A 227323-nucleotide genomic window follows, 5' to 3' on the forward strand; every position below is an offset into this window, starting at 1 on the left:
ATCCTGGAGCATGGCGATTTCTTCGCCGACGAAGGCCCCACGGTCGAGGGCCGGGTGGTGCTGGACGCGTTCTGCGGCACCGGCGCGCTGGGCTTGGAGGCGCTGTCGCGCGGGGCGGAGGCCGCCCTGTTCCTGGACGCCAGCCGCGCCTCGCTGGATCTGGCGCGCGCCAACGCCGCCACGCTGAAGGAAGCCGGCCGCTGCCAGTTCATCCAGGGCGACGCGACCAGAGCCCCCATCGCCAGGCAGGCCGCCGACCTGGTCTTCCTGGACCCGCCCTATGGCCAGGGCCTGGCGCCGCGCGCCCTGGAGAGCCTGTCCGTTGGCGGCTGGCTGGCGTTTGAAGCCTTGTGCGTGGTGGAGGTCGGCGGCGACGACCCCTTCGAGGCGCCGCCGGGCTTCGAGGAATTGGATGAGCGCCGTTACGGCGACACCCGGGTGCTGTTCCTCAAGCGGGGGTGAGGTCGGCCGGGCCTCGCGGCGCCGTCACCCGCTCCACCAGCCCTTCAAGGTTGCGGTCGCGGATGCCCAGCTCATGCAGGTGCTGGACGGTGTTGACCAGATAATCGACGTTGCGCCCGCTTTCCCCTACGCCCTGGCGGATCAGGCCGGCCAATTCCTCCGGCGGCAGGCGGCCGCAATATTGCTCATGCCCGCGCAGCACGGTGAAGGCCACGGTGGGCACCCGGGCCCCGTCGTCCAGCGTGGCGGTCAGCAGCCGTGGCTCATAGACGGCGTTCTGCATTTCCCGCGCCCACAGGTAATCCAGCACGCCCGGCGCCTCGGTGGCATCCACGCGGTACGCGATGCCCCGGCAAGCCCCGCCCCGGTCCAGTCCCAGGACGGCGCCCGGACAGGCGCGGGTGCCGCGATGACGGAAGGAATAGACGCTGAACCCCCGGTGCCAGCCCCGCACCGTGGCCAAGCGCCGTTCCAGATAAGGAAAGCCCGGGTTCCACATGAGGGAGCCGTAGCCGAAGATCCAGACGTCCATGCCGACGGCGACGCCGATGGCGCGATAGGCGGCGGCGATTTCAGAGGCGGTTGGTGACAAGGGCGGCATGCCAGGCAGGGAATGGAGGGTCATGCCCCTGACCCTGGCCGGCTTCCCCCCGCCGTCAACCGCCGGTAAGACGAATAGCTGGCATTCCAAGCGGCTGATCCCGATCTAAGACTGAAGACCGGCGCGACGGCGCCGCCCTTGCCAAGCCCATTTGGGCGTGGCCTGATCGCCCCGGCGCACCACCCGCGCCGATCATCGGGATTTTCCATGCGTGTCCGCCCCCTGACCCTCGTCCTGTTCCTGGTGCTGGTCCTGGTCACCGGCTATGCCGTGTGGTGGCACCGCATGGCGACCCGCCTGCTGGGGTTGCTGGAACACAATACCGAGCTGGCGCGCGCGGCGGGCGCCACCATCACCTACCAACCACCAGGCCTGGGCGGCTTTCCCCTGGGCATTTCCATCACAGCCACCGACGTGAAGGTGGAAAAGCCGGAGGGGCTGAGCTGGTCGGCCGAGACGGTCAAGGCCTCCGCCCCTGTCTGGCGCCTGGACCAAGTGGTGCTGACCCTGGCCAAGGGCGGCCACGCCACCCTGCCACGCGAGGGTGCCCGCCCGGCCCTGGACGCCACCGCCACTATCGCCGGTGGCCGTGTCACCCTGGATCTGGCAACCGGCGCGCCGCGTTCGGTGCAGGTGAACCTGAACCACGCGACCCTGGCCGCCGCCGCTTTGCCCGCGCCAGGGGGCGCACCAGAGGGCGCCCCCGCGGATGGGGCGGCGTCCCCGACCAGCCTGGTGCCGGCCGGCAGCTACCCCATCGAGGATTTGTCCGTCACGGTGGAGCGGCCCCTGACACCCCCCACGGACCACACCGGCACGGGCCTGGCCTTGCACGTGGACATCACCAACATGACGGTGCCGCCCGTGCGCAGCCTGGGCACGACGGTGCAGCGCCTGATCCTGGCGGCGCGAGTCCAGGGTCCCGTCCCGGCCGCGCCCACGGTGGAGGCGGTGACCCCCTGGTCGAAGGGCGGTGGCACGGTGGAGGTGGACAGCCTGAAGCTGGACTGGGGCGACCTGCATATGGCGGCCAACGCCACCCTGGCGCTGGATGGCAACTTGCAGCCCCAAGGATCGGGCACGGCGGAGCTGTCGGGCCTGGACAACCTGGTGGATGCCCTACACGACGGCGGCAGCCTGCACGGCAACGCCGCCACCTGGGCGCACTTGGGCGTGGCCCTGCTGGCCAAGCCCAAGGCCAACGGCGGCGCCCCCACCCTGAAGCTGCCCGTCACGATGCAGGACCACAAGCTGCAGGTGGGCCCGCTGACCGTGGCCCATTACCCCGACATCGCCTGGCGCTGAGATGGCCGGATCACCGCCAGCCCTACCATTTTCAACGGAGCGAAGCGATTAGGACGCGACCGCGTCCGCCGGAGATTTCCGGGAAGCGGAGCGGACTGGAAATCGAGGAAGGCAAGCGGGCGGATGCCCGCGCCCGCCACCTGAGGGAACACAAAACTAAGCCTGCTTGGCATCGATGATGGAGCGGCGGATGGCGCGGGTGCGGGTGAACAGGTCGAACAGCTTGTCGCCCTCGCCCCAACGGATGGCGCGCTGCAGGGCCGTCAGATCCTCGGTGAAGCGCTGGATCATCTCCAGCACCGCCTCGCGGTTGTTCAGGAAGATATCGCGCCACATGACGGGGTCCGACGCCGCGATGCGGGTGAAGTCGCGGAAGCCGGTGGCGGAGAAGCGGATGACTTCCGACTTCGTCGTCTCCTCCAAGTCCGTGGCCGTCCCGACGATGGTGTAGGCGATCAGATGGGGCAGATGGCTGGTGATGGCCAGCACCTGGTCGTGGTGGCTGGCGTCCATGACCTCGATCTGCGAGCCGCAGGCGGCCCACAGCCGCCCCAAGCGGTCGACGGCCTCCGCGTCCGTGCCCGGCGGCGGCGTCAGGATCAGCCAGCGGCCGCGGAACAGCTCCTTGAATCCGGCGTCGGGGCCGGAGTGCTCCGTGCCCGCCAGGGGATGGCCGGGCACGAAGTGCACGCCGTCCGGCACATGGGGGGACACGTCGCGCACCACCGCCTGCTTGACGGAACCCACATCGCTGAGCGTGCTGCCCGGAGCCAGGTGCGGGCCGATCAGGGCCGCCACGTCGGCATAGGCGCCCACGGGCGTGCACAGGATGACAAGATCGGCGCCGGCCACCGCCAGGGTGGCGTCGCTTTCCACCCGGTCGGCGATGCCCAACTCCGCCACCCGGGCGCAGACGGTGTCCGACCGGTCGCAGGCGACCACCTCCCCCGCCAGGCCGCGGTCATCCATCAGGCAGCGCAGCAGGGAGGAGCCGATGAGGCCCAGGCCGATGACACAGACGCGGCTGTAGAGCGGGGTGTTCTCAGGGGTGCTCATTTGCCAGCCACCCAATCCGCGAGTCCGGCCACGACCTCCCGCATCTCATCCTCCAGCCCGACGGTGATGCGCAGGCAGTGCGGCAAGCCGTAGGAGCCCACCTGGCGCACCAGGATGCCGCGCGACTTCAGCAGCAGCCGGGCACCCTCGGCATTGGCGCGATCGCCCCGCTGCTCCGCGAAGGAGATCAGGACGAAGTTGGCGACGGAGGGATGGACCACCAGGCCCAGTTCCCGCACCCGCGCCACGAACCATTCGCGCACTTGGGTGTTGTGCCGGCGGCTCTGGGCCAGGAAGTCCACATCCTCCAGGGCCGCCAGGCCGGCGGCCTGGGCGCTGGACGCCACGTTGAAGGGGCCGCGCACCCGGTTCAGCACGTCGGCCACGGCGGCCGGACAATAGGCCCAGCCCAGGCGCAGGCCGCCCAGCGCGAAAATCTTGGAGAAGGTGCGGGTCATGACGACGTTGCTGAATGCGTCGACCAGGTCGGCGCCGTCGGTGTAGTCCGGCGCGTCGACATACTCGGCATAGGCCGCGTCGATGACCAGCAGCACGTTCTCCGGCAGCCCGGCGTGCAGGCGCCGCAACTCGTCCCTGTTGAGATAGCTGCCGGTGGGATTGTTGGGGTTGGCGATGAAAACCACCCGGGTGCGGGGGGTGACGCGGGCCAGCAAGGCGTCCACATCGGTCTTCAGGTTGGTCTCGGGTGCGGCCACCGGCGTGGCGCCGGCGAAGCGCGCGCTGATGGGGTAGATGGCGAAGCCGTGGACGGTGTGCAGCACCTCGTCACCGGTTCCGGCATAGGCGCGGGTCAGCAGTTGCAGCACGTCGTCGGAGCCGTTGCCGCAGACGATGCGCTCGGCATCCAGGCCAAAGCGGCGGCCCAGGCCGGCGCGCAGGGCCTTGGACCCGCCGTCGGGATAGCGGTGCATCTGCCCCGCCACTGCCTGATAGGCCGCGATCGCCTTGGGGCTGGGACCCAGCGCCCCCTCGTTGGAGGCCAGGCGGATCAGCCGCGACGCCCCCGGCGCATGCGCCTCGCCCCCGACATAGGCATGGATATCGAGAATGCCGGGGTTGGGAACGGGAGCGGACATGATGCAGGGAAACCTTCTGGCAGGCGGTGGCGGTCTTCTTCATTAAGCGGCGGGTTTGGGATCAAACCCGCACGCAGGTAAGGATAGCTGTGAGTCTTATCAAAGCCTTATGCGAATTGGGGGCGCATGCCCTGCGTCCGTGAGGCGCGACTCGGCGGGCATCCTGGGGCGACTCGGGGAAAGCCCGTCTCAGGCCTTCCTGACGTCCAGCGTGATGGGCAGGGCATAGGCGCCCACGGGCAGCACGCGCACCAGCGCGTCGCCCAGCTTTTCCGCCAGGGCGCCCAGGCGCGCGTCGTCGCCGTCCACGAAATCCTCCACCTCGATCAGGTGGACGGAACCGCCGCCCCCCGGCAGGTGGAAGATGCGGAACCAGCCCACGGGCAGGCTGGCGGCCTCCATCATGTCCTTCAGGCGGCCGCGGCTCATGTCCTGCGCCAGCTCCACGCCCAGCAGGGTATGGTCCTGGCCCGTGGCCTCCAGCGGCACCGCCCCAAGGATCAGGGCGTCGCCGCCCTCCTTCTGGCCGGGGCGGCTGCAGAACGGCAGGCGGCCGATGATCTTGGGCGTCTTGGTGTCGTCGCTGATGAGGAAACGCCACCAGGGGTCCGTCTCCTCCTCCTCCGGCACGGGCACCACGCCCACGGTGGCGCTGCCCTCGGCCAGGGCGCGTAGCACGGCCTGGGCGGTGTTGGCCGGTGCCAACGGGGTGACGGTACCGTAATGGTCACGGGCGATGTCCCACAGGCGGCGGTCGTCGTCAGGCGCATAGACGGCGACGGCGAAAGGCCCCTGGATCAGGGTCATGGCGGCGATCATCTCGCGCCAGATGCGCACGATGGCGGCCACAGGCACGCTGCCCTGGTGGCGCGCGACCAGGCGGCGCAGGATGCCCGCCTCACGCCCCGGCCGGATGAAGACCTTGGCCCCCGCCTTGGACTGGGCGATGCGCTCCACCACCCGGGCGCGCCGCATGATGAGGTCATGGATCGCCGCATCGATTTCATCGATTTCACGGCGCAGGGCGTCGACGGAAGGGCTGACAGGGGGCATGGACGGGTTCGGATTATAGGACCTGAAACGACTAAGTCTTAGAGCCTGCCCCCCGCAAAATCAAAGAAAACGTTGACTTGGGGTACCCCGCCTTCCTAGTCATTCAGGCTGGATTCCAAGGCACCCCACGATGATCACCCCGCCTGCCTACACCGATAGTTCCGGCGCCCCGTCCGCGCCCGCCCTTGGGGTCCTGCCCGGACACCGCATGGTGCTGGGCGCCGATCAGCCCATGCATCTGGACGGCGGCGGGCAGCTGGGCCCCTTCACCATGGCCTACCAGACCTACGGCACCCTCAACGCCGACAAGTCCAACGCCGTCCTGGTGTGCCATGCCCTGACGGGCGACCAGTACGTGGCCGACCGCCACCCCATCACCGGCAAGCCCGGCTGGTGGGAGATGCTGGTGGGCCCGGGCAAGCCGGTGGACACCGACCGATTCTTCGTCATCTGCAGCAACGTCATCGGCGGCTGCATGGGCTCGACCGGGCCGCACGACGTGAACCCGGCGACGGGCCAGCCCTACGCCATCGACTTCCCCGTCATCACCATCGGCGACATGGTGCGGGCGCAGACGCTGCTGATCGACGCGCTGGGCATAGGCCAGCTGTTCTGCGTCATCGGCGGTTCCATGGGCGGCATGCAGGTGCTGCAGTGGGCGGTGGCGTACCCTGAGCGGGTGTTCGCCGCCGTGCCCATCGCCACCGCCGCCCGGCATTCGGCGCAGAACATCGCCTTCCACGAGGTGGGGCGCCAGGCCATCATGGCCGACCCGGAATGGCGCGACGGCGCCTATCAGCGGGCCGGGACCAACCCGGCGCGCGGCTTGGCCGTGGCCCGCATGGCCGCCCACATCACCTATCTGTCCGAAGCGGCCCTGCACCGCAAGTTCGGCCGCAACCTGCAAAGCCGACAGGCCATCACCTTCGGCTTCGACGCCGATTTCCAGGTGGAAAGCTATCTGCGCTACCAGGGGGCCAGCTTCGTCGACCGCTTCGACGCCAACAGCTACCTCTACATCACCCGCGCCATGGATTATTTCGACCTGGCGGCGGAGCATGGCGGCCAGTTGGCCCAGGCCTTCCGCGTGGGCGGCAAGGGCACGCCGGTGCGCTTCTGCCTGGCCAGCTTCTCCAGCGACTGGCTGTTCCCCACGTCCGAGTCGCGGGCGGTGGTGCACGCGCTGAACGCCGTGGCCGCCAACGTCAGCTTCGTGGAGATCGAGACGGACAAGGGCCACGACGCCTTCCTGCTGGATGAGCCGGAGTTCCACCAGGTCATGCGCGGTTTCATCAACGGTTGCGCCGATCATCGCGGCCTGAAACGTCGGGCCTGATCCCATGGACGCCACGGTCATCCCCCCCCGCACCGACATCCGCGGCGATCTGCGCCGCATCGCCGACATGGTCAGCACGGGCGCCCGCGTGCTGGACGTGGGTTGCGGCGACGGCGCCCTGCTGGATCTCCTGACCCGGGAAAAGGGTGTCGACGGGCGCGGCATGGAACTGGGCATGGACGGCGTGCGCGAGTGCGTGTCGCGCGGCCTGTCCGTCATCCAGGGCGACGCCGACACCGACCTGAAGGATTATCCCAGCGATGCCTTCGACTACGTCATCCTGTCGCAGACACTGCAGGCCACGCGCGACCCGCGCGGCGTGCTGCTGCAGATGCTGCGCATCGGCCGCCGCGTCATCGTCTCCTTCCCCAATTTCGGCTACTGGCGGGTACGCCTGGCCCTGCTGCTGACCGGCCGCATGCCGGTGACCGACCGGCTGGGCTTCCAGTGGTGGGAGACGCCCAACATCCACTTCTGCACCATCGCCGACTTCACCGCCCTGTGCGCCCAGCTGGGCGGCGTGACGGTGGAGCGCAGCGCCATCCTGGACCACGACGGCCACCAGCTGACCAGCGACGCCACCACCTGGCGCGCCAACTGGTCAGGCGAGCAGGGAGTTTTCCTGCTGCGCCGGGATTAGTTTTGTTCCCTCACGCGCCGGACGCCCGCGTCCACTGGCTTGGCTAATCCTCATAGGCGATGGTGTCGACCAGGCGGGCGAACGTGCCGTCCGACAGCTGGAAGCGCACCCAGCGGAAGCGGCTGGCGTGGATGGGCACCTCGGCCGAGCGGTTGGCCCGTGTCGTCAGCTCCAGCGCCGGCGGCGCCGGCTCGAACCAGCCCAGTGCCGGCAGGGCCGCCTCCGCCGCCACGATGTCCTCGGTGGCGTAGGGCCAGAGGGAGGTGCCCAGCAGATCCGTCCGCGCCCGGCCGAAGTCCCGCTCCCGCTTGGGCGAGAGGGCCAGCAGCGTATGCGTCAGGTCGCAGACCAGGTGGACGGCACCGGCGGACTGGTTGACCAGGCGCGCCAGCTCGCGATCGGCGGCGCTGTCCAGGCCGGCGCGCATCAGCAGGCGGATGGCCGTCTGCTCATCGGCGTCGGGCGCCAGCGCGCCCGATTCCCAGCGCGACACCGTGGCCTGGGAGACGCCCAGCAGCTCTCCCGCATGCGCCTGCTTCATGCGGCGCAGCGTGCGCCACATCCGGAGCGAGGGCCCCAGATGCGACACGGGGCCGATCACGGCGGCGATGCTGCGGCCCATGGGTGACGGTGTCCTGTGCCTTGTCCACGCATATCTTATTCACGGCCTTTCTCCGCCGGTCATGCCAAAAATAGCGACCCCGCCCGCCGCGGGGAAACACGCGTTCGAGGGCATCATGGACAGCCGCTGGGTCAAGATCGTCTGGTTCTATTGCGTCGGCGTCATCGCCGCCGCCCAGCTGGGCAAGATGTCGGCCCTTATCCCCCTCATCTCCCGCGACCTGGGCCTCAGCCTCACCGTGGCGGCCCTGGTCATCTCCCTGCTGGAGATCGGCGGCGCCGGCTTCGGCCGCATGGCCGGCGGCCTGATCCAGCGCGCGGGCCGCCGCCCGGCCCTGCTGGCCGGCACCGCCTTCCTGGCCGTGGGCGGCATTGGCGAAAGCCTGGCGCGGGGCCCCACGGCGCTGATCGCCTGGCGGATGTTGGAGAGCGCGGGGTACCTCACCACCGTCATCGCCGCCCCCATGCTGATCCTGGAGACGGCGACCCCGCGTCAGCGTGGCGTGGCGCTGGCGCTGTGGAGCAGCTTCGTACCCGTGGGCCTGGCGCTGGGCGCCATCCTGTCCGGCTGGGCGGCGGCGCTGTGGTCCTGGCGCGGCGCCCTGTTCGGCGGCGGCGTGGTGGCGGCCGGCGCCCTGGCGCTGTCCCTGCCCATGACGGCGGGTGCCGGGGCCCGGGTGCGGGGTGCGGGTGCCGGCGGAGCCGGCCCCACCCGGCGGGCCTGGGCCCTGGCCGTGGGCTTCGGCTGCTACACCACCTTCGAGGTCGGCCTCTTGGGCATGCTGCCCACCTTCCTGGTGGACAAGGCCGGCGCCACCGCCGACACCGCAGGATTCATCACCGGCGTCGCCTCCTTCGCCACCGTGGCGGGCAGCGTGGTGGCCGGCTGGTGGAACCACCGCAACCACGGGCGGGATCTGGCGCGGGGGGCGTCCTTCGCCCTGATGGCGGTCAGCATCGTGGCGCCGGCCCTGCTGCTGTTCCTGGTGTTCGGGCCGGCGCCCGACCTCACCACCGCCGCCGGGGCGGTCATCGCGCTCAACGCCCTGTCCGGCGTCTATCCTGGCCTGGCCTTCGCCATGCTGCCCGCCGTGGCGGGGTCGGACCGGGGCCTGCCCGCCGCCAACGGCCTGCTGACCCAGTTCGGCGCCAGCGGCTCCCTCATCGGGCCACCCCTGTTCGCCGCCTTCGCCGGTCACTGGGGTTGGACCAGCGCCGCCGCCTGCGGCCTGGCCGCATCCCTGCTCTGCCTGGCCTTGATGCGGGCGGCGGGGGTATCGTCACCTCCCGTCGCGGTCCCCGATCAGGCCGCCTGAGTTCCCTTGGAGTTCCGACTATGCCTGCCCTTCCTCCCCGGGTGATCGCTTTGGATGGCGATGACACGCTCTGGCACAACGAGGCCATGTTCTCGACCTCGTACGCCGAGTTCCGCGACCTATTGCTGCGCCACAGCGACCTGGACCAGGCCACCATCGACGAACGCCTGCTGCTGGTGGAGCGGCGCAACCTGGTGACCTACGGCTACGGCATCAAGGGCTTCACGCTGTCGATGATCGAGACGGCGCTGGAACTGACGGAGGGGCGCATTCCCGGCATCGCCATCGAGGCCCTGGTGCGGCGCGGCCGCGCCATGCTGGCCCATCCGGTGGAACTGATCGACGGCGCGCTGGAGGTAATCGAGACCCTGCGGGAACGGGACCATGAGGTGTGGCTGATCACCAAGGGCGACCTGTTCGACCAGGAAAGCAAGATCGCCCGCTCCGGCCTGGCCGAGCTGTTCCACCGCATCGAGATCGTGTCGGAAAAGGACGACACCACCTACCGCCGCCTGCTGGAGCGCCACGGCGTGGCACCCGCCGACTTCGCCATGGCCGGCAACTCCCTGAAGTCCGACGTGCTGCCCGTGGCGGCCCTGGGCGGACTGGGCTTCCACGTGCCCTATCACACCACCTGGGCACACGAGATGGTGTCCGGCCCCGTCCCCCACCCCTATACCGAGCTTGCGTCCTTACGTGAATTGCCGAGCGCGTTAGGGTCCAGGTAAGGAAACAACTCGGGATGCGGGATGGCTCTGATCAGTAGTGCAACCGGCACTGGGCGATCTGAACCTCCTGCTCATCGCCCTTGCCGCGCACCCGATAGACCAGGCGATGCTCCTGCGTGATACGGCGGGACCACCAGCCGGCGAGGTCACCTTTCAGCGCCTCCGGCTGGCCCACTCCCCGAAAGGGATCGCGGCGGATGTCCTTGATCAGGCCGTTGATCTTGCGCAGCACGTCCATGTCCTGGGACTGCCAATGCAGATAGTCGTCCCAGGCTTGCGCCGTGAATTTCAGCTGCATCAGTCCAGGTCGTCAGGCAGGTCCGCAGTGACAAACTTACCGGCATCGGCGGCAGCGATGGAGGCGAGCAAGCGTTCGGCATTCCGGGGGCTGCGCAGCAGATGCAGCGTCTCCATCATGCCATTGAACTCATCCTCGGCGATCACCACGACCGACCGGCCGCCCTGCCGCGTCACCACCAACGGCGCGCGGCTGTCGCATGCCGCGTCCAGGTGCGCCTTCATGTTCTGGCGAAACTCGGTGTAGCTGACGTGGGACATGGGATCCTCCTGATACCCTATCTGTACATATATTTGTACAGACCGTCATCTACAAGAGCCCCCACCTCACCCCAGCGCCAGGTCGTCCCGATGGATCATCTCATCGCGGCCGCGCCAGCCCAGGCTGGCTTCGATCTCGGCGCTGCGGCGGCCCTGGATGCGGCGGGCGTCCTCGGCGGAATAGGCCACCAGGCCGCGGGCGATGACGCGGCCGGCCTGGGTGCGCACAGCCACCAGGTCGCCACGCTGGAAATCACCCTCGACCTCGCGCACGCCGGCGGGCAGCAGGCTGCCGCCCCGGGCCAGGGCCTGGGCCGCGCCCTCATCCACCACCAGGGTACCGGCCGGCTTCAGGGAGCCGGCGATCCAGCGCTTGCGCGCCGTGCCGGGGCCGGCGGCGGGCAGGAACCAGGTGCACAGCGCCCCGCCCTGCTCCGCCGCCGTTTCCAGCGCCGCCAGGGGGTTCATGCGCTTGCCCGAGACGATGGCCATGCGGCAGCCGGCGGCCACGGCGATGCGGGCGGCGGCGATCTTGGTGACCATGCCGCCGCTGCTGTAGCCGGCGGGCGGTTCCCCCGCCATGGCCTCGATCTCCGGCGTCACCTCGGTCACCACCGGCAGGTGGCGGGCGTGGGGATCCTTGCGCGGGTCGGCGGTGTAGAGGCCGTCGATGTCGGACATGAGGACCAGGGTGTCGGCGCTGATCATCTGCGCCACGCGGGCGGCCAGGCGGTCGTTGTCGCCAAAGCGGATCTCGGCGGTGGCCACCGTGTCGTTCTCGTTGATCACGGGAACGGCGCCCAGCTTCAGCAGGGTCTCGATGGTGGCGCGGCCGTTCAGGTGGCGGCGGCGGTCCTCGGTATCATCCAGGGTCAGCAGCACCTGGGCCACGGTGATGTCGTGGCGGGCCAGGGTTTCCTGGTAGGCGTGGGCCAGGCGGATCTGGCCGGTGGCGGCGGCGGCCTGCTTTTCCTCTAGCTTCAGCGGGCGGCCCACCAGGCCCAGATGTTCCCGCCCCACGGCGACGGCGCCGGAGGAGACGATGACCACGTCCACGCCCCGGCGGCGCAGGGCCGCCACGTCATCGCACACGCTGTCCAGCCAGTCGCGGCGGATGCGGTGCGTCTCGCCATCCACCAGCAGGGCGGAGCCGATCTTGACGATCAGGCGCTTGGCCTGGGTGACCGGCGGGACATCAAACACCGCCGCCGCACGGGTTGAGGAAATTTCCGTGCGGTCGGCGGCGTCGTTCATTTTCTAACGTGTCCCTTTGTCGGCCTGGGAGATGTCATCCAGGGGATTGTACCGCGCCTTGTATGCCTTGCTGCGCGCTTCCTCGCCATCCGCCAGACGCGCAGCCTTGATCTGCTCCAGAAGCGCATACAGCACGTCGGGCACATACTCGCCCGTGGCGCCGGACAGCACCATGACCGGCTTCTTGGCCGAGCGGCGCAGCTTCAGCTTCTTTTCCTCAAGCTCTTCCGGGGTCAGCGCGTCGACCTTGTTCAGGGCGACGATCTCCGGCTTCTCCGCCAGGCCGCCGCCATAGGCGCGCAGCTCGCGCCGGATGGTGCGGTAGGCCTTCTGCACATCCTCCTGCGTGCCGTCCACCAGATGCAGCAGCACGCGGGTGCGCTCCACATGGCCCAGGAAACGGTCGCCCAGGCCGTGGCCCTCGTGTGCGCCCTCGATCAGGCCGGGGATGTCGGCCACCACGAACTCCTCCTCACCCGCGCGCACGACGCCCAGGTTGGGCACCAGCGTGGTGAAGGGATAGTCGGCGATCTTGGGCCGGGCGCGGGACACGGCGGCCAGGAAGGTGGACTTGCCGGCGTTGGGCAGGCCCACCAGGCCCACGTCCGCGATCAGCTTCAGGCGCAGCCACACCCAGCGCTCCTCCCCCGGCCAGCCGGGGCCGGCCTTGGTGGGCGCGCGGTTGGTGGAGGTCTTGAAATGGGCGTTGCCAAAGCCGCCGTCGCCGCCCTTCAGCAGCACGATGCGCTGGCCCACTTCCATCATGTCAGCAAGCACCGTCTCCTGATCCTCGTCCAGGACCTGGGTCCCCACCGGCACCTTCAGCACCATGGGTTCACCGGCGGCGCCGGAACGGTCGCGGCCCATGCCGTGCCCGCCGCGCTGCGCCTTGAAGTGCTGCTTGTAGCGGTAGTCGATCAGCGTGTTCAGGCCGTCCACGGCCTCGATCACGATGTCGCCGCCGCGCCCGCCGTTGCCGCCGTCCGGCCCGCCGAACTCAATGAACTTCTCCCGGCGGAAGCCGACGCAGCCGGGGCCGCCGTCACCGCTCTTCAGGTAGATTTTGCACTGGTCCAGGAACTTCATGATGGGCGGGCCTTATGTCATGGCCTTTGAAATATCAAAGGCCCCCTCAAACGCCGGGCGGCCACATCCGTGGCCTTGGCTTCCTCGCTGCGCCCCCCCCTTTACACTAACTGGGCGGTGCTCGCTCCGGCGGACGCGGTCGCGTCCTCGGGAAACTTGGGTTGGGGCGGCGCGGCAAATGCAAATCGGGGGAACGGTCACCCGTCCCCCCGATCAGAGTCAAAACACCTGGTGCCGAAGCGGCAGGTTACTCGGCGGCGGCGGCCACCGGCTCCTGGGCCAGCTCGACGGACACGTAGGTGCGGCCCTGACGGCCGGTGTGGAACTTCACGGCGCCGTCGGCGGTCGCGAAAATGGTGTGGTCCTTGCCCAGGCCCACATTAGCGCCGGGGTGGAACTTCGTGCCGCGCTGGCGGACGATGATGTTGCCGGAAACGACGGCTTCACCGCCGAAGGCCTTCACGCCCAGACGACGACCGGCGCTGTCACGACCGTTGCGGGAGCTACCGCCTGCCTTTTTATGTGCCATCTCGAAAACTCCTTAAATCGAGGAGGTCGGCTGCCGATCAGGCGCCGGCCTGGATGTCGGTGATGCGCAGGATCGTCAGGTCCTGACGATGGCCGTTCTTGCGGCGGTAGTTCTGCCGGCGCTTCTTCTTGAAGATGATGATGTGCGGCGCGTGGGCCTGGGCGACCACGGTGGCCGTCACGGCGGCGCCAGCCACCAGCGGGGTGCCGACGGTGGTGTTGCCGGCATCGCTGACCAGCAGGACCTCGTCCAGCTTCAGGGAGGCGCCGGCGTCACCCGCCAGCTTCTCAACCTTAATGACGTCGCCGGCCGCGACCTTGTACTGCTTACCGCCGGTGCGGATGACTGCGAACATTCTAGCCCACCACTGATCTGGCCGGGCCCAGCCGAGAGTGGCCAGCGCCCACGCAAAACGGAACGACGGGACCTAGCACAGGACCCGTTTCTAAGAGAGCGCGCACTATACAGGCGACCTCGGCCCTGTCAAGCACCCCCAATACGAGTCCGCGCGGAATCCCGACGCCCGGCACCGTTGCGGGATTCTCAGGGCTTCGCCTCGGGTTCCACGATCACGCCCGACGAGGCCGCAAGGCGGGGCAGCAGGCGCCGTTCCGCCGCCAGGCCGGAGAAGGCCGGCTGCGCCACGGAGGGGGCCAGGCGCCGCCGCGGTTCCACCACCCGGGTGGCGGTGGTGGCGTAGATCTGCTTGCTGGCCTCCACGATCTGGACACCGGCGAAGGCCTTGAACCAGCGGGCGCCCAGGTTTTCCACCGCGCCGGCCGAAGCCATGAAGAATTGGTACTTCACCGGCGGCATGAACAGGGCCGACGTCTCCCGCTCCGGCACGAACAGGTTGGCGCGCAATACGCGGCGCAACTGGCCCGTGGAAAACGGGGAGCCGTGGCCGAAGGGGGTACGGTCGGTACGGGCCCAGATGCCCCGGCGGTTGGGCACGACGGCGATCAGGCGCCCGCCGCCCGCCAGGACGCGCCAGATCTCCTGCATCATGGGTTTCAGGTGCTCGGTGAACTCCAGCCCATGGACCAGCAGCACGCGGTCGACCGACATATTGGGGAAGGGCAGTTCCAATTCCTCGCCCAGGGTCACCAGGCCGGGCCCCTCGGGCGGCCAGAAGACGACGCCTTGGGCGGCCGGCATGACGGCCATCACCCGCTCCGCCTCCGTCAGGAAGGGCCGCAGGAAGGGGGTTGCGTAACCGATGCCCAGGACGCGCTGGCCGCTGACGTCGGGCCAAAGCTCGCGCAGGCGGCGGCGCACCAGCCGCCGGACCACCTGGCCCAGGCTGCTTTCGTAGAATTCGCGGAGGTCGACGACGTCATTGTACATCAGCGGGATGCTAGCACGCCCGGGGCGCCTCCGCCTATTAGGCCTGCGGCCCTAGTGCCTATCGCCATGCCGCCGCGCCCGCCTGCGACGTGGCCGCCGCTTGTGGGCGCGCGAATTGGGGCTTACCTTTCAGGTGAACGCCTTGGGAGGCCCCCGCCATGTTCCGCCCCGTCCCCGCCCTGATCGCCGCCGCCCTGGCGGCCGGCCTGCTGGCCGGCTGCGCCGCCGACCAGACCACCAGCAACACGTCCAGCACCGACAAATCCGACGGCGTCCAGACGGCCAAGGCCGAGTCGCGGGACAGGGGGCAGATGTGCATCCCCGTCCGCACCATCCGCCGCACCCAGGTCATCGATGAAAGCACCATCCTGGTGGAGATGCAGGACCGAACCAAGTTCATCCGCATCAACCTGGCCGGCCGCTGCGCCGGGCTGGGCTTCTACGGCTTCGCCTACGTTTCCCATAATGACGAGCTGTGCCGCACCGACCCGCTGACCCTGGTGGGCATGCCGGTGCCGCCGGTCTGCCTGATCGACAGCATGATCCCCATCGACAAGGCCGAGGTCGACGCCCTGAAGGCCAAGCAGAAGACGGAAAGCCCGAACGGCGCGGCCACGCCCGCGCCCGATGACCAGGACCGCGACTGAGCGTCAGCCCGGCAGCCCCACCGCCGTGGGCAGAGCCCAGTGCCGCCAGACGCTGACCATGCGCAGCGCGAAACAGGCCCCGCCCCCAGCCAGCGCCGCGTAGCGCGGTGCCATGCCCAGGCGGATGGCGGCGGTCATGACCGCGGCGCCCAGCAACGCGGCCGTGGCGTAAACATCCACCCGCAGGATGGCCGGCACCTGGGCCAGCATGATGTCGCGCAGGGTGCCGCCGCCCACACCGGTGATGGTGCCCATCAGCACGGCGCTGAAGGGCGGGATGTCGCGGTTCAGCGCCTTTTCCGTGCCCGCCACGGCGAACAGCGACAGGCCGGCCGCGTCCAGGGTGGTCATCAGCCCCACCGGCACCTGGCCCACCATGGCGTGGCCGGTGAAGGTGGCCGCCCCGGCGGCGAAGGCCATGACGGGATAGCGCCAGTCGCGCAGGGCCGTGGGCGGCGCCGCCCCGATCAGCAGATCGCGCAGCACACCGCCGCCCAACGCCGTGGCGAAGGACAGGACCATCACACCGAACAGGTCCAAGCCCCCCCTGAGGGCGGCCATGGCGCCCTCGACCGCGAACAGCACGGTGCCAGCCATGTCGGCCACGGCCAGCACCGTATCCGTCTTCTTCCCCATTCCCGCCCCCAACCAGATCCCCACCGGCCAACCAACTCCGTCCAGCGTTACACGCCGGAGCGCCGGCTGGCGAGAGGGTCAGGCCGGACGCCGCAGTTGCCGATGGATCAGCAGGACCGCCAGCAGCCCGCCCACCGCCACCAGGGGCACGAGGCTGAGCAGCAAATCCGGCGCCGACAGCCCCGCCTCCACCAGGCCGCCGCCCAGCAGCGGCCCGACGACGGAACCCAGGCGCCCGGCGGCCACCGCCCCACCCACGCCAGTGCCCCGAATGGCGGTGGGGTAGCAGGCGGGCGCCGCGGCGTAGAGCGTGGCCTGGGTGGTCAGGACCATGGCGCCGGCCCCCAGCCCCACCAACAGGGCGATGGTCAGGTTGGCCGGCATCTGGGCCAGCAGCACCAGGAAAACCGCCAGGCCCACGAAGACCGTGATGGCGTAACCGAAGCGCCGCGGGCCGTCGAGCATGGGCCCGGTGACGACGCAGGCGATGGCGCCCGAGATGTTCAGCATCACCTGGATCAGCGCCGCCTGGGGCTTGCTGAACCCCCGGTCGGTCATCAACAGGGGCAACCAGCTGAGCAGCAGGTACAGCACCATCAGGGTGGCGAAGAAGGCCAGCCACAGCAGCACCGTCTCCACCGCGCGGCCGCCGCCGAACAGGATGGCGATGATGCCGGGCCGGGCGTCCCCCTCCGCCGCCGCGGCCGCGCGGAAGGCGTGCGAGTCGGGCAAGGCCCAGATCAGCAGGGGCAGGACCAGCAGCGGCGCGCCGCCGGCGACATAGAATATGGTGCGCCAGCTGTCGAAGCCGCCGCCCATGCCGGCGAAGACGGCGATCAGGCTGACGATGGCGCCACCCAGGGGCATGCCGCCATACATCAGGGAGACGGCCCCGCCCCCCGGCCGGGGGGGCTGTTTTCCGCCACCAGGGCCACCAGGTTGGGTAGGGTGCCGCCCAGGCCCAGCCCGGTGGCCAAGCGCATGAGGAACAGGGTGGTGAAGTCGGGCGACAGGGCGGTGGCGGCGGTGAACAGGCCGAACAGGGCGACCGAGACCACCAGCACGGCCTTGCGCCCGAAACGGTCGGCCAACCGGCCCCCCACCAGGGCCCCCAGGAACAGGCCGATGGTGCCGGCGCTGAAGAAGGCGCCCAGTTCCTTGGGCGCCAGGTGCAGGGCGGGGGCCAACTTGGGCGCCGCCACGCCGGCCGCCTGCAGATCCACCCCCTCCAGGACGGCGACCAGCAGGCACAGCAGGGTGGTGCGGTTGATCAGGCCGCCCGCCGGGGCCTGTGGCGCCGCGATCGGGGCATTCCCCGGGGCGGCCACCGCGTCATGGTTCAGCACGTTCCTCTCCCGTTTATTCTTATCGGTCGGGAACAAGGTGCGCGCGGGAACGATGGATGTCCAGAAAAGTTGCTATCAACAACTAAACCTGACGCCGCCCCGCCGTCAGGCCGCCGGCGACGAACAGCGCCACGCCCACCATCAGACCCATGTCGGCGATGTTGAAGATGCCGGTGCGCACGCTGCCGATCCCCAGGTTCAGGAAGTCGAACACCGTGCCGCCCTGCACCAACCGATCCAGCAGGTTGCCCAGGCCACCGCCCAGGAAGCTGCCCGCGCCCAGCAGCTCCAAACGGCTCAACACCCGTGCCCGCAGGCTCCACACCAGCAAGGCGGCCAGGACCAGGGCCACGCCCACGGTGAAGACCAGGCCCCGCGCGTGGTCGTCCAGCCCGGCGCCGATGCTCAGGAAGGCGCCGGGGTTGTTGACCGGCGTCACCAGGATGGCGCCGTCCAGCGCCGTCAGTTCCACCCCCGGGGTCAAGGCCCCCTTCAGCCAGGCCTTGGTCGCCTGGTCGGCCGCGAACCAGGCGAGCGCCGACGGCGCCAACCAGCGCAGTCGGTCCTGTATACCCATCCTCGGCACACTCATCATCCCTCATCCCCGCTGTCGTTCTTTCGGGCGCAGGCCTCGCGATAGGCGGAGGGTGACTGGCCGATGACCTGTTTGAAATCCTGGGTGAAATGCGCGTGGTCGAAATAGCCCAGATCCTGGGCCAGCGTGGTCAGATCCACCGCCTCGCCCTGGCCCAGGCGGTGTGCCGCTTCATGCAGGCGGGCCCGGCGGATGACCCATTTGGGCGTCATGCCCACCAAGTCGGCGAACAGCCGCTGCAGCGCGCGCACGCTGGAACCCGAGCGGGCCACCAGATCATCCACCCGCAGGATGTCGCGGTCGGCCTCCACCAGCGCCACCAGCCGGTTGATCTCCGCCGCCATCGGCGGCACATCCATCAACCCCTGACGCAGCAAGGGCTCGGCCACCGCCACCATGCCGGCGTCATCCTCGGCCGCCAGCACCGCCGCCTCCGCCCCCTCGGCCGCCGCGCCGAACACGGCCCCCAGGGCCAAGGTGCGGTCGACCAGCGTGGTCAGGGGGGCGCCCAGCAGGGCGCGGAAGCCGGCGGGACGGAAACGGATGCCCAGCACCCGCCCGGCATCGCGCAGTTCATAGGCGAAGATGCCGTGCATGGGGCCGTAGATGGCGCTGCGCCCCCGCTCGAACACCAGGTTCACGGCGGGATAGGGCAGCGTGCGCTGGACATAGGGCGGCTGCCCGGTCAGGTCCCAGGCCACCACCCAATAATGCTCCACCACCGCCGCCAGATCCTCGGCCGGCAGGTAGCGGCCCAGGCGGAAGCGCCGCCCCGCCGCCCCGGGCGCCAGCACGCCCTTGGGCGCCGCCGTCACCGGGCGCACGGATTTTCCCTGTCCTGGTCGCGTTTTTCCAAGCCCACCAAATCCCCCAAGCCTATCGTCCCTTCCGATCGCCGTTCCCATGGAGAGCCGCCATGAAACTTTACTCCCTGGCCCTGTCGCCCTTCGCCGCGCGCGTCCGCGCCGCCATCTACGGCAAGGACCTGGCCGTCGACATCCTAACCCCGCCCGAGGACTGGCGCACCTCCCCCGCCTTCCGGGCGCTGAACCCCATGGTGCGGGTGCCCGTGCTGGTGCTGGACGACGGCCGGTCCATCCCGGAATCGGCCGTGATCGTGGAGTACCTGGAGGACGCCTTCCCCGCCGTCCCCCTGCGCCCCGACGACCCGGTGGACCATGCCCGTGTGCGCCTGCTGACGGCCGTGGCCGACAACTACGTGATGCGCGAGACCTTCCCCCTGTTCGGCCTGTTCGACACCAAGACACCGGATGAGGCCGCGATCCAGGCGCAACTGGCCAAGCTGGACAGCGGCCTGGGCCTGCTGAATGGCCTGTTGGCCGAGGATACGGCGCGCGGCCCCTTCGCCTTCGGCGGCCGGGTCAGCACCGCCGACGCCTGGCTGGTGCCGGTGCGCTATACGCTGGAGGGCCTCATGCGCTTCTCCGGCCGCGCCCACTTGCTGGACCGCCACGCCGCCGTGGCCGGCTATGCCCAGGGCTTGCGCGAAAGCCCGGCCCTGGCGCGGGTGTGGGATGAGATGGAGGACGGCCTGCGCGCCTTCATGGCCCAGCGCGCGGCGACTGCATAATATATCCAGACCGTCGCATCCATCGGGAAAGACGGGGAAAAGGCGGCGGCGCTGTGGTAGGACGGATGCCAGATCGCCGGCCCCTCCTGACCCACATCGGGGATGGCCGGCCAAAAACATCCGGGACTGCTTCACCATGGTCAGCCGCCGCTTTTTCCTCGCCGCCGCGTCCACGCTTCCGCTCTCCGCCGGCGCCCTCTCGGCCCGGGCTGCCAGCCCATCCGGCACCGACAGCCTCGCCGCCCTGAAATCCATGACCACCGGCGCCAAGCCCATCGCGGTCGAGGAGCGGCAGGCCCGCATCGCCAAGCTGCAGGACCTGATGGCCCGCCGGGGCATAACGGCCTTCCTGGTCGAATCGGGCAGCAGCCTGGACTATTTCACCGGCATCCGCTGGCACCGTTCCGAACGCACCACCGCGGCGCTGATTCCGGCCAAGGGCCAGGTCATCGTGGTGACCCCGGCGTTCGAGGAACCCTCGGTGCGTGAGACCCTGCAGGTGGGCGGCGACGTCCGGGCGTGGAACGAACACGAAAGCCCCTTCCAGCGCCTGGCTCAGTCCCTGAAGGACAGCGGCGTGGCGACAGGCACGGTGGCGGTGGAGCCCACCACCCGCTTCTTCATCATCGACGGCATCCGCCAGGTGACCACGGATTACGACCTGGTGTCCGGCGACGACCTGGTGCGGGCCTGCCGCATGCACAAGTCGCCGGCGGAGCTGGCCCTGATGCAGGTGGCCAACGAGGTGACGCTGGCGGCCCTGCGCCACGCCCACGCCCATGTCCGGCCGGGCATGCGGGCCGCCGACATCGCGGCCTTGGTGGACACCGCCACCGCGGCCCTGGGCGGCCAGCCCGAGTTCTCCCTGGTGCTGCTGAACGAGGCCAGCGCCTACCCCCACGGCTCGATCCAGCCGGAGGTGGTGAAGGACGGCTCCACCGTCCTGCTGGACTGCGGCTGCGCCGTGCATGGTTATCAGTCCGACATCTCCCGCACCTGGGTCCATGGCACCCCCAGCGCCCGCCAGCGCAAGGTGTGGGACACGGTGAAGCGCGGGCAGGAGATCGCGCTGGAAACCGCCAGGCCCGGCATCGCCGTGGGCGAGATCGACAAGGCCGTGCGCCGCTATTACGAGGGCGAAGGCTGGGGGCCCGGCTATCGCCTGCCCGGCCTGTCGCACCGCACCGGCCACGGCATCGGCCTGGACGGGCACGAATCCCCCTACCTGGTGCTGAGCGACACGACGCCGCTGGAGCCGGGCATGTGCTTCTCCGACGAGCCCGGGCTCTACATCCCCGGCGAATTCGGCATCCGGCTGGAGGATTGCTGGCACATGACGGAAACGGGCCCGAAGCTGTTCACCCCGCTGGCGGCCTCCCTCGACCAGCCGATCTGAACTTGGGCCGCGACTGCGGCCGCCGGAGATTTCTGATCCCAGGACTGGTCCGTGTTGCCGCGGATGTCGATGCTGCCGCCCTTCAGCACCTGGGGCGGAAGGCAGGACGGACTATGGATGGAGATACAACCCTATAGGTCGACCCGCCAGAGTTTGCGCCTAAAGCGCGAGAATCCGCGTTGACCGGATGTTCATGATGTGTTCTCATTCTGCGTCGTCAACGCAAGGATGGAGAACGGTATGAACGGGGCGTCCCACGCCACGTATGGCCACCGGCTTGCCCCGCCGCAGGCGAGGCCCGGTGTCGTCTGCGATGATCAGGGTCCTCTCTGGAATTCCATCCGCCTGCTGGTGAGGACCACGGCCGGCTGGGCTCCCCGCCCCACCGACGAACTGGGCGCCTTGGTAACGGCGGCCTCGGGCCGGGCCGTCGATGCACGACGGTTGCACGCCCGCCTGTCGCCCATCGCCCGGGCGCTGAACGAGGGCCACCTGGCGCGCGCCGTCATCGGCGCACAATATCTGGACCTGCCCCCCTCTGGCAGCACTCCCCTCGCCAAGGCCAGCCCCGACGATCCCGCCCATCCGGGGTGGGAGGCGGGAGCGCCCGATGGCAAGGGCGGCCAGTTCCGGCCCAAGGATGGCGGACTCAGCGAAGCGGACCAGGCGGAAACCGACGCCCCCGAGCCCAAACCGGAAGATACGGCCGCCCTGCGGGAAGCTGTTAAAACCACCGCCCAGCGCGCCGTGCGGCGGGCATTCCGGCAAACCGCCATTGAACTTCTCACCCGGCGGCGCCTGGGCCGTATCGCGCTGGAACTGGCCTTCAACGCCGTCCCGGTACTCGATGTGCTGGGCGACGCGGCGCTATTGGTGGACTTGGCCGAACTGGGGGGACGGTTGAAGTCCCTGGCGGCTGAAGTGGCCGCCGTTCATGCATTCGCGGAAGCGGGCGTGCGCACCGCGGAGGAGTTGATGGTCACCAGTGAGGAGATTTCCTTCTCCTCCTATGACGCCTTCAAGAAGACCGACCTTCCCATCGACGAGATCGACGCGTTGGAGAAGAGGTATGGTTCCGCCGGCCCTGGCTACGACTATCACCACATCGTCGAACAGTCGGCCATCGGGGATGGCATTCCGGCCGAGCTGGTCAACTCGACCCGGAACATCGTGCGCATGCCCAGGATACTGCATGAGGAAGTCACAGCCGCCTTCAATCGCCCCGCTTATAAGGGCGCACCCATGAGCCTGCGCGAATATCTGAAAACCGCCCCGTTCGAGGAACGGATGCGGAAGGGAATGGAGGTCATGCGCTCCCTCGGCTTGGTGAAGTAGGAGCTACCCTATGACCCCTCATGGAAAAGACGCCAGCACCGCCGCGCGGATCGAGGAATTTCGCACCCAGGTTAAACGGTACTTTCATGCCGATCTCATGGGCGACCGCCGGACGATGAAGGCCTGCCTGCCGAAGATGGGCAAAGCCGTCCAGGCTCTGGAGACAGTGGCCCCCGAGGGCCGCATGGCCTTGGTGCCGCTGTTGAAGGACCCGGATGACGGCGTGCGCGTCTACGCCGCCGCTTATCTCTTCGGTCGCCTGCCGGAGGAGGCACGCGCCGTGTGGGACGATGTCCTCGCCGGCTCCCATCATCCGAGCGCGTATCTGAACGTGGTCAGTTTCAAGGTGATCGCCGACTGGAAGCCGGCCGACTTCATCAAAGCCTTTGAATAGGGCATGAGCGACGTGATGATCACCCGCCCGCGACCGGCCCTCCCCCCATCTCCTCCGCGATGCAGCGCAACGCCGCGCGCACCGGGGCGGACGCTTTCATGTCGCTGTGCACCACCAGCCACATGTCGCGCGACAGGATGGGCGGGCCCGCCACGGCGGCCAGGCGCGGGTCGTCCGCCGCCATGAAGTCGGGCAGCAGCGCCACACCCATGCCGCTGGCGGCGGCGGCCTGCTGGATCTCCACCGTGTTGCCGTGGAAGACGGTGGGCCGGCCGGCCGCCAGGGCCTCCAGCGCCCGCTGCTGCGGGGACTGGTCCAAGGGGGCGGCGCTGCCGATGAAGACCCAGTCGGCGGGCGCTGTGGCCGCCAGATAGGCGGGCGTGGCGTAAAGGTGGAAGGGCAAGGGCGCCAATTTCCGCGCCGTGAGGTCGCCCTCCGTCGGCCGGCTCATGCGCACGGCGATGTCGGCCTCCCGCCGCTCCAGCGAGGCGCTGCGCACCTCCCCCAGCAGGGTCAGCGTCAGGGCCGGGTGGCGCCGCCGCAGGGTGGCCAACACGGGCGCCAGCAGCAGCACGGCCAGGGCCGGCGGCGCGCTGATGGTGACGGTGCCGGCGATGTCGGCGCGGGCGCCGTCGGCCAGGCGGCGCACCGCCTGGGCGTCGTGGCCCATGCTCTCCGCCAACGCCGCGATGCGCTCCCCCTCCGCCGTGAGGGCCAGGCGGCGGCCGCGCCGGTCCACCAGCCTCACCCCCAGCGCCTGTTCCAGCGCCGCCACCCGCCGGGCCACGGTGGCATGCTCCACCCCCAGCGCGCGGGCGGCCGCCGATAGGGTACCGCCCGTGGCCAGCGCCGCGAAATGGCGCAGATCCTCCCAGTCCATGGGCCCGCCCCGTCCGTTAATTTTCGCACAATCATTGGTAACAATTAGGGAATTTTCTCACCAACGCGGCGGCGCGACAATCGGGACCATCGTCACACCGGCGTTGAAGGAGCCAGACATGGGCGCCCAGCCCCCCGATATCGTCGTCACCGTGGCCGCCCCCGGCGGCGTGGACCAGTTGCGCGTCACTCCGCAGGCCGCCCAAACCCCGGGGGCCGGCGAGGTGCGCCTGCGCCATGACGCCATCGGCGTCAACTTCGTCGACACCTACCACCGCCGGGGGCTCTATCCCCTGCCCGGCGGCGTGCCCGGGGTGGAGGGCGTGGGCGTGATCGAGGCGCTGGGCGACGGCGTCATCGGCCTGGCGGTGGGCCAACGCGTGGCCTATGCCGGGGTGGCCGGCGGCTATGCCAGCACCCGCCTGCTGCCGGCAGGCCGCGCCCTGCCCTTGCCCGACACCGTGTCCAGCCCGGTGGCCGCCGCCTCGCTGTTGCGCGGCCTGACGGCGGAGATGCTGCTGACCGCGACGTATCCCGTGGGTCCGGACACGGTGCTCTTGGTCTCGGCCGCCGCCGGCGGCCTGGGCATCATGATCACGCGCTGGGCCCGGCGGCTGGGCGCCCGGGTCATCGGCACCACCAGCACGGCGGAGAAGGCGGCCCTGGCCCGCCACCACGGCGCCGACGCCGTCATCCTTGGCCGCGACGCCGATGTGGCGGCGGAGGTGGCCGCGCTGACCGGCGGCCGGGGCGTGGACTACGCCATCGATGGGGTGGGTGGCGGCACGCTGCTGAAGGTCATCGCCGCCACAAAGGCCGGCGGCACGGTGGCCAGCATCGGCCAAGCCGGCGGCCCCGTCCCGGCGGAGGCGGCCGAGGCGCTGGCCCAACAGCGTGGCCTGACCTTCACCCGCCCCAGCATCCTGGCCCGCGTCGCCGACCTCGGCACCTACCACGCGGCCGCGACGGAGGTGTTGGCCCGCCTGGCCCAAGGCCTGACCGTCGACATCGGCGGAACCTACCCCCTGGCCGAAGCGGCGCGGGCGCACACCGCGCTGGAAGCCGGCCGCACGACGGGGGCCCTGCTGCTGGTACCATAGAACTTTTCCCGATATGCCGGTGGGGCCCATACCGCTCGAGAGCGGGGCCCCACCAATCGGTTGCTAAACCATTAGGCCCAATATAGGCTCCAGAAACGACCGGGGCCGCGGCAGCTTTACTTTTCAGAATTAAGACCGCCCCGACGCCGGATACATTTATTTTCTTTCCGGATTTTCCCACCGCGCCAATCGGGGAGCCCATTATATCATGAATGAACAATTACTCACGCTGTCGAATACATTCAAAAAATACAATCTTGGCTGCGGAACCATGCTGTACCGCGGATTTCTCAATATAGGCTATTGGCCGCAGCTGGAAAGCGGCGGCGTCTACCAGAACCTCAACAACACCGAGGGGACGTTCATGCTGAACCACGACCTCAGGGACGGCATCCCGGCCCTCGATGGTTCACTGGACCTGATCTATCACAGCCATTTCCTGGAGCACATCAGCTATACCGACGGCATCACCTTCCTGAAGGAGTGCCACGCCAAGCTGGCCGCGGGCGGGAAGATGCGCGTGATCGTCCCCGACCTGGAGAAATGGGCCAAGGCCTATGTCAATAACGACCGGTTCTTCCTTGAGGAATACGTCAAGGAAGCGCTGGACCCCAACCTATACGTGACCAACGCCGCCATCTTCATGGGTATGCTGCACAATCACGACCACAAGTGCGGCTATGATTTCGACACCCTGAAATGGGTGCTGGAGCACGTCGGCTTCACCCACATCAAGAGGACGCTCTACGCCAGCAGCGAGTACGTGGAGAACATCTTCGAGGTCGAGCCGCAGCAGCCGGTGCGTATCATGGAAAGCCTGTGCGTCGAGTGCCGGAAATAGACAGCCCGGCAGACCTTCCGGCGACGCCGAGAGAACAAAGTCCCCAGCCTGGTCAGGGGCATTTTTTAGAACATTGAAATGCTTACAGGAAATGGCGGAGAGGGTGGGATTCGAACCCACGGTACCATCGCTGGTACAACGGTTTTCGAGACCGCCCCGTTCGACCGCTCCGGCACCTCTCCGTATCCATTCCCGTGTCCGGCCCCCGTTTTGCTGTCGAACGGGAAAGGGGCCGGCTGGCGAAGCGGCGCGGAACGTAGCGGATGCGGATCGCCAGCGCAAGCGCTATATGAGCGAATAATATCAGCGCCGGCGGGGCTTCCAGCTGGCGATGACGGCACCGGCGACGATGAGCAGGCAGGAGGCGGCGACCACGCCGCTGGGCCGCGCCCGGCCGGCCAGGATCAGCAGCAGGGTGGACAGCAGCGGCGTGGCGTAGCTGAGCGCGCCCAGGGTGTGGATGTCGCCCTTCTTCATGCCGATGTCCCAGACGAAGAAGGCCGCCCCCACGGGGCCTAGGCCCATCAGGGTCAGCAGGGCCCACTGCCGGGCGTCGGGCGCCACCGTCGCCTCCAGTCCCCAATGGCAGAGGGCCGACAGGACCGCCGTGGCCAGGCAGAAGAAGGCCACGGCGTCGGTGGGCACGGCCCCCAGCAGGCGCGACAGGGTGGAGTAGGCGCCCCAGGTGACGGCGGCGCCGGCCGCGGCCAGGAAGCCCGGCAGATAGGCGGGATCGACGCTGATGCCCCGGCCGCCGGTGACCAGCAACCCAGTGCCGGCCAGGCCGACCAGGGCACCCAAGACCTGGCGCCGCCCCAGGCGTTCGCCCGGCAGCAAGCCGGCGAACAGCACGATCAGCAGGGGCCAGAGATAGTTGATGAGGTTGGCCTCCGCCGCCGGTGCCGACTTCAGCGCCAGGAAATAGAGGAAGTGATAGCCGAACAGGCCACCCACCCCCAGCACCCAGGCGACGGGGGGCTGGCGCGACGCCGCCCAGGGTGACCGGCCGCGCGCCGTCATCCACACGATGCCGACCAGGCCCGCCACGGCGAAGGCCACCGCCTCCGTCTCGAACGGCGGAATGGGGCCGGTCAGCGTCGTCAGCAACGCCAGGGTGGACCACAGCAGGATGGCCCCGGCGCCGATGAGGGTGGCCCGCCGGGCGGTGATGCCGCCGGCCGATGCCCCCTCGCCATTCCCAACCGTGCCGTCCATGCCTATGCCTCCAGCCCCTTATCCGCCCGCGCCACCCAGCCCAGATCCACCACCGCCTTGATTGACGGCCAGGTCACCAGCCGCTCGCAGGCCTCACGATCGGCCCACAGCGCCGCCGCCGCGTCATCACCCGCCACCGGTTCACCGCCGGTGTACTCGGCCATGATCTCCACGATGGTGAAGTGGAAACGCACGCGGGGTTCCACTTCCGGCTCCGCCCCCGTGGGACGCGGGTCGCGGGTGATGCCGTCCACCGCCGTCAGCACGGCATAAGGCCGGCAGCTGACGGCCGTTTCCTCCCGCACCTCTCGGACCGCCGTCTGGAACAGGGTCTCGCCCAGCTCCTGGCTGCCGCCCGGCAGGCACCATTCCCCGGCCAAGGGCGCCTTGGCCCGGCGGATCAGCAGCAGGTGATTCCCCCGCCACACCAGCACCCCCACACCCACGCGGGGTTGGTCAGGATAGAGGTGGGGCGAGGCGGACGGCTGGTCGGACATGACGGCACCCAAGACAAAGGGCGGGCCCGTCACCGGACCCGCCCCTGTCATACCCCAAAGCCCGCCCGCCAGGCCAACACCTCGCGCCACGGCCGCTCCCCAAATTTCCTAGGCCGCGACCGCGGCCGTCGGAGCGTTGTGGGGAGCGTAGCGGACTGAAACGCGAGGACAAGCCAAGGCCACGGATGTGGCCGCCCGGCGCCTGAGGGAACTCTTAATACATATGCTGGCCGCCGTTGATGGACAGCGTGGAGCCGGTGATGAAGCCGGCGTCGTCCGCCACCAGGAACAGCACGCCGCGGGCGATCTCTTCCGCCTTGCCCAGACGGCCGACGGGGATCTTGGCGACGATCTTCTCCAGCACGTTGGGCGGCACGGCGCGCACCATGTCGGTGTCGATGTAGCCCGGGGCGATGGCGTTGACCGTCACGCCCTTGGCCGCGCCTTCCTGCGCCATGGCCTTGGTGAAGCCATGGATGCCGGACTTGGCGGCGGCGTAGTTCACTTGGCCGTACTGGCCGGCCTGGCCGTTGATCGAGCCGATGTTGACGATGCGGCCGAAGCCGCGCGCCCGCATGCCGTCAATGGCCACGCGGCAGGTGTTGAAGCAGGAGGCGAGGTTGGTCTGGATGACCTCGTTCCACTGTTCGAAATCCATGCGGTGCAACACGCCGTCGCGGGTGATGCCGGCGTTGTTGACGATGATCTCGATCGGGCCCAAGTCATGCTCGATCTTGGTCATGCCGTGGCGCACATCCTCGAAACTGGCCACGTCGAAGCGGTAGGCGGGGATGCCCGTCCGCTCCGTGAACTCGCGCGCCTTCTGCTCGTTGCCGCCGTAATTGGCCGCGACCTTGTAGCCGGCGTCCCTCAGCGCCACCGAGATGGCTTCACCGATGCCGCGGGTACCACCCGTCACCAATGCAACACGCGCTGTCATCTAATCCTCCCCTTTTTCCCGAGTCAGAAATCGACCATGGAGCATCACGCCTGAAGGAGGGTCGGCATTCGCCCGACATTCCGGCCCCCGTTCCCGTCAGGCGGGCGCGACGGCGTTCCCACCATCGCGCCAGCGCCCAACGGGCACCTACCTGGTTTCGCAACCAGGGAACACTCAATCGCGGGCCACGCACATGGCGATGCCCATGCCGCCGCCGATGCACAGCGTGACCAAGCCCTTCTTGGCGTCGCGCTTCTGCATCTCATGCAGCAGGGTCACCAGCACGCGCGCGCCGGAGGCGCCGATGGGGTGGCCCAGGGCGATGGCGCCGCCGTTGACGTTCACCTTGTCGTCGGGCCAGCCCATGTCCTTGTTCACGGCGCAGGCCTGGGCGGCGAAGGCCTCGTTGGCCTCCACCAAGTCCAGGTCGGCCACGGTCCAGCCGGCGCGCTGCAGCGCCAGCTTGCTGGCCGGGATGGGGCCCGTGCCCATGATGGACGGGTCGACGCCGGCGGTGGCCCAGGAGACGATGCGGGCCAGCGGCTTCACCCCGCGCTTGGCGGCATTCTCGGCGGTCATCAGCACCAGCGCCGCGGCGCCGTCGTTGATGCCCGAGGCGTTGCCGGCGGTGACGGTGCCGTCCTTGGCGAAGGCCGGGCGCAGCTTGGCCAGCGTCTCGGCCGTGGTGCCGGCCTTGGGGTATTCGTCGGCCTCGACCACCACGTCGCCCTTGCGGCCGGGCACGGTGACGGGGACGATCTCATCCTTGAAGCGGCCGGCCTTCTGCGCGGCCTCTGCCTTCTGCTGGCTGCCGGCGGCGAAGGCGTCCTGGGCCTCGCGGGAGATTTCCCACTTCTTGGCCACGTTCTCGGCCGTCGTGCCCATGTGGTAGTTGTTGAAGGCGTCCCACAGGCCGTCCTTGATCATGGTGTCCACCATGCTGGCGTCACCCATCTTGGTGCCGTTGCGCAGGTGGATGGCATGGGGGGCCTGGCTCATGCTTTCCATGCCGCCGGCCACCACCACCTCGGCCTCGCCCAGGCGGATGGCCTGGAAGCCCTGGGCCACGGCGCGCAGGCCGGACCCGCAGACCTGGTCCAGAGTATAGGCGGTCCGCTCCACCGGCACGCCGGCGGCGACGGACACCTGGCGGGCGCTGTTCTGGCCGGTGGCGGCCTTCAGCACATGGCCCAGCACGACCTCGGACACCTCGGCGGCGTCGACATGGGCGCGGCGCAGGGCCTCGGTGACGGCCACGGTGCCAAGAGCGACAGCCGACAGGCTGCTGAGCGCGCCGTTGAAGCTGCCGATGGGCGTGCGCGCGGCGCCGGCGATGACCACTTCGACCATGATGTTCCTCTCTTCCCGAACGATTTCATGCCCCGTCTATCATAGGGCGGCCCGCCCCGCCGGCGCCCCTGTCAAGGTTAACGGGGCCGGCGGGAAAAGGCGGTGGAAATTCCGGTGGGGGCGGCCTTTCGTCATCCCCCGCCCCTACTCTTGGCCATTTACCAAGGCGGGCGCAAGCATGCTCACCAGCCGCCGCACCACCAAAGCGCGAAACACCCTTGCGCCCGATTGCATCCTTCGCGCGGAAACTTAACTTGCGGGCCGCCATCGCGCCCTGATTCGGATCAAAAACAGCCTCTGTGACGCCGCGCACTTGGCAATAGAGGGAGCGCGCCTATATTGAGTGCTCACTCACTCTTTAATTCCTCCCTTCGGTGACATCCCGTGGCCCGGCCCAAAAGCGAAGAGAAGCGCGACGCCATCCTGGCGGCGGCCGTCCAGGTCATCGCCGACCAGGGCCTGGGCGCCCCCACCGCCCGCATCGCCAGCCTGGCCGGCGTGGCGGAGGGCACGCTGTTCACCTACTTCGCCACCAAGGATTTGCTGCTGAACCAGCTGTACCTGGCGCTGAAGGCGGAGCTGCGGCAGGCCATGATGACCGCCTATCCCGCCGACGGCGCCCTGCGCGACCGGGTGCGCCACATCTGGGACCGCTATGTCGACTGGGGCGTGCGCGGCCCGGCCAAGCGCCGCGCCATGGCCCAGCTGATCGTGTCGGACCGTTTGACGCCCGAGACCCGGGCGCTGGGCAGCGAAGGGTTCGCCCGCATCGACGGTGTGATGCGGGAGGGGGTGGCCCAGGGCCTGATGCGGGACCAGCCGCCCGACTTCGTCGCCGCCATCCTGACCTCGCTGGCGGAGACCACCATGGATTTCATCCTGCGCCAGCCGGACAGTGCCGAGCGTTACCGCGCCGCCGGCTTCGACGCCTTCTGGAACGCCATCAGCCGCTGACGGCCGATGCGTATGCACCGGGCCCAGGCCCACCCTCAACCCGATAAATGAGTGATTGAGCACTCAACATTTCCCTTCAAGGAGTTCCATCATGACCGACATTTCCAAGGTCTGGCTCGTCACCGGCAGCGCCGCCGGCCTGGGCCGCGACGTCGCCGAGGCCGTGCTGGCCACCGGCCATCGCCTGGTCGCCACCGCCCGCCAGCCGGAGCGGCTGGCCGACCTGCACGCCCGGCACGGCGACCGGGTGCGAACCCTGGCGCTGGACGTGACCGACGCGGCCGCCGCCCGCGCCGCCGTGGCCCTGGCGGTGGAAGCCTTCGGCCGGCTGGACGTGGTGGTGAACAATGCCGGCTATGCCGACGTCGCCCCGTTCGAGCAGATGGATCTGGAGGTCTTCCGCGCCCAGATCGACACCAACCTGATGGGCGTGGTCAACGTCACCCATGCCGCCTTGCCGGTGATGCGGGCCCAGCGCGCCGGCCATATCCTGCAAGTGTCCTCCGTCGGCGGGCGGCTGGGCCGGCCGGGCCTCAGCGCCTACCAGGCGGCCAAGTGGGCCGTCGGCGGACTGACGGAGGTGCTGGCGGGTGAGGTCAATCCGCTGGGCATCCAAATCTGCGCGCTGGAGCCCGGCGGCATGCGCACCGGCTGGGGCACCCGCTCGCTGCGCGACACGCCGGCCATCATGGCGGATTATCAGCCCACGGTGGGCGCGCTGGTGGAGATGTTCAAACCCTATCTCGGCAATGAGGCCGGCGACCCGGCCAAGATCGCCCAGTTGATCCTGCGCCTCGCCGACCATCCCACCCTGCCCCCGCATCTGCTGCTGGGCAGCGACGCCCTGCATTATTTCGGCCTGGCCGACGGCGAGCGCGCGGCCCAGCTGGCGGCGTGGGAGGCTGTCAGCCGCTCCACCGACGTGGCCTATGACGGCCCCGTCCCCGCCCTGCCGGAGACGGCGCCCCAGGCGGTGCTGACGCCGCCCGCCCGCTCGTAAGGACGCACGCCATGAGGGTCATCCTGTTCGGGGCGACCGGCATGGTGGGCCAGGGGGTCGTGCGGGAATGCCTGCACGACCCCCGGGTCACCCAGGTCCTGGCCGTGGGCCGCACCGCCACCGGCGTCACCCATCCCAAACTGTCGGAATTGACCCTTCCCGCCATGGCCGATCCGGGTATGACGGACTGGGAGACGCTGGACGGGCTACTGGCCGGCTATGACGCCTGCTTCTTCTGCCTGGGCGTCTCCTCCGCCGGCATGACCGAGGACGCCTACACCCGCGTGACCCACGGCCTGACGCTGGATGTGGCGCGGACGCTGGTCCGCCTGAACCCCGGCATGACCTTCATCTACGTCTCCGGTTCCGGCACCGACGGGACGGAGCGGGGGCGCACCATGTGGGCGCGGGTCAAGGGCCGGACGGAAAACGATCTGCGCCGCCTGCCCTTCAAGGCCGTGTATCTGTTCCGCCCCGGCCTGATCCCACCCCTGCACGGCGCCCGGTCCAAGACCCGGGCCTATCGCCTGTTCTACAGCCTGACCGCCCCGCTGCTGCCCCTGGCCCACCGCCTGTTCCCCCACCAGGTGCTGACCACGGTGGAGATCGGCCAGGCCATGCTGAACGCTGTCGAGAGAGGGGCACCCAAGGCGGTGCTGGAGACGGCGGATATTCGCAGGGTGGTCCCTTAAATCCACACGTCGTTCTGCGCCGTGCGCTCGCCAGCCCCACCATCACCGGTGTTGACCACGCCGCGCGGTTCGATCAGCAGCAGCTTCACCTCCGCTTCGGCCGAGGGTTTGTGCTCCACACCCTTGGGCACCACGGCCATCTCGCCGGGGCCCAGCGTGATGGCGCCGTCGCGGAAGTCCAGGCGCAGCGTTCCCTCCAGCACGATGAAGGTTTCGTCCGTGTCGGCGTGGGCGTGCCAGAGGAAGTCGCCCTGCAGGCGCGACAGCTTGAACTGATAGTCGTTCATTTCGGCCACCACCTTGGGCTGCCACCGCTCGGTGAACAGGGCGAACTTGTCGGCGAAGCGGATGGGAAGGGGCGGCATGAGGGGCTTCCGGAGTGATGGGGCAGGCACGATGCCGCTGCGGCGGCACGCCCGTATTGGACGTTCGTGCGTGGTGGGACGGCTCAAACGAAAACCCCGCCCACCGGATGGTGGACGGGGCTTCGACACTCTCAAGCCGGAAGGATCGGCGTTCAGCCGGCTTCGGCCTGGCGCTGGGCCTTCTTGCGGTCATTCGGGTCCAGCAGCAGCTTGCGCAGGCGGATGGACTTGGGCGTCACCTCCACCAGCTCATCGTCCTCGATGTAGGCCAGGGCCTTTTCCAACGGCATGGCCATCGGGGTGGTCAGGCGCACGGCCTCATCCTTGCCGGCGGCACGGATGTTGGTCAGCTGCTTGCCCTTCAGCACGTTCACTTCCAGGTCGTTGCCGCGGCTGTGCTCGCCGATGATCATGCCCTGGTACACCTTGGCGCCCGGCTCGATCATCATGGGGCCGCGATCCTCCAGGTTCCACAGGGCGTAGGCCACGGCCTCACCCTCGCCGTTGGAGATCAGCACGCCGTTGCGGCGACCCTGGATGGGTCCCTTGTACGGGGCGTAGCCGTGGTACAGGCGGTTCATCAGACCGGTGCCGCGGGTGTCCGTCAGGAACTCGCTCTGGTAGCCGATCAGGCCGCGCGACGGCACATGGAACACCAGGCGGACCTTGCCGGCGCCCGACGGACGCATCTCCAGCATGTCGCCCTTGCGCTCGGAAATCTTCTGCACGACGGCGCCGGAGAATTCCTCGTCCACGTCGACCACGACTTCCTCGATCGGCTCGCTGCGCTGGCCGTTCTCATCCGTCTTCAGCAGCACGCGCGGACGGGAGATCGACAGCTCATAGCCCTCGCGGCGCATGTTCTCGATCAGGATGCCCAACTGCAGTTCGCCACGGCCGGCGACCTCGAACGCGTCGGCGTTCTCGGTCTCGCGGACGCGCAGGGCGACGTTGCCCTCGGCCTCGCGCATCAGTCGGTCGCGGATCATGCGGCTGGTGACCTTGTCGCCTTCGCGGCCGGCCAGGGGGCTGTCATTGACGCTGAAGGTCATGGCCAGGGTCGGCGGGTCGATGGGCTGGGCCGCCAGGGGCTCGGACACCAGCGGCTCGCAGATGGTGTCGGCCACGGTGGTCTTGGTCAGGCCGGCGATGGCGACGATGTCACCCGCCTGCGCCTCTTCCACGCCCACGCGCTCCAGCCCACGGAAGGCCAGCAGCTTGGAAATGCGGCCCTGCTCGATCAGCTTGCCGTCGCGGGTCATCGCCTTGATGGCCATGTTGGCGCGGGCGGTGCCGGTCTGGATGCGGCCGGTCAGCAGGCGGCCCAGGTAGGGATTGGCTTCCAGGGTGGTGGCCAGCATGGTGAAGGGGGCGTCGACGTCCACCTTGGGCGCCGGCACATGGCGGCGCACCAGCTCGAACAGCGGGCGCATGTCCTCACGCGGGGCATCCAGGCTTTCCGCCGCCCAGCCGTTGCGGCCCGAAGCGAACAGCACGGGGAAGTCCAACTGTTCGTCACTGGCGTCCAGCGCGGCGAACAGGTCGAACACCTCGCTGTGCACCTCTTCCGGGCGGGCGTCGGGACGGTCCACCTTGTTGATGACGACGATGGGCTTCAGGCCCAGCTTCAGCGACTTGCCCAGCACGAACTTGGTCTGGGGCAGCGGGCCCTCGGCGGCGTCGCACAGCAGGATGACGCCGTCGACCATGCTCAGGATACGCTCCACCTCGCCGCCGAAGTCGGCGTGGCCGGGGGTGTCGACGATGTTGATGCGGGTGCCTTCCCACAGGACGCTGGTGCACTTCGCCAGGATGGTGATGCCGCGCTCACGCTCCAGGTCGTTGCTGTCCATGGCGCGCTCGGCGACCTGCTGGTTGTCGCGGAAAGCGCCGGACTGGCGCAGCAGCACGTCAACCAAGGTGGTCTTGCCATGGTCGACGTGCGCGATGATGGCGATGTTACGCATATCCATTGGACGCTAATCCCGCGAAGCTGGGGCCCGGTCCAAAAACGCGACGTGCGCCTGGCGATGGCCCAAAAACAAAAGCCCGCCCCCTGGCGCAACGCGCCGGGACCGGGTTTCACGGGGCGGAATATAGCTATTGGCAGGGTCGGGAGAAAGGCCCGCCGAAGGGGGTTGGACGCAAGAGGGGGTTACGGGTACCGCAAGGCAGACTATAAATTCGCCACGATCTTATTGGGTAAGCTCATGTCCGCCGGCCCTTTTCCACAATCGGGGCACCCTGGGCCGTCCCGCGCCGTCACAAAGACTTAACGCTGCCCGCCAGCGGATGGGTCGAAAAACAAGGAGGCAAAAATCCCGTCCGGGCGGTCCCGCCCCGGCCCCGTCACCCGTTCGGCCCCAAAGCCCGCCCGACCACCCGCAGCCGTTGGAGCCCGCGTCGCCCTTCGCCGCCCCCCGCCCTCAGCGCCGAGTGCTGGTCCACCCGATCGCCTTGGCGCTGCTCCCCTCCCTGACCCTGGCCCTGCCCCTGGTGTGCTGGTCCGCGCAGGGCCTCGCCCAAGGTGCGCCCACATCCCAGCCATCGCCGACCACCGCCGCGCCACCGGCCAAGCCGGACGACGCGGCCGGCAAGGACGCGCCCAAGGGCGGCGGACCGCAAGGTGCCGCCGCCCAGCCCGCCGACACGTCCCCCGCCGACACGTCCGATGACGCGGACACGCCCGGCGCGGCGCTGGCGCGCAAGGCGGAGCAGGCGCCGGATGGCGCCGGGGACGCCAACGACCAGCCGGATGCGGAGCCGCCGCCGGCGACCTACACCGTGGATTTCCATCCGGCCCCGGGCGTGGAGGCCGACGACGGCCTGATGGACGTGCTGCGCAGCGCCTCTTCCCTCATCACCCTGCAGAACGACCCGCCGTCGTCGCTGCTGGGCCTGGAGAAGCGCATCGACAACGACTACGACAAGCTGGCCGCCGCCCTGCGGTCCGAGGGCTATTTCGACGGCAGCGTCATGGTGAAGGTGGACGCCGACGCCAAGCCCGTGGCCGTGGTCATCGAGGTGACGCCGCGCCAGCGCTACACCATCTCCAAGATCACCCTGACCCAGACCGACGGCTCCCCGCCGCCCGGGGGCCCGCTGGACCTGGGCAAGCTGCACCTGAAGCCGGGCGACGCCGCCCGGGGGCCTGCCATCCGGGACGCGGAGGCCGCGGTGACCCCCCTGATGGCCACGCGCGGCTATGCCCGCGCCAAGGTGGGGCAGCGCGACTTGGCGGTGGACGTGCAGGCCCACACCATGGCCGTCGCCTTCACCCTGGACCCAGGCCCGCTGGTGCGCTTCGGCCCCACCACCTTCACCGGGCTAGGCCGCGTGGACCCCGAGGTGGCCTATGGCCGCCTGCCATGGAAGCCGGGCGACGTCTACGACCCGGCCAAGGTCGACACCGCCCGCAACAAGCTGACGGACCTGGGTGTCTTCTCACAGGTGCGGGTGGTTTTGGACGACGTGCCGGGCGAGGCGCAGCCGGACGGGTCGCGCGAGGTGCCCATGCTGGGCCAGATGGAGGAACGGGACCGCCACTTCATCAACACCGGCTTGACCTACGGCACCACCGACGGGGGGGCCGCCACCGCCACCTGGGGCGACCGCAACTTCCTGGGCGGGGCGGAGGCGCTGACCGTCACCGGATCGCTGGGCGGCGTCGGCCGCAAGAAGTTCCGCAATTCCGACGGGCTGGACTATAGCCTGGGCAGCACGCTGAAAAAGCCGGACTTCCTGGAGACGGACACCACGCTGAATCTCTCGGCGCTGGCCATTTCCGAACATCCCGAAGCCTATTCGCGAGACGCCATCACGCTGGGTGCCATCGTCACCCACCCGCTGATGCCGCACCTGACGGGCAGCGCCGGCGTGACCCTGGAACAGTCGTCCATCGAGCAGGACCTGACGGGCAACGGCGTGCTGACCACCACCGACAACACCCTGGTGGGGCTGCCAGTGACATTGAAGTTCGACAATACCGACAACCTGCTGAACCCGACCCAAGGGTATCGCTGGAACGCCGGCCTCACCCCCTACCTCAGCCCCCTGGGCGACAGCGGCACCTTCATCATCGGTAACGCGGGCGCCAGCGGCTATTGGGCGTTGGACGACGCCAAGGCCTATGTCTTCGCGGCGCGGGTGAACCTGGGCGCCGTCTTCGGCGGCTCGCTGGCCCAGGTGCCGGCCGACAAACGCTTCTTCGCCGGCGGCGGCGGCTCGGTGCGCGGCTACGCCTATCAGAAGGTGGGCCCGCTGGACGTCAATAACGACCCCACCGGCGGCCGCTCGCTGATCGAAACCAGCGCCGAGCTGCGCATCCGCCTGACCGACACCATCGGCCTGGTGCCCTTCATCGACGGCGGCAACGTCTTCGAGTCCGCCTACCCGGACCTGAGCCAGGGCATGCGCTGGGGCGCCGGCTTGGGCGTGCGCTACTTCACCTCTTTTGGTCCCTTGCGCCTGGACGTGGGTGTGCCACTGGATCGCCGCAGCGGCGACAGCATGTGGCAGCTGTACGTCAGCATCGGCCAGTCCTTCTGACGGAACCCGGCATGTCCGACACCCCCCCGCCGCCCGGTCCCGCCACCGCCCCCCCGCCGCCGCGTCCCCCCGGCGCCATTGGGGGTGGCGCCTGCTGTCGGCCGGGCATATCGCGGTCTTCGCCATCCTGGGCATCGTGGCCGGCCTGGCCGCCGCCGTGGGCATCGGCCTGTGGTGGATGGACACGGACTCCGGCCGCGCCTTCGCCACCCGCCAGGCGGAGGCCAATGTGCCGGGCCTGAAGGTGGAGGGCCTTTCCGGCCTGCCCTTCCACCCTCGGGTGGCGCGCGCCACCCTGGTGGATTTGATCACGGGCAAGCCCTGGCTGCTGGTGGAGGACGCGGCGCTGGACTGGCGGCTGCTGCCCTTGGCCCACCGCGAGCTGGCCGTGGACGCGCTCAGCGCCCGGCGCATCTGGGTGGCCCAGCCGGCCCCCTCGCTGGAACCACCGCCGGACGGCACGGTCAAGGACGACGCGAATCCGCTGACCCTGCCCTTCAGCGTCACCGTGGCCCGCCTGGACCTGCCGCGCATCGAGCTGGCGCCCAGCCTGGCCGGCGGCCAGGGGGCGGCGCTGTCCACCAGCGGCACGGTGCGTCTGGGGCCCAACCTGGATGGCGACAGCCGGCTGACCCTGACGCAGCTGGACGGCGGGGCCGCCCATGGCGAGCTGACCGCCCGCTTCACGGCACCCGGCCTGACCAGCCCCGGCAGCCTGACCCTGGAGCTGCGCGGGCAGGAGGAGGCGGGCGGCCTGGTGGCCCGCCTGGCTGGCCACCCTGAACTGGGCCCGCTGACTCTGGACCTGACGGGCAGCGGCCCGCTGGACCAGTTCCAGGCGCACCTGGACCTCAAGGAAACGCCGCAGCCGCTGAAGACAGCCGGCGGCGACACCATCACCCCGCGCGCCGTGGCCCTGGTGGCCGACGTGGGCTTGGCCCGGCCCAAGGGCAAGGCCAAGCGCGTGACCCTGAACCTGCGGGCCGCCCCCGGCCGTCTGCTGGCCGACAATCTGGCGCTGATGGCGGGCGACGCGGCCACGCTGCAGACGGCCGCCACCCTGGCCGACGACGGCACCATCACCCTCGAAGGCCTGGACCTGGGCGCCGCCTTCGGCCGCGTCACCGCCAAGGGCAGCCTGAAGGACAAGGCCGGCGACCTGACCCTGCAGCTGGTCCCGGCGGCACCCGAGGCGCTGTCCCCCGCCGTGCCCGGCCTGGCGCTGGGCAAGCTGGACGCGGTACTGCACACCACCGATCCGGCGGCGGGGAAGGCCGGCGCCAGGAAGCAGCGCGCGGTGACCGCCGACCTGACAGTGGAGGGCCTGGGCTACAACGACGCCCATGTGCAGCACCTGACCGCCTCCACCAGGCTGCGGGAGGATGGCACCCGCCTGCTGTTGGACCTGACATCCAAGCTGCAGGGCCTGAGCGCGCCCGGGCTGCCCTCCGCCCTGACCGATCACGCCGACCTGGCCCTGACCGGCGCGCTGGACCGCGCCAGTGGCGACATCCAGGTGGACAAGCTGGACCTCACGGGCGGCATCGGCCACCTGACCGGCAGCGGCAGCGCCCAGGCCTGGGGCCGCCAGGCCAAGGGCAGCCTGAAGCTGGCGGACGGCGAACTGGCCACGCTGATGGCGCTGGCCGGTGTGGGCAAGGAACCGGCGCCCGGCGCGAAGCCGGCGCCCGAGGACATCATCACCGGCCATGTGGCGGCGGCGGTGGAGGGCACGGTGGCCGACGGCGTGGCCGAGGGCACGCTGTCCGTGCAGGCGACCGACCTGCGCACCGGGCAGCCGACGGAGGACGCGCTGCTGGCCGGCAGGGCGGAGATCAGCGGCAAGGTCCGCGCCACCCTGGACGGCAAGGACGTGGCGCTCACCCCCCTGACGGTGCGCACCGGCGCCGTCGACCTGGCGGGCAACGTCACGCTGAAGGACAACACCTTGACGGCCGATCTGAAGGGCGGCGGCCAAGTGGTGGGCAACCCGGCCAGCGTGTCCGCCCATGTGGTCAAGACCGGCCCCCGCCTGACGGTACGCGACCTGGTGGCGGCATTGGGCCCCAACAAGCTGGAGGGGGGGCTGGACGCCGACCTGGACCGGCGGCTGGCCACCGGCAAGCTGGCCGCCACCTTCCCCGACCTGTCCAGCCTGGGCGCCCTGGCCGGCGCGCGCCTGGCGGGCCGCGCCAAGGCCGACATCGTGCTGGGCGCCGCCGCGGCAGCCCCGGCGCCCACGCGCGCCGTCAAACGGTCCAAGCCCAGGAAGGGCCAGCCCGCCCCGCCGCCCGTGGCCCCCGCGCCCGCCAGGGGGGCCACCCAGGGCGTGGACCTCAAGGTGGTGCTGGACGATTTGGTGGTGGAGGACCAGCGCATTCACCAGGCCAGCCTGGCCGGCCACGTCGACGATGTGCTGGGCAGCCCCCGCCCCAACGTCACCCTGGCGGCCGACGGCATCGAGGCGGGCCAGGTGCTGGTCAACAAGGTGACCGCCGCCTGGCGCGGCACGCTGGGCGAGGGCGACATCACCCTGGCCCTGGACGGCACCACCGGCGTGGGCGGCGTGGGACGCCGCCGCGCCTTCCAGGTGGAAAGCGCCGGCCACCTGACCCAGGCGCAGGAGCCCAGGTCACCCAAGGAGGCGCGAGGGCCCACCGTGGTCCGGCTGGACCAGTTGGACGGCCGCCTGGACCAGACCACCCTGAAGCTGGCGGCCCCCGCCACCATCACCGTGGCCAAAGGCAGCGTGGCGGTGAAGGGCCTGGACGTGGCGCTGGGCACGGGCCGCATCCGCGCCGACCTGGCGCTGAACGGCAAGGAAGTGACGGCGCAGGTGGAGGCGACGGCCCTGCCGCTGGCCCTGGCGGCCCTGGCCGACCCGGCGCTGACCCTGGCCGGCACCCTGGACGCCAAGGTGACGGCCAGCGGCACCGCCGCCAACCCCACCGCCGACGCCACCCTCAGCATCCGCGGCCTGTCCATGCAGCAGCTGGCCGTGACCCTGGACAGCGGGGCGACCGAAGCGCCGGGCACCCCACCCGAGGCCACGCCCGATGGCAAGCCGGCCGTCAGCGCGTCCGTCGCCAACAACCCGGCCAACGCCACCGGCGCCGACACCACCCCGGCCAAGAAAAAGACGCTGGAGGTCAAGAACAGCGCCGACCGGCGGCTGAACGCCGACGCCACCCTGACGGCGGCCTGGCGCAACGGGCGGCTGCGCAGCACCCTGGCCGCCCACACCGCCGACAGGGCGGTGGACCTGAACGCCGAGGCCGACACGCCCCTGGCCCTGAACCCGGAGACGATGTCGCCGGTGATCCAGGGGCCGGTCAGCGCCAAGATCAACGGCCGGACGGAACTGTCGCGCTATAACGACTTCCTCGCGGCCTCGGCCCAGCGCATGGGCGGCAAGGTTTCGGTCGACCTGGCGGTGGCCGGCACGGTGGCGGACCCCAAGGTCACCGGCGCCGTCGACCTGATCGACGCCAAGTACGAGAACGGCGGCACCGGCACCCAGATCTTTGGCCTGAACGCCCATCTGGTGGGCGACGCGCGCGGCCTGGCGGTGGAGAAGTTCCACGGCGGCACCGCCGATGGCGGCGCCGTGGATTTGAGCGGCCGCATCAACCTGGGCGATCCCAACGCGCAGGAGAAGGCGCCCGTGCTGGACCTGCACGTCACAACCACCAACGCCCGCCTGTTGCGCACCGACCCCATCACCGCGTGGGTGGACAGCGACCTGACGCTGAAAGGCCTGATGAACAAGCCGGACCTGGCCGGCACCGTGCGCCTGCGCGAGACCTGGGTGGGCCTGCCGGACAAGCCGCCGGCCGACGTGGCCGACCTGCCCGTGCGCTACGTCAACGGCCGGCCGCGCCAACCGCAGGGCCAGATGTCAGGCGCCGGCGGCGGGCTGCTGGTCCATCTGAAGGTGGACATCAAGGCGCGCAACCGCATCTACGTCCAGGGCCGCGGCCTGACGGCGGAGTTCGCCGCCGACATGCAGGCGCGCGGCACCAGCGCCGACCCGCAGCTGACCGGCCGGGTCTTCCTGGTGAAGGGCGATTTCAGCGCGCAGGGCCAGACCTTCACCCTGACCAAGAGCGACATCACCTTCACCGGCGACAGCGACCCCCTGCTGGACATCTCCGCCTCCTCCACCAAGGCGGACTTCACGGCCATCCTGAACATCACCGGCCGCCTGTCCAAGCCCACCGTGGCCCTGACCTCCGACCCGCCCCGGCCGCAGGACGAAGTGCTGTCCCGCCTGCTGTTCGACCGCCCCATCAGCCAGATCAGCGCGCTGGAGGCCCTGCAGCTGGCCCAGGGTGTCGCCCAGCTGTCGGGCGTGCTGGGCAGCGGCCCGGGCCTGCTGGACAACGTGAAGCGCAACCTGGGCATCGACCGGCTGGAATTCTCCAGCGCCGCCGTCGGCTCCAGCGCCTTCGGCACGGTCACCGCCGGCCGCTACATCAACAGCCGCACCTATGTCGGCGTCAGCCAGTCGGTGGGCGGCACCGGCACCAATGTCACCCTGGAATACGCCTTGACCTCCCGCCTGCGCCTGAACGGCGCCGTCGGCAGCACGGACGATACGGTGGGGCTGAAGTATCAGTGGGATTATTAGAGTTGTATGCGATCAACCCTAACCCAGGGAATAGGGCCGACCTTAGTGACTATGGCCTTGCTCGTCTTCTGAAAATTTGGATTTATCTTTAATGAAATCTAGAATTGGCCGCCAATATTCATCATCGGGGGTTTTATATAAGGCATTATGGCCATAGCCATGCAGCAGAACAAAAAATTTTTCCTGCCTCACCGCTGCAAAAATCTCGCGGCCGTCCTCGGAAGGGACCACTTTATCGCCATCGCTGGCGATTAAAAGCACGGGCGCGGAGATGGCCGGCGCAGCCCTCACATTGTTCCACCAGTCCGGCATCACGTGGGACATCAAGCAAGGAAACCAGCCAAGACGGGCCATCTGGGCGCGCAACGACACAAACGCGTTGGCGAGAATCAGCCCTTTCGGCTGTTCGTCCATTTGAGGCAACGCCTCCAGTAAAAGGCCGTTGCCCATCGAATGGGCCAACAGAAAAAGCCGGGAATTGCCGAAGCGGGCCTTCCCAAAGCCAAACGCCGCAAGCGCGTCCTGATGAAGAACTTCGAATGTGGGCCCTGGGGAACTGTCGCCCGAACCGGTGTAGTCGAATACCAGCGACGAGACACACCGGGCGTAGAGCAGCGCCTGGGCCTTCGCCCACATGGAAATGGTCTCGCCGACGCCGTGATAGATGACCACTCCCGGAGCGCCCGGGCAGTTTGGCGGAGCGCTGACAAGATATCCATCAAGATGGCGCGAACCGCTGGGAATTGAAACGCGTTCGAATGGAACGCTCAGGTCTTGCGGTGTTTCCGGACCATTCGGACCTGTGGTCAGGGTGTGCGCCATGATGAGATCACATCCGCTCAGAAGCAGGGCCGCGGCAATCAGCCCAGACATGGCCACCCCTCGCATGCCCGCCTCCGCGCATCGTCGCTCAGCGACATCATGCCGAACGGGCGGGGGGAGCGGAAAGGGCGTTCTCATGCCCGGATGGACTCCGGGGCTCAGATCTTTTTCAGCCTTTCCAAGACCCTTCCCCCCTGCCGATGGGAATCTCGTTCGCCGTGGCGAGCAAGGGTCCGACCAGGAACCGCGAGCCCGTCGAAGCACCCTGCCGCCGCTTGAGGCTCACTTACTGATAAACGCCCCGACCAGATCCTGCAGGTTCTCCGGCACCAGGGAGAAGAAGCTGAGCAGGGCCATCAGGCCGACCACGCCCAGCACCACGCCGGTGCCCCGGTTGATCCACAGCACGATGCGCGGCGTGAAGTGGTGGCGGATGAGGAAGGTGCCGCCGCACAGGATGGACCACCAGGTCAGGGACCCCAGGAACACGCCCAGGGTCATGGTGCCGGCCTTGGCATGGTCCAGCGCGCCGCCAAAGCCCACCACCACGGTGATGATGCCCATGATGGTGATGGGGTTGGTCACCGTCAGAAACAGGCCGGTGCCAACGGAGCCGATGAGGTTGCCGGCGTCGGGCGGCCGGTTCTTGCGCTCGTGCGGTTCCTTCAGCAGGGAATGGATGGCGGCGCCCAGCAGGAAGATGCCGCCGATGAGGCGCAGTTCCTTCACATGGCCCAGCAGGGCCTCAAGGATGGCGTTGACGCCGAAGGCCGCCACGCCGCCGAAGAAGCCATCCGCCAGGGCTGAGCCGAAGCCCGTCGCGAGCCCCGCGATGATGCCCCGCTCCACCGTCCGCCGGATGCACAGCAGGCCGATGGGCCCGACCGGCGCCGCGATGGCCAATCCCAGGACGATACCCCGGATCAACACGCCGAAATCGTCGAACAATGCGGACTTTCCCTGAGAATTAAGGCAGGCGGCGTTCCGGAGGGCTCCGGGAACGGACGCCGCGCTGGACATGGGGCCGCCCCCGTGATGCAACATCGGCGCACCGGGCGCAACGCCTAAGGCGACCAATCCCCTGTCGACCGCGTCGGGGTTCAGGAAAAATAGGGTGTCAAACCCCGCCGAACAGGTCGCGCACGCCCAGCTCGTCGCCGCGCCGCCGCTCCAGCTCCTGCGAATAGCGGCGCAGGGCGTAGGCCTCGGTCAGGTAGCCGACGACGCGGCGGCTGCTGACCCCCTCCACCACCGGCAGGCTGTCGGCGTCCCAATCGGCGAAGCGCTGCAGGGCCATGCGCACCGACTGGTCGGGCAGCAGGAAATGCTCGCGGTCGCGCGCCACCTCCGCCGCCCGCTGGTCGGCCGGCAGCTCGTGCTGCGGGTCGTGCACGGCGTTCATGTCGACCCGGCCGGCGAAAGCGCCGTTGGGGTCCAGGGCGAACACCGTCTTGGCGCTGCCGGGCGGGTAATGGCCGCGCAGGGCGCCCAGGGTGATGTCGTCCGGCACGGTCTTGGGGTCGCCGCGCATCAGCCGGCCCACGGTCATGTCCTTGACCCAGCCGATGTCGTGCCCGCCCCGGATCTGCACGCCGCGCTGATGGAAGCGCCAGGTGGCGAAGGAATAGCCGAAGGTCTCGCGCACCAGCAGGGTGGAGGCGATGACGCCCATGAGCACGCCGGCTGAGGCGCGTAGGTCGCCCGTCAGTTCCAGCACCAGCAGCACCATGGTCACGGGCGCGCCCACCACGGCGGCGGCCAGCGAGCCCATGCCCACCAGCATGACGGCGGAGCGCTGGGCCACCAGGTCCCAGGGCAGCAGGGTGCCGAGGTCCGACACCATGCTGCCGAACAGGCTGCCCAGCAGCAGGGAGGCGCTGAACAGGCCACCGCGGAAGCCCGCGCCCAGGCATAGGGCGGACGCCACGATCTTGGCCACCAGCATCACGAACGCCAGGCCCAGGCCATAGCCATGGTCGAAGCCGTACTGCAGCGCGCCCTGCCCGCCGCCCAGCACGCCCGGCAGCACCAGGGCCATGGGCCCCAGCAACAGGCCGCCCAGGACAGGATGCACGGCGCGCGGAATGGGCAGCTGGCGGAACAGCCGTTCCGCATGGGTGACGGCCTGCATGGTGAGGATGGCCAGGGCGCCGGCGGCCAGCCCCACCAGCAGGAAGGTCGCGAAGTCGCCGCCGCGGATGACCGGCGGCTCGGCCAGGATGAAAAGGGCTGGCCGGTTCAGGGCCATCTGCGCCACCTGGTTGGCCACAACGGCGGCGACGCAGACCGGTGCCAGGGTGGCCATGGTGTAGGTGCCGATGACCAGCTCGAAGGCATAGAAGGCGCCGGCCAGGGGGGCGGTGAAGGCGGCGGAAATGGCCGCGGCCGCCCCACAGCCCACCAGGGTGCGCAGATCGTTGCGCCGCAGGTTCAGGCGCCGGCCGAAGTTGGACGCCAGCCCCGCCCCCGTCTGGGTGAACGCCGCCTCCATACCCACCGAACCGCCGGCGCCGTGGGAAGCGACGATGGACAGCGTCAGGCGCAGACTGTCGCGCAAGGACATGCGCCCACCATAAAGGGCGTTGGCCTCGATGGGGTCGACCGTGTCGCGGGCGCGGCGGAACAGCAGCCCCAGGCCCGCCAGCAGGGCGCCGCCCACCACGGGGGCCGCCAGCGTCAGGGTGGCGGGGATGAACAGGGCGCTGCTGATGTGGTCGCCGAAGGGCACCTTGAAGGCCAGGCTGTGCAGCGCCAGCACCAGGGCGTGCAAACCCGCGACCGCCAAACCCACCCCGATGCCCACCGGCACGCTGAGCAGGGCCAGGGACAGCTCGGAGGAGCGCAGGCCCTTGGACGTCAGCGCATGGGTCAGCACCCGCCAGGCCACCGGCAGCAGGCGCCCGCCGCGCCGGCGCTGGTGCGCTCCACCCTGCTGCGGTCCATGGGTGGAGCCCATGGCGACCGCTGCCGTTCCTTCCGCCTCCGCCTCTGGCGCGGACTCCGGGCCGGAGGGCGCGGCCGGTGTCTGCGGGGAAGGCGGGAGGGTATCCATGGTATCGGGGAAATGGGGCCGCGTCCGGTCAGGACAAGGGTGATAGCAGGGGACCGGCCCGATATGGATGATAAAAGCGGCGCTTCTATGGAAAAGGGCGGCCGTCCCGGAGGACGCCGCCCTTCAGTCCCGCATCGCAGCCAGCCGCTGGATCAGCCGAAGCGGCCGGTGATGTACTGCTCGGTCTTCTCTTCCTTGGGCGCGGTGAAGATGGTGTCGGTGGCGCCATATTCCACCAGCTCGCCCAGGTACATGAAGGCGGTGAAGTCGGAGACGCGGGCCGCCTGCTGCATGTTGTGCGTGACGATGGCGATGCAGTAGTCGGGCTTCAGCTCATCCACCAGCTCCTCGATCTTGGAGGTGGAGATGGGGTCCAGCGCCGAGGTCGGCTCGTCCAGCAGCAGCACGGCCGGACGCACGGCCACGGCGCGGGCGATGCACAGGCGCTGCTGCTGGCCGCCGGACAGCGACAGGCCGCTCTGGCGCAGCTTGTCCTTGACCTCGGTCCACAGCGCGGTCTTGCGCAGCGCCTCTTCCACGCGCACGTCCATGTCGGCGCGGCTCAGCTTCTCATACAGCCGGATGCCGTAGGCGACGTTGTCGTAGATCGACATGGGGAAGGGCGTCGGCTTCTGGAACACCATGCCGACGCGGGCGCGCAGCAGGTTCAGGTCCTGCTTGGGCGACAGCAGGTTCTCACCGTCCAGCAGCACCTCGCCCTCGGCCCGCTGGTTGGGGTAAAGGTCGTAGATGCGGTTCAGGATGCGCAGCAGGGTGGACTTGCCGCAGCCGGACGGGCCGATGAAGGCCGTCACCCGCTTATCGAACAGCGGCAGATTGATGTTCCGCAGGGCGTGGAAGCCGCCGTAGTAGAAGTTCAGGTTGCGGACGCTGATCTTCTCGCGCATGTCGCCGTCGGTGGCGAGGGCCGCCTGGGACTGTTCCGCCGTCATGGAAAGCGCGGTCATGGGGATCACTGGCCTTTCTTGGTGCCGATGGAAGCGAGCATGCGGGCGCCGATGTTGAGCGCGAGGATGGCGACCGTGATGATGAGCGAGCCGCCCCACGCCAGGCGCTGCCAGTCCTCATACGGGCTGAGCGCGAACTGGAAGATGGTGACCGGCAGGTTCGCCATGGGAGCGTTCATGTTCACGCTCCAGAACTGGTTGTTCAGGGCGGTGAACAGCAAGGGCGCCGTTTCGCCGCTGATACGGGCCACGGCCAGCAGGATGCCGGTCATGATGCCGCTGCGGGCGGCGCGGTAGGTCACCTGGACGATGACCTTCCAGCGCGGCGCGCCCAGGGCGGCGGCGGCCTCGCGCAGCGAACCGGGGACCAGGTTCAGCATGTCCTCGGTCGTGCGCACCACCACCGGGATGACCAGCACGGCCAGCGAGATGGAGCCAGCCCAGGCGGAAAAGTGGCCCATGGGGACCACGACGATGGTGTAGATGAACAGGCCGACGATGATGGAGGGCGCCGACAGCAGGATGTCGTTGATGAAACGCGTCACCTCGGCCAGCTTCGTGCCCTTGCCGTATTCGGCCATGTAGGTGCCGGCCATGATGCCGATGGGCGTGCCGATCGCCATGCCCAGCACCGTCATGACGATGCTGCCGAAGATGGCGTTCAGCAGGCCGCCCGTGCTGCCCGGCGGTGGCGTCATCTGGGTGAACAGGCCCAGGTTGATGGCGCTGACGCCGTTGATCAGCAGGACCGCCAGGATCCAGACCAGCCATAGCAGGCCGAAGACGGCGGCGCCCACGGCCAGGCCCATGGTGATGGCGTTGCCGGCCTTGCGGCGCCTGTAGCGGCCCATCGCGAAGTTGGTGCCGGGAGGGGTATCGGTGACGGCCATGGGTCAGGTCCCCGCCTTGCGGTTCATGCGCACCAGCATCAGCTTGGCCAGCGACAGCACGATGAAGGTGATGATGAAAAGGACCAAGCCCAGCGCGATCAGGGACGAGGTGTAGGTGTCGCCCACCGCCTCGGTGAACTCGTTGGCGATGGCGGCCGAGATGGTGGTGCCCGGCGCCAGCAGCGAGGAGGCGATGCGGTGCGAGTTGCCGATGACGAAGGTCACCGCCATGGTCTCACCCAACGCGCGGCCCAGGCCCAGCATGACGCCGCCGACCAGGCCCACGCGGGTGTAGGGGATGGTGATGTCGCGCACCACTTCCCACGTCGTGGCGCCCAGGCCATAGGCGCTTTCGCGCAGCATGGCGGGCATGGTCTCGAACACGTCGCGGGTGATGGAGGTGATGAAGGGCAGGATCATGATGGCCAGGATCAGGCCGGCCGTCAGCACGCCGATGCCGTAGGGCGGGCCCTTGAACCAGGTGCCGATGCCCGGGACGGTGCCCAGCGTGTGGATCAGGAAGGGCTGAACGGTCCGCTGCAGGAAGGGCGCGAACACGAACAGGCCCCAGATGCCGTAGATGATGCTGGGGATGCCGGCCAGCAGTTCCACCGCGATGCCGATGGGACGCTTGGCCCAGGCGGGGCACAGTTCGGTCAGGAAGATGGCGATGCCGAAACTGACGGGCACGCCCACCAGCATGGCGATGGCCGAGGTGACCAGCGTACCGTAGATGGGGGCCAGCGCGCCGAACTTCTCCGTCACCGGATTCCAGATCTCGGTCGTGACGAAACCGAAGCCGAAGGCCTTGAGGGCCGGCAGCGCGCCATGGATGAGCGAAACGATGACACCGCCCAGGAGCGTCAGCACCAGGAGGGCGAAAAACAGGGTGGCGCCGCGAAACAGAAGGTCGTTGCGGCGCTGCGTGCGCGCCCGCGGACTCTCCGCGCTGATGTCCGATGCCTTTACCGCCATGTCCACCAAAGCACCCCTCCGGCCGTAGGCCCTGCGATAACCCGAACGCGATGACCTAATAAACCCGGATGTCTATCAAGGAAGCCGACAAAGAGGGAGAGGAGCCGTAGGCGACCCCTCTCCCGACCTTTGTCCCCCGGACCTGGAGCCCGGGGGCGCTTCCTTTTACCCGAGGACTTTTACTTCGACCAGACGGGCTTGCCGTCGGCGGTCTTCACCGTGGCCCACGACTTCTGGACCTGGGCGACCACGGCGGCCGGCATCGGGACGTAGTCCAGCTGCTCGGCGGCGGCCTGGCCGTTGTTGTAGGCCCAGTCGAAGAACTTCAGGGCCTCGGCGACGGCGGCGCCATCCTGCGGCTGGCTGTAGACCAGGATGAAGCTGGCGCCGGTGATCGGCCAGCTGTCGGCGCCCGGCTGGTCGACCAGCACCAGGTAGAAGCCCGGGGCGTTGGCCCAGTCGGCACCGGCGGCGGCGGCTTGGAAGGCCTTGATCTCCGGGCTGACGACCTTGCCGTCCTTGTTCTTCAGCTTGGTGAAGGTCAGGCTGTTCTGCTTGGCGTAGGCGTACTCGACGTAGCCGATGGCGCCTTCGGTCAGCTTCACCATGTTGGCGACGCCTTCGTTGCCCTTGGCGCCCAGGCCGGCGGCCCACTGCACCGAGGTGTTGGCGCCGACGCGATCACCGAATTCCTTGCTTTCCTTGGACAGGTAGGTGGTCCACAGGAAGTTCGTGCCCGACCCGTCGGAACGGTACACCGGAACGATGGAGGTGCTGGGCAGGGCCAGGCCGGGGTTCAGCGCCTTGATGGCCGGGTCGTCCCACGAGGCGATCTGGCCCAGGTAGATCTTGGCGATGGTCGGGCCGTCCAGCTGGATCTGGCCGGGGGCGATGCCCTTCACGTTGATGACGGGGACGACGCCGCCCATGATCATCGGGAACTGCTGCAGGCCCGCTTCCTTCAGCTCTTCCGCCTTCAGGGGCATGTCGGAGGCGCCGAACGTGACGGTCTTCGCCTTGATCTGCTTGATGCCGCCGCCGGAACCGATGGACTGGTAGTTCAGGCCCACGCCGGTCTTGGCCTTATAGGCCTCGGCCCATTTGGCGTAGATGGGGTACGGGAAGGTGGCGCCGGCGCCGCTGATGTCGGCAGCCTGGGCGGCGCCCACCATCATCACCGCGGCCGCGGCGGCAACCATGCCCTTCAGCAGGTTCTTCGGTTGAAAGTTCACGGGATTCCCCCACGGGTTGGAACGTCTTAGTCGACCGTCTCGGGGCCCCGGCCGGTTCGCCCAGGGCTATGCCCCGCGACCGCTTCCTGATCCCGTCTCGACGGGCGGACCCTAAATTCCGGGTCCTGAACCTTTGGTGACGAGTATGTTACGGTTTTATGAAACTGTGGGCGTTTTGTCGCAGGGCAAGGCCCCGTTCACGCCCCGTACCGCCTTGCGGACCGGCAACACCCCCGGCCGGCACGGGCGCGCCACCGGACACGGGCGATTCTCAAGTTCTTTTCAAGCGTCTCCGCGCCACCAGCACCGGCACGGTTTTTCTGCCCTGTCGCCGCCCGTCGCCGATAGTCGCAAGCACCTTCCCGGGTGCGCCCTATTCACAACACTATAGATGCAATCGATCATCCAAACCTCTTTTTGGGGGCCACCGGCACCCCTCCGGCCTCTACTACGGTAGTCCCGGATTTGTTGCCCCGCCTTACTTTAAGGCCGCTAAAACACCCGACTCGAAACTGTTGCAGCGGCGCCACAGCCAGCCCCTTTCATAAATCTGTCAACCTTTAGCAGTCTCGCTGTCATGCTATATTGCTACCGAGCGCTTCGTTAGGGCCGCAGCCCAAACGCTCCAAACGCGTGACGTCGGCCCCGAAACCCCGGGATTGGGCGGCATGCCGTAGACCGGATGATGGGAGAATCTAGGAATGAACCTGAAGACCGTGTTGCTCGCTGGCACGGTGCTGAGCGTGGCTTTCGCCACCGCCGGCGCCTCCGCTGCGGAAAATAAGAAGTCGAACGCCGCCTCCGCCACTGCCGCCGCCGCCGCCACTCCGCTGGCCACCCAGGCGCAGATCGACGCGCTGAACAAGCAGATCCAGGCGCTGCAGGCCCAGTTGCAGGCGATCTCGGCCCAGACCGACGCCGCCAACAAGGCCGCCGCCGAGTCCAAGGCCGCCGCCGAAAAGGCCGCCACGTCGGCCACCGCCGCCACGGCGAACCTGCCCAGCATCACCTTCCCCAACGGCGTGCCGACCTTCACGTCCGCGGACAAGGCGTTCAGCTTCCAGCCCGTCGGCCGTATCCACCTGGATTACGGCTATAACTTCCAGGACGCCAAGAACCCGGACAACCGTCAGGTCAAGGACACCACCGACGGCTTCAACTTCCGTCGCGCCTACATCGGCTTCGCCGGCAAGGCCTTCAACGACTTCACCTACAACGTGACGGCCGACTTCCCCGGCCGCTTCAACCAGTCCGGCCGCCTGCAGACCGCGCAGTTGACCTATACCGGGTACAAGGGGTGGCTGATCGACGTCGGCGCCATGCAGCCGGCCTTCACCTTCGAAGACAGCATCAGCTCCAACGACATCGGCCTGGTCGAGCGCCCCGGCATCAACAACGTCGTGACCGGCCTGATCGCCAGCGAAGGCCGCCTGTCGGCCGGCGTGCGCACCTTTGGCGACAACTATTTCGCCGACGTCTACCTGACCGGCGCCAACGTCAACACCAGCCCGTTCGGCAGCACCACCGTGCTGACCAGCACCGGCGGCGCGACCTCTTCCGTCACCTCCAGCGCCGTGACCGGCGTGGCCGACGACCAGAAGGCCGCCTTCGCCCGCGCCGCGTTCCGCCCGATCAACGATGAGCACACCATCGTCCATGTCGGCGCCGACGTCGGCTACATGTACGCCCCGCCGCAGACCAACGGCGTGAACGCCGCCGGTTCGCACGTGCTGGCCCTGTCCGAGCGTCCGGAAAACCGCTACGGCGGCCTGGGCGCCATCCTGAACACCGGCAACATCAACGCCGACAGCGTCGCCATCTACGGCGGCGAGGCCGCGGTGCGTTACGACAGCTTCTGGGCGCAGGGCGAAGGCTACCAGATCGACGTGAAGCGCCGTAAGGACCTGTCCACGGCCACCAACGACCCGAGCTTCTTCGGCTACTACGCCGAAGCCGGCTGGGTCCTGACCGGCCAGAAGCGCAACTACGTCGCCAACCAGGGCGCCTTCAGCGCCCCGACGGTGGACAAGCCCCTGAACCCCGGCGCCGGCCAGTGGGGCACCTGGGAAGCCGTGGCGCGCTACAGCTTCCTGAACCTGAACTCCGACACCTGGGCCACCAACACCGCCAACCGCGTGCGCGGCGGCCAGCAGGAAGTGTGGACCCTGGGCCTGAACTGGTACATGACCAGCAACGTCCGCTTCATGCTGGACTATCAGTTCATCGACCTGAAGAAGTACTCGTCCGCCACCAACAACACCCAGGTGGGCGACAACTGGCAATCCCTGGGCGGCCGCGTCCAGTTCACGTTCTAAGCCAGTTCACGTTCCAAGGTTGGCTTCCCCTCGGGGAAGGCATCCTGGTTCCAGGGAACCCCGCCGGTTCGCCGGCGGGGTTTTTCTTTGGCTGCGACACTTGCCCACGGGGGCTTCGCCGGACGGAACACATCTTCCCCTATGGCGATCGCGGAAAATTGTCATAGTTCGGTTATAGAAACGCATGTCAGCGATTAGGTTGCGCCCCGGCGGATGCTGGGCCAAAAGGGCCTGAGGCTTGACGCCGGATCGAGAGGACGAGCGCGATGGACGAGGGGCGTGGCGGCATGAACCCGCAGGATGAGGACGTGGCGCAGCCGGCGCGCGACGAGGCGCAGGATGCCGCCATCGCCGCCGAACTGGCGGCCGAGGCGGAGGAGCTGGCCGACATCGACCTGGGCGACGAAGGCGACGACGACGGCGCCGAGGAAGAGCCCGGCCTCGACGGCGCCCCCCCGTCGGACGGCACCGCGCCGGCCGGCGGCAAGCGCGTGGCCTGCGGCGTCACGGGCAAGCTGCGCCCCAAGCGCGACCTGATCAGCCTGGACACCCTGCGCCCCAGCTTGGCGGTGCGCATCCGCCGCGACCATCCCGGCCTTCCCCCCGACGCCCTGGTCAGCCGCGGCGTCGTCGCCCGCTATCGCTCGCTCTACGTGGAGGAACTGCTGCAGCAGGAAAAAGGCGAACTGACGGAGTTGGACCGCCAGGTGGCGGAAAGCATCGCCACCCATGAAACGCTGGCCGAGAATATCGAGGAAGGCTACGCCGAGGAGCGTACCCTGGGCGAGCGCATGTCGGACCATCTGGCCAGTTTCGGCGGCAGCTGGACCTTCATCCTCACCTTCGCGGGCTTCCTGATCATCTGGATGGCCTTCAGCGGCTTCCAAGGGGCTAAGTCTTTCGATCCCTATCCCTTCATCCTGCTCAACCTGATCCTCTCCTGCCTGGCCGCCATCCAGGCGCCCATCATCATGATGAGCCAGAAGCGGCAGGAGGCCAAGGATCGCCTGCGATCGGAGAACGACTACCGAGTCAACCTCAAGGCTGAGCTCGAAATCCGTCACCTGCACGAAAAAATTGATTATCTCATCCAGCGTCAGTGGAAGCGGCTCACCGAGATCCAGCAGCTGCAACTGGAGATTATGCAGGAAAAGCGCTACCGCCGCTGATCCAGCTATCCCTTTTGAACCGTTTTCGGCTATTCCTGGCTAGCTACGGCGGGTTGGATACGCGAAAGGGCTAAAGCGACCGGACACAAGTGAGGGTTGTCTAATGGTCCAAAAGAGCCAATATTAAACATTCCGATCTAGTTGCATCTGCGTCGGAGGTTTGGATCATGGCCACCCATGATGTTCTGGTGATAGACCCGAGTACCCTGTTCCGTCAGGGCCTAAGGCAACTGTTGCCGCAGGATTTTCGCGTGGTTTCCGAAGCGCGCGATGTCGAGGCGGCCCGGGCGGAACTCTCCGCCCCCACACCAAATGATATACCGGGCGCCAAGCCGTCTGGTCGTGGCATCGCCCTGGTTCTGTTCGACGTGACGGACGCCGGGGAGTTCCGGGCGGCGGCCAGCCAGCTGCACAGCCTGTTCCCCGACGCCCGCCTGGTCTACCTGACCAACGGCTTCGACGCGCCGCGCCTGCGCATGGCGCTGGAGGCTGGAATCGACGGTTACCTGACCAAGGACCGGTCCTCCAACGCGCTGATCCAGTCCCTGCACCTGGTCATGTTGGGCGAGAAGGTGTTCCCGTCCGACCTGGCCCTGCTGCTGACGCAGCAGAACCATACCGGTGGCGTCGGCGCCGGCAGCCCGCACAAGGGCCTGTCGATGCGGGAGACGCAGATCCTGCGGGCCCTGGTGAAGGGCGAGAGCAACAAGGTGATCGCCAACGGCCTGCACATCACCGAGGCGACGGTGAAGGTCCATCTGAAGAGCCTGCTGCGCAAGATCAACTGCAACAACCGCACCCAGGCCGCCATCTGGGCGCTGAACAACGGTTTGACCGAAGCGACCCCCACCGCGGGCGCGGCCTGAAAGGGACCGGACGGGGGCGACACACCCTTGGGAATCGACCGAGCCTGGAAACTATTGGGCCTGGAAACTATTGGGCCTGGAAACTATTGGGCCTGGAAACTATTGGGCCTGGAAACTATTGGGGCGCATCGCCAGCCCCCCTGAAGCCCGCATGATTTCAAGCGGGCCCAAATCGGCGGGACCAAGAAAAAGGCCGCTGTCCCAGGCAGGGGACGGCGGCCTTTTCTTTCGCGTCGCCTGAACCGGCTTACGCCGTGGCCAACACCCGCTGGCGCCGCAGGGCGACGCCGTAGAAGACCGCCCCGGCCAGCGCCAGCAGCGCCACCTGGCCGCCGAAATAGGCGACGGGCGACAGGCGGTCATAGAGCTGGACGTACAGGCCCCCAACCATGTCGCCGGCGAAGACCGTGAGATAGAACACGGCCGTTATGGACGATTTCATCCGGGCCGGCGCCTCCATGTAGGCCCACTGCAGGCCGATCATGCTGATGCACAGCTCACCGAAGCCCAGCACGATGTTGGACACCAGCATGAACCAGATGCTGACCGGATGGTCCTTGGTGGCCAGCAGGCCCGCCAGGGCCATGATGGCGATGGACAGGGCCGTGATGCCGAAGCCCACGAACACCTTGGTGCGCGCCGGGGTCAGCGTGCCCCGGCGGCGGTCCACCCACCCCCAGAAGGCGTTGAAGATGGGGGTCAGCAGGATGATCATCAGCGGGTTGACCGCCTGCAGCTGGTCCGGTGTCAGGTCGAAGCCGAAAGGCCACAGGTTCAGGTCGATGTAGTCGCGGGCGAAAAACACCCAGGTCGTGGCCGTCTGGTCATAGGCCATCCAGAACACCAGGATCATGGGGAAGCCCAGCAGCATGCGCACCAGGCGCGTACGTTCCTCCGGCGTCATGCCGCCGGCGGGTTGTCCGGCCTTGGCGCGGGCTGCGGCGCGGTCGGCGGCGTTCTCCTGGGGGTAGAAGCGCTTGCCGGCGGCGAACACCACCAGGGCCACCGTCATCAGGGCCGCCGGCAGCATCAGTGCCACCTGGTAGCCCGCCTTGTCGCGCACCCAGGGCAGCGCGTAGGAGGTGACGAAGCCGCCAATGTTGATGGCCACGTAGAAGTAGCTGAAGGCCTTGTCCATCAGGGCTTCCTTGCCCTGCTCCTGGTACATGCGGGCCATCATGGGGCTGACGTTGGGTTTGATGGCGCCGGCACCCATGGCCAGCATCGCCAGGCTGGCGTACAGCATCCACGGGCTGCTGGCGAAGCCCAGCACCACCTGCCCGAAGATGTAGGGGAAGGAGAAGAAGATGATGGTGGGATACCGGCCCAGCCAGCGGTCGGCGATGACGCCGCCGATGAGCGGCAGGGCGTAGCAGGACGCCATGAAAATCTGGATGACGGTGGCCGCGTCGCTGTCCGAGAAGCCCAGCTGCGAGGTGATGTAGAGCGCCAGCAGCGTCCGCATGCCGTAGTAGCAGGCGCGCTCGGCCAACTCACCCCAGAAGACGAACCAAAAACCCACCGGATGCCGAACGCGTGCCGTGACCTGTGCCTGCATGCCCAAATCCTTGGAAAATTGCCGCCTATCCCGCGGCCCCCGCGCAAGGGGCGCGACGCCGCCATCCCGAGCCGGGATGCGGCCTGCCCCTTCACGCCCGCTCCGCCCTCTCGCCGTCGGCCCCCAAGGCCGTCACGCCGGATATGCCCGCCTGTTGTCCATCGTGGTCGCCATGCCCCGTACCGGGGCCGGCGCCGTCGTTAGCCCGCTTCGTTAGGGGAATCGGGTCCGCGACACAAGCCGTGAATCACAAAACGACAACACGTCAAAAAATTTAACCGGCAGCGGTCAAACCGCCGCACCACCGGCAAACCCGCGCCGCCCTTGTCGTCGCAGCAATGCCGGGCGGCATCGTCGCGGTTCCAGGACAGCGCGGGCTGAGGCAAAGTGTAGCGCCAGCATAAACGGGGGATCCCGTATTCCCCTTTCGCTGGTTTCCCCCCTTTTGATTGTCTTGTGCGCTGCGGGAGCGCCCTGTTAATTGGCAGGGATGATGGTTGCCCTGGATGCCGACGCGCGCAGCGATGCCCGCCACCGTAGCTTGGACCTGCCCGTGGCGACGGTGCTGGGCCTTCTCGCCTTGGCGGTGGTCCTGGCCCCCCTGTTCTTCGTGCTGGTGCCGCCGCTGACGGACTACGCCAACCACCTGGCCCGCATGGACATCATCGCGCACCTGGGGCAGGAACCCCTGCTGCAGCGCTTCTATGCCATCGACTGGCAGGTCATTCCCAACCTGGCCATGGACCTGGTGACGCCGCCCATGGTCAAGGTCGTGGGCGTGTTCATCGCCGGCAAGCTGTTCATCGCCGCCATCATCGTCAGCATCGTCACCGGCACCTGGGCCCTGCACCGCGCCCTGCACCGGGCGGACCATGGCCCCGGCGGCGCCAACGCGCTGCTGGCCATGGCCTTCATGTACAACGGCATCTTCCTGCTGGGCTTCACCAACTTCCTGTTCGGCATCGGCCTGGCGCTGTGGGGCACGGCCATCCGCCTGTCGCTGCGCCGCCGGTCGCACCTGCAACGCCTGGCGGCCTCCACCGCCACGGTGCTGGTGCTGTTCGTCTGCCATCTGTTCGCCGTCGGCCTCTATGGCATGGCCATCTTCTGCCTGGAGGCGCCGGGCCTGCTGCGCCGGCCGTGGCGTCAGGCGTTGCGCCACCTGGGCCTGATGGGCCTGCCCTTCCTGGCGGTCCTGCCGCTGCTGGCGGCCAGCCCGACGATGGGCCTGGCCGACCAGGTGGTGTGGAGCTGGGTGGGCAAGGGCGAGGGCCTGCGCTTCCTGGTCACCACCTTCCATGAGAACTGGGAAGTGCCGCTGGGCTTGGCCGGCCTGGTCGTGGTGGCCGCGCTGATGGCTACCCGGCGCATGCACCTGCACACCGCCGGCTGGATGCTGCTGGCCACGGGCGCCGTGACCTACGTCGCCATGCCCACCATCCTGTTCGGCTCGGCCTACGCCGATGAGCGGCTGCCGGTGGCGCTGCTGTTCCTGGGCCTGGGCTTCGTGCGGTTCGAATTCCGCAGCCGCCTGGGCCGCATGACGGCCCTGGCCGCCATCCTGGCCATCATCGTGGCCCGCAGCGTCGTCATGGTCGGCGACTGGTTGCCGTTGAGCCAGGTCTACAAGGACATGCGCGCCGCCATGGCGGCGGTGGAGCCCGGATCCACCATCTTGGTGGCGGAGGCGACGGTGCCCACGGGCGACGTCAACTTCAACGCCGCCTTCAGCCACGCGCCGTGCCTGGCCATCATTGACCGGCAGAGCCTGGTCAGCACCGCCTTCAGCGTGGCTGGCAAGCAGATCCTGACGGTGAAGCCCGCCTATACCGAGCGTGTGGACCGTGAGGACGGCGACCCGCCCAGCACGGGCGAGATGGTGAAGGCCGTCACCAATCCCCTGCCCTCCGGCACGTATTTCTGGCAGGACTGGCAGCGGGACTATGACTACGTCATGGTCCTGAACACCGAGGCCGGACATCGGGAGTTGACGGGCCTGGCCGACTTGGTCCATGAGGGCAAGGGGTTCCAGCTCTATCGCGTGCTGCACGACGTGCCGCCGGCCCCCGCCCCCTGACGGAACCGCCCGGGAACGGGGCGGCGGTCGCGGGGGTGCCCGCCACCAACCGCACCGGACATCCGATGGATCCCTGGACCTGGGCCTTGCTGATCGGCGCCGCCTTCGTGGCCGGCATCCTGAACGCCGTCGCCGGCGGCGGCAGTTTCCTGGGCTTCCCCGCCCTGGTGTTCGCCGGGCTGCCGCCGGTGACCGCCAACGCCACCAACACCGTGGCCCTGTTCCCCGGATCGTTCGCCAGCGTCTACGCCTACCGGCGGGAATTCCAGCCCATCCAGGGCGTGGGCATGGTGCCCATGGTGGCCGTCAGCCTGGTGGGCAGCGTGGCCGGCGCCCTGCTGCTGCTGTGGACGCCCGAAAGCGTGTTCGTGGCCCTGGTGCCCTGGCTGCTGCTGATGGCCACCCTGGTCTTCGCCTTCGGCCGCCGCCTGGCGGGCCTGCTGCAGGACAGCGTGCGCCTGACACCCACCGCCCTGTTGTGCTGCCAGTTCGTCATCGCCATCTACGGCGGCTATTACGGTGGCGGGGTTGGCATCCTGTCCATGGCGGCCATGACCCTGTTCGGCCTGCGCGACATGCACGCCATGAACGCCTGGAAAACCCTGCTGAGCGGCAGCCTGAACGCCATCGCCACGGTGACCTTCGCCGTCAGCGGCCGCGTGGTCTGGGCCCCCGCCCTGGTCATGATGGCCTCCGCCATCGCCGGCGGCTATCTGGGCGCCGCCGTGGCCCGCCAGTTGCCCGGTGAGTACGTCCGCCGCTTCGTCATCTTCACCGGGGTGGCGATGACGCTGTACTTCTTCGGGAAGATTTATTTGTAAAGCGCCCCAGGCGCCGGAAAAGCGCTGGATTAATGGCCCGCCGCCAGTTGGGCGGGAGCGCTGGCCGATGCCTCATCCGTCGTGGCCTCGGGTGAGGCGCTCAGGACCACCACGGTCAGGAAGGCGCAGACGGCCACCAGCACCGCCAGGTCTAGAGCCCGGCCCCGGTCGTTCAGACGACGCGTCAGGCTGGCAATACGGCTGGTCATGGGCGGCATCCCCGGCGATGCCGGAGAAGGTTCCGGCAATGCTGATACGGACGGGCCGCCGCAACCCTGCGCTTTAAAAACCATATGCCCTGAAAAAATGACGGCCGCGCCGCCATGGGGGGCCCAGACTGAATCCCCAAGGCCAACGCGGCCGCCTGCCGGGGGGCTCTGGGAGAACAACCCCCTTCCCGTGATGGGCCCGGGACCACACCCCCACCATGCGGCACGCCGCAAGCGCGGCGCCCATGCCACCTTGTCAGCGGCCGGATAGGAGCGTGTGGTGTCGTCCCGATGCCATAGGCGCGATCCCGATCCCTGGTCATTTTTCGCCGAGGCGGGCGCTACGCCACAACCCTTGGTCGATTGCCCTGAGGATCACTGATTGAGACAACGCTGTCAAGCCTTATGCTGCGAGCTGCGAAGGGTTCGGCCGCGCGGCCGCGAGACAGGTTTTGTCAGGCCCGGTCCCCGCTAGTTGAGCGATAGGGTGCCGGCCGTCTCCAGGGCCGCCGCCCTGTCCTCCAGCCCGTCCTCGCGCAGGTCGACGGGTATGGCCTTGGAGGTTTTGGCGCCCATGTCCTTCAGCTGTTCCACCTGGCGCACCAAGTTGCCGGTGCCGGTGCTGAGCTTGGTCATGGCGCCGCTGTAGCTTTTCTGCACACGGTCCAACTGGGTGCCCAGGCCGCGCATATCCTCAAGGAAGCCGACGAACTTGTCGTACAGCTTGCCGGCGCGGTCGGCGATGGCCTCGGCGTTGCGGTTGCGCCGCTCCACCTGCCAGACGTTGGCCACGGTGCGCAGCGCCACCATCAGCGTGGTGGGGGTGGCGATGGCCACGTTCATGTCGGCGGCGTAGGCGGTCAGCGCCGGGTCCTCCTGCACCGCCACCGCCAGGGCCCCCTCGATGGGCACGAACATCAGGACATAGTCCAGGCCGCTGCCCACGGCACCGGTATAATCCTTGGAGCCCAGGGTCTTGATGTGGGTGCGCAGGGAAACGACGTGGCGGGCCAGGGCCGCCATGCGCCCCACCTCATCCTCCGCGTTCACGTGCGCCTCGAACGCGGTCAGCGACACCTTGGCGTCGATCACCACCCGCTGGCCGCCCGGCAGGTTGACCACCACGTCGGGGCGCAGGCGGCTGCCATCGGCGTCCGTGCGGCTTTCCTGCGTCACATACTCCTCGCCCTCGCGCAGGCCGGAGCGTTCCAGGATGGTGGACAGGATCATTTCGCCCCAGGCGCCCTGGGTCTGGGCCTTGCCCTTCAGCGCCTGGGTCAGGTTGTGCGTCTCACTGGTCATGCGGGCGCTGGTGTCGGTCAGCTGGCGGATCTGTTGGGCCAGCGCCGCCCGGTCCTTGGCGCTTTCCGTGTGGGCCAGTTGCAGGCCCTGCTGGAACTCCACCATGCGGTCCCGCAAGGGCGCCAGCAGGCCGTCCAGCTGGGTGCGGTTCTGCTTGGCGAAGGTCTCGCCATGGCGGGTCATGACCTCGTCGGCCAGGACCTTGAACTCCTTGGCCATGGTCTCGCGCGCCTGGGTCAGCAGGGCCATCTTCTCGTCCGCCTGCCGCAGCTCGCGCGCCAGCGCCTCCTTCGACGCCGCCAGCGCCTGGCTGAGGCGGGCGCCCTCTTCCCGCACCGTGGCCAGGTCGCGCTCCAGCAGGGGCACGCGCGAGGCCCGTTCGCCCTCCACCGCCAGGCGGCGGTCGGCCTCGGCCTTGGCCGCGCGCAGGTCGGCCAGGTCGGCCTCCAGCATCGCCAGCCGCTCGGCCTGCGCCGCGCGGGCGCCCGCCCCGGCCACGCGGGCGGCGATCAGGGCCACGACCAGCGCCGCGACGAAACCAAGGGCCAGGGAGATGAGGTCGAGCGGCATGGGACGGCGTCCTGCTCAAGAAGATGGGGGTATGGGTTTGATACACCCACAGCCCCTAGGACGAAAGCCCCCAAAAGGAACAAAACAAGGACAAAAGAAAAGGGCGGACAGTCACCCTGCCCGCCCGTGGTCACTCAAGCCCCAGAGATTGCCTATTGCGCCGGGTAGGGGCTCTTGCCGCCCTCGGCGATGAAGCGGTCGATGCGGGCCTCCAGCACCGGCAGCGGCACGCCGCCCAGCTTCAGCACCGTGTCGTGGAAGTTGCGCAAGTCGAACTTCTGGCCCAGCGCCTTCTCCGCCTTGGCGCGGGCCTTCAGGATGGCCATTTCGCCCAGGTAGTAGGACAGCGCCTGGCCAGGCCAGGCGATGTAGCGGTCGACCTCGGTCTCGATCTCGTGATCGGCCAGGGCGGTGTTATCGTGCAGGTACTGCTGCGCCTGCTCGCGCGTCCAGCCCTTGGCATGGATGCCGGTGTCCACCACCAGGCGGGCGGCGCGCCACATCTGGTAGCTCAGCATGCCGAAGCGCTCGTACGGCGTCTCGTACATGCCCATCTCGTCGCCCAGCTTCTCGCAGTACAGGGCCCAGCCTTCGCCGAAGGCGGAGATGTAGACCTTCTGCCGGAACTCCGGCTGGTCCTTCTGTTCCGCCGCGATGGGCATCTGGAAGGCGTGGCCGGGGGCGGATTCGTGCAGCGTCAGGGCCGGCAGGGCGTACAGGCCCCGCGACGGCAGGTCATAGGTGTTCACCAGGTACACACCCGGGCCGCCCCGGCCGGAAGTGTAGAAGGGCGCGATGTCCGCCGGCACCGGGATGATGGCGAAGCGGGAGCGCGGCAGGTAGCCGAAGTACTGGTCGGCCTTGCCGTCGAACTTCTTGGCGATCCAGGCCGCCCGCATCAGCAGTTCTTCCGGCGTCTTGGCGTAGAACTGGGGATCGGTGCGCAGGAACTTCAGGAAGGCGGGGAAGTCGCCCTGGAAGTTGGCCTGTTTCATCACGTCCAGCATCTGGGCGTGGATCTTCGCCACCTCTTCCAGGCCGATCTTGTGGATCTGGTCCGCCGTCAGGTCGACGGTGGCGAACTCCTTGATCTTGGATTGGTAATAGGCCTTGCCGTCGGGCAGGGACTCCGCCGCCAGCTCGGTGCGGGCGCCGGGAATGTATTCCTCGCGCATGAACTTCAGCAGGGCCTGGTGGGCCGGCACCACCGACTTGGTGATGGCGGCCACGGCGGCGGCGCGCAGTTCCGCCTGGGTCGCGGCCGGGATGGTGTCCGGCATCTTCTTGAACGGCGTGTAGTAGACGTTGTCTTCCGGCGTCTTGGCCTCGACCACGTTGACGATGCCGCTGTCGCGGCCGGTCAGCGTCACCTTGGGCGGGGTGAAGCCACGCTTCAGGCCGGCGCGCATGTTCACGATCTGCTCGCCGAAATAGCGCGGCATGTCGTTCAGCTGGCCGATGAAGGCCTTGTATTCCGCCACGGTGTGGAAGGGCTTGCGCGCGCCGCCGGCCATGTTGGACCAGAACGAGCTGTCGGCGTTCAGCGGCTTTTCATAGTCCTTGAACTTCTGGCTGTTCAGCAGCACCGTCACCTGGTCACGGTAGATGCTGAAATCCACCTGCGCCTCGGGCGACAGGTCGGCCTGGGGGATGGCCGCCAGTTCCTTCAGGACGCCATCCCAGACCTTCTGCCGCTTTTCCTGGGTGGCGGCATCCACCTTGGGCAGGTGGCCGGCGACGGTGTCCGTGCTGTCCTCGTCATCCTCGCCCTTGAACTCCTCCTGGCGCCACTTCCATTCCTTTGTGTAGATCGCCTTGAACTGGGCATCGGCCTTGCCCGTCACGGCACCAGGGGCGGTTGCGGCATGGGCCACGCCGAAGACGGGGGCGGTTGTGGTGGCCTGACCCAGGGTCAGGACACCGGCGAACAGGGCGGTGCCGACCAGCAGGCGGGCGGCCAAACGTCTTGAAGGCAAGCGGTACATCAAATGGGCGCTCCCTGAGAGGCTGATGCTGCGACGACGCGGCACCCAAACACGGGCCCCGCGGAATAGCCGGTTTCCGGCTCGAAACGGACGACGACGGTGGACTTGCCCGCAGTCAGGTTGGCGGGGATGGGGTATTCCACGTCAAAGAACTCACCCGGCCGCTCCGCGTCCAGCTTTTGCGTGGCGATGCGGATGCCGTCGACCAGGATGTGGAACAGGCGCTTGCGCTCATCACCCCAATATGTCGCCTGCAGCACCATGGCGCCGCCGCGAACCTTGGCCTTGAACTCAAAGAAGCCGCCGGTGCGGGCGTCGCGCCCGTTCCGGCCGCGGTAGGTCACGGGGTAGGAGATTTTGGCCTCCAGCCCATGGTCGCGTTCCGGCTGCATCTCGCCCAGGTGCATGACGTCGACCGAGCGCGCCTGGATGTCGCGCTGGCGCGCCGCCTCCTGCGCCAGGGCCGCCTCCGCCGTCTTCCACTGCGCCTCGGTGTAGCGCTTGAAATAGACGGCCGTGCGCCGGGTGTACTGCTGGTAGAAGGGCTTGAACTCCATGTCACCCGGGCGGCCGATGCCGGTGGTGCGCCACACCAGGGCGTCGGGCGTCGCCCGCTGGAAACCGTCCAGGACGGAAGCCGAGACCAAGGCCGGCGCCGGGCCCTGGAAGGCGTCGGAGACAGGCGTGGGCTGGGGCGAGCCGGTGGGCGCCTCGCTCTTGGGCGCGGCGCCCAGGTCGGCGGCCAGTACCAGGGGGCCGTGCAGGAAGGCCACGGTGTCGGTATCGTCGTTGGTGGATTCCAGGCGCAGGGCCATGGGCAGGCGCAGGGCGACGGCGTCGCCGGCCTTCCATTCCCGCCGCACGACGGCGTAGCCGCTCTGCAACTGCAGATCTTGCGGCTTGCCGTTCACCGCCAAGGTGGCGCCGGTGCACCAAGCCGGGATGCGGAAGCTGACCGCGAAGGTGGCGGGACGCTTCAGCGCCTTCAGCGTCAGCAGCACCGTCTCAGCCTCCGGATAGCGGGTGTCGAGGTCGACCACCGCCCCCCGCTCCGCCCAGGTGAGGGTGGAGGGGATATAGAGGTTGACGGCCAAATCCTCCGCACCGCGCCTCCAGTAGACGCTCTCGCCATGCTTGGCGTGGCTTTCCATGCCGGTGCCCACACAGCACCAGAAATCTTCCGTGGGGGTGGAGAACTCGCGCGCCGAGCCGGACAACAGCGGCGTCATGTAGGTGAACATGCCGGTCGCCGGGTTCTGCTGCGCCAGCACGTGGTTCAGGTGCGCGCGCTCATAGAAGTCGAAGTAGTGCGCGTCGGCCTGGCGGGCGTACAGCAGGCGGGTCAGCTTCAGCATGTTGTAGCTGTTGCAGCCCTCGCAGGTCTGTTCGGTGATGTGGCGGGAGATGCTGCGCGGTGCCTGGAAATACTCCCGGTCCGCGTTGCCACCGATGACGTAGGAATGGTTGGTGGTCACCGTCTGCCAGAAGAAGGCGGAGGCCTTGGCGTGCCGCTCCGACCCCGTCAGCTCCGCCAGGCGGGCCAGGCCGATCAGCTTGGGGATCTGGGTGTTGGCGTGGATGTTGGCCAGTTCGTCCCGGCCTTCCGACAGGGGCACCAGCACCTTGGCATGGTAGAGACGCTCGGCCAGCAGCAGCCAGCGCCGGTCGCCGGTGCGGGCGTACAGCTCGGCGAAGCTCTCGTTGATGCCGCCGTGCTCGCAGTCCAACACCTTCTGGACCTGCTCGTCATTCAGGTGGCTGAACACCTCATCGATGTAGCCACCCAGCTTGACGCCCACATCCAGGGCCTGGGTGTTGCCGCACAGGGTCTGGGCGTCGAACAGGCCGGTGTAGAGCTTATGCCAGTTGTACAGCGGCACCCAGCAGCCGTTGAGGTCGAAGCCGGCGGAGCGGATCTCGCCGCGCCGCAGCTCATCGAACACGACCTTGCCGTCCTCGACGATGTCGCCGCGCTTGCGGGTGAAGCCGGCGACATAGCCGTCGCCCTGGGCCTTCTGGCAGTCCGCCAGCTCGGCCACGATGTAGTCCACCCGCCGCTTGCACTCGGCATCGCCGGTCTGGGCGTGCATGAGGGACAGGGCGCTCAAATAATGGCCCAGGGTGTGGCCGGCGATGGTGTCGCCTTCCCAGCCACCATAGGCGGCGCCCTTGGGCTGCAGGCCGGCGCCGCTGCGGAAATTATGCAGCAGGCGGTCGGCCTCCAGGCTGTGCAGATAGGCCCGGTTGGCATCCACCGCCGCCTTGAAGGGCGATGGCTTCAGGCGCACGGCCGACAGGGGGAAGGGTTCGGCGGTGCCGGTGTTGAGCGCCGGCACCAAGGGGGCGGCCACCGCCGGCACGGCCATCAGGGCCGCAGCCGAGGCCGCACCGCGCAGGATGGTGCGCCGGGACACCGTTTGCCCGGAGGGGGCGCTGAAGGTTGCCATGGGACTGTCTCCCAGATCGCGCACCATACCTTAAGCCCCTGTGTTCTTGATTGTTATGTCTTGGGTCCGCACGCAGACGCGCCGGATCGCCGGCGAGGACGCCAGCGGAGCAAAGGGACCCAACTGCCAAGCTATTTTGGGATACTGTATACGATACTGCATCATAGAGAACTACGCCTCCGGTCTTAGGACGGAAGTAGGTCCCGCCAAAGGGACGGCCTTCAGGAGAAGCGGTCCAGCGCCATGGCCGGGTCGGACAACGTCCGGCCGGCGACGATATCGGCCATGCGCCGCGCGCTGACGGCGGCCAGGGTCAGGCCCAGATGCTGGTGGCCGCAGGCGGCGTACAGGCCGGGATGGCGGCGGCTGGCGTCCAGCATGGGCAGGTAGTCGGGCAGGCTGGGACGGCAGCCCGTCCACTCCGAACTTTCCGCCCCCGGCGCCATCAGGCCGACCTCGCGCAGATGGTGGCGCAGCAGCGCCGGGCGGCGCGGGTCGGGCGCGTCATGCGGCCCGCTGAAATCGGTGAAACTGGTGGCGCGCAGGCCCATGGCCATGGGCGTCACGATGACGGTGCGGTTCTCGAACACCACCGGGCGGTCCAAGATGGGCGTGCCGGGCCCCGAGTCGCCGGGCACCACCACATGGTATCCGCGCTCCGCGATCATGGGCACGCGGTAGCCCAGCGGTTCCAGCAGCGATCCGGAGTTCACACCCAGCGCCACCAGCACGGCATCGGCGCTGATGACGCCGCCGGCATGGCGCAGGCGCCAGCCGACACCATTCCCGCCCTGGCCGCTCTCCAGCCCCTGGATGTCAGCCTTCTCGATGCGCCCGCCGCGCGCGACGAAGGCGGCGGCCAAATCCTGGGTCAGGCCGAAGGGGTCGTTGACATGGCCGGTGCCGGTATAGGTCATGCCCCCTGTGACACGCTGCCGCAGGGCAAGGGGCAGGTCGGGCCAATCGCCCGGGCTGGGACCCCAGGGGGTGACGGGCACACCCAGGCCGTGAGCGGCGGCGACGGACGCGGCGATGGCGGCCTCGGGCGCCGCACTTTCCCAAACGCTGTGATGGCCGCGCGTCTGGAAGCGGCCCTCGGCCCCCGTTCCCACCAGCAGGGTGCGCCAGTCCTGGATGACGGTTTCGATCAGGCCGGACAAAACGGCCGTGCCGTGGGCGTGGGCCCGGGGCAGGCAGGCGCCCAGGAAATCCCTGGCCCAGCCGCGCGCCAGGATGGGCAGGGCTCCCTTTCGGATGCCCAGGGGCCCCCCAGACTTCAGCAACAGGCCCGGCACGCGCCGCAAGGTGGCGAAAGAGGCCAAGGGCAACAACTGTTCCGTGGCGATGTGGCCGGCGTTACCGTAGGAACATCCACGCCCTGGCTCATCCCGGTCGATCAGGATGACCTCATGCCCATCACGTACCAGGGCCAGCGCCGTGGCGGCGCCCACCACGCCGGCGCCCACCACCGCGATGGTGCCGGATCCTGGCCGGAACGGCATGGGTGGGTTGCTGGCATCGGCGACAGGCATGTGCAGAGTCCCTTGATTGGATACAATATCCCATTATACTATCCGTCACGGCGCTTCCCGACAAGCGCGTATGGCGGAAACGTGAAAGGTTTTAAGAGATGTCCCTGCCCAACTGGCGCGGTGTGTTCCCCGCGGTGACCACGCAGTTCAACGAAGACCTCAGCATCAACCTGGCGGAAACCCAGCGGGTGATCGACGGCCTGATCCGCGACGGCGTGCACGGCCTGATCATCATGGGCACCGTGGGCGAAAACAACTCTCTGGAACCGGAAGAGAAGCGCCAGGTGCTGGCCGCCGCCAAGGAAGTGACCGCCGGCCGCGTGCCCGTGATCACCGGCGTGTCGGAACTGACGACGCCGCGCGCCGTCGCCTATGCCAAGGACGCGGAAAAGATCGGTGCCGACGGCCTGATGCTGCTGCCGGCCATGGTGTACGTGCCCACCGAGGAAGAGTTGTTCCGCCACTTCGCCGCCGTCGCCGGCGCCTCGGCCCTGCCCATCATGCTGTACAACAACCCGCCGGCCTACCGCGTGGACATCAGCGTGCCGCTGCTGCAGCGCCTGGCGGAGATCCCGACCATCGTGGCGCTGAAGGAATCGGCCCCCGACACCCGTCGTTTCACCGACCTGGCCAACGCCATCGATGAGACGAAGATGATGCTGATGGCCGGCCTGGACGATGTGGCCCTGGAAGGCCTGCTGCTGGGCGCCCGGGGCTGGATCTCCGGCCTGACCAACGCCTTCCCCAAGGAGTTGGTGGCACTGTACGACGCCGTCGTCGCCGGCGACCTGGCCAAGGCCCGCGCCATCTACCGCTGGTTCCTGCCGCTGCTGCACCTGGATGCCCGCCACGACTTGGTGCAGAGCATCAAGTTGGCCGAGCAGGTCATGGGCCGTGGGTCGGAGCGGGTGCGTCCGCCGCGCTACCTGCTGGAAGGCCAGACCCGCGCCGACGTGATCGCCATGGTCGAGAAGGCGGCAGCCACGCGACCGAGTCTGTAAGTAGTTCCCTCAAACGCCGGCGGGGCTTGTTCGTTTTCCTCAAACGCCGGCGCCAGCATCCGCTGGCTTGGCTTCCTCGCTGCGCCCTGCGGTGCTCGCTCCGGCGCCCGCCGTCGCGGGCTAACGAAGTTGGAACTGGGGAACCAGTTCCAACTTCGTCGGTATCCCCAGTAGTCCTCTGCTTGAGAGCCTAATGCCATGACCACCGCCCCCAGCGTTCCGACCGGCGATCCCGTTCTGCCCACGGGCCGCCAGACCTTCGCCTGCATCGACGGGCACACCTGCGGCAACCCGGTACGGCTGGTCATGGGCGGCCACCCGCCCCTGGTGGGCGCCACCATGAGCGAGAAGCGCCAGGATTTCCTGTCGCGCTTCGACTGGATCCGCACGGCGCTGTGCTTCGAGCCGCGCGGGCACGACATGATGTCGGGCGGCTTCGTCTACCCGCCCTGCAGCCCGGAGGCCGACGCTTCCATCCTGTTCATCGAGACCTCGGGCTGCCTGCCCATGTGCGGCCACGGCACCATCGGCATGGTGACCTTCGCGCTGGAACACGGCCTGATCCGCCCGCGCACGCCGGGCAAGCTGGTGCTGGACGTGCCCGCCGGCCAGATCGGCGTCGAGTATGAGAGGACGGCCGGCAAGGTGAACTGGGTACGGCTGTTCAACATCGACAGCTTCCTGTTCACCAAGGGCGTCACCATCGAGGTGCCGGAGCTGGGCCCCCTCACCCTGGACATCAGCTACGGCGGCAATTTCTACGGCATCATCGAGCCGCAAGGCGCCTACAAGGGCATCGATGACTTGGGCTCCCAGAAGATCATTCACTACAGCGGCCTGGTGCGGCAGCTGGTGCGCGAGAAGATCACCCCCGTCCATCCGCTGGACAGCACCATCCGGGGCCTGAGCCACGTGATGTGGGTGGACAAGCCCAAGCACAAGGACGCCCACGGCCGCAACGCCGTCTTCTACGGCGACCGCGCCATCGACCGGTCCCCTTGCGGCACGGGCACCTCGGCCCGCATGGCCCATTTGGCGGCGCAGGGCAAGCTCAGCGTCGGCCAGAGCTTCGTGCATGAGAGCATCATCGGCAGCCTGTTCGAAGGCCGCGTGGAAAGCGCCGGCACGCTGGGCGATTACGCCAGCATCCGCCCGTCCATCAAGGGCTGGGCGGTGCAGACCGGGCTCAACACCATTTACGTCGACCCCACCCAGGATCCGTTCTGGCGTGGCTTCCAGGTCTAAGTCCCGAGCCTGACTTAGATCTGGCGTTTCCTCCCAAGGCACATCCTCAAGGGCCGGTCCTCGCGGATCGGCCCTTCTTTTATGCGTCGCTCAATTCCAGTCTCCAGCCCAGCGGCATGAGCCGGGGAGGCTCATGCCGTAGGCTGCGACCGCAGCCGCCGGAAGTTTCCGGGGAGCGTCAGCGGACTGGAAACTGAGGACAAGCCAAGGGGCGGATGCCCCACCGGCACCTGAGGCGACCGTCAGCCATGCAGCCCGAAGGGGTTGTCCACGTCGGTCGGCGGGGTGGTGAACCAGCGGGGGCCATCTTCGGTCATGTAGACATGGTCCTCGAAGCGCACGCCGAACTTGCCGTAGAGGCACAGCATGGGCTCCACGCTGAAGCACAGGCCGGCCTCCAGCGGCTGCTTGTTGCCGCCGACGATGTAGGCGGGCTCATGCAGGTCCAGGCCCACGCCATGGCCGGTGCGGTGGGGGCAGCCGGGCACCTGATAGCCGGGACCGTAGCCACGGGACTCCAGGAAGCTGCGGGCGGCGATGTCCACCGCCTCGCACGGGGCGCCGATCCGGGCGGCGTTGAAGGCCGCCATCTGGGCGTCGCGCTCATCCTCCCACACCCGGCGGTATTCGGGGATGGCGTGGCCGAAGGTGTAACAGCGGGTGATGTCGGACTTGTAGCCCTCGATGGCGCAGCCGGTGTCGATCAGGACGGGGTCGCCCTCCTTCAGGAACCAGTCGCCGGGGGCGCCGTGGGGATAGGCCGTGGCCTCGCCGAACTGCACGGCGCAGAAGGTGTTGCCGCCGTCGGCCCCCAACGCGCGGTGGGCCTGGCCGATGAAGGCCACCACCTCCGCCGGGGTGATGCCGGGGCGCAGGATGCCGGCGGCCAGGCGGTGGACCTCCAGCGTCAGGGCCTTGGCATGGGACAGCAGGGCGATCTCATGCGCCGACTTCACCCGGCGGCAGGCCTCCGTCAGGGGGCGGGCGTCCACCAGGGTGGCCTGGGGCAGCGCCGCCGCCAGGTCGAAGAACACGCCGGCATAGCCCAGGGCGTCCACCGCCACCGTGGCGGAGGCCCCCGACTGGCCGCGCACCAGGTCGGCCACCAGGGCGTAGGCGCTTTCATCCTCCTGCCAGGTCCGGACCTGGTCGCCGATGCTGAGGTGCCCGCGCAGCTTGGGCTCCTCGAACGCCGGGCAGACGTAGACGGGGTCGCCGTCCTTGAGGATCACGGCCGCCGTCAGCCGCTCGCTGGGGTGCCAGTCCAGGCCGGTGAAGTAGAGGAGGTTGCTGGACGCCGGCAGCAGCAGGGCGTCCACCTTGCGCGCCGCCATATGGGCCCGCACCGCCTCGATGCGGGCGCGGTATTCCTCCGCCGTGATGGGCTGCACCGCCGCCCGCCGGGACTTCAAGGTCGACAGCACCGCCGGGGCCGACAGCCCCCCAATACCCTTGGTCATGGTCTCAAACCCGCTTCTCTGGGATCACACTAATCATTCAGGCGGCGCAGCGGCACCACCAGCGCCAGCAGCAGCAGGGCGGCGGCGCAGGACCACAGGCCGGCCTTGAGGTACACCGCCTGGTAGGAGGCCAGTTGCGCCGCCGCCGGCAGGCTGCCGTCAACCACCGTGGCCTGGGCCACCAGGGCGCTCAGGCGCTGGCCATAGGCCGTGGACAGGAACCACAGGCCCACCAGCAGGCTGGTGATGGCCGGCGGCGACAGCCGGGTGATGGCCGACAGGCCGGTGGGCGACAGGCACAGCTCCCCCACCTCCTGCAGCAAGTAGAGGGACAGCAGCCAGGCCACGCCCACGCGCAGGCCGGCCGGCGTCACCTCGATGCCGAAGGCCAGCGCCAGGAAGCCCAGGCCGACGAACAGCACGCCGAAGCCGAACTTGGTCACCGGGCCGGGGTCGCGCCGCCGGCCGTCCAGCCAGCGCCATAAGGCGGCCAGCGGCAGCGCCAGCAGGATGACGAAGGCCTTGTCCGGGAACTGTAGCACGGGGGCCGGCACCAGCACCGGGCCGATGTGCCGGTCCGTCCATTCGGCGGCGAAGACGTTCAGGGATGCCGGCCCCTGGTAGAACAGCGTCCAGTACAACACCGACACCAGCATGAGCAGCAGGAGCAGCGCCAGATGGCGGCGCTGGCGCGCGTCGCAGGTGCGGGCGAACCAGAAGACGGCGGCCAGGCCGGCCACGGCCGCGATGTCCAGCACATGGCCCACTACCGTCGGATGATCGACGATCAGCCAGCAGGCCAGCGCCACGGCCAAACCGCCGGCCAGGGCCAACAGGCCGCCCGGCGCGGTGCTGGCGACGCGGGGGCCGCCCTCGGCGATCGGCAGTTCCGGCGGCAGCAGGCGGCGGCCCAGGGAGAAGGTGGCCAGCGCCACGGCCATGCCGATGCCGGCGGCGCCGAACCCCCATTCCCAGCCCAGCGCGGCGCCCAGCCAGCCGCAGACGATGCTGCCCATCAGGCCGCCGGCGTTGATGCCCAGGTAGAAGATCAGGAACCCACGGTCGCGCGCCGCGTGACGCTGGCCGTAAAGGCGGCCGACCAGGGCGGAAATGTTGGGCTTCAGCATGCCCACGCCGGCGGCGATGAGCGCCAGCGACAGGTAGAACAGCCTCAGCCCGCCCGCGTCTGGTGCCTTCTCCAGCCGGCCCTGCAGCGTGACGGCGGCGCCATCGGGGCCGACATAGGTCAGCGTGCGGGCATCCGGGTCGCCACCCTGCACGCTGGCCAAACTGGTGATGACCTGGGCCGTGCCGTTCACCACCACCTGGCGGGCGCCGTCCTCGCCCTCCGCCGGGTACAGGATGGGGCGCTTCAGGTCGAAGGTCGCGTCGGATGTCACCAGCCGTTCCACCGTCTGCGCCGGCTGCCAGGCCATCAGGCCGTGGCCCAGCATCAGGAGGACGGCGCCGGCGCGCACCGCGTGGCGGGCCCCCACCCAGCGGTCGGCCATGAAGCCGCCCACCACCGGGCACATGTAGACCAGGACCCCGAAGGCCCCCAGCTCGGCATAGGCCGACACCTTGTCCATGGACAGGTGCCACAGCAGGAAGAAGATCAGGATGGACTGCAGGCCGTAGTAGGAGAAGCGCTCCCAGAACTCGACCGCGAACAACAGGTAGAGCCCAGGGGGATGACCGCCGTGGTCTTCAGCTTCCGCCGCCGGGCCGCTCTCCGGGCTGTCCGCCCCCACCATTACCGCCATGCCCTACCCGTCCCCGTTATCGTCCAGTGGATGTACCAGGGTATCACGCCGGCGGGCCATCCTGGTGGGCGATAGCGTATCGGATACGATATCCAAACTGTCAAGCATGGCGCCGACGGGCCCATTCCGGCAACCGGACGGACGGCCGCAAACGCCATCGCCTGAGGATGAACGGGAACTAGACCGGGCCATGCGCCAACTGCCCATGGCGCGTCTCACTCGAACCGTCTAGCGTATTTTAGAAAATCAATTGCTTTTACATCCAATATCAGGATGTTCAGAGGCAAATCACAGGGCCGCCTTTTCCAATCCGCATCCCGTCAAGAAGCCACCAAATGATCGCACGCGCCAAGATCGAACGGAAATCCCTGTCGGCCCAGGTGGTTGACGCCTTGCGGCAGATGATCCTGTCGGGGGAATACGCGCTGGGCGCCCAACTGCGCCAGGATGAGATCGCGCAGAAGCTGGGGGTGAGCCGCATCCCCGTGCGCGAGGCGCTGCAGCAGCTGGAGGCGGAAGGCCTGGTGGCCACCATCCCCTACAAGGGATCGGTCGTCGCCCAGCTGTCGCCCGCCCAGGTGCGGGAATATTTCGAGGTGCGGCTGCTGCTGGAAATCGACCTGCTGCGCCGCGCCATCCCGCAGCTGACCGCCAAGCAGATCAAGAAGGCGGAGGCTGTGCTGAAGGAGTTGCACACGGCCGAGGCCGGCCGCTGGGGGGCCTTGAACTGGCAGCTGCACGAGTTGCTGTACGAGCCGGCCCAGCGCCCGGTGATGCTGGACATGGTGAAGCGCATCCATGACAGCCTGGACCGCTATGTCCGGCTGCACCTGTCCATGACCCCCGCCATTCACGACCGCTCCATGGCCGAGCATGAGCAGCTTGTGGCCCTGTGCCGCGACGGCAAGGGGGACGAGGCCGTGGAGGTGTTGCGCGGCCACCTGACCCATGCGCTGGAGGAACTGGTGGTGTTCCTGGAAGGGCAAGAGGCGGCTTAGGTCGCTTCAGACTGCCCGCTTCACCTGAAGGTAATGCCAAAAGCGCCGCGCCAACAATATGGGCAAGGCACCGAACCCATTGCCTATGGCGCTGAACACGGTGATGAGGGCCAAGTCTAGCGCGACGAAGCCAAGAGGCATCTGCCCGGCGGCGTCCCAATTGATCAAAAGCACGGCATTGGTAATTAGTGTAAGCGCCAGGACTGAGACCAGCATCAGCCCGACCCTGCCACAGCGGGCCACAACGAAGCCGGCAGATGTGAAGAAGCCCAGGACTCCGCCCAGGAAAAAGGCTTCGTAGTAGGTGAAGTCCATCTGACCGCTCCCATTTCCCTCATCGCATCATGCCATGGGGACCATGGGATTTCGCTGCCTTCGAAGCACCCTCCGCAACCGCTGGCCTGCGGCGGCGCAAAGCCCCTTCGTGCCAGGGTGATCCCGCCCCTCCCACGTATGCCGGAGGGGTGGCTGCGAAAGCCTATTTGCGAATCATTCTCAATATCAGTACTATGGCCATACAGTTTCCACCGAGGCGGAAGGGGACCCACCATGCCGATGCCGGAGATCGAGGAAGCCACGCTGGACGAGTTGCTGGCCGAACCCATCGTGCGCCTGATGATGGAGCGTGATCGCGTGACGGAGGGAGAGATCCGGACCCTGGTCCATGAGACCTGCCCCCTCCTCTTCACCTTCCTCTTCGCCGCCTGACCTTAGCCCAGCGTAATTTCCGTGCTGATGGTCCGGCGGCCCAGGCGCGGGAAGATGGTGTTCAGCGCGAAGTCCTGCATCTCGGCAGTGAAGGTGCTCATGGCATCGGTCGGGAACACCAGGGCATAGCCGTGTTCCCAGGCGCCGCGCGCCGTGGATTCCACGCCAATATTCGTGGCGATGCCCGCCAGAACGATGGTGGTGACGCCCCGGCGGCGTAGCTGCAAATCCAGATCCGTGCCGTAGAAGGCGCCCCACTGCCGCTTGGTGACGATGATGTCATCCGCCTTCACCAAATCCTCATCCAGCGTGGCCCAGTCGGCCGGGAAGCCGCCCGGCGGCACGGTCATGGCCTGATCCGTCGGCTGGCGCGGGGCGTCGCCGAAATCGGGCGCGAAGGCCACGCGCACCAACACCACCGGGGCGCCGGCCGCGCGGAACGTCTCCGCCAGCGTCTTGGACCGGGCCAGCACCTCGGCCCCCGTGTGCGGCGCCAGGGGCAGGTTGACGATGCCGTGCTGCAGGTCGATCAGCACCAGGGCGGTGGTCTTGGGATCCAGGTCGAAGCTCATGGCAACCTCCAGAAGCGGGGATGGACGGCGGGCGCCGGGAATGGGAATATGAGGGCGTCCTCATGAAAAGATTTATGAGAATGCCCTCACAAAAGTCAACAGCCGACACCGCCGCGCCTATCGCCGCACCCCCGGAAGGCGCGCACCCCGCCGGCCCCAAGAAGCCGACCCGCGAACGGGGCCGCGCCCGCGTCGCCGCCCTGCTGGCCGCCGCCGGCGCCGTGTTCGCGGAGAAGGGCTATGACGCCGCCACGATGACGGAGATCGCGGCCAAGGCGGGGGCGCCCATCGGCTCACTCTACCAGTTCTTCCCCACCAAGGCGGTGCTGGCCGACGCCCTGCTGGCCCAATACGCGGACACGCTGGTGGCGTCGCTGGCGGATCTGGAGTCGCGTGCCGCGACCCTGTCCCCGGGCGAGCTGGCGGCGGCCCTGCTGGCCGTTCTGCCCAGCCTGAAAGTGGAGCGTGCCGCCGCCTTCGCCCTGATCGACGCCCGCCCGGACATGGTGGCGCAGCAAGGGCGGTTACGCGCCGGCCTGCGCCAGGGCATCGCCGCCATCCTGCGCGCCAAGTCCCCCGCCCTGCCCCCGGAGCGGGCGGCCACCATGGCCGTCACCCTGCTGCAGATGATGAAGGGGGCGGCGGCATTGGGCGATGAACCCGACCTGCCCCACGGGCAGGAAGCCCTGGCCGGCCTGGTCCACGCCGCCAGCCTATTCCTGAAAGACGCGCTGGGTTAAACCGGCCAGCGCCGGCTGGCGGCGGGATGGCCGTCGGGCAGCCGCGCACCCTGGCCCGTCAGCTTCTGGCGCAGGGTGCCGGGCGCGTACTCCGTCTTGTAGGCACCGCGCCGCTGCAGCTCCGGCACCACCAGCTCCACGAAATCGTCGAAGCATTCCGGCGTCACCGTGCGTGCCAGGATGAAGCCGTCCACGTCCGCCTCGCGCACCCAGGCCGTCAGCTCATCCGCCACCGTGGCCGGGCCGCCGACGATGGGCACTTGGCGCCCGCCCAGCTTCAGTCCCTCCACCAGGCCACGCCGGGTCAGCACCTTGTCCGGCCGGCGGGCGGCCTGGTTCTCGATGTTCGACGTCACCGCCTGGCTCTGCCCGGCATGGATGGGCTCATCCCACTCCTGGGCGGCGAAGTCGATGCCTAGGGAGGCGGAGGCATGGGCCAAGGCGCCCTCCACACTGGCGTGGCGCTCATAATCCGCCCGCTTGGCCTGGGCCAGGGCGTCGGTCTCCGCCACCACCACCGTGGCGCCGACGAAGACCTTGAGGTCGGCGGGGTCGCGGCCCAGCGTGCGGGCCAGGTCGCGCAGGTCGGCCACCAGGCGGGCAACGTGCGGCTTGGGCCCGCCATTGACGAAGACGCATTCGGCATGGGCGGCGGCGAACCTGCGTCCCCGGTCGGACGATCCCGCCTGGTACAGCACCGGCGTGCGCTGGGGTGAGGGCTCGGCCAGGTGCACGCCCTCCATCCGAAAGTGCGGGCCGTGGTGGCGCACGGCGCGGACGCGGGCCGGGTCGGCATAAGTGCCACCCTCGCGGTCGCGGCGCACGGCGTCATCGGCCCAGCTGCCTTCCCATAGGCGGTAGACGACGTCCATGTATTCCTCGGCCACGGCGTAGCGGTCATCGTGCGCCGCCTGGCCGTCCAGGCCCAGGGCGCGGGCGGCGCTGTCCAGGTAGCCGGTGACGATGTTCCAGCCGATGCGCCCGCCCGTCAGGTGGTCCAGCGTGCTCATGCGCCGGGCGAAGGTGTAGGGCGGCTCGTAACTCAAATTGGCGGTGACGCCGAAGCCCAGGTGGGTGGTGGCCGCCGCCATGGCCGGGATCAGCAGTAGGGGATCGCCCACGGGCAGCTGCACCGCCTCGCGCACCGCCGTCTGCGGCCCGCCTTGGTAGACGTCGTAGACGCCCAGCACGTCGGCCAGGAACAGCCCGTCGAACAGGCCCCGCTCAAGCGTGCGCGCCAGGTCCATCCAGTAGGCGAGATCGGTGTATTGCGTCGAACGGTCGCGCGGGTGGCGCCACAGGCCCTGGTGGATATGGCCGACGCAGTTCATGTCGAAGGCGTTGAGGCGGATTTGCTTCATGGCGGAGACGTCCGGTTGGGCCGGGGGCGGGCCCGGGGGCGGGAGCGGCGCGCCATGATGGCAAGTCGACCACATTGCCGCCATGAAATTGCCAAGTGACACCCGGGGGCGGATCTCCTATGACACGGGGCTGTCCATACAGCCTATCCGGGGTAATCCGCGCCCCGGTCGTTTCCAGGGAACGGTTCCCCCGTGTCGCGATCCATCCGGTTCGGCCTGACGGCCGCTGTCGCCTTCGCCGCCCCCGCCCTGCTGGCGGGCTGCGCCGCCGACTATTCGCCCAACACCTACAACGCCACCGCTGTGCAGCAGGCCAACAAGGCCGAGCCGGGGGTGATCATCGGCTTCCGCCAGGTGTCGATCAGCGCCAGCGGCACCGTGGGCGCCGTGGCGGGCGGGGCCGCCGGCGGCATCCTGGGCTCGCAGATCGGCCCCAACGGCGCCCTGGGCGCCGTGGGCGGCACCGTGGTGGGCACCATCGTCGGCACGGGCGCCGAGCACATGACCGGCGACACCACCGGCTGGGAGTACATCGTGCGCAAGCCCAACGGCGACCTGCTGTCGGTGACCCAGCGCGAGCCCACGCCCATTCCGCTGGGGCAGAAGGTGCTGGTCATCACCGGCAACCAGGCGCGCATCGTCCCCGACTACACCGTCAACATCGACCCGGAACCCAAGCCGGAGCCCAAGGCCGAGACGAAGCCGGAGAAGCCCGCCAAGCACATGGCCCCCGCCCCGGTGGCGCCCACACCGACGCCCACACCGGCCCCCATGGAGCCCACGGCTCCGGCCCCCACGCCGGAAGCGGCCCCGGCGGCCACCGCCCCCGTGACCCCGGCCGAGCCCGCGCCCGCGGCGAAGGCGCCCCAGCCCGACCCGGCCGCGCCGGTGCCGCAGCCTCAGGCCCAGCCACAGGCGGCACCCGCCGCCCCGCAGGACTCGGCCCCCGTTCCCCAGCCTCAGGCGGCCCCTCCGGCGGAGGCGCCCAAAGCCGACCCCACCCCGGCACCCGCCTCCCAGCCTCCCGCCGCCGACCCGGCCCCCAAGACGGGCTGGATCCCGGCGGAGGCCGACTCGGCGCCGGCGGCCACCGCCACCGAAGGCGACACGCCCAAGTAAACACCCAAGCTAGGAAGCGCCCCCATGACCGCGCTGCGCACGCTGTATCCGGCCATCGAGCCCTATGAGACCGGCACGCTGGATGTCGGCGATGGGCACGTGATCCATTACGAGCGGTGCGGCACCCGGGGGGCCAAGCCCGTGGTCTTCCTGCACGGCGGCCCGGGCGGCGGCACCAGCCCCGGCCAGCGCCGCCTGTTCGACCCGGCCTTGTACGACATCCTGCTGTTCGATCAGCGCGGCTGCGGCAAGTCCACGCCGCACGCCAGCCTGGAAGCCAACACCACCTGGCACCTGGTCGCGGATATCGAGCGCCTGCGCACGCTTATGGGTGTGGACAAGTGGCAGGTGTTCGGCGGCTCCTGGGGCTCCACCTTGGCGCTGGCCTATGCCGAGGCGCATCCCGACCGGGTGAGCGAGCTGGTGCTGCGCGGCATCTACACCCTGACCAAGGGGGAACTGCTTTGGTACTACCAGTTCGGCGCGTCGGAGCTGTTCCCCGACAAGTGGGAGCGCTTCCAGGCCCCCATTCCGGAGGCCGAGCGCGATGACATGATGGCGGCCTACCACCGCCGCCTGACGGGCGATGACGAGGCGGCCAAGCTGGAGGCGGCCAAGGCCTGGACCATTTGGGAAGGGGAGACGGTGACCCTCCTGCCCAATCCCGAGTATTCGGCGCCCTTCAAGGACGGGCATTTCGCCCTGGCCTTCGCCCGCATCGAGAACCACTACTTCATGCACGGCGCTTGGCTGGACGAGGGCCAGTTGGTGCGCGACGTGGGCCGCATCCGCCACATCCCGGCCACCATCGTCCACGGCCGCTACGACATGCCCTGTCCCGCCCGCTACGCCTATGCCCTGCACAAGGCCTGGCCAGAGGCGGACTTCCACCTGATCGAGGGCGCCGGCCACGCCCATGCCGAGCCCGGCATCCTGGACCAACTGATCCGCGCCACCGACCGCTACGCCGGGAAGGTTTGAAGCGCGGGTCCCGGTTACCTTATTTCAGCAGTTCCTCCAGCGCGCCCTTCCACACCTTGGCCTGGGTCAGGGTCTGGTGGCCGCGGGTCTCGTCCGAGGCCGGGATCAGGACGTAGCGGCCGTGGGGGATGCGCTTCATGGCCGCTTCCATCACGCCCAGTTCGGCCGGGTTCAGCAGGTCGTCGGCGAAGTTCACCGCCACCAGCTTGGCCTTGATCTTCTCCAGGTCCGGGCCGGGGTCGTAGTCGTACGAGGACTCGAACCAGTAGAGATAATCGTTGGCGTCCACGGTCTTGGCGTAGTCGGCCACCCACTGGTCATAAAGGGTGGTGGCCGCCGTCCGGCTGGGGGCCTGCCGCTGCAGCACGGACGCGTTGTTGACCATGATCTGGAAGATGGGCAGGGCGTGGGTGTAGCCGGTGGGTGGCGTGGCGTAATCGCCGTCCTTCCACTCTGGATCGTTGCGGATGGCCTCGATGATCAATTGGCGCCACAACATGTTGCGGCCGGAAATGGCGACGGGCTGTGAGGCGATGGGCATCAGCGCGTCCATCATGTCCGGATGGCGCTCCCCCCAGATCCAGGTCTGCATGCCGCCCATGGAGGTGCCGGCGACCAGCTTCAGGTGCTTGATGCCCAGGCCCTGGGTGACGATCCGGTACTGGCCCTCCACCGCGTCGATATAGCCGTAGTGGGGGAAATGGCCCTTCATGCCGTCCGACGGCTTGGAGGAGCCGCCGTGGCCGATGCCGTCGGCCAGGATGATGAAGTACTTGGCGGCATCCAGCGGCTGGCCTGGCCCGAACAGCTCCCCACCCAGGCTGGCGTTCAGGAAGTTGCGGCCGCTTCCCGTCGTGCCGTGCAGCAGCAGAACCCCATTGGCGATGGCGCCCGACGCGTCACGCTGCGGCGTGCCCAGGGTGGTGTAGTGGAACTTGGCGTTGGCCAGATGCTTCCCATTGGTCAGGGCGAAGTCGCGGACGATGACGTCACCCTCCGTCTGGTTGGGGTAGCTGGGGGGCGCACCATCGGCGGCGGCCACGCCGGCCAGGGCCAGCGCCGCGGTGAGGGCCAGGGTGGAAAGCCAGGCTTTCATCGTTCTTCCTTCTGCCAACAACCCCGCGCCATCCGAAGACGGCGCGGGCCTTCCTTTTATCGGTGAGGGCAACGATTCCACCCGGACCGGCCGCACCGCAAGAGACGCTTTTCCGTCAGATGGCGCGCCCATCAGGCGGCGCGCCCATCAGGCGGCGCGCAAGGCCGCCAGGAAGGTGGAGACGCTGGTGCGCAGGCCGTCGGCCTGGGACGACAGGTCGTCGGCCGCCATCAGCACCTCACCCGCCACGCTGCCGGTCTCGCCGGCCACCTGGCGCACGCCGTTCATGCCGGCGCTGACCTCGCTGGTGCCGCGCGCGGCCTCGGCCACGTTGCGGGCGATCTCCTGCGTGGCGGCGCCCTGTTCCTCCACCGCCGCGGCGATGGTGGTGGTGATGTGGTCGATCTCGCCGATGGTCTGGCCGATGGCGGCGATGGCGCTGGCGGCCTCCCCGGTCGCGGCCTGCATGGATTCGATCTGCTGCCGGATGTCGTTGGTGGCCCGTTCCGTCTGGTTGGCCAGGGCCTTCACCTCGCTGGCCACGACGGCGAAGCCCTTGCCGGCCTCGCCGGCGCGCGCCGCCTCGATGGTGGCGTTCAGGGCCAGCAGGTTGGTCTGGCCGGCGATGTCGCTGATCAGCGCCACGACTGCGCCGATCTGCTGGGCGGCTTCCGTCAGGCTGGTCACGGCGACGTTGGTGCGCGTCGCCTCGGCCACCGCCTTGGCGGCGATGGTGGCGGATACGGAGACCTGGCGGCCGATCTCACCGATGCTGGCGCCCAGTTCCTCCGCCGCCACGGCCACGGTCTGCACATTGGCGGCCGCCTGTTCCGAGGCGCCGGCCACCGCCACCGCGTCACGGGCGCCGGTGTCGGCGATGCGGGTCAGGTTCTCCGCCGTCTCATGCAGGCCGCTGGAGGCCTGGGTGACCGACCGCAGGGTCTGGGCGACGTCGGTGTCGAAGGTTTGGACCAGGGCGTCCACGCGGTTGGCCCGTTCCGTCTTGGCCGCCGCCTCCGCCGCCTGGGTCGCCGCCAGTTCGTCCACCTGGCGCATGCTGGTACGGAAGACGTCGACGGCGCGCGCCATGTCGCCCACCTCGTCCCGGCGGGCGGTGGCGTCCAGGGTGAAGTCATAGTCCTTCTGCGCCAGGCGACGCATCACGCCCGCCAGGCGGGCCAGGTGCTGCACCACATCCCTGTCCAACCACAACACGGCACCCGCCGACACCAGCACGGCCACCACGGCGAAGATGCCGATGCTCCACAGCGCGTGGGTGTACGAGGACTGGACCACGTCGTTGGCCTTGGCGGCGCCGGCGCGGTCATAGGCGCTGAGCGCCTCCAGCGATTCCTGCACCTTGCGGAAGGCCGCGACGATATCGCCGTTCATGGTCTTGTCCGCCTGCTCATGGTTCTGCTTGGCGGTTTCGAACACGGCGGCCATGCTGGCCTCGTATGGCCCGCGCAGGGCCTGGTACTTGGCGTACAGGGCGGCCATCTCCCCCGCCTGGCCCACGGCCTCGAACCGTGCCACCGCCGCGTTCAGATCAGCCGTCTGCTTGCCATAGAGCTTGATGGCCTCATCCCGCGCCTTGTCGTCGCCCGCCGCCACGACCCGGCCGGCGGAGATGCGCTGGCGGGCGGTGAAGGCCTTCATGTCGCCCACCGCGTCCACCGACGGCAGCCAGACATCGCGGATTTCCGTGGCCGCGCTGTTGATCGTGCCAATCCGCCACAGGGACAGCAGGCTGATGGCGATGGTCAGCAGTAACAGGCCACCGAACGCGGCCAACAACTTGGGACGCAGAGCGAGATTTATAAAATTCACCGTAAATGCTATCGAGCGCGCAGTAATTCAACCTTGAAGGTCGCAGCTTATAAGCGCTCTGTTACCCTTTGATGTGATGCGGCGAATCCGCCCATCGGCCATGTTTCAACCGCATTCTGAATCACCGCCCCCCTTTTACTCTCGACAGCGGGGCCGCCTGGGGCCAAGGTCTGCGCCAAGGACCGACACAAGTGCGAAGGACCAGGGTCGATGAGCGGCAACAAGGCCATCCCCGGCGGCGGTACGCCCGAGGGGACCGTGCAGGACGACGTTCACCGCTATGTGACGGGCATCGCCTACCTCCGCCGCTATTACCAGGAATTGAACCCCGCCTCGATCGCCTACGCCGCTCTGCAGTGCGGCTACCAGGCGCCGCGCCTGGACCGGCCCTTCCGCTACCTGGATCTGGGCTGCGGCCACGGTTACAGCCCCACGCTGTTCGCCAGCCTGTTCCCCCAGGGCGATTTCGTGGGCGTGGACTTCAACCCCGTGCACATCACCAGCGCCGAAAACCTGCGCCGCGCCGCCGGCATCACCAACGCCAGCTTCAGCGCCGCCAGTTTCCAGGACTTGGCGACGGAGGAGGATGGGCCCATTGCCGACTGCGACTTCATCGTCATGCACGGCATCATGAGCTGGGTCAGCGAGACGGTGCGGCGGGAGATCGGCGCCGTCATCCGCCGCCGCCTGAAGCCCGGCGGCATCGTCTACGCCAGTTATAACTGCCAACCCGGCTGGGCCGGCAAGATGCCCATCCGCGCCCTGATGGTGGATGCCTACGCCGTCACCACCGGCACGGTGGAGGAGCGGGTGAACAAGGTGCGCGCCTTCCTGCGGCAGATGGCGGATACGGGCGCCCTGTACTTTGAATCCAACCCGGCCATCGAACAGCAGTTGCAAGCCATCGAGACGCTGGATGCCGGTTATGTCGTGCACGAGTACCTGAACGAGTACTGGCGCGTTTTCTATCACAAGGAGATCGCGACCTTCATGGCCAACCACGGCGCGGGCTTCATCGGGTCCGGCACCCACGCCGACAACGTCCCCCTGCTGGCCGTGCCGGAGAAGCCGCGCGCCCTGATGGCGGCCATGCCCAACGCGCTGCTGCGTGAGGGGGTGCGCGACATGGCCCTGAACCGTCAGTTCCGCCGCGACATCCATGCCTGCGACCTGGCGCCCCTGAACATCAACGACCTGATCGCCGCCCATCGCGCCACCCGCTACACCCTGGCCCGGCGGCGAACGGACTGCCCCCTGGTGGTGCCCCGGTCCTTCGGCGACGTGGCCCTGCACGAGGGCATCTTCGCCCCCTTGCTGGACCGCCTGGCAGCCGGGGCCACGACCTTCGACGACCTGGTGGGCGTGCCGCCCCTGAACGAATGGGCGGCGGCGGACCAGATCCAGGCGCTGCAGGTTCTTGTCGGGGCCGAATACATCCGCCCCATCGTCCACGGGGCGCACGTGGACCCCGCCAGCGATAGCGTGCGCCGCTTCAACCAGGTGGCCCTGGCCACCGCCCGGGCCGAGGGCCAGCCGGAGGTGGCGCTGGCCGCCCCGTCCCTGTCCGGCGCCCTGCGCGTCACCCTGAGCGACACCACCAACCTGCCGGTGGACCTGCCGGGCGCGGAGTTTTAGGCCGGCGGCGCAGCGGAGGATTCCCGCACCACCAGGCGCGGGGTCACGGTGATGGGCTGCGTTCTGCCGACATCCCCGTCGTTGATGCGGCCGATCAGGCGGTCGGCGGCCAGACGTCCCATGTCGTGGATGGGCAGGCGCACGGTGGAGAGCGCCGGGCACATGCGGGAGGCCAGAGGCGTGTCGTCAAAGCCGACCACGGTCAGGTCGCGCGGGATGCCGATGCCCAGGCGGTACGCCGCCTTGTAGACGCCGGCCGCCATCTCGTCATTGCTGGCGAAGATGGCGGTGGGGCGGTCGGGGCCCGACAGCAGTTCCATGCCCCGCCTCTCCCCCGTCTCGAAGGTGTAGAGTCCCTCCACGATCCAGGATTCGGGCACGGTCACGCCATGTTCGGCCAGGGCGCCGAGGAAGCCCTCACGCCGTTCGTGGGTGGAGCGGTAGCGCTGCGGCCCGGTGATCAGGGCGACCTTGGTATGACCCAGCTGGGCCAGATGCGCACCCACCTCCGCCGCGCCGGCGCGGTCGGTGTGCAGCACCATGGCGGCCGGCTCATCCAGCGGCACCGACATCAGGCGCATGTAGCGGCAGCCGATGGTGCGCAGCAGGGCGATCAGGGCCGCGTCCTCCGACAAGGGCGGCACCAGGATGACGCCATCCAGGTTCTGGCGCTGGACGAAGGTCTTCACGTCCGCCAGGAAGCCCGGCGCCACCTGGCGGCAGGGATGGACCACCAGCTCGAACCCCTCGCGGTGGCAGGCCTCCAGGATGCCGCCCTGGACGTTCACGATGTATTGGGCGTTGGGGTTGTCGTAGATCAGGCCCAGCAGGAAGGAGCGGTTGATGGCCAGGCCCCGCGCCTGCGGACTGGGCACATAGCCGATGCGGGCCACCACCGCGTCGACCACCGCGCGGGTGGCGTCATGGACGTGGGGTGACTGGTTGATGACCCGCGACACCGTCTTCTTCGACACCTTGGCCAGGCGCGCCACGTCGTTGATGGTGGGGGCGCGGGCCAGGGTCCAGGCGGGGATGGCCAGCGCGTCCGGGGGGGCCGCCAGCCGGGCGTCGCCGGCCAGCGCCTTGCGCCGCCGCGCCTTCGGTTTCTCGGCATCGGTGTCAGCCACAGTGCAATGTCCTCACCGCGTGATTTGCGCCGGCGTGTAGCGCGGCGTCATCCAATGGATCAGGGCCAGGGCCAGGAAATAGGCGCTGGCCGCCATCAGGAAGATGGGCCGGTAACTGCCGGTCGTCTGCAGGATCCAGCCGGCGGCCTGGGCCATGGCCATGCTGCCGATGCCGCCCGCCGCCCCGCCCAGGCCGATGACCGACCCGGCGGCCCAGCGGGGGAACAGGTCGGACGGCAGGGCGTAGAGGTTGACGGAGAAGCCCTGGTGGCCGGCGCAGGCCAAGCCGATCAGGACGGCCGCCCCCCAGAGGTTCCCGGTGTCCATCGCCAGCGCCACCGGCGCCACCACCAGCGCGCAGATGAAAAAGGCGATCTTGCGCGCCCGGTTCAGCCCCACGCCCCGCCCCAGCAGGCGGGACGACCCCCAGCCGCCCAGCACGCTGCCCACATCGGCCAGGATGTAGATCAGCACCAGGGGTGGGCCGAAGCCCTTGAGATCCAGGCCATAGCGCTTGGCGAAGAAGTCGGGCAGCCAGAACAGGAAGGTCCACCAGATTGGATCGATAACGAATTGGCCAAGGATATAGGCCCATGTTTCGCGCGTCGCCAGCACCCGCCGCCAAGACAGGCGCACCGGCGCCGGCACCGGGTCGGCCTCGATATAGGCCAGTTCCGCGCGACTCAGGCGCGCCACCTCGCGCGGGCGGCGGTACAGCGCCAGCCAGGCCACCAGCCACACCACGGTGAACAGGCTCGTCACCAGGAAGGCGGCGCGCCAGCCCCAAGCCAGGGTGACCGCCGGCACGATCAGCGGCGTCAGGACGGCGCCGACATTGGCCCCGGCGTTGGTGAGGCCGATGGCCAGCGCCCGTTCCCGCTGCGGGAACCATTCCGCGACCGCCGCCAGGCTGGCCGGAAAGGCGCCGGACTCGCCGAGCGCCAGGGGGATGCGGGCGATGGCGAAGCTGGCGACCGAGCCGGCGGCCGCATGCGCCATGTGGGCGATGGTCCAGATGCCCACCGCCAGCGCGTAGCCGGCCCTGGCCCCGATGCGGTCCACCAGCCGGCCGAACACCAGATAGCCGCTGGCGTAGGCCGCCTGGAACCAGAAGACGATGGTGCCGTAGCCCACCTCCGTCCAGCCGTAGCGGTCCTGCAGCAGGGGCTTCAGCACCCCCAGCACCTGCCGGTCGACGTAGCTGAGCGCCACGGCGGAGAACAGCAGGAAGCAGACCAGCCAGCGGTAGCGGCCCCCCGGTTTCGGAAGCGATGGTTCGAGTCTCGCGGCGGGGGCCACCGCCTCGTTCTTCACGGCCACGCTCACCGCGCCGCCACCACATCGATGGCGGAGACAACGGCCTGGCCGGTGACGGGGCGGAAGTCCAGGGCCAGGCCGTCGCCGCCCTTGACGTCGATGGTGACGGTCCGGTCCAGCGCCTTCAGAGGGCCGCCCGCCTCCGCCGCCACGTCCAGATGCTTGACCACCACCTGGCCGTTGGCGGCCACGTCAAACACGCGCCCGCCCGCCGCCAGCGCCGGTTCGGCGAAATGCAGCGTGACCTGGTAGCGGCCCGCCGGCACCGGCACGCGGTAGCTGAAGGCGCCCTCGCGGTAGGTATCATACAGCTTGGTATCGGGCGTGCCGGTGACGGGCGTGGCGACCTTGTCCGGCTTGCCGGTCTCCGGGCCGGGGTTGCGGTCATGCGGTTCGCCCCCGGTGACGAAGGCGTCGGAACCGTAGCGGGCGCCGACGGCGCTGGTCAGGCCGGCCGAGGCGCCAGCGCGGATGCGGATCTCGTCGGCCTTGCCGCCGAAGCGCCAGGTGATGCTGTCGCTCACGGGTCGGCCCTTGACCTCGGCCGTGGCGGTCAGGACGTTGTCGCCGGCGTCCAGCCGTACCGCCGGCCAGCGGCAGATGTGCTCGGGGCAAGGTGCGGTGCCCAGGTCGCGACCGTTCAGGCTCAGCCGCGCGCTGGCGGCGTTGCTGTAGGCCTGGATGTCGGTCACGGGATAGGCGCGATCGACGTAGCGGCGGCCGTTCAGGTGCAGCACCGGCTGGTCGCTCCAGTCCGCCTTGTAGAAGAAGAACACGTCCTTTCTCATCGTGCGGTCATAGGACACCAGGCCCTTGTCGTTGGTGTCGACCATGTCGCCCTCCGTCCGGCTGTCGCTGGCGAAGTCGAACATGTTCCAGATGAAGGTGCCCCACAGGTAAGGCCGCGCCTTCAACTGCGCCCACCAGATCTCATGCAGGCGGCTTTCCAGTTCCTCGGGGTGGAAATGGCCCTTGGGGTAGACCACGCCGGTCTGCACCTCATCGGTGTGCTGGGTCAGGCCGCCACCGCCGCCGTACTCGCTGACCGACAGCGGCAGGCGGGGATGCAGCTTGTGCAGCCGGTCCAGCACAGGCCCCAGATCCTCCGGCTTGTCGTAATACCAGCCCTGGTAGCGGTTATAGCCCAAAAGGTCGGTGATCTCCGCCACCACGTCCACGCCGGGCTTGGGTTGGTCGGGCCAGGGCTCGCAGCAATCGGCCATGGTGGTGGGGCGGGTGTGGTCCAGATCGTACGCCGCCTTGTTCAACTGGGTCAGCAGCGGCCGGGCGTTGCTGACGCCGCGCCCCACGGCCGCCATCAGATTCACCTCGTTGCCGATGGACCAGGTGACGACGCTGGGGTGGTTGTAGTTCTGCTTGATCAGCTCATGCAGCTGACTGTCGGCGTTGGCGGCGAAGGCGGGGGTGGTGATGCCCTTGTCGCCCTCCGGCGTTTCGGGCGCCGTGCGGTTCACCAGGGGGATTTCCGCCCACACGACCACGCCATCCCGATCCGCCAGGTCGTAGATGGCCTGGTCGTGCTGGTAATGGGCCAGGCGCAGGGTGTTGATGCCCAGATCCAGCATGATGTCCATATCCTGGGCCTGGTCGGCCGGGCTGATGGCCCAGCCTTTGCCCGGCCGATCCTGGTGACGGGACACACCGTGCAGGGAGATGTGGCGGCCGTTCAGGAAGAAGCCCTGGTCAGGGTCGAAGCGGAAGGTGCGAATGCCCAGCGGCTGGGTCACCTGGTCCAGCAGCGTGCCCTCCGCCGTCTCGACGCGGGTCACGACGCGGTAGAGGTAGGGGTCGGCCTTGCCGTCCCACAGGTGGGGGTTCGGCACGCTCAGGGTCCGCGTCGGCTCCTCCAGCGCGCCGGGGGCGACGGTCAGGGGGTGGCTGTCGCTGGCCACGGTGGCGCCGGTGGCATCGACGATGGTGGTCTTCACCACCACCGCCTGGGCCTTGGCGCCGTCGTTCTTAACCCGGCTGTTGACCTCGATGGACGCCGTGCCGTCGAGGGCGGCGGTATGGGCGTAGACGCCGGGCCCGCCCCAATCCAGCATGTCGATGTGCACCAGGTCGGTGTCGATCAGCGACACCTGGCGGTAGAGGCCGCCGAACAGGAAGAAATCACCCGACATGGGGATGACCTCCGCCGTGGGCGACCCCGCCACCGCCGGGCTGGAATTGTCGGTGCGCACCGCCAGCACGTTGGCCTTGCCCCGCTTCAGCGCCGCGGTGGCGTCGAAGCGGAAACGGCCGAAGGCGCCCTTGTGCACGCCCAGCTTCACACCGTTCAGCCAGACCTCGGTGTTGATGCTGGCGCCGTCGAACTGCAGCCAGACCTTGCGGCCGGCGTAGTCGGCCGGCGGGGTGAAGCGCAGGCGGTACCAGCCGGCGCCGCGCGCGGCGTTGTAATCGGCGGCCCGCTCCGCCGTGCCCGCCATATGGTTCCAGGTGTGCGGCAGGGACACGGTCGCCCAGCCCTTGTCGTTGAAGGCACTGGCCTCCGCGCCCGTGACGTCGCCCTGGTGGAACTGCCAGCCGGCGCTGAGCGGCAGGTCCCGCCGTTCGGCGGCATGCGCCCCGCTCATCGCCAAGGCGACGGCGGCCACCGACAGCATGGAACCGAAGGGCTTGCGCTTCAGGCGAACGGCGCGAGACGGCATGGGATTCCTTCCTTTTAGCGTCTTTCTTGGAAAAGCCGGCCGGGCTGCCACCCGTACCCGGCCGGAACGGCCCCAAACTACCGGCATCCGGCCTTTTCCGCCGCGATATCATGGGGTCCGACACGTGACAAATGAAAGAGCCACCCGCCCGGACCCCCGCCTTGCGGCTTGGGGTGGGCGGGTGGAGGGAGAGCGGGTTAATAATTGAAGCCCAGGCGCATCCCCAGATAGCGGTTGTAGTCGCGGGGTATGGTCTGGGTGTAGGCGAACACGCCCCAGGTGCCACGGACGTTACCCATGTTGGCGGCGTAGTGTTGGTCGAACAGGTTGTTGGCGAACAGGGTCAGGCTGTAGCGCTTGTCGTCACGCTCCACGAAGGAGATGGACAGATTGGCGATGCCGTAGGCGTCCTGCACGGTGCCCGGGTCCTGCGTCAGGCTGAAGTTCACCTTGCTCTGCCAGGCATAGTTCACGTTGATGTCGCTGTAGAAGGGCAGGCCGGCCAGGGGCAGGTGATAGCTGGCGCCGATGTTGAACTTCTCCTCCGGCGCGTTGGGCAGGCGCTTGCCCGCCAGGTTCTGCACGTTCAGGGGCGCCGGCAGCAGGCTGCAGGCCTGCCCGTTGTAGCACTGGGCGTAGGGGAAGTCCGTCACCCGGGCATCGGTGTAGGCGAAGCCGCCCGTGAGGCTGAATTCCGGCGTCAGGCGGGCCAGCCAGTCCAGCTCCAGGCCGCGGGTCCGCACCCCGCCGACATTGGTCAGCAGGAAGTTGGTCGTCACCCCGGGCACGATGGACTGCACCTGGAAGTCCGTGTACTCGGTGTCGTAGACGGTGGCGTTCAGCACCAGGTGGCGATCGAACAGCTCGGACTTCACGCCCAGTTCATAGTTGTTGGACATTTCCGGCCGGATGGGCTGGTTGCTGGCCACCACCGCGTTGAAGCTGCTGGTCAGGTCATACGCCAGGCCCTTGTACCCGCGCGAGTAGGTCGCGAACGCCATGATGTCCGGGGTCACCTGGTATTGCAGGCCGGCCTTGCCGGTGGCCACGGTGTCCCCATCCCCCGTGGAGGCGCCGGCCAAGGGGAAGAAGGCCTGCTTGTAATAGTCGTTGAAGCTGTAGCTCCCCTCTTCCCGGTTGACGCGCAGGCCGGTGATCAGCGTCCAGTCCGGCAGGAAGGTCCAGGTGGTCTGGCCGAACGCCGCGTAATTCTGGTACTGCGCCTCGCCCCGCCAGTTGGCCGCCCCCACCCGGGTGTAGGGGCCGCGATAGAAGCCGCGCACCAGATCCTCATCCGACGCGTAAATGCCCGCCAGATAGCCGAAAGGCGTGGCGTCGTGGGAGGCGAGGCGGAACTCCTGGCTGAAGGTGCGGGCGTCGAAGCTGCCGCCCTGGATCATGCCGCCGTGGCTGGCCGGGGTGACCTGACCGCCCACGCCGGTGAAGGGCGTCAACAGGCCCAGCGTGTCCTGCGCCGTTCCATCCAGGTCGGTGTGGTCGTTCAGGCGGTACTTGTTCCACCCGGTGATGGAGATCAGCGCCATGTCGTCGAAATCGTACGTCATGTGCAGCGACCCGCCGTAATCCAGCGTGTCGGACCGGGGCGCCTGGTCCTGGCTGACGCTGGTGTTGTCGGGGCCGGGCACCACGCCGGGCAGCACCTTGGACGGGGTGGCGCCGGCAATGCCGAACAGCAGGGCGCCGGGATCCACCCGCGCCAGCGTGCCGACGCAGCAGTTGGACTGGTCCTTGTTGTAATGGGCCAGCAGCTCGCCCTCGAACCGGTCGGTCGGCTTCCACCGCAGCTTGCCATGCAGGCTCCACGACCGGTCGGCGTCCAGCTTGTCGTCGGTCGCCAGGTTGTGGACGTTGCCGCCGTACTGGTGCTGCGACGCCGTCAGGCGGAAGCCCAGCGTGTCGCTCAGCGGGCCGGAGATGCTGACGTTGGTGCGCTGCTCGTCATCATCGGTGAAGGAGATGTCGCCGTACGCCGTGAAGGTGTCGGTGGGCGCCTTGGTGGTGACGCTGACCACGCCGGCGGAAGCCGACTTGCCGAACAGCGTGCTCTGCGGCCCGCGCAGCACCTCGATCCGGTCGATGTCGGCCAGGTCGGTGAAGGCCTGGGCCTGCATGCCCACCGCCACATCGTCGATCACCACCAGCACGCTGGGTTCCACGCCGATGCTGTAGGCGAAGGTGCCGATGCCGCGGATGACGATGGCGCTGTTGGCCGGCTGGTCGCCCGCCGACACGGTCATGGACGGCGCCAGCTTGGTGACGTCGGCGAAGGCGCTGACGCCGGCCTTGGCCAGGGCGTCGCCGCTGACCACGGTGACCGCCACCGGAATGTCCTGGACGTTTTCCGCCCGCTTCTGCGCCGTCACCACGATTTCCTGGATGGCGTCCAGGGCATCGCCCGCGGCACCCTGGGATCCCGGCGGCTGAGACGTGATCTGCGCGCCCGCTGGCGTGGTCCCGTTCATCACGCCCAGCACCGCCGCAGTGGCCAGCAAGGCCATCTTACGCTTCATGGGGTTTCCCCTCCCTGTGTCAGGCCGGTCTGGCGGCCCTTATAATTGGTAAGGCGATACTGGTCATACCACATGGGGTATGTCAAGCCCTCAAGAACAACCTGGCCTGACCGCATACTACGTCCTTAAGCGAAAGTGGCCAGCCATAATGGAAAAGGGCGCGGCCACACGGCCACGCCCTTTGCAAATGCGGAGGATCAACCGTCCTTACCAGTTGTACATGGTGCCATCTTCCAGACGGTTCACCGGCAGGAAGGCCCGGCTGTAGGGGTATTTGGCGGCCAAGCCCTCGTCCAGGTCCACGCCCAGACCGGGCGCGTCGCCTGGATGCAGATAGCCGTCCTTGAAGCTGTAGGCGTGGGGGAAGACGGCGTCCGTCTCCGCCGTGTGGCGCATGTATTCCTGGATGCCGAAGTTGGGGATGGACAGATCGAAGTGCAGGGCCGCCGCCATGGTCACGGGCGACAGGTCGGTGGCGCCATGGCAGCCGGTGCGGACCTGGTAAAGGTCCGCCAGGTTGGCGATGCGCCGCAGATGGGTGATGCCGCCGGCATGCACCACCGTGGCGCGGATGTAGTCGATCAGCTGGTTCTGGATCAGGTCCTTACAGTCCCAGATGGAGTTGAACACCTCACCCACCGCCAGGGGGGTGGTGGTGTGCTGGCGGATCAGGCGGAAAGCCTCCTGATTCTCCGCCGGCGTCGCGTCCTCCAGCCAGAAGGGGCGGTAGGGCTCCAGGCTCTTGCCCAGGTGCCCGGCCTCGATGGGGGTCAGGCGGTGGTGCACGTCGTGCAGCAGGTGGACATCCTCGCCCAGCGCCAGGCGCGCCGCCTCGAACAACTTGGGCACGGCACGCATGTACTTGGCCGTGGACCAGACGTTCTCCGTCGGCAGGGCCCCGTCCGCCGGCTCATAGAACATCTTGTCGCCGGAGACGCCGTAGGTGGAGGGCAGCCCCGGCACGCCGGACTGCAGGCGGATGGCCTTGTAGCCCAAGGCCCGGTACTTCAGCGCCTCATCCACCGTCTCTTCCACGGTCTGGCCGTTGGCGTGGCCGTAGACCATGACGCCGGTGCGGCAGGCGCCGCCCAGCAGCTGGTACAAGGGCATGTTGGCCGCCTTGGCCTTGATGTCCCAGAGGGCCATGTCCACGGCGGCGATGGCCGACATGGTGACGGGGCCGCGACGCCAGTAGGCGCCCCGGTACAGGTATTGCCAGATGTCCTCGATCTGATGGGCGTCCCGGCCGATCAGGCAGGGGATGACGTGGTCGGTCAGATAGCTGACCACCGCCAGCTCGCGGCCATTCAAGGTGGCATCGCCCAGGCCGTACAGGCCGTCCGCCGTCTCGATGCGCAATGTCACGAAATTGCGGCCGGAGCAGGTGACCACCACCCGGGCGTCCTTGATCTTCAACATCGGTCCAACCTTCACCAGTGGGAAGGGCGCCGGAAGCGCGGTCTGGCGGGGCGCCCAAATTGGTCTTACCAATTATGTCTTCCATAGGCCGGGAGAGCTGTCAAGACGTCGATATTGGGCTGGCGGACAGGATGGCGCCTGCCTTATCCTGGTACCGGTCTCCCTCCATCTGGTCAGAGCACTCGCATGCTGCCCATTCCCGCCAACGGCCAGCGCCTGTACCGCCAGGTGGCCGACGCCATCGCCGCCGACATCCGGCGGGGCGTCTACGCCGCCGGCCAGCGCCTGCCCTCTGAACGCGATCTGGCGGAAACATTCGACGTCAGCCGTCCCACGGTGCGCGAGGCCATGATCACGCTGGAGATTCTGGGCCTGGTGGAGGCGCGCCACGGCTCCGGCATCTACGTGACGGAGCAGTTGCCGGCCAGCGAGGCGGCGGCGGAACTGGACATCGGCGCCTTTGAGCTGACGGAGGCCCGCCGGCTGGTGGAGGGGGAGGTCGCCGCCCTGGCCGCCACCACCATCACGGACGAGGAGCTGGCGGATCTGGCCGCCTTGTTGCGTGAGATCGGCGAGGAGAATGAGCGCAACGCCGTGGGAGAGCAGGCCGACCGCCGCTTCCACCTGACCATCGCGCGGGCCAGCCGCAACACCGCCCTGGTCGGCGTGGTCGAGCAGCTGTGGGACATGCGCTACAAGTCGCCCCTGTGCATGGCCATGCTGGAACGCGCGCGCACCGTGGGCGACCAGCCCCGGGTGGAGGAGCACCAGCGCATCCTGCAAAGCCTGGCCGCCCGCGACCCCCAGGCCGCTCGCGCCGCCATGCGCGACCATTTGGGCCGCGTCATCGAAGGCCTGCTGGAGGCGACAGAGATGGAAGCGGTGCAGCGCGCCCGCGCCGAGGTGGCGGCCAAGCGCAACGAATTGCGCCGGCGCGGGGGGCTTTAAGGGGGCCGCCAAGCCACGATGCCTGGCGGCCATCCACCTCAATGCGCCGCGCTGGTGAACACCTGCTCGGCGCCGCCCTTCTTGAAGACGACGCCGCCCTTCATCACGAAGTCGACCTTGCCCATGAGAGTGATGTCCCTGGTCGGATCGCCGGGGACGGCGACGATGTCGGCGTACTTGCCGGCCGCGACGCTGCCGATGTCCTTGTCCTTCTTCAGCAGGGTGGCGGCGTTGATGGTGGCCATCTGCAGGGCATACATCGCGGGCATGCCCACCTGGACCAGCAGGGGGAAGTCCTTCCAGTTGTCGCCGTGCGGGTACACGCCGGCGTCGGTACCGTAGGCGAACTTCACCCCGGCCTTGTAGGCGTCGCCCACCGTCTTCATCAACTGCGGACCCACCAGCAGGGCCTTGGCCTGCACCGCCGGCGGATAGGCGTGGGGGTTGCCCTTGGCCTTCTCGGTCACATAGGTGCCGGTGTAGATGGTGGGCACGTAGTAGGTGCCGTGCTCCTTCATCAGCTTCATGTCCTGGGCGTCCATGAAGGTGCCATGCTCGATGCTGTCGGCGCCGGCGACGACGGCGCGGCGGATGCCTTCCGCCCCATGGGCGTGGACGCCGACGATGTAGCCGTATTCATGCGCCGCGGCGACCAGGGCCTTGGTCTCCTCCTCCGTCAGCTGGCTGTTGTCGACGCTGCCCGACAGGTCCAGCACACCGCCCGTGGTCATGATCTTGATGGTGTCGACGTTCTGCTTGTAGTGCTCGCGCACCGCCTTCCAGGCGTCGGCCGTGCCGTTGATGATGCTGTCGTGCGCGCCGACGTCGGGCTGCAGGTCCATGCGCAGGCCGTCGCCGTCGTCGGCATGGCCGCCGGTGGACCCGATGGCGGGACCGGCGGTCAGGATACGCGGGCCGGGCACCCAGCCCTTGTTGATCTGATCGCGCAGGGCCACCGTCTCATAATGGCTGTCGCCCAGGTTGCGCACGGTGGTGAAGCCGCCCAGCAAGGTGCGCTTGGCCCACACCGTGCTGCGCACCACCCAGTCGGCCAGGTTGAAGTGCAGCATGTCGCTGTAGACGGTGGGCGTGAATTCGTTGCTGAGGTGGACATGCGCGTCGATCAGGCCGGGCAGGCAGGTTTCCCCCGCCAAGTCCACCACCTCGGCATCGGGGCGGGTGACGGTGCCGGGCACCACCTCCACCACCCGGTCGCCTTGGATGACCACGCTGGTCTGGCCCAGCATCTTGCCGGCCACGGAATCCAGCAGCGCCGGGCAGTGCAGCACCACCGGCTTGGCCGCCGGGGCGGCGTCCTGGGCGTGCGCGCCCAGCGGAGCCAGCGCGCAACCGGCCAGCAGGGCAAAGGAATAGGCGGCGCGACGGGTGCGGCCCGCCGTCGTCATCGTACCAACAGCCATTTCGGCATCCCCTTAATTTAGAAGCCAAGACCCTGTTTCATCCGCCGGTTCGCCGACCGGTCGGCTGGGCGCCACGGTATCATCGCCTCGGCACCGCCGCCACCGGCCCATTGCGGAAGCCGGTCCATCCGGGGTAAGCCAAGGCCAGCAATCGCTTATAGGGTCCGGAGGGGATGGAAATGCAGCGGATCGGTGTCATCGGGGCGGGCGCCTGGGGCACGGCGCTGGCCATGGCCGCCCGCCGGGCCGGGCGCGACGTGGTGTTGTGGGCGCGCGAGCCCGAGGTGGTGGCCGCTGTCAACGGCGCCCACGAGAACACCCCTTTCCTGGCCGGGGTGGCGCTGGACCCCGCCATCCGCGCCACCGGCGATCTGGCGGAGGCCGCCCGGGCCGACGCGGTGCTGCTGGTGACACCGGCGCAGCACATCCGCGCCACGACATCCCGGCTGAAACCCCTGCTGGCCGCCGGCACGCCGGTGGTGCTGTGCGCCAAGGGCATCGAGATCGCCACCGGCAGCCTGATGACGGAAGTGGCGGCGGGTGAGCTGGCGGACACGCCCCTGGCCGTGCTGTCCGGCCCCACCTTCGCCGCCGAGGTGGCGCGGGGCCTGCCCACCGCCGTGACCCTGGCCTGCCGCGACGCCGATGTCAGCCAGCGCCTGGCCCAGGCCCTGGGCAGCCTGACTTTCCGCCCCTATGCCAGCGACGACCTGGTGGGGGCGGAGATCGGCGGGGCGGTCAAGAACGTGCTGGCCATCGCCTGCGGCATCGTCGCCGGCCGCGCCCTGGGCGACAACGCCCGCGCCGCCCTGATCACCCGCGGCTTGGCGGAGATCGCCCGCCTGGGCCAGTCGCTGGGCGCCAAGCCGGAAACCTTCATGGGCCTGTCCGGCCTGGGCGACCTGACGCTGACCTGCGGCAGCCTGCAGTCGCGCAACATGTCCCTGGGCCATGCCCTGGGTCAGGGGCAGCCCCTGGCCGCCATCCTGGCCGGCCGCAATTCGGTGGCGGAGGGCGTCTACACGGCGGAAGCGGTGGTGCGCCTGGCGGCCCGCCGGGGCGTCGACATGCCCATCTGCCAGGCGGTGGACGCCATCCTGAACCATGGCGCCGACGTCAACGCCACCATCCAATCCCTGCTGTCCCGCCCCCTCAAGCCCGAGGGCGCGTAAGCCTTACCGGAGAGCCGTTCCCATGCACTTCGCCATCACCTGCACCGACAAGCCCGGCAACCTGGACCTGCGCCTGGCCACCCGCCCGAAGCACCTGGAGTACCTGGACACCCAGGTGGCCCATATCGTCGTGGCCGGCCCCCTGCTGGACGCCGAGGGCAGGAACCCCGTGGGCAGCCTGTTGGTCGTGGATTTCCCCCACGAAGCCGCCGCCCAGGCCTTCGCCGCCGCCGACCCTTATGCCCAGGCCGGTGTTTTCGAATCCGTAACGATCCAGCCCTTCCGCGTCGTTTATCCGAAGACCTGATCGGCAGCACCGCCACCGCCATCCCAGTTTTTCCCCAGGCTGCGCCCCTGTTTACATAAAAGAGGGCCGCCGGAGATTTACGGGGAACCGCAGGCGGACTGGAAATCGAGGATAAGCCAAGCGGCCGGATGGCCGCGCCCGGCGCCTGAGGGAACAAGGAACAAGAGATGCCCTACTGGCTGGTGAAGTCGGAACCGTTCAAGTACGCGTGGGACAAGTTCGTGGCGGACGGCCGCACCCATTGGGACGGCGTGCGCAACTACCAGGCCGCCAACAACCTGAAGGCCATGAAGGTGGGCGACCGCGCCTTCTTCTATCACTCCAACGAGGGGTTGGAGATCGTGGGCATCGCCGAGGTGGTGCGCGAGGCCTATCCCGACCCGTCGGATGAAAGCGGCCGCTTCGTCATGGTGGATCTGAAGCCGGTGATGCCGGTGAAGACGCCCCTGACGCTGAAGGACATCAAGGCCGATCCCGAGCTGTCCAGCATGGCGCTGGTGCGCCAGTCCCGCCTGTCCGTCTGCCCCATCACGGACGCGGAGTGGAAAGGCGCCTGCCAGCGCATGGGCGTCGATGCCTGAGGCGAAAGATGCAGGACGGCACCACCGACGCCATTTATGTCATCAACCCAGAAAACCTTGCCTTTAGCCACCACCTTAGCCTTGGCCTTTGGAGCCTGACGGCGGTGGTCTGCGCGATCGTAGTCGCAGCGAGGGGCCGGAGGGGATGGGGGCTGGTCATCAGTGTTGCCCTCCTGCTACCGCCCCTCGGGGCGTTGCCGTTTCAGACTTTCACCCACTTCAGCTTGGTCGAATATGTCGTGGAGGCGGCCCTGCCCATGTCCATGGTGTTGGGCGGCGCCGGAGCCTTAAGCGGTGTGGCGCTCGGCGCAGTACTCCGCTGGGGCCGCAGTCGCATCCGATTGGAGCGTCCATCATGATATCGACGCCATTATGCCACCTGGCGGACATCGCCGATGGCCAGGCCAAGGGAATCACCTGGGGCAGCGGCAGCGCGCGCGAGGAAGTCCTGGTGGCGCGGCGGGGCGACCGGGCCTTCGCCTATCACAACCGCTGTCCCCATGTCGGCACCACCCTGGACTGGACGCCCGACCAGTTCATGAGCGCCGACGGCCGCCACCTGCAGTGCGCCACCCATGGCGCCCTGTTCCGGGTGGAGGATGGCCTGTGCATTCACGGCCCCTGCGCCGGCCGCAGCCTGACGCCGGTGCGGGTGCGCGTCGAGGACGGCGCCGTCCATCTGGACGAATAAGTCAGAGGTCCCCGATATAGGCCGCCAGTTCATCCGGCGTGCCGACGGGGAAGGCCTCCTTCAAGTAATCCAGGAAGGCGGAGACTCGCGCGCTCAATAACCGCCGCGAGGGGTAGAGCGCCCACAGGGCGATCTCCGGACCCTCCACATCCCCCCACTGCACCAGCGTGCCGGCGGCCAGATCGTGGCTCACCAGGGAGATGGGCAGCCGCGCGGCGCCGACGCCCGCCCGGACGGCATCGCGGACCATGATCAGCGACGACAGGCGCAGCACCGGGTCCACCGCGATGCGCGCCCGACCCGCCGGCCCCACGACATCCCAGGTCCCGCCCCCGCCCGTCGGGCCCCGGATCACGGCCGGAACCGGGCCGTCGTCCGCCGGCCGGGCCAAGTGCGGGCCGGCGACGACGACCAGGCGGTCGCGCAGAAAGCTGCGCCCGACCAGGCTTTCGTCCGGATCGGGATTCACGCGGATCACCAGGTCGTAGCCTTCCTCCACCATGTCGACGGGCCGGTCCTCCGTCGTGACCTCCAGCCGGACCTCCGGGTATTTCAGCGCGAAGCCGGCGGCGATCCTGCCCATGGCGGTCTGCGAGAACAGCAGCGGCGCGCTGACCCGCAGCCGCCCCCGCGGCCGATCCCCGCCCGAGGCGATCGCCGCCGCCGTCTCGTCCAGTTCGGTCAGCAGCGCCCCCGTCCGCTGGAACAGCGCCCGCCCCTCCTCGGTCAGTTTCAGCACCCGCCCGCCGCGCTCGAACAGGCGCAGGTCCAGCGTGGCCTCCAGCTCGGCAACCCGGCGGGACAGCGTCGCCTTGGGGCGGCCTGACGCGCGGGCGGCCCGGCCGAACCCGCCATGTCGGGCGACAAGATTGAAATCGGCGAGGGCCAACAGATCCATCTGTTCCACCATAGAGACGATATGTCCAAATATACCGCCTATCGGCCCAAACATGGATCACTAAATTTGGGGGTGTCTTCAGACGCCAGGCACGGCCCAGCCGGACGCTCTGGCAAATCCATCTCGAGCGAGGAGCGCCATCATGATCTATTCGACCGCCACCGTTCCGGTGAACCCGCAGGGCGAGACGCCCCTGACCCGCGCGCAGGCTTGGCGGGGTCTGGTCCTCAAGGCCCGCGACGCCCGCCTGTTCCTGCCACCCAACCTCTGCACCCGCTGCGACGTGGTGGAGGAAAGCGCCACGCATATCGTGCGCGAGGCCACGATCGGCGGCGCCGACCTGCGCGAGATCATCACCTTCGAGCCCGAGAGCAAGGTCACCTTCTTCCAGGCCACCGGCCCGCGCGAGGGCGCCATCGTCAACGAGCTGTTCGAGGATGCCGACGGCACGCTTCAACTCCGCTTCTACTGCTACGTCGGCCTGCGCGGCAAAGAGCCGAACGGCGCCGAGGAACAGGCCGAGCAGGCGCAATTCGACAGCGACAGGGGCTACAAGGCCGCCGTGCTGTCGACGCTGAAGCGGACCCGCGAGCTGCTGGCGGAAGGCTGGCTTTGATCATCCCCCTGACCATCACCGACGGGATGCCGTCATCAGCGCCCAGGACACGCCGGCCAGCCCATTCCGCGAGGTGGCGTCCCTTTTCGTCCATGGCGGAACCCATATCGCGGGTGGACGTCGCGGACTTTGGCGCACGACGACACCTGGGTGCGCCGCGCCCCGCTGATCACATGGTGAGGGTGGGGCCGCGCGCCTAAGCCGACCGGGTCTGCATGGTGGCGGCGAAGTCTTCGGTCGTGGTGACCATGCGGCGGGCGATCACGCCCACCTCGCGCGCCACGTCGGCGACGGTCGGGGCGGACAGGGTGTCGGAGGCGTCATTGGCGACGGCGGCCGAGGAGCCCCCGCCCTCCGCCGTGGCCAAGCCCGAGGTGCTGCGGGCCACGGCCGGATGAGACAGCGCGCGCAGCACGCTATCGATGGCCATGAGGCTGGTGCGGCTGCTGATCTGGCTCAGTCGGCCGATCAGGTCCGTCGTGTCCTGTCCCGCACCGTTGTCGCCGACACCCGTCGTCATGGGATCCTTATCCGCGCAAAGCCGGGGCCTGGCGCAAGTGCCCGCCCCCAGGATGACAATAGCGGCCTTACCAATAACACAAGATGAACACCGGCGGGAGCGGCGCCGATGGGGAAAGGCCACGGAAAAACCACCCTTTCGCGTCACCCTGAACGGTTGGCGGGCTGATCCATGTCATGGCCCCATCGTCCGCCCTGGCCTTTCATGGCGCCTGGGCCCCGGAAAAGTCGGCAAACCCGTGACTTGCCGTGAATTTACCGGCGGCCGCAACGGCCCCGTGCTTGTGGAATGCGGGGGCAAGAGGGATACTCGGCCCGGCAAGCGATGGCGATCGCCGCGCCAGGCCCGCAGACAGGGCCGGCCAGGGGCCCCCCGGTGCGGAGGGGCCAGGCCGGACAGGGGTGGCGGCTTCAAGGGGAACGGGTCGTTCCCGGAAGCCCCGGCCGGCGACAACACATCAGGGAAGGAAACCAAGGTCCCATGAGCAACAACACCCTGTTCCCCGTTCCCGACGCGGTGGCGGCAGACGCCTGGGTCGACGCGACGAAATACCAGCAGATGTATGACCGTTCGATCAGCGATCCGGACGGGTTCTGGGGCGAGCATGGCCGCCGGCTGGATTGGATCCAGCCCTACACCAAGGTGAAGAACACCAGCTTCACCGGCGACGTCTCCATCCGCTGGTATGAAGACGGGGTGCTGAACGCCTGCGCCAACTGCGTGGACCGCCACCTGCCCGCGCGCGCCGACCAGACCGCCATCCTGTGGGAGGGCGACAGCCCGTCCGAGCACAAGCACATCACCTATTCCGAGCTGTACGACAACGTCACCCGCCTGGCCAACGTGCTGAAGGCGCGCGGCGTCAAGAAGGGCGACCGGGTCACCATCTACCTGCCCATGATCCCGGAGGCGGCCTACGCCATGCTGGCCTGCGCCCGCATCGGCGCCGTCCATTCCGTGGTGTTCGGTGGCTTCTCCCCCGACAGCCTGAAGGACCGGGTGCAGGACTGCGGCAGCACCGTGGTCATCACCGCGGACGAGGGTCTGCGCGGTGGCCGCAAGGTGGGGCTGAAGGTCAACGCCGACCAGGCGCTGAAGGCCTGCCCGGGCGTGGACACCGTCATCGTCGTGCGCCGCACCGGCGGCGCGGTGAACTGGGTCGAAGGCCGGGACATCTGGTACCATGAGGCCGTCGCCGCCGCCTCTCCCGATTGCCCGCCGGAGCCGATGAGCGCGGAAGACCCGCTGTTCATCCTTTACACCTCCGGTTCCACCGGCAAGCCCAAGGGCGTGCTGCACACCACCGGCGGCTATCTGGTTTATGCCAGCATGACCCACCAGTACGTCTTCGATTACCACGAGGGCGACGTCTACTGGTGCACGGCCGACGTGGGCTGGGTCACGGGCCACAGCTACATCTTGTATGGCCCCCTGGCCAACGGCGCCGTCACCCTGATGTTCGAGGGCGTGCCAAACTATCCGGACAGCGGCCGGTTCTGGCAGGTCATCGACAAGCACAAGGTCAACATCTTCTACACCGCCCCCACCGCCATCCGCGCCCTGATGCGCGAGGGCGAAGGGCCGGTGAAGCGCCACAGCCGCAGGAGCCTGCGCCTGCTGGGCTCGGTGGGTGAACCCATCAACCCCGAGGCCTGGCTGTGGTACCACTCCGTGGTGGGTGATGAGCGCTGCCCCATCGTCGACACCTGGTGGCAGACGGAAACCGGCGGCATCCTGATCACCCCGCTGCCCGGCGCCACCGCCACGAAGCCGGGCTCGGCCACCCTGCCCTTCTTCGGGGTGAAGCCGGTCATCGTCGACAACGAGGGCCACGTTCTGGAAGGGGCGACCGAGGGCAACCTCTGCATCGCCGACAGTTGGCCGGGCCAGATGCGTACCGTGTTCGGCGACCACGAGCGCTTCAAGCAGACCTACTTCTCCACCTTCGCCGGCAAGTATTTCACCGGCGACGGCTGCCGCCGGGACGAGGACGGCTATTACTGGATCACGGGCCGCGTGGACGATGTCATCAACGTCTCCGGCCACCGCCTGGGCACGGCCGAGGTGGAAAGCGCCCTGGTCGCCCATCCCAAGGTGGCCGAAGCCGCCGTGGTGGGCTATCCGCACGACATCAAGGGCCAGGGCATCTACGCCTACGTGACCCTGAACGCCGGGGAGACCCCGTCGGAGGAGTTGCGCAAGGAACTGGTGGCCTGGGTGCGCAAGGAGATCGGTCCCATCGCCACGCCCGACCTGATCCAGTGGGCCCCGGGCCTGCCCAAGACCCGTTCCGGCAAGATCATGCGCCGCATCCTGCGCAAGATCGCCGCCAACGAGCATGAGGCCCTGGGTGACACCTCGACCCTGGCCGATCCCACCGTGGTCACCGACCTGGTGGACAGCCGCATGAACCGGGGCTGAGGCGCCTGTATCACGGATGAGGGAAAGGCCGGCCGGGGCGATCCGGCCGGCCTTTCCATGAGGCCGAGATCCGGTTTGATGTGTTTCCGACCTGAACAGAAACGTCGGAAACACGCTCAGCTTTTGGTTTGCCATGTGATTTACGGCTCAGGTGATGCCACCTGAGCCGATCATCCTGCTAAAGCCGGACGCGCTCGGCCTTAGTTCAGGTATTGAGAAACGATATTGCGCACGATATAGCCGGCGCCCGCCTTGGTCAGGTGGCCATAGTCGAACTGCAGCACGTCCGTCTTCAGGTCGGGTCCGACAACGGCCAAGCATCCCTGCTCATTGCAGAGCGCGTCCTTCAAGGACACGTAGATAACGCCATCGGGATATTTCTTGGACCGCAGCTTTTCATCCCACTCGAAAGACTGCTTGTTGATGCCATCGTAGGTCCGCGCCGGGATATTCTGCCTTTTGGCCACGAAGCGGCGCAGCAGCACCTTGGGCAGATCGCTTTCCCACGTGGGAATCATGCCGAGAACGATCACCTTCCTCACACCGGCCTCCCGGATTTCCTCCGTCCTGCGCAGGATGACCTCGTCATAGGGAACGTCGTCGCCATATTCCGGAGAGGTGCCCGGAATTGCGTAGTTCGCGAAGAGGATGACCGTATCCGGCTTTTCCTCCTTTATGCGCGCGAGGATCAAGCTGCTGATATCCCGGCACCGTTCCCTTTTGTCATTCAGCAGCAGCACGTTGCAGAACGCGGCTGAATATTGCACGAAATTCAGCCCCTTTGCCGCAACCAACGGGCGCAACGCCTGCGAAAGATAGGCAGAGAAAGAATTGCCCGCGACGAACACCGTTGGCTTGCCCGGAAAATCTTCCCGGTCACAACCGTGCTCCGCATAGGTGGACGCCGGCTCGCTATAGAAGAAGCACCGGAAGTCCTCCTTGGCCATGTCGCCAAATCGGTTGTCATAGTGACTCAGGATTTCGGCGCGCTTGCTGATCGGCCGGAAGGTCAAGCCATCCCGCTTCCACGTGTCGTACCCGCCGACGGCGACGACCCCCATCAGAAGCATAAGGACGATGGCCTTGCGATGCCCATGACCGCCAAAGCGGAACGGCCTTTCGACCAGCCGGTAGGTCAGCCAGGCGAGCAGTATGGCCCCGAGGAGGACGCCGGCCCGCACCAGAGGCGGCGGGGTTTCGTCGCCGACGATGCGCGCGAACACCAGCAGCGGCCAGTGCCAGAGGTACAGCGGAAAGCTGATAGTCCCGAACCAGACCATCAGGCGCCGCCCCAGCACCATGCGGTTCAGCCAAGCCCCGGGTCCCGCGAAAATCATCAGGAAGGTGCCGGCCACCGGCATGACCGCCCACCAACCGGGGAACTTTCTGCCACCATCGATGACCAGGAAACCGGCCACGACCAACAGGATACCGACAATGGACAGGATGTTCCGAGCGGTCGCACTGACAGGGATGCGGGCCTTTGATGGACCATCCACCACCGCATGGGCGCCGTGCAAGATGATGTGCGCCAGCACCGCCCCCACCAGCAGTTCCCAAGCCCGAGTTTGCGGTGAATAAAAGGTACTGACCGAATTGGATGAGATGTTGTCCACGTTCAACGTGAACGATACGCCGACGAAGAAGACGACGGCAGCAATAATATTGATCCTGAATTTATAGACCACCCATAGGATCAACGGCCACGCGATGTAGAATTGTTCCTCGACCCCTAACGACCAGATATGCAGCAGCGGTTTTGTATTGACGGCATTGTCGAAATACCCGCTTTCCTTGATAAGGAAAAGGTTCATGACAAAGACGGCACTGGCTGATATGTGTTTCCCCAATTGCTTATATTCGTCGGGGAAAAGCTCGATCCACCCCATGACGAAGCATGAAATTAGCACAAGCAACAATGCCGGGAATATTCTACGAATTCGTCTTTCATAGAAGTGAATAAAGCTAAAGCGATCTTTCTCAAAACTTCCTATAATGATTGTTGAAATCAGAAATCCTGAAATAACAAAAAATATATCAACCCCAACGAAGCCCCCTCTTAGGGCATTTGGGAAAGCGTGAAAGAGGATAACGGATAGAACCGCAATGGCCCGCAGCCCATCGATATCAGACCGGTACTTAGGGTTTACCAACGAACCGTGATTAACATTTGACAATATAGCTGCCCTCAAACCGAAAAAGACAGAGTCCGACGCATAGCCCACGCCACAATCCTAGCGCTTAAAAGTCAATTTTAGGGGCTGGAAAAGATGAGATCCAGTGAACCGGCTGTAGACCAGGCGACACTTGCTAAGGATAGGCCCCATATTCCCCTGATCCCCCATACGGCGAGCGACAACAACAACCCCATGCCGCATCGCGAGGCCCCCGTCCCCATGAATTGGCTTGCCATTCAACACCAGGAATAGCGGCTATTTTCCGCGCCGCCACATTCCTGTTTTCAATATCGGCGATCAACAGGAAAAGTGTGGGCTTCTCACGTCCATCCAACGTACCGTCGGCGACGCACGTTTTCACAACGCCGTCGGCCGGGGGTCTTCCACCTGGTGCAGGCGCTGGAAGGCCTGCATGGCGACGCGCAGCAGCAGGGTCTTCCGCCGGGCGGCGTTCAGCTTGACCTCCGGCCCCTCGCGCAGGATTTCCGCGCCGTAGCCATCGGCCACGATCAGCCCGCATTCCTCGGGGATCAGTTCCTGGGGAAAATCCTCGCCCACGGCGAAGTAGAAGCGGTCGCAGAACTCCAGGTAGTCGCCCCACTTGTGGTCAGCGCGGAAATCGGCGACGGAGCTTTTGATCTCGACGATGGTGACGCTGCCGTCGCCAGCCAGGGCCAAGATGTCGGCGCGGCGGTTGTTGGCCAGCGGCACCTCCAGCATCGAGCGCATGCCGTGGTGGATCAGCATGCGGCGCACACCGCGCGCCAGCAGCAGGGCACGTTCCATGCCCGGCCGTCCGAAGAAGGGCGGCACGGTGGCGGGAATGACGAAGTCGGCTTCGTCGGCCGACGACGATGGATCGGACGGTACGGACATGTAACTCAGCCCCGCTTGAAGCGCTCCACCTTCTGGACACGATAGCCCAGGCTGGTGGGGAAGCGCTGCTCCGCACGGAAGCGGGCGTCGCGGTCGGTGGTGGCGCCGAACAGATGGACCTGGGCGCCCTCGACCTCGCCACCGGCATCCGTCCCGGCGGCGTTGGCGGCCACGCTGTTCGCGGCCGGGACCACGGTCACCTCCCACAGCCGGCCATGCACCAGCACCGTCTTGTCCGGCACGATCAGGCGGCGGCGGGGGGCGGACTGCAGCTCGCGCAGCTTGGCGTCGGCCTCGGCCCGGGTGGCGCGCAGGGTCGCCACCACCTCTTCCAGGCCGGCGACCTCGCGGGCGCTGCCCTCCGCCGTGGCCTTGGCCTCGTTGGCGGCGGCGGTGGCGTGGCCCAGTTCCTCCTCCAGCCGGCCCAGGCGGCGTTCCCGCAGGCGGCGGTCATCCTCGATGTTGCGGGCGGTCAGCGCGAACTGGATCAGCGAATAGAGCAGCAGGATGATGAGGCCGATATTGGCGAGAAGGGCGGCCGACATCAGGAGGCCACCGCCTGCTGGGCGCCCGCATCCTGGGCCTGCAGCATGTTGGACAGGATGAAGCCCGCCGCCTCGGGGAAGGCCTGGCGGGCCAGGCGCGTCGCCTCCGCTTGGTTCTCGGCCCACACCTCCACCACATGGGGACAACCCCGCAGGTGGCTGTGGGTGGTGGCCGTCTGGTTGATGGTCAGCGTTGACCCCAGGGCCAGGCTGCCGGTGTAGAGGCGGCAGCCGGCGCCGGCCTCCCCAAGCTCGTGGATCAGTTCGAAATTGTCGGCCTGGGCGGAGAGCAGACGGCGCTGCGCCTCCGCCAACTGGTTCTGGATCATGCGCCGCTCTTCCGCCAGGTCGCGGCCGCGGGCAAGGTTCTGGTCGTGCGCCTTCACCGCCTCATCCAAGGCGGCTCGGGTCTTGGCCACCTTGCCCTCCAATTCCGCCACGGCGTTGCGGGTGGCGTAGAGCAGGGTCTGGCGGAACAGCACCATGGCCACCATGCCGATCGCGCCCAAGAGCGCGATCACGAACAGGCTGATGCTGAATTCCTCAAACACGACCGCGGCGATCCTTTCGGCGTTCCCATGGAACCTAGCATTACCGACAATTTTTCACAAATTGTCGGGCAACGGCGTAGGCGATATTGCCGAACCTATCGGGTCGGTCGTTCACAAATGGTTATCATGGACATCCATGGGCGTCGACTAGGCCAAAAGCAACCTGGGCGAGAGAATAAGCTCTTACCTCACGCAGCGCTTTGCGCGAAGCCACGGCCCGCGATCTCACCCAGAAAGGCGCGGTCGACGGCGGGATAGCGCGAGGGCATCTCGCGCTCGATATTGTCCAGCAGGGTGCGCGCCGCGTCCCGTCCGTTGATCTCGGCATACAGCAGGAACCAGGCGGCATAGGTGCGGCCCAACCCGATGGCGGCGGTGCCTACGGCCATCCCGCTGTCCGCGGGCATCACCCAATGGCCCAAGGCTCCGTCGCGGCGCAACCCCACGAAGGGCAGCTTGGCCAGCGGCAGCCGGGCGGGGGTGGCGCTGGACTGAGGTGGGACGGGGGTCATCGCGCGCCGCTACTGGGGACGGTTCGGGCCCCAAACATTGCGGTGGGAGGCCAGGGAACCTACTGCCACTGGTATATCGCGGCGAGTTGCGGACGGCTATCGATGCGGAAGAATAGGTCCCCGGCGCCAGGGCGCTGGACAGGCCTGGCGCCAGGGCGCTTGAAACCGCAGGGCCTGCCGGCCTGGCTTAATGGCCGTGGCCGGCGTGCGCCTTGCCGGCCTCGGACAGGACGAAATGGCGGCCGCAGTAGGGACAGTCGATCTTGCCATCCTTTTCCATGGTCAAATAGACCAGCGGGTGGCCCAGGGCACCGCCCCCGCCATCGCACCCGACGGACGGGGTGTCGACATAGATCGTCTCAATCGGCTGCATGGCCTTGGGCGCTCCATAATAAAGGTCCGGGGCGGGACGACCGTCCCGCCGACGCCCGGATCATAGCCAAGCGCGGCGCCGGATCAAGCGTGAGGCGCCCCGCCCGGTTCCGCCTCGGGCGGACCTCCTTGGTGGGGGGTGTGATGGCCGTGGTTGACCGTGGTCAAGGCGGGGGTGTACGCCTTTTCGGCCCCGGCTTTCCCGGGTTTTCCCCTTTTTCGGGCCCGCATGTTTCCCGGCCCCGTCATCATGGACCGTCCTGACCCCATGCCCGACACGCGCGCGCCCGATACCCACCCCGCCCCCGCCGCCCCCACCGGCGGCCAGCCCGAGCTGGCGATCGAGCTGCGCGGCCTGACCAAAACCTACAAGGCCACCGGCAAGGCCCCGGCCAAGCTGGCGCTGAAAGGCATCGACCTGGCCATTCCGCGTGGCTCGGTCTACGGCCTGCTGGGGCCCAACGGCGCCGGCAAGTCCACCATGATCAACATCCTGGCCGGCCTGGTGACCAAGAGCGGCGGCACCGCCAAGATCTGGGGCATCGACATCGACCAGGACCCGCGGGCCGCCCGCGCCGCCATCGGCGTGGTGCCCCAGGAACTGAACATGGACCCCTTCTTCACGCCACGTGAGCTGCTGGACCTGCAGGCCGGCCTGTATGGCGTGCCCAAGCGCGAGCGGCAGACCGACCGGCTGCTGGAGGCCGTGGGCCTGAAGGACAAGGCCAACGCCTATGCCCGCACCCTGTCGGGCGGCATGCGCCGCCGCCTGATGGTGGCCAAGGCCATGGTGCACACCCCGCCGGTGCTGGTGCTGGACGAGCCCACGGCCGGTGTGGACGTGGAACTGCGCCAGTCGCTGTGGGCCCATGTGCGCGAGTTGAACCGCGCCGGCACCACCGTGGTGCTGACCACCCACTACCTGGAAGAAGCGCAGGAGCTGTGCGACAGCATCGCCATCGTCAACCACGGCCAGGTGGTGGCGTGCGACAGCACCGACCGCCTGCTGCGCACCCTGGACCGCAAGGACCTGGTGGCGGTGGTGGACCAGGATCTGACCGAAGTGCCCAGCACGCTGGCCGGCTTCGAGGTCACATTGAAAGGCCGCCAGCTGACGGTGCAGTATCCGCCCAGCCGCGTGAAGGTGGGGGAGGTGCTGAACGCCATCGCCGCCGCCGGCCTGACCATCGTGGACCTCAGCACCAAGGAATCAGACCTGGAGGATATCTTCCTGCAGCTGACCCGCGCGCCCGCCGGCAATGGCGCGGGCTGAGGACAACGCCCTTTCCCCCACCGCACCGCGCTGGCGCCCCCGCTGGCTGGCGGCGGTAGCACTTGGCCTGTCCGTCACGGCCTGTGCCCCCACCGCCCGGATGGCCGGGCCGCCGGTGGTGGTCACCCCACAGCTGACGGCGGCGGGCATCACCGCGCGCGATGGCGCCATCCTGCCCACGCAATCCTGGCTGCCCGCGGAGGGGCCACCGCGCGCCGTCATCCTGGCGCTGCACGGCTTCAACGACTACGCCAACTCTTATGATGCCCCCGGCCGCTGGTGGGCGCAGCATGGCGTGGCGACCTACGCCTACGATCAGCGGGGCTTCGGCCGTAATCCGCACCCCGGCGTCTGGGCCGGCGGCGACGTCATGGTGCGCGACATGTGGGACGCCGCCGCCGCCCTGCACGACCGTTATCCCGATACGCCCCTGTTCCTGACGGGGGAGAGCATGGGCGGCGCCGTGCTGATGACGGCCCTGGCGGGGCACACGCTGCCGGCGGGGTTCAAGGGCGTCATCCTGACCGCCCCCGCCGTCTGGTCGCGCGGCACCATGCCCTTCTACCAGCGCTGGGCCCTGGCCATCGCCAACTGGACCGTCCCCTGGCTGAGCCTGACGCCGCCGCGCGGCCTGATCCATGTGCAGGCATCCGACAACATCCCCATGCTGATCGCCCTGGGCCGCGACCCGCTGGTGGTCAAGGCCACCCGCGTGGACGCGCTGGAGGGCCTGACCGACCTGATGGACGCCGCCATGGATGCCGCCCCCCGCTTCAAGGTGACGTCGCTGGTCATGTACGGCCAGCATGAGGAGCTGATTCCCCGCGAGCCCATGACCAAGGCCCTGGCCCGTCTGCCGGCCCCGAGCCAGGGCGGCCCGCGCATCGCCTTCTACCCCACGGCCTGGCACATGATGCTGCGCGACCTGCACGCCCAGATCGTCTGGCAGGACATACTGGCCTGGGTCACCGACCCGGCCGCCCCCCTGCCCAGCGGCATGGACACCAACCCGGAAATCCCCACGCTGCTGGCCGAGGGCCGCACGCCATGACCGCGACCATTGTGCTGAACGCCGACGACTACGGTTTGTCCCCGGGTGTTTCGCAGGGCATCCTGGCCCTGATCCGCCAGGGGCGCCTTTCGGGCACCAGCTGCATGACCGCCACGCCCTATTGGCCCGACCATGCCCCCTGGCTGGCCGATGTGGCGGATCGGGCCGACATCGGCCTGCACCTGACCCTGACGGATCAGGAAGCGGCCGGCCCCTGCCCCGCGCTGGCCCCTGGCGGACGCTTCGGCGGCGTGGGCGATTTGATGATCCGCTCGCTGACCGGCCAGCTGTCGGGGGCATCCGTCCAGGCCGACCTGAAAGCCGAGATCGAGCGCCAGCTGGATTTGTTCGAGGCCCATGCCGGCCGGCCGCCGTCCCATGTCGACGGGCACCAGCATGTGCACCTGCTGCCGGGCGTGCGCGGCCTGGTGCTGGACGCCGTGGCGCGCCGCTACCCCCGGGGCAGCGTTTATGTTCGCGACTGCGCCGAGCCGATGGCCGCGGTACTGGCGCGCGGGGTGGACAGCGTGAAGGCCCTGATCATCGCCAGCCTGGCGCGGGGCCTGCGCACGGCCGCCGCCCGGCGCGGCATCCCCACCAACCGGGGCTTCCGCGGCGTCTATGACTTCGGCCCCGACCGCGACTTCCCGGCGCTGATGGCCAGGTTCCTGGAACCCGCGCGTGACCGCGTGTTGATCATGGTGCACCCGGCCCTGCCGGACGAGGTGCTGGCCGGGCTGGACCCGGTGGTGGCCAGCCGGCAGGTGGAGCAGGCCTATCTGTCGGGCGAGGCCTTCGCCCAGCTGCTGGACCGCATGGGCGTGCGCCTGGGCCGTCTTCAGGGCTGACACAAAACGGGTTGACCCGGTAAGGGTCCACGGCGCTTCATGCGGCCCCATCACAGCCATTCGCGATCGAGGACCAGGGATGCCGGACCCCCGCAGCGCCAAAGGGCCGTCCAAGGCCGCCCCCAGCAAGCCCGCCGCCGAAGGCGCGGCGGGCGAGAGCATCCGGCGCAAGACCTTCCGCATCCTGGGCCTGCCGGCCGTGGCCGCCCTGTTCGCGCGCGACCCCGGCCGGGTGGAACGGCTGTTCTTCGACGATCGCATGAAGGAGAAGGTGGGCGCCTACTGCGCCAGCCTGGCGCAGGCACGCAAGGTCTACCGCCTGCTGCCCAGCGATGAGATGGAAAAGGTGGCGGGCACGCCCCTGCATGGCGGCGTGGTGGCCGTGGCCGCCCCCCGCCCCGTCCTGCCCCTGGACATCGACGAGGCGGCGCGATGGGCGGCGGCGGGCGAACCGCTGATGATCCTGGACGGCGTCGGCAACCCGCACAATCTGGGCGCCATCGTCCGCACCTGCGCCTTTTTCGGCATCAACCGCCTGGTGCTCTCCGACCATGCCGAACAGGCCCTGCCGTCGGAGGCCGCCTACCGTGTGGCCGAGGGCGGGTTCGAGTATGTCAGCCTCTACCAGCTGCCGCGCTTCGCCCAGAGCCTACGCCACCTGCGCGCCCATTACCGCGTCGTCGGCACCGCGCTTGGCGACCATCCCGATCCGGCCACCGCGCTATCGGCGCCGAACGCCAAGCCCGCCGCCCTGATCCTGGGCAATGAGGAGGTGGGCCTGCCCGCCACCACGCTGCAGGCCTGCCACCAGCTGGTCACCCTGCGCGGGACGGGCCAGGTGCAGTCGCTGAACGTCTCGGCCACCGCCGCCATCCTGGTGCACGCCCTGGCAACCCCTGGGGCGGCGGCCCCTGGGGCCAGCGGGCGCTGACATGCCCCGGCTGATCCTGTTCAACAAGCCCTATGACGTGCTGTCGCAATTCAGCGACGAAACCGGCCGGGCGACGGTGAAGGATTATGTCGACGCGCCGGGCGTCTATCCGGCCGGCCGCCTGGACCGGGACAGCGAGGGCCTGCTGGTGCTGAGCGACGACGGCCCCTTCATCCACCGCATCGCCGACCCCAAGCACAAGCTGGCAAAGGTCTACTGGGCGCAGGTGGAAGGCGTGCCGGATGAGGCGGCGCTGGCGGCCCTGCGCCGGGGCGTCACCCTGAAGGACGGCCCCACTCTGCCGGCAGGCGCGCGCCTGATGGACGAGCCGGCGGCGCTGTGGCCCCGCGACCCGCCCATCCGCTATCGCGCGGCCATCCCCACCAGTTGGGTCGAGCTGACCTTGAGGGAGGGACGCAACCGTCAGGTCCGCCGCATGACGGCGGCCGTGGGCTTTCCCACCCTGCGCCTGGTGCGCTGGGCCGTGGGCGACTGGACGCTGGAGGACCTGGCGCCCGGCGCGTGGCGAGACGCGCCATTTCCGGCGGCACCGAAGGCCGCGCCGGTCAGGGCGTCTCGACGATCAAGGTGACGCGCCGGTCGGCGGCGCGGTCGTGGTCCGGCGCGTTCGGGTCGGTGTTGGCGCCCGGGGGCGAAACATGCGGGCGGGTATCGGCATAGCCCACCGCCCGCAGGCGGTTGGCCGGCACACCGTCGCTGATCAGCATGCGCACCACGGCGGCGGCGCGGGCGGCCGACAGTTCCCAGTTGCTGGGAAAGCGGGCGGTGCTGATGGCGTTGCTGTCGGTGTGCCCCTCCACCGTCACCATGCCCTTCAGCGACTGCAGCACCGGCACCAGGCGGGCCAGGATCTGCTGCCCCTCATCGCCCAGGTCGGCACGGCCGGAGGCGAACAGCACCCGGTCCTTGATCTCGATGGACAGGCCCTTGCCCCGGGGGGTGACCTGCACGTCGGGGGGCAGGTCCTGCGCCTCAAGGTCTTGGGCCAGGCGCTTGGCCTCCTCCGTCGGTTCCTCCGCCGGGCCAGCCCCAGGTAACGTATCGGGGGGCAGGGCATCCTGGGGCGCGCGCTGCGGCGGGTAGGGGGGCACCGGCGGTAAGGTGGGGCTGGACATGGACGCTGCCGTCGGGCTCTTCGCCATGTCGCGGGCGGGGGCGCCCACCGGATTGGCCGAGACGGCCACGCGGCCGGCACCCGGCTGGTTGTTGTCGGACTTCAGCTTCAGCCGGCCGTTGATGCCCAGGATGGCCACCATGCCCAGGAACACGATCATCAGCAGCGTGACCATGTCCATGTAGCTGATGACCCACTCCTCCGACTCTTCCATCGGCTCGCCGGGCATGCGGCCGGGGACGGTACGGTTCTGGACCACGCGACCGCCCCGGGCCCGGATATCCGGCCGGCCGGCGGGCTTGGCCTCCACCGCCGGCTTGGCACCGGCCGCCCCCGGCATCACCGGCGGCGGCACGGGCATGCCGCTGGCATAGATGCGGGCGGTGTGGCGCGGCTTGGGTGGCGGTGGCAGCTCGCCGGATCCACCACCGGCCCCGCCGCCGGACTGGTCGCTAGGCGCCACCCCAGTCCTCCTCCCGCGCGTCGCGCAGGTAATGGTCCAGGCTGTCCTGGATGATGGTGGGGGAGCGGCCGAGGTGGGTCAGCACCACGCCTTCCAGCAGCACGTTCATCAGGGCGACCCGCCGGCCGGTGCGCTGTTCCAGCTTGATGGCGATGGGCTTGAACACCAGGTTGGCCAGCACCAAGCCGTAGAGGGTGGCCAGCATGGCCACCGCCATGCTGCCGCCGATCAAGCCGATGTCGCCCTCGCCCAGGTGCTTCAGCATGCCGACCATGCCGGCCAGCGTGCCCAACAGGCCGAAGGCGGGGGAGAAGGTGGCCAACGTGCGGAAGAAGCGCGACTGCCCCGCCTCCAGCTCCATCTGCTTTTGGATGCGCCAGTTCATGACCTGCAGCAGGTCCTCCAGCGGCTGGGCGTCCACCACCATCTGCAGGCCCAGCCGCAGGAAGGGGTGGGCCACGCGCTGGGCCCGTTCGTCAGCCGCCTGGATGCGCTTCTCATGCAGGTGGCGGGCAACCTCCATCAGTTCGGCCACGTCGGCGCGGATGCTGTCGCGGTCGCGCACGATGCCCACCAGGGCGCCCAGGGCGGCACGGATCTCATCGCCGCGGAAGGCCAGCAGCGCCACGCAGACGACGCCGCCCAGCACGATCATCAGGCCTTCGGGATTATAGTAGAAATGCCAGTTGCCGCCGGCGGAGACGACGAACCACAGCAGGGCCACGGTGGCCAGCACCCCCGCCAGCGTCGTGCCGATGAAGCGGGAGGTGACGCCCCCCTTGGCAGGTCCCCGATTGCCGGGCCCGCGATTGCCGGACCCGGGCCTGGCGGCCGGCGCATTGCGCGCCGGGCGCGCGCCGCGTTCGTTCACAGTCACGCCCTTGCCCCTAATAACAACGGTATAGATGCCGCCTGCCCCGGCGGTGCTGGCCACAGATTAACCGAGTGGCCCCGGCGAAAACACCCCGCTCAGAAGATCAAGGATTTAGGCCGCACCACGGCGACGGCCCCGCCTGGGTGATCCAGGCGGGGCCGTTTTGGTCAGCCGAACCGGTGCGGTCGGGGGCGCGGTCGTTGGGGGGCGGGATCAGCGGCCCTGGATGGTGATGGTGAGGGTGTCGGTGTAGCTGCCGGCGATGGCCTGGGCGTTGGCGGGGACGGTGACGGCGACGGTGGCGGTCTTGTTGAACTGGGCGGAGGAGCGGACGACGTTGACGCTGCTGCCGCTGGACTGGCCGTCGTAGATGGGGGTGTAGCTGACGGGCTGGGCGCCGGTGGCGGAGGACTTGAGGGTGCCGCCGTTGGCGGACTGGACGCTGATCTGGTAGCCGGCGCCGTCATTGCAGGTCTCGACGACGCTGCCGACGGTGACGGCGTTGGAGCCGGTGAGGATGTTCAGCTGGGCGCCGGCGTCGGTGACGCTGACGGTGCAGGTCTGGGCGACGGAGCTGTTCAGCTGGATGGTGCCCGAGGTGCCGGCGGCGGCGAAGGCGGGGGTGGCGGCCAGGGAGACGGCGGCGATCAGGGCGGCGGCGGCGAAGCGGATCATGATGACGGTTCCTATCGGTTCGGCTGGGCTTGTTGCCCGATTGCTTTGATGGGGGATGTAAGAGCAATCGCGGTGCCAGAACCGGGGATGGTGCGGCATTAATCGGTTAATGCATTGATATTATTAATTTATCTGATTTATCGCCGCGAGGCGTGCCCAGGCGACACCGGCCGCGCCGTTGCGTCACGCACCATGCGAAAGGTTAGGATGCCCGTGGAATCAACGCATTAGGCTTTGCGCTTCGCCAGATGCGCGAAAAGGCGCCCCGGCGTGGGGCGCCCTCTCCCGAACCTGTGGGTGACCGTCGCTGGCGGCTTACTTGCCGGCGATGGTGATGGTCAGGGTGTCGGCGTAGCTGCCGGCGATGGCCTGGGCGTTGGCCGGGACCGTGACGGAGACGTTGGAGGTCTTGTTGAACTGGGCGCCGGAGCGGGTGACGGCGAAGCTGCTGCCCGAGCCGTTGGTCCCATCGTAGCTGGTGGTGTAGCTGATGGCCTGGGCGCCGGTGGCCGATGACTTCAGCGTGCCGTTGTTGGCCGAGGCGACGGTGATGGTGTAACCGGCGCCGTCGTTGCAGTTCTCGACCACGCTGCCGACGGCGACGTTGCTGGAGCCGGACAGGATGTTCAGGGTGGCGCCGGCGTCGGTCACGGCCACGGTGCAGGTCTGGGCGACGGAGCTGTTCAGCTGGATGGTGCCCGAGGCGCCAGCGGCGGCGAAGGCGGGGGCGGCGGCGAACAGGGCGGCGACAGCGGCGGCGGCGGCGATGCGGATCATGATGAGGTTCCTATCGGTTCGGTGGGCGGCTTCAGCGGCCCGGGTTGGTTCATATCCCGTTATAAGCACCCGCCGTGCCAGCGGCGCGAGGCCGCCACCATTCCGTCACCAAACCTCAATAAATTCAGTCTATTGTGCGAAAATTCCGAGGTAGGGGCCGTCATAGGCCTTTTCGCATAGAACCGGCAAACCGGTCCTCTGCTGCACACCGCATCGCACCCTTGGGATAGGGTCATTTATTTGTGCATTGCGTTAAGCAACACTCCACCGCGCCCTGATCACACCCGGGGTCGCCGGTGGCGGCACTTCTTCTTTCGACGCTCCCCATACGGGTGGGTGATGGGCGAAAACCCAAACTCGTGCTAGGGTCCCGCGGGTTATCACGCTCGTAAACACCCCGGTGGGCTCGCCCACCGCATCGCCAAGTACCCTCCGGAGACACGTTCCTATGGCCAAGGCTTCTGCCACCCCCGTCCTCGTTGTTGACGACTACGCCACCATGCGCCGCATCGTGCGCAACCTGCTGACCCAGATCGGCTTCACCCAGATCGAAGAGGCCGCCGACGGCGCCGAGGCCCTGGGCAAGCTGCGCGGCTCCAACGTCGGCCTGGTCATTTCCGACTGGAACATGGAGCCCATGACCGGCTTGCAGTTGCTGAAGGAAGTGCGCGCCGACGTCCGCCTGAAGAGCACGCCCTTCATCATGGTCACCGCCGAATTGAAGACCGAGAACGTCGTTGCCGCCAAGGAAGCCGGCGTCAACAACTACATCGTGAAGCCGTTCAACGCCGAAACGCTGAAAAAGAAGATCGAGAGCGTCCTCGGCACGCTGGAGTGACCCCGCATGGGCCAGAAGACGGGTGTGGTTGAAACGGCGGCCCTCACGGCCGCCGATTACACGGCCATTGAGGCCGAGCTGCTGAAAGATCCGCGGACCCGCGCCTTCCTGGAAAAGCGCGACGCCCACATGCGGAACCTGGGCGCGTCGGCCGGCGGGGATTTGCTGGGCGCGTTGCGGGGCGAGATCGGCAAGCTGCAGTCCATGAGCCATCAGCTGAGCGAGGGCAGCATCGCCATCGCCGGCCAGCATCCGCACATGCACATGATGCGGCAGGAACTGCGGCAGCTGTCGTCGCATATCGAGCAGACCAAGCAGGAAATCGCCCAGATGGTGCCCAAGGATTCGGCCAACAGCCGCATCCTGGCCGCCACCTCGGAATTGGACGCCATCGTCACCGCCACGGAACGGGCGACCAGCGACATCCTGTCCGCCGCGGAGGCCATCCAGGCCACCACCGAACGTCTGGCCCGTACCGGCCACATCGACGTGATCGAGATCGCCACCGATATCGAGAACCACGTCATGTCCATCCTGCTGGCCTGCAGCTTCCAGGACATCACCGGCCAGCGCACCACCAAGGTGGTGAACACCCTGCGCTATATCGAGCATCGCGTGGCGGCGATGATCGGCATCTGGGGGGTGGAGGGCAATGGTGACGCCATGATGTCGACCAAGCCAGGCGACACCCGCCCCGACGCCCATCTGCTGAACGGCCCGGCCCTGACGGACGTCAGCCAGGACAACATCGACGCCCTGTTCAACGCCGCCGGCGGCGGGGCGCCGAAGCCGGCCAAGCCCACCGGTCCCAGCAGCCAGTCGGACATCGATGCCCTATTCGACTGAGATTGGGTTCGATTAACATCGGCCCCGCAGGGCGACATACCAGTGCCTGAAAGTATCGAAAGCGGTCCGTCAAAGGCCGCTTTCGCATTTGGGGCCTTGCGATTTCACCAGCCAGGGCACACCCTGCGGCTTGACCATTTGGTCAGGTTATGGCGGTGTCCCCATGCCACCCTGTTGGTACCGCCCCATCTTTCTTCCTCATCCCCGGATCAGGAGACGCCAACGGCCATGACCGCCACCCCGCCCGCCCCTGCCCCCACCCCGGCCGTGCCCGAGCTGTTCGCCGCCGCGGCATCCGCGCGCGCCCACGCCCACGCGCCCTATTCCCGCTTCCTGGTGGGGGCGGCCCTGCGCACGCCGGACGGCGCCATCTTCGCCGGCGGCAACGTGGAGAACGCGGCCTATCCCCAGGGCCAATGCGCGGAGGCCAGCGCCATCGGCGCCATGGTGGCCGGCGGAAAGAAGCGCATCGCCGAGATCGTGGTCATCGGCGCGCCCGCCGACCCGTCCGCCGACACGTCGGGCCTATGCACGCCCTGCGGCGGCTGCCGCCAGCGCCTGCGCGAATTCTCCACTCCCGACACCCTGATCCATGTGGCCGGGCCGGAGGGGGTGCGCGCCACCTTCACCATGGACCAGTTGCTGCCCTTCTCCTTCGGGCCGGACAACCTTTCGTTCTAATCAGGCCGAGCTTCCGACCGCCATGACCGATCCCCAGTCGCAAGAAGGACAGGACCTGGCCCGCCGCGCCCTGCCGTTGCTGGACCTGACCAGCCTGAACGAGGAGGAGGACGAGGCCACGACCGACGCGCTGTGCGCCCGGGCCGTCAGCCCGGCGGGCCGCGTGGCCGCCGTCTGTCTGTGGCCCGCCTTCGTGCCCCAGGCGCGCGAACGCCTGGCCGGCACGGGCGTGCGCATCGCCACGGTGGTGAACTTCCCCGGCGGCAGCCTGTCACCGGAAAAGGTGGCGGAGCAGACCCTGGCCGCGCTGGCCGACGGCGCCGATGAGATCGACGTGGTCATCCCCTATCACAGCATCATGCACTACCCCAACAGCACCCAGCCCGACGAGGTGCTGGCCGCCACGCGTGAGGCGGCAGGCGACGCCGTGATGAAGGTCATCCTGGAAACCGGCAGCCTGGCCAAGCCCGTCTTCATCGAAAAGGCGGTGGAGATCGCGGTGCGCAACGGCGCCGATTTCCTGAAGACCTCCACCGGCAAGGTGCAGGTCGGCGCCACCCTCGGCGCCGCCCGCATCATGCTGGAGGCGTGCCGCGACAGCCTGGCGCCGGACAGTCCGCGCCGGGTGGGCTTCAAGGCCTCCGGCGGCATCCGCGACCTGGACGGGGCCCGGGATTACCTGGCGCTGGCCGACAGGATCTGCGGCCCCGACTGGGTCAGCCCCGCCACCTTCCGCTTCGGCGCGTCGGGCCTGCTGGACGCCCTGCTGGCGGCCCTGGGCCGGGACGACGGGCGCCCGGCGGCCGCCAGCGGGTATTGAACCCTTCCATCGACGCCTTCACGGCCGCCCTCTCCGGCGGCCGCCTCCATTCCTGAACGGACCATCCAATGCTTCCCCAAGAAATCATCCGCCAGAAGCGTGACGGCGGCCGCCTGAGCGCCGAGGACATCACCGACTTCGTGCGCGGCCTGACCGACGGCCGCGTCACCGAGGGCCAGGCAGCGGCCTTCGCCATGGCCGTCTATTTCCAGGGACTGGAGATGGAGGAGCGCGTGGCCCTGACCCGCGCCATGACCCAATCCGGCACGGTGATGGAATGGCGGTCACAGGACCTGCCGGGCCCCATCCTGGACAAGCATTCCACCGGCGGCGTGGGCGACAAGGTCAGCCTGCTGCTGGCGCCCCTGGTGGCGGCCTGCGGCGGCTTCGTCCCCATGCTGTCCGGCCGTGGCCTGGGCCATACCGGCGGCACCTTCGACAAGATGGAAAGCATCCCCGGCTATGTCGTGCAGCCGGATTTGGCCAAGCTGCGCCAGGTGGTGCGCGCGGTGGGTTGCGCCGTCATCGGCGCCACCTCCGACCTGGCCCCGGCCGACCGCCGTCTCTATTCCATCCGCGACGTGACGGCCACGGTGGAGAGCATCGACCTGATCACCGCCAGCATCTTGTCCAAGAAGCTGGCGGCCGGCCTGGACGGTCTGGTGATGGATGTGAAGTTCGGCAGCGGCGCCTTCATGGCCAAGTACGACGACGCCCAGGCCCTGGCCCGCAGCATCGCCAGCGTGGCGCGCGGGGCCGGTCTGCCCACCGTGTCGCTGCTGACCGACATGAACGAGGTGCTGGGCACGACCGCCGGCAACGCGGTGGAGGTGGCGGAGTGCGTGGCCGTCCTGCGCGGCGACGCGCCCGAATCCCGCCTGTGGGACGCGACGCGGGAGTTGACGGCCGAACTGGTGCTGCTGGGCAAGCTGGCCACCGACCTGGAGGAGGCGCGGGCCAAGGTGGACAGGGCCCTGGCCGACGGCAGCGCCGCCGACCGCTTCGGTCGCATGGTGGCGGCCCTGGGCGGCCCGGCCGATTTCCTGGAACGGTCGGACACGTACTTGGCGGCGGCCCCGGTGGTGCGCGACATCCATGCGGCGGAGGCGGGTACCGTCACAGCCGTCGACACCCGCGCCGTGGGCATCGCCGTGGTGGCCCTGGGCGGCGGCCGCACCCGGCCGCAGGACGGCGTGGACCATCGCGTCGGCTTCACCGGCATCGTGGGACTGGGCGACCAGGTCGGCCCCGCCGGTCGGCCCCTGGCCCGCGTGCACGCCGCGACCGAGGCCGACGCCGATGCCGCCGCGGCGGCCTTGGCGGCGGCCTTCACCGTGGGCGCTGGCCCGGCCACGCGCGGCCCGACGGTGACCGAGCGCATCGTCGGCTGACCAGCCAGGCCGACGCCCGCGCCATCATTGGGTAAAGCGGCGCACTTCCCATCGCGCCCATGTATCAGGGGGCAAGCTCGCCCCCTGATTTCAGAACTCGCCCAAGGGGAATACCAGCACGTCTTGGCGGCTTGACCGCCACCAATGGAGGCATCCTTTCGGATCTGGCCCCCTGTTCTCGCATTTATTGCATTCTTGACGGTAAACGGCCATGATTCGGCCGCGTCGTTGGGCTGTCGGAATGACCACCCGCGATCCGTCCCCCGGTCCCCTGAGGACGCCGGTTCGCCGGCCCTCGCCGCCTAAAAGTCCGCCGCCCCCATGGCCACCGATCTCAGCAAGATCCAGACCCTGCTGGTTGATGCCGACCTGAACACCCGGCGCATCCTGCGCGCCATGCTGGCCCGCATGGGCATGGACAAGGTGACGGAACACGCCAACCTGGCCGAGGCCGCCGGCAGCCCCGCCACCATAGACCTGGTGATCCTGGACGCCGACCAGGCGGACGGCGCGGCCCTGCGCTGGATCCACGCCATCCGCCACGGCCTGACGACGCTGAACCCCTTCGTGGGCGCCATCGTCATGACCTGGAACCCCACCCAGCAGATGATGATCCGCTTCGCCGGTTCCGGGGCGGACGACATCCTGGTGAAGCCCTATTCGCCCAAGCAAGTGCAGGACCGCCTGATCAACCTGATCGAGAACCGCAAGAAATTCGTCGTCACCAGCGATTATGTCGGGCCGGATCGCCGCCGCAGCCCCCGCGAGGGGCAGGTGGTGCAACTGATCGATGTGCCCAACCCCCCGCGCCTGAAGTGCACGGGGGAGTTCGACCGCGTGAACATCCATGAACTGACGGCCCACGCCACCAAGGTCATCGATTCGGAGAAGGTGGTGCGCCACGGTTTCCAGGTGGCCTTCCTGGTGGAATTCGCCCTGCCCGGCCTGTCGGTGGAGCCGCCGGAAAAGCGCGCCATGGACCACGCGCTGCGCGTGATCGGCGTGCTGGAGGATCTGGAGCGCCGCCTGCCCCCCGGCGATTTGCGGGTGGAGGCCACCAACCACATCCGCCGCATGGAAAACCTGCTGGGCATCCTGAAGACCCGCGGCGTCCTGCCCGCCGATGAGGTGGAGGCGCTGCGCCGGGAGGCCCACTCCCTGATGGGCCTGACCAGTCGGGTGGACGACGCGGAAAAGCGCATGAACGAGGTGCTGGCCGCCGTCGCCGGCTATCGCGCCCGCCTGGACCAGCTGACCCTGGCCAAGACCACCGAGGCGACGGCCCCCGCCGCGGGCGCCGGCGCGTAAGCCCCCTGCGGCATAAGCCCACCGGGACCCAAGCCGGTGGCGCCCCCGGCCCCACCCACGGTATGGTTGCCGCCTGACCTCACACCCGCCCCCCGAGCCCATGGCCCCGCACGACCACGACCACCTCAAGTCCGCCCCGGCGCAGGGCCAGGATCATGACCACGGGCACGACCACGCGCATGAGCATGACCATGGGCACAACCATCACGACCACGGCCCCGGCGGGCATGATCACGGGCATGGGCATGACGGCCACGATCACGACCACCACGGCCACAGCCATGGGCTGGGCGGCCACCACCACGCCGCCCCGGCCGACGCGGGCACGGCCTTCGCCATCGGCATCGCCCTGAACCTGGCCTATGTCGGGGCGGAGGCGTTCTACGGCTTCGTCAGCAACTCCCTGGCCCTGCTGGCCGACGCCGGCCACAACCTGTCCGACGTGCTGGGCCTGGCCGCCAGCTGGGTGGCGGTGATCCTGGCGCGGCGCCGGCCCTCCAGCCGCTACACCTATGGCCTGGGCGGCAGCTCCATCCTGGCGGCGCTGGCCAACGCGGTGGCCTTGCTGCTGGTCACGGGCGGCATCGCCTGGGAAGCGGTGCGCCGCTTCACCGAGCCGGAACCCGCCTCCCCCACCATCATGATGTGGGTCGCGGCCGGCGGCATCCTGGTCAACGGCGGCACGGCCCTGCTGTTCATGCGTGGGTCGGAACATGACCTGAACCTGCGCGGGGCCTTCCTGCACCTGGCGTCGGACGCCCTGGTCACGCTGGGCGTGGTCATCGCCGGCGCCCTGATCCTGTGGACGGGCTGGGGTTGGCTGGACCCGGTCATCAGCCTGGTGATCAGCGTGGTCATCGTGCTGGGCACCTGGTCGCTGCTGCGCGAATCGCTGAACCTGGCCCTGGACGCCGTGCCCGCCGGCGTGGATTTGGGCGCCGTGCGCGCCTATCTGGCGGACCTGCCCGGCGTGACGGAGGTGCACGACCTGCACGTCTGGGCGCTCAGCACCACCGACACCGCCCTGACCGCCCACCTGGTGCGCCCGGATAACGCGGACGGCGATCGGCTGCTGGCCCAAATCTGCCGCGAGTTGAAGACCCGCTTCCGCATCAACCACGCCACCGTGCAGGTGGAAACCGGCCTGGGCGAACCCTGCGCCCTGGCGCCGGACAGCGTGGTTTAGTCCCCTCCGCTACTCCTCGGCCTTGTGGCACGACGCCTTGGTCGTGCCGCCGGCTTCGCACAGCATGCCGGTCGAAGATCTGAAGTTGCCGCCGGCCACGCGGCGCATGCTGACGCCGGTGCTGAACTGCACCCAGCTGCCGGCGCCCCAGTGGGCGGTGATGCCGTTGGAGAAGGACAGGTTGCCGTCCGGCAGGCGGGAGACCGCCACGCCGTTGTCGTAATGGATGACGCCCTTCTCCTCCGTCGCCGACAAGCCGTTGGTGCATTCCACCACCACTTGGGTCACCACCACCGGGGCCACCGCCGCGCCCTTCTGTTCGCAGAAGAACGGGGTCTTGCCGCCGGTCAGCACCAGGGCGTAGACGGCGACCTCAAGGACGGTCATGGGGCCTCTTGCGGGAAGAAAGGGGATGGCCGCGCCATTTTCCGCCCATCCCCCTTTCCCGTCAATTTCAGCCCATCGATTTCAGCCCATCGATTTCAGGAAGCCCGCGTGGCGACGATGAACAGCCGGCGGAAGGGGAACAGGGTGCGGCCGTCGGCGCGACGAGGGTAGGCGGACGCCAGGGCCGCGCGATAACGCTCCGTGAAATCCGCCAACTCCGCCCCCTGCAGCGTTTCCAGCACAGGCAGCATGGCCGTGGCCTTGGTCCACTCCAGGACGGGGTCGGGACCGTCCAGCACGTGCAGGTACTCCGTCTCCCACGCGTCGACGTGCGATGCGGCCGGGGCCAGCCAGTCATAATATCGGGCGGGGTCGTGCACCGGCGCCTCGCGCAGCTTGCCCTCCAGCGCCGCCGCCCAGGGCCCCGCCGCCGCCACCTGGCGCAGCAGCGTGTGGGAGGAGGAGGCGAAGTTGCGCGGCATCTGCACCGCCATCACGCCGCCGGGCGCCACGCCCTTGAACAGGCGGGGGAACAGGGCCTCATGCCCCTCGACCCACTGCAGGGCGGCGTTGGAGAACAGCAGGTCCACGGGCGCCTTGGGCGTCCAGTGCCGGATGTCGCCCAATTCCCACGCCACGCGGGCGTCCAGCAGGGCGGCGCGGCCCAGCATGGAGGTGGAACTATCGACGCCCGCCACCTCCGCCGTCGACCAGCGGTTGGCCAGCGCCATGGTCAGTTTGCCGGCGCCGCAGCCCAAATCCACGATGGTGGCGGGCTTGCACGGCGGCAGCGCCGCGATCAGGTCATGCCCCGGGCGGGCGCGCGCCGCCTCGAACAATCCATACTGTGCGGGATCCCAGGCCATGGGCGGCCCTCCTTCCTTTTGGTGCCTATCCTAATAAGTGGGGCCGAGTAGCCGGAACGCAACTCAGGTGTTGCGGCGCCAAGTGCGAATTGCCACCGGCGCCAGGGCCAGCAGTGCCAGCAAGGCCAAGGGGCCGCCCACCTCCGGCCGCAGCACCAGGCCCAGGCCCGGCCGCTCCCCCGCCGCCAGCAGCGCCGGTAGCCGCGCGCCCAGCAAGGCATAGAGGAATTGCGGGGGATAGGCGCCCAGCCCCGTGCCGATGATGAAGATGGGAGCCGGCATGCGAATTGCCGCCGCCAGCACGTTGATGGCGGAAAACGGCATGATCGGCAGCAGGCGCAGCACCAGGATGACGGCCCAGGGCTGCTTCGCGACCGGCCTCAGCCAGCCGGGAAGGCGCCTCGCCACCCCACCCACGCCGGCCCGGCGCAGGGCCAGGAAAACCAGGGTGCCGCCAATGGTGCCGCCCGCCACGGAGAGCAGCGCGCCCAGGCCCGCGCCGAAGGCGTAGCCGGCGGCCAGGCTGACCACCGTGGCGGCCGGCAGGGAAAAGGCGGCAACGCCGAGCGCCACGCCGAACAATGCCGCCGCGGCCCAGGCGGGATGGTCGGCGACCATGGCGGACAGATCCGCCAACCGGCCGGACAGGGCCTTCACCGTCAACCAGTGGTGCCCGCCGGCGGCCAGCACCACAATAAGCCCCGCCAGCAAAAGGCCGAGGGGTGTCAAACGCCATATCCAAGAGACGGACGTCCGTGGTGGACGGCCGCCCCCAGAGCTTTCATAATCCCGGGGAGCCTTCTCTACAGGCAACGCGGCCATCCTCTCGATGAAGAACAGGCGCATTGACTCCGCGCCGGGCCGCCACTATACAACGCCCTTCCATTTTCCAGTTTTATATCCGGAGTATCAGTCGTGAAGCGTACGTTCCAGCCGAGCAAGCTCGTGCGTGCCCGCCGCCATGGCTTCCGCGCCCGCATGGCGACCCCCGGCGGTCGCAAGGTGCTGGCCCGCCGTCGCGCCCAGGGCCGCAAGCGTCTCTCCGCCTAAGGCAGGGAGATGGCGCCCCGGCGCATAGCCGTGGTGGGGCGCCTCTTGAAACGGTCGGAGTTTCTGGCCGTTGCCGGGGCGCGCCGTAAATGGGCAACCCCCGGCCTGATTTTGCAAGCCCGTGCCCACGACGATCGCCAGCGGCCTGCCGCCGGCGACGTTTTGGTGCGCGTGGGCTTCACCGCCAGCAAGAAGGTCGGCAACGCCGTCAAGCGCAACCGCGCCCGGCGACGCCTGCGCGCGGCCGTGCGCGCCGTGCTGGCCCTTCATGGCAAGCCCAACACCGATTTCGTCGTCATCGCGCGCAGCGAAACCGTGACCCGGCGGTACGCCGACCTGTTGGCTGACCTGACCCTGGCCTTGAAAAAGCTGGGCGCCTGGACCGAGGGCGCCCAGGCTTTCGCCATGCCCGCGAGCCAACCGGCCTCGCCGGATGCCGGTCCGGCGGCGTCATGAGCCCGCTGGCCCGCATCTTACGCCTGCCCATCCATCTCTACCGGCTGTTGCTGGCGCCCCTGTTGGGCCCCCGCTGCCGGTTCGAGCCCAGCTGTTCGGCCTACGCGCTGGAAGCCCTGGCCGTGCATGGCGGGGTGAAGGGCGGCTGGCTGGCGGTGCGGCGCATCGCCCGCTGCCATCCCTGGAGCGGCGGGGGACTGGATCCGGTGCCGCCGGCGGACCATATGCCGCCCAAATCATCGCATTTCCGGCGTCATTCGCCTGACATTCAATGCTGCCATATGGACGGGGGACGCGCGGCCCGTTAGGGTCCTGCCGCCGTTTGTTTCCAGAGTTGCCGCCGTCGCCGGCCCGGGTCGTGTGGGAAGTGAATACATGAGCGATCAGAAGAACCTGTTCATCACCATCGGCCTGTCGGCCGCCATCCTGCTGGGCTTCCACTTCTTCTATGAGGCGCCGCGCCAGCGCGCCCTGCAGGAGGCGAAGGCCAGGCAGGAGGCGGCGCAAGCCCTGGCGGCCCCGCCCGCCGCCGGCGCGGCCCCCACGGGCGCCCCCGGGGCCGTCGCTTCCGGCGGTGTGGCCGACGCCCTGCGCGACCGCGCCACGGTGCTGGGCGAAGGGCAGCGCATCACCATCCGCACCCCCCGCCTGGCCGGCAGCCTGAACCTGCGCGGCGGCCGCTTCGACGATCTCAGCCTGCAGGACTACCGCGAGACGGTGGACAAGAGCAGCCCGGCCGTCACCCTGCTGTCGCCCAGCGGCGCCCCCGGCGCCTTCTTCGCCGAATACGGCTGGACCGCCAACGGCGCCGCCGTTCCCGGCCCCACCACCGAATGGCAGGCCGCTGACACCGCCGACCTGACGCCGGAGCATCCCGTCACCCTGCGTTGGGACAACGGCGAAGGCCTGACGTTCGAGCGCACGGTGGCGGTCGACGCCAACTACATGTTCAGCATCAGCCAGAAGGTGACGAACAACGGCGCCGCCGCCGTCACCCTCTACCCCTACGCCCGCATCGCGCGGGCCAGCCACCCGACGCTGGTCGGTTCCTACATGCTGCATGAGGGCCCCATCGGCCTGATGGACGGCACGCTTAAGGAGATCAGCTACAAGGACGTGGCGGGCGAGACCTCCAAGTCCTTCGATACCAAGGGCGGCTGGCTGGGCATCACCGACAAGTACTGGCTGGTCAGCCTGGTGCCGGATCAGGCCAAGAGCCTGACCGCCCACGTCACCCACCAGGAAAAGGGCGACCTGTACCAGACCGACTATGCCGAGCCGTCGGTGACGCTGGAGGCCGGGCAGAGCACGGAGAGCGGTGAACGCCTGTTCGCCGGCGCCAAGGAGATGAAGCTGCTGGACGGCTACCAGGATGACCAGCACATTCCGCTGTTCAACCGGGCCATCGACTTCGGCCACCTATGGTTCCTGACCATGCCGTTCTCGCTGGCGCTGGACTTCTTCGGCCGCCTGCTGGGCAACTTCGGCCTGGGCATCATGCTGTTCACCATCTGCCTGCGCACGCTGATGTTCCCGCTGGCGCAGAAGCAGTTCCGCAGCGCCGCCAAGATGAAGAAGCTGCAGCCGCAGGTGGAGGCCATCCGCAAGCGTGCCGGCGACGACAAGCAGAAGGCGTCCATCGAGATGATGGCGCTGTACAAGAAGGAAGGCGCCAACCCCATGACGGGCTGCCTGCCCGTCCTGATCCAGATGCCCATCTTCTGGTCGCTGTATAAGGTCCTGTCGGTCACCATCGAGATGCGGCACGCGCCCTTCTTCGGCTGGATCCATGACCTGTCGGCGCCCGACCCGACCAGCCTGTTCAACCTGTTCGGCCTGCTGCCCTTCGCCCCGCCCTCCTTCCTGCACCTCGGCGTCTGGCCCATCCTGCTGGGCTGCACCATGTTCCTGCTGCAGAAGATGACGCCCACCCCGGGCATGGATCCGACGCAGCAGAAGGTGATGATGACCATGCCCTTGGTCTTCACCTGGATGATGGGCTCCCTGCCCGCCGGCCTGGTGATCTACTATGTGTGGTCCAACCTGTTCAGCGTGACGCAGCAATACGTGCTGATGCGCCGCATGGGTGTGAAGCCGACTTAAAGGCGCCCTCAAGCGCCGGGCGGCCGCATCCGCGGCCTTGGCTTCCTCGCTCCGCCCTGCGGTACTCGCTCCGGCGGACGCACTTGCGTCCTACAACGGCATGCGGCGTGGCCGCACACCGTTGATGTAAGACCTGTTTTCATACCGCCGGGGGCATGGGACAAGGTTCCATGCCCCCGCGCCATTTCCAGATCGTGAGAGAGTACGGCCCATGGCCATCCAGCTGCCCCCCCTGCCCGCCCTGACCCCCATCTCGCCCGAGGCGCTGGAGCAGGGGCGCCTGCTGTTCGCCAAGGAGTGCGAGTTCAAGTGGGGCGCCTCGGCCAAGGACAACCTGCCGCCGCAGGGCCTGCCGGAGGTGGCCTTCGCCGGCCGGTCCAACGTGGGCAAGTCCAGCCTGGTGAACGCCCTGACCGGCCGCAAGACCCTGGCCCGCACCTCCCACACGCCGGGCCGGACGCAGCAGCTGAACTTCTTCGACCTGGGCGACCGGCTGTCGCTGGTGGACATGCCCGGCTACGGCTACGCCAAGGAGAGCAAGGACAAGGTGGAGGCGTGGAATGAGTTCGTGCGCGCCTACCTGAAGGGCCGGGTGACCCTGCGCCGCTGCTGCCTGCTGATCGACAGCCGCCATGGCTTCAAGCCCATCGACATGGAAGTCATGGGCATGCTGGACAACGCGGCCGTCGTCTACCAGGTGGTGCTGACCAAGACCGACAAGCTGACCCGCCAGGCCCTGAACCACGTGCACGCCGCCACCCAGGCCGCGATCAAGAAGCACCCGGCCGCCCATCCCGAGGTGCTGTTCACCAGCAGCGAGACGGGCCAGGGCGTGCCGGAACTGCGGGCCAGCCTGGCGGCTTTAGCCAATCCGTAACACGCACGAACGGCGAGTGCCGCTATGCTGGCCCCATCGCCGCACCCGCCGTAACGGGGGATTGCCCCCGGGCCGGGTCGGGTATAGATACGAACCGCCCTTCCATCCCGTGACACGGATCCCGAGCCGATGACCGCCGCAGCCGCCGCTTCCTCTCCCTTGGCCGCCTCCCGCGAGGAGTGGCTGGGCAAGGCCCTGACCCTGTCGGAAGCGCTGCCCTACATGCGCCGCTACGCCGGCGAGACCTTCGTCGTGAAGTATGGCGGCCACGCCATGGGCGACGAGCGCCTGGGCGAGATGTTCGCCCGCGACATCGTCCTGCTGAAACAGGTGGGCATCAACCCCATCGTGGTGCACGGCGGCGGGCCGCAGATCGGCCAGATGCTGGACCGGCTGAAGATCAAGTCGGAATTCATCGATGGCCTGCGCGTCACCGACAAGGAGACGGTCGAGATCGTCGAGATGGTGCTGTCGGGCTCCATCAACAAGCAGCTGGTGCAGCTGATCAACGACCAGGGCGGCCAGGCCATCGGCCTGTCGGGCAAGGACGGCAACCTGATCGAGGCCCGCAAGGTGCTGCGCACCAAGCGCGACCCCGACAGCAACATCGAGCGGGTGCTGGACCTGGGCTTCGTGGGTGACCCCTTCAACGTCAACCCGGGCATGATCCGCCGCATCCAGGACGCGGGCCTGATCCCCGTCATCGCCCCCATCGGCTTCGGCCCGCACGGCGAGACCTTCAACATCAACGCCGACACCGCCGCCGGCGCCGTGGCCGCCGCCATGAACGCCAAGCGCCTGCTGCTGCTGACCGACGTGGCCGGCGTGTTGACCAAGGACAAGGCCCTGATCCCCGAGCTGTCGGTGGAACAGGCCAAGACCCTGATCGCCGACGGCACCGCCAGCGGCGGCATGATCCCCAAGATCGAGACCTGCATCCAGGCGGTGGAAAAGGGCGTCGACGCCGCCGTCATCCTGGACGGCCGCGTGCCCCACGCCATCCTGATGGAAATCTTCACCGAGGGCGGCGCCGGCACCCTGATCGGGCACAAGTAAGTTTTTTGTTCCTGTAATATGAAACGTCGGGTGGATCGCTCCACCCGGCGTTTCTCGTTTGTGACGACTGCTGCTACTGCGCCAGCACGTCGCTTGGTTCCATGTCCGCTTGAACCTCGAAACGCTGCAGAGCCACTTTCACCTGGGGGCTGTCGCATGTTTCCCGGTCAACCACCTGACCAACTTCTTCGTCAGCAAATTGAGCACCGAGATCAAAGACATGCTGGAGCTGCTCTTGCGTCCAATCTGGATGTGCCGCCTTCAGGCGTACAGCAACCAAGTCCGTAAGCTTGGAATAGGTCACCAGAAACTTGGATAGCTTGGGGTTAGCAGAGGCGCACCGCTCAGCAACCGCTTTGGAGGTCGAGAATTGCCCCAGAGGGTGCAGCATATGATCTTCTGACGGCGAACTCAGCCCGACTTGCCGCGCCATACCTGGAAGCGCCCCCGAGCTAATATAGAGGGCAACGCCAATGCCGAAGCTCACTCCACTCCGAAAAATTCCAGCTGCCATTTCATCTCGTCGTCGGTCATGGGGTACTTGGTGCCCTCGCGGGCGTTCAGCACATTGGAGGGGGGGATTTGGGCCAGGCGCATCTGCACCTGGCGGGCGGCGCGCATGGTCAGCTTGGCCTTCCAGCACAGGGCGGTGACGCCGCGCGGGCTCTGGCCGGCGATGATCTTTTCCACGATGGGCTGGGGCAGGCCGGACAGCAGCGCCAGCGAAGCCATGACGAAGCCCCGGTCGCCCTGGCCCAGGGCCATGGTCACCGTGTCCTCCGTCAGCTTCTTTTCCTTGTGCAGGCGGCGTGCGCGGTCGGCCGGGCGCTCCTTGGGCGCCTCTTCCTCCTCCACCAGGCCGTTGCCCGTTCCGGTGCCGGTCTTGGCGGCGGGCAGACGCTGGCGCACGGCCTGGGTGATGGCCTGGCGGGTCTCCACCGGCAGATCGCTGCGGCTTTCCAGCACCTTGACCAGGCTGTCGGTGACGAAGCCGGCGATACGGGCGGCCGCCGCCGGCGGCAGGTGGGGGCGGCGCACCAGCGGAGCGTGCCAGGGCTCATGCTTGGGTGCCAGATCCAGGATGCGGTCCAGCGTCTCTTCCCGGATCTGGGCGCTGGCGTTGCCCAGCAGGCTCGCCACCGCCGCCTCGCGCTCCGTCTGCACGATGGCGTCGGACACGGCCACGCTGACGTCGGCGCGCTCGGCGATGGCGCACAGCCGCTCATCCTCCGGCGCGCCGGCGATGATCTCCAGCAGGTCGTCGTCGGTCAGGATGGGGGAATGGCGCAGGACGGGGCCGGAGATGGTGGCGTCCAGGTCGTGCGCCAGTTGCTGGATGACCGTGGGCGGGGCGTTGGGCAGATCCTTCAGCGCCGCCACCATGATGCCGCGCACCGCCACCGCCCGGTCGCGGGCCAGCGTTTCCAGGATCTGCAGGGTCATGCGCTCGATCTGCCCCACCCGGTCGGCGGACAGCGTAGGCACCAGGGCCGCGATCTTGGAGGCCAGGCCGCTGCGCACGCTCTCGTCCGCGTCGGTGGACAGCATCAGGTCCGCCTGGCGGGGCGTGGCGCTGTTCAGCGCGATCTCCCGCCGCACCTCGGCACTCGTGTCCGTCGCCAGCAGGTACAGGATCTCCGGCCGGGTTTCGGCGCGCGAGGCGACGAAACGCCGGTCGGCCGCGTCGCCGCTGGCCAGCTTCTTGGCGGTATCGTAGTCCAGTCCGCCCATCATTCGTCCTTTTCCCCGGGACCCTCTTTCCCGGTGTCGTCACTATAGGCGGGCGACAGGCAGCGGTGGCCCTTGCCCAAACGCTTGGCGGCATACATGCCCTGGTCGCCACGGTCCACCAGGCTTTGCACCGGTTCCCCACCCCCGCCCTGATGGACGGCCACGCCCACGGAAACACCCAGCGGCTTTTCCGGGGCCGCCGACAGGGGGCGGAGGAACTCCGCCGCCTCGCGCAGCAGGCGGTCGGCCACGGACAGGGCCTGGGCCTCGTCCACGCGGTCGATCCACAGCACGAACTCATCGCCGCCCAGGCGGCCCGCCAGGTCGCCCGGCCGCGCCATGCGGCGCAGCAGGTCGCCCACGGCGCGCAGCACGTCGTCGCCGGCGGTGTGGCCGCGCAGGTCGTTCACCGCCTTGAAGTTGTCCAGGTCGAAATACAGCAGGGCGGAGGCGCCGCCTGTCTTGGCGCCCAGCCGTTGGGTCAGCAGTTCCATGACGGTGCGGCGGTTGTACAGGCCGGTCAGGCCGTCGCGCTCCGACAGGGTCTTCAGCCGTTCCTGGTAGCGGGCCTGGGCGATGGCGGCGCCGACATGGTCAGCGATGGTACGGGCCATGGACAGATCGTCGGCCGACCAGCCGCCCTCCTTCGCGCCCACCCCAGGCCCATTGTCGGGGGACGTTTCGGGCGTCGGCCGCCATACCAGGACGGCGCCGTTGACCTCATGCCGGAACAGGGTGCGCGCGGCCAGCACATCGTAGCCCGCGGCGTTGACGGTCACCGGCCCCTCGCTCTCCGCCGCCCGATGGGGCAGCTCCGCCAGCGTCGCCTCCAGCTCGGCCGGTATGCTCTCCGCCACGCCCACGGGGACGTAGCTGTCCGCCCCCTCGACCCGCGCGCGCAGGGCGGACCCGGCGGCGCCGGTGGCGTTCACCGCCACGCCGGCCGCGATCTCCAACGTGCGGGTGGGGTCGACGTCGTCGCGGGTGGAGGAGACGATGTAGCCCAGGTAACGCTCGCGCAGCCGCACCTGGGCCAGTTCCATGGCGCGCAGCCGCGCGTCGGTGATATCGCGGCAGGCGCCGCGCGCGCCCACCCACTGCCCATCCGCCCCGGTCAGCGGCAGGGCGGAGGAGATGAGGCAGGCGGGGCGGCCGTCCGCCGCGCGCAGCCAGACCTCCACCCGCTCGATGGCGTCCTGGGCCTCGAACGGCGATAGGCCGTCGTCGAACTCCGGCAGCAGGAAGTCGTTGGGATGGCGGCCCACCAGGTCGTCCGGACGGTAGCCGATGGCCCCGGCGGGCGAGACGAAGGCGAAACGCCCGTCCGGCCCCGTTTCCCAGGCGAAGTCGCTGGAAATTTCGACGAGGTCCTTGTAGCGCTGGCGCGATTCCGTCAGCGCCTGGCGCAGGCGCCGTTCCAGGGTGGCCATGCGGCCCAACAGCAGGTAGTGGGGCCGGCCCGTCCCATCGGGCGGCAGCGCCAACGGCGTCCATTCCACCACCTCCTGGTCCGGCAGGGGGCTGGAATGGGTGCCGGGCTGCAGCACGCCGCCATCCGCCACCCAGCGCGACAAGAGATCCAGCCAGCCGTCGTCGCGGACCAGCAACTGGGCGCCAGCCGGATTGGCGGCGGTGACCCGGCCCTCGGCGTCGACCGCCAGCCCGGGGCCGGCCCAACCCGTCAGCAACGCCTGGCCGTCGATCAAATCGGAACCCATGCCACCGCCTCGCGCCCACCTGCCGCCCGCCGCCACCCAAGCCCTTGAGCCCGAAGACTTGAAACGGCAGGTTTACCTCACCAAAGGAGTAGCTCACTCCCCGAACGGCGGCAACTGGCCCGGACGGGCACCCCGCGCCGCGTCCGGATAGGTTGCGCCTGGCCGCCGGCGGTCAGTCGCGGCTTGCCCGGAACGGGCGGCGGGCCCATGGTGGGGGCCATGATGACCGACACCACCGCGCCCCTGACCGTAACCCCCGCCGACCATGCGCCCATGGGCAGCCCCTTCGCCCATGTCGATACCTGGATCTTCGACCTGGACAACACGCTGTATCCGGCGGCGTGCAACCTGTTCGCCCAGGTCGACGTGCGCATCGGCGCCTACATCGCCGAGGCCCTGGGCCTGGACGCCGACGCCGCCAAGCGGCTGCAGAAGGACTATTTCCGGCAATACGGCACCAGCCTGCGCGGCCTGATGCTGAACCACGGGGTGCAGCCGGAGCCCTTCCTGGATTATGTCCACGACATCGACGTCAGCGCCATTCTGCCGCAGCCAGCCATGGCGGAAAGCCTGGCGGCGCTGCCGGGCCGCAAGATCATCTACACCAACGGGTCCAGGGGCCATGCGGAGAACGTGATGCGGCGCCTGGGCGTGACCGAGCAGTTCCACGCCGTGTTCGATATCGTGGCCGCGGACTTCACGCCCAAGCCGGCCCCGGCCCCCTATGCCACGCTGATCCAGCGCCATGGCATCGACCCCACCCGCGCCGTGATGGTGGAGGACATCGCCCGCAACCTGGAACCGGCCCGGGCGCTCGGCATGGCCACCGTGCTGGTGGAGACGGATTCGCCCTTCTCCCTGCCCAATCCCGATGCGCCGGCCGCGGCGCTGCCCTATGTGCAGCACCGCATCACCGACGTGCCCGCCTGGCTGGCCCGGGTGGTGGCCGACCTTGCCGGGTCCAGGTAGCCGGGCCCGCGCAAGAATTTGTCCGGAAGAACCTGCTAAAGTAGGATCTGGCCTGCCGCTGGGGGCGTTGACAGGGGGCGAAGCCGCCCGCCATTGTCCCCCCGCCCAATCGGACAAACCGCCCCCAAGCCGCCGCCAAGGCGCCATCCGGACGACGCCCCATGACCGCTTTCACCGACCTGCAGAGCCATATCGAGCAAGCGTGGGAAACCCGCGACACCCTGAACGCCAGCACCACCGGCGCCACCCGCGACGCGGTGGACGAGGCCTTGTCGGCCCTGGACCGGGGTGAGCTGCGGGTGGCGGAGAAGGTGGACGGCGTCTGGGTGGTGAACCAGTGGCTGAAAAAGGCCGTGCTGCTGTCCTTCCGTCTGACGGACAGCGCGCCGGTGCCCGGCGCCCCGGGCGGCAGCACCTGGTTCGACAAGGTGCCCACCAAGTTCGAGGGCTGGGACGACGCCCGCTTCCGCGCCGCCGGCTTCCGCGCCGTGCCGGGCGCCATCGTGCGCCGCAGCGCCCACATCGCCCCCGGCGTGGTGCTGATGCCCAGCTTCGTCAACATCGGCGCCCGCGTGGGCAAGGGCACCATGGTAGACACCTGGGCCACGGTCGGCTCCTGCGCCCAGATCGGCGCCAACGTCCACCTGTCAGGTGGCGTCGGCATCGGCGGCGTGCTGGAGCCGCTGCAGGCCGGCCCGGTGATCATCGAGGACAACTGCTTCATCGGCGCCCGGTCCGAGGTGGTCGAGGGCGTGGTGGTCGAGGAAGGCGCCGTCCTGTCCATGGGCGTCTATATCGGCGCCAGCACCAAGATCATCGACCGCGCCACCGGTGAGGTCTTCATCGGCCGGGTGCCCGCCTACTCCGTCGTCGTGCCCGGCAGCATGCCCGGCAAGCCCCTGCCCGACGGCACCCCGGGCCCCAGCCTGTACTGCGCCGTCATCGTCAAGCGCGTGGATGAGCAGACCCGGGCCAAGACCTCGATCAACGACCTGCTGCGGGACTGATCCCCATGGCCGCCGCCCCCACCACGCCCTTGGACGCCACCGACCCGGTGGCGCTGACCCAGGCGCTGATCCGCTGCGCCAGCGTCACGCCGGCCGACGCCGGCGCCCTGGGCGTGCTGGAGGGGGTGCTGGGCGCCTTGGGCTTCACCTGCCACCGCCTGCCCTTCACCGAGGAAGGTACCGCGCCGGTGGAGAACCTGTACGCCCGGCTGGGCGACAGCGGCCCCAACTTCTGCTTCGCCGGCCACACCGACGTGGTGCCGGTGGGGGATGAAGCGGCGTGGACGGTGGCGCCCTTCGCCGGGGACATCATCGACGGCCGGCTGTTCGGCCGGGGCGCCTCGGACATGAAGGGGGCCATCGCCGCCTTCATCGCCGCCGTGGCCCGGCGCAAGGCCGCCGGGCTGCCCAGGACCGGCAGCCTCAGCCTGCTGATCACCGGGGATGAGGAAGGCCCCTCCATCAACGGCACGCGCAAGGTGCTGGGCTGGCTGGTGGAGCGGGGCGAGGCCTTGGACGCCTGCCTGGTGGGCGAGCCCACCAACCCGCAGCGCCTGGGCCAGATGATGAAGATCGGCCGGCGCGGCAGCATCACCTTCACCATCACCAGCCTGGGCGCCCAGGGCCATGTGGCCTATCCCCACCTGGCCGACAACCCCCTGCCCCGCCTGGCCCAAGCCCTGGCCCGCCTGTCGGGCGAGCCGCTGGACCGGGGCACGCCGCACTTCCAGCCCAGCAGCCTGCAGATCACCACCATCGACGTGGGCAACCCCACCACCAACATCATCCCGGCCAAGGGCACGGCGGTGTTCAACATCCGCTTCAACGATCTGCACAGCCCAGCCAGCCTGGAGGCCCACGTGCGCGGCGTCCTGGCCGAGGTGGGGGGCGCCTGGGACGTCAAGGTGACCGTCAGCGGCGACGCCTTCCTGACCCCGCCAGGGCAGCTGAGCGCCATCGTTGCGGAAGCGGTACGATCTGTCACGGGGCTGGAGCCGGAGCTGAGCACCAGCGGCGGCACCTCCGACGCCCGCTTCATCAAGAACCATTGCCCGGTGGTGGAGTTCGGCGGCGTGGGCGCCAGCATGCACAAGGTGGATGAGCACATCGCCGTGGACGACCTGGCCCGCCTGACCGACATTTACGCCCGCGTTCTGGCCGATTGGTTCGCGGCCCATGGCGCCGCCGCGTGATGGGGGAATTGGGCCGCAGCCTGGCCGGCGCCCTGCACCTGGCCTTCCTGGACAAGACGGCCGCCGCCCGTTTTCCGGCCGACCGCGCCGGGGCGCTGCGCAGCTTCTGGGTCATGCTGATCCTGCTGCCTGGACTGGTGGCGTTGGACACGGTGGACCGCTGGATGGGCCACCCCTTGGTCCTTGTCGGAGAAGGGCCGGCAACCGCACCCGTGGTTCCCCTGGCGCAGGCCATTCCGTCCCTGCTCCTGGCCTATACCATCGGCACCCTGGCCTATTTCCTGATGGTCGAGCGCATTCTGCATCTGCAGGGCAATGGCGCCTTGTTCCCCCGCCTCGTCGCTGGCTTCAACTGGAGCGGAGTCGTCGCGCTGATTGTCGTCTTGCCGCTGGCCGCCCTGGCCCATACCGGTTGGCTGTCCACCCCCATGGCGCTGTCCATCGTATGGGTAAGCTATTTTTGGAATTTGTTTTACGAGGCTTATGTCGCCCGCGCCATCCTGGGTACGGGTTGGATTACCGCCACCGGCTTCGTCTTCCTGGACGTCGTCACCACGGAGTTGGCCTCCACCTTGGTGCGCGGACCCCTCATGGCGGCGGTGGGCTAGGCCATATCTCGCTTCAGTTGTGAATTGTCACTATTCATACCACGCTTCGGTGAAATACAGCCCGTCCGGCGGGGCGGTCTGGCCGGCGGCGGCGCGGTCGCGGGCTTCCAGCGCCTTGGTCACGTCGTCGGGCGTCCACTTGCCCTCGCCCACCAGGCGAAGGGTGCCGATCATGTTGCGGATCTGGTGGTGCAGGAAGGACCGGGCGCGGGCGACCATGTGGATCTCCTGCCCCACGCGGCTCACCGTCAGCAGGCCCAACGTCTTTACCGGGCTCTTGGCTTGGCAGATGCTGGCGCGAAAGCTGGTGAAGTCGTGGTTGCCCACCAGGCGCTGGGCGCCTTCGTTCATGGCGTCGGCGTCCAGGACCGTGGGCACGTGCCAGGCGCGGCCGACGTCCAGCGCCAGCGGCGCCCGGCGGTTGACGATGCGGTAGAGGTAGGCGCGCCCCTTGCAGGACAGGCGGGCGTGGAAATCATCGGCCGCCGCCTCCACCTTGACCACGGCGATAGGCTCCGGCCGCAGATGGAAGTTCAGGGCGTCGCGCACCGTGTCGGGCTTGGTCGGCTTTTCCAGGTCGAAGTGGCAGACCTGGCCCAGGGCGTGGACGCCGGCGTCGGTGCGGCCGGCGGCATGCACCCGCACCACTTCACCCGAAAACCGCCGGATGGCCTCCTCCAGGCAGGCCTGGACGGAGGGGCCGTGCGGCTGCAGCTGCCAGCCCTGATAGGGCCGGCCGTCATATTCGACGGTGAGCTTCCACCTGGTCATGTCATTGGGCGATCCGCTGGCCCACCTGGTGCGGGAAGCCACGTAGGAAGGCGGCCCCTTCGACGGGGCCTTTGCCCGGGCGCTGCACGGTGGTGAGGCGCAGGGCGCCCTCGCCGCAGGCCACCGTCAGGCTGGCGTCCAGCAGGGTGCCGGGGGCGCCGGCGCCGGCCACGGGCTCGGCCGCCAGGACCTTGATTTTTTCAGTCGCCCCCCCTCAAGGGCCGCCTCGAACCAGGTGCCGGGCCATGGGGTCAGCGCCCGCACCTGGCGGTCCAGCTCAACCGCCGGCTTGGCGAAGTCCAGCAGCCCTTCCTCCTTGGCCAGCTTGGCGGCGTAGGTCACGCCCTCCTCCGGCTGCACGGTGGCGGGCAGATCGCCGGCCGCCAGGCGGTCCAGCGCCGTGACGATCAGGCGGGCGCCCATGGATGACAAGCCGTCGTGCAGCTGGCTGGCGGTCATGCGCGGGGTGATCGTGATGCGCTCCTCCAGCAGCATGGGGCCGGTGTCCAACCCCGCCTCCATCTGCATGATGGTGACGCCGCTCTCGGCGTCGCCGGCCAGGATGGCGCGCTGGATGGGTGCGGCGCCGCGCCAGCGCGGCAGCAGCGAGGCGTGGATGTTGAGGCAGCCCAGGCGCGGCGCGTCCAGCACCGCCTGCGGCAGGATCAGGCCATAGGCCACCACCACCGCCACGTCCAGGTTCAGCTCCCGGAACTCCGCCTGGGCCTCTTCCTTGCGCAGGGTGCGCGGCGTGCGCACGGGAATGCCCAGCGCCGCCGCCCGCGCGTGCACCGGGGTCAGCTGCTCCTTGTGCCCGCGCCCGGCGGGGCGGGGCGGCTGGCTGTAGACGCAGGCGACCTCATGCCCCGCCGCCACCAGGGCGTCCAGCACCGGAACGGAAAAGTCGGGCGTGCCCATGAAGGCTAGGCGCAGGCGGGTCATAAAGAAGCCCCACATCGAAGAAAAATCACCCAAGGCCCGCGACCGCGGGCCCCGGAGCGAGCACCGAAGGGCGGAGCGAGGAAGCCAAGCCGCCGGACGGCGGCTCCCGGCGCCTGAGGGAAAAACGAAAACGCCGGCGCTTGAGGAAAACCAAATTACCGAGCCGCCTTGGTCACCTTGCGCATGATCATGTTGCGCTTCAGGGAGGATAGGTGGTCGATGAACAGCACGCCGTTCAGGTGGTCGACCTCGTGCTGGATGCAGCGGGCCAGCAGGTCGTCGCAGTCGCGTTCCTGCACGCTGCCGTCGCGGTCGACATAGCGCACGCGGATCTGCTTGGGCCGCACCACGTCGGCGTAGATCTCGGGGATGGAAAGGCAGCCCTCGTTGTGCACGCAGGTCTCGTCCGACAGCCACAGCAGCTCTGGATTGGCCATGGCGATGGGTTCCTTGGCGCCTTCCTTATGCTCGGACACGTCGACGACGATGATGCGCTCCAGCAAGCCGATCTGCGGGGCGGCCAGGCCGATGCCGGGCGCCTTGTACATGGTCTCCAGCATGTCATCCATCAGCTTCACCACGCGGCCGTCGACATTGGCGATGGGCGCGCACTTCTTCTTCAGGCGGGCGTCGGGAACGGTGAGGATGGGCAGGAGGGCCATGGGGGTCGTGTCCGGATCAGGCGGCTAAGGCGAAGGGCGATGAGTATAAACGCTCGCCCATCTGCGAGATAGGGGAAGCCGGCCGCCAGGGCAAGGCCCGGTTGCGTAGCGGGGGGTATGCGGGTGGATGTGCAGGGGGCCGGCACATGCATCCCACCGGTTGCTTCATGATCCTGTTTATTCTAACGCTAAGGCCATGCGTGAACGGGGGAGACGCGCTTGACCATCCAACACCGCCGTTGCGGAGACCTGCTCGCCGTCTTGTGCCTGGTTCTGATGCCGGCCGCCGCCGGAGCGGCCGACCAAACCGCCCAACCCGACCCGGCCAAGCCGCGCCTGGACCTCGCCTCGTTCAAGCAGCCGGACTATCCGCCAGAGTCGGCGCACGCGGGCGAGGAAGGCCGTGTGGGCGTCAGCGTCCAGTGCCAGGCGGACGGAAGCGTCACCGATCCCCAGGTGGTGGAGCCCAGCGGCTACGCCCGGCTGGACAATGCCGTGCTGTCGGTCGTGCCTGGCCTGCGCTGCTTCCCCGGCCACGATGCCGCCACCGGGGAGGTTGTCACCGGCCCGGCCAAGTTCCGCTATAACTTCAAGCTGCGCACGCCACCGCCCCCCGCCAGCCTGCACCTGACGCCCGAGGACATCCGCGACCTGGTGGCGGCCGCCCGCGCCGCCAACCCCGGCGTGACCATTCCCGAGCCCACGGACAGCAAGAGCCAGCAGGCCATGTGGAACCTGGCGCTGGACGCCAAGCTGGCCCCCGGCACCTTCAGGCGCCCCGCCTATCCAGCGGCGGCCCTGGCGCAGCGCGAGGCCGGCACGGTGGCCATCGCCTTTCTCTGCGGCGCGGACAGCCACGTCACCGCCACCCGCGTCATCAACAGCGCCGGCAGCCCCCGCCTGGACGCGGCCCTATCCGACGCCGTGCCTCCGGGCACCGCCTGTCAGCCCACCACCACCGGCGCAGACCATACGCCGGTGGCCTCCTGGGGCTTCGTCGCCCACGCCTTCGTGCCGCCCGAGGCGCCAGTGGGAAGTCCCCCTTCCCCAGCGGCACCTCACCCATGAACTTCCTGGCCCCCGGGGAGGGGGACATGAAGGCGTGGGGTGGCCGCATCGGCGGGCTTTCGCTTCTCGGCATGGTGTGCGGCGCCTGTACCGTGGAGCCCCCTGCCTTACCGTGGACGCCACCTCCAGCTGCCATCAAACTGAACGCGCAGTCCTTCCTCGACGCGCAACCCATCTATCCTCTGGACTCCATTGCCGCGCAGGAGGAAGGACGCCTCGTCTTCATCGTATTGTGCGACGTCGACGGAACCGTCAGCGATGCCGTGATCATGGAAAGCAGCGGCCATGAGCGGCTGGACCAATCCTTGCTGACCGCCGCCCGTGCCCACCGGTGGGGGTGTGCCATCCGTGACGCCAACGGCGACCCGCCAGACGGCATTCGGCGGGCCATTTGGGGCAGCACCAAGATAGCGTATCGCTTCCAGCTGCAGATGAGCGATGGAAGCCGCCCCACGCCAAACCGGTCACCACCTCCGGAAGCAGCGGTACAGCTGGAAACGGTGACCCCGCCGGCCTATCCCGCCGCCGCACGCGCCGCCGGGGAACAAGGCAGGGTTGGCCTGCGCTTCCTCTGCCAACCCGACGGCCGGCTGAGTGACGTCACGATCGACCACTCCTCCTCCCATGCCGACTTGGACGAGACCGCGCTGGCGGCGGCGCGCGGTAGGAAATGGCGATGCCAGCTGCCCCCCGGCACCCGGGAGGTGACGGCGGGTACATACAGTTACACCTTCCGCCTCTTCCCAGTGCCGTCACCGCCAGCCCCGGAACCGCCAGCCCCACCAAGTCCCGATGTGACGATCTGGGACCACCGTCCGCCAATGCCGCTGCCATCAATCGACAGCACTGCCCTGCCCCGCCCGCCTGTGCCATACTCGGCCGAATCCGTACTGCTGAAGGAAAAGGGCCGGGTTCACTTCAGCGCCTTTTGCGACGCGGTTGGCATGTTCACGTCGGCCTTCATCCTATCATCCAGCGGCTATAAAAGGCTGGACGATGCGCTGTTGGCCGCCGTGGACTCTCATCGCTGGCGGTGTGCGGACCCCAGATCGACGAGGGCACCAATATCGACTCGAGTACAGGCGACCTACCTATTCCAACTCCCCCTCGTGAAGAAAGGCGCCTCACCCTCCCACAACCAATCGCCTCCAGTTCCCGCGCCACCGGCCACGCCCAACTCCTGAGGCCGGACAGGCGGTGGGTGAAGCGTGCGAAACCGACCCGCGACAACCACCTCCACTTCTGCAACGATCATCCCTCTGGGGGAGGGGGCATCATGCGGACGAGTGCGGCACATGCGGTTCTGAGCGGGGTGCTGGTGGTGCTGGCCTGTTGGCCGGCGACGGTACCGGTTCCCTCACAAGCCCGCGAGAGGATATTTTTTCCAACCGAAGTGATGTCGTCAGCGGGCCTTCCATACACGGCCAATTTCATCGATCGGATCCATCCCGATAGCCCCACAGCCAGAATTGACGAGCTGTCTTTCAGGCGACATCCGCCAGCATATCCGATCTCATCGGTCATGATGGGTGAAGAAGGCCAAGTCGTCTTTGCAGCCATATGCGATGAGCACGGCCGGGTTTTCGATGCCAAAATCCTGACGAGTAGTAGCCACGACCGCCTTGATGAGGCGATTCAGAGGGCCGCACAGTCTCAACACTGGCAATGCTGGCCCGTGTCCGACAAAGATGGGCTCCACGAAAGGTGGGCGAAAATGGTCTACCGCTTTCAGCTTTCCAGCGCGAAGAACACGGCCCCACACACCGCCTCACCCCAGCGTGCGCCGCGCCCGTAACGCCGCGGTCAGCGTGCCGTCGTCCAGGTAGTCCAGCTCGCCGCCCACGGGCACGCCGTGGGCCAGGCGGCTGACGGCGACGTGCAGGCCGGAGAGGCGGTCGGTCAGGTAGTGGGCGGTGGTCTGGCCGCCGGCGGTGGCGTTCAGCGCCAGGATGACCTCGCGCACGGCCACGCCGTCCGTGCCTTGGGCCACGCGGGCCAGCAGGCCGGGGACGGCCAGATCGTCGGGGCCGATGCCGTCCAGCGCCGACAGGGTGCCGCCCAGCACGTGGTAGAGGCCGCGATAGGCGCCCGTGCGCTCCAGCGCCCAGAGGTCGCCCACCTCCTCCACCACGCACAGGATGGTGCGGTCGCGGGAGGCGTCGCGGCAGACGCCGCAGGGGTCGACCGTGTCCAGGTTGCCGCAGACGGGGCAGGTGCGGATGCGGGCGGCGGCCCCGGCCAGGGCCTCGGCCAAAGGGTCCATCAACTGCTCGCGCTTCTTGATCAGGTGCAAGGCGGCGCGGCGGGCCGAGCGCGGGCCCAGGCCCGGCAGGCGCGACAACAGCTGTATCAGGCGGTCGATTTCAGGGCTGATCATGGCCCCAAGATAGGGGCTGTGCCGGCTTTGTTCCAGCCCTGCTTTGTTTTGAGTCCAGCCGGAAAAATGAAGACGCCGAGCCCGTCGCCAGGCCCGGCGTTCAGAATCATACCCTGAAGGGCGGCGCCGATCAGAACGGCAGCTTCATGCCCGGCGGCAGCTTCAGGCCGCCCATGAGCTTGTTGGTCTCTTCGGCGATGTGCGCCTCGACCTTGCCCTTGGCGTCGTTGAAGGCGGCGACCAGCAGGTCCTCCAGCACCTCGATGTCCTCGGGGTCGACGACGGACTTGTCGAGCTTCACCTTCTTCAGCTCGCCCTTGCCGTTGACCACGACACGGACCATGCCGGCGCCGGACTGGCCGTCGGCCTCGATCTCGCCCAGCTTGCCCTGCATTTCCTGCATCTTGGCCTGCATCTGCTGGGCCTGCTTCATCATCTGGCCGATGTTCTTCATGGCCTAAAAATCTCCTTCCCAGTCGCCGTCGCTCATATCCGGCGGGGCGTCGAAATACGGGTTGTCGGGGGCATCCATACCGCCATCCTCGTAAGAAGGGAAGGCGGGGGTGAGGGCGGCCTCTTCGGCGGCGGCCTTGGCTGCCGCCGCGGCCAGCTGGTCCAGGTCGCGCACCGCCGCCATCCTGGCGCCGGGGAACGCGGCCATCAGGGCCTGCACCAGGGGATTGGCGGCCGCCTGTTCGCGGGTGCGGTTCTCCGCCGCGCGGTCCTGGTCGCTGAGCGTGGGTTCGCCGGGCGCGCTGGAGACGGTGACGATCCAGCGCCGGCCGGTCCATTCCGTCAGCAGCTGGCCCACGCGGCCGGCCAGGTTGGGCACGGCCATGGCGGCGGGCCGCAGCTCGATCAGCCCCGGCTCGAACTTCACCAGGTGGACCATGCTCAACAGGTTGCCCTGCAGCATGCCCTCGCGCCGGGTGCCGAACAGCTCCGCCACCTCGCGGAAAGACTTGGGGTCTGCCGGGGGCAGGTCCGGAACGGGCTCCATCACGGGGGCGGGAGCGACCACGGGAGCCGCCTTCACCGCACCGGCCAGGCCGCCGCGCAGGACGGCCATGGGGGCGCCATTCGGGCCGCCACCGCCGGCCATGGCCATGCCGCGCGCCGTGGCGCCGCCGCCATTGCCACCACCCCCCATCGGGGTGCCGCCGCCCGCGGGGGCACCGGTGGGCACACCGCCCTCCATCACCTTGCGCACCAGGTCGCCCGGGCTGGGCAGGTCGGCGGCGTAGGCCAGGCGGATCAGCACCATTTCCAGGGCCTGCATGGGCACCGGCGCCTGCTGCACCTCCGACAGGCCCTTCAGCAGGATCTGCCAGGCGCGGGCCAGGGCGGGCATGCCCAGCTTGGCCGCCAGCTCGCCGCCGCGCACCCGCTCCATCTCCGGGATGCCCTGGTCCTGGGCGGTGCCCGGCACCACGCGGGCGCGGGTCAGGAAATGGGTGAAGTCCAGCAGGTCCTGGGCGATGACCACCGGGTCGGCGCCGCGCTTGTGCAAATCGTCCAGCACCGCCAGCGCGTCGGCCGGCTTGCCCGACAGGGTCAATTCGAACAGGTCAACCACCAGGGTGCGGTCGGCCAGGCCCAGCATGTCGCGGACCTGCAGGCCCGTCACCGCGCCGCCGCCCAGCGCGATGGCCTGGTCCAGCAGTGACAACCCGTCACGCACCGAGCCGTCGGCGGCGCGGGCGATCAGGCTCAACGCCTCCGCCTCCACCGGCACCAATTCCTGCTCCGCGATACGGCCGAAATGGGCCTGCAGCGTGCCCTGGTCCACCCGACGCAAATCGAAGCGCTGACAGCGCGACAGCACCGTCACCGGCACCTTGCGGATCTCGGTGGTGGCGAAGACGAACTTCACATGGGGCGGCGGCTCCTCCAGCGTCTTCAGCAGCGCGTTGAACGCGCTGCGCGACAGCATGTGGACCTCGTCGATGACGTAGACCTTGTAGCGGGCACCGGCCGGGGCGTAGCGCACGCCCTCGATGATCTCGCGGATGTTGTCGACCGAGGTGTTGCTGGCCGCGTCCATCTCGATGACGTCGACGTTGCGGTCCTGCGAGATGGACACGCACTGCTCACACACGCCGCAGGGGCTGACGGTGGGACCGCCCTGGCCATCGGGGCCGATGCAGTTCAGCGCGCGGGCGATGATGCGGGCGGTGGTGGTCTTGCCCACGCCGCGTACGCCGGTCAGCATGTAGGCCTGGTGGATGCGCCCCGACTGGATGGCGTTGCGCAGGGTGCGCACCAGGGCGTCCTGGCCGATCAGCTCATCGAAATTGCGGGGGCGATACTTGCGGGCCAGGACCCGGTAAACGGCATTACCGGCGGCGGAGTCGGAAGCGGAGGAAAGCGGGCTTTCGGTCACGGGATCGCTCAACCCTTCCGGCGCTGGCAGGGACAGGGCGCGCCGGCGGCGAGCGCCGGGTGCCCGCCTAGGGGCTTCTCATTTTATGAGGTGGGAGGCTGGACATGCGACCCGCGCCGAAACTCGTTACGGCTGCTTCCTTCCGGACCTGACCGGGTTGGCGAGGGACACGTCCGCCGCCAACCTCCCGCCGCCATATATCGGCATCGCATGTCCCCATAGCAAGTGAAAAGGCGGCAGGGCCGACCCGCCCCCTCCGATGCGCCGCACGATGAGGGGTGGCCTTGCCCGCTCCGGTCCCATCGTGAGACGAATGGTGATCATGACGAACCGGTCCCAGAAAAACTTCTACACCGGCGCCGGCCTGGACCGCGCCACCGTCGCCCGCAAGCAGGCCGACTGGCTGGCCCAGCGCCTGGCGGCCCCCGAAAGCCAATTCCTGGCCGTCTGGCGCGGCCAGTTCCTGGTGGCATCCCCGCCGCAAGGGGTGCCCGACGGGGCGGAGACTGCGGTGCGGCCGGCCTATCTCGACCCCGGCAGCCCGTGGTGGCGCGAGGCCGCGACCCTGGCCCCCGCCTTCCTGGGCGTGGAGGGGGACATCGCCCATTTCGCCGTCGACCTGTCCGGGCTGGAGGAAGGTCACCCCGATCTGCTGGGCCTGGGCACGCCGACAGAGCTGCGCACCCTCGCCCACCAGGTGGACCGGTCCACGGCCAGCCTGCTGGCCTATGTGCGGGGCCTGCTGGGCTGGCACCAGCGCCACCGCTTCTGCGGCGTCTGCGGCACGGTGACCGAGGTGATCGAGGGCGGGCATGTCCGCCGCTGCACCAACCCGGACTGCAAGACGCTGCACTTCCCCCGCACCGACCCGGCCGTGATCATGCTGGTGCACGATGGCGACCGCTGCGTCATGGGCCGGCAGGCCCGATTCGGCCAAGGCATGTATTCCACCCTGGCCGGCTTCGTGGAACCGGGCGAAAGCCTGGAGGAAGCGGTGGCGCGCGAGGTGATGGAGGAGGCCGGCATCCAGGTGACGGACGTGCGCTACCAGTCCTCCCAGCCCTGGCCCTTCCCCTCCTCCCTCATGCTGGGCTTCCACGCCCGCGCCGTGACCACGGAGCTGAAGGTGGATTTGGAGGAGCTGGAGGACGCGCGCTGGTTCACCCGGGAGGAGGTGCGCGAGGCCAGCCTGCGCCGCGGCCCCCTGGACGGCAGCTTACGCGTTCCCCCGGCGACAGCATCGCCCGCCGCCTGATCGAGGATTGGCTGGAAGGGGATGTTTAAGGGGTGTGGCGTTTGGTCGTGACCCTAAGGCGTGTGGGCCATCCCCGCGCCTTAAGAGCGACTTAGGCGCCCCCGCCCATGATGGCCAGCGCCTGGGCATGCGCGCGGGCGTCGCCGGACGCCACCACCTCGCCCACGGCCCCCAGCACCAGGTCGCGGCCCTGCCAGTCGGTCATGCGGCCGCCGGCGCCCTCGACCACCGGCACCAGGGCCGCCCAGTCCCAGGGCGCCAGGTCGCGCTCCACCGAGATGTCCAGCCAGCCGTTGGCCACCTGGGCGTAGCCGTAACAATCGCTGCCGTAGACGACGTAGCGCGAGGCGGCTTTCAACTGGGCGAAGCGTTCCGCCTCCACGCCCTTGAACATGTCGGGGCTGGTGGTGGTCACCGTCGCCTCCGCCAAAGTGGGGCAGGCGCGGGTGCGGACGGGCGTGCCGTTGAAGCGGGTGGGGTGGCCTATGCCACCGATCCACCGCTCACCCAGGATGGGCTGGTCGATCACGCCCAGCACCGGTCGGCCGTGGCGCAGCAGGCCGATCAGGGTGCCGAAGATGGGGCGGCCGGTCATGAAGCTCTTGGTGCCGTCGATGGGATCCAGCACCCAGACATACTCCCGGTCCAGGCCGTGGGTGCCCAGTTCCTCGCCCAGGATGCCGTCATCGGGGCGCTCGGCCGCCAGCAGGGCGCGCAGCGCCTCTTCCGCCTGGCGGTCGGCGATGGTGACCGGCGTCAGGTTGGACTTGGCGTCGATCTCCACATCCGCCCGGAAATAGCGGCGGATGACGGCGCCCGCCGACTCCGCCATGCGGTGGGCCAGGGCGATGAGGTCGTCAGGCACGGGCGTGGTCATGGGTTCTTCCTGGGAAGCGGGAGATGCAAAGAGGGGCGGCCCCGGCTGGGACCGCCCCTGCTTTTATACCGGAGAGGCCGCCGCCTCAAACCCAAGGCGGCCGACTATCCCTTAAGCGCACCCGCCTTCTCAGGGCAGCGGGGCCGGGCTGTCGGCCTGGCTGCGCAGATAGGCGATCACGTCGGCGCGGTCCTTGACGGACTTGAAGCCGGCGAAGGTCATCTTGGTGCCCGGGGCGTAGGTCTTGGGGCTGGCCAGGAACTCGTTCAGCTTTTCGTAATCCCAGGTGCCACCCAGCTTCTTGATGGCGTCGGAGTAGGCGAAGCCCTCCATATGGCCCTGCTTGTTGCCGATGATGCCCCACAGGTTGGGGCCCACCTTGGCCGGGCCGCCCTTGTCGAAGGTGTGGCAGGCCTGGCAGACCTTGGTCAGCTTGGCGCCGTTATCGGCGCTGGCAGCGGCCAGCAGCGGGCTGACCGGGTCCGGCTTGGCCGGCGCCGCCGGCTCGCCACCCGCGGCCGGGGCCGCCTCCACGCCTTCGATCTTGTACACGTTCTCGGTCAACATCGTCGGGTGCACGGCCTTCTTGGCGATGAACCCCGCCAACAGGGCGATCAGCGCGCCCAACAGAATGGCCATGGAAATCTTGTTGAAGAAGCTACCCGCCATCAGATCAAGCCCTCATGTCCCACGCTGTTTGCCGTTCGCGTGCTGGTTATGGTTCCTGCGCGTCCAGGTTAACGCCAGGTGGTGACGCTTGTCGATGCCCGGGGCCGTTATGGTCCGGCCATCATTCTCCCAAATTCCGGGCGACGATAAGCGGCCTGTTCAACCAGGGCAAGATAGTTCGGCGCCCTGCCTGCAAACCGGCTTGACCATGGGAGGTAAATGTCGCACGCCTGCCCCAGCCATGAGCCAAATCAAATCGTAGGCCGAAGCCCCATGTCTTCAAGCCCCGCCGCCTCTCCCCTGGGCGCGCCCAAAGCCCCCATCGTGATCATTCCGGCGCGGATGGCCTCCACCCGGCTGCCGAACAAGCCGCTGGCCGACATCGGCGGCGCGCCCATGATCGTGCAGGTATGGCGGCGCGCGGCGGAGGCCGACATCGGCCCAGTGCTGGTGGCGGCGGCGGAAAAGGAAATCGTGGAGGCGGTGCGGGACGCCGGCGGCCAGGCGGTGCTGACCAACCCCGACCACCCCTCCGGCTCCGACCGCATCCACGAGGCGCTGCGCCTGGTGGACCCGGAGGGGCGGCACGACGCCGTGGTCAACGTCCAGGGCGACTTGCCGACGGTGGAGCCGGCCACGGTGCGCGCCGCCTTCGGCCCGCTGGCCAATGGGCAAGTGGACATCGCCACCCTGGCGGTGGAGATCACCGTGGAGGAGGAGCGGCACAATCCCAACGTGGTCAAGGCGGTGATCGAGCTGGCGCCGGGCGCCCGCGTGGGCCGCGCCCTGTACTTCACCCGCACCACCACCCCCTGGGGTGCCGGCCCGCACTATCACCACATCGGCCTTTACGCCTATCGCCGCGAGGCCCTGGCCCGCTTCGTCGCCCTGCCCCCCGCCGCCCTGGAGCAGCGGGAGAAGCTGGAGCAGCTGCGGGCGTTGGCCAACGGCATGCGCATCGACGTGGCGGTGGTGGACGCGGTGCCCCTGGGCGTGGACACGCCGGAGGATCTGGAACGGGCGCGGGCCCTGATCGGCAGCATGACGGCCCCGTAAAACCAACGGCATGAGCCATGGGTCATGCCGTTGTAGGCTGCGACCCTGATATACGGGAAAGGGCCGCTGGAGCTATCCGGGATGCGAAGCGGGCTGGAAAGCGAGGAAGCCGAGGCCACGGATATGGCCGCCCGGCGCCTGAGGGGGAAAAGAAATATGTCCGACACTGCCGACAACAGCATCGCCTATCAGGGGGCGCCGGGCGCCAATTCCGACATGGCGTGCCGCCACGTGTTTCCGGACATGGTCCCCCTGCCCTGCCACTCGTTCGAGGACGCCTTCGCCGCCGTGACGGAGGGCCGTGCCCGCCTGGCCATGATCCCCATCGAGAATTCGGTGGCCGGCCGCGTGGCCGACATGCACCACCTGCTGCCCCAGGGCGGCCTGCACATCATCGGGGAGCATTTCCAGCGGGTGGTCCATTGCCTGGTGGCGCCTAAGGGGGCCACGATCGAGGGCCTGAAGCAGGTTCATTCCCACATCCAGGCGCTGTCGCAATGCCGAGGATACCTGCGCACCCATGGCATGGCGCCTGTCACCCACGCCGACACGGCCGGTGCCGCCGCCGACGTGGCCAAGTGGGGCGACCTGACCCAGGGCGCCATCGCCTCGGAACTGGCGGCCCAGATTTACGGGCTGGAGGTGCTGGCGCGCGGCATCGAGGATGCGGAGCACAACACCACCCGTTTCCTGATCCTGTCGCGGGAGCCCAAGCCGGCGACGCGCGGGGCAGGCCCCGTCATCACCAGCTTCGTCTTCCGCGTGCGCAGCGTGCCGGCGGCCCTGTACAAGGCCATGGGCGGCTTCGCCACCAACGGCGTCAACATGACCAAGCTGGAAAGCTACATGGTGGGCGGCCGCTTCACCTCCACCCAGTTCTACGCCGACGTGGAAGGCCACCCCGAGGACCGGCCCCTGCGCCTGGCGCTGGAGGAGCTGGACTTCTTCGCCCGCGAGCTGAAGATCCTGGGCGTCTACCCCGCCCACCCCTTCCGCTCCGAAAGCAGCCAGCGCGACGACGGGCAGGATTAAGGAGTTTTTTGATGGCTCTGCTGTTCGTCTCCGCCCACGACCACGCCGCCGACTGGGTGAACGAGCTGAACGCCCAATTGCCTGAGCTGGATGTGCGCGTGTGGCCGGAGGGCATGGGCGACCCGGCGGAGATCGACTACGCCCTGGCGTGGAAGCCGCCGGCTGGCCTGCTGGCCAGCCTGCCCAAGCTGAAGGTCATCTTCTCGCTGGGCGCCGGGGTCGACGCCCTGCTGGCCGACCCCACCCTGCCCGACCTGCCGCTGGTGCGCATGGTGGAGCCGGGCTTGACCGAGGGCATGACCGAGTATGTCTGCCTGCATGTCCTGCGCTGGCACCGTGACGCCCCCCTGTTCGAGGCGCGGCAGCGGGCGGGCGAATGGAAGCAGCTGACCCACCAGCACCTGGCGCGGGAACGCAAGGTGGGCATCCTGGGCCTGGGCGCCCTGGGCAGTGATGCCGCCCAAGCCCTGAAGGCGTTGCGCTTCGACGTGGCCGGCTGGAGCCGCTCACCCAAGCACCTGGACGGCGTCGCGACATATCACGGGGCCGAGGGCCTGGCGCCCTTCCTGGCGCGCACGGACATCCTGGTCTGCCTGCTGCCCCTGACGCCGGACACGGAGAACATTCTGGACTCGGGCCTGTTCGCCCAGTTGCCCCGGGGTGCCGTGGTCATCAATGCGGCCCGGGGGCGCCATCTGGTGGAGGAGGATCTGCTGACGGCCCTGGACAGCGGCCATCTGGCGGGCGCCACCCTGGACGTCTTCCGCACCGAGCCGCTGCCGGCCGAGCACCCCTTCTGGACGCACCCCAAGGTGACCATCACCCCCCACGTCGCCGCCATCACCCAGGCGCGCACGGCGGTGGAACAGGTGGTGGGCGGGCTGAGGCGGCTGGCCGCCGGCCAGCCGCTGATCAACCTGGTCGACCGCAAGCGCGGCTATTGAATAAGGCCGGACCGGCCGCCGCCTTCCGACAAGTCGATCAGGATCTCGACGTTCACCAGTTCCACCATCTGGTCGGGCAACAGCCGGATGAGATGGGTGGTCTTCAGCTTGGTGAAAGCCCGCGAGACGGTTTCCATGGTCAGCCCCAGGAAATCCGCGATGTCGGTGCGGGTCATGGGCAGCGAGATGCGGCAATGGTCCTCAGGCTCGGGCGTCACGCGGCGGGCCTGGCGCAACAGGAAGCTGGCCAGCCGCTCCGGCGCGGTCTTGCGGCCCAACAGCAGCATCTGCTCCTGCGCCACCTGCAGTTCGGTGGCGGTGGCCGCCAGCAGGCGCAGCCGCAGCTCGGGGTCCCGTTCCAGCAGCGAATCGAACTGCGTACGGGACAGGCGCCGCAAGGTCACGGGGGTCACGGCCTCGGCGGAATAGAGATAGGTGCCGCCCGGGGCCAGCCCCAGCATGTCGCCAGGCTGCAGGAAGCCCACGATCTGCCGCCGGCCGTCGGCCATCATTCGCAGGATGCGGACCATGCCGGAGGTGATGATGCGCACGCTGCTGGCCGTATCGCCTTCCGAGAAGATCACCTGGTCCCGGCTGTAGGCGGAAGCCTCGTCGCCCCAAGGGGCGAATGGGCCGGCCGGCGTGGCCCGGCTGGCCGATGGCGCCGGCATGGCGTTGAGGACGGCCGGGCTGGGGTGGCGGGTGGTGGTCGGGGCGGTGGCGAGCGATGGCGTCATCTGGGGGGCTCCCGTTCGTGTCGGGCCTGAACCAGCCCGTCGTCGTTCCGTGAGAGGACGTTAGCGCCCGGCGTTCCACCTGATGAGTTCGGTTTTCTACCTACGTAAAACCCCCTATAGGCGTAAAACCCCCTATGGGCGCAAAACCACGATCCGTCAGGCGGGGCCGCCCAGCAGCCGCCGCAGTTCATCAACCAGCCGGCCGGTATCGACAGGCTTGTCCAGGAAGCCGGCCACGCCGGCCCGGATGGCCCGGTCGCGCGTCTCCGGCTCCATGTTCGCGGACATCATCAGGATGGGCAGGTCGCGCAACAAGGCGCGGTGCCCTTCCACGAATTCGACACCCGTCATGCCCGGCATGTGCTGGTCAAGCAGCAGGCATCCCCGTCCACCATCGAAATCCATGGAAAAGTCCTGGCAAGAGGCATGGAGCTTGACCTCGAAGCCATAAAGCCGCAGCAGGAACTCAAGCGAATCACGGACGGACTCGTCATCATCGACGACATGGATCCGTCCCGCCGCGATGTCGGGCACATCAAATCTCCCACAGGCGTCACACCGGCGACGGTGCCAACCCCGCCGCCCCCTTGAAGTTAATGTGTCGACGCCTACAGGAGTAATAAGGGTTTCCCCGTATCCCGGCCGGGTTTGACGCGGATCAACCCGCGTTCGGACGAATACCTGCCGCCAGCGCCAGTCGCACCAAGTGGGACAGGCTGCCGGCGCGCATCTTCTCCATGACCCGGGCGCGGTGGATTTCCACCGTGCGCGGACTGATGGACAGGTCGAAGGCGATGATCTTGTTGGGCTTGCCGTCGACCAAGCCCCGCAACACGTCCAGTTCCCGTGGCGTCAGCGCGCCAAGGCAGGCCAGCGCCTCCGGTGACGGCGCCTCCGCTTGCGCCCCGGGGGAGGGCGGCGGAACATCGGCTCCGGCGCGGGGCCGTGACAGCGCCGACTGGATGGACGCCAGCAGCGTCTCCTCCTCGAACGGCTTTTCGATGAAGTCCACGGCCCCGGCCTTCATCGCGGCCACCGCCAGGGGAACGTCGCCATGGCCGGTCATGATGATGACCGGAAGGGTGGACCCGGCCGCGACCAGCCGTTCCTGGACTTCCAGGCCGGTCAGATCGGGCATGCGCACGTCCACCACCAGGCAGGCGCAACGCGCCGGCGCGTCGGAGTCCAGAAAGTCCAGGGGCGAGGAGAAGGCCGCGACCTGGTAGCCCGACGCCATGAGCAGCAGCCGTAGCGAATCCCGCACGGCGGCGTCGTCATCCAGCACGGCGATGACCGGGTCAGGCGTCATGGTCTTTCTCAGCCTCGGACAGCAGGGGCAGCGTGAAGCGGAAGGTCGCGCCGCCTTGTTCGTTACGTTCCGGCCACAGCCGGCCGCCATGGGCCTCGACGATGGACCGGCTGATCGACAGGCCCACCCCCATGCCCCGTTCCTTGCCGGACACGAAGGGCTGGAACAGCCGGGCCATGGTGTCGTCATCCAAGCCATGGCCGGTGTCGGCCACGGCGATCTCCATAAACCCCGCGCCATCCGGCATCGCCGCGATGGACAGGATGCGTTCCGGCTGGCCGTCCATCGCCTCGACGGCGTTGCGGATGAGGTTGAGCAGCACCTGCTGGATTTGGATTTTGTCGATGACGGCGCGCAGATCCTGCCGTTGCAGGCGCAATTCCATGCGCACGCCGCTTTCCCGCGCCCCGACCAAGGCCAGGGCGGCCGCCTCCTCGATCAGGCCATCCAGGCTTTCCGCGCGCCGATCGGTGCCGCCCTTGGCGATGAAGTCGCGCAGCCGGCGGATGATCTGCCCGGCCCGCAGCGCCTGCGCCGACGCCTTTTCCATGGCCTCCCGCGCCAGGGGCATATCCACGGTTTCCGGCCGCTCCAGCAGTCGCAGCGACGCCTTGATGTAGTTGACCACCGCCGTCAGCGGCTGGTTCAATTCATGCGCCAGGGCCGACGCCAACTGGCCCATGACGCTGACCCGGCTGACATGCAGCAACTCCGCCTGCAACTGTTGCAGCCGGCGCTCCACCGCCTGGTGTTCCGTCAGGTCATGGATGAAGCCGGTGAACAGGCGCTCCCCCTCCAGGTCCACGGCCCCAACCGCCAGTTCCATGGGGAACACCGATCCGTCGCGGCGCTGGCCGGAGACGATGCGGCCGACGCCTATGATCCGCTTCTCCCCCGTCGCGAGATGGCGGGCGATGTATTGGTCGTGCTGCTCACGATAGGGCGAGGGCATCAGCATGCTGATGTTCCGCCCCGCCACCTCCGGCTCGGCATAGCCGAACAGACGCTGGGCGGCCGGACTGAACGACCGGATCAACCCCTGGCCGTCGATGACGATGAGGGCGTCCGGGATGGTCTCGATGATGGAGGCCAGACGCGCCTCGCGGTTGCGCAAGGCCTGTTCCGCCGCCCGCCGGTCGCTGATGTCGCGGATGATGCCGATATAGGCGGGCGGGCCATCCTGCTGCGCCTCGCCCACCGACAGTTCCATGGGGAAGGTGGTCCCGTCCCGGCGCAGGCCCGTCACCTCGCGGCCGATACCGATGATCCGCTTCTCCCCGGTGGCATGATAGCGGGCCAGATACTGGTCATGCTCGTCCTGATAAGGGGCGGGCATCAGCACCTTGACGTTACGGCCGATCACCTCCGCCGCCGTCCAGCCAAACAGGCGTTCGCAGGCGGAGTTGAAGGATTGGATCGTGCCCTGGCCGTCGATGACGATCACGCCATCGGGCACGGTATCCATCAACGCGCGGAAGTGGGGTGAAAGCATGGGAATCTCCGTTCGCCACAACATATGTCGCGGCCAGAACGTTTCCCATACCTAACTATTCAACACACTATGTCAGGTTGAAATACATCTGAATGTTCATCCACGACGCAGGGCGCCCTCACCCTAGCCGCTTCACCGCGCCGACGCCCTTGCCCGCCGACGCCCGCGCCACGACGTCGGCCAGGGGTTCGCGCACCGTGGCCATGTGATGGGCGTTGGCGTGCACCAGGTGGGTTTCATCCGCCATGATGCCAACATGGCCGGGGAAGAACACCAGATCGCCGCGCTGGTAGGCGTGGCCAACACCGTCGGCCGAAACCAGCGTGCCCAGGGCCGCCTGCTGCTGGTCGCTGTCGCGCGGGCACGGCAGGCCGGCGGCGTCCAGCGCCAACTGGATCAGGCCGGAACAGTCGATGCCCACGCTGGTGCGCCCGCCCCACAGATAGGGCGTGCCCAGCAGGCGCAGGGCGGTGTCCACCGGGTCGGCCTTCACGGCGCCGATCTCCGCCACATGCACCAGGGGCACCCAGCCGCCGCCGGCCACGCCGGCGAAGCCGTTGGCCTCTTCCACCACGCACAGGGGCGCGCCCAGGCTGATCATGTCCAGCGGCGGGGTCTTCAGGTCCGGCTCGGGATGGAAGAAGCTGCGCAGCGCCGTCAGCTTGTGCGTCGGCTCCGCCAACTCGTCATCCAGCGCTTCCAATTGCAGGTAGCCGACATAGCCGTCGGTGGCGTTCTGGCCCCAGACCCAGCCGTCCTTCTCCTCGAACACCGTGAAGACCTCGCCGAACAGCAGCTGGCTGGACTGGCGGGCGGTGAAGGTCGGCTCTTCCTTCAGGCTGACGTAGCCGGCGCGCACCTGGCAGGGCACACCGTCAACGTAGCGCTCGGCCGTGACCTTGCCGTAGAGATGGGCGGAGGCGAGGTCGGAACGGTAAGGGTTCACGCGCGGGTCTAGAACCGGCGTGGTCTTCGCTTTGCTGGACATCTCACATCATACCGGTGCGGAAACCGGCTCCGAAGCTGGCGGGGGAGTAACGGGCGTCGCGACGGCGGGCCGGGGTGCCGCGACGCGCGCCCCGTCCAATGCGCCCTGCACGGCGCCCGCGTCAATCACCATCTGCCCGAACTCATGCAGGAAGACGGAGCCCTTGACCGTGCGCTGGACCAGGACGTTGCGCCGGTCCTCGGCATCGCGCTTGCGCTTGGTGAAGCCCAGGCGGCCCAGCCGGTCCAGGGCGCGGGTGATGGCGGGCTTGGAGACGTTCAGCGTCGCCGCCAAGCCGCGCACCGTGTGGGGCGGCGGTGTCATGTAGACGGTGAGCAACAGGGCCAGCTGGCGGGCCGAGAGGTCCGGGCTGGCGGCCCGCACGCTGGCCACCAGCGCGCCGCGCCAGAGTTCCAGGGCTTCGAGATTACGCGACATGATGCCCCCCGCACCCGGAAACGTTTATCCGGCCCGCCCGTTGTTCCGGCCCTGCCGTCATTCCGACAGCGTATCGGCCAGCCGCAACTGTCGGGAGTGTGCCCAAAGTCCCGCGCAGCGGCAAGGGCCTGCCACCCCATTGGGGGTACCTGGAGGCTACATAGTTATTTTTTATCCACGCTGGCGCTTCCCGGAATGGCCAGGGAAGCGCCGGTGGGATCTTCAGGCCTTCGGCGGGTACCGGCGGCTCAGCATGGCGAAGGTGGCGCGCAGCCCCATGGCCTCGCCTCCCTCGGGCCGGCCGGGTTTGGCGCTGGCGTTCCAGGCCATCAGGTCGATGTGGGCCCAAGGCGTGCCCTTGGTGATGAAACGCTCCAGGTACAGCGCCGCCGTGATGGCGCCGCCGTAGCCGCCGCCCGGCGCGTTGTTCAGGTCGGCGATCTTGCTGTCCAGCTGCTTGGCATAGCCCTGCCACAGCGGCATGCGCCATAGCGGGTCGCCCGTCTCCTTGGCCCCCGCCAGGATGTCGTCGGCCAGTTGGTCGTCGTTGGCGAACAGGGCCGGCAGGTCGGTGCCCAGCGCGACGCGGGCGGCGCCGGTCAGGGTGGCGAAGTCCAGGATCAGGGCGGGCTTGGCGCTGTCGGCCTCGGCCAGGGCGTCGCACAAGATCAGGCGGCCCTCGGCGTCGGTGTTGCCGATCTCCACCGTCAGGCCCTTGCGCGTGGTGATGATGTCCATGGGGCGGAAGGCGTTGCCGGAGATGGCGTTCTCCACCGCTGGCACCAGCACGCGCAGGCGCACCGGCAGCTTGGCCGCCATGACCAGGCGGGCCAGGCCCAGCACATGGGCGGCGCCGCCCATGTCCTTCTTCATCAGCAGCATGCCGCCCGCCGCCTTGATGTCCAGCCCGCCGCTGTCGAAGCACACGCCCTTGCCCACCAGGCAGACCAGCGGGTTGGCGGCGTCGCCCCAGGTGAGGTCAATGAAATGGGGCTTCTTGTCCGCCGCCCGGCCCACGGCGTGGACGGTGGGGTAGTTGGCGGCCAGCAGGTCATCGCCCACGATGACGGAGACGTCGGCGCCGAACTCCGCCCCCAATTCCCGGGCGGCGGCGGCCAGGTCGGCCGGGCCCATGTCCTCCGCCGGGGTGTTGATCAGGTCGCGCACCAGGTAGACGGCGCGGGCCATGCTATCCACGGCATGGGCGTCGGCACCGGCCGGCAGCACCAGGCGCGGCAGGTCCTTCGTCGCCTTGCGGTAGCGGGTGAAGCGATAGCTGGCCAACGCCCAGCCGGTGGCAGCGGCCGTCGCCTGCTCCGCCGTCAGGCTGTCGTCCAGGGCGTAGCTGGCGCCGCCGCCCTTGGGCGTTTTAGGGCCCACGGGCAGCGTCGTGGGCAGGCCCGCGAAGCTCCACAGGTCCAGCGTGTCGCCCACACCCACCAGCACCCGGTCCAACTGCCCGTCGGCGGACGGCAGCAGGGATGTCGTGCCAGGCTCGGCCGTGAAGCCGACGCTGCGCACCCAGGCGGCGGTGGCGGCCGGGGCTGTTTCCAGCCAGGCGTCCAACCCGTCCTTGCGCACGGGGATCAGGGTGACGGTGTCGGCGGCCTTCTGGGCCAGGAAGCAGGACAGCACGGGGGAAACCCTTTCGGCTTCGGAAAGTCAGGCCCGCAGGGTTCCACATCCCGGCCACGGTTTCAAACGCGGCGGCGTCACACCGGCGGTGACACCGCTGGCGCGAAGAGACATCCGCCGCTACCCTCACCCGCCCGTCGCCACCGATCCCGAGGGACCAGCCCCATGTCCGCCGACCTCACCCTGATCCTGGGCAGCAAGACCTACTCCTCCTGGTCGCTGCGCCCCTACCTGGCGCTGCGCCATGCGGGCCTGGCGTTTGACGAGGTGGTGATCCCCCTGCGCCAGCCGGACAGCAAGGCGCGCATGCTGGCGCACAGCCCGGCGGGCAAGGTGCCGGCCCTGGTCCACCGGACCGCCGGTGGCGAGATCACCGTGTGGGATAGCCTGGCCATCTGCGAATACGCGGCCGAACTGGCGCCCCAGGCCTGGCTATGGCCCCAGGACAGCGCCATCCGCGCCCACGCGCGGTCGGTCAGCGCGGAGATGCACTCCGGCTTCATGGATCTGCGCCGCAACCTGTTCATGGACCTGGCCCGCACCATCGACCGGCCGGAGCGCGTGGCCAAGGCCGCCGGCGACATCACCCGCATCCAGGCCCTGTGGGCGGATTGCCTGGCCCGCCACGGCGGCCCCTTCCTGTTCGGCGCCTTCACCATCGCCGACGCCATGTACGCGCCCGTGGCGACCCGCCTCCAGACCTGGAAGGTGCCGCTGACCGAGGCGTCCCAGGCCTATGTCGCCACCATTGAGGGCCTGCCCGCCATGAGGGACTGGCGCGGGGATGCCGCGAAGGAAACGCTGGTGCTGGACATGCTGCTGGACTGACTTGCTTTCCGTCGGTCGTCTGGCGCGGCCCGCGGCGGCACGGGACATGCCGCCGCCTTATCCTGAGGTGGCCAAGGTGACGTCGAACCCCTGTTCCCGGTAATAGCGCGCGGCACCGGGGTGCAGGGGCACGGCCAAGCCAGTCAGGGCGGCCTCTTTCCGGATGCTTTCACCCCGGGGGTGGCCGGCCACCAGCAGGCGGTGGGTGTTGGGGTGCCACAGCGCCTTGACGATGCCGTAGGCCAGCTCGTCCGGCAGGGCGGTGGTGGCCAGCCACTGGGCGCCCACGCCCAGGGTCTTGGTCTCCGGCACGCCGACATAGGCGCCGTCGCCGCCGATCATGGTTTCGGTGAACAGGGGCAGGCCGGGGCTGAGGCGGGGCAGGCGGGCATCGATGATGGAGATGAGGCGCACGGGCAGGCGCGCCGCGACGTCGGCCACCGCCGGCAGGGGATAGCCACCAATGATGAAGAAGGCGTCCAGCTGGCCCGAGGCCAGGCGGTCCCCCGCCGTGCCGGGGTTGAGGTAGAAAGGCTGCACCGTCTTTTCCGACAGGTCGTGCGCCTGCAGGATCAGCAGCGCGGTGGGCAAGGTGCCGGAGCCCTTTTCGCCCAGCGCCACGCGCCGGCCTTTCAGGTCGTTCACCGTCTTGATGGGGCTGTCGCCCCGCACCACCAGGTGCACCGTCTCGCTGTACAGGTTGGCCAGGGCCCGCAACTCCGTGAAAGGCGGCTTGCCGGCGTAGGGGCCCTTGCCCTTGTAGGCCAGGAAGCCGATGTCGGCCTGCACCAGTCCCGTCTCATACCGCCCGGCGCGCAGGGCCTCCACATTCTCCACGGCGCCCGAGGTGGTCTGCGCCACGGCGATCATGCCGGGCACGCCGCAGCTGCCGCCCCGGTCGCAGCCGGGGCTGCCCGGCGGGTTGCTGATGGCGTTGGCCAGGATGCCGCCGATGGGGAAATAGGTGCCACCGGCCGTGCCGGTGCCGATGGTCAGGAAGCGGATGGACTCGGCGTGGCCACCCCGGCCACCGCCGCCCCAGCCCAGGCCGGCCGCCGCCAGCGCGCCCAGCCCCCCGCCAGCAGATGCCGGCGCGAGGGTACGCGGCCCTCCCCTGGCAACGGGACGGGGGGCCGGGTATGGGGTGCCTCAGACACGGGAAAACATCCTTCGACGGACGGCGCGGCGGCTCCCGGCATCGGGGCGGCCCGGGTAATTATTATCGCGCCGGGGGTGCGCTCCGCGCAACGTTCGAATGCCGCGACCGCACGCTTCCTTCGGTCAGTGTGGCCTTAAAGCGCCACCAGCCGCAGTTCGCGGCGCAGCAGCCGGGCGCGGTCCTGGAACACCCGCAGCCGCACCTTGAAGTTCTCCGGCGTCGGCTGGTAGTGCATGACGATGGCCAGCCGGTCCAGGCTGCCGTCGGTGCCCTGGAAGGGCAGGCCGATACGGGGCACATGGTACATAACGCCCTCATCCGTGCCCACCTGGTCCTGGCCGAAGATGGGCTGGGCGTCGCGCGCGATGGCCGCCTGGAAGCCCAGCGCCGCCTCCAGCATCTCGGGCGGATAGAACTCGTCGAAATAGCGGCCGGTGGGGTCGCTGCCGGCGGCCAAGGCGGAGAGGGAGCCGCAGAACACCACCCGCACCCGGCCGTCGGCGCGGAAGGCCGTCGTCACCGCCAGGTGGGGCAGGAAACTGTCCGGCACCGCCGCCAGGTCCAGGGCGGCCGACGGCGGCGGCACGGCGCCGCCCCCCAGCCCCCGCCACCACGCGTAGGCGTGGGCGATGGGACCGTCGGGCAATTCATCGGCACGGATGAAACCCGCGATATCCGGCAGGGGTTGGCACGCGTTCAATGGCATAATCAACGACCATAGCGTCCAGGCCGGCCGACCGCCAGCCGCAAGACCGTCATGAGCGATCCACCTTTACGGTTAGAGGAGACAGCCCTTGAAACTTTACGGCGCCGCCCTGTCCCCCTATTCCGCCCGCGTCGTGTTGGCCATCCGCGCCAAGGGCCTGGAAATTCCCCTGGTGGATCCGCCGGGTGGCCAGAAGTCGGCCGCCTTCCAGGCCATCAATCCGCTGGGCAAGACCCCGGTGCTGGACGCCGACGGCGCGTACATCCTTGAGTCCGCCGTCATTTGTGAATTTTTGGAGGAGGCCTTCCCCAAACCGGCGCTGCTGCCGGCCCAGCCAGTGGCGCGGGCGGCCCAGCGCACGGTGGCCCGCCTGCTGGACCTGTACGTCCTGCCGCCGCTGCTGTCGCTGATGGCGCAAAGGGGACCGACCCCGGCGGGTGACGCCACCGCCAGCGCCGGTCGGGTGGCGGAACTGACCCGGGGCCTGGACGCGCTGGAGGTGGTGGTTGACCGGGGCCCCCTGCCCCCACCGCCGCCGGGCACGCTGAGCCTGGCCGACTGCGCCCTGGCCCCCACGCTGCTCTTCCTGGCGCGCTTCCTGCCCCGCTACACGCCGCAGGACATGCTGGAAAAGCGCCCGGCGCTGGCGGCCTTGTGGACCGCCTACGCCGCCCACCCCCTGATCACCCCCATCGCGCGCGAGATGGAGGACGCGCTGGAGGCGTTCCGCCAGCGGCGGGGCTGACGCCCCAACCGCCATTGGGAACCCTTACTTCGCGTTCATGCGCACGGCGCCGTCCAGGCGGATGGTTTCGCCGTTCAGCATGACGTTGCGGCAGATGGTCAGGGCCAGCTCCGCATACTCCTCCGGCTTGCCCAGGCGCTTGGGGAAGGGGATGGAAGCCGCCAGACTGTCCTGCACCTCCTGCGTGAACCCGGCCACCATGGGGGTCCAGAAGATGCCGGGGGCGATGGTCATGACGCGCACACCCACGCGGGCCAGTTCACGGGCGATGGGCAGGGCCATGGCGTGCACGCCGCCCTTGGACGCGCTGTAGGCCGCCTGGCCCACCTGGCCGTCGAAGGCGGCGACGGAGGCGGTGTTGATGATCACGCCGCGCTCGCCATCCTCCAGCGGATCCAGCGTGCTCATGTCGGCGGCCGCCAGGCGCAGGATGTTGAAGCTACCGATCAGGTTGATCTCGATGACCTTGCGGAAGGCGTCCAGAGCCAGCGGGCCTTCACGGCCCAGCACGCGGCCGGCGGTGGCGACACCGGCGCAGTTGACGGCGATGCGGGCGGCGCCATGGGCCTCGCGCGCGGCGGCGATGGCGGCGGTGGCGCTGTCGGCGCTGGTGACGTCGCAGCTGAGCGCCAGGCCGCCGATCTCGGCGGCGACCGCCTCGGCCGCGGCCAGGTTCACGTCCAGCAGGGCCACCTTGGCGCCCTCGGCCGCCAGACGGCGCGCCGTGGCGGCGCCCAGACCCGAACCGCCGCCGGTGATGATGGCGGCAACACCTTGAACCTGCATGCTTCTCTCCCAATGGTTAGGCGGGTGACCAGTCTTCCCCGGCTTTTACCCGCCTTTCTGGCAAGGATGTGCTCCCGCGTCCAGCGGACATCCGGCACGCCGGCTGTGCGCGGGACCGCATGCGACGCGGCCCATGCGTACGAATGGTTGAAGAAACCCCTTGCCATTCCGTACGACACAGTGCAAAGGCACGGGCGGGGGACAAAGCGCGACGGCGGCGATTGGGGGAAGATGTCATGCGGGTTTTCAGCACGCGGCGGCGCATGGCGGCGGCCTTGGCCGGCCTGGGTTTACTGGCGGCCGGCCATGCCGGGGCGCCCCCGGCACGGGCGGCCACGCCCGCCCCCTCCCCCACGGCGCAGGCGCCCGAGGTGGTGCGCCTGCTGGACCAGAACTGGCCGCAATCGGTGCGCCAAGGCTTCTACACCACCAGCCAAGGCTCGCAGTTGATGCCGTACGGCTGGTTCAAGGCGCTGGAACGCCCGGCCTCGACCGAGCTGTTCTTCGCCGACCGGCTGGCGCGCTTCAACTACCTGCCCAACGAAGTCTCAGCGCAGAACCCCGAAGGCCTGCCCGTGGGCTTCGCCCTGGACCGGGGCACCGGCCCCACCTCCATCGGCATGACCTGCGCCGCCTGCCACACCGGGCAGATCACCTACAAGGGCACGGCCCTGCGTGTGGATGGCGGCCCGGCCGACGCCGACTTCCAGGGCTTTCTGGTGGAGCTGTCGGCCGCCCTGGCCGACACGGTGTCGGACCCGGCCAAGTTCAACCGCTTCGCCGCCCGCGTTGGTGGCGACAAGGCCGCGCTGAAAGCCGGCCTGGCCGCCTTCTCCACCGCCTGGGGGGCGTTCTTCAGCGCCGCCCTGGACGGGCAGGCCTGGGGTCCGGCGCGGCTGGACGCCTTCAGCATGATCTTCAACCGCCTCACCGGCCTGGACTTCCGCGTGCCGTCCAACGTGCTGCCGGCCCATGCCCCAGTCAGTTATCCCTTCCTGTGGAACGCCCACCAGCAGGACGCGGTGCAGTGGAACCTGTCCGCCCCGAACGGCAACTACATCAAGGCCCTGGCCCGCAACACGGGAGAGGTGCTGGGCGTGTTCGGCGCGCTGGACGTCTGCGTCGCCGGCAAGGACATCGCGGGGCAAAGCTGCCCGGGCGACCGGCGGCGCTTCGCCTCCAAGCTGTTTCCGCATATCCCCTTCTACGACACCTCCATCAGCGTTCCGGGCCTGATGAAGCTGGAATGGGCCATCACCCAGCTGGCGCCGCCCGCCTGGCCGTCCACCGTCTTCGGCGCCGTCGACGCCGGCAAGGCGGAACAGGGCCGCCAGCTGTTCAACGAGGTCTGCGCCGACTGCCACCACATGACCAAGGCAGCCCTGAGCCAGGACGTCTGGCCGGTGATGGACCAGCGCCCCACCGACACCGACCCCACCGTGTACCGCAACGCCCTGCGCTGGGCGAAGACCGGGCCGCTGAATGGCACCCGCGCCCTGCTGTTCGGCGATGGCGGATCGGTCAGCGTGGGCGACATGCCGGCCGACGCCCAGGCCGTCAGCGTCCTGACCAACGGCGTCATCGGCAGCGTGGTGGACGGCCTGCTGAACCAGAAGGGCGGCAAACTCAACCATGACGACTACGCCAACCTGGGCCTGACGCCGCTGAGCCTGATCAAGCTGGCCATCGACCAGAAGACCGGCTCGGTCAACGATGTCGAACAAGCCATGGGTCCAGCCTTCAAGGCCGTGCCGCCCGCCGGCCCGCCGGCGCACAAGACGTCCTGCGTCACCAGCGACGGGGCGGCCGGCGACCAGACACCGCCGGTCTATGAGGCGCGGCCCCTGTTCGGCATCTGGGCCACCGCGCCATACCTGCACAACGGGTCCGTCCCCACCCTGTGGGGCGTGCTGAAGTCGTCCGCCCGGCCGGACACCTTCGCCGTGGGCGGTCGCGAATTCGATCCCGTCCAGGTGGGCTATGTCAGCGCCGTGGGCACGCCGGGCACTTGGGTCTATGACACCACCCTGCCCGGCAATTGCAACCGTGGCCACGACGACTATCGCCGCGCCGACGGCAGCCCGCTGACGGACGACCAGCTGTGGGCCATCCTGGAGTTCCTGAAGATGCTGACCACCAAGGATCAGCTCTGGACCAGCGTATACTGAGGATACCGGTGCGCCGCCGGACACTATGCCGAGCGGCTTACCCCTGAGGGAAGCCCCCTCTTCCAGCCCCTTTCCGTCCCCCGTCGCCGCCTTAGTTCATCCGCCGTAACCGGCTGAACCAGAGGCGGGAGGGGCGGTGCCTGACAGTTTCTCCAGTCACGCGCCCTTCGCGGCGGCGCCCGGCCAAGCCATGCGTGGCTGGGTCGAGGCCGCCATCCCTGAAGGCCGGCTGCTGATCGGCCCCACCCTGGCCGTACCCGCCGGCATGCGCCGCTATGCCATCACCGTGCCCTTCCGCCCCTGGCAGGACAACCGCGTCATCCAGGCCCTGAACGGCCTGGATGAGTTCGGGCGCCAGCGGCTGCGCCTGGTGGTGGACGGCGTGGACCATCGCTGCGGCACCGGGCAGTTGATGGGCCGGGTCATGGCCGACTTCGCCAACGGCAGCCTCAGCGCCTATCTCATCCCCCACGCCACGCCGCCCATATCCCCGCCCACCACTCCCCCGCCCCACCCCGGCGGGTATGGCCAGCAGGACGGCGACCCGCCGGGCCAGCCGGCGCAATGGTCGATGATCGAACGCGTGGTGGGCATGCTCCGCCGCAGCATCCCCTACCTGCCACGCGACATGCAGCAGGCGGCGAGAAGCCTGTTCACGCTGGAGACGCTGTACTGGCTGGCGGGTTTCCTGGCCGCCTGGGCGGTGGGCCACGCCGCCGGCTATGGCGAGGCCATCGACGTCGTCCTGCTGGGCGTGGGCTATGCCATGGTGGGCTGGTCGGTGTTCGGCGGCCTGAACGACCTGGGCCACGGCGTGGCCATGGCCGCCACCGCCAAGACCGAGCACGACCTGGACGAGGCCGCGAAACGCACCGCCGCCGGCCTGACCGTGCTGACCATCAACGCCCTGATCGCCCTCATCGCCAAGGTGAAGCCGGCCTCCGGCGGCAAGCGCCCGCCGGTGGTCGAGGAAGAACCACCGCCACCGCCGCCGGACCCGCCAGTGAAGCCGGTTGAGCCGCCGCCGGAGCCGCCCAAGGCCAAACTCACCGCTGGCAGCGACACGCACAAGGCTCAACGCTGGCAGGAGTATCAGGACAACGGCGGGACTTGGAATTACGACCGCTGGTCCAATGTCTATGATGCGAACATGACGCGCGCATCCGCCGCCAACGCGGCGGTGGACGCATATCATAAGACCCTCGGCTGGGGGGAACGCGAAGTCACGGTTCCGTCAGTCGTTGACGGTGTCGAATACCCACGCCGCTTGGACATTGCCGACGTTGCCGCCCAGCGCGGCATTGAATACAAAACGGGGTATCAAACCGCCACGCAGGACAATTTGTGGGAAGTCGCCCGCGACAAATCCCTGGCGGATGAAGGTTGGGATATTCAATGGGTATTCCGTGACAAGGCATCACAGCCCTTAAAGGACGCCCTCACTGACGCGGGCATAAAATACACCGGCGGAAATTAGGAAAATGACGACAGAACACGATCAGTTCCAGTTCTGGCTGATGGATATGAGTGATGCGATCGACCGCTTCCTTCAGTCCGTCCCCACGCAGGTCGCTACGCGGCTGGACTATTCGCCCGAATCGCTGAACGTGATCGAGGAGTACATCCTGGACAGGTACCCCACGATCGACGACATCAAAAAGCAAAGCGAAGCCAAGACCGTCGATGGCATGGCGCGCTATGTCGGCCAGGTATTCCGCAAGCACTTCGGCGGGAAATGGATCATCGATTTTTCCGATAAGAAGAATGCGTTCTACGGCCTTCCCCAGTTGTCGGGCATGCAGGAACAGCGGACGGCGTCTTGCCCGCTGACCCTTGTGACAGCGTCCACCGACCGGCGGACGGGGAAATTCATTCGGACGGTCTTTGAAAACTATCGCCAGCGGATCGCCCAGGCCCAGCAGGTTTCATAAGGCCGGACTTGAGCCAGGTCTCAACCACAGCGAAAACCATCGCCCAACTCATGGCTTCCGCTTTCGGCCTCGAGACGTCGCCGGTCACGCACCTGTGGGACGACAACCATCAGAGCGACATCTACGTCCTGCAGGCGGTGGATCGCCCACAGAAGGGCGTGACCTCCTACGCCACGGTAGGGCTGTCGGAACACCCGTTGATGCGCGAGGGGCAGGAATTCAGCACGCGGGTGGAACTGCTAGTGGGAGCACGACGCCCCCGCCCTCAGCTCGGGTCCTCAATAAAGGCGATCAGCGGAGCCCAGTCCTGGCGCAGGTCGGCCAGGCGCTTGGCCTTCTGGTCGAACAGGCTGAGGCCGGCGGCGGCGGCGTCCGGGTAGGCCTGGCTGTCGCGCAGGCGGGTCACCACGCGGTGGCCCACGGTGCCCAGGAAGGTGTCCAGCCGGTCGGCGGCGCGGGTGCGGGCGCGCACGCGGTTGCCCACCACCGCCACGGCCTTGCGGCTTTTGCGGATGGGCTTCAGCTCGTCCAGCTTCCTCAGGAAGCGCTCCGTCGCCTGCTCGTCGAAGGCGCCGGGCAACAGGGGCAGCACGATCACGTCGGCCTCGGCCACCAGCTGCTCCACCTCCTTGGGCTTCAGGGCGGCGGGCGCGTCGATGACCAGCACCTCGGCCCCCTTGGGCACGCTGTCGATCTCCTTCGTCCAGTCCAAGGCCGCGATGACTGGGGCGGTCACCGGCCGACGGGCCAGCCAGCCCAACGACGACTTCTGCCGGTCCACATCGGCCAGCACGGTTTGACGGCCATCGGCGGCGAAGGCGGCGGCCAGGTGGGTGGCGACCGTGGTCTTGCCGACGCCGCCCTTGATGTTGGCCACGAGGATGGAAAGCATGGGGTGCCAGTTCCTTGACGATAAAGCGATAAGGGATCAGGAGGGCGGGTGCGGCCAATGGCCGGTCGGCGTCCAGAAGGGCTCGGCGTCCACGAAGTCCTCCACCGCGCGGCAGAGCGCGTCCTCGCCCACCGCCATGTGGGCGGCGTGCCAGCCCAGCACCAGGCCGGCGCCCATGGCCCAACCGGCGGGGCTCACGTCCTTGGCGGCGGCCAAGTCGGTCCGCAACTCCCGGATCAACGCGTCCATGGTGGCGACGTCGTTCAGGTGGCCCAGCCCGTCCTGCAGGCCGGACAGCCGTTCCAGGTACTTGCGCACCGCCTTCTGCGGGTACAGCTCGCGGAAGAAGTCCACGGCGTAGCGCAGCTTCTTCATGGCGATGCGCAGGCCGTGCCGGGCGGGCGCGTCCAGCCGGGCGAAGTGGCGGCCGCGTTTGGCGGCGCGATGGCGCTGGCGGGTCAGCACGGCGTCGGCGAAGGGCAGCAAGGGCTGGCCCAGCCAAGCCAAGCGATCGGCCGGGGCGTCGTCGCGCCAGCAGCGCCCGTCCACCCAGCGGCCCAGGGTCAGCAGCAGTTCGGTATAGCCCGGGCCGGACACGGCGGCCCGGGCCGCGGCATGCCCCCGGCCCCGGGCACCCTGCGCCGCCACGGCCAGGGCCTGCAGACTTTCCTGCTCCGGCATCGCGGCGGCGACCGGCGCCAGCAGATCCTCCAGGAACACATCCCAGGAGCGGGCGGGCCCCACGGCGTCGGCCAGGCCCTTCAGCGCCGCCTTCAGCGTGGCCGCCTGGGCCTCGGGCAGGATGGCCTTGAACAGGGTGAGGGCGGAGCGCAGGCGCCGCACCGCCACCCGCAACTGGTGCACGCCCGACGGGTCGCCGGCCAGCACCGCCGCCTCGTTCGCCGCCATATGCTGCAGGCAGGCGCGGGCCACGCCGGCCAGCGCCGCCTCCACCGTGTCGTCGGGGTGGAAGTTCAGGGGGCCGGCCTTCACGGCCTTGGGCGCCCCCCCTTCCCCCGCGCCAGGGCGTAGCCGCGCTCCGCCTTGGTGCGCAACTCCAGGCGCAGGGGCACAACGCGGTGCAGGGCCAGCGCCAGGTCATAGAGCACGCGACGGTCCTGGCCCGCGGCCAGTTCCAGCTCCAGCTCCGCGATCGGCTCTTCCCGCCCATCGGCGGCGTGGGTGACACCCTGGTCCACCGCCACGTCCACCGCCAGCCCGGCGGCCAGGGGCAGGGTGCGGGTCCAGCGCTTGACCTCATTGCTGAAGACGGGGCCCAGGCGGCGCAGGTCGGTGCCCTCCAGCAGGGCCTGGGCGGCGGGGTCGGTGAAGGCCTGGGGCACCAGGTGCCCGTCCGGCGCCGGGATTTCCCATTCCGACCGGGCCATGGCCATGCCTCCCCCGGCCGATGGCCCCTTCAGGGTCTGCAGCACCTTAGCGCCCGAGTGGCGCAGGCGCAGGCTGACGCCCCGGGCGGCGAGATCGCCCTCCGGCGTGTCGAAATAGGTGTTGCGCAGGGTCTTGGTGACGGCGCGCGGGCCGGCCAGCAGGGGCGCCGTCTTCAACCGGGCCAGGTGCCTGGGATCGACCGCCAGCTTCAGCTCGATCTCCTGCGGGGCGGCCGCGGGGGCGGAAACGGGTGTTCCCTCCGCCGGGGCGGCGGGGGGACGGGGGACGGCGATGAGGATTCGGGCATCAAGGCGGGGGTCCGGCAGTGCCAGGGGCGGCGGCCTCTGGGGCGCGCCCTTGTCCCCCAACGCTATAGGACGCCCCAGGCGCCGACAATATGGTGAATGGTTAAACTTTCAGCGCGGACAGGTGCGCCCATCACAGGTGACCATGCCGCACGATGGCCAGGTTGATGGCCAGATGCACCACCACCATCAGCACGAACCACAGCGTCCGCGCCGCCAGATACGTGGCCCGCACCGCCCACAGCTGGCCGAACGACAGGGCCACATGCAGCAGGCTGGGCACCGACCGCGCCACCAGCACCGCGCCCAGGGCCAGCAGCGGCGGGAAGCCCAGGCTGAGACAATGGACATTGCCGGCCGCGCACAGCGGCAGCATGCCGCGCGCCAGCGCCCAGACGGCCACGCCCAGCTCCCACGCCGCCCAGGCATAGCCGGCGCTGACCGCCGCCCGGGTGTCGCGGTTGCTGAGCGACAGCAGCAGGTAGCGCCCCGCCTCCTCCACGCAGGCCCCCAGGATCAGCAGCAGGGTGACGGGCCCGACATGGCCGCCGGACAGGCCCAGGGCGCCCATGTCGCGGGCGGCCCAATCCTCCATGGCCATGACCCCGGGCAGGACCAGCAGGCCGGCGGCCAGCACCCGCCCCTCCAGCACGCCCCGACGGGCCAGCACCAGGGTGACCAGGGACAGGATGACCAGAAAGAGGATGTAGTAGATCACGCGGGCGTCCCCATTTCCGAGAGCCCCGATGAGATGACGCGGGCTCCGCCTTTCGGCCAGAGAGGTGTAGCCGGGCGCCTTGTGCGGTTGCAACAGGGTCCCGCCTATGCTTCCTTGGCCCCGTCTCACGCCATTCCACCTTGATACGGGCCGGGAACCGACGCCATGACTTTCAAGACCCTAGAAGACATCGCCCCCGCCAGCCGCACCGTGCTGGTCCGCGCCGACCTCAACGTCCCCGTGCAGGATGGCCAGGTCACGGACGCCACCCGCCTGGTCCGTCTCGTCCCCACCTTGAAGGAATTGGCGTCCAAGGGCGCCAAGGTCGTCGTGCTGTCGCATTTCGGCCGGCCCAAGAACGGCCCGGACGAGAAGAACTCCCTGCGCCAGGTGGTGCCGGCCCTGTCGGACGCCCTGGGCGCCCCGGTGGCCTTCGCCGGCGACTGCATCGGCAAGCCGGCGCAGGACGCCATCCGCGCCCTGGAAAAGGGCCAGGTGCTGGTGCTGGAGAACCTGCGCTTCCACGCCGGTGAGGAAAAGAACGACCCCGCCTTCGCCGCCGAGTTGGCCAAGCTGGGCGATATCTACGTCAACGATGCCTTCTCCGCCGCCCATCGCGCCCATGCCTCGACCGAAGCGCTGGCCCGCCTGCTGCCGGCCGCCGCCGGCCGCCTGATGCAGGCGGAGCTGGTGGCCCTGTCCAAGGCGCTGGGCCAGCCGCAGCGGCCGGTGGCCGCCGTGGTCGGCGGCGCCAAGATCAGCACCAAGCTGGACCTGCTGCTGAACCTGGTGGGCAAGGTCGACATCCTGGCGCTGGGCGGCGGCATGGCCAACACCTTCCTCTACGCCCAGGGCGTGGACGTCGGCGCCTCGCTGGCGGAGAAGGACATGGCCGACCAGGCCCGCGCCATCCTGGCCAAGGCCGAGGCCGGCGGCTGCCAGATCCTGCTGCCCAAGGACGGCGCGGTGGCCAAGCAGTTCAAGGCCCACGCCCCCTCGCGCATCGCCGCCCCCGGCGACATCGCCGCCGATGAGATGATCCTGGACGCCGGCCCCGCCACGATCGCCTACTACGGCGAGAAGCTGGCCACCGCCAAGACGGTGGTGTGGAACGGCCCCATGGGCGCCTTCGAGATCGAGCCCTTCGACGCCGCCACCAACGCCGTGGCCAAGATCGTGGCCGACCTGACCAAGGCCGGCACCGTCCTGTCCGTGGCCGGCGGCGGCGACACCGTCGCGGCCCTGGAGCATGCCGGCGCGGCCGACGCCTTCAGCTACATCTCCACCGCCGGTGGCGCCTTCCTGGAATGGCTGGAAGGCAAGGAGCTGCCGGGCGTGAAGGCGCTGGAGGCCGTCGCTTAAGCCCATCCTATGGCTCGTAAGCCCACAGTATGATGCGACTTCATGTTGTGGGCTTGCTAGAGTTCATTTATTACAATACAACTTCAGATATATTTCTATAGCATTACCTCGCGGATTAAGTTACACGTACTGGCATATCCAGCATCACTGGAGCCCCCAAATGCGTGTGCGGTCCTTGATCAGGCCGGCGGCAATGACTGCCATGGCCTTACTGAGCGGTTGCGGGACGACTGGCCTATTTTCCAATCTTTCAAATGGTGGGCCGGTTATTGATGATGGCGTCTGGCTTTTCCAAGCGCAGACATCTGGAACTGAGAAACCCCAGATCGTTGAAGATCCTGGGTATTTGCCAAAAACATGTGGCGTAAATATTGAAGATTCAAAAGAAAAAGCCGCCATTCAAGCCTGCGCCTGGGCGTTGAAACAGCTTATTGACGTTAGGTTTCAACATTATGCTGATAGCCTAATGACAGCCTTTAACGCCGGCAACACGTTCGTCGACGTCGCCAATATTGGCCTTGGCTCTGCCGGCGCGCTAACGGGCGGAACGACATCTCAAATTCTAAGCGCAATCACAGCAGGACTCACCGGAACAAAAGCAAAGGTCAACAACGATATCCTCTATTCCAAATCAATTGAGCTGATAATAGCTCAAATGATCAAGGATAGAGCCAATCAAGAGGCAATATTTCTTGCAAGAATCGACATCTACACCAATATGTGGCAGGCTGCGAATGATTTACTGATCTATGCCCAAGCGGGAACCTGGACACATGCCATAGTACAAATGCTAAATGACAACGCAGCTCAGACTGTCGACTGCCAGCAACAAGCACAAAACGCTAGAATCGCATCAGCGGATGGCGGCAGCCCTGCTGTCATTAAAGCATTAGCCGGCCAAAATCCCGGCGAAACAAATGGAAGCTCACCTCCCAAATCATCCACCCCCAATACAAGCGATGGGGCAGCGAAATCGACTAGATGCAAACTGTCTGGCAGCGCCATTACGCAGAATGCACCTAAATCAGATCAATAATTTTCAAGTCTCTTTCGAGATCTCTTGAAATAAAGTCCTTGAGACGTCATCCGTAGCGGTGCAGCTTCGCCCCATGGCCCTTCAGCCAGGCGCGGGGCTTGTCGACGTCGCCGGCCAGATCGGCGCACAAGGCCCAGAACTTGGGCCCGTGGTTCATCTCCTTGAGGTGCGCCACCTCGTGCGCCACGACGTAGTGGACGATCTGCGACGGGGCCAGGATCAGGCGCCAGGAATAGCTGATGCGGCCGGTGGCGGAGCAGCTGCCCCAGCGGCTGCGGGTATCGCGCACGGAAACGGCGGTGGCGCGCATGCCGGCGCGGGCGGCCGTTTCCGCCGTCAGGGCCGACAGGTGGCGCCGCGCCTCCGCCTTCAGGAAATCGGTGACGCGGCGGTTCAGGAACTCCGCCTCCCCGCCCACGCACAGGTCCAGGCCGGCCGGCCCCTCGACCAGGCGGGCGCCGCCCCGGCGGCCGGGGTCGTGGCGGATGATGGCCGAACGCCCCAGCAGGGGCACCGCCATGCCGTCGATGAAGGGCTGGCGCGGCGGCAGGGCCGCCAGGCGGGCGTTCACCCAGTCCAGGTGGCGGCCGACGAAGCCCGCGACCTCGGCATCGCCCACGCGGGGCGGCACGGTCACCCGCACGGTGTCGGTGGCGCTGTCGACCTTCAGCGACAGGCGGCGGGCGCGCGGGCTGCGCCGCACCTCGACCGGCTGGGCTATGCCGGCCACGCGCAATTGCGACACCGTGGTCGGCGCCACCCGCGCCTTAGTCCTGGTTCTCGGCGCGGGCTTCTTCGGGGCCGTCAGCCCCATGCCGCGCAGCAGGCCCATCAACCCCATTGGTCCCGGCCCTCAACTCCTTCGGCGGCCGCATCACCGCCATCCCCTATATAAGGGGTGTGAGCACGACGCGCACCCCCATATGCCGCTTCAGGAAGCGGGGCGGACATCGTCGAACCGGAAATTGGGGAAAGGTGGGGGCCAGGCCACCCACAAAAGCGAACCCCCGCGCCGGTCAGGGCTGCGGGGGTTCTGTTGGCTTCAGTGAAGCTCAGATAGTCCATCGAGCGATACACCGGTCAGTAACCGGCATCAGCAATCGCTATATGTGTGGAGCTGTCACACAGCTCATACAGTACGCATCGGTGGAGTCATGATTTGACACACCCTCCTGGTTACGGGCAACACATCGAATACTGCGTGCATTCGACGATTTACCTGATCTGGTGGGCTAATCTGGTTTCTGATGCCTCCTGAGTGCTTCGGTAAGACAGATGGTGCGCCTGTTACAGTTCGGCGTCAACCCCATTACGCAGGACTTTTCGCCCCCTTCTGGATAGCTTTTTCCGGTCCCGCCGTTGACAGGCCCGGGCCTGCGACGCACCGTCGGCGTACCGCGCACGGGGCGACCGGACGCCGTGATAACAAGACCCTGAGGGAGGGGCCCACCATGCCCGCCGACCTGATCCTGGCCATCGACCAGGGTACCACCTCCACCCGCGCCATCCTGTTCAACGCCACCGGACGGCCCCTGGCCACGGCCCAGCGCGAGCTGCCGCAGCATTACCCCGCCGACGGCCAGGTGGAGCATGATCCGGAGGACATCTGGCGCGACACGGTGGCGGTCTGCCGGGGCGTGGTTGAAAAGGCCAGTGTGGACGCCGCCCGAGTGGCCGCCATCGGCATCACCAACCAGCGCGAGACCACGCTGGTGTGGGACCGGCGGACGGGGGAGGCGCTGCATCCCGCCATCGTCTGGCAGGACCGCCGCACCGCCGGCCTGTGCCAGGCCCTGCGCCGCGAGGGCGCGGAGGCCATGGTGCGCCGGCGTACCGGCCTGCTGCTGGACCCCTATTTCTCCGCCACCAAGCTGGCGTGGATCCTGGACACGGTCCCTGGCGCCCGCGCGCGGGCCGAGGCGGGGGAGCTGGCCTTCGGCACCATCGACTGCTTCCTGCTGTGGCGCCTGACAGGCGGCCAGGTGCACGCCACCGACGCCACCAACGCCGCCCGCACCCTGCTGTTCAACCTGGAAACCCTGGACTGGGATCCGGAGCTGCTGCGCCTGTTCGGCATCCCGGCGGCCATCCTGCCCCGGGTGCTGGACAACGCCGGCGCCTTCGGCGTCTCCACCGCCGACCTGCTGGGCCGGCCCATCCCCGTGCTGGGCATGGCGGGCGACCAGCAAGCGGCCGCCATTGGCCAGGCCTGCCTGGGCCCCGGCATGATCAAGAGCACCTACGGCACCGGCTGCTTCGCCCTGATGAATATCGGCGACACGCCGCGCCCGTCCAACCACCGCCTGCTGACCACCCTGGCCTACCGCCTGGACGGCCGCGCCAGCTACGCGCTGGAGGGGTCGATCTTCGTGGCCGGAGCGGCGGTGCAGTGGCTGCGCGACGGGCTGAGGCTGATCCCGGACGCGGCGGCCAGCCAGGGCCATGCCGAGGCGCTGGCCGATACCGGCGGCGTCTACCTGGTGCCGGCCTTCACCGGCCTGGGCGCCCCCTATTGGGATCCCGACGCGCGCGGCGCCATCCTGGGCCTGACGCGTGACAGCGGCATCAGTCACATCGTGCGCGCGGCCCTGGAGTCCGTCTGCTACCAGACCCGCGACCTGATGGACGCCATGGCGGCCGACAGCGGCTGCGCCCTGACCGCCCTGCGCGTGGACGGCGGTATGGTCACCAACGACTGGCTGATGCAGTTCCTGGCCGACCAGCTGGACCTGACGGTCGAGCGGCCGGCGGTGACGGAGACGACGGCCCTGGGCGCCGCCTTCCTGGCCGGCCTGGCGGCGGGCCTGTTCCCCAGCCTGGACACGATATCCACCCTGTGGCGGGAAGAACGGCGGTTCGAGCCCGCCGCCGACCCGGCGGCGCGGGAGCGCCTGTACGACGGCTGGAAGCGGGCGGTGGCACGGGTGCGGAGCGTTTGATCGATATGCGGCGTTTCGTTGCCGACTATCGCTTTACGCGCGAATTCGCAGCGATATTCTACATCGTCATCGCAAACGACGGCATCGTGGGGCTCTCGACGGAGTCACGGGGAGCGGGCCGCCAAAAGAGATACAAACCAAGCAGAGGCCAAGGGGTTAGGGGACATCATGGGGATTCACACGATTACGAAAATCCGCGCGAGCATGTCGGCATTCGCCCTGATGGCGCTGGCCCTGCTCCCGCCTTCCGCCCCCGCCCAGGCGGCCTCCTCCTGCAAGCTGGCCCAGGTCGCGGCCATTCCCCTGGAGATGGACGGCAACATCCTGCTGGCCCGTGTGGCCATCAACGGTAAGCCCGCGCGCATGCTGGTCGACACCGGCGCCTGGATGTCGATCCTGACCCGGTCGTCGCTGGCCCCCTTAGGCCTGAAGGCGGTGGACGCGCAAGGCGAGATGATCGGCATCGACGGAACCAGCCGCCTGTTGCAGACCACCATGGACAGCCTGGAACTGGGCACCTGGCATGGCCGCGATGTCCGGGTCTATGTCGGCGGCTATGGGTCCTTGGGGGACAATGCCGTCGGCGCCCTGGGCATGGACCTGCTGGAGCGCTACGACATGGAATTCGACCTGGCCCACAACCTGCTGAACCTGTTCAAGCCGGAAAAGTGCGACAACGACGTCCTGGCCTATTGGTCGAACAGCTACAACGTCACCGACATGGACGATGTGCGCGGCAACCGCTCCCGCATCCGCGTTCCCGTGCTGGTCAACGGCCAGACCGTGCACGCCGAACTGGACAGCGGCGCCAGCATCACCGTGCTGGATGAAGGCGTGGCCCGGCGCGTGGGCATCGACGTCATCGCCGGTGATGGCGCGAAAGCCGGGACCCTGCAAGGCGCCAACGGCTATGCCGTCGAAAGCCATATCGGCACCTTCGACAGCTTCAGCATCGGCGATGAAACCATCCGCCATGCCAAGCTGCGCGTGACCGACCTGTATAACCGCGTGGGCACGACCTATGTCGGCAGCCGCCTGAGCACCTCATACGGCGACACCGACATGTATCTGGGGGCGGATTTCCTGCGCAGCCACCGCGTCTATATCGCGTCCAGCCAGCGCAAGGTCTATTTCACTTACCAGGGCGGGCCGGTGTTCCAGGTGGTGGGCCCGGCGCTGACCTCAGTATCCCGCGGCGTCAAAGCGGATGAGGAGACGGAGCCGTCCGCCGCCGCCCCAACGAAGGCCCAAGGGCAATAGCGGCGGTGGCCCGTTTCCCGTCGCGGCGCTTGATCCCCACACTGTTTGCGTGCACTCCTCTATGTGCATAAATGCGAACGATTATGGCCGGGCGGGAAATGGGGAAACAGATGCGCATGCGGTCGCGGGCTTTGCTTGCCGGGGTCGCCTTGTTGGCCCTGTCCATGGTCGGCGGAACGACGGCCCAGGCCGCCGACACCTGCCAGATGATCAAGTCGGACACCCTGCCAGTGGTCATGGACGGCAACCAGCCGCTGGTGAAGGTGGAGGTCAACGGCCACCCCGTCTATTTCCTGGTCGACACCGGCGCCTCGCTCAGCATGATCCTGCGCAGCAAGGCGGAGGAGTTGGGGCTTCCGGCCTTCAGCGGCCGCAACGGCACGCTGAGCGGCGTGGGCGGGCGCAGTGACATCCAGACCACCCGTATCCCCACCTTCACCCTGGGCCAGCATACGGTCACCGACATGCCCCTGAGCGTGTCGGGGGAGCGTGCCTTCGGCCGCGCCGACGTGGTGGGCCTGCTGGGTGAGGATGTGTTCCGCAAGTTCGACGTGGAGTTCGACCTGGCCCAGGGCGTCATCAACCTCTACCAGCCACGCGGGTGCGAGACCGCCTTCCTGGGTTTCTGGTCGGACGCGGCGATGACCGCCGACATGCGTCCCGTGAACCCGCAGAATCCCAAGATCACTTTGGACGTGACGGTGGGCGGACAGCCGGTCCGGGCCATCCTGGACAGTGGCGCCAGTTATTCCGTCCTCTCCCTGCAAGCGGCGGCGCGCGCCGGGCTCACCCCGGAAACACCCGGCGTGGTCATGGGTGAAAAGGCCCAAGGCATCGGCGCCAAGGGCGTGCAGGATTGGGTCGGCGTCTTCGACGGCTTCACCCTGGGGGATGAGACGATCAAGCACGCCAAGCTGCGTTTCGCCGACCTGTTCGGCATGGGCACCTACACCGAAGCTGGGTCCCGCCTCGCCATCGACAACACCCAGAATCGGCCGGAAATGCTGCTGGGCGCGGACTTCCTGAAAGCCCACCACGTGCTGATCGCCCACAGCCAGAGCAGGCTGTACTTCACCTACAACGGCGGCCCCGTCTTCCAGGTAACGGGCCCCGCCTTGCAGAGAGCTGGCGGCACGACGGCTCCGAAAGACTGACCCCGTCCCCACCTTCACCGCATCCCTGTACAATCATCTGAGTTATTATTACCGCTTCGCGGCGGGGGCCGTGATCGTTGGGGGAACAGCTTTACATGATTTCACGTCATTGGCGCCAGCGCCTGGCCCTAGGACTGGCCGCCTGTGCGCTATCCTCCGCCATCTGGTCGGCGAACGCCATCGCCGCGCCGTCATGCAAACTGGCCAAGGTCGGCGTCGTGCCGGTCACCATGGACGGTAACCAGCCGCTGATCAACGCCACCGTCAATGGCACGTCCGTGCATTTCCTGCTGGACACCGGGGCAGACAGTTCGATCCTCAGCCGGCCGGCTGCTACACGCCTGAATCTGCACACCCGCAAGACAGGCGGATTGCTGATCGGCATGGACGGCGCCGCGCCGTTGCGACGGACCACCATAGACACCTTGGAAATGGGTACCTACCGGGGCGAAGACATTCGAGTGCTGGTGGGTGGCGACAACGATGTCGGGGCCGGCGACGACGTCGTGGGTGTACTGGGGATGGATTTCCTGTCAGGACACGACCTGGAATTCGATTTCGCCCATAACCTGCTGAACCTCTATAAGCCGGAAGGCTGTGACAAGGTGGAACTGGCCTATTGGGCCAATTCCTACAGCATGGTGGACATGGACGACAAATGGCCCACCCGCGACTCCATCCGCCTCGTCATCACCGTGGACGGCCAGCCCCTGCACGCCTTCGTCGATAGCGGCGCCACCGTCAGCCTGCTGGACGCCAAGGCCATGCGTCGCCTAGCGCGCGACACAGCCGCGGTCGGGACCGGCCCAGAAGCAGACGCGACGCCGGGAGGCGCCTTGCGGGGCCTCATTGGACGATACATCCCGACCCTGATCAGCACGTTCGGAAGCGTTAGCATCGGCGATGAAACCATCAAGAACGCCAAGATGCGTTACCTGGCGTACCAGGACGGCGCGGGCCAACTGGTCACCGACCGCAAGCTGGATGACATCCTCGGCAGCAACGTCGACATGATCTTGGGCGCCGATTTCCTGCGGTCCCACCGCGTCTACGTGGCCTTTAGCCAACGTAAAATCTACTTCACTTATGCCGGCGGCCCGGTCTTTCAAACCAAGGGCGAAGCCATGGTCCGCGACAGGCACGGCGACGGGCCGGTGGATCCGGCGACTGCGTCCGAGCAATAAGGGCCGCCAACAAAAACCGCCACCGGAATGCCTCCGGCGGCGGTCGCGTTTTCCGGAGGGCGGTGGCGGGTGCCGGCCGGCACCCCCTTGCCCCCTCTCCTTCGTCCCTCTTCGTGGGGCTCCCTTCACGGAAGACGCCCCGGTCGAAACCGGGGCGTCCGAGAGTGGAAAAGGTTACTCGGCGCTGAGCGCCTGCGGCGGGACGACGGGCACCGCCAGGCTGTGCAGCATCTCCTTGGGCACAACCTGCCAGAAGTGGCCGCGCACCAGCGGCCAGTCGTTCAGCAGGGTCATGGCCCAGCGGCTCTGCGTCCGCGCCACATGCTCCTCGATCAGGGACACCAGCATGTCCTCGTAATGCTGGACCTCGATGCGCTGGAAGATGACGCTGTCGGGGTTGATGTGCAGTGGCAGGGTGCCCGTCGGATCATAGACGAAGGCCATGCCGCCGGTCATGCCGGCCGCGAAGTTGTCGCCGACGCCGCCCAGGATGACCACCATGCCGCCGGTCATGTACTCGCAGCCGTTGGAGCCGCAGCCCTCCACCACCACCGTGGCGCCGGAGTTGCGGACGGCGAAGCGCTCACCCGCCTGGCCGGCGGCGAACAGCTTGCCCGCCGTGGCCCCGTACAGCACCGTGTTGCCGATGATGGTGTTCTCGTTCGACTTCAGCGGCGTGGCCGTCATGGGCCGGACGATGATGGTGCCGCCCGACAGGCCCTTGCCGACATAGTCGTTGGCGTCGCCGAACACCTCCAGGGTCAGGCCCTGGACGGCGAAGGCGCCCAAAGACTGGCCGGCGGAACCGCGCAGCCGCACCGTGCAATGGCCAGGCTGCAGGCCGCTCATCCCGAACTTGCGGGTGATCATGGCCGACATCCGGGTGCCGATGGCGCGGTGCGTGTTCTGGACGTTGTAGGCCAGCTGCATCTTCTCGCCGTCGTCGAACAGCTGGCGGGCGTCGCGGATCATCTGGGCGTCCAGCGTGTCCGGCACCTCGTTGCGGCCCACCTGGGTGCAGTACCGCGCGCTGTCCCCGGCGGGGTCGGCCTGGGCCAGCAGCGGGTTCAGGTCCAGGTCGTCCAGGTGGACGGCGCCGCGGCTGACCTGATGCAGCAGGTCGGTGCGGCCAATGACCTCGCGCAGGGTGCGGAAGCCCAGGCTGGCCAGAATCTCGCGCACCTCTTCCGCCATGAAGCTGAACAGGTTCACCACCTTTTCCGGCGTGCCCACGAACTTCTGCCGCAGGCTCTCATCCTGCACGCACACGCCCACCGGGCAGGTGTTGCTGTGGCACTGGCGCACCATGATGCAGCCCATGGCGATCAGGCTGGCGGTGCCCACGCCGAACTCCTCGGCCCCCAGCATCGCCGCCATGACGATGTCGCGGCCGGTCTTCAGGCCACCGTCGGTGCGCAGGGTGACGCGATGGCGCAGGCGGTTCAGCGTCAGCACCTGCTGCACCTCGCTGAGGCCCATCTCCCACGGCAGGCCGGCGAACTTCACGCTGGTCTGGGGCGAGGCGCCGGTGCCGCCGACATTGCCCGACACCAGGATGACGTCGGCGCCGGCCTTGGCCACGCCGGCGGCGATGGTGCCGATGCCCGAACGGCTGACCAGCTTCACGCAGACCTTGGCATCGGGGTTGATCTGCTTCAGGTCGTAGATCAGCTGCGCCAGATCCTCGATCGAGTAGATGTCGTGGTGCGGCGGCGGACTGATCAGCATGACGCCGGGCGTGCTGTGGCGCAGGCGGGCGATCAGTTCCGTCACCTTGAAGCCGGGCAGCTGCCCGCCCTCGCCGGGCTTGGCGCCCTGGGCCACCTTGATCTCGATCTCGCGGCACTGGTTCAGGTATTCGGCGGTGACGCCGAAGCGGCCCGACGCCACCTGCTTGATGGCGGAGTTCCAGTTGTCGCCGTTGGCGTCCGGCTTGAAGCGCGCCGGATCCTCGCCGCCCTCGCCGCTGTCGGACTTGGCGCCGATGCGGTTCATGGCGACGTTCAGCGTGCCGTGCGCCTCGGGGCTGAGCGCGCCCAGCGACATAGCGGGGGTGATGAAGCGCTTGCGGATGGCGGTGATGCTCTCCACCTCGTCCACCGGGACCTTGCCCTTGGAGGGGCGGAAGTCCAGCAGGTCGCGCAACTGCAAGGGCGGGCGCTTGTGCACGCCTTCGGAGTAGCGCTTGAAGGTGGAATAGCTGTCGTTGGACACCGCCTGCTGCAGCAGGTGGATCAGGCCGCCTTCCCAGGCGTGGCGGTCGCCGCCCTTGCGGAACTTGTAGAAGCCGCCGATGGGCAGGGCCACGACCTCCTCGTTCCAGGCCAGCGCATGCTGCTCCAGCGCGTCCTTCTGGATGCCGACCAACCCTAGGCCGGAGATGCGGCTGATCATGCCGGGGAAGTGCTCGGCCACCAGCGAGCGGGACAGGCCCACCGCCTCGAAGTTCAGGCCGCCGCGGTAGCTGGAGACGATGGAGATGCCCATCTTGGACATGATCTTCAGCAGGCCTTCGTTGATGGCCTTCTTGTACCGCTCCAGACACTTCTCCAGGGGCATGTCGCCGAACAGGCCGCGCCGCTGGCGGTCGGCGATGGCCTCCTGCGCCAGGTAGGCGTTGACAGTGGTGGCGCCCACGCCGATCAGCACGGCGACGTAGTGCACGTCCAGGCACTCGCCCGCCCGCACGTTCACCGAGGTGAAGGTGCGCAGCTGCTGGCGGATCAGATGGGTGTGGACGGCGCCGGTCACCAGGATCATGGGCAGGGCCGCCCGGTCCGGGCCCATGGCCTCGTCCGTCAGGATCAGGTGGGTGGCGCCGCCGCGCACGGCGTCCTCCGCCTCCTGCCGCACACGGCGCAGGGCGTCGGTCATGGCGAACTCACCGCCCTCGGGATCGAAGGTGCAGTCGATCTCCGCCGCCGTGTCGCCCATGTAGCGGCGCATGGCGATGAATTCCGCCGTCGTCAGGACGGGGGTCTCCAGCTGCAGCAGGCGGGTCTGGCTGTCATCCTCGTCCAGGATGTTGCCCAGGTTGCCCAGGCGGGTCTTCAGGCTCATCACCCGCTGCTCACGCAGGCTGTCGATGGGCGGGTTGGTGACCTGGCTGAAGTTCTGGCGGAAATAGTGGTGCAGGCCGCGGTAGCGGTCGGACAGCACGGCCAGCGGGCTGTCGTCGCCCATGGAGCCCACGGCCTCCTTCGCATCCTCCACCATGGGATGCAGGATGGTCTCCACATCCTCCATGGAGATGCCGTAGGCCACCTGGCGGCGACGCAGCTGGTCGCGGCTGAGTTCGGCCGTGGCGGCGGGCGCCCCCTTGACCAGATCGTCCAGCACCGTGATGTGGCGCACCCAGCTGCCGTAGGGCTTGCTGGCGGCCAGGGTGTCCTTGATCTCACGGTCCTTGTAGAGGCGGCCCTCGGCCAGGTCCAGGGCGATCATCTGCCCCGGGCCCAGGCGCCCCTTCTCACGGACCGAGTATTCCTCGACCTTGGTCATGCCCGTCTCGGAACCGGCGATCAGCAGGCCGTCGCCGGTGACGACGTAGCGCATCGGGCGCAGGCCGTTGCGGTCCATGCCGCCCACGACCCAGCGGCCGTCATACATGGCCAGGGCCGCCGAACCGTCCCACGGCTCCATGACCGCGTTGGCGTAGCTGTACAGGTCGCGATGGTTCTGCGGCATGGTCTCGCGGTCGGACCAGGCCTCCGGCACCAGCATGGTCTTGACCATGGGGGCGGAGCGGCCGGAGCGCACCAGCACCTCGAACACCGCGTCCAGGCAGGCGCTGTCCGACCCGCCGGCGGGGATGATGGGCTTCACGTCCTCGATCAGGTTGCCGAAGATCTCGTGACCCATGCGGGTCTCGTGCGCCTTCATCCAGTTGACGTTGCCGCGCAGCGTGTTGACCTCACCGTTGTGCGCCAGCATGCGGAAGGGCTGAGCCAACCACCAGGTGGGGAAGGTGTTGGTGGAATAGCGCTGGTGGTAGATGGCGAAGTTGGACTCGAAGCGCTCGTCCAGCAGGTCCGGATAGAAGGACGTCAGCTGTTCGGCCAGGAACATGCCCTTGTAGATGATGGACCGGCAGGACAGCGTGCAGATGTAGAAGTCGCTGATGCTCTCCGCCTTCACCGCCTTCTCGATGCGGCGGCGGATGACGTAGAGGTCACGCTCCAGCTGGTCTTCCGGGATGTTGCGCGGGTTGCCCACCATGATCTGCTCGATCTCGGGGCGGGTGGCGTTGGCCTTCTCGCCGATGATCTCGATGTTGATGGGGACTTGGCGCCAGCCGTAGATGGTGTAGCCGAACTTCAGGATCTCCGTCTCGACGATACAGCGGCAGCGCTCCTGCGCCTCCATGTCGGTGCGGGGCAGGAAGACCTGGCCGACCGAGATCAGGCCGTCGGGCGGCAGGTGGCCGCTGCGGGCCACATGCTCACGGAAGAAGCTCTGCGGGATCTGCAGGTGGATGCCGGCGCCGTCACCGGTCTTGCCATCGGCGTCGACGGCGCCGCGGTGCCACAGGGCGCTCAGCGCCTCCACCGCCTTCTCCACCACGGAGCGACGGGGCTTGCCGTCGATGGCCGCGACGAAGCCCACGCCACAGGCGTCATGCTCCATCTCCGGCGACCAGACGTGCGCGTCCTCCAGCCGGCGGGCGCTGGCACGGTAGCGCTCGACGAACTCGGCGCCGGTCTCGGATCGCGTCAGGGGGCTGCCGTTTTCGATCATCTCGCTCATCTCAAATCCCCCTTACTCGGCGGCCAGCGCGGCGGCGGCGCGGGCGGTGATATAGTTATGGATGCCGGCGGCGGCGTCGCGGCCGTCGCGGATGCCCCAGACGACCAGGGAGGCGCCGCGCACGATGTCACCGGCGGCGAACACACCCTCCAGGTTGGTGGCCAGGGTGCGCGGGTCCGCCATGACGGTGCCCCAGCGGCTGACCTTCAGGCCCGGTTCCCCGAACAGGGTGGGCAGCGGCTCGGGATCGAAGCCCAGGGCCTTGATCACCAGGTCGGCCTCCAGCGTGAAGGCGGAGCCCTCGATGGGCTGCGGCGTCTGCCGGCCGGAGGCGTCGGCCACGCCCATGTGCATGCGGTGGGCGCGCACGCCGGTCACCTGCCGGTCGCCCAGGAAGGCGTCCGGGGCTGCCTGCCATACGAACTCCACGCCCTCTTCCTCGGCGTGGGCCACCTCGCGCTGGCTGCCCGGCATGTTGGCGCGGTTGCGGCGGTACAGGCACTTCACCGACTTCGCCCCCTGGCGGATGGCGGTGCGCACGCAGTCCATGGCGGTGTCGCCGCCGCCGATGACGACGACGTTCTTGCCCTTGGCGTTCAGGCGGCCGTTCTCGAAATCGACCACGGTGTCGCCCAGGCCGGTGCGGTTGCTGGCGGTCAGGTAGTCCAGCGCCGGGACGATGCCGTCCACGCCGCTGCCGGGGCCTTCCAGCTCACGCGCCTTGTAGACGCCGGTGGCGATCAGGATGGCGTCATGCTGCACGCGCAGCTGGCCCAGGGTGGCATGGCGGCCAACCTCGAAGCCCAGGTGGAAGACGACGCCGGCGTCGGCCAGCAGCTTGGCCCGGCGCTCCACCACGTCCTTCTCCAGCTTGAAGCCGGGGATGCCGTAGATCAGCAGGCCGCCGACGCGGTCATAGCGGTCGTAGACATGCACCTGGTACCCCTTGCGGCGCAGCTGGTCGGCGGCGGCCAGGCCGGCGGGGCCGGCGCCGATGATGCCGACGCTCTGCGGCCGCTCGCGCACCGGGGCGGCCGGCTTCACCCAGCCACGTTCCCAGGCGGTATCGGTGATGTACTTCTCGACGGCGCCGATGGTGACGGTGCCGTGGGTCGACTGCTCGATGGTGCAGTTGCCCTCGCACAGGCGGTCCTGCGGGCAGATGCGGCCGCAGATCTCGGGGAAATTGTTGGTGGCCTGCGAGACCTCATAGGCCTCTTCCAGGCGGCCTTCGGCCGTCAGCTTCAGCCAGTCGGGGATGTTGTTGGAGACGGGGCAGTGCACCTGGCAGAAGGGCACGCCGCACTGGGAACAGCGCGAAGCCTGGGTGACCGCCTGGTCGTCCGCGAAACGGGCGTAGATCTCGTCGAAATCCCGCCGGCGCAGCGCGGGCTCGCGTTTGTCAGGCATCTGCTGGTCCGTGTGGACGAACTGGAGCATCTGCTGCTTCTGCGCCATGGCCTTGATCCCTCGTGCTCTGGCCGGCCGGGGCGCGTCCCCGAACCGGCGGTCCCAAATTCCCCACCGGCCGATTGCGGCGGCCGGCATTTCAATTGCTCCCCGTTTGGGCCCGCACCGCGGCGTAAGGCCGGCGGGTCACGGGCTTGCGCATAAGCGGGTGCGCCGAGTTCATATAAGTCGTTCCAACCCATCGCTCCAGAACTTTTTTCACGTTTGGTCAACATAATTGACCTATTGTCGATGGGGCGCCTGACTCGCATGTGGAAAAGCGGTGACCGACCCATTCGCATCCGCAGAATATAGTACATTTTGGTTTACCAAATATGGTTATCTCATTGATTATAATGAAAACGCAAAATGAGAATCCCTTACATGGAACGCCGCTTGTGTTGCCAGGTGGCTGTCGCCGCCCGACGCGACCGCTGCTATAAGCAGGCTGCCATCCAGCGGTCGGGTCCCGTCCGGCCGGAAATCGCCCCTAGACGTTGAGGCGCCATGTCTTTTTTGCAGACCCTGATCTTCGCGATCATCCAGGGCATCACCGAGCTTTTTCCCATCAGCAGCGTCGCCCACGGGGTGCTGACGCCCTTCCTGCTGGGCTGGGGCCTGGACCAGGCCTTCCTTAAGGAGCACTTCCTGCCCTATCTGGTGATGCTGCACCTGGGCACGGCGGCGGCCCTGCTGGTCTTCTTCTGGCGCGACTGGATCAACCTGCTGGCGGGCGTGGTCAAGGGCGGCCCGGATCGCCGCGTGCTGGCCCTGCTGGTGGCGGGGACCATCCCCGCCGCCATCCTGGGCCTGGCCTTCGAGAAGGTGCTGCGCGCCGCCTTCAGCGACCCGTTCAACGCCGCCATGTTCCTGATCCTGAACGGCTTCCTGCTGTTCTTCGGCGAGCGGCTGCGCGGCCGGGGTGAGCGCACGCTGGCCGACCTCAGCTTCATCCAGGCCCTGCTGATCGGCCTGGCCCAGTCCCTGGCCTTGATCCCCGGCTTCTCCCGCTCCGGCGCCAGCATGGTGGCGGGCTTCTGGGCGGGCCTTCGCCATGAGGAGGCGGCGCGCTTCTCCATGCTGCTGGCCACCCCCATCATCGCCGGCGCCAGCCTGCTGGTGGTGCCCAAGATGCTGCGCCAGGCCGACGGCGACGTGATCCAGAGCGCGCTGGTGGGGGGCGCGGTGTCGGGCGTCTGCGCCTTGGTCGCCGTCTGGGCCCTGATGCGCTGGTTCAAGCGCAACGAGATCGACGCCATGCGCCCCTTCGCCTTCTACTGCTGGGCCCTGGGCGCCGTCGTGCTGGGGATGATCTATATTTAATGAAGTGCTCCGCACCCCGAATTGGCCAGCGAAAAGGGCGCCTCCCGGCTGGGAAGGCGCCCTTATCTTATTCGGCATCAACCACAAATGGCTCAGATCAACGGCGTGAGGACTGCCTCATGCCGTTGTAGGACGCGACTGCGTCCGCCGGACCTTTGCGGGGAGCGACGCGGACTGCAAAGGGAAGAGGCCAAACCCGCGGATGCGGGCGCCCGGCGCCTGAGGGACGCAATCAATAATGCGTGCCGTGGGCGTCGATCTTGGTCAGCGCGGGCAGGGACGGGCCCTGGCGCTGGGTGTCGTAGCGGCCGCCGACGTGGAAGCGGTCCAGATAGGTCGGCAGGATGACCTCGGCGGCGGTGGGCGCCACGCCCAGGTCGGCCAGGCCCGGCAGCTTGCCGGACAGGACGTTGTCGCTCTTCAGCAGCGTGACCTGGTCGCGGGTCAGCGGCTTGCCGGGCACCAGCTCCAGGAAGGTGGCCTGCAGGCTGGCCAGGCCCCAGGGCAGGGAGACCAGACGGGTCTTGAGCCCCGTCAGGCTCAGGGTGAGCTGCACCAGCTCGCGGAAGCTGTAGGCGCGCGGACCGCCCAGTTCGAAGGTCTTGCCCTCGGCGCCGGTCCGGGTCACGGCGCTGAGGATGGCGTCGGCCACGTCACCGACATAGACCGGTTGGAAGCGGGTGGCGCCGCCGCCGATCAGCGGGACGAAGGGCAGCGTCCGGGCCATGCCGGCGAAGCGGTTGAAGAAGTTGTCCTCGGGCCCGAAGACCACGCTGGGGCGCAGGATGGTGGCCTCGGGGAACACGGCGCGCACCGCCTGCTCCCCCGCCGCCTTGCTGCGGGCGTAGGCGGAGCGGGAGTTGGCGTCGGCGCCCAGGGCCGAGACATGGACCAGACGGGCCACGTCGGCCCCCTTGGCCAGACGGGCGATGCGGCCGGCGGCCTCGGCGTGCACCAGGTCGAAGCGCTGGCGGCGGCCGCTCTCGGCCAGGATGCCCATCAGGTTGATGACAACGTCCGCGCCCTCGATGGCGCGGGCCACGGAGGCGTCGTCGGCGATGTCCACGGCCATGGGGACGATCTGGCCCACCGCGCCGTTCGTCTTGAGGAAAGCCGCCTCGCCCGGGTGGCGGGCGGGCACGCGGATGACGCAGCCCGTCTTGGCCAGGCGCCGGATGACATGGCGGCCGATGAAGCCGGCCCCGCCGAACACGGTGGCGATACGAATGCTAGTGCCCATCCTCTTAGACCCTCTGCCCGCTAAACGATTGGCCCGCCGGCCCGTTGGTTCCCGACCGCCCCCCTCCCATGCGGGCGGGGCGACGGGGCCGGCGGCGGCCGAAGACCCAAGCTTATAGCGAAGCCGGCCAGCCAGGGCTAGGTGCTTGGCCGGGGCTTGAAATGCAAGGAAGGAGGCGCGCCCATGCGCATGGGCGCGCGGATGTGGGGCGCCCCGCCGGCACTTCGGGGCCCCGCCATGAAAAATGAAAATCTCCAGAAGAAGAGTATTGACAGGTCCCGGCCATAATCGTACTTAGGCGGCCCGCGCTGCCCAGGTGGCGGAATTGGTAGACGCGCAGGTTTCAGGTACCTGTGGCAGAGATGTCGTGGAAGTTCAAGTCTTCTCCTGGGCACCAATTACAGTGCGGGTTTAACGCAGGGCCGCCGTGTTCCAAATGGAACTGGCGGCCCGCGGCGTTTCTGGGGCCCGCTTAAGGACCCGCCCTCACCCCTTCCCCTTCGAATACCTTCGCCGGCATTTCATGCCGCCGCACCGTCCTGGTCGTGGGCGGCTAGCGCCGCATGCGGGGAATCTGCCCCTGTCCTGCCGCCGCCCAAACCCCGCTGAAAAAAATTTAAAGGAGCCGAAAGAAGGGTGTTGACAGGCCTCGGCCGTAATCGTACTTAGGCGGCCCGCGCTGCCCAGGTGGCGGAATTGGTAGACGCGCAGGTTTCAGGTACCTGTGGCAGAGATGTCGTGGAAGTTCGAGTCTTCTCCTGGGCACCAATTCAGCGCGGGTTTAAGGTCGCAGGGCCGCCGATGTTCCGATGGAACGCCGGCGGCCTGCGGCGTTTCTGGGGTCCGCGTTCGTCAGGACACCCGGCGCCGGCAGGCCTCTTCCCTCGGCAAGCCCCTCCAGCATGAAGGACCGGTTTGATGCCCATCGATCTCTACGACGGCGATTTGCCCGACGGCCTGGACCTGGGCCCGGTGGTGGCCATCGATACCGAAACCATGGGGCTGAACCCGCACCGTGACCGGCTGTGCCTGATCCAGCTGTCGTCCGGCGACGGCCGCTGCCACCTGGTACAGCTGCGCCAGGGCCAGTACGACGCCCCCAATCTGAAGCGCCTGCTGACCAACCCGGCCCAGCTGAAGCTGTTCCACTTCGCCCGCTTCGACATCGCCGTGCTGAACAAGTACCTGGGCGTCGTCACCGCCCCGGTCTACTGCACCAAGGTCGCGTCCAAGCTGGTGCGCACCTATACCGACCGCCACGGCCTGAAGGACCTGTGCCGCGACCTGCTGGGCGTGGACCTGTCCAAGCAGCAGCAATCGTCCGACTGGGGTGCCGAGGAACTGACGGCCGAGCAGCTGAAGTACGCCGCCTCGGACGTGCTGTACCTGCATGAGATCAAGGCCAAGTTCGACGCCGTGCTGGCGCGCGAAGGCCGCACCGAGCTGGCGGACGCCTGCTTCCGCTTCCTGCCGCACCGCGCCCTGCTGGACCTGGGCGGCTGGGACGAGCCGGACATCTTCGCCCACTGAGTTGACGACCCCCGGGGGGGGGGCTGGGGCGGACGCCGCGCCCAGCCCTTCGGCCCCCTGCGGACACGCCGCATGGGTGGGTAGCGCGCCGTCCCCCTGGAAAAGGGAACGGCGCATGACGATTTGACCGTGGAATCCCGGCTCAGTTAGATTGGGCCCGAACCGGCGGTGATGATCACCGGACATGCCCGCGCCACAATCGGCGGCCAAACCCCGTGGAACCATGACCCTGCCCCCCCTTCAGAAACCCCCGGCGCCGAGGACGGCGACGCGGGCGGGATTCGGCAGCCGGCGAACCCGGCCGGTTCCGCGCCCCCATCCAGCCGTGTCATCGACCCGCGTGGCCAGGAGCACCGGGGGCGGGGCGCCAGCGCCCGGCACACCCGCCGCGTCAACCAGGCCAAGGTGGTGCTGCCGACCCTGGCGGGCCTGACCATCGCGGCCATCGCGCTGTGGCCCCTGATCAAGGAAACCACCAGCCCACGTCCCGCCGATCCCGGTACCGGTCAGCTGGAAATGCTGGACGCCCATTTTCTTGGGACGGACAAGACCGACCGGCCCGTGGAAGTGCGTGCCGACCGGGCCATGCAGGAAAGCAACCAGGACAATCTGATCGATCTTGTTTCGCCCGAGGCCGAGATCACGCTAAAGAATGGGCAGTGGGTGACCCTGAATGGGGACACGGGGCGGTACGACAAGCAGTCTGGCCACCTGACGCTGGAGGGGAGGGTCACGCTGTTTCACGACCACGGCTATGAGTTCACCACCGACAAGGCGGAAGTGGACACCAGCAAGAACATCGCCTGGGGCAACGCGCGCGTGGCCGGCCAGGGACCGTTCGGCGACATCGACGCCGGCGGCTTCCGCATGACCGACAAGGGCAGCACCATCGTCTTCACCGGCAAGGCCCGTCTGCGCCTGGTGGAGAAGGAGCATCACGCGGACGGCGCGGCGCCCGCCGGCGCCATCCCCGCACCACCCCCAACGGGACCGTCGCGGACCGGAGGCAAGAAACCTTGAGTATCCGGTTCACGAAGACGGTCCCGGTGATGCGGGCGATGATGATGCGGCGCCTGATGCTGGGCGGCCTGGCGGTCGCGGCCTCGGCCCTGGTCGCGCTGGCGCCCGCCTCGCGCGCGGAGGAGCCGGCGGAGGCCAAGCCCGCCGCCACCGCCGACAAGCCGGCCGCCGGAAAGCCAACGAGGACGAAGAAGGCCGCCCCGGCGGCGCCGGCCCAGAACCCGGCCGCCGCCGGCGAGCCCGGCCTCTTGCCCTTCACCCCGGCCGAAGTGACGGCCTCGCCGCCGGGCGCCATCGACATCACCTCGGACGAGACGATGGAGTGGCACAACGACCAGCTGGCCGCCGTGGCCCGGGGCCACGTCATCGTGACGCGCGGGGAGGACACCCTGCACTGCGACACGCTGGTGGTCTACTACCGCAAGGCCCAGGACGGCTCGACCGAGATGTACCGCATGGCCGCCGACGGTCAGGTGGTCCTGACCTCGCCCAGCCAGCAGGCCTTCGGCGACCACGGCGTCTATGACGTCGACCAGGACGTGACGGTGCTGACCGGCGACCACCTGCACCTGGTCACGCGCAGCGACACGGTTTACGCCCGCGACACCCTGGAATACTGGAAACAGCAGCAGCTGCTGGTCGCGCGCGGCAACGCCATCGCCATCAACGACAAGGGCGACCGCATCCGCGCCGACGTGCTGGTGGGCATCATGGAAGAGAACGCCGCCAAGCAGCTGGAAATGACGCGCATGGATGCCAAGGGCAACGTGCTGATCGTCACGCCCAAAGATATCGCTCGCGGCAGCGAGGGCACCTATAACGTGAAGACGCGCATCGCCGTCCTGACGGGCGACGTGAAGCTGACCCAGGGTCAGAACCAGGTGAACGGCCACAGGGCCGAGGTCAACAACGCCACGGGGGTCAGCCGCATGCTGCCCGACGAGACCGTCAAGGGTGGGCGCGTGCACAGCGTGCTGATCCCCAAGAAGTCCGATCAGCCGGCCGCCCCCACCGGGCCCAACCCCGCTGGCGCCAAAACCCCCGGCGGCGGAGCGCAGCCATGAGCAAGACGTCTGAACCCGCGAAGGTGCCGGCGGCTCCCAAGGAACCCAAAGCGGGAGGCCCGCGCCTGGTGTCGGACAACCCCAACAGCGGCCTGACCGCCACCAAGCTGGGCAAGAGCTACAAGGGACGCCCGGTGCTGCGCGACGTCAGCGTCGGCGTGCGCCGGGGCGAGGTCGTGGGCCTGCTGGGCCCCAACGGCGCCGGCAAGACCACCAGCTTCTACATCATGACCGGGCTGATCATGCCCGACTACGGCAGCATCACCCTGGACGGGCTGGAGGTCACCGACCTGCCCATGTACCGCCGCGCGCGGCTGGGCATCGGCTACCTGCCGCAGGAGGCCTCGATCTTTCGCGGCCTGACGGTGGAGAACAACATCCGCGCCGTGCTGGAGGTGGTGGAGCAGGACCGCGACAAGCGCGAATCCACGCTGGATGAGCTGCTGGCCGAATTCTCCATCAGCCATCTGCGCCGCACCTCCGCCCTGGCCCTGTCGGGCGGTGAGCGCCGCCGCGTGGAGATCGCCCGCGCGCTGGCGTCCCAGCCCAACTTCATCCTGCTGGACGAGCCTTTCGCCGGCATCGACCCCATCGCCGTCAACGACATCCGCGAACTGGTCAGCCATCTGCGTGAGCGCGGCATCGGCGTGCTGATCACCGATCACAACGTGCGCGAAACCCTGGACATCGTTGATCGCGCATACATTCTTCACGATGGTATGGTATTGATGGAGGGTGAACCGTCGGAGATCGTGGCCCACAAGGACGTGCGCCGCGTATACCTCGGTGAACGGTTCAGTCTGTAATTAAGTATAAGCGCATTCCGCGCGATTTCATTTCGGGCCACTGTTCTTATTCGGGCGGGTGATGGCGCTTCAACAACGCCTTGATCTTCGGCAGACCCAGGCGCTGGTGATGACTCCCCAGCTGCAACAGGCGATCAAGCTGTTGCAGCTGTCTAACCTGGAGTTGGCCGATTACGTCGATCGCGAGATGGAGCAGAACCCGCTCCTGGAACGCGATGATGGCGACCGCAACCGCGATCCCGCCCCCGATGGGGTGGATCGTGAGGAGGTGGTCGCGCGCACCGACGACCTGCCCGTGCGCGACACGGCCGACCTCACCTCCTCGGACCACATGGGCTCCTCCAGCGACGCGCCGCTGGACACCGACTTCGAAAACGTCTGGACCAATTCCAGCGCCGTCGACATGGCGGCCGACGGCATGGGCGAGGGCGGCGAGGCCTTCGGCAACTGGTCGGGTCGCGGCGGCAGCTTCGAGGATGACGAGAACTCGTTCGAGCAGACGCTGTCCGGCAGCGTCTCGCTGCGCGACCACCTGACCGAACAGATCACCATGGACATCGCCGATCCGCTGGATCGGATGGTGGCCTTCGCCCTGATGGACTATCTGGACGAGGCGGGCTATTTCACCGGCGACATCGCCCTGGTGGGGGACCAGCTGGGCTGCACCGAGGCGCAAGTCGTTTCGGTTCTGGAACGATTGCAGCGCCTGGACCCCGTGGGCATTTTCGCCCGGTCGCTGAAGGAATGCCTGGCCCTGCAATTGCGGGAGCGGGATCGGCTGGATCCCTGCATGCGGGCGCTGCTGGACAACCTGCCCCTGCTGGCTGCCCGCAACGTGCCGGCCCTGCTGAAGGTCTGCCAGGTGGACGCCGAGGACCTGGCCGACATGGTCGGCGAGATCAAGGCGCTGAACCCGAAACCGGCCCTGGCCTTCGATCATGAGCCGGTGCAGACCGTGGTGCCGGACATCGTCATGCGCGCCCAGCCCGGCGGCGGCTGGCTGGTGGAACTGAACAGCGACACCCTGCCCCGCGTGCTGGTCAACCAGCGCTACTACGCCCGCATCCAGGGGTCGGCGCGCAACAAGCAGGACAAGGAGTACCTGGCCGAACAGTTCCAGTCGGCCAGCTGGCTGGTCAAGTCGCTGCACCAGCGCGCCAACACCATCCTGAAGGTGGCGACCGAGATCGTGCGCCAGCAGGACGCGTTTTTCCTGCACGGCCTGCAGTTCCTGCGCCCCCTTATCCTTCGGGATATAGCGGAGGCGATCGGCATGCACGAATCCACCGTCAGCCGCGTCACGACCAACAAGTTCATGGCCACGCCCCGCGGCCTGTTCGAACTGAAATACTTTTTCACATCAGCCATTTCCGGGGCGGACGGACAGGCCGCGCACTCGGCCGAGGCGGTGCGTTACCGCATCAAGGTGCTGATCGACGCGGAAAAGCCGAACGAGATCCTTTCGGATGACCGCCTGGTCGAGATCCTTCGGGATGAGGGGATCGACATTGCACGGCGGACGGTCGCCAAGTATCGTGAAGCCATGAAGATCCCTTCCTCAGTCCAGCGTCGCCGGGAGAAGGCCCTTGGGATCTGAACCATGCGCCCGATGGATGGCGCATGACGGCTGGCCTTCCCAGCAGCAAAAGGCCGGCCGCGGGCTATTGTAAAGGCCGACGGCAAGGCACCACGCCGCCGCCACTCCTGGCTTCCAACCAAGCGAGACGGACAGGCCATGCATATAATCGTCAAAGGCAAGCAGCTAGACGTTGGCGAGTCCCTGCGCACCCATGTCGAGACCACACTGACTGGGTTGGTGGAGAAATATTTCAGCAGTCCGCTTGAGGCGACCGTCGTGCTGTCGCGCGAGGCGCACCTGTACAAGGCGGACATCCAGGCCCATGTCGGCCGCGGCATCCTTCTGCAAGCCTACGCCGAAGCCACGGAACCCTACCCCGCCTTCGATGAGGCGGCGGAGCGCGTCGCCAAGCGCCTGCGACGCTATAAACGCCGGCTGCGCGATCATCACCAGCGCGTGCATGGCGAGGCCGAGGCCGCCGTGCCGGCCCGCAAGTACATCATCAACGCCGACGCCCATGACGATGAGGCCGATGAAGGCGGTCATGCGGAAGCCGGTGATACGGCCGGGGCCATGAACGGCCACGCGGTGAATGGCAACGGCGCCGACCACCACCCCATGATCATCGCCGAGATGCAGACCAACATCGACATGCTGACGGTCAGCGAGGCGGTGATGCGCCTGGACCTGGCGGACCTGCCCGCCCTGCTGTTCCGCAACCGCGCGCATGGCCATCTGAACATGGTCTATCGCCGACCGGACGGGAACGTCGGCTGGGTCGACCCCTCCGACGGGAAGCCGGCGGCCACCCACTGACCGGGCCCTCCTGACCGGCCCTTTGGTCAGGCCAAGCCTTCAAGGCTATCCTCGCCGATCTTGGCCCCATTGACCTTGGGGCGGGGATAGCCGAAGCTTGGAACCGGGGCTTGGACGGAAAAGTTTGGTAAACCTTTCCGTCCTATAAAACTTCAAGCGAAATGCCGGGTAAGCGAGTGTGGTGGCGATGCCGTCCCAGTTTTTGTTGACGCCAATGGTCGAGCTTTTGAAGCCGGACGGCATTGTCGCCAATCTCAAAGCTTCCTCCAAAAAGCAGGTGCTGCAGGAACTTGCCAAGCGGGCCGCCGACCTGACGGGGCAGCATGAGCGGGCCATCTTCGACGTGCTGCTGGAGCGGGAGCGCCTGGGCACCACCGGGGTGGGCCGCGGCATCGCCATCCCTCATGGCAAGCTGCCCACCCTGCCCAAGGTTTGCGCCCTGTTCGCCCGCCTGGAACGGCCGGTGGACTTCGATTCCATCGATGAACAGCCGGTGGACCTGATCTGCCTGCTGCTGGCCCCGGAATCGGCCGGCGCCGACCACCTGAAGGCCCTGGCCCTGGTCTCGCGCATGCTGCGCAACCCGCTGTTTTGCGAAAAGCTGCGCGGCGCCGATACCGCCGACGCCATCTACGCCCTGCTGACGCACACGGAAGCCAGCAACGCGGCTTAGTTCGTTTTCCTCAAGCGCCGGCAGGCCCGTCCGGGCCTTTGGCTGTCCTCGCTGCGCCCTTCGGTGCTCGCTCCGGCGGCCGCAGTCGCGACCTACGGCGGCACGTGGTCGTGCCGCCGCTTGGGCCGTGTTGCCTATTTGGCCGCTGGTTGCCTCACCGGCTGGCCCAGAGCAGGTAGTTGACGTCCAGGTCCCGAGGATCCAGGCGGAAGGTGTCGTTGAAGGGGCTGTAGATCAGGCCCATCACCTCGCGCACCGTCAGGCCGGTGGCGCGCAGGCCGGCGGCCAGTTCGGACGGCTTCAGGAACTTGCGCCAGTCGTGGGTGCCGCGTGGCAGCCAGCGCAGGACGTATTCCGCGCCGATGATGGCCATCAGGTAGGATTTGGGCGTGCGGTTCAGCGTCGCCATGACCAGCAGGCCCTCGGGCTTCATCAGGGCCGCCAGGCTGTCCAGGAACAGCGGCACGTCGGCCACGTGCTCCACCACCTCCAGCGACAGCACGGCGTCGAACGTTTCACCGGCGGCCACCAGATCCTCCGCCGTGGTGTGGCGGTAGTCGACAGGGGTGCCGGTCTCCATCGCGTGGGTGGCGGCGGTCTTGACGTTGCGCTCGGCCGCATCGATGCCCACGACGTCGGCGCCCATGCGGGCCAGCGGCTCGGACAGCAGGCCGCCGCCGCAGCCGATGTCCACCAGGCGCAGGCCCGTCAGCGGCCGCGGCGCCAGCGGGTCACGGCCGAAATGGGCGCAGATGCGGTCGCGTAGATATTCCAGACGCACGGGGTTCAGCTTGTGCAGCGGCCGGAACTTGCCCGCCTCGTCCCACCATTCGGCGGCGATGGCGGAAAAACGCTGGATTTCCCGGGATCGACGGTGGTCGTGGCGGTCTGGCTCATCATAGGCACCCTTGAACGGAACGCGCCCCCATGGGGAGCGCGGCGGAGTATGGGCCGCCCTTGCGGTCAACTCAACCGCGCCGGCTGAATGGCTGCACCCGGTCGAACTCGCGGGAAACCGTGGGGCGCGACCGCGTCCGCCGAAACATTTCGGGCAGCGTCAGCGGACTGAAAGGTGAGGATCAGCCCGAACCGGCGGATGCTGGCGCCCGGCGTTTGAGGGAAGCCATGAACACGAAATAGAAATGCTCGGTCGCCCGGTTTACGCAACCCTGACCTTTTATTACCCGTTTATTGCCTGCACGCGCCCGACAGGGTAAGGATAGCGCGCTTCCGGAAAGCCCAGGGCCCGGAAGCCGCTTGCATCCACCGGCTGGCGCATGCCGGCCTCTCACAAGGCAGACACGGGTTATGGCACGCCTCGTTTTGAAGTTCGGCGGGACATCGGTCGGCACCATCGACCGGATCAAGAATGTCGCCCGCAAGGTGAAACAGGAGGTCGACGCCGGCCATGAGGTGGCGGTGGTCGTCTCCGCCATGTCGGGCGTGACCAACCAGCTGGTGGACTATGTGAAACAGGTCGGCCGCCTGGCGGACGAGCGCGAGTACGACGCCGTGGTCGCCTCGGGCGAACAGGTGACCAGCGGCCTGCTGGCCATCGCCCTGCAGGAGATCGGCATCCCCGCCCGCTCGTGGCAAGGCTGGCAGATCCCCCTGATCACTGACGACGTTCATGGCAAGGCCCGTATCGAGCGCATCGAATCCGCCGAGCTGGTGGCCCGCATGTCCACCGGCGAGGTGGCCGTGGTCGCCGGCTTCCAGGGCGTCTCCAGGACAGGGCGCATCGCCACCCTGGGCCGCGGCGGTTCCGACACCTCGGCCGTGGCCCTGGCGGCGGCGGTGCAGGCCGAGCGCTGCGATATTTACACCGACGTGGATGGCGTCTACACCACCGACCCGCGCATCGTGACCAAGGCCCGCAAGCTGGGCCGCATCACGTACGAGGAAATGCTGGAGATGGCGTCCCTGGGCGCCAAGGTCCTGCAGACCCGGTCGGTGGAAATGGCGATGAAGCACCGGGTGCGCGTCCAGGTGCTGTCGACCTTCGAGGAAGCGGCCGGCAGCGCGTTGCCGGGAACTCTTGTCGTTGATGAGGACGAAATCGTGGAACAGGAACTGGTCAGCGGCATCGCCTACAGCCGGGATGAGGCGAAGGTGACCCTGGTGGGCGTGGAAGACCGGCCGGGCGTGGCGGCGGCCATTTTCGGCCCGCTCACCGACGCCGCCATCAACGTCGACATGATCGTGCAGAACGTGTCGGAGGATGGCACCACCACCGACATGACCTTCACCGTCACCAAGGCCGACCTGGACCGCACCGTGCAGGTGCTGGAGAGCGCCAAGGACGACCTGAAGTTCCGCCGCCTGATCGCCGACAGCAACGTGGTCAAGGTCTCGGTCATCGGCGTCGGCATGCGCAGCCACGCCGGCGTGGCCCAGCGCATGTTCAAGGCGCTGGCCGACCGCGGCATCAACATCCAGGTCATCTCCACCAGCGAGATCAAGGTCAGCGTCCTGATCGCCGAGGAGTACACCGAATTGGCGTTGCGCGCCCTGCACACCGCATACGGCCTGGACCAGGCATAAGCATCTGAGCGACACTGTCCTCAGCGACACTCTGCCCCGGGGGATCGAAAGTGTCCCCCGGGGCATTGTTGTTTTCGGGGGCTGTTTTAGGTTAGGGATCGGCATCCTTCCCCGCTGCCGGGCGACGCGCGCGGGCGACTCAAGTTTTTTCCGCCAAAAGGGACCGTTTTTGATGTCGACCACCACCACCACTGGAACCGCTCGCGACAAGCTGGACGCGTTGTGGGCCCGTGGGCGCGATTTCCTGGGCACGGAGCTGGCCGTCATGGGCGGCGCCATGACCTGGGTGTCGGATGCCGGCCTGGTGGCCGCCATTTCCAACGGCGGCGGCTTCGGCGTGCTGGCCTGCGGCGCCATGACGCCCGAGATGCTGGCCAAGGAGATCGACGACACCCGGGCGCTGACGTCCAAGCCCTTCGGCGTCAACCTCATCACCATGCACCCGCAGCTGGACACGCTGGCCGCCGTCTGCCTGGACCACGGCGTCCATCATGTGGTGCTGGCCGGCGGCCTGCCGCCCGCCCCGGTGATCAAGCGGCTGAAGGACGGTGGCGCCAAGGTGGTGTGCTTCGCGCCCGCCCTGGTGCTGGCCAAGAAGCTGGTGCGCATGGGGGTGGACGCCCTGGTGATCGAGGGCATGGAGGCCGGCGGCCATATCGGCCCCGTCGCCACCTCGGTCCTGGCGCAGGAGATCCTGCCCGAAATTCGCGACGTGCCCGTTTTCGTGGCCGGCGGCATCGGCCGGGGCGAGGCCATCGTGGCCTATCTGGAACTGGGGGCCGCCGGCGTGCAGCTGGGCACCCGCTTCGTCTGCGCCACCGAATTGCGCGCCCACCCCAATTTCAAGCGCGCCTTCATCCGCGCCAGCGCCCGCGACGCCATGCCGTCCGCCCAGCTGGACAGCCGCTTCCCCGTCATCCCCGTGCGCGCCCTGCAGAATGAGGGCACACGGCGCTTCATGGATTTCCAGCGCGAGGTGGTGGAACGCTTCACCCGGGGCGAGGTGGAGCAGAAGGACGCCCAGCTGGAGATCGAGCATTTCTGGGCCGGCGCCCTGCGCCGCGCCGTCATCGACGGCGACGTGGAGAACGGCAGCCTGATGGCCGGCCAGTCGGTGGGCATGGTGACGCGCGAGCAGCCGACGGCCGAGATCCTGGCCGAACTGGTGGCCCAGGCGGAAGACGCCCTGGCCGGGCGCTATGGACACAAGGAAGCGGGACCGGCGCTGGCGCTGGCGGGAGCGGCAGGCTAGTGGCGCCGCCGTCCGGAACTCCCCCCATCCTCATCGGCCCGGGGCTTGAGGTTCCGGAAACCGGTACCATCACCACCGGTACCGCTACCGAGCTCCGCCGTTCCGCCGACGCGGCCGGCGGCGCCCGGCGCCTGCTGGCCCGGCTGCGCGACGTCATGGCCGCCGGCGGCACCGCCCAGTCGCGGCTGGACAAAATCGTCATGCTGATCGCCGCCGAGATGGGGGCGGACGTCTGTTCCTGCTACGTCATGCGGGCGGGCGAGGTGCTGGAGCTGTTCGCCACCATCGGCCTGAACCTGGACGCCGTGCACAAGACGAGGCTGAGGGTGGGTGAGGGCCTGGTGGGCGACATCGCCGCCCATGCCCGACCGGTGGCCCTGGCCAACGCGCCCAGCCATCCCAATTTCGCCTACCGTCCGGAAACGGGTGAAGACCCGTTCGACAGTTTCATGGGCGTGCCCATCCTGCGCGGCGGCCGCGTGCGCGGCGTGCTGGCCATCCAGCACATCGCCCGCCGCGCCTACGACGAGCAGGATGTGGAGACGCTGGAGACCATCGCCATGGTGGTCGCCGAGCTGGTGGCCACGGGCGAGCTGGTCGACAATCGCGAACTGCAGGTGGCCAACGACCTGGTGCTGCTGCCGTCCCGCCTGGACGGCGTCAGCCTGAACCGGGGCATCGCCATGGCCATGGCCGTGCTGCACCGGCCGCAACTGACCATCCGCCAGATGGTGGCCGATGATCCGGAACTGGAGCTGCGCCGCCTGCGCGAGGCGGTGGACAGCATGCACTCCGCCATCGACCGCCTGCTGATCCTGTCGGGCGAGACCGGCGGCGAGCATCACGAGATCATTGAAACCTACCGCATGTTCGCCACCGACCGGGGCTGGCTGTCGCGCATCCGCGAGGCCATCCGCACCGGCCTGACGGCGGAGGCGGCGGTGCAGCAGGTGCAGAACGACAACCGCGCCCGCATGGCGTCGGTGACCGACAGCTATATCCGCGAACGCCAACTGGACCTGGACGACATCACCAACCGCCTGCTGCAGCATCTGGCCGGCCGCCAGGACAAGGCGGACGGCGGCACCCTGCCGGACGAGTTCGTGCTGGTGGCCCGCAACCTTGGCCCCGCCGAGCTGCTGGACTATGACAGCACCCGCCTGCGCGGCCTGGTGCTGGAGGAGGGGGCGGCCTATAGCCATGTGGCCATCGTGGCCCGCGCCCTGGACATCCCGGTGGTGGGCCAGTGCACCGGCGTGCTGAACCGCATCGACCCGCTGGACTTCGTCATCGTCGACGGCGACCACGGCCAGGTCTTCGTGCGCCCGGCGGAAGACATCACCGAGGCCTTCCTGAAAAGCATCGAGGTGGGCGAGGAGCGCAAGCGCGAATTCGCCGCCGCCCGCAAGCTGGAGTCGGTGACGCGCGACGGGGTGCCCGTGCGCCTGATGCTGAACGCCGGCCTGCTGATCGACCTGCCCCACCTGCACGCCACCGGCGCCGACGGCATCGGCCTCTACCGCACCGAAATCCCCTTCATGGTGCGGCACACTTATCCCGACACCGCCGTGCAGAAGGAAACCTACGCCAAGGTGCTGGACGAGGCCGGGGACAGGCCCGTCACCTTCCGCACCTTGGATGTGGGCGGCGACAAGACCCTGCCCTACTTCCCCGATCTGGGGGAAGAGAACCCGGCCCTGGGCTGGCGCGCCATCCGCATCGGCCTGGACCGTCCGGCCATGCTGCGCAAGCAGCTGCGGGCCCTGCTGTGGGCGGCCTCTGGCCGCGACCTGCGCCTGATGTTCCCCATGGTGGCCGAGGTGTCGGAGTTCATCCGCGCCCGCCACGTGCTGGACCTGGAACTGCGCCGGCTGGAGCAGGACGGCGTGGCCCGCCCCCGGGACCTGAAGGTGGGCGTGATGATGGAGGTGCCGGCCCTGCTGTTCCAGCTGGATGCCCTGCTGCCCCACATCGACTTCATGTCCGTGGGATCCAACGACCTGCTGCAGTACCTGTTCGCCAGCGACCGCGGCAACCCCATGCTGAACAACCGCTACGACCTGCTGTCGCCGGCCATGCTGTCGGTGCTGCGCATGCTGGTGCGGCGGTGCGACGCGGCCGGGGTGCAGCTGTCGCTGTGCGGCGAAATGGCCAGCCGCCCCCTGGACGCCATGGCCCTGCTGGGCTGCGGCTTCCGCACCCTGTCCATGAGCCCGGGCGCCTTCGGCGAGATCAAGACCATGATCCGCTCGGTGAACGTGGGTGTGCTGCAGCAGTTCCTGGACAGCCTGCTGGACCGTCCCGACCATTCCTTGCGCCAGCACCTGCTGGCCTTCGCCCGCGACCATGGCGTGCGGCTGTAACCGGCGCCTGAGGCGCTATAAAACACCCACCATGGTTGCGGTACCGCGGCGCGCTTGATAAGACTCCGGCAACATCGTCGTCGGCGCAATAAACGAACCGGCGGTTGGGATAATTCGTGCACCATTCTGTGCTGGGACAGCCGTCATGACTGAACGCCGCGACCGTTATCGGGACATGATCGACGCTGGTCGTGCCGCCGAACCGCAGGTGCCGCGCGAGACCGTGGGCGACATCCTGCGCATGCGGCGCGAGGAGCTGGGCTATGACCTGACAGGCGTGGCCAACGTCCTCCGCATCCGCCGCGCCTATCTGGAAGCCATCGAAGACGGCCGCTATGGCGACCTGCCGGGCCAAGCCTACATCCTGGGCTTCCTGCGCAGCTACGCCGACCTGCTGGGCATCAATTCGGGCGACCTGCTGAACCGCTTCAAGGATGAGACGGCGGGCCACGTCCGTCCGGCGGAACTGTACCTGCCCATTCCGGTCAGTGAGAACCGCGTGCCCAGCGGCGCCCTGATCGTGGGGGCGGTGGTGCTGGCCGCGGCCCTCTATGGCGGATGGTACCTCTATTCCTCCGCCGACCGCAGCGCGCTGGACCTGGTGCCCAAGCTGCCGGAGCGGCTGGCCCACCTGACGGGCGGCAACGACGCCTCCTCCCCGCCGCCGGCCAACGTGCTGCCAGCCCCCGCCGTGCAGGCCCTGCTGAATCAGGCGCAGCCGACGGCGCCGGAGGTGGGCGCCGCCCCGGACGCCACCGCCCCGCTGCCCGACGCCATGCCCGGCCCCGTGCCGGCGGCCCCGGCCGGCACCAGCCCGGCCGCGACCCAGGCGCCCGCGACTGGCGCCCCCACCCCGGGCCAGACGGCCGTCGCGCCGGCCGCCGCGCCGGGCAAGAACGCCACGGCCCCCCAGCCGGCCGCGTCCCAGCAGGCGGCCTCGGCGCCGGTCGCGTCCGAGGCGCCGGATGACGAGGCGCCGCAGATGCCCGACCTGGGACAGCCCAAGGCCGCCGCCGACCCGGACGCCGCCCCGGCCGACGCCAGCATGCGCCCCGACACCACCGCCCCCGGCACGGCGCCGGCCCCCGCCAAGGGCCGCGTCTTCGGGCAGACCGGCCCGGCCCGCGTGGTGGTGCGCGCCACGGACGAAAGCTGGATCCAGGTGCGCGACGCCAAGGGAACGCTGTGGGCGTCCCGCGTGCTGCATCCCGGCGACAGCTTCCGCGCCCCCGACGTGCCCGGCCTGACCCTGGAAACCGGCAACGCCGGCGGCGTGGTGGTCAGCCTGGACGGCAAAGACCTGGCCGCCCTGGGCGCCAAGGGCCAGGTGGTGCGCAGCTATCCCCTGCAACCGGACGATCTTCAGGCTCGGGTGACTCACTGATGACTTCACTGTTCCGTGGCGGGGCGGTCGCCGCCGCCTGCCTTTCCGCATGCGTGGCCCTGACCGCGGGCCTGGCCTCCTCCACCGCGCAGGCCGCCGGCCGCACCCGGCGGATCGACATCGACGTGGCCAAGGCGACGCAGCCGCTGGACCGCTTCTACGACCTGTCCATCGGGTCCGACTATCCCGGCACCCTGATGCGGCCGGACAGCATGGCGCAGCTGAAGACCACCCAGGACGAGCTGGGCTTCCGCTACATCCGCTTCCACGCCATCTTCCACGACGTGCTGGGCACGGTGAAGGCCGAGAACGGCACCATCACCTATGATTGGAGCAAGATCGACCAGCTGTACGACGACCTGAAGGCGCGCGGGCTGAAGCCCTTCGTCGAGCTGGGCTTCACGCCCAAGGCCATGGCGACGTCGGAGAACAAGATCTTCTATTGGGAGGGCAACACCTCCCACCCCCGGCCCAACGCCTGGCGCGACCTGATCACCGCCTTCGTCCAGCACATCGAAGCCCGCTATGGCCAAGCCGAGGTGCGCAGCTGGTTCTTCGAGGTGTGGAACGAGCCCAACCTGTCCGGCTTCTGGGAAGGCGGCGACCAGCAGGCGTATTTCGCCCTGTACGACCTGACGGCCAACACCATGAAGGCCATCGACCCGGAACTGCGCGTGGGCGGCCCCGCCACCGCCGGCGCCGCCTGGGTGCCGGAATTCCTGGACCATGTGGCCCACAGCGGCGCGCCGGTGGACTTCGTCACCACCCACACCTATGGCGTGGACGGCGGCTTCCTGGATGAGGCGGGCAAGGCCGACACCAAGCTGTCACCCTCCCCCGACGCCATCGTGGGTGACGTGCGCAAGGTGCGGGAGCAGATCGCCGCCTCACGCTTCCCCACCCTGCCGCTCTATTTCACGGAGTGGAGCACCAGCTACACCCCCCGCGACTTGGTGCACGACAGCTACGTCAGCGCGCCTTACATCCTGGCCAAGCTGAAGGCCAGCCAGGGCATGGTCCAGGGCATGAGCTACTGGACCTACAGCGACCTGTTCGAGGAGCCGGGCCCGCCCACGGCGCCGTTCGAGGGCGGCTTCGGCCTGATGAACCGCGAGGGCATCCGCAAGCCGGCCTACTTCGCCTACAAGTACCTGCACGCCCTGGAGGGCAATGCCGTGCCGGTGACGGATGGCCAGGTCATGGCCACCGCCGCCGAGGGCAAGGCCGCCGCCTTGGTGTGGGATTTCGAGCAGCCGCGTCAGCCGGTCAGCAACCGGTCCTTCTACAGCAGGATCGTGCCGAACAAGGCATCGGCCCCCGTCGCCGTCGCCTTCAAGGGCCTGCGGCCAGGCACCTACCGCCTGGCCGTCCACCGCACCGGCTTTCGCGCCAACGACGCCTATTCCGCCTATATCGACATGGGCGCGCCGAAGTCCCTGTCGGCGGAGCAGCTGGCCAAGCTGACCGACCTGACACGCGACCTGCCCGAGGCGGACAAGACCATCACCGTGGGCGCCGATGGCCGTTATGCCACCACCCTGCCCATGCATAGCAACGACATCATGCTGGTCACGCTGGACAAGCCCGCCGGGGATCAGGCCGCCGGCGGCAAATAGCCCAACCGCGTCGGCCGCTTAACCATTATGCACCGCGCCGTCCCGCACACGGCGCGGTGAAGCCTTGTGCGATGGCCTCTTGATCCTGGGGCCGTCCGGCAGCACTTTACCGATCAAATTCCCCCATGAGGCCAGTTCCCATGTCCACCTCCCATCGTGCGTATCGCCAGATCCTGCGCCGGACCTCTCGTCAGATCCGTGTCGGCAACGTCCTGGTCGGTGGCGACGCGCCGATTTCCGTCCAGACCATGACCAACACCCTGACCGCCGACGCCAAGGCGACGATCGAGCAGGTGTTGCGGGCCGAAGAGGCCGGCGCCGACATGGTCCGCGTCTCCTGCCCCGACGAGGAGTTGACGGCGGCGCTGAAGGAGATCGTGAAGGCGGTGAACGTGCCCATCGTGGCCGACATCCACTTCCACTATAAGCGCGCCATCGAGGCCGCCGAGGCGGGTGCCGCCTGCCTGCGCATCAACCCCGGCAACATCGGTTCCGCCGACCGGGTGCGCGAGGTGGTGCAGGCCGCCAAGGACCATGGCTGCGCCATGCGCATCGGCGTCAACGCCGGCTCGCTGGAGCGCGAGCTGCTTGAGCGCTATGGCGAGCCCTGCCCCGAGGCGCTGGTGGAAAGCGCCCTGACCCACGCCAAGATCCTGGAAGACCATGACTTCCGGGAGTTCAAGATTTCCGTGAAGGCGTCGGATGTGTTCCTGGCCGTGGCCGCCTATCAGGGCCTGGCCGAGGCCTGCGACTATCCCCTGCACATCGGCATCACCGAGGCCGGCGGCCTGCGCGCCGGCACCGTGAAGTCTTCCATCGGCCTGGGCATGCTGCTGTGGTCGGGCATCGGCGACACCATCCGCGTGTCGCTATCCGCCCCCCCGGAGGAGGAGGTCAAGGTCGGCTTCGAGATGCTGAAGTCGCTGGGCCTGCGCCGTCGCGGCGTCACCGTCATCTCCTGCCCGTCCTGCGCCCGCCAGCAGTTCGACGTCATCAAGACGGTCGAGGTGCTGGAGGAGCGGCTGGCCCACATCACCACCCCCATGACCGTCTCGGTCATCGGCTGCGTGGTGAACGGCCCGGGCGAGGCCACCATGACCGACATCGGCTTCACCGGCGGCGGCAAGGGCGTGCACCAGGTCTTCCTGGCCGGCCAACCGGCCCACCGCCTGAAGGACGAGAGCATCGTCGACCACCTGGTGTCGCTGGTGGAAAAGAAGGCCGAGGAAATCAAGGCCGCCCTGGCCGCCGAGGAAGCCGCCGCTGCGGCGGAGTGATACGAAGGCCCGCGGCACGAGTCCCAAACTCATGCCGCTAGGCCGCGACGGCGGCCGCCGGAACTTTCCGGGGAGCGTCAGCGGACTGGAAAGTGAGGGCAAGCCAAGGCGGCGGCTGCCGCCGCCCGGCGCTTGAGGGCTTTAGTCAGCCCGGATACGGGATGACGGATAAGATATGACCACCACATTGGAAGAACGGTTCGGGGACACGCTGGCCAAGCTGTCGGCCCGGCATGACGAATTGCGCGACGCCTTGGCGACGGGCACGCTGGCGGCCGACGTCTACACCCGCATGAGCAAGGAGTTCGCGGAGCTGACGCCGGTGGCGGAGTCCATCGCCGAGCTGCGCCGCGCCCGCGCCGACCTGGGCGAGCTGGCCCGCATGGCGGAGGCGGAAGCCGATCCCGAGATGCGGGAACTGGCGCAGGAGGAGCTGATCCAGGCGGAGAAGGCCCTGCCCGGTCTGGAGCGCCAGGTCATGCTGGCCCTGCTGCCCAAGGACGCGGCCGACGACAAGAACGCCATGCTGGAGGTTCGCGCCGGCACCGGCGGCGACGAGGCGGCCCTGTTCGCCGCCAACCTGTTCGACATGTACCGCCGCTACGCCGCCATCCAGGGCTGGCGCTTCGAGGTCATCGAGATCTCGGAGACCGGGCTGGGCGGCTACAAGGAAGCCATCGCCAGCATCTCCGGCCGGGGCGTGTTCCGCCGGCTGAAGTTCGAATCGGGCGTGCACCGGGTGCAGCGCGTGCCGGCGACCGAGACTCAAGGCCGCATCCACACCTCCGCCGCCACCGTGGCCGTGCTGCCCGAGGCGGAGGAGGTCGACATCCAGATCGACGAGAAGGACCTGCGCATCGACGTGTTCCGCTCGTCCGGTCCCGGCGGCCAGTCGGTCAACACCACCGACAGCGCCGTGCGCATCACCCACCTGCCCACCGGTTTGGTGGTGAGCCAGCAGGATGAGAAGTCGCAGCACAAGAACAAGGCCAAGGCCCTGCGCGTGCTGCGCTCCCGCCTGTATGACCTGCAGCGTGGCGCCCTGGATGCCGAGCGGGCGGCGAACCGCAAGAGCCAGGTGGGCAGCGGCGACCGTTCCGAACGCATCCGCACCTACAACTTCCCCCAAGGCCGGGTGACCGACCACCGCATCAACCTGACGCTCTACAAGATCGATAAGGTCATGGCGGGCGAGGCCCTGGACGAGGTGGTGGAGGCGTTGATCGCCCAGGACGAGGCGGAGCGCCTGGCCGAACTGCAGTGAGCGGCGCCCCGATTCTTCTCCGTGACGTTCTGAAGTCGGCCGAGGAGCGCTTGGCCGCCGCCGGCTGCGCCAGCCCCCGGCTGGACGTGCGCCTGCTGGCGGAGGAGGCGCTGGGCTGGTCGCGCACCGCCCTGCTGCTGGACGGCGACCGGCCGGTGCCAGCCGAGGCGCAGGCCGCCCTGGCCGCCCTGGTCGATCGCCGGGCGGCACGGGAACCGGTGTCGCGCATCCTGGGCAAGCGAGAGTTCTGGAGCCTGGAGTTCCGCCTGGCGCCGGACACGCTGGACCCCCGGCCCGATACCGAGACCCTGGTGGAAACCGCGTTGCGCCACCTGCCCGACGGCCAACGCCCCCGGCGTCTGCTGGATCTGGGCACGGGCAGCGGCTGCATCCTGCTGGCGTTGCTGTCCGAACTGCCGGGCGCCTGGGGCGTGGGCGTGGACATCGCCCCCGGTGCCGCCCGGGCCGCCGCCGCCAATGCGAAGGCCCTGGGATTCGCCAGCCGCAGCGCCTTCCTGGTCGGCAGCTGGACGGACGCCGTGGGCGGCGGCCGCTTCGACGCCATCGTGTCCAACCCGCCTTACATCCCGGCCGCCGACATCGCGGGCCTGGAGCCGGAGGTGCGAACCTTCGACCCCCTACGCGCGCTGGATGGCGGGGCCGACGGGCTGAACCCCTACCGCCATCTGGCCACCGTGGCCGGCGGCCTGCTGGCGCCCGGCGGTCTGCTGGCGGTGGAACATGGCGCCGGCCAGGGGGCGGACGTGGCGGCCCTGTTCGCCGCCGCGGGCCTTGAGGTGCTGGAACGGGTGGAGGATTTGGCCGGCCACGACCGGGTGGTGGCCGCCCGCACCCCCGCCTCTCCCTATAGGCCAGCGACCGCCGGCCGGGGGTAAGCGCGCCCATATGGAAAAAGGGGGCGAGCCGAGGAACGCCAAGGCCACGGATATGGCCGCCGGCGCCTGAGGCTATGGCATAAAGCTAGGGTTCCTGGCCACTTGCGCCTGGCGCGCAGGGCGGCATCGCCAAAAAAAATGTTGGATTAGCGGGATACAGCGTTTAGGGTCAGTTTGCGTGGTGAAGGCCGAAGGGGCGACGCGCCAGGTCCGAAATGGGGAGACACCCGTGTGGGGACCAGGCTAGCGTTCATGGGTCGATGATGATCACCACGGCATGCCAGTTTGCCCAGCATGGTCGATCCGGTTTCATTCCGGGTTACGGTGTGGATTCCGGGATCGGATGCGGCGGCGCGGATGATGATGTCCGCCCCCTTGGCACGGCATGCATCGAACTCCAACGGGGCTAGAGCAGCAGTCGGATGAGACAGGGACCGAACTCCAGGCGTTCGCGTGGACGCGGTGGTAACAACGGTGGCAATGCCGGCGGCAACGGCGGCGGCAACGGCAACAGCGGCGGCGGCAACAACCGTCGCCAGAACGTGCCGCTGCGCCATCAGACCTTTGACAGCAACGGCCCGGATGTGCGCATCCGCGGCAACGCCTTCCAGGTGCATGAGAAGTACCTGGCCCTGGCCCGCGACGCCCAGTCGTCCGGCGACCGGGTGGCGGCGGAAAACTACCTGCAGCATGCGGAGCACTATTTCCGCATCATCACGCAGATCAACGAGTCCGAGCAGCGCCAGCGCGGCGGCGAGCCCCGCGGTTATCAGCACCAGCCGGGCTACGACGAGGCCGAGGGCAGCGAGCCGAGCGACGAGGCCGAGGGCGATGCCCAGGCCGAAGACGAACGCGAGCCGTTGAGCGCGTAATGATAAAAAAGCCCCGTCCTGACAGGCGGGGCTTTTTTGTCGCCAGCTGTTTGGTCGCCTCAGGTGCCGGCCGGCTATCCTCGTTTTGCAGTCCACTGCGCTCCCGCAAAACTCCGGCGGACGCGGTCGCGTCCTAGTCGCTTCGTTCCCAAAAAGGAGTGGCTCTGGGATAGGGACGTGACATAGGCCCTATGCGGCGACGGCACGCTCTTGCGCTTGTCCGCGACAGGACCGGTCGTTATTCTGCGCCTCCGTGAAACAAAAAGACCCGTCGCATGGGTTTTGGCGTTTCGGAAATGTCGGTCCGCATCAGAGTGAAGATCCATGGGCAAGCCGCGCACCCTCTATGACAAGATCTGGGACAGCCATGTCGTCCACCGCCAGGAGGACGGCACCTGCGTGCTCTACATCGATCTCCATCTCGTGCATGAGGTGACCAGCCCGCAGGCGTTCGAAGGCCTGCGCATGGCCGGCCGCAAGGTGCGCCGCCCGTCCGCCACCCTGGCCGTGGCCGACCACAACGTTCCCACCAGCCACGACCGCCTGGCCGGCATCAAGAACGAGGAAAGCCGCATCCAGGTGGAGCAGCTGGCCACCAACACCAAGGAATTCGGCGTCGACTATTACGACATGTCCGACATCCGCCAGGGCATCGTCCATGTCGTGGGGCCGGAGCAGGGGCTGACCCAGCCGGGCATGACCATCGTCTGCGGCGACAGCCACACGGCCACCCACGGCGCGTTCGGCGCCCTGGCCTTCGGCATCGGCACGTCGGACGTGGAACATGTGCTGGCCACGCAGACCCTGCTGCTGAAGCCGTCCAAGAACATGCGCATCAGCGTGGATGGCGAGCTGCCCGTGGGCGTGACCGCCAAGGACGTGGTGCTGGCCATCATCGGCAAGATCGGCACCGCCGGCGGCACCGGCCATGTCATCGAGTTCGCGGGCTCCGTCATCCGGGGCCTGTCCATGGAAGGCCGCATGACGGTCTGCAACATGGCCATCGAGGCCGGTGCCCGCGCCGGCCTGATCGCCCCGGACGAAACCACGTTCGACTACCTGAAGGGCCGTCCGCAGGCCCCCAAGGCCGCGACCTGGGAGCAAGCCGTCAACTGGTGGAAGAGCCTGCCCTCGGACGAGGGGGCGGTGTACGACCGCGAGGTCGTGCTGAAGGCCGAGGACATCGCCCCCATGGTCACCTGGGGCACCAGCCCGCAGGACGTCCTGCCCATCACCGCCGCCGTGCCCAACCCCGCCGACGAGGCGGATGAGCACCGCCGCGCCGCCATGGAACGCGCGTTGAACTACATGGGGCTGGAGGCCGGCACCCCGCTGGACGCCATCCCCGTGGACAAGGTCTTCATCGGCAGCTGCACCAACAGCCGCATCGAGGATCTGCGCGCCGCCGCCAAGGTGGTGGAAGGCCGCCATGTGAAGGACGGCATCTACGCCATGGTGGTCCCCGGCTCCGGCCTGGTGAAGGAGCAGGCCGAGTCCGAAGGCCTGGACAAGGTGTTCGTCGCCGCCGGCTTCGACTGGCGGGAGCCTGGCTGTTCCATGTGCCTGGCCATGAACGACGACAAGCTGAAGCCGGGTGAGCGCTGCGCCAGCACCTCCAACCGCAACTTCGAGGGTCGCCAGGGCCCCGGCGGCCGCACCCACCTGGTGAGCCCGGAGATGGCCGCCGCCGCCGCCCTGACCGGCAAGCTGACGGACGTGCGCACGCTCAACTGAGCCGGCGCGTCGACGAGGTGTGAGTGACGGCGCGGAGCCCCCCGGGTTCCGCGCCGTCGCTTTTTCAGGTCAAATGTTCCCTCAAACGCCGGGCGCCGCCATCCGGCCGCTTGGCTTCCTCGCTACGCCCCGCGGTGCTCGCTCCGGCGCCCGTAGTCGCGGGCTACAGGGCACGAGACTAAGCCTCATGCCGCTGCATTCGGTTCCGATATTGCCGGCTGCGCCAGCCCAGGCGCAGTTGGTCGGCCAACAAGGCGAACGCTGGCGAGACTTCCGGCTTGGCCGGCAGCCCCTGGCCCAGGCGGCGCAACTGCGCCTTCACCACCGCCATGACCCCCATGGCCGCCAGGGTCTTGCGCTCCCACCGGATGGGCGGCAGCACCGCCGTGGCGTCCTGTCCCCGGGACCAGGCGCGCGGCAGGCCGGGGGCCAGCGCCAAAGCCGTGGCCATGCCGGCCATCGCCACGCCGCTGTCCACCACCCGGGCCGCCACCTCCATCCGGCGGATGCCGCCCGTCACCATCAGCGGCATGCGCGCCACCCGGGCGATATCGGCGGCGAACTCCAGGAAATAGGCCTCGCGCGCCAGGGTGCGCCCGTCCCGGGCCTCACCCTGCATGGCCGGCGCCTCATAGCTGCCGCCGGACAGTTCCACCAGATCGACGGCCAGGTCGTTCAGCCAGGCGACCACCTGGCGCGCCTCCTCCGGCGCGAAGCCGCCACGCTGGAAATCGGCGGAGTTCAGCTTCACCGCCACGCAGAAGCCGGGGCTGACGGCGGCGCGCACCGCCCGCACGACGTCCAGCAGCAGCCGCGCCCGGTTCTCCAACGGCCCGCCCCAGCGATCGTTACGCCGGTTGGTCAAGGGCGACAGGAACTGGCTCAGCAGATAGCCATGGGCGGCGTGGACCTGCACGCCGGTGAAGCCCGCCTGTTCCGCCAGTGCTGCGGTCTGGGCGAAGCGGCGGGTGACGTCGGCGATGTCGGCCTCCGTCATGGCGCGGGGCACAGCGAACAGCTTGGAATAGGAACCGAGGTCCAGCGCCACGGCGGACGGCGCCACCGTTTCCTGGCCCAGGCTGGCGCGCATCTGCCGGCCGGGATGGTTGATCTGCATCCAGGCCTGGTTGCCGCCGGCCCGCGCCGCCTCCGCCCAGCGGCGGAAGGGGGCCAGGTCGGTCCCCTGCTCCAGCACCACGCCGGCGGGGCCGGTCATGGCCCGGCGGTCGATCATGACGTTGCCGGTGATCAGCAGGCCGGCGCCGCCCTCCGCCCAGGTGCGGTAGAGCCGGATCAAGGTGGGTGACGGCGCGTGGCGGGCATCCGCCATGTTCTCCTCCATCGCCGCCTTGGCCAGGCGATTGGGGGTGATGGCGCGGTTGGGCAGGACGAGAGGCTGAAAGAGAACGGAGGGGGGCATGATGGCGACGGTCATTTGGTTGACGGTCCCCCAACCCTAAGCTTAAAGTGAACTTTAAGGTCAATAGCCTGTTTGAGATCATCATGCGCATCGGTGAGCTGGCGGAACGCAGCGGCCTGTCCCCTTCCCGCCTGCGGTTCTACGAGTCCGCGGGCCTGATCGGTCCGGCCGAGCGGCGGGCCAACGGCTACCGCGCCTTCCCGGCGGAGACGTTGACGCGGCTGGAGCTGATTACCGGCGCGCAGAGGGCCGGCTTCACGCTGGAGGAAATTCGCGGCCTGCTGCCCGGCCGCGATAACAACGCCATCGGCCACGGCCCCCAGATCGCGGAGGCCCTGCGCCGCAAGGTGGGGGAGATCGAGGCGCTGCAGCAGCGGCTGGAAACCAGCAGGACGCGGCTGCTGGCCATCATCGACAGCCTGGAGAACGGGCCCCAGGACCTGGGCTGCGTCGCCAACACCCGCCGGGTGCTGGCCGAGATCAAGCTGACCGAGCTGAAGGAAGCGGCGGCCGAGGAGGCGGCGGAATGAGTGACAGCAAAGTGGACGGCGTCACGGGCGGCTGCCAATGCGGCGCCGTGCGATATCACAGCACGATGAGACCCGAGGGCGTGCATTTCTGCCATTGCCGCATGTGCCAACGGGCGGTGGGCAACGTCTTCGCCGCCCTGGCCGGGGTGCGCAAGGACACGGTGACCTGGACCGGGACGGGGCGCCCGACCTTCTATGCCTCCTCCTCCGTGGCGGAGCGGGGCTTCTGCGCGCAATGCGGCACGCCGCTGACCTTCGCCTATCCCGACAGCGACTGGATGAGCGTCACCATCGGCAGCCTGGATGATCCGGAAGCGGCGGTGCCGGAGGTGCATTGCGGCGTGGAAAGCCGCCTGTCCTGGCTGCGTGTGCAGGACGGCCTGCCCGAAGAATACACCGACCCCAAAAGCGACCGCCTGCGCGACATGGTCAGCCACCAGGTGTATTTCTGATCCGCGAAGGGGCGTGTGGAATGCGCCCTACAGCCCGTCCACCGGATTGGTCGCCGGGGCGAAGGGCTGGTTGGCGTTGATCAGGTCCCGTCGGGATTCGTATTCACGCAGGGCCCAGTCGACGCTGGGGAAGGCCAGGTCGGTCCAGGGGATGTCGTCCCAGGCGAACAGGGCGACCTCCTGGCTTTCCGGGCCGGCGGCGATTTCCGGATTGGTCAGGCGCGCCAGGTAGATCAGCTGCACCTGGCTGATGCGTGGGATGTTGTAGACGGCCAGCAGGGGGCCGATGGACAGGCGCGCGCCCGCCTCCTCCCACGCCTCGCGGGCGGCGCCGTCCTGCGTCGTCTCCCCCAGTTCCATATAGCCGGCGGGCAGGGTCCAGTAGCCGATTCGCGGCTGGATGGCGCGGCGGCACAGCAGGATGCGGTCGCGCCACAGGGCGACGGAGCCCACCACGATCTTGGGGTTGTCGTAGGCGATGTAGCCGCAGTCCGGACAGACCAGCCGCTCCCTGTCCTCCCCCGGCGGTATCGTCACCACACGGGGCCCGAACGTCGGCAGGGGGTCGGTCATGGGCGTTCTCCCTGGTTGATCTCCGCCACTATAGCCGGCCCGACGCCCCTTGGCTCGCGGGCGCTTCACGGCGGCGAACGTCCCTCAGCCGTCGTGCTTGGGCACCCAGGGGATGCGGGTGAAGGTCACGCCCTCATCCTCCAGTTCCGCCGCTTCCTCGTCCGTGGTCTCGCCATAGATGGCCTTGGCCTCGGCCTCGCCGTAGTGGATTCTGCGCGCCTCTTCGGCGAAGCGGTCGCCCACATGGGTGGCGTTGGCCTCCACCTGGCGGCGCATCTCGCGCAGCAGGGACATGACCGCGGCCGGCCCCTGGGCGGCCGCCTCGGCCACCGCCGCCGGCGTCACCTCCGGCGCCGGCTGGGGCGCGACGGGAACGGGCGCCTCTTCCGCGCGTGATCCCCGGCCCTTGGCGATGCGGGGCGCCATGGGGGCCTTGCCGACCTGGCGATCGCCGCAGACGGCACAGGCCACCTCGCCAGCCGCGACCTGCTGCTCACAAGCGTCCGCGTTGCGGAACCAGACATCGAAGGTGTGGCCCTGGCCACATTTCATTTCATAGAGAATCATGGGGATGCGGCGACGATCGATAACGGCCCGTCCAGTTCGGCCAGGAAAATGTCATATACAGTCTGGATGTGGGTGGGGAAAGCCACCCCGGCAATGAGCATGCCCCGCATGCCCGCATCCCATCCCCCATGCCCGCATTTGGGAACGTATAAGGCCCATTCCATGATCCCCACGCCGCACCACGACCCCCGAGGCCACGCCAGCGCCTGGGTGGCGCGCTTCGCCCCGCTGGTGGCCCGGGGCGGCGCCGTGCTGGACATCGCCTGCGGGGGCGGGCGCCACGCCCGGCTGTTCCATGGGGGCGGCCATCCGGTGACGGCGGTGGACATCGACACGCGCGGCGTGGCCGACCTGGTGGGTCAGGAGGGCGCCACCATCCTGCAGGCCGACCTGGAGGGAGAGGTGCCGGTGGATCTGGGCGGCCCCTACGCCGGCATCGTCATTACCAACTATCTGCACCGGCCGCTGCTGCCCCGCCTGCCCGGCCTGTTGGCCCCTGGCGGGGTGCTGCTGTACGAGACCTTCGCCCAGGGCAACCAGCGCCACGGCCGCCCGTCCAGCCCCGCCTTCCTGCTGCGCGCGGGTGAGCTGTTGGCCCTGGCGCAGGACACCGGGCTGCAAGTCGTGGCGTTCGAGCAGGGGGAGATCGCCCTGCCCCGCGCCGCCGTGGTGCAACGCCTGGCGGCGGTGCGGCCGCTGGCGGCGCCCGACCTGGACGGCGATCCGGAACCGCGCCCGCTGCCCGTGGCCTAGAAGCAGGAACGGCCCCGACCGCTGGGGCCGGGGCCGTCCTGGTAAGACGGGTGGAAGGTCGGGCGCGCTTACTTCTTGGGCGCGGCCGCTTCGGTGGTCTTGGCGACCTCGGCCTTGGCCTTCTTCACATGATGGTGGGCGGCCGTCTTGGTCTCGGTCTTCGCGGCCTCGGCCTTGGCCTCAACCTTGGCTTCGGTCTTGGCCTCCGTGGCCTTGGCCTCGGTCGTCACTGCGGCACCCTTGGCTTCCACCGCCGGCTTGGCGGCTTCGGCGGTCTTGGCGACATCGGCGACCTTCGGGGCTTCGGGCGCCTTCTGCACCGAGGCGGTGGCGGCCTGGGCGGTGGCAACGGGGGCGGTGGCAACGGGGGCGGCGGGGGTATCCGCCGCGAACGCCCCATAAGACACCATCACGGCCGCGGCGGTAGCGAGGGCCAGCAGGGGACGGCGGTGGGCGAACATGCTCATGGTCGTGATCCTTAATGATCAGAGGGGGTTTGATCGGGCGTCCCACCATCGGGGCGCAGGGTCATAGTCCCAATGGAAGGGGGCCGCCGTTCGACCGGATTGTGGCAATGGCGGGATATGATCGCGGCCTTTCCGCCGAAGTCCTTGCTGAAAGGTTAAGACTTTTCCCCGTCTTTCCCGTGGCCTGGCCCATGGCCCGGCGGTTCGAAACCGGCGCCGCGTCCGGGAGGAAGTGACCGGCGCGCCGGATGGCGGAGGTCCGCTTAAGCCTTCCGGCCGCCACCCTTTGTTTCAAGGAACCCGCCAAATCCGCCGCCGTTAACCAAGTGCATCATTTCCTGAGGCGGCGGCATGAAGACCGACAGTGAACAAGCCAATCGCGAGCAGGTGGCGAAGCTGGTCCGCCTGCTGGGATCGAATTTCGAAGGCGAGGCGGTGACGGCGCTGGCCAAGCTGCGCCGCCTGCTGCCCAAGCGGGGCCTGGGCTTCAACGATGTGGGCGAATGGATACAGTCCCCGGCCAAGGTGGTCTATCGCATGGCCCCGCCCCCGCCGCAGCCTGACACCCGATCGCTGGAGGACCGCATCCTGGCCCTGGAACGCCAGCGGGCGGAGGCCTTGCGGGCCTTGCGCGTGGTCCAGGCCCGCGCCGAGAAGGCGGAGGAGCAGGCGGGACGGCTGGTCAGCGAACTGGTGGCGGCCCGGCCGGCCAAGGCGATCCAGGTGAAGTCCCACGGACGCTGGCGCGGTTATGTCGTGGCGACGCTGGTGGGCGTCGCGGCCACGATCGCCGTGCGGCCCCCCACGTCCGCCACAGGGGCCACGGATGCCGGTCCCACCCTGCTGTCGCGCGCCGCCCTGCTCTTTACCCCCGCCAAGGCCCACGCCGCCGTGGCCGGGCGCAGCGCCTTCCTCTACCCCGCCCCCACCAACCAGCGCGCGGCGTTGGCCCTGCTGCCGCCCACCACGGATCTGGAGGTGTTGGCGGAGGATGTGCCGGGGGGCTGGGTCCCAGGGGCCTGGGTCAAGGTGCGCGCCCGGACCGGCCAGGGCACGACCGTGGGTTATGTGGAACGGCGGTGGCTGGGTCGGGCGACCGAGGTCGCGCTCGCCGCATTCCAGGGTGAGGCTCATTGCCCCTTGGGCTTGTCGTCCGTCTTCTTCCCGTCGGCCTTCTGGCCGTCCGTCTTCTGGGGCGCCTTGGCCGGCACGTCATCCTTCATCGGGTCCTTGCCGTCCAGCCGGGCCAGGTTGTCCTGCGCCGCGGCGCCGGCGGCGCTGTCGCCCGCCACCTGGACGGCGTGGGTCCAGTCCGCCTTGGCGCCCGGTTTGTCACCCCGGTCGGCCTTCATGTTGCCACTCAGCAGCAGGGCTTGGCCGTTGTCGGGGTCCAGCGACAGGGCCATGCGCAGGTCGCGCCCGGCTTCCACGTCACGGCCCAGCCGGTGCTTGGTCTCCGCCCGCATGACCATGGCGTCGACGCGGCCGCCATCCAGGGTGAGCGCCCGGTCCAGGTCGCGCAGCACGTCCCACCAGCGCTCCGCCCCCGCCCGTTCGGTGGCGCGGTCGATCAGCAGGTCGGGGTCCTCGGGCTGCAGGCCGATGGCCTTGGTATAGTCGGTGTCGGCCTTGGCGTGTTCCTTGGCGTTGAACCAGGCCCAGCCGGCCTTGCCCCACAAGCCGGCCGTCACCTTGGGCGGCAGGCCCAGGGCGGGGATCACCGCCTCCAGCGCCACCGCCAATTCCTTGTATTCCCCCCGGAACAGCTGGGCCATGGCCTGGCACAGGCGCGCGTCGTTGCCGCCGCCCTTCTTTTCCCACAGCTGGGCCTCGGCATAGGCGAAGTCAGGCAGCTCCTTGGCCCGCTGCAGGCAAGTGTCGCGGTTCAGCGCCACGGGCACCGCGCCGGCGCCGGTGGCGATGCCGCACAGGACCGTGGCGGCCAGAATCGTGGCCGAGGCCCGGACGCGGGCGGACAGGTGGGGAAGCTTGAGGGTAATCATCATGGCGCCTAGAGTCCCGAACGGCGGACGGATCGCAAGTGCTTTCATCCCGGGCCATGCCCCTGCGGGCGCGGCCTCGGGTCACAGGATAGCACGGGCGGGCCCCACCCCGGCAGGCGCGGGTTCCTGCCATCCTGAAGGTGCGGGGGTCGTGCATCCGCGCCCCGCTGATTAAATGGAGCCTGGTTCGCATGCCCCAATCCCCCATCCCCGGCCGCCTGTTCTGCTTCGGCCTGGGCTTCAGCGCCACGGCCTTGGCCCACCGCCTGCTGGACGCCGGCTGGCAAGTGGCCGGCACCTGCCGCACGGCGGAGAAGGCGGCGGCCCTGCGCGCCCAGGGCATCGAGGCTCACGTGTTCAGCCCCGACCAACCGCTGGAGCGGGGCGCCCTGGCCGGCGCCACCCACCTGCTGGACTCGGTGCCCCCCACGGCGGAGGGCGACAGGGTGCTGGCGGCCCTGACGCCGGATATCCTGGCCCTGCCCGGCCTGCGCTGGGTGGGCTATCTCTCCACCACCGGCGTCTATGGCAACAAGGACGGCGGCTGGGTTGACGAGTCGGCGCCCGTTCAGCCGGCGACGGAGCGGGGCAAGGCCCGCGCGGTGGCGGAGGCGCAATGGATGGCCCTGCACGACGCCCACGGCCTGCCCGTCCATCGCTTCCGCCTGCCCGGCATCTATGGCCCGGGGCGGAGCGCCCTGGACCAGATGCGGGCGGGCACCGCCCGGCGCGTTGACAAGAAGGGCCAGGTGTTCAGCCGCATCCACATCCATGACCTGGGCAGCGCCCTGATGGCCAGCATGGAACGGCCCAACCCCGGCGCCATCTACAACGTCGCCGACGACCACCCCTGCCCCTCCCCCAACGTCGTGACCTACGCCGCCGAGCTTTTGGGCCTGGAGCCGCCGCCGCTGGTGCCATTCGAGCAGGCCGACCTGTCGCCCATGGCCACCAGCTTTTATGGCGAGAACAAGCGCATATCCAACGCCCGCATCAAGGCGGAGCTGGGGGTGGCCTTGCGCTATCCCAGCTACCGCGAAGGGCTGGCGGACCAACTGGCCGCCGAGAGGGCTCACCGCCCCTGAGGGACCGCCGGCGCGTAAGCCGAGAAGGTGACATGGGCCGTCTGCGTCGCCTTCTGCGCCACGTCCAGCCCGCCGTCCTCAGCCGGAACGGCATCCGTCATCTTGGCCATGGCCATCACCGGCGCGCGCCGCAAGCCGCCGCTGACCACGGGCGCATTGAAGTCCACCCGGCCGACGCGGAAGTCGCGGCCGGGAAAGGCGGCGTTCAGACCCTTGATCTCCTCGGTCACGCGGCGGTACAGCGTCTCACGCAAACGGGTGCGCACGGCCTCCTGCTCCGCCAGGGTGGGGGTGAAGTCCACACCATCCACCCGGATCTGCAGGCCGGCGCGGCTGGCCTGGCGGGCACGGTCGGCCAGGCCGCCCAGCTGGGCTTCCGGCAGGCGGGCCTCAAGCGCCGCCCGCCAATGGTCCAGGCCGGCGGCGTCCTGCTGCCGATCGAAGGAGACCACGCGCCACTCGCCCTTGTCCGACACGGCCTGCGCCGCCTTCAACACGTCGGCGCGGGCGGAGCCGGCGTTGCCGCCGCCCGCGTCCACCGTCAGCGACACGCGCGCCGTGTCGGTCTTCACCCAGTCCTCCGCCGTCAGGGTCAGGGTCACCTGGTCCTGCACCGGCTGGGCCGCCATGACCTGCGCCGTGGCGGGGGCGGCGGCCAGGGGTAGGGCCGTCAAGCTGGCGGTCGCGATCAGGGAGGCGGCGATCAGGCTACGCATAGGGGTCCACCCATCCGTTCTTGGTGCCGGCGCGGAATGCGTCGGCGTTCCCCCTGCTTGTGGCAAAGGGTCGCGGCGGATTTATGGCGGGAACAAAACCCAGGTTTGGCAATCAGCCAGTTCAGCAGGCGCCAGCGGCATGAACCTCATGCCGCTGTAGGCCCCGACCGGGGCCGCCGGAGCTTTCTGGGGAGCGTAGCGGACTGGAAAGCGAGGACAAGGCAAGCGGGCGGATGCCCGCGCCCGCCGTCTGCGGGCAAACTAAAACCACTAAAAATCCAAGTCAGCATAATGCTTGGGTGGCGGGGCGCCGGGCAGGTGGTCGCCCAGCAGGGGGCGGAAGCTAGGCCGGCACTTGATGCGCATGTACCAGTCCTTGGCCTCGGGATGCTGGTCCCAGGGCACGTCGCCCAGATAGTCGATGGTGGACAGGTGCGCCGCCGCGGCGATGTCGGCCAGCGAGAAGTCGTCCCCGGCCAGCCACTTCCGCCGGTTCGCCAGATAGGCGATGTAGTCCAGGTGGTAGTGGATGTTGGCCAGGCCGGCGCGGATGGCCTGGGCATGCGGCGTGCCGGAACCGGAGAAGCGTTTGATCAGCTTCTCTCCCACCAGGTTCTCCGTCACTTCCTGGTTGAACTTCACGTCGAACCAGGCGGCCAGGCGCCGCACCTCCGCCCGCAGCAGGACCTCGCGCCCCAGCAGCGTGGGGGCGTGGGGGTAGGCCTCTTCCAGGTAGTTGCAGATGGCGGCGTGCTCCACCACCGTCGCCCCGTCATCCTCGACCAGCACCGGCAACTCGCCAGCCGGATTCAGCGCCAGGAACTCCTCACGGCGTTCCCAGGGCTTTTCGACCTCGAGTTCGACCTCAAGGCGCTTTTCCGCCAGCACGACGCGGACCTTGCGCGCGAAGGGGGACAAGGGGTGGTGGACAAGTGTACGCATGTGGGGCGGCAATCTAACGTAAGCGCGTGGATTTCAATAGAGCCTAAAGGCCTTAAGCGGAGATCACCCGATGGCCATGCCCGAGTCACCCCGCCCGGAAATTAAGATAGAGCCCATCGGCCCCGATGACGAGGCCGCATGGCGCCCCTTATGGGATCAATACTGTGCTTTTTACCAGGTCAGCGTGGATCCGGGCGTGACATCCACGTTATGGGCGCGCTTGCAGGACCCAAATTCCGCCGTGAAGGCGCTGGTGGCTCGCGACGCGGAGGGGCGCGTCCTGGGCTTCTGCCATTACATCCTGCACCCCAACACCTGGGGCACCAGCCCGATCTGCTATTTGGAGGATCTGTTCACCGACCCCGCGTCGCGTGGTCGGGGCGTGGGGCGGGCCCTGATCGGGCGCTTGGCCGAACTGGGCCGGGAACATGGCTGGGGCCGCGTCTACTGGCACACGCACGAGACCAACGCCACCGCCCGCCGCCTGTACGACAGCGTGACCGACGGCGCGGACGGCTTCGTGCGCTACGTCATCCGCCTCTGAACCAAATGAAAGGAGCGGCCCCCCTGCGGGACCGCCCCTTCGAATTTAGCCCCCGGGCCGCCGGATGATCGGCCGCCGTTCAGACGGCGGCCCCCCGGCGGGGCTTGGCCACGGCCACGCGGTCGTGGCTGCGGATGAAGTCGCGGACGCGCGGCATGATGTGTTCGCGCCAACGGCGGCCATTGAAGATGCCGTAGTGGCCGACGCCGATCTGCAGGTGGTGCCGCTTCATGCCGTCCTCCAGACCGGAGCACAGGGCATGGGCCGCCACCGTCTGGCCGGGGGCGGAGATGTCGTCCAGTTCACCCTCGACCGTGAACAGCGCCGTCTTCTTGATGGCCGACGGGTCGACGCGCATGCCGCGGTATTCCAGGGTGCCCTTGGGCAGGTCGTGGTCCTGGAACACGATTTTGACCGTCTGCAGGTAGAACTCCGCCGTCAGGTCCATGACCGACAGGTATTCATCGTAGAAGCGGCGGTGGGCCTCCGCACTCTCACCATCGCCGCGCACCAGGTGCTTGAACAGGTCGACGTGGGCGCCGACGTGGCGGTCCAGGTTCATGGACATGAAGCCGGTCAGCTGGATGAAGCCCGGATAGACATGGCGCATGGCGCCTGGATAGTAGACCGGGACCGAGGTGGTCACCGTGCGTTCGAACCAGCCGATGTCACGGGTCTCGGCCAGCTGGGTCACCTGGGTGGGCGACACGCGGGTGTCGATGGGGCCCCCCATCAGGGTCATGCTGCGCGGCTGGCAGGTATCCTCCATCTGCGCCATGACGGCCGCGGCCACCAGAACCGGCACGGCCGGCTGGCAGACGGCGATGACATGGGTGTCCGGCCCCAGGAAGCGGATGAAATCCATGACGTATTCGACATAATCGTCGAAGTCGAAGCGGCCGCGCGACAGGGGCACCAGCTTCGCATCAACCCAATCGGTGATGTAGACGTCGTGGGAGGGCAGCAGCGCCTCCACCGTGCCGCGCAGCAGGGTGGCGTAGTGGCCCGACATGGGGGCGACCACCAGCACCTTGGGATCGCTGTGCGGCGTTGCGCGCTGGAAATGACGCAGGACGCAGAAGGGCTTGCGCAGCGCCGCCTCTTCCGTCACCGCGACCTCACGGCCGTCGATGTGGGTGATGTTCAGGCCGAATTCCGGCTTGCCCCAGCGTCGCGTCGTGCGCTCGATCAACTCGCCGGCGGCGGCCATGGCGCGGCCCATGCCGGTGTAGGAGGCCGGGACGAAGGGATTGCGGAAGGTCGCCTGCGTCGCCTCCGCCACCAGGCGGAGAGGGGTCAGGGCGGCATGGTGCAGGTCAAACAGCTGGTACAGCACGCGGATCATCCTCGTCATTGGACGTGGCGGCGCCGGAAAGGTCACGGCGTCTCGGGGACACAAGGCTTGCCGCGATGGCGGCCCCAGGCGCGCCGCATACCCTGACTCCGGCTCGGGACTATCTCCGAGGGGGTAGGCGGCTATTCAACTACGCCTCGTCCCTTATCCTACGCAGGTAAGGATGAAAAGGCCCTTAATGAAGGGGGCGAACGATACCGGTCACATTTTCGCAATGGAAGGCCGGTTTCTTCAAGCCGCTTTGTGGTCCCGCTCCTCGTCAAAAAGAAGGACGGCCTTCCTAGGGCGCCCCTTCGTTCGATATTCCCTTCCTAAACCGTCGGCGTTCCCGCGATGTTCCACCCATGATGGCCGAGGGCACAGGAAGAAGTGGACAGCGGCCCCATGCCGCCCCTAGATATGGGCTTATCCTAGCTTGGTACCCGCTATCCCTGGCCCTGCCTGCGCCTTACGGCGGGCCACGCCCCAGAGCCGTCATGTCCCACGCCCGGCCCCTTTCCACCAGCCTGTTCGATCAGGAGCCCGACTTCCCGGACGCGGGCTTCCACGACTCCGGACATCCGGAGGCCGGCGACTTCGTGCCCGACCATTACGGCGACGCGCCGGAGCCCAGCATCATCCACGGTGACTGGCCGGAGGATGAGGGGCCCCAGGGAACGCGGCGTGATCCGGTGGCGACGGCACGGGACATCCTGAAACGCGTCTACGGCTATTCCGCCTTCCGCGGTAACCAGGAAGACATCATCACCCACGTCATCCAGGGCGGCGACGCCCTGGTGCTGATGCCCACCGGCGGCGGCAAGTCGCTGTGTTTCCAGATTCCGGCCCTGGCGCGTCCGGGTGTGGCCATCGTCGTCAGCCCCCTGATCGCCCTGATGCGCGACCAGGTGGACACCCTGCGCCAGGCGGGCGTGCGCGCGGCTTACCTGAATTCCACCCTGGACTGGCGCGAGGCGCTGGACGTGGAGCGGGCGTGCGAGCGCGGCGATTTGGACCTGTTGTACGTGGCGCCGGAGCGGCTGGTGACGCCGCGCTTCCTGGAATTGCTGGACCGCTCGCGCATCTCGCTCTTCGCGCTGGATGAGGCGCACTGCGTCAGCCAGTGGGGCCATGACTTCCGCCCGGAATACCTGCAGCTGTCGGTGCTGCATGAGCGTTTCCCCACCGTGCCGCGCATCGCGCTGACCGCCACGGCGGACGCGCAGACCCAGGCCGACATCGTGGAGCGTCTGGCCCTGGGCGAGGCGCGGCAGTTCGTCTCCAGCTTCGACCGGCCCAACATCACCTATCGCGTGGCGCCCAAGGATAACGAGCGCCGCCAGTTGCTGGACTTCATCCGCCGCCACCACGCGGAGGACGCGGGCATCGTCTATTGCCTGTCGCGCGCCCGGGTGGAGGCGCTGGCCGACTGGTTGAAGGAGCAAGGGCTGGACGCCCTGCCCTACCACGCCGGTCTGGACGCGTCGGTGCGCCAGGCCAACCAGGACCGCTTCATCAAGGGCGAGGGCGTGGTGGTTGTGGCGACCATCGCCTTCGGCATGGGCATCGACAAGCCCAACGTCCGATTCGTCGTGCACATGGACGCGCCCAAGAGCCTGGAGGCCTATTACCAGGAGACCGGCCGCGCCGGCCGCGATGGGCTGGCCGCCAACGCCCTGATGCTGTACGGCCTGCAGGACGTGGTCATGCTGCGCCAGATGATGGACGCCTCGGACAGCAGCGCCCAGCACAAGCGCACGGAACGGCGCAAGCTGGACGCCCTGCTGGGCTTCTGCGAGACCGCCCACTGCCGCCGCCAGGTGCTGCTGACCTATTTCGGGGAGGAACATCCCGGCAACTGCGGCAACTGCGACACCTGCTTCGAGCCGGTGGAAACCTGGGACGGCACGGTGGCGGCGCAGAAGGCGCTGTCGGCCGTCTACCGTACCGGCCAGAAGTTCGGCGTGGGCCACCTGATCGACGTGCTGCGCGGCGGCGCCACGGAAAAGGTGGTGCGCTTCGGCCATGACCAGCTGAAGACCTTCGGCTGTGGTGCTGAAATTTCCAAGGGCGACTGGCAGACGGTGTTCCGCCAGTTGGTGGCGCTGGGCCACTTGACGGCCGACCCGGAGGGCCATGGCGGTCTGATGCTGACCGACCAGGCGGCGTCGGTGCTGAAGGGGCAGGAGACGGTGCGCCTGCGCCGCGACCGGGCCGTGCTGTCGGGCGACGGGCGCCGCGGCGGCGGACGCGCGGGCCCCTCGCTGGCCCCGCCGGACGACAGGCTGTGGCACAAGCTGAAGGCCGTGCGCCTGGAACTGGCCAAGGCCCAGGGCGTGCCGCCCTACGTCATCTTCCACGACAGCACGCTGATGGAGATGGTGATCAGCCGCCCCCGCGACCTGACCGGGCTGGGCCTGCTGCCGGGCGTGGGCGTGCGCAAGCTGGAACGCTATGGCGCGACGTTTTTGGACGCCATCCTCTCCGAGGCTGGCTAGCGCTCCCTCAAACGCCGGGCGCCGCCATCCGGCCGCTTGGCTTCCTCGCTGCCCCCTGCGGTGCTCGCTGCGGCGGCCGCGGTCGCGGCCTAGCCCAGTTCTCATGGAACTGGGCCTCATGTGCCCCAACCAGGCGGGCGCGCCTGGCCAGACGCGCGCACCTGGAGCGTAGCGACAAGGACGCGACCGCGTCCGCCGCAGGTTTCCGGGGAACGCAGTGGACTGGAAACCGAGGATAAGCCTAGGCCACGGATGTGGCCGCCCGGCGTCTGAGGGCGAACGAAGCACTAAATAAACTCAAAACCTCACCGCGCTGTTGCCATCCGCGTTTCGGTCTGCTAATACCCGCGTCCATTCCAAGGGGCGCCCCAATAGCTCAGTGGTAGAGCAACCGCTTCGTAAGCGGTAGGCCGTTGGTTCAAATCCGACTTGGGGCACCATCCTTCCCATCATCCCCGCATCATCGGTCTGACGAACGTCCAACTGGGCGGGGAATTGCCATTCCCTGCGACGCACGGTCGCACGATTGCAATATGATGACGGTATGGTGGCGCCACCCTGGTTCCCACCCATCGCTGGATGCACCGCCCATGTCCGAGCAGTTGCCCCGTCACATCGTCACCTCCTACGAAAACGAGCTGCAGCGTCTGGACGCGCTGCTGGCGGAAATGGGCGGCCGGGCCGAACAGCAGCTGGAGCAGGCGACCCGCGCCGTGCTGGACCGCGACGACGCCCTAGCGCGCGAGACCGTGGCCCAGGACCAGGTGCTGGATGCCCTGGAGCATGAGGTGGAAAGCCTGATCATCCGCCTGCTGGCCTTGCGCCATCCCATGGCCATCGACCTGCGCCACACCCTGGCCGCCCTGAAGGCCGCCAACGCGCTGGAACGCGTGGGCGACTACGCCAAGAACATGGCCAAGCGCGCCCTGGTGCTGAACGGCGTCCCGGCCATCAGCGCCACCGCCTCGGTCGGCCGCCTGTCCGACCTGGCGCGCAAGCAGCTGGCCAGCGCCATCGAGGCCTTCACCCGCCGTGACACCGCCCTGGCGGCCGACGTCTGGCGCCGTGACGCGGAGCTGGACGACATGCACGCCGGGGTGACGCAGGAGATCTTCGCCTTCGTCGCCAAGGACGCCAGCCTGATCGAGGCCTGCACCAGCCTGCAGTTCATCGCCAAGAACCTGGAGCGCGTGGGCGACCTGGCCACCAACATCGCCGAGATGGTGCAGTTCGACGCCACCGGCACCTTGGTGGACCCCCACCGCCCGCGCGGCGGCGAGGCGCACTGACCGCCGGCGACTGATCGCTTGTACCGGCCGGGACCCGACCATCCCGGCTTCCGCCCAACGGCTTCCCGGGCCGCCGCTCGCATTCCCGAGTTTGGCGGCCCGATGTTTTTGCGCGGCCGTTCGGCGCGTGTGGCGCCTGCCCTGGCGTCCGGTCGCCCCCACCGACCGACGATGATGCCCCCAGCCGGCCACGGCATGATTAACTCGATGGCTTAGCTTCAGCTTCCCGGCAGGCGTGTGCCCGCGTGTCTTGCCCTTCCCTTCTTTTTTCTTTTCCTGTGAAGCGTTTAGCTTAATTTCGCGACGCCGATCCCTATTGAAGTTGCCGAATCAACCCCAACCAGAGGTTCGGATTATATGAATTAACTCGTTCATCATTTGGGTAATGAGCTACGATCTTAGGAAAGGGTTTGAAAACGCGGCGTCGCGTAAAAGAATACATATCCTTTTGCTACCGGTTCATTGCTTGACATCTTTTACGCCATGAGCTTTAGGTAATGTGTCCTGTATCACAGAGCAGGACCCAACTGCCAAAACTCTCGGCCCGCCACTTCTTGAAGTGTGCGGGCCGTATTTTATCCAAAATACACTATCATTGCCCGGTCGTTTCTGGGCCGCGCCGCAACCGCGGCAGGTAAAGCGCGCCGCGACTTGCGGCCGTTGCGCCGCCGGTTCAGCGGGAGTTGGTGCGCGATCCGGCGCGCGCTTATGCCGCAGCCATGCTATGAAGGGTCGATCCATGACCGGAACGGCTGCCTTCCCCATGCTGCTTGCTGAACTGACCGCCCTTATCCAGGTGCTGCTGATCGACCTCGTCCTGGCGGGGGACAACGCCCTGGTGGTGGGCATGGCGGCTAGCGGCGTGCCGGAGGACAAGCGCCGCAAGGTCATCTTCTGGGGCATCGGCGTGGCCGTGCTGATGCGCATCGGCTTCGCCCTGCTGGCCACCCGCCTGCTGGACATCATCGGCCTGACGCTGGCGGGCGGCATCCTGCTGCTGTGGGTGTGCTGGAAGCTGTGGCGCGAACTGCGCCAGCACGGCAAGGAACAGCAGGCGGCCGGGGAGGGGCATGAGGCCCAAATGCCCTCGCTGGCGGGCAAGAGCGTGGGCACGGCCATCCGCCAGATCGCCCTGGCCGACGTCTCGATGTCGCTGGACAACGTCCTGGCCGTGGCGGGGGCCGCCGAGGACCACACGTGGGTGATGGTGCTGGGCCTGATCCTGTCCGTCGCCTTGATGGGGGCGGCCGCCACCCTCATCGCCCGCCTGCTGGCCCGCTATTTCTGGATCTCCTACATCGGCCTGGCCATCATCGCCTATGTCGCCTGCCACATGATCTGGGACGGCAGCACCGAGGTCGCGCCCTTCGCCCAGCCCTTGATCGACATGATCCACAAGATTTGACCGGCTTTCGGGCCCTGGCGGCAGGCGTCATGCGGACCGCCAGGTTGATTTATCAAGAGGCTGGGGAATCTCGGCAGGGGAGGCATGCGATGTCGCCCCCGCCGCAACCCTCCGGGCATTTGATCGCAGGCGCAAAAAGCGGTAAACCTCGCGCGCGCGCCTTTCCGCGCAAACCTTCGATCAAGGGCGTCCCCAGCCCGGCATTCTTATTTCATAAGGGCCTCAATAAGGGGACGTCGCGAAGGGTGTCGGAATGGCCGTCCGCATCGTTGGCCATGACACCCGCTGAAGGGTGCCGGCGGCGCGGTACCATCCCCTTCCCCTAGGAGGCCACTCCTGTGTCCACGATCACCGGTCACGACACGCTGAAAACCCGCCGCAGCCTGAGCGTCGGCAGCAAGAGCTATGACTACTTCAGCCTCAAGGCGGCTGAGGAAGCCGGCCTGGGCGACCTGTCCCGCCTGCCCTACAGCCTGAAGGTGCTGCTGGAGAACCTGCTGCGCTTCGAGGACGGCCGCACCGTCAGCGTCGACGACGTGAAGGCCGCCGCCCAGTGGCTGGTCGACCGCCGCAGCGACCGTGAGATCGCCTACCGCCCGGCGCGCGTGCTGATGCAGGACTTCACCGGCGTTCCCGCCGTGTGCGACCTGGCCGCGATGCGCGAAGCCATGGTGGGCCTGGGTGGCAAGCCGGAGCGCATCAATCCGCTGACCGCCGTCGACCTGGTCATCGACCACTCGGTGATGGTGGACTATTTCGGCGGCCCCGACGCCTTCCAGAAGAACGTCGACGTCGAATTCCAGCGCAACGGCGAGCGCTACGCCTTCCTGCGCTGGGGCCAGAAGGCCTTCAACAACTTCCGCGTCGTGCCCCCCGGCACCGGCATCTGCCACCAGGTGAACGTTGAGTACCTGGCCCAGACCGTTTGGACCGACGGCGACCAGACCGGCGCCACCGTCGCCTACCCCGACACCCTGGTTGGCACCGACAGCCACACCACCATGGTGAACGGCCTGGGCGTGCTGGGCTGGGGCGTGGGCGGCATCGAGGCCGAGGCGGCCATGCTGGGCCAGCCCATCTCCATGCTGATCCCGGAAGTCATCGGCTTCCGCCTGACGGGCAAGCTGAAGGAAGGCGCCACCGCGACCGACCTGGTGCTGACCGTCACCCAGATGCTGCGCAAGAAGGGCGTGGTGGGCAAGTTCGTGGAGTTCTACGGCCCCGGCCTGGACGCCCTGACCCTGGCCGATCGCGCGACCATCGCCAACATGGCCCCGGAATACGGCGCCACCTGCGGCATCTTCCCGATCGACGCCGAGACCATCCGCTTCCTGAACTTCACCGGCCGTGACGCCGACCGCGTCGCCCTGGTGGAGGCCTACGCCAAGGCCCAGGGCATGTGGCGCGACGCCAACAGCCCCGAGCCGGTGTTCACCGACACGCTGGAACTGGACCTGAACAGTGTCGAGTCCTCGCTGGCTGGCCCGAAGCGTCCGCAGGACCGCGTGCTGCTGTCCAACGCCAAGACCGAGTTCGAGGGCGTGTTCGCCAAGGATTACGCCGGCAAGCCCGCCAGCAACCCGGCCAAGGTGGCCGGTGAGGACTTCACGGTCGACCACGGCGACGTGGTGATCGCGGCCATCACCAGCTGCACCAACACCTCCAACCCCAACGTGCTGGTCGCCGCCGGCCTGCTGGCCAAGAAGGCGGTCGAGGCCGGCCTGGCCACGAAGCCGTGGGTGAAGACCTCGCTGGCCCCCGGCAGCCAGGTCGTGACCGACTACCTGAACGCCGCCGGCCTGACCCCGTTCCTGGACAAGCTGGGCTTCAACCTGGTCGGCTACGGCTGCACCACCTGCATCGGCAACTCCGGCCCGCTGCCCGACGCCATCGGCGCCGCGGTGGACGCCAACGACCTGCTGGCTTGCTCGGTCCTGTCGGGCAACCGCAACTTCGAAGGCCGCGTCAACCCGCAGGTGAAGGCCAACTACCTGGCCTCTCCGCCGCTGGTCGTTGCCTACGCCCTGGCAGGCACCTTGCGCAAGGACCTGACCACCGAGCCGCTGGGCA

The 227323-nt window shown here is 68.4% G+C and carries 208 protein-coding genes, 4 tRNA genes, 1 other RNA gene and 1 pseudogene (2 of these 214 only partly in view); 109 read left to right on the top strand and 105 right to left on the bottom strand.

Annotation, left to right across the window (positions count from 1 at the left end):
* On the top strand, positions 1-462 hold the 3' portion of the coding sequence (gene rsmD / locus UAA55_RS27560; protein ID WP_322956825.1) for a 16S rRNA (guanine(966)-N(2))-methyltransferase RsmD. The gene continues 102 nt to the left of window position 1, outside the view; only the last 462 of its 564 coding nucleotides appear in the window; its start codon lies beyond the left edge, outside the window; it ends in the stop codon at positions 460-462.
* Here the strand turns inward: rsmD and UAA55_RS27565 are convergent.
* The gene (locus UAA55_RS27565) at positions 449-1087 is read right to left on the bottom strand and encodes a gamma-glutamylcyclotransferase (RefSeq protein WP_322956827.1); all 639 of its coding nucleotides are present in this window, start codon (positions 1085-1087) and stop codon (positions 449-451) included. The genes rsmD and UAA55_RS27565 overlap by 14 nt on opposite strands.
* A 183-nt stretch (positions 1088-1270) precedes the next feature.
* Here UAA55_RS27565 and UAA55_RS27570 point away from each other — a divergent pair, with 183 nt between their 5' ends.
* Positions 1271-2368: a DUF2125 domain-containing protein gene (locus UAA55_RS27570; protein ID WP_322956829.1), complete on the top strand. Its 1098-nt coding sequence runs from the start codon at positions 1271-1273 to the stop codon at positions 2366-2368.
* A gap of 156 nt (positions 2369-2524) precedes the next feature.
* Here UAA55_RS27570 and UAA55_RS27575 read toward each other — a convergent pair whose 3' ends face one another.
* From UAA55_RS27575 to UAA55_RS27585, 3 genes are all read right to left on the bottom strand, one after another.
* Entirely contained in the window at positions 2525-3424 is a 900-nt protein-coding gene (locus UAA55_RS27575; RefSeq protein ID WP_322956831.1) for a prephenate/arogenate dehydrogenase family protein, read from the bottom strand.
* Positions 3421-4521 (bottom strand): histidinol-phosphate transaminase, encoded by a 1101-nt coding sequence (gene hisC / locus UAA55_RS27580; RefSeq protein ID WP_322956833.1) that lies wholly within the window; start codon positions 4519-4521, stop codon positions 3421-3423. The genes UAA55_RS27575 and hisC overlap by 4 nt, the downstream gene beginning before the upstream one ends.
* Positions 4522-4710: 189 nt before the next feature.
* A complete protein-coding gene (locus tag UAA55_RS27585; RefSeq protein ID WP_322956835.1) occupies positions 4711-5574 on the bottom strand; it encodes a chorismate mutase in 864 nt (287 codons plus the stop codon).
* 130 nt (positions 5575-5704) lie between these two features.
* Here UAA55_RS27585 and metX point away from each other — a divergent pair, with 130 nt between their 5' ends.
* Entirely contained in the window at positions 5705-6910 is a 1206-nt protein-coding gene (metX, locus tag UAA55_RS27590; RefSeq protein WP_322956837.1) for a homoserine O-acetyltransferase MetX, read from the top strand.
* Positions 6911-6914: 4 nt separating this feature from the next.
* Positions 6915-7550 (top strand): methionine biosynthesis protein MetW, encoded by a 636-nt coding sequence (metW, locus tag UAA55_RS27595; RefSeq protein WP_322956839.1) that lies wholly within the window; start codon positions 6915-6917, stop codon positions 7548-7550.
* A gap of 43 nt (positions 7551-7593) precedes the next feature.
* Here metW and UAA55_RS27600 read toward each other — a convergent pair whose 3' ends face one another.
* A complete protein-coding gene (locus UAA55_RS27600; RefSeq protein ID WP_322956840.1) occupies positions 7594-8172 on the bottom strand; it encodes a helix-turn-helix transcriptional regulator in 579 nt (192 codons plus the stop codon).
* 115 nt (positions 8173-8287) lie between these two features.
* On the opposite strand from UAA55_RS27600, the gene UAA55_RS27605 reads away from it, so the two are divergent.
* Together UAA55_RS27605 and UAA55_RS27610 are read left to right on the top strand one after the other, a co-directional pair.
* Positions 8288-9487 (top strand): MFS transporter, encoded by a 1200-nt coding sequence (locus UAA55_RS27605; RefSeq protein WP_322956842.1) that lies wholly within the window; start codon positions 8288-8290, stop codon positions 9485-9487.
* Between the two features lie 20 nt (positions 9488-9507).
* Entirely contained in the window at positions 9508-10215 is a 708-nt protein-coding gene (locus UAA55_RS27610) for an HAD family hydrolase (protein WP_322956844.1), read from the top strand.
* A 31-nt stretch (positions 10216-10246) separates the two neighbouring features.
* Here the strand turns inward: UAA55_RS27610 and UAA55_RS27615 are convergent, their stop codons facing one another.
* The 7 genes from UAA55_RS27615 to UAA55_RS27645 form a co-directional block, all read right to left on the bottom strand.
* The gene (locus tag UAA55_RS27615; protein ID WP_322956846.1) at positions 10247-10513 is read right to left on the bottom strand and encodes a Txe/YoeB family addiction module toxin; all 267 of its coding nucleotides are present in this window, start codon (positions 10511-10513) and stop codon (positions 10247-10249) included.
* Positions 10513-10773: a type II toxin-antitoxin system Phd/YefM family antitoxin gene (locus tag UAA55_RS27620; RefSeq protein WP_322956847.1), complete on the bottom strand. Its 261-nt coding sequence runs from the start codon at positions 10771-10773 to the stop codon at positions 10513-10515. Before UAA55_RS27620 ends, UAA55_RS27615 begins: the two co-directional genes overlap by 1 nt.
* A 66-nt stretch (positions 10774-10839) precedes the next feature.
* A complete protein-coding gene (gene proB, locus UAA55_RS27625) occupies positions 10840-12027 on the bottom strand; it encodes a glutamate 5-kinase (protein WP_322956848.1) in 1188 nt (395 codons plus the stop codon).
* A 3-nt stretch (positions 12028-12030) separates the two neighbouring features.
* Complete coding sequence (gene obgE, locus UAA55_RS27630) at positions 12031-13113, bottom strand: GTPase ObgE (protein ID WP_322956849.1); 1083 nt, start codon at positions 13111-13113, stop codon at positions 12031-12033.
* 247 nt (positions 13114-13360) lie between these two features.
* The gene (rpmA, locus tag UAA55_RS27635; RefSeq protein ID WP_322956850.1) at positions 13361-13642 is read right to left on the bottom strand and encodes a 50S ribosomal protein L27; all 282 of its coding nucleotides are present in this window, start codon (positions 13640-13642) and stop codon (positions 13361-13363) included.
* 37 nt (positions 13643-13679) lie between these two features.
* Positions 13680-13997, bottom strand: coding sequence for a 50S ribosomal protein L21 (rplU, locus tag UAA55_RS27640; RefSeq protein ID WP_004272539.1), 318 nt, complete (start codon positions 13995-13997; stop codon positions 13680-13682).
* 188 nt (positions 13998-14185) lie between these two features.
* On the bottom strand, positions 14186-14989 hold the full coding sequence (locus UAA55_RS27645; RefSeq protein ID WP_322956852.1) for a class I SAM-dependent methyltransferase: 804 nt from the start codon (positions 14987-14989) through the stop codon (positions 14186-14188).
* 158 nt (positions 14990-15147) lie between these two features.
* Here UAA55_RS27645 and UAA55_RS27650 point away from each other — a divergent pair, with 158 nt between their 5' ends.
* Positions 15148-15636: a DUF6491 family protein gene (locus UAA55_RS27650; protein ID WP_322956853.1), complete on the top strand. Its 489-nt coding sequence runs from the start codon at positions 15148-15150 to the stop codon at positions 15634-15636.
* A gap of 3 nt (positions 15637-15639) precedes the next feature.
* On the opposite strand, the gene UAA55_RS27655 is transcribed toward UAA55_RS27650, so the two are convergent.
* The 5 genes from UAA55_RS27655 to UAA55_RS27675 all read right to left on the bottom strand — a co-directional run bounded on the left by UAA55_RS27655 (position 15640) and on the right by UAA55_RS27675 (position 19037).
* A complete protein-coding gene (locus tag UAA55_RS27655; RefSeq protein ID WP_322956855.1) occupies positions 15640-16272 on the bottom strand; it encodes a trimeric intracellular cation channel family protein in 633 nt (210 codons plus the stop codon).
* Positions 16273-16350: 78 nt separating this feature from the next.
* A complete protein-coding gene (locus tag UAA55_RS27660) occupies positions 16351-17151 on the bottom strand; it encodes an MFS transporter (RefSeq protein ID WP_322956857.1) in 801 nt (266 codons plus the stop codon).
* Complete coding sequence (locus tag UAA55_RS27665; protein WP_322956858.1) at positions 17151-17618, bottom strand: MFS transporter; 468 nt, start codon at positions 17616-17618, stop codon at positions 17151-17153. The genes UAA55_RS27660 and UAA55_RS27665 overlap by 1 nt, the downstream gene beginning before the upstream one ends.
* 82 nt (positions 17619-17700) lie before the next feature.
* Entirely contained in the window at positions 17701-18195 is a 495-nt protein-coding gene (lspA, locus tag UAA55_RS27670) for a signal peptidase II (protein WP_322956860.1), read from the bottom strand.
* A gap of 14 nt (positions 18196-18209) precedes the next feature.
* Positions 18210-19037 (bottom strand): helix-turn-helix domain-containing protein, encoded by an 828-nt coding sequence (locus UAA55_RS27675; protein ID WP_322956861.1) that lies wholly within the window; start codon positions 19035-19037, stop codon positions 18210-18212.
* A 92-nt stretch (positions 19038-19129) separates the two neighbouring features.
* On the opposite strand from UAA55_RS27675, the gene UAA55_RS27680 reads away from it, so the two are divergent.
* The 4 genes from UAA55_RS27680 (at position 19130) to UAA55_RS27695 (ending at position 22929) form a co-directional block, all read left to right on the top strand.
* Positions 19130-19804 carry a glutathione S-transferase family protein gene (locus UAA55_RS27680; protein ID WP_322956862.1) on the top strand — a complete coding sequence of 225 codons (675 nt, stop codon included), beginning with the start codon at positions 19130-19132 and terminating at the stop codon, positions 19802-19804.
* A 136-nt stretch (positions 19805-19940) separates the two neighbouring features.
* Positions 19941-21200 carry a M24 family metallopeptidase gene (locus tag UAA55_RS27685; RefSeq protein ID WP_322956863.1) on the top strand — a complete coding sequence of 420 codons (1260 nt, stop codon included), beginning with the start codon at positions 19941-19943 and terminating at the stop codon, positions 21198-21200.
* A 240-nt stretch (positions 21201-21440) separates the two neighbouring features.
* Complete coding sequence (locus UAA55_RS27690; protein WP_322956864.1) at positions 21441-22535, top strand: hypothetical protein; 1095 nt, start codon at positions 21441-21443, stop codon at positions 22533-22535.
* Positions 22536-22545: 10 nt separating this feature from the next.
* Entirely contained in the window at positions 22546-22929 is a 384-nt protein-coding gene (locus UAA55_RS27695; RefSeq protein ID WP_322956866.1) for a hypothetical protein, read from the top strand.
* Between the two features lie 19 nt (positions 22930-22948).
* On the opposite strand, the gene UAA55_RS27700 is transcribed toward UAA55_RS27695, so the two are convergent.
* On the bottom strand, positions 22949-23809 hold the full coding sequence (locus UAA55_RS27700) for a LysR family transcriptional regulator (RefSeq protein ID WP_322956867.1): 861 nt from the start codon (positions 23807-23809) through the stop codon (positions 22949-22951).
* 118 nt (positions 23810-23927) lie between these two features.
* Between UAA55_RS27700 and UAA55_RS27705 the strand changes: the two genes are divergently transcribed.
* Entirely contained in the window at positions 23928-24908 is a 981-nt protein-coding gene (locus UAA55_RS27705) for a quinone oxidoreductase family protein (RefSeq protein WP_322956869.1), read from the top strand.
* Between the two features lie 271 nt (positions 24909-25179).
* Positions 25180-25749: a class I SAM-dependent methyltransferase gene (locus UAA55_RS27710; RefSeq protein WP_322956870.1), complete on the top strand. Its 570-nt coding sequence runs from the start codon at positions 25180-25182 to the stop codon at positions 25747-25749.
* Between the two features lie 92 nt (positions 25750-25841).
* Here the strand turns inward: UAA55_RS27710 and UAA55_RS27715 are convergent.
* The 5 genes from UAA55_RS27715 to UAA55_RS27735 form a co-directional block, all read right to left on the bottom strand.
* Positions 25842-25931: transfer RNA gene (locus tag UAA55_RS27715), tRNA-Ser, on the bottom strand.
* A 121-nt stretch (positions 25932-26052) separates the two neighbouring features.
* Positions 26053-26964, bottom strand: a complete 912-nt coding sequence (yddG, locus tag UAA55_RS27720) for an aromatic amino acid exporter YddG (RefSeq protein ID WP_322956872.1) — start codon at positions 26962-26964, stop codon at positions 26053-26055.
* A gap of 2 nt (positions 26965-26966) precedes the next feature.
* On the bottom strand, positions 26967-27461 hold the full coding sequence (locus UAA55_RS27725) for an NUDIX hydrolase (RefSeq protein WP_322956873.1): 495 nt from the start codon (positions 27459-27461) through the stop codon (positions 26967-26969).
* 214 nt (positions 27462-27675) lie between these two features.
* Positions 27676-28401: an acetoacetyl-CoA reductase gene (gene phbB, locus UAA55_RS27730; protein ID WP_322956874.1), complete on the bottom strand. Its 726-nt coding sequence runs from the start codon at positions 28399-28401 to the stop codon at positions 27676-27678.
* A gap of 174 nt (positions 28402-28575) precedes the next feature.
* The gene (locus UAA55_RS27735) at positions 28576-29751 is read right to left on the bottom strand and encodes an acetyl-CoA C-acetyltransferase (RefSeq protein WP_145611208.1); all 1176 of its coding nucleotides are present in this window, start codon (positions 29749-29751) and stop codon (positions 28576-28578) included.
* A 384-nt stretch (positions 29752-30135) separates the two neighbouring features.
* On the opposite strand from UAA55_RS27735, the gene UAA55_RS27740 reads away from it, so the two are divergent.
* The 3 genes from UAA55_RS27740 to UAA55_RS27750 all read left to right on the top strand — a co-directional run bounded on the left by UAA55_RS27740 (position 30136) and on the right by UAA55_RS27750 (position 32397).
* Positions 30136-30705, top strand: coding sequence for a TetR/AcrR family transcriptional regulator (locus tag UAA55_RS27740; protein WP_322956876.1), 570 nt, complete (start codon positions 30136-30138; stop codon positions 30703-30705).
* A 91-nt stretch (positions 30706-30796) separates the two neighbouring features.
* Entirely contained in the window at positions 30797-31705 is a 909-nt protein-coding gene (locus UAA55_RS27745) for an SDR family NAD(P)-dependent oxidoreductase (RefSeq protein WP_322956877.1), read from the top strand.
* Between the two features lie 11 nt (positions 31706-31716).
* A complete protein-coding gene (locus UAA55_RS27750) occupies positions 31717-32397 on the top strand; it encodes an NAD-dependent epimerase/dehydratase family protein (protein ID WP_322956879.1) in 681 nt (226 codons plus the stop codon).
* Here the strand turns inward: UAA55_RS27750 and UAA55_RS27755 are convergent.
* Together UAA55_RS27755 and typA are read right to left on the bottom strand one after the other, a co-directional pair.
* On the bottom strand, positions 32394-32762 hold the full coding sequence (locus tag UAA55_RS27755) for a cupin domain-containing protein (protein WP_322956881.1): 369 nt from the start codon (positions 32760-32762) through the stop codon (positions 32394-32396). The genes UAA55_RS27750 and UAA55_RS27755 overlap by 4 nt on opposite strands.
* A gap of 152 nt (positions 32763-32914) precedes the next feature.
* Positions 32915-34735 carry a translational GTPase TypA gene (gene typA / locus UAA55_RS27760; RefSeq protein WP_322956882.1) on the bottom strand — a complete coding sequence of 607 codons (1821 nt, stop codon included), beginning with the start codon at positions 34733-34735 and terminating at the stop codon, positions 32915-32917.
* A 463-nt stretch (positions 34736-35198) separates the two neighbouring features.
* On the opposite strand from typA, the gene UAA55_RS27765 reads away from it, so the two are divergent.
* Both UAA55_RS27765 and UAA55_RS27770 read left to right on the top strand, forming a co-directional pair.
* Positions 35199-37310 (top strand): BamA/TamA family outer membrane protein, encoded by a 2112-nt coding sequence (locus tag UAA55_RS27765; protein ID WP_322956883.1) that lies wholly within the window; start codon positions 35199-35201, stop codon positions 37308-37310.
* Between the two features lie 136 nt (positions 37311-37446).
* Positions 37447-41940 carry a translocation/assembly module TamB domain-containing protein gene (locus UAA55_RS27770; RefSeq protein ID WP_322956884.1) on the top strand — a complete coding sequence of 1498 codons (4494 nt, stop codon included), beginning with the start codon at positions 37447-37449 and terminating at the stop codon, positions 41938-41940.
* Positions 41941-41982: 42 nt separating this feature from the next.
* Here the strand turns inward: UAA55_RS27770 and UAA55_RS27775 are convergent, their stop codons facing one another.
* The 7 genes from UAA55_RS27775 to pstS form a co-directional block, all read right to left on the bottom strand.
* A complete protein-coding gene (locus tag UAA55_RS27775) occupies positions 41983-42813 on the bottom strand; it encodes an alpha/beta hydrolase (RefSeq protein WP_322956886.1) in 831 nt (276 codons plus the stop codon).
* A gap of 231 nt (positions 42814-43044) precedes the next feature.
* The gene (locus tag UAA55_RS27780) at positions 43045-43710 is read right to left on the bottom strand and encodes a LysE/ArgO family amino acid transporter (protein WP_322956887.1); all 666 of its coding nucleotides are present in this window, start codon (positions 43708-43710) and stop codon (positions 43045-43047) included.
* A 169-nt stretch (positions 43711-43879) separates the two neighbouring features.
* Positions 43880-45718: a chloride channel protein gene (locus UAA55_RS27785; protein WP_322956889.1), complete on the bottom strand. Its 1839-nt coding sequence runs from the start codon at positions 45716-45718 to the stop codon at positions 43880-43882.
* Between the two features lie 248 nt (positions 45719-45966).
* Positions 45967-46782 (bottom strand): phosphate ABC transporter ATP-binding protein PstB, encoded by an 816-nt coding sequence (gene pstB, locus UAA55_RS27790; RefSeq protein ID WP_040843855.1) that lies wholly within the window; start codon positions 46780-46782, stop codon positions 45967-45969.
* Between the two features lie 5 nt (positions 46783-46787).
* On the bottom strand, positions 46788-47672 hold the full coding sequence (gene pstA, locus UAA55_RS27795; protein WP_322956890.1) for a phosphate ABC transporter permease PstA: 885 nt from the start codon (positions 47670-47672) through the stop codon (positions 46788-46790).
* 3 nt (positions 47673-47675) lie between these two features.
* Positions 47676-48647 carry a phosphate ABC transporter permease subunit PstC gene (gene pstC, locus UAA55_RS27800; RefSeq protein ID WP_322957775.1) on the bottom strand — a complete coding sequence of 324 codons (972 nt, stop codon included), beginning with the start codon at positions 48645-48647 and terminating at the stop codon, positions 47676-47678.
* A 179-nt stretch (positions 48648-48826) separates the two neighbouring features.
* Positions 48827-49879, bottom strand: a complete 1053-nt coding sequence (pstS, locus tag UAA55_RS27805; RefSeq protein ID WP_322956891.1) for a phosphate ABC transporter substrate-binding protein PstS — start codon at positions 49877-49879, stop codon at positions 48827-48829.
* Between the two features lie 701 nt (positions 49880-50580).
* Here pstS and UAA55_RS27810 point away from each other — a divergent pair.
* The 3 genes from UAA55_RS27810 to UAA55_RS27820 all read left to right on the top strand — a co-directional run bounded on the left by UAA55_RS27810 (position 50581) and on the right by UAA55_RS27820 (position 54229).
* Positions 50581-52194, top strand: a complete 1614-nt coding sequence (locus UAA55_RS27810; protein WP_322956893.1) for an OprO/OprP family phosphate-selective porin — start codon at positions 50581-50583, stop codon at positions 52192-52194.
* A gap of 266 nt (positions 52195-52460) precedes the next feature.
* Complete coding sequence (locus UAA55_RS27815; RefSeq protein WP_322956895.1) at positions 52461-53363, top strand: DUF1003 domain-containing protein; 903 nt, start codon at positions 52461-52463, stop codon at positions 53361-53363.
* 167 nt (positions 53364-53530) lie between these two features.
* Complete coding sequence (locus tag UAA55_RS27820) at positions 53531-54229, top strand: response regulator transcription factor (protein WP_322956896.1); 699 nt, start codon at positions 53531-53533, stop codon at positions 54227-54229.
* 247 nt (positions 54230-54476) lie between these two features.
* Here the strand turns inward: UAA55_RS27820 and UAA55_RS27825 are convergent, their stop codons facing one another.
* Complete coding sequence (locus UAA55_RS27825) at positions 54477-55787, bottom strand: peptide MFS transporter (protein ID WP_322956897.1); 1311 nt, start codon at positions 55785-55787, stop codon at positions 54477-54479.
* A 490-nt stretch (positions 55788-56277) separates the two neighbouring features.
* Here UAA55_RS27825 and UAA55_RS27830 point away from each other — a divergent pair, with 490 nt between their 5' ends.
* Together UAA55_RS27830 and UAA55_RS27835 are read left to right on the top strand one after the other, a co-directional pair.
* Positions 56278-57864, top strand: a complete 1587-nt coding sequence (locus UAA55_RS27830; protein ID WP_322956899.1) for a DUF2339 domain-containing protein — start codon at positions 56278-56280, stop codon at positions 57862-57864.
* A 65-nt stretch (positions 57865-57929) separates the two neighbouring features.
* Complete coding sequence (locus UAA55_RS27835; RefSeq protein WP_322956900.1) at positions 57930-58685, top strand: sulfite exporter TauE/SafE family protein; 756 nt, start codon at positions 57930-57932, stop codon at positions 58683-58685.
* Between the two features lie 29 nt (positions 58686-58714).
* Here the strand turns inward: UAA55_RS27835 and UAA55_RS27840 are convergent, their stop codons facing one another.
* From UAA55_RS27840 to UAA55_RS27860, 5 genes are all read right to left on the bottom strand, one after another.
* Positions 58715-58894, bottom strand: a complete 180-nt coding sequence (locus UAA55_RS27840; protein WP_322956902.1) for a hypothetical protein — start codon at positions 58892-58894, stop codon at positions 58715-58717.
* 471 nt (positions 58895-59365) lie between these two features.
* Positions 59366-60766 (bottom strand): DNA recombination protein RmuC, encoded by a 1401-nt coding sequence (locus tag UAA55_RS27845; RefSeq protein WP_322956904.1) that lies wholly within the window; start codon positions 60764-60766, stop codon positions 59366-59368.
* Positions 60767-60918: 152 nt separating this feature from the next.
* Complete coding sequence (locus UAA55_RS27850) at positions 60919-62751, bottom strand: DUF885 domain-containing protein (protein ID WP_322956906.1); 1833 nt, start codon at positions 62749-62751, stop codon at positions 60919-60921.
* Positions 62751-65198 (bottom strand): glycoside hydrolase family 127 protein, encoded by a 2448-nt coding sequence (locus UAA55_RS27855; protein ID WP_322956908.1) that lies wholly within the window; start codon positions 65196-65198, stop codon positions 62751-62753. Before UAA55_RS27855 ends, UAA55_RS27850 begins: the two co-directional genes overlap by 1 nt.
* 221 nt (positions 65199-65419) lie before the next feature.
* On the bottom strand, positions 65420-66730 hold the full coding sequence (locus UAA55_RS27860; protein ID WP_322956910.1) for an NAD(P)/FAD-dependent oxidoreductase: 1311 nt from the start codon (positions 66728-66730) through the stop codon (positions 65420-65422).
* Positions 66731-66828: 98 nt separating this feature from the next.
* On the opposite strand from UAA55_RS27860, the gene UAA55_RS27865 reads away from it, so the two are divergent.
* On the top strand, positions 66829-67731 hold the full coding sequence (locus UAA55_RS27865; protein WP_322956913.1) for a dihydrodipicolinate synthase family protein: 903 nt from the start codon (positions 66829-66831) through the stop codon (positions 67729-67731).
* Between the two features lie 198 nt (positions 67732-67929).
* Entirely contained in the window at positions 67930-68976 is a 1047-nt protein-coding gene (locus tag UAA55_RS27870) for a 4-hydroxyproline epimerase (protein WP_322956914.1), read from the top strand.
* A gap of 242 nt (positions 68977-69218) precedes the next feature.
* On the opposite strand, the gene UAA55_RS27875 is transcribed toward UAA55_RS27870, so the two are convergent.
* Together UAA55_RS27875 and UAA55_RS27880 are read right to left on the bottom strand one after the other, a co-directional pair.
* Positions 69219-70436, bottom strand: a complete 1218-nt coding sequence (locus tag UAA55_RS27875; protein WP_322956916.1) for a M24 family metallopeptidase — start codon at positions 70434-70436, stop codon at positions 69219-69221.
* A 29-nt stretch (positions 70437-70465) separates the two neighbouring features.
* Positions 70466-72199, bottom strand: a complete 1734-nt coding sequence (locus UAA55_RS27880; protein ID WP_322956918.1) for a peptide MFS transporter — start codon at positions 72197-72199, stop codon at positions 70466-70468.
* 335 nt (positions 72200-72534) lie between these two features.
* Between UAA55_RS27880 and UAA55_RS27885 the strand changes: the two genes are divergently transcribed.
* Positions 72535-73197, top strand: a complete 663-nt coding sequence (locus UAA55_RS27885) for a GntR family transcriptional regulator (protein ID WP_322956920.1) — start codon at positions 72535-72537, stop codon at positions 73195-73197.
* A gap of 6 nt (positions 73198-73203) precedes the next feature.
* Here UAA55_RS27885 and UAA55_RS27890 read toward each other — a convergent pair whose 3' ends face one another.
* On the bottom strand, positions 73204-73512 hold the full coding sequence (locus UAA55_RS27890) for a hypothetical protein (RefSeq protein WP_322956922.1): 309 nt from the start codon (positions 73510-73512) through the stop codon (positions 73204-73206).
* 234 nt (positions 73513-73746) lie between these two features.
* Here UAA55_RS27890 and UAA55_RS27895 point away from each other — a divergent pair, with 234 nt between their 5' ends.
* Positions 73747-73905, top strand: coding sequence for a hypothetical protein (locus UAA55_RS27895; protein WP_157999518.1), 159 nt, complete (start codon positions 73747-73749; stop codon positions 73903-73905).
* A 2-nt stretch (positions 73906-73907) separates the two neighbouring features.
* Here the strand turns inward: UAA55_RS27895 and UAA55_RS27900 are convergent, their stop codons facing one another.
* A complete protein-coding gene (locus UAA55_RS27900; protein WP_322956924.1) occupies positions 73908-74477 on the bottom strand; it encodes a hydrolase in 570 nt (189 codons plus the stop codon).
* Positions 74478-74557: 80 nt separating this feature from the next.
* Here UAA55_RS27900 and UAA55_RS27905 point away from each other — a divergent pair, with 80 nt between their 5' ends.
* Entirely contained in the window at positions 74558-75217 is a 660-nt protein-coding gene (locus UAA55_RS27905) for a TetR/AcrR family transcriptional regulator (protein WP_322956925.1), read from the top strand.
* Here the strand turns inward: UAA55_RS27905 and UAA55_RS27910 are convergent.
* A complete protein-coding gene (locus UAA55_RS27910) occupies positions 75214-76578 on the bottom strand; it encodes an LLM class flavin-dependent oxidoreductase (protein WP_322956926.1) in 1365 nt (454 codons plus the stop codon). The genes UAA55_RS27905 and UAA55_RS27910 overlap by 4 nt on opposite strands.
* Positions 76579-76770: 192 nt before the next feature.
* On the opposite strand from UAA55_RS27910, the gene UAA55_RS27915 reads away from it, so the two are divergent.
* The gene (locus tag UAA55_RS27915; protein WP_322956927.1) at positions 76771-77697 is read left to right on the top strand and encodes an outer membrane lipoprotein; all 927 of its coding nucleotides are present in this window, start codon (positions 76771-76773) and stop codon (positions 77695-77697) included.
* Between the two features lie 24 nt (positions 77698-77721).
* Positions 77722-78678, top strand: coding sequence for a prolyl aminopeptidase (gene pip / locus UAA55_RS27920; protein WP_322956928.1), 957 nt, complete (start codon positions 77722-77724; stop codon positions 78676-78678).
* A gap of 19 nt (positions 78679-78697) precedes the next feature.
* On the opposite strand, the gene UAA55_RS27925 is transcribed toward pip, so the two are convergent.
* Both UAA55_RS27925 and UAA55_RS27930 read right to left on the bottom strand, forming a co-directional pair.
* Entirely contained in the window at positions 78698-79774 is a 1077-nt protein-coding gene (locus UAA55_RS27925; protein WP_322956930.1) for an alpha/beta fold hydrolase, read from the bottom strand.
* A 147-nt stretch (positions 79775-79921) separates the two neighbouring features.
* Positions 79922-81604: a methyl-accepting chemotaxis protein gene (locus tag UAA55_RS27930; RefSeq protein WP_322956931.1), complete on the bottom strand. Its 1683-nt coding sequence runs from the start codon at positions 81602-81604 to the stop codon at positions 79922-79924.
* 210 nt (positions 81605-81814) lie between these two features.
* On the opposite strand from UAA55_RS27930, the gene UAA55_RS27935 reads away from it, so the two are divergent.
* Entirely contained in the window at positions 81815-83239 is a 1425-nt protein-coding gene (locus UAA55_RS27935) for a class I SAM-dependent methyltransferase (RefSeq protein WP_322956934.1), read from the top strand.
* Here UAA55_RS27935 and UAA55_RS27940 read toward each other — a convergent pair.
* The 5 genes from UAA55_RS27940 to manD form a co-directional block, all read right to left on the bottom strand.
* On the bottom strand, positions 83236-84366 hold the full coding sequence (locus UAA55_RS27940) for a LacI family DNA-binding transcriptional regulator (RefSeq protein ID WP_322956935.1): 1131 nt from the start codon (positions 84364-84366) through the stop codon (positions 83236-83238). The genes UAA55_RS27935 and UAA55_RS27940 overlap by 4 nt on opposite strands.
* A 12-nt stretch (positions 84367-84378) precedes the next feature.
* Positions 84379-85692: an MFS transporter gene (locus UAA55_RS27945; protein ID WP_322956937.1), complete on the bottom strand. Its 1314-nt coding sequence runs from the start codon at positions 85690-85692 to the stop codon at positions 84379-84381.
* Positions 85689-88355 (bottom strand): glycoside hydrolase family 2 TIM barrel-domain containing protein, encoded by a 2667-nt coding sequence (locus tag UAA55_RS27950; protein WP_322956938.1) that lies wholly within the window; start codon positions 88353-88355, stop codon positions 85689-85691. Before UAA55_RS27950 ends, UAA55_RS27945 begins: the two co-directional genes overlap by 4 nt.
* Positions 88356-88552: 197 nt before the next feature.
* Positions 88553-90886, bottom strand: a complete 2334-nt coding sequence (locus UAA55_RS27955; protein WP_322956939.1) for a TonB-dependent receptor — start codon at positions 90884-90886, stop codon at positions 88553-88555.
* Positions 90887-91093: 207 nt separating this feature from the next.
* Positions 91094-92305 (bottom strand): D-mannonate dehydratase ManD, encoded by a 1212-nt coding sequence (gene manD, locus UAA55_RS27960; RefSeq protein WP_322956940.1) that lies wholly within the window; start codon positions 92303-92305, stop codon positions 91094-91096.
* A gap of 186 nt (positions 92306-92491) precedes the next feature.
* Between manD and UAA55_RS27965 the strand changes: the two genes are divergently transcribed.
* On the top strand, positions 92492-93253 hold the full coding sequence (locus UAA55_RS27965) for a FadR/GntR family transcriptional regulator (protein ID WP_322956942.1): 762 nt from the start codon (positions 92492-92494) through the stop codon (positions 93251-93253).
* A gap of 38 nt (positions 93254-93291) precedes the next feature.
* Here UAA55_RS27965 and UAA55_RS27970 read toward each other — a convergent pair whose 3' ends face one another.
* Positions 93292-94674 (bottom strand): metal-dependent hydrolase family protein, encoded by a 1383-nt coding sequence (locus tag UAA55_RS27970; RefSeq protein WP_322956944.1) that lies wholly within the window; start codon positions 94672-94674, stop codon positions 93292-93294.
* 179 nt (positions 94675-94853) lie between these two features.
* On the opposite strand from UAA55_RS27970, the gene UAA55_RS27975 reads away from it, so the two are divergent.
* The 5 genes from UAA55_RS27975 (at position 94854) to UAA55_RS27995 (ending at position 97425) form a co-directional block, all read left to right on the top strand.
* Positions 94854-95846, top strand: a complete 993-nt coding sequence (locus tag UAA55_RS27975; RefSeq protein ID WP_416235229.1) for an NAD(P)H-dependent glycerol-3-phosphate dehydrogenase — start codon at positions 94854-94856, stop codon at positions 95844-95846.
* Positions 95847-95868: 22 nt separating this feature from the next.
* Positions 95869-96153 (top strand): YciI family protein, encoded by a 285-nt coding sequence (locus tag UAA55_RS27980; RefSeq protein ID WP_322956948.1) that lies wholly within the window; start codon positions 95869-95871, stop codon positions 96151-96153.
* A 167-nt stretch (positions 96154-96320) separates the two neighbouring features.
* Entirely contained in the window at positions 96321-96734 is a 414-nt protein-coding gene (locus UAA55_RS27985) for an EVE domain-containing protein (protein ID WP_145622289.1), read from the top strand.
* Positions 96735-96742: 8 nt separating this feature from the next.
* Positions 96743-97093: a hypothetical protein gene (locus UAA55_RS27990; RefSeq protein WP_322956950.1), complete on the top strand. Its 351-nt coding sequence runs from the start codon at positions 96743-96745 to the stop codon at positions 97091-97093.
* On the top strand, positions 97090-97425 hold the full coding sequence (locus tag UAA55_RS27995; protein WP_322956952.1) for a Rieske (2Fe-2S) protein: 336 nt from the start codon (positions 97090-97092) through the stop codon (positions 97423-97425). The genes UAA55_RS27990 and UAA55_RS27995 overlap by 4 nt, the downstream gene beginning before the upstream one ends.
* A gap of 1 nt (position 97426) precedes the next feature.
* Here UAA55_RS27995 and UAA55_RS28000 read toward each other — a convergent pair whose 3' ends face one another.
* Positions 97427-98323, bottom strand: a complete 897-nt coding sequence (locus UAA55_RS28000) for a LysR family transcriptional regulator (protein ID WP_322956954.1) — start codon at positions 98321-98323, stop codon at positions 97427-97429.
* A gap of 142 nt (positions 98324-98465) precedes the next feature.
* Here UAA55_RS28000 and UAA55_RS28005 point away from each other — a divergent pair, with 142 nt between their 5' ends.
* Positions 98466-98939: an SRPBCC family protein gene (locus UAA55_RS28005; RefSeq protein ID WP_322956955.1), complete on the top strand. Its 474-nt coding sequence runs from the start codon at positions 98466-98468 to the stop codon at positions 98937-98939.
* A 196-nt stretch (positions 98940-99135) separates the two neighbouring features.
* Here the strand turns inward: UAA55_RS28005 and UAA55_RS28010 are convergent, their stop codons facing one another.
* Positions 99136-99459 (bottom strand): hypothetical protein, encoded by a 324-nt coding sequence (locus UAA55_RS28010; protein WP_322956956.1) that lies wholly within the window; start codon positions 99457-99459, stop codon positions 99136-99138.
* 480 nt (positions 99460-99939) lie between these two features.
* Here UAA55_RS28010 and acs point away from each other — a divergent pair, with 480 nt between their 5' ends.
* Positions 99940-101880: an acetate--CoA ligase gene (acs, locus tag UAA55_RS28015; RefSeq protein ID WP_322956957.1), complete on the top strand. Its 1941-nt coding sequence runs from the start codon at positions 99940-99942 to the stop codon at positions 101878-101880.
* Between the two features lie 200 nt (positions 101881-102080).
* On the opposite strand, the gene UAA55_RS28020 is transcribed toward acs, so the two are convergent.
* The 6 genes from UAA55_RS28020 to UAA55_RS28045 form a co-directional block, all read right to left on the bottom strand.
* Positions 102081-104105 (bottom strand): acyltransferase family protein, encoded by a 2025-nt coding sequence (locus UAA55_RS28020; protein WP_322956958.1) that lies wholly within the window; start codon positions 104103-104105, stop codon positions 102081-102083.
* A gap of 309 nt (positions 104106-104414) precedes the next feature.
* Positions 104415-104933, bottom strand: a complete 519-nt coding sequence (locus UAA55_RS28025; RefSeq protein ID WP_322956960.1) for an MmcB family DNA repair protein — start codon at positions 104931-104933, stop codon at positions 104415-104417.
* 5 nt (positions 104934-104938) lie between these two features.
* On the bottom strand, positions 104939-105478 hold the full coding sequence (locus tag UAA55_RS28030; RefSeq protein WP_322956961.1) for a hypothetical protein: 540 nt from the start codon (positions 105476-105478) through the stop codon (positions 104939-104941).
* Entirely contained in the window at positions 105478-106029 is a 552-nt protein-coding gene (locus UAA55_RS28035; RefSeq protein WP_322956962.1) for a hypothetical protein, read from the bottom strand. The genes UAA55_RS28030 and UAA55_RS28035 overlap by 1 nt, the downstream gene beginning before the upstream one ends.
* 188 nt (positions 106030-106217) lie before the next feature.
* Complete coding sequence (locus UAA55_RS28040; RefSeq protein ID WP_322956963.1) at positions 106218-106541, bottom strand: hypothetical protein; 324 nt, start codon at positions 106539-106541, stop codon at positions 106218-106220.
* Between the two features lie 187 nt (positions 106542-106728).
* Positions 106729-106914, bottom strand: a complete 186-nt coding sequence (locus tag UAA55_RS28045; protein ID WP_322915185.1) for a zinc-finger domain-containing protein — start codon at positions 106912-106914, stop codon at positions 106729-106731.
* Positions 106915-107181: 267 nt separating this feature from the next.
* On the opposite strand from UAA55_RS28045, the gene UAA55_RS28050 reads away from it, so the two are divergent.
* The 5 genes from UAA55_RS28050 to UAA55_RS28070 all read left to right on the top strand — a co-directional run bounded on the left by UAA55_RS28050 (position 107182) and on the right by UAA55_RS28070 (position 111608).
* Positions 107182-108186, top strand: coding sequence for an ABC transporter ATP-binding protein (locus UAA55_RS28050; protein WP_322956964.1), 1005 nt, complete (start codon positions 107182-107184; stop codon positions 108184-108186).
* Positions 108173-109237, top strand: coding sequence for an alpha/beta hydrolase (locus UAA55_RS28055; RefSeq protein WP_322956965.1), 1065 nt, complete (start codon positions 108173-108175; stop codon positions 109235-109237). The genes UAA55_RS28050 and UAA55_RS28055 overlap by 14 nt, the downstream gene beginning before the upstream one ends.
* Positions 109234-110085, top strand: coding sequence for a ChbG/HpnK family deacetylase (locus UAA55_RS28060; protein ID WP_322956966.1), 852 nt, complete (start codon positions 109234-109236; stop codon positions 110083-110085). Before UAA55_RS28055 ends, UAA55_RS28060 begins: the two co-directional genes overlap by 4 nt.
* Before the next feature lie 79 nt (positions 110086-110164).
* Complete coding sequence (locus UAA55_RS28065; protein WP_322956967.1) at positions 110165-111016, top strand: TrmH family RNA methyltransferase; 852 nt, start codon at positions 110165-110167, stop codon at positions 111014-111016.
* 1 nt (position 111017) lies between these two features.
* Positions 111018-111608, top strand: coding sequence for a pseudouridine synthase (locus UAA55_RS28070; RefSeq protein WP_322956968.1), 591 nt, complete (start codon positions 111018-111020; stop codon positions 111606-111608).
* Here UAA55_RS28070 and UAA55_RS28075 read toward each other — a convergent pair.
* The 4 genes from UAA55_RS28075 to UAA55_RS28090 all read right to left on the bottom strand — a co-directional run bounded on the left by UAA55_RS28075 (position 111583) and on the right by UAA55_RS28090 (position 114940).
* A complete protein-coding gene (locus UAA55_RS28075) occupies positions 111583-112614 on the bottom strand; it encodes an OmpA family protein (protein ID WP_322956969.1) in 1032 nt (343 codons plus the stop codon). The genes UAA55_RS28070 and UAA55_RS28075 overlap by 26 nt on opposite strands.
* Positions 112604-113491: a motility protein A gene (locus tag UAA55_RS28080; protein WP_322956970.1), complete on the bottom strand. Its 888-nt coding sequence runs from the start codon at positions 113489-113491 to the stop codon at positions 112604-112606. The genes UAA55_RS28075 and UAA55_RS28080 overlap by 11 nt, the downstream gene beginning before the upstream one ends.
* Before the next feature lie 210 nt (positions 113492-113701).
* The gene (locus UAA55_RS28085) at positions 113702-114163 is read right to left on the bottom strand and encodes a spore coat protein U domain-containing protein (protein ID WP_322953350.1); all 462 of its coding nucleotides are present in this window, start codon (positions 114161-114163) and stop codon (positions 113702-113704) included.
* Positions 114164-114478: 315 nt separating this feature from the next.
* The gene (locus UAA55_RS28090) at positions 114479-114940 is read right to left on the bottom strand and encodes a spore coat protein U domain-containing protein (RefSeq protein WP_322954942.1); all 462 of its coding nucleotides are present in this window, start codon (positions 114938-114940) and stop codon (positions 114479-114481) included.
* Positions 114941-115388: 448 nt separating this feature from the next.
* Between UAA55_RS28090 and UAA55_RS28095 the strand changes: the two genes are divergently transcribed.
* From UAA55_RS28095 to UAA55_RS28125, 7 genes are all read left to right on the top strand, one after another.
* Positions 115389-115778, top strand: a complete 390-nt coding sequence (locus UAA55_RS28095; protein WP_322956971.1) for a response regulator — start codon at positions 115389-115391, stop codon at positions 115776-115778.
* 6 nt (positions 115779-115784) lie between these two features.
* Positions 115785-116624: a protein phosphatase CheZ gene (locus tag UAA55_RS28100; protein ID WP_322956972.1), complete on the top strand. Its 840-nt coding sequence runs from the start codon at positions 115785-115787 to the stop codon at positions 116622-116624.
* Between the two features lie 228 nt (positions 116625-116852).
* On the top strand, positions 116853-117305 hold the full coding sequence (cdd, locus tag UAA55_RS28105) for a cytidine deaminase (protein ID WP_322956973.1): 453 nt from the start codon (positions 116853-116855) through the stop codon (positions 117303-117305).
* Between the two features lie 22 nt (positions 117306-117327).
* Positions 117328-118125 carry a deoxyribose-phosphate aldolase gene (deoC, locus tag UAA55_RS28110; RefSeq protein WP_322956974.1) on the top strand — a complete coding sequence of 266 codons (798 nt, stop codon included), beginning with the start codon at positions 117328-117330 and terminating at the stop codon, positions 118123-118125.
* Positions 118126-118193: 68 nt separating this feature from the next.
* Positions 118194-119516 carry a thymidine phosphorylase gene (gene deoA, locus UAA55_RS28115; protein ID WP_322956975.1) on the top strand — a complete coding sequence of 441 codons (1323 nt, stop codon included), beginning with the start codon at positions 118194-118196 and terminating at the stop codon, positions 119514-119516.
* Positions 119517-119837: 321 nt separating this feature from the next.
* Positions 119838-120824, top strand: a complete 987-nt coding sequence (locus UAA55_RS28120) for a response regulator (RefSeq protein ID WP_322956976.1) — start codon at positions 119838-119840, stop codon at positions 120822-120824.
* A gap of 100 nt (positions 120825-120924) precedes the next feature.
* Positions 120925-122010 (top strand): cation diffusion facilitator family transporter, encoded by a 1086-nt coding sequence (locus UAA55_RS28125; protein WP_322956977.1) that lies wholly within the window; start codon positions 120925-120927, stop codon positions 122008-122010.
* Between the two features lie 9 nt (positions 122011-122019).
* Here the strand turns inward: UAA55_RS28125 and UAA55_RS28130 are convergent, their stop codons facing one another.
* From UAA55_RS28130 to UAA55_RS28140, 3 genes are all read right to left on the bottom strand, one after another.
* Entirely contained in the window at positions 122020-122397 is a 378-nt protein-coding gene (locus UAA55_RS28130) for a hypothetical protein (protein ID WP_322956978.1), read from the bottom strand.
* Positions 122398-122492: 95 nt separating this feature from the next.
* Positions 122493-123263 (bottom strand): methyltransferase domain-containing protein, encoded by a 771-nt coding sequence (locus tag UAA55_RS28135; RefSeq protein WP_322956979.1) that lies wholly within the window; start codon positions 123261-123263, stop codon positions 122493-122495.
* 63 nt (positions 123264-123326) lie between these two features.
* Positions 123327-123992 carry a TVP38/TMEM64 family protein gene (locus UAA55_RS28140; protein WP_322956980.1) on the bottom strand — a complete coding sequence of 222 codons (666 nt, stop codon included), beginning with the start codon at positions 123990-123992 and terminating at the stop codon, positions 123327-123329.
* A 186-nt stretch (positions 123993-124178) separates the two neighbouring features.
* On the opposite strand from UAA55_RS28140, the gene rpmH reads away from it, so the two are divergent.
* The 6 genes from rpmH (at position 124179) to argB (ending at position 128805) form a co-directional block, all read left to right on the top strand.
* Positions 124179-124313: a 50S ribosomal protein L34 gene (gene rpmH / locus UAA55_RS28145; protein WP_044558639.1), complete on the top strand. Its 135-nt coding sequence runs from the start codon at positions 124179-124181 to the stop codon at positions 124311-124313.
* Positions 124314-124322: 9 nt separating this feature from the next.
* Positions 124323-124769, top strand: coding sequence for a ribonuclease P protein component (gene rnpA, locus UAA55_RS28150; protein ID WP_322956981.1), 447 nt, complete (start codon positions 124323-124325; stop codon positions 124767-124769).
* On the top strand, positions 124766-125077 hold the full coding sequence (gene yidD, locus UAA55_RS28155; RefSeq protein ID WP_322956982.1) for a membrane protein insertion efficiency factor YidD: 312 nt from the start codon (positions 124766-124768) through the stop codon (positions 125075-125077). The genes rnpA and yidD overlap by 4 nt, the downstream gene beginning before the upstream one ends.
* Before the next feature lie 67 nt (positions 125078-125144).
* Positions 125145-126872, top strand: a complete 1728-nt coding sequence (yidC, locus tag UAA55_RS28160; protein WP_322956983.1) for a membrane protein insertase YidC — start codon at positions 125145-125147, stop codon at positions 126870-126872.
* Between the two features lie 211 nt (positions 126873-127083).
* On the top strand, positions 127084-127749 hold the full coding sequence (gene yihA / locus UAA55_RS28165; protein ID WP_145610552.1) for a ribosome biogenesis GTP-binding protein YihA/YsxC: 666 nt from the start codon (positions 127084-127086) through the stop codon (positions 127747-127749).
* A gap of 129 nt (positions 127750-127878) precedes the next feature.
* Positions 127879-128805 carry an acetylglutamate kinase gene (argB, locus tag UAA55_RS28170; protein WP_322956986.1) on the top strand — a complete coding sequence of 309 codons (927 nt, stop codon included), beginning with the start codon at positions 127879-127881 and terminating at the stop codon, positions 128803-128805.
* A 73-nt stretch (positions 128806-128878) separates the two neighbouring features.
* Here the strand turns inward: argB and UAA55_RS28175 are convergent, their stop codons facing one another.
* The 3 genes from UAA55_RS28175 to UAA55_RS28185 are packed head-to-tail and all read right to left on the bottom strand — an operon-like array spanning position 128879 to position 132254.
* On the bottom strand, positions 128879-129292 hold the full coding sequence (locus UAA55_RS28175) for a hypothetical protein (protein ID WP_322956987.1): 414 nt from the start codon (positions 129290-129292) through the stop codon (positions 128879-128881).
* The gene (locus UAA55_RS28180; RefSeq protein ID WP_322956988.1) at positions 129289-130539 is read right to left on the bottom strand and encodes a DUF2336 domain-containing protein; all 1251 of its coding nucleotides are present in this window, start codon (positions 130537-130539) and stop codon (positions 129289-129291) included. The genes UAA55_RS28175 and UAA55_RS28180 overlap by 4 nt, the downstream gene beginning before the upstream one ends.
* Positions 130536-132254 (bottom strand): sensor domain-containing diguanylate cyclase, encoded by a 1719-nt coding sequence (locus UAA55_RS28185; protein WP_322956989.1) that lies wholly within the window; start codon positions 132252-132254, stop codon positions 130536-130538. The genes UAA55_RS28180 and UAA55_RS28185 overlap by 4 nt, the downstream gene beginning before the upstream one ends.
* Before the next feature lie 219 nt (positions 132255-132473).
* Between UAA55_RS28185 and UAA55_RS28190 the strand changes: the two genes are divergently transcribed.
* The 4 genes from UAA55_RS28190 to UAA55_RS28205 all read left to right on the top strand — a co-directional run bounded on the left by UAA55_RS28190 (position 132474) and on the right by UAA55_RS28205 (position 136031).
* Positions 132474-133223 (top strand): pyrimidine 5'-nucleotidase, encoded by a 750-nt coding sequence (locus tag UAA55_RS28190; RefSeq protein ID WP_322956990.1) that lies wholly within the window; start codon positions 132474-132476, stop codon positions 133221-133223.
* A gap of 161 nt (positions 133224-133384) precedes the next feature.
* A complete protein-coding gene (dapD, locus tag UAA55_RS28195) occupies positions 133385-134230 on the top strand; it encodes a 2,3,4,5-tetrahydropyridine-2,6-dicarboxylate N-succinyltransferase (RefSeq protein ID WP_322956991.1) in 846 nt (281 codons plus the stop codon).
* A 5-nt stretch (positions 134231-134235) separates the two neighbouring features.
* On the top strand, positions 134236-135423 hold the full coding sequence (gene dapE / locus UAA55_RS28200; RefSeq protein WP_322956992.1) for a succinyl-diaminopimelate desuccinylase: 1188 nt from the start codon (positions 134236-134238) through the stop codon (positions 135421-135423).
* Positions 135420-136031 (top strand): hypothetical protein, encoded by a 612-nt coding sequence (locus UAA55_RS28205; protein WP_322956993.1) that lies wholly within the window; start codon positions 135420-135422, stop codon positions 136029-136031. Before dapE ends, UAA55_RS28205 begins: the two co-directional genes overlap by 4 nt.
* Positions 136032-136061: 30 nt before the next feature.
* Here the strand turns inward: UAA55_RS28205 and truA are convergent, their stop codons facing one another.
* From truA to def, 3 genes and pseudogenes are all read right to left on the bottom strand, one after another.
* Positions 136062-136802 (bottom strand): tRNA pseudouridine(38-40) synthase TruA, encoded by a 741-nt coding sequence (gene truA / locus UAA55_RS28210; RefSeq protein ID WP_322956994.1) that lies wholly within the window; start codon positions 136800-136802, stop codon positions 136062-136064.
* Between the two features lies 1 nt (position 136803).
* Positions 136804-137744 (bottom strand): annotated as a pseudogene (gene fmt / locus UAA55_RS28215) (methionyl-tRNA formyltransferase).
* 155 nt (positions 137745-137899) lie between these two features.
* Complete coding sequence (def, locus tag UAA55_RS28220; RefSeq protein ID WP_145610563.1) at positions 137900-138406, bottom strand: peptide deformylase; 507 nt, start codon at positions 138404-138406, stop codon at positions 137900-137902.
* A gap of 219 nt (positions 138407-138625) precedes the next feature.
* On the opposite strand from def, the gene UAA55_RS28225 reads away from it, so the two are divergent.
* The 3 genes from UAA55_RS28225 (at position 138626) to UAA55_RS31440 (ending at position 141269) form a co-directional block, all read left to right on the top strand.
* Positions 138626-139474, top strand: coding sequence for a TonB family protein (locus UAA55_RS28225; RefSeq protein WP_322956995.1), 849 nt, complete (start codon positions 138626-138628; stop codon positions 139472-139474).
* On the top strand, positions 139471-140658 hold the full coding sequence (locus UAA55_RS28230) for a TonB family protein (RefSeq protein WP_322956996.1): 1188 nt from the start codon (positions 139471-139473) through the stop codon (positions 140656-140658). Before UAA55_RS28225 ends, UAA55_RS28230 begins: the two co-directional genes overlap by 4 nt.
* 212 nt (positions 140659-140870) lie before the next feature.
* Positions 140871-141269: a TonB family protein gene (locus tag UAA55_RS31440; protein ID WP_416235252.1), complete on the top strand. Its 399-nt coding sequence runs from the start codon at positions 140871-140873 to the stop codon at positions 141267-141269.
* Here UAA55_RS31440 and recR read toward each other — a convergent pair.
* The 4 genes from recR to ffs all read right to left on the bottom strand — a co-directional run bounded on the left by recR (position 141243) and on the right by ffs (position 144422).
* Complete coding sequence (gene recR / locus UAA55_RS28235; protein WP_322956998.1) at positions 141243-141851, bottom strand: recombination mediator RecR; 609 nt, start codon at positions 141849-141851, stop codon at positions 141243-141245. The genes UAA55_RS31440 and recR overlap by 27 nt on opposite strands.
* 130 nt (positions 141852-141981) lie before the next feature.
* The gene (locus UAA55_RS28240; RefSeq protein WP_088870677.1) at positions 141982-142305 is read right to left on the bottom strand and encodes a YbaB/EbfC family nucleoid-associated protein; all 324 of its coding nucleotides are present in this window, start codon (positions 142303-142305) and stop codon (positions 141982-141984) included.
* A 3-nt stretch (positions 142306-142308) separates the two neighbouring features.
* Positions 142309-144246 (bottom strand): DNA polymerase III subunit gamma/tau, encoded by a 1938-nt coding sequence (locus UAA55_RS28245; RefSeq protein WP_322957000.1) that lies wholly within the window; start codon positions 144244-144246, stop codon positions 142309-142311.
* A gap of 78 nt (positions 144247-144324) precedes the next feature.
* Positions 144325-144422, bottom strand: an RNA gene (gene ffs, locus UAA55_RS28250) — signal recognition particle sRNA small type.
* Between the two features lie 134 nt (positions 144423-144556).
* On the opposite strand from ffs, the gene nudC reads away from it, so the two are divergent.
* Complete coding sequence (nudC, locus tag UAA55_RS28255; protein ID WP_322957001.1) at positions 144557-145489, top strand: NAD(+) diphosphatase; 933 nt, start codon at positions 144557-144559, stop codon at positions 145487-145489.
* Between the two features lie 91 nt (positions 145490-145580).
* On the opposite strand, the gene hisN is transcribed toward nudC, so the two are convergent.
* Entirely contained in the window at positions 145581-146366 is a 786-nt protein-coding gene (gene hisN, locus UAA55_RS28260; protein ID WP_322957003.1) for a histidinol-phosphatase, read from the bottom strand.
* Positions 146367-146495: 129 nt separating this feature from the next.
* A complete protein-coding gene (locus UAA55_RS28265) occupies positions 146496-147035 on the bottom strand; it encodes a c-type cytochrome (protein ID WP_145618796.1) in 540 nt (179 codons plus the stop codon).
* 273 nt (positions 147036-147308) lie between these two features.
* On the opposite strand from UAA55_RS28265, the gene UAA55_RS28270 reads away from it, so the two are divergent.
* From UAA55_RS28270 to UAA55_RS28280, 3 genes are all read left to right on the top strand, one after another.
* Positions 147309-148091: a 3-deoxy-manno-octulosonate cytidylyltransferase gene (locus UAA55_RS28270; protein ID WP_145610573.1), complete on the top strand. Its 783-nt coding sequence runs from the start codon at positions 147309-147311 to the stop codon at positions 148089-148091.
* A gap of 156 nt (positions 148092-148247) precedes the next feature.
* A complete protein-coding gene (locus UAA55_RS28275) occupies positions 148248-149123 on the top strand; it encodes a prephenate dehydratase (RefSeq protein ID WP_322957004.1) in 876 nt (291 codons plus the stop codon).
* 11 nt (positions 149124-149134) lie between these two features.
* Positions 149135-150067: a 2-hydroxyacid dehydrogenase gene (locus tag UAA55_RS28280; RefSeq protein ID WP_322957006.1), complete on the top strand. Its 933-nt coding sequence runs from the start codon at positions 149135-149137 to the stop codon at positions 150065-150067.
* Here the strand turns inward: UAA55_RS28280 and UAA55_RS28285 are convergent.
* The 7 genes from UAA55_RS28285 to UAA55_RS28315 form a co-directional block, all read right to left on the bottom strand.
* Complete coding sequence (locus UAA55_RS28285) at positions 150061-150804, bottom strand: cyclic nucleotide-binding domain-containing protein (protein ID WP_322957007.1); 744 nt, start codon at positions 150802-150804, stop codon at positions 150061-150063. The genes UAA55_RS28280 and UAA55_RS28285 overlap by 7 nt on opposite strands.
* Before the next feature lie 156 nt (positions 150805-150960).
* Positions 150961-151338: a response regulator transcription factor gene (locus UAA55_RS28290; RefSeq protein WP_322957008.1), complete on the bottom strand. Its 378-nt coding sequence runs from the start codon at positions 151336-151338 to the stop codon at positions 150961-150963.
* Between the two features lie 124 nt (positions 151339-151462).
* Positions 151463-152113: a response regulator transcription factor gene (locus UAA55_RS28295; protein WP_322957009.1), complete on the bottom strand. Its 651-nt coding sequence runs from the start codon at positions 152111-152113 to the stop codon at positions 151463-151465.
* Positions 152103-153605, bottom strand: a complete 1503-nt coding sequence (locus UAA55_RS28300) for a PAS domain-containing sensor histidine kinase (protein WP_322957011.1) — start codon at positions 153603-153605, stop codon at positions 152103-152105. The genes UAA55_RS28295 and UAA55_RS28300 overlap by 11 nt, the downstream gene beginning before the upstream one ends.
* 118 nt (positions 153606-153723) lie before the next feature.
* Complete coding sequence (locus tag UAA55_RS28305; RefSeq protein WP_322957013.1) at positions 153724-154593, bottom strand: C40 family peptidase; 870 nt, start codon at positions 154591-154593, stop codon at positions 153724-153726.
* 6 nt (positions 154594-154599) lie between these two features.
* Positions 154600-155031, bottom strand: a complete 432-nt coding sequence (locus tag UAA55_RS28310; protein WP_322957015.1) for a MarR family transcriptional regulator — start codon at positions 155029-155031, stop codon at positions 154600-154602.
* A 222-nt stretch (positions 155032-155253) separates the two neighbouring features.
* On the bottom strand, positions 155254-156666 hold the full coding sequence (locus UAA55_RS28315; protein WP_322957017.1) for a leucyl aminopeptidase family protein: 1413 nt from the start codon (positions 156664-156666) through the stop codon (positions 155254-155256).
* Between the two features lie 165 nt (positions 156667-156831).
* Between UAA55_RS28315 and UAA55_RS28320 the strand changes: the two genes are divergently transcribed.
* A complete protein-coding gene (locus UAA55_RS28320; RefSeq protein WP_322957018.1) occupies positions 156832-157494 on the top strand; it encodes a glutathione S-transferase family protein in 663 nt (220 codons plus the stop codon).
* 57 nt (positions 157495-157551) lie between these two features.
* Here the strand turns inward: UAA55_RS28320 and UAA55_RS28325 are convergent, their stop codons facing one another.
* Together UAA55_RS28325 and UAA55_RS28330 are read right to left on the bottom strand one after the other, a co-directional pair.
* Positions 157552-158565 (bottom strand): TAXI family TRAP transporter solute-binding subunit, encoded by a 1014-nt coding sequence (locus UAA55_RS28325; RefSeq protein ID WP_322957776.1) that lies wholly within the window; start codon positions 158563-158565, stop codon positions 157552-157554.
* A gap of 221 nt (positions 158566-158786) precedes the next feature.
* Positions 158787-159359, bottom strand: a complete 573-nt coding sequence (locus tag UAA55_RS28330) for a hypothetical protein (RefSeq protein ID WP_322957019.1) — start codon at positions 159357-159359, stop codon at positions 158787-158789.
* A gap of 88 nt (positions 159360-159447) precedes the next feature.
* On the opposite strand from UAA55_RS28330, the gene UAA55_RS28335 reads away from it, so the two are divergent.
* Positions 159448-160104 (top strand): glutathione S-transferase family protein, encoded by a 657-nt coding sequence (locus tag UAA55_RS28335; RefSeq protein WP_322957021.1) that lies wholly within the window; start codon positions 159448-159450, stop codon positions 160102-160104.
* 24 nt (positions 160105-160128) lie between these two features.
* Here UAA55_RS28335 and UAA55_RS28340 read toward each other — a convergent pair whose 3' ends face one another.
* Positions 160129-160890 carry an SDR family NAD(P)-dependent oxidoreductase gene (locus tag UAA55_RS28340; protein WP_322957022.1) on the bottom strand — a complete coding sequence of 254 codons (762 nt, stop codon included), beginning with the start codon at positions 160888-160890 and terminating at the stop codon, positions 160129-160131.
* 236 nt (positions 160891-161126) lie between these two features.
* Between UAA55_RS28340 and UAA55_RS28345 the strand changes: the two genes are divergently transcribed.
* The 3 genes from UAA55_RS28345 to UAA55_RS28355 all read left to right on the top strand — a co-directional run bounded on the left by UAA55_RS28345 (position 161127) and on the right by UAA55_RS28355 (position 164989).
* A complete protein-coding gene (locus tag UAA55_RS28345; RefSeq protein WP_322957023.1) occupies positions 161127-163058 on the top strand; it encodes a di-heme-cytochrome C peroxidase in 1932 nt (643 codons plus the stop codon).
* 136 nt (positions 163059-163194) lie between these two features.
* Positions 163195-164535, top strand: a complete 1341-nt coding sequence (locus UAA55_RS28350; RefSeq protein WP_322957024.1) for a hypothetical protein — start codon at positions 163195-163197, stop codon at positions 164533-164535.
* A gap of 4 nt (positions 164536-164539) precedes the next feature.
* The gene (locus UAA55_RS28355; RefSeq protein ID WP_322957025.1) at positions 164540-164989 is read left to right on the top strand and encodes a hypothetical protein; all 450 of its coding nucleotides are present in this window, start codon (positions 164540-164542) and stop codon (positions 164987-164989) included.
* 265 nt (positions 164990-165254) lie between these two features.
* Here the strand turns inward: UAA55_RS28355 and UAA55_RS28360 are convergent, their stop codons facing one another.
* From UAA55_RS28360 to UAA55_RS28375, 4 genes are all read right to left on the bottom strand, one after another.
* Positions 165255-165881 (bottom strand): ParA family protein, encoded by a 627-nt coding sequence (locus tag UAA55_RS28360; protein ID WP_145618775.1) that lies wholly within the window; start codon positions 165879-165881, stop codon positions 165255-165257.
* A gap of 36 nt (positions 165882-165917) precedes the next feature.
* The gene (locus UAA55_RS28365) at positions 165918-166874 is read right to left on the bottom strand and encodes a CHAD domain-containing protein (RefSeq protein WP_322957026.1); all 957 of its coding nucleotides are present in this window, start codon (positions 166872-166874) and stop codon (positions 165918-165920) included.
* Entirely contained in the window at positions 166871-167638 is a 768-nt protein-coding gene (locus UAA55_RS28370) for a CYTH domain-containing protein (protein ID WP_322957027.1), read from the bottom strand. The genes UAA55_RS28365 and UAA55_RS28370 overlap by 4 nt, the downstream gene beginning before the upstream one ends.
* Before the next feature lie 70 nt (positions 167639-167708).
* Positions 167709-168293 carry a hypothetical protein gene (locus UAA55_RS28375; RefSeq protein ID WP_322957028.1) on the bottom strand — a complete coding sequence of 195 codons (585 nt, stop codon included), beginning with the start codon at positions 168291-168293 and terminating at the stop codon, positions 167709-167711.
* Positions 168294-168458: 165 nt separating this feature from the next.
* On the opposite strand from UAA55_RS28375, the gene UAA55_RS28380 reads away from it, so the two are divergent.
* Both UAA55_RS28380 and UAA55_RS28385 read left to right on the top strand, forming a co-directional pair.
* Positions 168459-169655, top strand: coding sequence for a phosphoglycerate kinase (locus UAA55_RS28380; protein WP_322957029.1), 1197 nt, complete (start codon positions 168459-168461; stop codon positions 169653-169655).
* 193 nt (positions 169656-169848) lie between these two features.
* Positions 169849-170691 carry a DUF554 domain-containing protein gene (locus tag UAA55_RS28385; RefSeq protein ID WP_322957030.1) on the top strand — a complete coding sequence of 281 codons (843 nt, stop codon included), beginning with the start codon at positions 169849-169851 and terminating at the stop codon, positions 170689-170691.
* A gap of 46 nt (positions 170692-170737) precedes the next feature.
* Here UAA55_RS28385 and UAA55_RS28390 read toward each other — a convergent pair whose 3' ends face one another.
* Entirely contained in the window at positions 170738-171523 is a 786-nt protein-coding gene (locus UAA55_RS28390) for a M48 family metallopeptidase (RefSeq protein WP_322957032.1), read from the bottom strand.
* Between the two features lie 619 nt (positions 171524-172142).
* Between UAA55_RS28390 and glpK the strand changes: the two genes are divergently transcribed.
* From glpK to UAA55_RS28410, 4 genes are all read left to right on the top strand, one after another.
* On the top strand, positions 172143-173630 hold the full coding sequence (gene glpK / locus UAA55_RS28395) for a glycerol kinase GlpK (protein WP_322957034.1): 1488 nt from the start codon (positions 172143-172145) through the stop codon (positions 173628-173630).
* Positions 173631-173834: 204 nt separating this feature from the next.
* A complete protein-coding gene (locus tag UAA55_RS28400) occupies positions 173835-174890 on the top strand; it encodes a retropepsin-like aspartic protease family protein (protein WP_322957035.1) in 1056 nt (351 codons plus the stop codon).
* Positions 174891-175006: 116 nt separating this feature from the next.
* Complete coding sequence (locus tag UAA55_RS28405; protein WP_322957036.1) at positions 175007-176044, top strand: retroviral-like aspartic protease family protein; 1038 nt, start codon at positions 175007-175009, stop codon at positions 176042-176044.
* 95 nt (positions 176045-176139) lie between these two features.
* Complete coding sequence (locus UAA55_RS28410) at positions 176140-177228, top strand: retroviral-like aspartic protease family protein (protein WP_322957038.1); 1089 nt, start codon at positions 176140-176142, stop codon at positions 177226-177228.
* A gap of 174 nt (positions 177229-177402) precedes the next feature.
* Here the strand turns inward: UAA55_RS28410 and gltB are convergent, their stop codons facing one another.
* Together gltB and UAA55_RS28420 are read right to left on the bottom strand one after the other, a co-directional pair.
* A complete protein-coding gene (gene gltB / locus UAA55_RS28415) occupies positions 177403-181965 on the bottom strand; it encodes a glutamate synthase large subunit (protein ID WP_322957778.1) in 4563 nt (1520 codons plus the stop codon).
* A gap of 21 nt (positions 181966-181986) precedes the next feature.
* Complete coding sequence (locus UAA55_RS28420; RefSeq protein WP_322957039.1) at positions 181987-183432, bottom strand: NAD(P)-dependent oxidoreductase; 1446 nt, start codon at positions 183430-183432, stop codon at positions 181987-181989.
* 498 nt (positions 183433-183930) lie between these two features.
* Between UAA55_RS28420 and UAA55_RS28425 the strand changes: the two genes are divergently transcribed.
* Entirely contained in the window at positions 183931-184746 is an 816-nt protein-coding gene (locus tag UAA55_RS28425) for an undecaprenyl-diphosphate phosphatase (RefSeq protein ID WP_322957040.1), read from the top strand.
* 232 nt (positions 184747-184978) lie between these two features.
* Here the strand turns inward: UAA55_RS28425 and UAA55_RS28430 are convergent, their stop codons facing one another.
* The gene (locus UAA55_RS28430) at positions 184979-185986 is read right to left on the bottom strand and encodes a complex I NDUFA9 subunit family protein (RefSeq protein WP_322957042.1); all 1008 of its coding nucleotides are present in this window, start codon (positions 185984-185986) and stop codon (positions 184979-184981) included.
* Positions 185987-186296: 310 nt separating this feature from the next.
* Here UAA55_RS28430 and UAA55_RS28435 point away from each other — a divergent pair.
* From UAA55_RS28435 to ptsN, 9 genes are all read left to right on the top strand, one after another.
* Positions 186297-186383: transfer RNA gene (locus UAA55_RS28435), tRNA-Leu, on the top strand.
* A gap of 284 nt (positions 186384-186667) precedes the next feature.
* Positions 186668-186754: transfer RNA gene (locus tag UAA55_RS28440), tRNA-Leu, on the top strand.
* Positions 186755-186904: 150 nt separating this feature from the next.
* Positions 186905-187516 (top strand): ribonuclease D, encoded by a 612-nt coding sequence (locus tag UAA55_RS28445; protein ID WP_322957043.1) that lies wholly within the window; start codon positions 186905-186907, stop codon positions 187514-187516.
* A 171-nt stretch (positions 187517-187687) separates the two neighbouring features.
* Positions 187688-188536 (top strand): LPS export ABC transporter periplasmic protein LptC, encoded by an 849-nt coding sequence (gene lptC / locus UAA55_RS28450; RefSeq protein ID WP_322957044.1) that lies wholly within the window; start codon positions 187688-187690, stop codon positions 188534-188536.
* The gene (locus tag UAA55_RS28455; protein WP_322957045.1) at positions 188533-189600 is read left to right on the top strand and encodes an LptA/OstA family protein; all 1068 of its coding nucleotides are present in this window, start codon (positions 188533-188535) and stop codon (positions 189598-189600) included. The genes lptC and UAA55_RS28455 overlap by 4 nt, the downstream gene beginning before the upstream one ends.
* Positions 189597-190406 carry an LPS export ABC transporter ATP-binding protein gene (gene lptB / locus UAA55_RS28460; RefSeq protein ID WP_322957046.1) on the top strand — a complete coding sequence of 270 codons (810 nt, stop codon included), beginning with the start codon at positions 189597-189599 and terminating at the stop codon, positions 190404-190406. The genes UAA55_RS28455 and lptB overlap by 4 nt, the downstream gene beginning before the upstream one ends.
* A 61-nt stretch (positions 190407-190467) precedes the next feature.
* Positions 190468-192003 carry an RNA polymerase factor sigma-54 gene (rpoN, locus tag UAA55_RS28465; protein ID WP_322957047.1) on the top strand — a complete coding sequence of 512 codons (1536 nt, stop codon included), beginning with the start codon at positions 190468-190470 and terminating at the stop codon, positions 192001-192003.
* 138 nt (positions 192004-192141) lie between these two features.
* Complete coding sequence (gene hpf, locus UAA55_RS28470) at positions 192142-192801, top strand: ribosome hibernation-promoting factor, HPF/YfiA family (protein ID WP_322957048.1); 660 nt, start codon at positions 192142-192144, stop codon at positions 192799-192801.
* 214 nt (positions 192802-193015) lie between these two features.
* Positions 193016-193474, top strand: a complete 459-nt coding sequence (gene ptsN, locus UAA55_RS28475) for a PTS IIA-like nitrogen regulatory protein PtsN (protein ID WP_040844426.1) — start codon at positions 193016-193018, stop codon at positions 193472-193474.
* Between the two features lie 154 nt (positions 193475-193628).
* Here ptsN and ubiG read toward each other — a convergent pair whose 3' ends face one another.
* Positions 193629-194333, bottom strand: coding sequence for a bifunctional 2-polyprenyl-6-hydroxyphenol methylase/3-demethylubiquinol 3-O-methyltransferase UbiG (ubiG, locus tag UAA55_RS28480; protein WP_322957780.1), 705 nt, complete (start codon positions 194331-194333; stop codon positions 193629-193631).
* A gap of 449 nt (positions 194334-194782) precedes the next feature.
* Between ubiG and UAA55_RS28485 the strand changes: the two genes are divergently transcribed.
* The 10 genes from UAA55_RS28485 to leuC all read left to right on the top strand — a co-directional run bounded on the left by UAA55_RS28485 (position 194783) and on the right by leuC (position 208676).
* Positions 194783-196018: an aspartate kinase gene (locus UAA55_RS28485; protein ID WP_322957050.1), complete on the top strand. Its 1236-nt coding sequence runs from the start codon at positions 194783-194785 to the stop codon at positions 196016-196018.
* 172 nt (positions 196019-196190) lie between these two features.
* The gene (locus UAA55_RS28490) at positions 196191-197270 is read left to right on the top strand and encodes an NAD(P)H-dependent flavin oxidoreductase (RefSeq protein WP_322957051.1); all 1080 of its coding nucleotides are present in this window, start codon (positions 196191-196193) and stop codon (positions 197268-197270) included.
* 155 nt (positions 197271-197425) lie between these two features.
* Positions 197426-199633 carry a phosphoenolpyruvate--protein phosphotransferase gene (gene ptsP / locus UAA55_RS28495; RefSeq protein ID WP_322957782.1) on the top strand — a complete coding sequence of 736 codons (2208 nt, stop codon included), beginning with the start codon at positions 197426-197428 and terminating at the stop codon, positions 199631-199633.
* Positions 199634-199778: 145 nt separating this feature from the next.
* Positions 199779-201017 carry a helix-turn-helix domain-containing protein gene (locus tag UAA55_RS28500; protein WP_322957052.1) on the top strand — a complete coding sequence of 413 codons (1239 nt, stop codon included), beginning with the start codon at positions 199779-199781 and terminating at the stop codon, positions 201015-201017.
* A complete protein-coding gene (locus UAA55_RS28505; RefSeq protein ID WP_322957053.1) occupies positions 201017-202633 on the top strand; it encodes a GH39 family glycosyl hydrolase in 1617 nt (538 codons plus the stop codon). Before UAA55_RS28500 ends, UAA55_RS28505 begins: the two co-directional genes overlap by 1 nt.
* A gap of 140 nt (positions 202634-202773) precedes the next feature.
* The gene (gene ispG, locus UAA55_RS28510; RefSeq protein ID WP_322957055.1) at positions 202774-203910 is read left to right on the top strand and encodes a flavodoxin-dependent (E)-4-hydroxy-3-methylbut-2-enyl-diphosphate synthase; all 1137 of its coding nucleotides are present in this window, start codon (positions 202774-202776) and stop codon (positions 203908-203910) included.
* Between the two features lie 175 nt (positions 203911-204085).
* A complete protein-coding gene (prfA, locus tag UAA55_RS28515) occupies positions 204086-205174 on the top strand; it encodes a peptide chain release factor 1 (protein WP_322957057.1) in 1089 nt (362 codons plus the stop codon).
* The gene (gene prmC / locus UAA55_RS28520) at positions 205171-206070 is read left to right on the top strand and encodes a peptide chain release factor N(5)-glutamine methyltransferase (protein ID WP_416235230.1); all 900 of its coding nucleotides are present in this window, start codon (positions 205171-205173) and stop codon (positions 206068-206070) included. The genes prfA and prmC overlap by 4 nt, the downstream gene beginning before the upstream one ends.
* Positions 206071-206492: 422 nt before the next feature.
* Positions 206493-206942: a DUF4167 domain-containing protein gene (locus tag UAA55_RS28525; RefSeq protein WP_322957058.1), complete on the top strand. Its 450-nt coding sequence runs from the start codon at positions 206493-206495 to the stop codon at positions 206940-206942.
* Between the two features lie 324 nt (positions 206943-207266).
* On the top strand, positions 207267-208676 hold the full coding sequence (gene leuC / locus UAA55_RS28530) for a 3-isopropylmalate dehydratase large subunit (protein ID WP_322957059.1): 1410 nt from the start codon (positions 207267-207269) through the stop codon (positions 208674-208676).
* Positions 208677-208854: 178 nt separating this feature from the next.
* Here the strand turns inward: leuC and UAA55_RS28535 are convergent, their stop codons facing one another.
* Positions 208855-210111 carry an NADH:flavin oxidoreductase/NADH oxidase family protein gene (locus UAA55_RS28535; RefSeq protein WP_322957060.1) on the bottom strand — a complete coding sequence of 419 codons (1257 nt, stop codon included), beginning with the start codon at positions 210109-210111 and terminating at the stop codon, positions 208855-208857.
* A gap of 68 nt (positions 210112-210179) precedes the next feature.
* On the opposite strand from UAA55_RS28535, the gene UAA55_RS28540 reads away from it, so the two are divergent.
* Both UAA55_RS28540 and UAA55_RS28545 read left to right on the top strand, forming a co-directional pair.
* Positions 210180-210626, top strand: a complete 447-nt coding sequence (locus tag UAA55_RS28540) for a MerR family transcriptional regulator (RefSeq protein WP_322957061.1) — start codon at positions 210180-210182, stop codon at positions 210624-210626.
* Entirely contained in the window at positions 210623-211078 is a 456-nt protein-coding gene (locus tag UAA55_RS28545) for a GFA family protein (protein ID WP_322957062.1), read from the top strand. Before UAA55_RS28540 ends, UAA55_RS28545 begins: the two co-directional genes overlap by 4 nt.
* A 27-nt stretch (positions 211079-211105) precedes the next feature.
* On the opposite strand, the gene UAA55_RS28550 is transcribed toward UAA55_RS28545, so the two are convergent.
* Together UAA55_RS28550 and UAA55_RS28555 are read right to left on the bottom strand one after the other, a co-directional pair.
* The gene (locus UAA55_RS28550; RefSeq protein WP_322957063.1) at positions 211106-211651 is read right to left on the bottom strand and encodes an NUDIX hydrolase; all 546 of its coding nucleotides are present in this window, start codon (positions 211649-211651) and stop codon (positions 211106-211108) included.
* A gap of 84 nt (positions 211652-211735) precedes the next feature.
* Complete coding sequence (locus UAA55_RS28555) at positions 211736-212218, bottom strand: DUF1178 family protein (RefSeq protein WP_322957065.1); 483 nt, start codon at positions 212216-212218, stop codon at positions 211736-211738.
* Between the two features lie 162 nt (positions 212219-212380).
* On the opposite strand from UAA55_RS28555, the gene UAA55_RS28560 reads away from it, so the two are divergent.
* Positions 212381-212971: a class I SAM-dependent methyltransferase gene (locus UAA55_RS28560; RefSeq protein ID WP_322957067.1), complete on the top strand. Its 591-nt coding sequence runs from the start codon at positions 212381-212383 to the stop codon at positions 212969-212971.
* Positions 212972-213039: 68 nt separating this feature from the next.
* On the opposite strand, the gene UAA55_RS28565 is transcribed toward UAA55_RS28560, so the two are convergent.
* Positions 213040-213438 carry a hypothetical protein gene (locus UAA55_RS28565; protein ID WP_322957069.1) on the bottom strand — a complete coding sequence of 133 codons (399 nt, stop codon included), beginning with the start codon at positions 213436-213438 and terminating at the stop codon, positions 213040-213042.
* Positions 213439-214568: 1130 nt separating this feature from the next.
* Positions 214569-215444, bottom strand: coding sequence for a tetratricopeptide repeat protein (locus tag UAA55_RS28570; RefSeq protein WP_322957070.1), 876 nt, complete (start codon positions 215442-215444; stop codon positions 214569-214571).
* Between the two features lie 188 nt (positions 215445-215632).
* Here UAA55_RS28570 and UAA55_RS28575 point away from each other — a divergent pair, with 188 nt between their 5' ends.
* Positions 215633-216526, top strand: coding sequence for an SDR family oxidoreductase (locus tag UAA55_RS28575; RefSeq protein WP_322957072.1), 894 nt, complete (start codon positions 215633-215635; stop codon positions 216524-216526).
* Here the strand turns inward: UAA55_RS28575 and UAA55_RS28580 are convergent.
* Positions 216514-217242, bottom strand: coding sequence for a hypothetical protein (locus UAA55_RS28580; RefSeq protein ID WP_322957074.1), 729 nt, complete (start codon positions 217240-217242; stop codon positions 216514-216516). The two genes, UAA55_RS28575 and UAA55_RS28580, sit on opposite strands and share 13 nt — an antisense overlap.
* Before the next feature lie 270 nt (positions 217243-217512).
* The gene (locus tag UAA55_RS28585; protein WP_322957076.1) at positions 217513-218184 is read right to left on the bottom strand and encodes a glutathione S-transferase family protein; all 672 of its coding nucleotides are present in this window, start codon (positions 218182-218184) and stop codon (positions 217513-217515) included.
* 76 nt (positions 218185-218260) lie between these two features.
* On the opposite strand from UAA55_RS28585, the gene UAA55_RS28590 reads away from it, so the two are divergent.
* A complete protein-coding gene (locus UAA55_RS28590) occupies positions 218261-218728 on the top strand; it encodes a GNAT family N-acetyltransferase (RefSeq protein ID WP_322957786.1) in 468 nt (155 codons plus the stop codon).
* A 79-nt stretch (positions 218729-218807) separates the two neighbouring features.
* On the opposite strand, the gene UAA55_RS28595 is transcribed toward UAA55_RS28590, so the two are convergent.
* The gene (locus tag UAA55_RS28595; RefSeq protein ID WP_322957787.1) at positions 218808-220073 is read right to left on the bottom strand and encodes a polyhydroxyalkanoate depolymerase; all 1266 of its coding nucleotides are present in this window, start codon (positions 220071-220073) and stop codon (positions 218808-218810) included.
* A 485-nt stretch (positions 220074-220558) separates the two neighbouring features.
* Between UAA55_RS28595 and recQ the strand changes: the two genes are divergently transcribed.
* The 5 genes from recQ to acnA form a co-directional block, all read left to right on the top strand.
* A complete protein-coding gene (gene recQ, locus UAA55_RS28600; protein WP_322957078.1) occupies positions 220559-222559 on the top strand; it encodes a DNA helicase RecQ in 2001 nt (666 codons plus the stop codon).
* Positions 222560-222924: 365 nt separating this feature from the next.
* A tRNA-Thr gene (locus tag UAA55_RS28605) sits at positions 222925-222999 on the top strand.
* A gap of 150 nt (positions 223000-223149) precedes the next feature.
* Positions 223150-223848 carry a phosphate signaling complex protein PhoU gene (gene phoU / locus UAA55_RS28610; protein ID WP_322957080.1) on the top strand — a complete coding sequence of 233 codons (699 nt, stop codon included), beginning with the start codon at positions 223150-223152 and terminating at the stop codon, positions 223846-223848.
* 739 nt (positions 223849-224587) lie between these two features.
* Positions 224588-225253 carry a TerC family protein gene (locus UAA55_RS28615; protein WP_322957083.1) on the top strand — a complete coding sequence of 222 codons (666 nt, stop codon included), beginning with the start codon at positions 224588-224590 and terminating at the stop codon, positions 225251-225253.
* A 338-nt stretch (positions 225254-225591) separates the two neighbouring features.
* Positions 225592-227323 carry the 5' portion of an aconitate hydratase AcnA gene (acnA, locus tag UAA55_RS28620; protein ID WP_145727982.1) on the top strand. Its footprint extends 977 nt past the window's final position, so 1732 of the gene's 2709 nt are visible here — the first part of the coding sequence; its start codon is at positions 225592-225594; its stop codon lies beyond the right edge, outside the window.

The sequence above is a fragment of the Nitrospirillum guanabarense genome (assembly GCF_034653355.1).
Lineage (GTDB): Bacteria > Pseudomonadota > Alphaproteobacteria > Azospirillales > Azospirillaceae > Nitrospirillum.

Coding starts and splice junctions, on each gene's coding strand:
- UAA55_RS27565 (WP_322956827.1), bottom strand. CDS start 1,087: ATGACCCTCCATTCCCTGCCTGGCATGCCGCCCTTGTCACCAACCGCC.
- UAA55_RS27570 (WP_322956829.1), top strand. CDS start 1,271: ATGCGTGTCCGCCCCCTGACCCTCGTCCTGTTCCTGGTGCTGGTCCTG.
- UAA55_RS27575 (WP_322956831.1), bottom strand. CDS start 3,424: ATGAGCACCCCTGAGAACACCCCGCTCTACAGCCGCGTCTGTGTCATC.
- hisC (WP_322956833.1), bottom strand. CDS start 4,521: ATGTCCGCTCCCGTTCCCAACCCCGGCATTCTCGATATCCATGCCTAT.
- UAA55_RS27585 (WP_322956835.1), bottom strand. CDS start 5,574: ATGCCCCCTGTCAGCCCTTCCGTCGACGCCCTGCGCCGTGAAATCGAT.
- metX (WP_322956837.1), top strand. CDS start 5,705: ATGATCACCCCGCCTGCCTACACCGATAGTTCCGGCGCCCCGTCCGCG.
- metW (WP_322956839.1), top strand. CDS start 6,915: ATGGACGCCACGGTCATCCCCCCCCGCACCGACATCCGCGGCGATCTG.
- UAA55_RS27600 (WP_322956840.1), bottom strand. CDS start 8,172: ATGGGCCGCAGCATCGCCGCCGTGATCGGCCCCGTGTCGCATCTGGGG.
- UAA55_RS27605 (WP_322956842.1), top strand. CDS start 8,288: ATGGACAGCCGCTGGGTCAAGATCGTCTGGTTCTATTGCGTCGGCGTC.
- UAA55_RS27610 (WP_322956844.1), top strand. CDS start 9,508: ATGCCTGCCCTTCCTCCCCGGGTGATCGCTTTGGATGGCGATGACACG.
- UAA55_RS27615 (WP_322956846.1), bottom strand. CDS start 10,513: ATGCAGCTGAAATTCACGGCGCAAGCCTGGGACGACTATCTGCATTGG.
- UAA55_RS27620 (WP_322956847.1), bottom strand. CDS start 10,773: ATGTCCCACGTCAGCTACACCGAGTTTCGCCAGAACATGAAGGCGCAC.
- proB (WP_322956848.1), bottom strand. CDS start 12,027: ATGAACGACGCCGCCGACCGCACGGAAATTTCCTCAACCCGTGCGGCG.
- obgE (WP_322956849.1), bottom strand. CDS start 13,113: ATGAAGTTCCTGGACCAGTGCAAAATCTACCTGAAGAGCGGTGACGGC.
- rpmA (WP_322956850.1), bottom strand. CDS start 13,642: ATGGCACATAAAAAGGCAGGCGGTAGCTCCCGCAACGGTCGTGACAGC.
- rplU (WP_004272539.1), bottom strand. CDS start 13,997: ATGTTCGCAGTCATCCGCACCGGCGGTAAGCAGTACAAGGTCGCGGCC.
- UAA55_RS27645 (WP_322956852.1), bottom strand. CDS start 14,989: ATGTACAATGACGTCGTCGACCTCCGCGAATTCTACGAAAGCAGCCTG.
- UAA55_RS27650 (WP_322956853.1), top strand. CDS start 15,148: ATGTTCCGCCCCGTCCCCGCCCTGATCGCCGCCGCCCTGGCGGCCGGC.
- UAA55_RS27655 (WP_322956855.1), bottom strand. CDS start 16,272: ATGGGGAAGAAGACGGATACGGTGCTGGCCGTGGCCGACATGGCTGGC.
- UAA55_RS27660 (WP_322956857.1), bottom strand. CDS start 17,151: ATGTATGGCGGCATGCCCCTGGGTGGCGCCATCGTCAGCCTGATCGCC.
- lspA (WP_322956860.1), bottom strand. CDS start 18,195: ATGGGTATACAGGACCGACTGCGCTGGTTGGCGCCGTCGGCGCTCGCC.
- UAA55_RS27680 (WP_322956862.1), top strand. CDS start 19,130: ATGAAACTTTACTCCCTGGCCCTGTCGCCCTTCGCCGCGCGCGTCCGC.
- UAA55_RS27685 (WP_322956863.1), top strand. CDS start 19,941: ATGGTCAGCCGCCGCTTTTTCCTCGCCGCCGCGTCCACGCTTCCGCTC.
- UAA55_RS27690 (WP_322956864.1), top strand. CDS start 21,441: ATGAACGGGGCGTCCCACGCCACGTATGGCCACCGGCTTGCCCCGCCG.
- UAA55_RS27695 (WP_322956866.1), top strand. CDS start 22,546: ATGACCCCTCATGGAAAAGACGCCAGCACCGCCGCGCGGATCGAGGAA.
- UAA55_RS27700 (WP_322956867.1), bottom strand. CDS start 23,809: ATGGACTGGGAGGATCTGCGCCATTTCGCGGCGCTGGCCACGGGCGGT.
- UAA55_RS27705 (WP_322956869.1), top strand. CDS start 23,928: ATGGGCGCCCAGCCCCCCGATATCGTCGTCACCGTGGCCGCCCCCGGC.
- UAA55_RS27710 (WP_322956870.1), top strand. CDS start 25,180: ATGCTGTACCGCGGATTTCTCAATATAGGCTATTGGCCGCAGCTGGAA.
- yddG (WP_322956872.1), bottom strand. CDS start 26,964: ATGGACGGCACGGTTGGGAATGGCGAGGGGGCATCGGCCGGCGGCATC.
- UAA55_RS27725 (WP_322956873.1), bottom strand. CDS start 27,461: ATGTCCGACCAGCCGTCCGCCTCGCCCCACCTCTATCCTGACCAACCC.
- phbB (WP_322956874.1), bottom strand. CDS start 28,401: ATGACAGCGCGTGTTGCATTGGTGACGGGTGGTACCCGCGGCATCGGT.
- UAA55_RS27735 (WP_145611208.1), bottom strand. CDS start 29,751: ATGGTCGAAGTGGTCATCGCCGGCGCCGCGCGCACGCCCATCGGCAGC.
- UAA55_RS27745 (WP_322956877.1), top strand. CDS start 30,797: ATGACCGACATTTCCAAGGTCTGGCTCGTCACCGGCAGCGCCGCCGGC.
- UAA55_RS27750 (WP_322956879.1), top strand. CDS start 31,717: ATGAGGGTCATCCTGTTCGGGGCGACCGGCATGGTGGGCCAGGGGGTC.
- UAA55_RS27755 (WP_322956881.1), bottom strand. CDS start 32,762: ATGCCGCCCCTTCCCATCCGCTTCGCCGACAAGTTCGCCCTGTTCACC.
- typA (WP_322956882.1), bottom strand. CDS start 34,735: ATGGATATGCGTAACATCGCCATCATCGCGCACGTCGACCATGGCAAG.
- UAA55_RS27775 (WP_322956886.1), bottom strand. CDS start 42,813: ATGTCTGGGCTGATTGCCGCGGCCCTGCTTCTGAGCGGATGTGATCTC.
- UAA55_RS27785 (WP_322956889.1), bottom strand. CDS start 45,718: ATGGGCTCCACCCATGGACCGCAGCAGGGTGGAGCGCACCAGCGCCGG.
- pstB (WP_040843855.1), bottom strand. CDS start 46,782: ATGACCGCGCTTTCCATGACGGCGGAACAGTCCCAGGCGGCCCTCGCC.
- pstA (WP_322956890.1), bottom strand. CDS start 47,672: ATGGCCGTCACCGATACCCCTCCCGGCACCAACTTCGCGATGGGCCGC.
- pstC (WP_322957775.1), bottom strand. CDS start 48,647: ATGGCGGTAAAGGCATCGGACATCAGCGCGGAGAGTCCGCGGGCGCGC.
- UAA55_RS27810 (WP_322956893.1), top strand. CDS start 50,581: ATGAACCTGAAGACCGTGTTGCTCGCTGGCACGGTGCTGAGCGTGGCT.
- UAA55_RS27815 (WP_322956895.1), top strand. CDS start 52,461: ATGGACGAGGGGCGTGGCGGCATGAACCCGCAGGATGAGGACGTGGCG.
- UAA55_RS27820 (WP_322956896.1), top strand. CDS start 53,531: ATGGCCACCCATGATGTTCTGGTGATAGACCCGAGTACCCTGTTCCGT.
- UAA55_RS27825 (WP_322956897.1), bottom strand. CDS start 55,787: ATGCAGGCACAGGTCACGGCACGCGTTCGGCATCCGGTGGGTTTTTGG.
- UAA55_RS27830 (WP_322956899.1), top strand. CDS start 56,278: ATGATGGTTGCCCTGGATGCCGACGCGCGCAGCGATGCCCGCCACCGT.
- UAA55_RS27835 (WP_322956900.1), top strand. CDS start 57,930: ATGGATCCCTGGACCTGGGCCTTGCTGATCGGCGCCGCCTTCGTGGCC.
- UAA55_RS27840 (WP_322956902.1), bottom strand. CDS start 58,894: ATGACCAGCCGTATTGCCAGCCTGACGCGTCGTCTGAACGACCGGGGC.
- UAA55_RS27845 (WP_322956904.1), bottom strand. CDS start 60,766: ATGCCGCTCGACCTCATCTCCCTGGCCCTTGGTTTCGTCGCGGCGCTG.
- UAA55_RS27850 (WP_322956906.1), bottom strand. CDS start 62,751: ATGTACCGCTTGCCTTCAAGACGTTTGGCCGCCCGCCTGCTGGTCGGC.
- UAA55_RS27855 (WP_322956908.1), bottom strand. CDS start 65,198: ATGGCAACCTTCAGCGCCCCCTCCGGGCAAACGGTGTCCCGGCGCACC.
- UAA55_RS27860 (WP_322956910.1), bottom strand. CDS start 66,730: ATGCCTGTCGCCGATGCCAGCAACCCACCCATGCCGTTCCGGCCAGGA.
- UAA55_RS27865 (WP_322956913.1), top strand. CDS start 66,829: ATGTCCCTGCCCAACTGGCGCGGTGTGTTCCCCGCGGTGACCACGCAG.
- UAA55_RS27870 (WP_322956914.1), top strand. CDS start 67,930: ATGACCACCGCCCCCAGCGTTCCGACCGGCGATCCCGTTCTGCCCACG.
- UAA55_RS27875 (WP_322956916.1), bottom strand. CDS start 70,436: ATGACCAAGGGTATTGGGGGGCTGTCGGCCCCGGCGGTGCTGTCGACC.
- UAA55_RS27880 (WP_322956918.1), bottom strand. CDS start 72,199: ATGGCGGTAATGGTGGGGGCGGACAGCCCGGAGAGCGGCCCGGCGGCG.
- UAA55_RS27885 (WP_322956920.1), top strand. CDS start 72,535: ATGATCGCACGCGCCAAGATCGAACGGAAATCCCTGTCGGCCCAGGTG.
- UAA55_RS27890 (WP_322956922.1), bottom strand. CDS start 73,512: ATGGACTTCACCTACTACGAAGCCTTTTTCCTGGGCGGAGTCCTGGGC.
- UAA55_RS27895 (WP_157999518.1), top strand. CDS start 73,747: ATGCCGATGCCGGAGATCGAGGAAGCCACGCTGGACGAGTTGCTGGCC.
- UAA55_RS27900 (WP_322956924.1), bottom strand. CDS start 74,477: ATGAGCTTCGACCTGGATCCCAAGACCACCGCCCTGGTGCTGATCGAC.
- UAA55_RS27905 (WP_322956925.1), top strand. CDS start 74,558: ATGCCCTCACAAAAGTCAACAGCCGACACCGCCGCGCCTATCGCCGCA.
- UAA55_RS27910 (WP_322956926.1), bottom strand. CDS start 76,578: ATGAAGCAAATCCGCCTCAACGCCTTCGACATGAACTGCGTCGGCCAT.
- pip (WP_322956928.1), top strand. CDS start 77,722: ATGACCGCGCTGCGCACGCTGTATCCGGCCATCGAGCCCTATGAGACC.
- UAA55_RS27925 (WP_322956930.1), bottom strand. CDS start 79,774: ATGAAAGCCTGGCTTTCCACCCTGGCCCTCACCGCGGCGCTGGCCCTG.
- UAA55_RS27935 (WP_322956934.1), top strand. CDS start 81,815: ATGAGCGGCAACAAGGCCATCCCCGGCGGCGGTACGCCCGAGGGGACC.
- UAA55_RS27950 (WP_322956938.1), bottom strand. CDS start 88,355: ATGCCGTCTCGCGCCGTTCGCCTGAAGCGCAAGCCCTTCGGTTCCATG.
- UAA55_RS27955 (WP_322956939.1), bottom strand. CDS start 90,886: ATGAAGCGTAAGATGGCCTTGCTGGCCACTGCGGCGGTGCTGGGCGTG.
- manD (WP_322956940.1), bottom strand. CDS start 92,305: ATGTTGAAGATCAAGGACGCCCGGGTGGTGGTCACCTGCTCCGGCCGC.
- UAA55_RS27965 (WP_322956942.1), top strand. CDS start 92,492: ATGCTGCCCATTCCCGCCAACGGCCAGCGCCTGTACCGCCAGGTGGCC.
- UAA55_RS27970 (WP_322956944.1), bottom strand. CDS start 94,674: ATGGCTGTTGGTACGATGACGACGGCGGGCCGCACCCGTCGCGCCGCC.
- UAA55_RS27975 (WP_416235229.1), top strand. CDS start 94,854: ATGCAGCGGATCGGTGTCATCGGGGCGGGCGCCTGGGGCACGGCGCTG.
- UAA55_RS27980 (WP_322956948.1), top strand. CDS start 95,869: ATGCACTTCGCCATCACCTGCACCGACAAGCCCGGCAACCTGGACCTG.
- UAA55_RS27985 (WP_145622289.1), top strand. CDS start 96,321: ATGCCCTACTGGCTGGTGAAGTCGGAACCGTTCAAGTACGCGTGGGAC.
- UAA55_RS27990 (WP_322956950.1), top strand. CDS start 96,743: ATGCAGGACGGCACCACCGACGCCATTTATGTCATCAACCCAGAAAAC.
- UAA55_RS27995 (WP_322956952.1), top strand. CDS start 97,090: ATGATATCGACGCCATTATGCCACCTGGCGGACATCGCCGATGGCCAG.
- UAA55_RS28000 (WP_322956954.1), bottom strand. CDS start 98,323: ATGGATCTGTTGGCCCTCGCCGATTTCAATCTTGTCGCCCGACATGGC.
- UAA55_RS28005 (WP_322956955.1), top strand. CDS start 98,466: ATGATCTATTCGACCGCCACCGTTCCGGTGAACCCGCAGGGCGAGACG.
- UAA55_RS28010 (WP_322956956.1), bottom strand. CDS start 99,459: ATGACGACGGGTGTCGGCGACAACGGTGCGGGACAGGACACGACGGAC.
- acs (WP_322956957.1), top strand. CDS start 99,940: ATGAGCAACAACACCCTGTTCCCCGTTCCCGACGCGGTGGCGGCAGAC.
- UAA55_RS28025 (WP_322956960.1), bottom strand. CDS start 104,933: ATGTCCGTACCGTCCGATCCATCGTCGTCGGCCGACGAAGCCGACTTC.
- UAA55_RS28030 (WP_322956961.1), bottom strand. CDS start 105,478: ATGTCGGCCGCCCTTCTCGCCAATATCGGCCTCATCATCCTGCTGCTC.
- UAA55_RS28040 (WP_322956963.1), bottom strand. CDS start 106,541: ATGACCCCCGTCCCACCTCAGTCCAGCGCCACCCCCGCCCGGCTGCCG.
- UAA55_RS28045 (WP_322915185.1), bottom strand. CDS start 106,914: ATGCAGCCGATTGAGACGATCTATGTCGACACCCCGTCCGTCGGGTGC.
- UAA55_RS28050 (WP_322956964.1), top strand. CDS start 107,182: ATGCCCGACACGCGCGCGCCCGATACCCACCCCGCCCCCGCCGCCCCC.
- UAA55_RS28055 (WP_322956965.1), top strand. CDS start 108,173: ATGGCGCGGGCTGAGGACAACGCCCTTTCCCCCACCGCACCGCGCTGG.
- UAA55_RS28060 (WP_322956966.1), top strand. CDS start 109,234: ATGACCGCGACCATTGTGCTGAACGCCGACGACTACGGTTTGTCCCCG.
- UAA55_RS28065 (WP_322956967.1), top strand. CDS start 110,165: ATGCCGGACCCCCGCAGCGCCAAAGGGCCGTCCAAGGCCGCCCCCAGC.
- UAA55_RS28070 (WP_322956968.1), top strand. CDS start 111,018: ATGCCCCGGCTGATCCTGTTCAACAAGCCCTATGACGTGCTGTCGCAA.
- UAA55_RS28085 (WP_322953350.1), bottom strand. CDS start 114,163: ATGATCCGCTTCGCCGCCGCCGCCCTGATCGCCGCCGTCTCCCTGGCC.
- UAA55_RS28090 (WP_322954942.1), bottom strand. CDS start 114,940: ATGATCCGCATCGCCGCCGCCGCCGCTGTCGCCGCCCTGTTCGCCGCC.
- UAA55_RS28095 (WP_322956971.1), top strand. CDS start 115,389: ATGGCCAAGGCTTCTGCCACCCCCGTCCTCGTTGTTGACGACTACGCC.
- UAA55_RS28100 (WP_322956972.1), top strand. CDS start 115,785: ATGGGCCAGAAGACGGGTGTGGTTGAAACGGCGGCCCTCACGGCCGCC.
- cdd (WP_322956973.1), top strand. CDS start 116,853: ATGACCGCCACCCCGCCCGCCCCTGCCCCCACCCCGGCCGTGCCCGAG.
- deoC (WP_322956974.1), top strand. CDS start 117,328: ATGACCGATCCCCAGTCGCAAGAAGGACAGGACCTGGCCCGCCGCGCC.
- deoA (WP_322956975.1), top strand. CDS start 118,194: ATGCTTCCCCAAGAAATCATCCGCCAGAAGCGTGACGGCGGCCGCCTG.
- UAA55_RS28120 (WP_322956976.1), top strand. CDS start 119,838: ATGGCCACCGATCTCAGCAAGATCCAGACCCTGCTGGTTGATGCCGAC.
- UAA55_RS28125 (WP_322956977.1), top strand. CDS start 120,925: ATGGCCCCGCACGACCACGACCACCTCAAGTCCGCCCCGGCGCAGGGC.
- UAA55_RS28130 (WP_322956978.1), bottom strand. CDS start 122,397: ATGACCGTCCTTGAGGTCGCCGTCTACGCCCTGGTGCTGACCGGCGGC.
- UAA55_RS28135 (WP_322956979.1), bottom strand. CDS start 123,263: ATGGCCTGGGATCCCGCACAGTATGGATTGTTCGAGGCGGCGCGCGCC.
- rnpA (WP_322956981.1), top strand. CDS start 124,323: ATGGCGCCCCGGCGCATAGCCGTGGTGGGGCGCCTCTTGAAACGGTCG.
- yidD (WP_322956982.1), top strand. CDS start 124,766: ATGAGCCCGCTGGCCCGCATCTTACGCCTGCCCATCCATCTCTACCGG.
- yidC (WP_322956983.1), top strand. CDS start 125,145: ATGAGCGATCAGAAGAACCTGTTCATCACCATCGGCCTGTCGGCCGCC.
- yihA (WP_145610552.1), top strand. CDS start 127,084: ATGGCCATCCAGCTGCCCCCCCTGCCCGCCCTGACCCCCATCTCGCCC.
- argB (WP_322956986.1), top strand. CDS start 127,879: ATGACCGCCGCAGCCGCCGCTTCCTCTCCCTTGGCCGCCTCCCGCGAG.
- UAA55_RS28180 (WP_322956988.1), bottom strand. CDS start 130,539: ATGATGGGCGGACTGGACTACGATACCGCCAAGAAGCTGGCCAGCGGC.
- UAA55_RS28185 (WP_322956989.1), bottom strand. CDS start 132,254: ATGGGTTCCGATTTGATCGACGGCCAGGCGTTGCTGACGGGTTGGGCC.
- UAA55_RS28190 (WP_322956990.1), top strand. CDS start 132,474: ATGATGACCGACACCACCGCGCCCCTGACCGTAACCCCCGCCGACCAT.
- dapD (WP_322956991.1), top strand. CDS start 133,385: ATGACCGCTTTCACCGACCTGCAGAGCCATATCGAGCAAGCGTGGGAA.
- dapE (WP_322956992.1), top strand. CDS start 134,236: ATGGCCGCCGCCCCCACCACGCCCTTGGACGCCACCGACCCGGTGGCG.
- truA (WP_322956994.1), bottom strand. CDS start 136,802: ATGACCAGGTGGAAGCTCACCGTCGAATATGACGGCCGGCCCTATCAG.
- def (WP_145610563.1), bottom strand. CDS start 138,406: ATGGCCCTCCTGCCCATCCTCACCGTTCCCGACGCCCGCCTGAAGAAG.
- UAA55_RS28230 (WP_322956996.1), top strand. CDS start 139,471: ATGAACTTCCTGGCCCCCGGGGAGGGGGACATGAAGGCGTGGGGTGGC.
- UAA55_RS31440 (WP_416235252.1), top strand. CDS start 140,871: ATGTCGTCAGCGGGCCTTCCATACACGGCCAATTTCATCGATCGGATC.
- recR (WP_322956998.1), bottom strand. CDS start 141,851: ATGATCAGCCCTGAAATCGACCGCCTGATACAGCTGTTGTCGCGCCTG.
- UAA55_RS28240 (WP_088870677.1), bottom strand. CDS start 142,305: ATGAAGAACATCGGCCAGATGATGAAGCAGGCCCAGCAGATGCAGGCC.
- nudC (WP_322957001.1), top strand. CDS start 144,557: ATGACGAACCGGTCCCAGAAAAACTTCTACACCGGCGCCGGCCTGGAC.
- hisN (WP_322957003.1), bottom strand. CDS start 146,366: ATGACCACGCCCGTGCCTGACGACCTCATCGCCCTGGCCCACCGCATG.
- UAA55_RS28265 (WP_145618796.1), bottom strand. CDS start 147,035: ATGGCGGGTAGCTTCTTCAACAAGATTTCCATGGCCATTCTGTTGGGC.
- UAA55_RS28270 (WP_145610573.1), top strand. CDS start 147,309: ATGTCTTCAAGCCCCGCCGCCTCTCCCCTGGGCGCGCCCAAAGCCCCC.
- UAA55_RS28275 (WP_322957004.1), top strand. CDS start 148,248: ATGTCCGACACTGCCGACAACAGCATCGCCTATCAGGGGGCGCCGGGC.
- UAA55_RS28280 (WP_322957006.1), top strand. CDS start 149,135: ATGGCTCTGCTGTTCGTCTCCGCCCACGACCACGCCGCCGACTGGGTG.
- UAA55_RS28285 (WP_322957007.1), bottom strand. CDS start 150,804: ATGACGCCATCGCTCGCCACCGCCCCGACCACCACCCGCCACCCCAGC.
- UAA55_RS28295 (WP_322957009.1), bottom strand. CDS start 152,113: ATGACGCCTGACCCGGTCATCGCCGTGCTGGATGACGACGCCGCCGTG.
- UAA55_RS28300 (WP_322957011.1), bottom strand. CDS start 153,605: ATGCTTTCACCCCACTTCCGCGCGTTGATGGATACCGTGCCCGATGGC.
- UAA55_RS28305 (WP_322957013.1), bottom strand. CDS start 154,593: ATGTCCAGCAAAGCGAAGACCACGCCGGTTCTAGACCCGCGCGTGAAC.
- UAA55_RS28310 (WP_322957015.1), bottom strand. CDS start 155,031: ATGTCGCGTAATCTCGAAGCCCTGGAACTCTGGCGCGGCGCGCTGGTG.
- UAA55_RS28320 (WP_322957018.1), top strand. CDS start 156,832: ATGTCCGCCGACCTCACCCTGATCCTGGGCAGCAAGACCTACTCCTCC.
- UAA55_RS28330 (WP_322957019.1), bottom strand. CDS start 159,359: ATGCCATTGAACGCGTGCCAACCCCTGCCGGATATCGCGGGTTTCATC.
- UAA55_RS28340 (WP_322957022.1), bottom strand. CDS start 160,890: ATGCAGGTTCAAGGTGTTGCCGCCATCATCACCGGCGGCGGTTCGGGT.
- UAA55_RS28345 (WP_322957023.1), top strand. CDS start 161,127: ATGCGGGTTTTCAGCACGCGGCGGCGCATGGCGGCGGCCTTGGCCGGC.
- UAA55_RS28355 (WP_322957025.1), top strand. CDS start 164,540: ATGACGACAGAACACGATCAGTTCCAGTTCTGGCTGATGGATATGAGT.
- UAA55_RS28360 (WP_145618775.1), bottom strand. CDS start 165,881: ATGCTTTCCATCCTCGTGGCCAACATCAAGGGCGGCGTCGGCAAGACC.
- UAA55_RS28380 (WP_322957029.1), top strand. CDS start 168,459: ATGACTTTCAAGACCCTAGAAGACATCGCCCCCGCCAGCCGCACCGTG.
- UAA55_RS28385 (WP_322957030.1), top strand. CDS start 169,849: ATGACTGCCATGGCCTTACTGAGCGGTTGCGGGACGACTGGCCTATTT.
- UAA55_RS28390 (WP_322957032.1), bottom strand. CDS start 171,523: ATGGGCCTGCTGCGCGGCATGGGGCTGACGGCCCCGAAGAAGCCCGCG.
- glpK (WP_322957034.1), top strand. CDS start 172,143: ATGCCCGCCGACCTGATCCTGGCCATCGACCAGGGTACCACCTCCACC.
- UAA55_RS28400 (WP_322957035.1), top strand. CDS start 173,835: ATGTCGGCATTCGCCCTGATGGCGCTGGCCCTGCTCCCGCCTTCCGCC.
- UAA55_RS28405 (WP_322957036.1), top strand. CDS start 175,007: ATGCGGTCGCGGGCTTTGCTTGCCGGGGTCGCCTTGTTGGCCCTGTCC.
- UAA55_RS28410 (WP_322957038.1), top strand. CDS start 176,140: ATGATTTCACGTCATTGGCGCCAGCGCCTGGCCCTAGGACTGGCCGCC.
- gltB (WP_322957778.1), bottom strand. CDS start 181,965: ATGATCGAAAACGGCAGCCCCCTGACGCGATCCGAGACCGGCGCCGAG.
- UAA55_RS28420 (WP_322957039.1), bottom strand. CDS start 183,432: ATGGCGCAGAAGCAGCAGATGCTCCAGTTCGTCCACACGGACCAGCAG.
- UAA55_RS28425 (WP_322957040.1), top strand. CDS start 183,931: ATGTCTTTTTTGCAGACCCTGATCTTCGCGATCATCCAGGGCATCACC.
- UAA55_RS28430 (WP_322957042.1), bottom strand. CDS start 185,986: ATGGGCACTAGCATTCGTATCGCCACCGTGTTCGGCGGGGCCGGCTTC.
- UAA55_RS28445 (WP_322957043.1), top strand. CDS start 186,905: ATGCCCATCGATCTCTACGACGGCGATTTGCCCGACGGCCTGGACCTG.
- lptC (WP_322957044.1), top strand. CDS start 187,688: ATGATCACCGGACATGCCCGCGCCACAATCGGCGGCCAAACCCCGTGG.
- lptB (WP_322957046.1), top strand. CDS start 189,597: ATGAGCAAGACGTCTGAACCCGCGAAGGTGCCGGCGGCTCCCAAGGAA.
- rpoN (WP_322957047.1), top strand. CDS start 190,468: ATGGCGCTTCAACAACGCCTTGATCTTCGGCAGACCCAGGCGCTGGTG.
- hpf (WP_322957048.1), top strand. CDS start 192,142: ATGCATATAATCGTCAAAGGCAAGCAGCTAGACGTTGGCGAGTCCCTG.
- ptsN (WP_040844426.1), top strand. CDS start 193,016: ATGGTCGAGCTTTTGAAGCCGGACGGCATTGTCGCCAATCTCAAAGCT.
- UAA55_RS28485 (WP_322957050.1), top strand. CDS start 194,783: ATGGCACGCCTCGTTTTGAAGTTCGGCGGGACATCGGTCGGCACCATC.
- UAA55_RS28490 (WP_322957051.1), top strand. CDS start 196,191: ATGTCGACCACCACCACCACTGGAACCGCTCGCGACAAGCTGGACGCG.
- ptsP (WP_322957782.1), top strand. CDS start 197,426: ATGGCCGCCGGCGGCACCGCCCAGTCGCGGCTGGACAAAATCGTCATG.
- UAA55_RS28500 (WP_322957052.1), top strand. CDS start 199,779: ATGACTGAACGCCGCGACCGTTATCGGGACATGATCGACGCTGGTCGT.
- UAA55_RS28505 (WP_322957053.1), top strand. CDS start 201,017: ATGACTTCACTGTTCCGTGGCGGGGCGGTCGCCGCCGCCTGCCTTTCC.
- ispG (WP_322957055.1), top strand. CDS start 202,774: ATGTCCACCTCCCATCGTGCGTATCGCCAGATCCTGCGCCGGACCTCT.
- prfA (WP_322957057.1), top strand. CDS start 204,086: ATGACCACCACATTGGAAGAACGGTTCGGGGACACGCTGGCCAAGCTG.
- UAA55_RS28525 (WP_322957058.1), top strand. CDS start 206,493: ATGAGACAGGGACCGAACTCCAGGCGTTCGCGTGGACGCGGTGGTAAC.
- leuC (WP_322957059.1), top strand. CDS start 207,267: ATGGGCAAGCCGCGCACCCTCTATGACAAGATCTGGGACAGCCATGTC.
- UAA55_RS28535 (WP_322957060.1), bottom strand. CDS start 210,111: ATGACCGTCGCCATCATGCCCCCCTCCGTTCTCTTTCAGCCTCTCGTC.
- UAA55_RS28540 (WP_322957061.1), top strand. CDS start 210,180: ATGCGCATCGGTGAGCTGGCGGAACGCAGCGGCCTGTCCCCTTCCCGC.
- UAA55_RS28545 (WP_322957062.1), top strand. CDS start 210,623: ATGAGTGACAGCAAAGTGGACGGCGTCACGGGCGGCTGCCAATGCGGC.
- UAA55_RS28550 (WP_322957063.1), bottom strand. CDS start 211,651: ATGACCGACCCCCTGCCGACGTTCGGGCCCCGTGTGGTGACGATACCG.
- UAA55_RS28555 (WP_322957065.1), bottom strand. CDS start 212,218: ATGATTCTCTATGAAATGAAATGTGGCCAGGGCCACACCTTCGATGTC.
- UAA55_RS28560 (WP_322957067.1), top strand. CDS start 212,381: ATGATCCCCACGCCGCACCACGACCCCCGAGGCCACGCCAGCGCCTGG.
- UAA55_RS28565 (WP_322957069.1), bottom strand. CDS start 213,438: ATGAGCATGTTCGCCCACCGCCGTCCCCTGCTGGCCCTCGCTACCGCC.
- UAA55_RS28570 (WP_322957070.1), bottom strand. CDS start 215,444: ATGATGATTACCCTCAAGCTTCCCCACCTGTCCGCCCGCGTCCGGGCC.
- UAA55_RS28575 (WP_322957072.1), top strand. CDS start 215,633: ATGCCCCAATCCCCCATCCCCGGCCGCCTGTTCTGCTTCGGCCTGGGC.
- UAA55_RS28580 (WP_322957074.1), bottom strand. CDS start 217,242: ATGCGTAGCCTGATCGCCGCCTCCCTGATCGCGACCGCCAGCTTGACG.
- UAA55_RS28585 (WP_322957076.1), bottom strand. CDS start 218,184: ATGCGTACACTTGTCCACCACCCCTTGTCCCCCTTCGCGCGCAAGGTC.
- UAA55_RS28590 (WP_322957786.1), top strand. CDS start 218,261: ATGCCCGAGTCACCCCGCCCGGAAATTAAGATAGAGCCCATCGGCCCC.
- UAA55_RS28595 (WP_322957787.1), bottom strand. CDS start 220,073: ATGATCCGCGTGCTGTACCAGCTGTTTGACCTGCACCATGCCGCCCTG.
- recQ (WP_322957078.1), top strand. CDS start 220,559: ATGTCCCACGCCCGGCCCCTTTCCACCAGCCTGTTCGATCAGGAGCCC.
- phoU (WP_322957080.1), top strand. CDS start 223,150: ATGTCCGAGCAGTTGCCCCGTCACATCGTCACCTCCTACGAAAACGAG.
- UAA55_RS28615 (WP_322957083.1), top strand. CDS start 224,588: ATGACCGGAACGGCTGCCTTCCCCATGCTGCTTGCTGAACTGACCGCC.